The sequence below is a fragment of the Hydrogenophaga crocea genome, from assembly GCF_011388215.1.
GTDB classification, from domain to species: Bacteria; Pseudomonadota; Gammaproteobacteria; order Burkholderiales; family Burkholderiaceae_C; genus Hydrogenophaga; species Hydrogenophaga crocea.
Map to the genome: position 1 here is coordinate 283252 of NZ_CP049989.1, position 221587 is coordinate 504838.

At 70.2% G+C, this 221587-nt stretch carries 207 protein-coding genes and 4 tRNA genes (2 of these 211 running past the window's edge); 115 read left to right on the forward strand and 96 right to left on the reverse strand.

Annotation, left to right across the window (positions count from 1 at the left end; all coding sequences use genetic code 11):
- Window positions 1-340, forward strand: the 3' portion of a protein-coding gene (locus tag G9Q37_RS01320; RefSeq protein WP_166223419.1) for a VOC family protein. The gene continues 47 nt to the left of window position 1, outside the view; only the last 340 of its 387 coding nucleotides appear in the window; its start codon lies beyond the left edge, outside the window; it ends in the stop codon at window positions 338-340.
- 25 nt (window positions 341-365) lie between these two features.
- Here the strand turns inward: G9Q37_RS01320 and G9Q37_RS01325 are convergent, their stop codons facing one another.
- Window positions 366-944: a mechanosensitive ion channel domain-containing protein gene (locus tag G9Q37_RS01325; protein ID WP_205710706.1), complete on the reverse strand. Its 579-nt coding sequence runs from the start codon at window positions 942-944 to the stop codon at window positions 366-368.
- A gap of 215 nt (window positions 945-1159) precedes the next feature.
- Here G9Q37_RS01325 and G9Q37_RS01330 point away from each other — a divergent pair, with 215 nt between their 5' ends.
- The gene (locus G9Q37_RS01330) at window positions 1160-2107 is read left to right on the forward strand and encodes a hypothetical protein (protein ID WP_166223425.1); all 948 of its coding nucleotides are present in this window, start codon (window positions 1160-1162) and stop codon (window positions 2105-2107) included.
- Window positions 2108-2114: 7 nt separating this feature from the next.
- Here G9Q37_RS01330 and xdhB read toward each other — a convergent pair whose 3' ends face one another.
- Both xdhB and xdhA read right to left on the reverse strand, forming a co-directional pair.
- Window positions 2115-4415: a xanthine dehydrogenase molybdopterin binding subunit gene (gene xdhB, locus G9Q37_RS01335; protein WP_166223428.1), complete on the reverse strand. Its 2301-nt coding sequence runs from the start codon at window positions 4413-4415 to the stop codon at window positions 2115-2117.
- Window positions 4412-5893: a xanthine dehydrogenase small subunit gene (gene xdhA / locus G9Q37_RS01340; protein WP_166223431.1), complete on the reverse strand. Its 1482-nt coding sequence runs from the start codon at window positions 5891-5893 to the stop codon at window positions 4412-4414. Before xdhA ends, xdhB begins: the two co-directional genes overlap by 4 nt.
- A 94-nt stretch (window positions 5894-5987) precedes the next feature.
- On the opposite strand from xdhA, the gene G9Q37_RS01345 reads away from it, so the two are divergent.
- The 15 genes from G9Q37_RS01345 to G9Q37_RS01415 all read left to right on the forward strand — a co-directional run bounded on the left by G9Q37_RS01345 (window position 5988) and on the right by G9Q37_RS01415 (window position 25365).
- Complete coding sequence (locus G9Q37_RS01345) at window positions 5988-6947, forward strand: LysR family transcriptional regulator (protein WP_166223434.1); 960 nt, start codon at window positions 5988-5990, stop codon at window positions 6945-6947.
- A complete protein-coding gene (locus tag G9Q37_RS01350; protein WP_166223437.1) occupies window positions 6944-8512 on the forward strand; it encodes an ABC transporter ATP-binding protein in 1569 nt (522 codons plus the stop codon). Before G9Q37_RS01345 ends, G9Q37_RS01350 begins: the two co-directional genes overlap by 4 nt.
- Window positions 8499-9557 carry an ABC transporter permease gene (locus G9Q37_RS01355; RefSeq protein ID WP_166223441.1) on the forward strand — a complete coding sequence of 353 codons (1059 nt, stop codon included), beginning with the start codon at window positions 8499-8501 and terminating at the stop codon, window positions 9555-9557. The genes G9Q37_RS01350 and G9Q37_RS01355 overlap by 14 nt, the downstream gene beginning before the upstream one ends.
- Window positions 9558-9559: 2 nt before the next feature.
- Complete coding sequence (locus tag G9Q37_RS01360; RefSeq protein WP_166223444.1) at window positions 9560-10480, forward strand: ABC transporter permease; 921 nt, start codon at window positions 9560-9562, stop codon at window positions 10478-10480.
- 51 nt (window positions 10481-10531) lie between these two features.
- Window positions 10532-11677, forward strand: a complete 1146-nt coding sequence (locus G9Q37_RS01365; RefSeq protein ID WP_166223447.1) for a BMP family ABC transporter substrate-binding protein — start codon at window positions 10532-10534, stop codon at window positions 11675-11677.
- A 65-nt stretch (window positions 11678-11742) separates the two neighbouring features.
- On the forward strand, window positions 11743-12747 hold the full coding sequence (locus G9Q37_RS01370; RefSeq protein WP_166223450.1) for an aromatic ring-hydroxylating oxygenase subunit alpha: 1005 nt from the start codon (window positions 11743-11745) through the stop codon (window positions 12745-12747).
- Window positions 12748-12755: 8 nt separating this feature from the next.
- Entirely contained in the window at window positions 12756-13760 is a 1005-nt protein-coding gene (locus G9Q37_RS01375) for an adenosine deaminase (RefSeq protein ID WP_166223453.1), read from the forward strand.
- Between the two features lie 111 nt (window positions 13761-13871).
- Entirely contained in the window at window positions 13872-14843 is a 972-nt protein-coding gene (locus G9Q37_RS01380) for a carboxypeptidase-like regulatory domain-containing protein (protein ID WP_166223456.1), read from the forward strand.
- Window positions 14844-14939: 96 nt separating this feature from the next.
- On the forward strand, window positions 14940-16037 hold the full coding sequence (locus tag G9Q37_RS01385; protein ID WP_166223459.1) for a BMP family ABC transporter substrate-binding protein: 1098 nt from the start codon (window positions 14940-14942) through the stop codon (window positions 16035-16037).
- 64 nt (window positions 16038-16101) lie between these two features.
- Window positions 16102-17385: a guanine deaminase gene (guaD, locus tag G9Q37_RS01390; protein ID WP_166223462.1), complete on the forward strand. Its 1284-nt coding sequence runs from the start codon at window positions 16102-16104 to the stop codon at window positions 17383-17385.
- Window positions 17386-17576: 191 nt separating this feature from the next.
- Window positions 17577-19286, forward strand: a complete 1710-nt coding sequence (gene kdpA / locus G9Q37_RS01395) for a potassium-transporting ATPase subunit KdpA (RefSeq protein WP_166223465.1) — start codon at window positions 17577-17579, stop codon at window positions 19284-19286.
- Window positions 19287-19369: 83 nt separating this feature from the next.
- The gene (kdpB, locus tag G9Q37_RS01400; protein WP_240936603.1) at window positions 19370-21337 is read left to right on the forward strand and encodes a potassium-transporting ATPase subunit KdpB; all 1968 of its coding nucleotides are present in this window, start codon (window positions 19370-19372) and stop codon (window positions 21335-21337) included.
- Window positions 21338-21347: 10 nt separating this feature from the next.
- A complete protein-coding gene (gene kdpC / locus G9Q37_RS01405; RefSeq protein WP_166223471.1) occupies window positions 21348-21938 on the forward strand; it encodes a potassium-transporting ATPase subunit KdpC in 591 nt (196 codons plus the stop codon).
- Between the two features lie 27 nt (window positions 21939-21965).
- Entirely contained in the window at window positions 21966-24641 is a 2676-nt protein-coding gene (locus tag G9Q37_RS01410; protein ID WP_166223474.1) for a sensor histidine kinase, read from the forward strand.
- Entirely contained in the window at window positions 24622-25365 is a 744-nt protein-coding gene (locus G9Q37_RS01415; protein WP_166223477.1) for a response regulator, read from the forward strand. The genes G9Q37_RS01410 and G9Q37_RS01415 overlap by 20 nt, the downstream gene beginning before the upstream one ends.
- Here G9Q37_RS01415 and G9Q37_RS01420 read toward each other — a convergent pair.
- Genes G9Q37_RS01420 through G9Q37_RS01430 form a run of 3 tightly spaced genes read right to left on the reverse strand, consistent with a single transcriptional unit; the run spans window position 25356 to window position 28325 of the window.
- Window positions 25356-26357 (reverse strand): cytochrome d ubiquinol oxidase subunit II, encoded by a 1002-nt coding sequence (locus G9Q37_RS01420; RefSeq protein ID WP_166223480.1) that lies wholly within the window; start codon window positions 26355-26357, stop codon window positions 25356-25358. The genes G9Q37_RS01415 and G9Q37_RS01420 overlap by 10 nt on opposite strands.
- Window positions 26358-26359: 2 nt before the next feature.
- Entirely contained in the window at window positions 26360-27721 is a 1362-nt protein-coding gene (locus tag G9Q37_RS01425) for a cytochrome ubiquinol oxidase subunit I (RefSeq protein WP_166223483.1), read from the reverse strand.
- A 19-nt stretch (window positions 27722-27740) separates the two neighbouring features.
- Window positions 27741-28325: a GbsR/MarR family transcriptional regulator gene (locus tag G9Q37_RS01430; protein ID WP_166223486.1), complete on the reverse strand. Its 585-nt coding sequence runs from the start codon at window positions 28323-28325 to the stop codon at window positions 27741-27743.
- Between the two features lie 123 nt (window positions 28326-28448).
- Here G9Q37_RS01430 and G9Q37_RS01435 point away from each other — a divergent pair, with 123 nt between their 5' ends.
- Window positions 28449-28856, forward strand: a complete 408-nt coding sequence (locus tag G9Q37_RS01435) for a carboxymuconolactone decarboxylase family protein (protein WP_166223489.1) — start codon at window positions 28449-28451, stop codon at window positions 28854-28856.
- Window positions 28857-28877: 21 nt separating this feature from the next.
- Here the strand turns inward: G9Q37_RS01435 and hemP are convergent, their stop codons facing one another.
- Complete coding sequence (gene hemP, locus G9Q37_RS01440) at window positions 28878-29060, reverse strand: hemin uptake protein HemP (RefSeq protein WP_240936476.1); 183 nt, start codon at window positions 29058-29060, stop codon at window positions 28878-28880.
- Between the two features lie 91 nt (window positions 29061-29151).
- Between hemP and dcd the strand changes: the two genes are divergently transcribed.
- From dcd to G9Q37_RS01455, 3 genes are all read left to right on the forward strand, one after another.
- Window positions 29152-29718, forward strand: coding sequence for a dCTP deaminase (dcd, locus tag G9Q37_RS01445; RefSeq protein WP_166223495.1), 567 nt, complete (start codon window positions 29152-29154; stop codon window positions 29716-29718).
- 46 nt (window positions 29719-29764) lie between these two features.
- Window positions 29765-30652: a KPN_02809 family neutral zinc metallopeptidase gene (gene ypfJ, locus G9Q37_RS01450; protein WP_166223498.1), complete on the forward strand. Its 888-nt coding sequence runs from the start codon at window positions 29765-29767 to the stop codon at window positions 30650-30652.
- 104 nt (window positions 30653-30756) lie between these two features.
- Window positions 30757-32208, forward strand: coding sequence for a DEAD/DEAH box helicase (locus G9Q37_RS01455; RefSeq protein ID WP_166223501.1), 1452 nt, complete (start codon window positions 30757-30759; stop codon window positions 32206-32208).
- Window positions 32209-32223: 15 nt separating this feature from the next.
- Here G9Q37_RS01455 and G9Q37_RS01460 read toward each other — a convergent pair whose 3' ends face one another.
- Entirely contained in the window at window positions 32224-33054 is an 831-nt protein-coding gene (locus G9Q37_RS01460; protein WP_166223504.1) for a symmetrical bis(5'-nucleosyl)-tetraphosphatase, read from the reverse strand.
- A 9-nt stretch (window positions 33055-33063) separates the two neighbouring features.
- Here G9Q37_RS01460 and G9Q37_RS01465 point away from each other — a divergent pair, with 9 nt between their 5' ends.
- Entirely contained in the window at window positions 33064-34383 is a 1320-nt protein-coding gene (locus G9Q37_RS01465) for a hemolysin family protein (protein ID WP_166223507.1), read from the forward strand.
- Between the two features lie 4 nt (window positions 34384-34387).
- Here G9Q37_RS01465 and G9Q37_RS01470 read toward each other — a convergent pair whose 3' ends face one another.
- Window positions 34388-36676 carry an ATP-dependent DNA helicase gene (locus G9Q37_RS01470; protein WP_420810303.1) on the reverse strand — a complete coding sequence of 763 codons (2289 nt, stop codon included), beginning with the start codon at window positions 36674-36676 and terminating at the stop codon, window positions 34388-34390.
- 9 nt (window positions 36677-36685) lie between these two features.
- On the opposite strand from G9Q37_RS01470, the gene G9Q37_RS01475 reads away from it, so the two are divergent.
- The 3 genes from G9Q37_RS01475 (at window position 36686) to G9Q37_RS01485 (ending at window position 40769) form a co-directional block, all read left to right on the forward strand.
- The gene (locus G9Q37_RS01475) at window positions 36686-37396 is read left to right on the forward strand and encodes a hypothetical protein (protein ID WP_240936478.1); all 711 of its coding nucleotides are present in this window, start codon (window positions 36686-36688) and stop codon (window positions 37394-37396) included.
- Window positions 37397-37571: 175 nt separating this feature from the next.
- Window positions 37572-38825: a WD40 repeat domain-containing protein gene (locus G9Q37_RS01480; protein WP_166223510.1), complete on the forward strand. Its 1254-nt coding sequence runs from the start codon at window positions 37572-37574 to the stop codon at window positions 38823-38825.
- A gap of 315 nt (window positions 38826-39140) precedes the next feature.
- Window positions 39141-40769 (forward strand): FG-GAP repeat protein, encoded by a 1629-nt coding sequence (locus G9Q37_RS01485; RefSeq protein WP_240936604.1) that lies wholly within the window; start codon window positions 39141-39143, stop codon window positions 40767-40769.
- On the opposite strand, the gene G9Q37_RS01490 is transcribed toward G9Q37_RS01485, so the two are convergent.
- On the reverse strand, window positions 40757-43006 hold the full coding sequence (locus G9Q37_RS01490; protein ID WP_166223515.1) for a heavy metal translocating P-type ATPase: 2250 nt from the start codon (window positions 43004-43006) through the stop codon (window positions 40757-40759). The genes G9Q37_RS01485 and G9Q37_RS01490 overlap by 13 nt on opposite strands.
- Window positions 43007-43099: 93 nt before the next feature.
- Between G9Q37_RS01490 and cadR the strand changes: the two genes are divergently transcribed.
- Window positions 43100-43555, forward strand: coding sequence for a Cd(II)/Pb(II)-responsive transcriptional regulator (cadR, locus tag G9Q37_RS01495; protein WP_166223518.1), 456 nt, complete (start codon window positions 43100-43102; stop codon window positions 43553-43555).
- 17 nt (window positions 43556-43572) lie between these two features.
- On the opposite strand, the gene G9Q37_RS01500 is transcribed toward cadR, so the two are convergent.
- Window positions 43573-44853 (reverse strand): NAD(P)/FAD-dependent oxidoreductase, encoded by a 1281-nt coding sequence (locus tag G9Q37_RS01500; RefSeq protein WP_166223521.1) that lies wholly within the window; start codon window positions 44851-44853, stop codon window positions 43573-43575.
- 11 nt (window positions 44854-44864) lie between these two features.
- The gene (locus G9Q37_RS01505) at window positions 44865-45167 is read right to left on the reverse strand and encodes a c-type cytochrome (protein ID WP_166223524.1); all 303 of its coding nucleotides are present in this window, start codon (window positions 45165-45167) and stop codon (window positions 44865-44867) included.
- 261 nt (window positions 45168-45428) lie between these two features.
- Here G9Q37_RS01505 and soxC point away from each other — a divergent pair, with 261 nt between their 5' ends.
- The 7 genes from soxC to soxB all read left to right on the forward strand — a co-directional run bounded on the left by soxC (window position 45429) and on the right by soxB (window position 51989).
- Complete coding sequence (soxC, locus tag G9Q37_RS01510) at window positions 45429-46697, forward strand: sulfite dehydrogenase (RefSeq protein WP_420810316.1); 1269 nt, start codon at window positions 45429-45431, stop codon at window positions 46695-46697.
- Between the two features lie 10 nt (window positions 46698-46707).
- Window positions 46708-47778 carry a c-type cytochrome gene (locus tag G9Q37_RS01515; protein WP_166223530.1) on the forward strand — a complete coding sequence of 357 codons (1071 nt, stop codon included), beginning with the start codon at window positions 46708-46710 and terminating at the stop codon, window positions 47776-47778.
- A gap of 167 nt (window positions 47779-47945) precedes the next feature.
- Window positions 47946-48401, forward strand: coding sequence for a thiosulfate oxidation carrier protein SoxY (gene soxY / locus G9Q37_RS01520; protein WP_166223533.1), 456 nt, complete (start codon window positions 47946-47948; stop codon window positions 48399-48401).
- A 44-nt stretch (window positions 48402-48445) separates the two neighbouring features.
- Window positions 48446-48757: a thiosulfate oxidation carrier complex protein SoxZ gene (soxZ, locus tag G9Q37_RS01525; RefSeq protein ID WP_166223536.1), complete on the forward strand. Its 312-nt coding sequence runs from the start codon at window positions 48446-48448 to the stop codon at window positions 48755-48757.
- Between the two features lie 43 nt (window positions 48758-48800).
- Window positions 48801-49607, forward strand: a complete 807-nt coding sequence (soxA, locus tag G9Q37_RS01530) for a sulfur oxidation c-type cytochrome SoxA (RefSeq protein ID WP_166223539.1) — start codon at window positions 48801-48803, stop codon at window positions 49605-49607.
- A gap of 13 nt (window positions 49608-49620) precedes the next feature.
- Window positions 49621-50268: a sulfur oxidation c-type cytochrome SoxX gene (soxX, locus tag G9Q37_RS01535; RefSeq protein ID WP_166223542.1), complete on the forward strand. Its 648-nt coding sequence runs from the start codon at window positions 49621-49623 to the stop codon at window positions 50266-50268.
- The gene (gene soxB / locus G9Q37_RS01540; RefSeq protein WP_166223544.1) at window positions 50265-51989 is read left to right on the forward strand and encodes a thiosulfohydrolase SoxB; all 1725 of its coding nucleotides are present in this window, start codon (window positions 50265-50267) and stop codon (window positions 51987-51989) included. Before soxX ends, soxB begins: the two co-directional genes overlap by 4 nt.
- An 85-nt stretch (window positions 51990-52074) precedes the next feature.
- Here the strand turns inward: soxB and G9Q37_RS01545 are convergent, their stop codons facing one another.
- Window positions 52075-53091, reverse strand: a complete 1017-nt coding sequence (locus G9Q37_RS01545) for a porin (RefSeq protein ID WP_166223547.1) — start codon at window positions 53089-53091, stop codon at window positions 52075-52077.
- Between the two features lie 314 nt (window positions 53092-53405).
- On the opposite strand from G9Q37_RS01545, the gene G9Q37_RS01550 reads away from it, so the two are divergent.
- Window positions 53406-54467, forward strand: a complete 1062-nt coding sequence (locus G9Q37_RS01550) for a hypothetical protein (protein ID WP_166223550.1) — start codon at window positions 53406-53408, stop codon at window positions 54465-54467.
- Between the two features lie 97 nt (window positions 54468-54564).
- Here G9Q37_RS01550 and G9Q37_RS01555 read toward each other — a convergent pair.
- From G9Q37_RS01555 to G9Q37_RS01580, 6 genes are all read right to left on the reverse strand, one after another.
- Window positions 54565-54640: transfer RNA gene (locus G9Q37_RS01555), tRNA-Thr, on the reverse strand.
- A gap of 34 nt (window positions 54641-54674) precedes the next feature.
- Window positions 54675-55685: a class 1 fructose-bisphosphatase gene (locus tag G9Q37_RS01560; protein WP_166223553.1), complete on the reverse strand. Its 1011-nt coding sequence runs from the start codon at window positions 55683-55685 to the stop codon at window positions 54675-54677.
- Between the two features lie 17 nt (window positions 55686-55702).
- A complete protein-coding gene (gene pepN, locus G9Q37_RS01565) occupies window positions 55703-58375 on the reverse strand; it encodes an aminopeptidase N (protein ID WP_166223556.1) in 2673 nt (890 codons plus the stop codon).
- Window positions 58376-58377: 2 nt separating this feature from the next.
- Window positions 58378-59482, reverse strand: a protein-coding gene (prfB, locus tag G9Q37_RS01570; protein ID WP_166223559.1) for a peptide chain release factor 2 whose coding sequence is annotated in 2 segments (ribosomal slippage) — window positions 58378-59400 and window positions 59402-59482 — 1104 coding nt in all. Because the reading frame shifts where the segments join, the coding sequence is not laid out codon by codon here.
- Window positions 59483-59634: 152 nt separating this feature from the next.
- Window positions 59635-60141, reverse strand: coding sequence for a hypothetical protein (locus tag G9Q37_RS01575; protein WP_166223562.1), 507 nt, complete (start codon window positions 60139-60141; stop codon window positions 59635-59637).
- Window positions 60142-60192: 51 nt separating this feature from the next.
- Complete coding sequence (locus G9Q37_RS01580) at window positions 60193-61110, reverse strand: alpha/beta fold hydrolase (protein ID WP_166223565.1); 918 nt, start codon at window positions 61108-61110, stop codon at window positions 60193-60195.
- A gap of 34 nt (window positions 61111-61144) precedes the next feature.
- On the opposite strand from G9Q37_RS01580, the gene G9Q37_RS01585 reads away from it, so the two are divergent.
- Window positions 61145-62878, forward strand: a complete 1734-nt coding sequence (locus tag G9Q37_RS01585) for an acetate--CoA ligase (RefSeq protein WP_166223567.1) — start codon at window positions 61145-61147, stop codon at window positions 62876-62878.
- Here G9Q37_RS01585 and G9Q37_RS01590 read toward each other — a convergent pair.
- Window positions 62875-63585: an IclR family transcriptional regulator gene (locus tag G9Q37_RS01590; protein ID WP_166223570.1), complete on the reverse strand. Its 711-nt coding sequence runs from the start codon at window positions 63583-63585 to the stop codon at window positions 62875-62877. The two genes, G9Q37_RS01585 and G9Q37_RS01590, sit on opposite strands and share 4 nt — an antisense overlap.
- 95 nt (window positions 63586-63680) lie before the next feature.
- Between G9Q37_RS01590 and G9Q37_RS01595 the strand changes: the two genes are divergently transcribed.
- A complete protein-coding gene (locus G9Q37_RS01595) occupies window positions 63681-64634 on the forward strand; it encodes a hydroxymethylglutaryl-CoA lyase (protein ID WP_166223573.1) in 954 nt (317 codons plus the stop codon).
- On the forward strand, window positions 64631-65869 hold the full coding sequence (locus G9Q37_RS01600) for a CaiB/BaiF CoA transferase family protein (protein ID WP_166223576.1): 1239 nt from the start codon (window positions 64631-64633) through the stop codon (window positions 65867-65869). The genes G9Q37_RS01595 and G9Q37_RS01600 overlap by 4 nt, the downstream gene beginning before the upstream one ends.
- Here the strand turns inward: G9Q37_RS01600 and G9Q37_RS01605 are convergent.
- Window positions 65833-66516, reverse strand: coding sequence for a YiaD family glycine zipper/OmpA-like lipoprotein (locus tag G9Q37_RS01605; protein WP_166223579.1), 684 nt, complete (start codon window positions 66514-66516; stop codon window positions 65833-65835). The genes G9Q37_RS01600 and G9Q37_RS01605 overlap by 37 nt on opposite strands.
- Window positions 66517-66673: 157 nt before the next feature.
- Between G9Q37_RS01605 and G9Q37_RS01610 the strand changes: the two genes are divergently transcribed.
- From G9Q37_RS01610 to G9Q37_RS01625, 4 genes are read left to right on the forward strand one after another with little or no spacing between them, the layout of a single operon-like run.
- Window positions 66674-67726, forward strand: a complete 1053-nt coding sequence (locus G9Q37_RS01610; RefSeq protein ID WP_166223582.1) for an aldo/keto reductase — start codon at window positions 66674-66676, stop codon at window positions 67724-67726.
- Window positions 67723-68217, forward strand: coding sequence for an aminoacyl-tRNA deacylase (locus G9Q37_RS01615; RefSeq protein WP_166223585.1), 495 nt, complete (start codon window positions 67723-67725; stop codon window positions 68215-68217). Before G9Q37_RS01610 ends, G9Q37_RS01615 begins: the two co-directional genes overlap by 4 nt.
- A gap of 33 nt (window positions 68218-68250) precedes the next feature.
- A complete protein-coding gene (gene plsY, locus G9Q37_RS01620; protein WP_166223588.1) occupies window positions 68251-68880 on the forward strand; it encodes a glycerol-3-phosphate 1-O-acyltransferase PlsY in 630 nt (209 codons plus the stop codon).
- Window positions 68877-69233, forward strand: coding sequence for a RidA family protein (locus G9Q37_RS01625; RefSeq protein ID WP_166223591.1), 357 nt, complete (start codon window positions 68877-68879; stop codon window positions 69231-69233). The genes plsY and G9Q37_RS01625 overlap by 4 nt, the downstream gene beginning before the upstream one ends.
- Window positions 69234-69246: 13 nt before the next feature.
- On the opposite strand, the gene G9Q37_RS01630 is transcribed toward G9Q37_RS01625, so the two are convergent.
- Together G9Q37_RS01630 and G9Q37_RS01635 are read right to left on the reverse strand one after the other, a co-directional pair.
- Window positions 69247-69888, reverse strand: a complete 642-nt coding sequence (locus G9Q37_RS01630) for a retropepsin-like aspartic protease family protein (RefSeq protein ID WP_166223594.1) — start codon at window positions 69886-69888, stop codon at window positions 69247-69249.
- 2 nt (window positions 69889-69890) lie between these two features.
- Window positions 69891-70376, reverse strand: coding sequence for a YajQ family cyclic di-GMP-binding protein (locus G9Q37_RS01635; protein WP_166223597.1), 486 nt, complete (start codon window positions 70374-70376; stop codon window positions 69891-69893).
- A 34-nt stretch (window positions 70377-70410) separates the two neighbouring features.
- Between G9Q37_RS01635 and murB the strand changes: the two genes are divergently transcribed.
- Entirely contained in the window at window positions 70411-71463 is a 1053-nt protein-coding gene (murB, locus tag G9Q37_RS01640; protein ID WP_166223600.1) for a UDP-N-acetylmuramate dehydrogenase, read from the forward strand.
- A 4-nt stretch (window positions 71464-71467) separates the two neighbouring features.
- On the opposite strand, the gene recJ is transcribed toward murB, so the two are convergent.
- Window positions 71468-73204 (reverse strand): single-stranded-DNA-specific exonuclease RecJ, encoded by a 1737-nt coding sequence (gene recJ / locus G9Q37_RS01645; protein WP_166223603.1) that lies wholly within the window; start codon window positions 73202-73204, stop codon window positions 71468-71470.
- Window positions 73201-74148, reverse strand: a complete 948-nt coding sequence (locus tag G9Q37_RS01650; protein WP_166223606.1) for a phosphoglycerate mutase — start codon at window positions 74146-74148, stop codon at window positions 73201-73203. Before G9Q37_RS01650 ends, recJ begins: the two co-directional genes overlap by 4 nt.
- A 40-nt stretch (window positions 74149-74188) precedes the next feature.
- Between G9Q37_RS01650 and G9Q37_RS01655 the strand changes: the two genes are divergently transcribed.
- The 11 genes from G9Q37_RS01655 to G9Q37_RS01705 all read left to right on the forward strand — a co-directional run bounded on the left by G9Q37_RS01655 (window position 74189) and on the right by G9Q37_RS01705 (window position 83285).
- Window positions 74189-75445, forward strand: a complete 1257-nt coding sequence (locus G9Q37_RS01655; protein ID WP_166223609.1) for a lipoprotein-releasing ABC transporter permease subunit — start codon at window positions 74189-74191, stop codon at window positions 75443-75445.
- Between the two features lie 84 nt (window positions 75446-75529).
- Window positions 75530-76207 (forward strand): lipoprotein-releasing ABC transporter ATP-binding protein LolD, encoded by a 678-nt coding sequence (lolD, locus tag G9Q37_RS01660; RefSeq protein WP_166223612.1) that lies wholly within the window; start codon window positions 75530-75532, stop codon window positions 76205-76207.
- A gap of 235 nt (window positions 76208-76442) precedes the next feature.
- Window positions 76443-76856, forward strand: coding sequence for a GreA/GreB family elongation factor (locus G9Q37_RS01665; protein ID WP_166223615.1), 414 nt, complete (start codon window positions 76443-76445; stop codon window positions 76854-76856).
- A gap of 66 nt (window positions 76857-76922) precedes the next feature.
- On the forward strand, window positions 76923-77762 hold the full coding sequence (locus G9Q37_RS01670) for a TatD family hydrolase (protein WP_166223618.1): 840 nt from the start codon (window positions 76923-76925) through the stop codon (window positions 77760-77762).
- Window positions 77759-78253 carry a DNA-deoxyinosine glycosylase gene (locus G9Q37_RS01675; protein ID WP_166223621.1) on the forward strand — a complete coding sequence of 165 codons (495 nt, stop codon included), beginning with the start codon at window positions 77759-77761 and terminating at the stop codon, window positions 78251-78253. The genes G9Q37_RS01670 and G9Q37_RS01675 overlap by 4 nt, the downstream gene beginning before the upstream one ends.
- Window positions 78254-78324: 71 nt before the next feature.
- Window positions 78325-78531, forward strand: coding sequence for a type II toxin-antitoxin system VapB family antitoxin (locus G9Q37_RS01680; protein WP_166223624.1), 207 nt, complete (start codon window positions 78325-78327; stop codon window positions 78529-78531).
- Window positions 78528-78908 carry a type II toxin-antitoxin system VapC family toxin gene (locus G9Q37_RS01685; RefSeq protein WP_166223627.1) on the forward strand — a complete coding sequence of 127 codons (381 nt, stop codon included), beginning with the start codon at window positions 78528-78530 and terminating at the stop codon, window positions 78906-78908. Before G9Q37_RS01680 ends, G9Q37_RS01685 begins: the two co-directional genes overlap by 4 nt.
- Window positions 78909-78920: 12 nt before the next feature.
- Complete coding sequence (locus G9Q37_RS01690; RefSeq protein WP_166223630.1) at window positions 78921-79673, forward strand: class I SAM-dependent methyltransferase; 753 nt, start codon at window positions 78921-78923, stop codon at window positions 79671-79673.
- A gap of 7 nt (window positions 79674-79680) precedes the next feature.
- The gene (gene tfpB, locus G9Q37_RS01695; protein ID WP_166223633.1) at window positions 79681-81486 is read left to right on the forward strand and encodes a type IV pilus assembly ATPase TfpB; all 1806 of its coding nucleotides are present in this window, start codon (window positions 79681-79683) and stop codon (window positions 81484-81486) included.
- 55 nt (window positions 81487-81541) lie between these two features.
- Window positions 81542-82483, forward strand: coding sequence for a DMT family transporter (locus G9Q37_RS01700; RefSeq protein ID WP_240936479.1), 942 nt, complete (start codon window positions 81542-81544; stop codon window positions 82481-82483).
- A gap of 4 nt (window positions 82484-82487) precedes the next feature.
- Window positions 82488-83285, forward strand: a complete 798-nt coding sequence (locus tag G9Q37_RS01705) for an SDR family oxidoreductase (protein WP_166223639.1) — start codon at window positions 82488-82490, stop codon at window positions 83283-83285.
- Window positions 83286-83291: 6 nt separating this feature from the next.
- Here the strand turns inward: G9Q37_RS01705 and G9Q37_RS01710 are convergent, their stop codons facing one another.
- Window positions 83292-84557, reverse strand: a complete 1266-nt coding sequence (locus G9Q37_RS01710) for a serine hydrolase domain-containing protein (RefSeq protein WP_166223642.1) — start codon at window positions 84555-84557, stop codon at window positions 83292-83294.
- 63 nt (window positions 84558-84620) lie between these two features.
- Window positions 84621-85559, reverse strand: a complete 939-nt coding sequence (locus G9Q37_RS01715; RefSeq protein ID WP_166223645.1) for a DMT family transporter — start codon at window positions 85557-85559, stop codon at window positions 84621-84623.
- A gap of 105 nt (window positions 85560-85664) precedes the next feature.
- Between G9Q37_RS01715 and G9Q37_RS01720 the strand changes: the two genes are divergently transcribed.
- Window positions 85665-86657, forward strand: coding sequence for a quinone oxidoreductase family protein (locus tag G9Q37_RS01720; protein ID WP_166223647.1), 993 nt, complete (start codon window positions 85665-85667; stop codon window positions 86655-86657).
- Window positions 86654-87952: an amidase gene (locus tag G9Q37_RS01725; protein ID WP_166223650.1), complete on the forward strand. Its 1299-nt coding sequence runs from the start codon at window positions 86654-86656 to the stop codon at window positions 87950-87952. The genes G9Q37_RS01720 and G9Q37_RS01725 overlap by 4 nt, the downstream gene beginning before the upstream one ends.
- A gap of 79 nt (window positions 87953-88031) precedes the next feature.
- On the opposite strand, the gene argG is transcribed toward G9Q37_RS01725, so the two are convergent.
- From argG to G9Q37_RS01740, 3 genes are all read right to left on the reverse strand, one after another.
- Window positions 88032-89372, reverse strand: a complete 1341-nt coding sequence (argG, locus tag G9Q37_RS01730) for an argininosuccinate synthase (protein ID WP_166223653.1) — start codon at window positions 89370-89372, stop codon at window positions 88032-88034.
- Between the two features lie 17 nt (window positions 89373-89389).
- A complete protein-coding gene (gene ppnP, locus G9Q37_RS01735) occupies window positions 89390-89707 on the reverse strand; it encodes a pyrimidine/purine nucleoside phosphorylase (RefSeq protein WP_166223656.1) in 318 nt (105 codons plus the stop codon).
- Between the two features lie 89 nt (window positions 89708-89796).
- A complete protein-coding gene (locus G9Q37_RS01740; RefSeq protein WP_166223659.1) occupies window positions 89797-90144 on the reverse strand; it encodes an ArsC family reductase in 348 nt (115 codons plus the stop codon).
- Between the two features lie 57 nt (window positions 90145-90201).
- On the opposite strand from G9Q37_RS01740, the gene folC reads away from it, so the two are divergent.
- The 9 genes from folC to G9Q37_RS01785 all read left to right on the forward strand — a co-directional run bounded on the left by folC (window position 90202) and on the right by G9Q37_RS01785 (window position 97342).
- Complete coding sequence (folC, locus tag G9Q37_RS01745; RefSeq protein ID WP_166223661.1) at window positions 90202-91548, forward strand: bifunctional tetrahydrofolate synthase/dihydrofolate synthase; 1347 nt, start codon at window positions 90202-90204, stop codon at window positions 91546-91548.
- 48 nt (window positions 91549-91596) lie between these two features.
- On the forward strand, window positions 91597-92262 hold the full coding sequence (locus G9Q37_RS01750) for an SPOR domain-containing protein (protein WP_166223664.1): 666 nt from the start codon (window positions 91597-91599) through the stop codon (window positions 92260-92262).
- 16 nt (window positions 92263-92278) lie between these two features.
- Complete coding sequence (locus G9Q37_RS01755; protein WP_166223667.1) at window positions 92279-92764, forward strand: CvpA family protein; 486 nt, start codon at window positions 92279-92281, stop codon at window positions 92762-92764.
- Window positions 92765-92789: 25 nt separating this feature from the next.
- Window positions 92790-94292 carry an amidophosphoribosyltransferase gene (gene purF, locus G9Q37_RS01760; protein ID WP_166223670.1) on the forward strand — a complete coding sequence of 501 codons (1503 nt, stop codon included), beginning with the start codon at window positions 92790-92792 and terminating at the stop codon, window positions 94290-94292.
- 3 nt (window positions 94293-94295) lie between these two features.
- Window positions 94296-95507: an O-succinylhomoserine sulfhydrylase gene (locus G9Q37_RS01765; RefSeq protein WP_166223673.1), complete on the forward strand. Its 1212-nt coding sequence runs from the start codon at window positions 94296-94298 to the stop codon at window positions 95505-95507.
- Complete coding sequence (gene gltX, locus G9Q37_RS01770) at window positions 95504-96886, forward strand: glutamate--tRNA ligase (protein WP_166223676.1); 1383 nt, start codon at window positions 95504-95506, stop codon at window positions 96884-96886. Before G9Q37_RS01765 ends, gltX begins: the two co-directional genes overlap by 4 nt.
- A gap of 76 nt (window positions 96887-96962) precedes the next feature.
- A tRNA-Ala gene (locus G9Q37_RS01775) sits at window positions 96963-97038 on the forward strand.
- An 84-nt stretch (window positions 97039-97122) separates the two neighbouring features.
- Window positions 97123-97198 (forward strand) — tRNA-Glu (locus G9Q37_RS01780).
- 67 nt (window positions 97199-97265) lie between these two features.
- A tRNA-Asp gene (locus tag G9Q37_RS01785) sits at window positions 97266-97342 on the forward strand.
- An 82-nt stretch (window positions 97343-97424) separates the two neighbouring features.
- Here the strand turns inward: G9Q37_RS01785 and G9Q37_RS01790 are convergent.
- The 6 genes from G9Q37_RS01790 to G9Q37_RS01815 are packed head-to-tail and all read right to left on the reverse strand — an operon-like array spanning window position 97425 to window position 104725.
- Complete coding sequence (locus tag G9Q37_RS01790) at window positions 97425-98096, reverse strand: DUF1345 domain-containing protein (protein WP_166223679.1); 672 nt, start codon at window positions 98094-98096, stop codon at window positions 97425-97427.
- Between the two features lie 11 nt (window positions 98097-98107).
- Entirely contained in the window at window positions 98108-99619 is a 1512-nt protein-coding gene (gene amaB / locus G9Q37_RS01795; RefSeq protein ID WP_166223682.1) for an L-piperidine-6-carboxylate dehydrogenase, read from the reverse strand.
- 32 nt (window positions 99620-99651) lie between these two features.
- Window positions 99652-100941 carry an NAD(P)/FAD-dependent oxidoreductase gene (locus G9Q37_RS01800; protein WP_166223685.1) on the reverse strand — a complete coding sequence of 430 codons (1290 nt, stop codon included), beginning with the start codon at window positions 100939-100941 and terminating at the stop codon, window positions 99652-99654.
- A gap of 15 nt (window positions 100942-100956) precedes the next feature.
- Window positions 100957-101880, reverse strand: a complete 924-nt coding sequence (gene lhpI, locus G9Q37_RS01805; RefSeq protein WP_166223688.1) for a bifunctional Delta(1)-pyrroline-2-carboxylate/Delta(1)-piperideine-2-carboxylate reductase — start codon at window positions 101878-101880, stop codon at window positions 100957-100959.
- Window positions 101881-101891: 11 nt separating this feature from the next.
- Complete coding sequence (locus tag G9Q37_RS01810) at window positions 101892-102356, reverse strand: cyanophycin metabolism-associated DUF1854 family protein (RefSeq protein WP_166223691.1); 465 nt, start codon at window positions 102354-102356, stop codon at window positions 101892-101894.
- Between the two features lie 17 nt (window positions 102357-102373).
- Window positions 102374-104725, reverse strand: a complete 2352-nt coding sequence (locus G9Q37_RS01815) for a cyanophycin metabolism-associated ABC transporter (protein ID WP_166230852.1) — start codon at window positions 104723-104725, stop codon at window positions 102374-102376.
- 113 nt (window positions 104726-104838) lie between these two features.
- On the opposite strand from G9Q37_RS01815, the gene G9Q37_RS01820 reads away from it, so the two are divergent.
- Both G9Q37_RS01820 and cphA read left to right on the forward strand, forming a co-directional pair.
- Window positions 104839-107085 (forward strand): cyanophycin synthetase, encoded by a 2247-nt coding sequence (locus G9Q37_RS01820; RefSeq protein ID WP_166223694.1) that lies wholly within the window; start codon window positions 104839-104841, stop codon window positions 107083-107085.
- Window position 107086: 1 nt separating this feature from the next.
- Entirely contained in the window at window positions 107087-109663 is a 2577-nt protein-coding gene (cphA, locus tag G9Q37_RS01825) for a cyanophycin synthetase (protein ID WP_166223697.1), read from the forward strand.
- A 51-nt stretch (window positions 109664-109714) separates the two neighbouring features.
- Here the strand turns inward: cphA and G9Q37_RS01830 are convergent, their stop codons facing one another.
- The 3 genes from G9Q37_RS01830 to G9Q37_RS01840 are packed head-to-tail and all read right to left on the reverse strand — an operon-like array spanning window position 109715 to window position 112661.
- Window positions 109715-110626, reverse strand: a complete 912-nt coding sequence (locus tag G9Q37_RS01830) for a DMT family transporter (protein ID WP_166223700.1) — start codon at window positions 110624-110626, stop codon at window positions 109715-109717.
- Window positions 110623-111147: a methylated-DNA--[protein]-cysteine S-methyltransferase gene (locus tag G9Q37_RS01835; RefSeq protein ID WP_166223703.1), complete on the reverse strand. Its 525-nt coding sequence runs from the start codon at window positions 111145-111147 to the stop codon at window positions 110623-110625. The genes G9Q37_RS01830 and G9Q37_RS01835 overlap by 4 nt, the downstream gene beginning before the upstream one ends.
- Complete coding sequence (locus G9Q37_RS01840) at window positions 111144-112661, reverse strand: DNA-3-methyladenine glycosylase 2 family protein (RefSeq protein ID WP_166223706.1); 1518 nt, start codon at window positions 112659-112661, stop codon at window positions 111144-111146. Before G9Q37_RS01840 ends, G9Q37_RS01835 begins: the two co-directional genes overlap by 4 nt.
- Before the next feature lie 123 nt (window positions 112662-112784).
- Between G9Q37_RS01840 and G9Q37_RS01845 the strand changes: the two genes are divergently transcribed.
- Together G9Q37_RS01845 and G9Q37_RS01850 are read left to right on the forward strand one after the other, a co-directional pair.
- Window positions 112785-114167, forward strand: coding sequence for a phosphomannomutase/phosphoglucomutase (locus G9Q37_RS01845; protein WP_166223709.1), 1383 nt, complete (start codon window positions 112785-112787; stop codon window positions 114165-114167).
- 5 nt (window positions 114168-114172) lie between these two features.
- Window positions 114173-115039, forward strand: coding sequence for a glycosyltransferase family 2 protein (locus G9Q37_RS01850; RefSeq protein ID WP_240936608.1), 867 nt, complete (start codon window positions 114173-114175; stop codon window positions 115037-115039).
- On the opposite strand, the gene G9Q37_RS01855 is transcribed toward G9Q37_RS01850, so the two are convergent.
- From G9Q37_RS01855 to G9Q37_RS01905, 12 genes are all read right to left on the reverse strand, one after another.
- Window positions 115031-115927, reverse strand: a complete 897-nt coding sequence (locus tag G9Q37_RS01855) for a glycosyltransferase family 17 protein (RefSeq protein ID WP_166223714.1) — start codon at window positions 115925-115927, stop codon at window positions 115031-115033. The two genes, G9Q37_RS01850 and G9Q37_RS01855, sit on opposite strands and share 9 nt — an antisense overlap.
- A gap of 33 nt (window positions 115928-115960) precedes the next feature.
- Window positions 115961-117037: a glycosyltransferase family protein gene (locus G9Q37_RS01860; protein WP_166223717.1), complete on the reverse strand. Its 1077-nt coding sequence runs from the start codon at window positions 117035-117037 to the stop codon at window positions 115961-115963.
- Window positions 117034-118296, reverse strand: coding sequence for an O-antigen ligase family protein (locus G9Q37_RS01865; RefSeq protein ID WP_166223720.1), 1263 nt, complete (start codon window positions 118294-118296; stop codon window positions 117034-117036). The genes G9Q37_RS01860 and G9Q37_RS01865 overlap by 4 nt, the downstream gene beginning before the upstream one ends.
- Window positions 118293-120311: a 3-deoxy-D-manno-octulosonic acid kinase gene (locus tag G9Q37_RS01870; RefSeq protein WP_166223766.1), complete on the reverse strand. Its 2019-nt coding sequence runs from the start codon at window positions 120309-120311 to the stop codon at window positions 118293-118295. The genes G9Q37_RS01865 and G9Q37_RS01870 overlap by 4 nt, the downstream gene beginning before the upstream one ends.
- Complete coding sequence (locus tag G9Q37_RS01875; RefSeq protein ID WP_205710707.1) at window positions 120308-121048, reverse strand: glycosyltransferase; 741 nt, start codon at window positions 121046-121048, stop codon at window positions 120308-120310. Before G9Q37_RS01875 ends, G9Q37_RS01870 begins: the two co-directional genes overlap by 4 nt.
- 75 nt (window positions 121049-121123) lie before the next feature.
- Window positions 121124-122452 (reverse strand): TolC family outer membrane protein, encoded by a 1329-nt coding sequence (locus G9Q37_RS01880; protein ID WP_205710708.1) that lies wholly within the window; start codon window positions 122450-122452, stop codon window positions 121124-121126.
- Between the two features lie 32 nt (window positions 122453-122484).
- Entirely contained in the window at window positions 122485-122829 is a 345-nt protein-coding gene (locus G9Q37_RS21750) for a rhodanese-like domain-containing protein (RefSeq protein WP_205710709.1), read from the reverse strand.
- 10 nt (window positions 122830-122839) lie between these two features.
- Complete coding sequence (locus G9Q37_RS01885) at window positions 122840-123529, reverse strand: protein-L-isoaspartate O-methyltransferase family protein (RefSeq protein ID WP_166223772.1); 690 nt, start codon at window positions 123527-123529, stop codon at window positions 122840-122842.
- Between the two features lie 38 nt (window positions 123530-123567).
- Window positions 123568-126753 (reverse strand): efflux RND transporter permease subunit, encoded by a 3186-nt coding sequence (locus G9Q37_RS01890; RefSeq protein WP_166223774.1) that lies wholly within the window; start codon window positions 126751-126753, stop codon window positions 123568-123570.
- A gap of 19 nt (window positions 126754-126772) precedes the next feature.
- Window positions 126773-127927, reverse strand: a complete 1155-nt coding sequence (locus G9Q37_RS01895) for an efflux RND transporter periplasmic adaptor subunit (protein ID WP_166223777.1) — start codon at window positions 127925-127927, stop codon at window positions 126773-126775.
- A gap of 9 nt (window positions 127928-127936) precedes the next feature.
- The gene (locus G9Q37_RS01900) at window positions 127937-128608 is read right to left on the reverse strand and encodes a TetR/AcrR family transcriptional regulator (RefSeq protein ID WP_166223780.1); all 672 of its coding nucleotides are present in this window, start codon (window positions 128606-128608) and stop codon (window positions 127937-127939) included.
- Between the two features lie 90 nt (window positions 128609-128698).
- Entirely contained in the window at window positions 128699-129892 is a 1194-nt protein-coding gene (locus tag G9Q37_RS01905) for an acyl-CoA dehydrogenase (RefSeq protein ID WP_166223783.1), read from the reverse strand.
- Window positions 129893-129992: 100 nt separating this feature from the next.
- On the opposite strand from G9Q37_RS01905, the gene G9Q37_RS01910 reads away from it, so the two are divergent.
- Both G9Q37_RS01910 and msrA read left to right on the forward strand, forming a co-directional pair.
- Window positions 129993-130883, forward strand: a complete 891-nt coding sequence (locus G9Q37_RS01910) for a LysR family transcriptional regulator (RefSeq protein WP_166223786.1) — start codon at window positions 129993-129995, stop codon at window positions 130881-130883.
- A 23-nt stretch (window positions 130884-130906) separates the two neighbouring features.
- Window positions 130907-131443 carry a peptide-methionine (S)-S-oxide reductase MsrA gene (gene msrA / locus G9Q37_RS01915; protein WP_166223789.1) on the forward strand — a complete coding sequence of 179 codons (537 nt, stop codon included), beginning with the start codon at window positions 130907-130909 and terminating at the stop codon, window positions 131441-131443.
- 90 nt (window positions 131444-131533) lie between these two features.
- On the opposite strand, the gene G9Q37_RS01920 is transcribed toward msrA, so the two are convergent.
- The 9 genes from G9Q37_RS01920 to G9Q37_RS01960 form a co-directional block, all read right to left on the reverse strand.
- Complete coding sequence (locus G9Q37_RS01920; RefSeq protein WP_166223792.1) at window positions 131534-132025, reverse strand: nucleoside deaminase; 492 nt, start codon at window positions 132023-132025, stop codon at window positions 131534-131536.
- Complete coding sequence (locus G9Q37_RS01925) at window positions 132022-132795, reverse strand: ABC transporter permease (protein WP_166223795.1); 774 nt, start codon at window positions 132793-132795, stop codon at window positions 132022-132024. Before G9Q37_RS01925 ends, G9Q37_RS01920 begins: the two co-directional genes overlap by 4 nt.
- Before the next feature lie 7 nt (window positions 132796-132802).
- On the reverse strand, window positions 132803-133639 hold the full coding sequence (locus tag G9Q37_RS01930; RefSeq protein WP_166223798.1) for an ABC transporter ATP-binding protein: 837 nt from the start codon (window positions 133637-133639) through the stop codon (window positions 132803-132805).
- A gap of 69 nt (window positions 133640-133708) precedes the next feature.
- On the reverse strand, window positions 133709-134743 hold the full coding sequence (locus G9Q37_RS01935; protein WP_166223801.1) for an ABC transporter substrate-binding protein: 1035 nt from the start codon (window positions 134741-134743) through the stop codon (window positions 133709-133711).
- A gap of 246 nt (window positions 134744-134989) precedes the next feature.
- Complete coding sequence (locus tag G9Q37_RS01940) at window positions 134990-137269, reverse strand: NADP-dependent malic enzyme (RefSeq protein WP_166223804.1); 2280 nt, start codon at window positions 137267-137269, stop codon at window positions 134990-134992.
- A 63-nt stretch (window positions 137270-137332) separates the two neighbouring features.
- Window positions 137333-138580: a M20 family metallopeptidase gene (locus G9Q37_RS01945; protein WP_166223807.1), complete on the reverse strand. Its 1248-nt coding sequence runs from the start codon at window positions 138578-138580 to the stop codon at window positions 137333-137335.
- Window positions 138581-138587: 7 nt separating this feature from the next.
- On the reverse strand, window positions 138588-140432 hold the full coding sequence (gene uraD / locus G9Q37_RS01950; RefSeq protein WP_166223810.1) for a 2-oxo-4-hydroxy-4-carboxy-5-ureidoimidazoline decarboxylase: 1845 nt from the start codon (window positions 140430-140432) through the stop codon (window positions 138588-138590).
- 5 nt (window positions 140433-140437) lie between these two features.
- The gene (puuE, locus tag G9Q37_RS01955; protein WP_166223813.1) at window positions 140438-141385 is read right to left on the reverse strand and encodes an allantoinase PuuE; all 948 of its coding nucleotides are present in this window, start codon (window positions 141383-141385) and stop codon (window positions 140438-140440) included.
- Complete coding sequence (locus G9Q37_RS01960) at window positions 141382-142059, reverse strand: GntR family transcriptional regulator (RefSeq protein WP_166223816.1); 678 nt, start codon at window positions 142057-142059, stop codon at window positions 141382-141384. The genes puuE and G9Q37_RS01960 overlap by 4 nt, the downstream gene beginning before the upstream one ends.
- Before the next feature lie 65 nt (window positions 142060-142124).
- On the opposite strand from G9Q37_RS01960, the gene uraH reads away from it, so the two are divergent.
- Complete coding sequence (gene uraH / locus G9Q37_RS01965; protein ID WP_166223819.1) at window positions 142125-142478, forward strand: hydroxyisourate hydrolase; 354 nt, start codon at window positions 142125-142127, stop codon at window positions 142476-142478.
- Window positions 142479-142529: 51 nt separating this feature from the next.
- Here uraH and G9Q37_RS01970 read toward each other — a convergent pair whose 3' ends face one another.
- Window positions 142530-143087, reverse strand: coding sequence for a hypothetical protein (locus G9Q37_RS01970; RefSeq protein ID WP_240936480.1), 558 nt, complete (start codon window positions 143085-143087; stop codon window positions 142530-142532).
- Between the two features lie 144 nt (window positions 143088-143231).
- Here G9Q37_RS01970 and xdhC point away from each other — a divergent pair, with 144 nt between their 5' ends.
- The 5 genes from xdhC to G9Q37_RS01995 all read left to right on the forward strand — a co-directional run bounded on the left by xdhC (window position 143232) and on the right by G9Q37_RS01995 (window position 147498).
- Entirely contained in the window at window positions 143232-144086 is an 855-nt protein-coding gene (xdhC, locus tag G9Q37_RS01975; RefSeq protein WP_166223822.1) for a xanthine dehydrogenase accessory protein XdhC, read from the forward strand.
- Window positions 144087-144239: 153 nt separating this feature from the next.
- On the forward strand, window positions 144240-145445 hold the full coding sequence (locus G9Q37_RS01980) for a urate hydroxylase PuuD (protein ID WP_166223825.1): 1206 nt from the start codon (window positions 144240-144242) through the stop codon (window positions 145443-145445).
- Between the two features lie 25 nt (window positions 145446-145470).
- Window positions 145471-146127: an HAD family hydrolase gene (locus G9Q37_RS01985; protein ID WP_166223828.1), complete on the forward strand. Its 657-nt coding sequence runs from the start codon at window positions 145471-145473 to the stop codon at window positions 146125-146127.
- Window positions 146128-146137: 10 nt separating this feature from the next.
- Window positions 146138-146509, forward strand: coding sequence for a Rieske (2Fe-2S) protein (locus G9Q37_RS01990; protein WP_166223831.1), 372 nt, complete (start codon window positions 146138-146140; stop codon window positions 146507-146509).
- 14 nt (window positions 146510-146523) lie between these two features.
- Window positions 146524-147498: a S49 family peptidase gene (locus G9Q37_RS01995; protein ID WP_166223833.1), complete on the forward strand. Its 975-nt coding sequence runs from the start codon at window positions 146524-146526 to the stop codon at window positions 147496-147498.
- On the opposite strand, the gene galE is transcribed toward G9Q37_RS01995, so the two are convergent.
- Together galE and G9Q37_RS02005 are read right to left on the reverse strand one after the other, a co-directional pair.
- Window positions 147486-148523, reverse strand: a complete 1038-nt coding sequence (galE, locus tag G9Q37_RS02000; RefSeq protein WP_166223836.1) for a UDP-glucose 4-epimerase GalE — start codon at window positions 148521-148523, stop codon at window positions 147486-147488. The two genes, G9Q37_RS01995 and galE, sit on opposite strands and share 13 nt — an antisense overlap.
- Window positions 148520-149938 (reverse strand): mannose-1-phosphate guanylyltransferase/mannose-6-phosphate isomerase, encoded by a 1419-nt coding sequence (locus G9Q37_RS02005; protein WP_166223839.1) that lies wholly within the window; start codon window positions 149936-149938, stop codon window positions 148520-148522. Before G9Q37_RS02005 ends, galE begins: the two co-directional genes overlap by 4 nt.
- Before the next feature lie 126 nt (window positions 149939-150064).
- Between G9Q37_RS02005 and galU the strand changes: the two genes are divergently transcribed.
- On the forward strand, window positions 150065-150949 hold the full coding sequence (gene galU, locus G9Q37_RS02010) for a UTP--glucose-1-phosphate uridylyltransferase GalU (RefSeq protein ID WP_166223842.1): 885 nt from the start codon (window positions 150065-150067) through the stop codon (window positions 150947-150949).
- Window positions 150950-150965: 16 nt separating this feature from the next.
- On the opposite strand, the gene G9Q37_RS02015 is transcribed toward galU, so the two are convergent.
- Complete coding sequence (locus tag G9Q37_RS02015) at window positions 150966-151739, reverse strand: SAM-dependent methyltransferase (RefSeq protein WP_166223845.1); 774 nt, start codon at window positions 151737-151739, stop codon at window positions 150966-150968.
- Window positions 151736-152335, reverse strand: coding sequence for a Maf family protein (locus tag G9Q37_RS02020; protein ID WP_166223848.1), 600 nt, complete (start codon window positions 152333-152335; stop codon window positions 151736-151738). The genes G9Q37_RS02015 and G9Q37_RS02020 overlap by 4 nt, the downstream gene beginning before the upstream one ends.
- 36 nt (window positions 152336-152371) lie before the next feature.
- Here G9Q37_RS02020 and G9Q37_RS02025 point away from each other — a divergent pair, with 36 nt between their 5' ends.
- From G9Q37_RS02025 to nagZ, 22 genes are all read left to right on the forward strand, one after another.
- On the forward strand, window positions 152372-152959 hold the full coding sequence (locus tag G9Q37_RS02025; RefSeq protein WP_166223851.1) for a YceD family protein: 588 nt from the start codon (window positions 152372-152374) through the stop codon (window positions 152957-152959).
- Between the two features lie 99 nt (window positions 152960-153058).
- The gene (gene rpmF / locus G9Q37_RS02030) at window positions 153059-153241 is read left to right on the forward strand and encodes a 50S ribosomal protein L32 (protein ID WP_011794326.1); all 183 of its coding nucleotides are present in this window, start codon (window positions 153059-153061) and stop codon (window positions 153239-153241) included.
- 120 nt (window positions 153242-153361) lie between these two features.
- Window positions 153362-154420, forward strand: a complete 1059-nt coding sequence (gene plsX / locus G9Q37_RS02035) for a phosphate acyltransferase PlsX (protein WP_166223854.1) — start codon at window positions 153362-153364, stop codon at window positions 154418-154420.
- Window positions 154421-154461: 41 nt separating this feature from the next.
- The gene (locus G9Q37_RS02040) at window positions 154462-155439 is read left to right on the forward strand and encodes a beta-ketoacyl-ACP synthase III (protein ID WP_166223857.1); all 978 of its coding nucleotides are present in this window, start codon (window positions 154462-154464) and stop codon (window positions 155437-155439) included.
- Window positions 155440-155485: 46 nt separating this feature from the next.
- Window positions 155486-156436: an ACP S-malonyltransferase gene (gene fabD, locus G9Q37_RS02045; RefSeq protein WP_166223862.1), complete on the forward strand. Its 951-nt coding sequence runs from the start codon at window positions 155486-155488 to the stop codon at window positions 156434-156436.
- A gap of 13 nt (window positions 156437-156449) precedes the next feature.
- Window positions 156450-157211, forward strand: a complete 762-nt coding sequence (gene fabG, locus G9Q37_RS02050) for a 3-oxoacyl-ACP reductase FabG (RefSeq protein WP_166223864.1) — start codon at window positions 156450-156452, stop codon at window positions 157209-157211.
- An 86-nt stretch (window positions 157212-157297) separates the two neighbouring features.
- The gene (gene acpP, locus G9Q37_RS02055) at window positions 157298-157537 is read left to right on the forward strand and encodes an acyl carrier protein (protein WP_166223867.1); all 240 of its coding nucleotides are present in this window, start codon (window positions 157298-157300) and stop codon (window positions 157535-157537) included.
- Window positions 157538-157544: 7 nt separating this feature from the next.
- On the forward strand, window positions 157545-158789 hold the full coding sequence (gene fabF, locus G9Q37_RS02060; RefSeq protein WP_166223870.1) for a beta-ketoacyl-ACP synthase II: 1245 nt from the start codon (window positions 157545-157547) through the stop codon (window positions 158787-158789).
- 15 nt (window positions 158790-158804) lie between these two features.
- Complete coding sequence (locus G9Q37_RS02065; protein ID WP_166223873.1) at window positions 158805-159257, forward strand: hypothetical protein; 453 nt, start codon at window positions 158805-158807, stop codon at window positions 159255-159257.
- A gap of 40 nt (window positions 159258-159297) precedes the next feature.
- The gene (gene rpoE, locus G9Q37_RS02070; protein ID WP_166223876.1) at window positions 159298-159939 is read left to right on the forward strand and encodes an RNA polymerase sigma factor RpoE; all 642 of its coding nucleotides are present in this window, start codon (window positions 159298-159300) and stop codon (window positions 159937-159939) included.
- Window positions 159940-159965: 26 nt separating this feature from the next.
- On the forward strand, window positions 159966-160628 hold the full coding sequence (locus G9Q37_RS02075; protein WP_166223879.1) for a sigma-E factor negative regulatory protein: 663 nt from the start codon (window positions 159966-159968) through the stop codon (window positions 160626-160628).
- Window positions 160618-161679, forward strand: coding sequence for a MucB/RseB C-terminal domain-containing protein (locus G9Q37_RS02080; RefSeq protein ID WP_166223882.1), 1062 nt, complete (start codon window positions 160618-160620; stop codon window positions 161677-161679). Before G9Q37_RS02075 ends, G9Q37_RS02080 begins: the two co-directional genes overlap by 11 nt.
- A gap of 93 nt (window positions 161680-161772) precedes the next feature.
- Window positions 161773-163254: a Do family serine endopeptidase gene (locus G9Q37_RS02085; protein WP_166223884.1), complete on the forward strand. Its 1482-nt coding sequence runs from the start codon at window positions 161773-161775 to the stop codon at window positions 163252-163254.
- 520 nt (window positions 163255-163774) lie between these two features.
- Window positions 163775-165583: a translation elongation factor 4 gene (gene lepA, locus G9Q37_RS02090; RefSeq protein ID WP_166223887.1), complete on the forward strand. Its 1809-nt coding sequence runs from the start codon at window positions 163775-163777 to the stop codon at window positions 165581-165583.
- Between the two features lie 11 nt (window positions 165584-165594).
- Entirely contained in the window at window positions 165595-166560 is a 966-nt protein-coding gene (gene lepB, locus G9Q37_RS02095) for a signal peptidase I (protein ID WP_205710710.1), read from the forward strand.
- A 25-nt stretch (window positions 166561-166585) separates the two neighbouring features.
- Window positions 166586-166933, forward strand: coding sequence for a DUF4845 domain-containing protein (locus G9Q37_RS02100; protein ID WP_166223894.1), 348 nt, complete (start codon window positions 166586-166588; stop codon window positions 166931-166933).
- A gap of 19 nt (window positions 166934-166952) precedes the next feature.
- Window positions 166953-167636 carry a ribonuclease III gene (gene rnc, locus G9Q37_RS02105; RefSeq protein ID WP_166223897.1) on the forward strand — a complete coding sequence of 228 codons (684 nt, stop codon included), beginning with the start codon at window positions 166953-166955 and terminating at the stop codon, window positions 167634-167636.
- Window positions 167637-167644: 8 nt separating this feature from the next.
- Window positions 167645-168637, forward strand: a complete 993-nt coding sequence (gene era / locus G9Q37_RS02110) for a GTPase Era (protein ID WP_166223900.1) — start codon at window positions 167645-167647, stop codon at window positions 168635-168637.
- The gene (gene recO / locus G9Q37_RS02115; RefSeq protein WP_166223903.1) at window positions 168634-169425 is read left to right on the forward strand and encodes a DNA repair protein RecO; all 792 of its coding nucleotides are present in this window, start codon (window positions 168634-168636) and stop codon (window positions 169423-169425) included. The genes era and recO overlap by 4 nt, the downstream gene beginning before the upstream one ends.
- A gap of 2 nt (window positions 169426-169427) precedes the next feature.
- On the forward strand, window positions 169428-170180 hold the full coding sequence (locus G9Q37_RS02120; RefSeq protein WP_166223906.1) for a pyridoxine 5'-phosphate synthase: 753 nt from the start codon (window positions 169428-169430) through the stop codon (window positions 170178-170180).
- Window positions 170177-170584, forward strand: a complete 408-nt coding sequence (acpS, locus tag G9Q37_RS02125) for a holo-ACP synthase (protein ID WP_166223909.1) — start codon at window positions 170177-170179, stop codon at window positions 170582-170584. Before G9Q37_RS02120 ends, acpS begins: the two co-directional genes overlap by 4 nt.
- Window positions 170581-171660 (forward strand): beta-N-acetylhexosaminidase, encoded by a 1080-nt coding sequence (gene nagZ, locus G9Q37_RS02130; RefSeq protein ID WP_166223912.1) that lies wholly within the window; start codon window positions 170581-170583, stop codon window positions 171658-171660. The genes acpS and nagZ overlap by 4 nt, the downstream gene beginning before the upstream one ends.
- A 19-nt stretch (window positions 171661-171679) precedes the next feature.
- Here the strand turns inward: nagZ and G9Q37_RS02135 are convergent, their stop codons facing one another.
- The 19 genes from G9Q37_RS02135 to G9Q37_RS02225 form a co-directional block, all read right to left on the reverse strand.
- Window positions 171680-172360: an LON peptidase substrate-binding domain-containing protein gene (locus G9Q37_RS02135; RefSeq protein WP_166223915.1), complete on the reverse strand. Its 681-nt coding sequence runs from the start codon at window positions 172358-172360 to the stop codon at window positions 171680-171682.
- Window positions 172357-173235, reverse strand: a complete 879-nt coding sequence (accD, locus tag G9Q37_RS02140; protein ID WP_166223918.1) for an acetyl-CoA carboxylase, carboxyltransferase subunit beta — start codon at window positions 173233-173235, stop codon at window positions 172357-172359. The genes G9Q37_RS02135 and accD overlap by 4 nt, the downstream gene beginning before the upstream one ends.
- 26 nt (window positions 173236-173261) lie before the next feature.
- Window positions 173262-174071 (reverse strand): tryptophan synthase subunit alpha, encoded by an 810-nt coding sequence (trpA, locus tag G9Q37_RS02145; RefSeq protein WP_166223921.1) that lies wholly within the window; start codon window positions 174069-174071, stop codon window positions 173262-173264.
- Window positions 174068-175354, reverse strand: a complete 1287-nt coding sequence (gene trpB, locus G9Q37_RS02150) for a tryptophan synthase subunit beta (RefSeq protein WP_166223924.1) — start codon at window positions 175352-175354, stop codon at window positions 174068-174070. Before trpB ends, trpA begins: the two co-directional genes overlap by 4 nt.
- Before the next feature lie 45 nt (window positions 175355-175399).
- Window positions 175400-176083 (reverse strand): phosphoribosylanthranilate isomerase, encoded by a 684-nt coding sequence (locus tag G9Q37_RS02155; RefSeq protein ID WP_166223927.1) that lies wholly within the window; start codon window positions 176081-176083, stop codon window positions 175400-175402.
- Window positions 176080-176868, reverse strand: a complete 789-nt coding sequence (truA, locus tag G9Q37_RS02160) for a tRNA pseudouridine(38-40) synthase TruA (protein WP_166223930.1) — start codon at window positions 176866-176868, stop codon at window positions 176080-176082. The genes G9Q37_RS02155 and truA overlap by 4 nt, the downstream gene beginning before the upstream one ends.
- A gap of 51 nt (window positions 176869-176919) precedes the next feature.
- Window positions 176920-179601, reverse strand: coding sequence for a FimV/HubP family polar landmark protein (locus tag G9Q37_RS02165; RefSeq protein ID WP_240936481.1), 2682 nt, complete (start codon window positions 179599-179601; stop codon window positions 176920-176922).
- A 218-nt stretch (window positions 179602-179819) separates the two neighbouring features.
- Window positions 179820-180950, reverse strand: coding sequence for an aspartate-semialdehyde dehydrogenase (asd, locus tag G9Q37_RS02170; RefSeq protein WP_166223933.1), 1131 nt, complete (start codon window positions 180948-180950; stop codon window positions 179820-179822).
- An 80-nt stretch (window positions 180951-181030) separates the two neighbouring features.
- Window positions 181031-182116, reverse strand: a complete 1086-nt coding sequence (gene leuB, locus G9Q37_RS02175; protein WP_166223935.1) for a 3-isopropylmalate dehydrogenase — start codon at window positions 182114-182116, stop codon at window positions 181031-181033.
- Window positions 182117-182128: 12 nt separating this feature from the next.
- Complete coding sequence (gene leuD, locus G9Q37_RS02180; RefSeq protein WP_166223938.1) at window positions 182129-182779, reverse strand: 3-isopropylmalate dehydratase small subunit; 651 nt, start codon at window positions 182777-182779, stop codon at window positions 182129-182131.
- A gap of 10 nt (window positions 182780-182789) precedes the next feature.
- Window positions 182790-182951, reverse strand: a complete 162-nt coding sequence (locus G9Q37_RS02185) for an entericidin EcnAB (protein WP_166223941.1) — start codon at window positions 182949-182951, stop codon at window positions 182790-182792.
- A gap of 32 nt (window positions 182952-182983) precedes the next feature.
- Complete coding sequence (gene leuC, locus G9Q37_RS02190; protein WP_166223944.1) at window positions 182984-184405, reverse strand: 3-isopropylmalate dehydratase large subunit; 1422 nt, start codon at window positions 184403-184405, stop codon at window positions 182984-182986.
- A 120-nt stretch (window positions 184406-184525) separates the two neighbouring features.
- Window positions 184526-185836, reverse strand: a complete 1311-nt coding sequence (locus G9Q37_RS02195) for a citrate synthase (protein ID WP_166223947.1) — start codon at window positions 185834-185836, stop codon at window positions 184526-184528.
- On the reverse strand, window positions 185833-186138 hold the full coding sequence (locus tag G9Q37_RS02200; RefSeq protein WP_166223950.1) for an FAD assembly factor SdhE: 306 nt from the start codon (window positions 186136-186138) through the stop codon (window positions 185833-185835). The genes G9Q37_RS02195 and G9Q37_RS02200 overlap by 4 nt, the downstream gene beginning before the upstream one ends.
- A 21-nt stretch (window positions 186139-186159) precedes the next feature.
- Window positions 186160-186864, reverse strand: coding sequence for a succinate dehydrogenase iron-sulfur subunit (locus tag G9Q37_RS02205; protein WP_166223952.1), 705 nt, complete (start codon window positions 186862-186864; stop codon window positions 186160-186162).
- Window positions 186865-186884: 20 nt separating this feature from the next.
- Window positions 186885-188690, reverse strand: coding sequence for a succinate dehydrogenase flavoprotein subunit (sdhA, locus tag G9Q37_RS02210; protein ID WP_166223955.1), 1806 nt, complete (start codon window positions 188688-188690; stop codon window positions 186885-186887).
- 3 nt (window positions 188691-188693) lie between these two features.
- Window positions 188694-189059, reverse strand: coding sequence for a succinate dehydrogenase, hydrophobic membrane anchor protein (gene sdhD, locus G9Q37_RS02215; protein WP_166223958.1), 366 nt, complete (start codon window positions 189057-189059; stop codon window positions 188694-188696).
- A gap of 20 nt (window positions 189060-189079) precedes the next feature.
- Entirely contained in the window at window positions 189080-189511 is a 432-nt protein-coding gene (sdhC, locus tag G9Q37_RS02220; RefSeq protein WP_166223961.1) for a succinate dehydrogenase, cytochrome b556 subunit, read from the reverse strand.
- A 161-nt stretch (window positions 189512-189672) separates the two neighbouring features.
- Window positions 189673-190467, reverse strand: a complete 795-nt coding sequence (locus G9Q37_RS02225) for a GntR family transcriptional regulator (protein WP_166223964.1) — start codon at window positions 190465-190467, stop codon at window positions 189673-189675.
- Between the two features lie 200 nt (window positions 190468-190667).
- Here G9Q37_RS02225 and G9Q37_RS02230 point away from each other — a divergent pair, with 200 nt between their 5' ends.
- The 3 genes from G9Q37_RS02230 to acnB are packed head-to-tail and all read left to right on the forward strand — an operon-like array spanning window position 190668 to window position 195282.
- The gene (locus G9Q37_RS02230) at window positions 190668-191654 is read left to right on the forward strand and encodes a malate dehydrogenase (RefSeq protein WP_166223967.1); all 987 of its coding nucleotides are present in this window, start codon (window positions 190668-190670) and stop codon (window positions 191652-191654) included.
- An 8-nt stretch (window positions 191655-191662) separates the two neighbouring features.
- Window positions 191663-192649, forward strand: a complete 987-nt coding sequence (locus G9Q37_RS02235) for an HpcH/HpaI aldolase/citrate lyase family protein (protein ID WP_166230864.1) — start codon at window positions 191663-191665, stop codon at window positions 192647-192649.
- Between the two features lie 32 nt (window positions 192650-192681).
- The gene (gene acnB / locus G9Q37_RS02240) at window positions 192682-195282 is read left to right on the forward strand and encodes a bifunctional aconitate hydratase 2/2-methylisocitrate dehydratase (RefSeq protein ID WP_166223969.1); all 2601 of its coding nucleotides are present in this window, start codon (window positions 192682-192684) and stop codon (window positions 195280-195282) included.
- 76 nt (window positions 195283-195358) lie between these two features.
- On the opposite strand, the gene G9Q37_RS02245 is transcribed toward acnB, so the two are convergent.
- The 3 genes from G9Q37_RS02245 to G9Q37_RS02255 all read right to left on the reverse strand — a co-directional run bounded on the left by G9Q37_RS02245 (window position 195359) and on the right by G9Q37_RS02255 (window position 198661).
- Window positions 195359-197278, reverse strand: a complete 1920-nt coding sequence (locus tag G9Q37_RS02245) for a hypothetical protein (RefSeq protein ID WP_166223972.1) — start codon at window positions 197276-197278, stop codon at window positions 195359-195361.
- Window positions 197279-197302: 24 nt separating this feature from the next.
- On the reverse strand, window positions 197303-197770 hold the full coding sequence (locus tag G9Q37_RS02250; RefSeq protein ID WP_166223975.1) for a type III secretion system chaperone family protein: 468 nt from the start codon (window positions 197768-197770) through the stop codon (window positions 197303-197305).
- A gap of 81 nt (window positions 197771-197851) precedes the next feature.
- Window positions 197852-198661, reverse strand: a complete 810-nt coding sequence (locus G9Q37_RS02255; RefSeq protein WP_166223977.1) for a helix-turn-helix domain-containing protein — start codon at window positions 198659-198661, stop codon at window positions 197852-197854.
- Between the two features lie 112 nt (window positions 198662-198773).
- Between G9Q37_RS02255 and G9Q37_RS02260 the strand changes: the two genes are divergently transcribed.
- The 9 genes from G9Q37_RS02260 to G9Q37_RS02300 all read left to right on the forward strand — a co-directional run bounded on the left by G9Q37_RS02260 (window position 198774) and on the right by G9Q37_RS02300 (window position 210486).
- Entirely contained in the window at window positions 198774-199184 is a 411-nt protein-coding gene (locus G9Q37_RS02260) for a hypothetical protein (RefSeq protein WP_166223980.1), read from the forward strand.
- 99 nt (window positions 199185-199283) lie between these two features.
- Entirely contained in the window at window positions 199284-202163 is a 2880-nt protein-coding gene (locus tag G9Q37_RS02265; RefSeq protein ID WP_166223983.1) for an aconitate hydratase, read from the forward strand.
- A gap of 53 nt (window positions 202164-202216) precedes the next feature.
- Window positions 202217-203122: a S1C family serine protease gene (locus G9Q37_RS02270; protein WP_166223985.1), complete on the forward strand. Its 906-nt coding sequence runs from the start codon at window positions 202217-202219 to the stop codon at window positions 203120-203122.
- Between the two features lie 22 nt (window positions 203123-203144).
- Window positions 203145-204149 (forward strand): AAA family ATPase, encoded by a 1005-nt coding sequence (locus G9Q37_RS02275; RefSeq protein WP_166223988.1) that lies wholly within the window; start codon window positions 203145-203147, stop codon window positions 204147-204149.
- A gap of 91 nt (window positions 204150-204240) precedes the next feature.
- Window positions 204241-205281, forward strand: a complete 1041-nt coding sequence (locus tag G9Q37_RS02280; RefSeq protein ID WP_166223991.1) for a DUF58 domain-containing protein — start codon at window positions 204241-204243, stop codon at window positions 205279-205281.
- A gap of 14 nt (window positions 205282-205295) precedes the next feature.
- Window positions 205296-206348 carry a VWA domain-containing protein gene (locus G9Q37_RS02285; protein ID WP_166230867.1) on the forward strand — a complete coding sequence of 351 codons (1053 nt, stop codon included), beginning with the start codon at window positions 205296-205298 and terminating at the stop codon, window positions 206346-206348.
- Window positions 206349-206387: 39 nt separating this feature from the next.
- On the forward strand, window positions 206388-207596 hold the full coding sequence (locus tag G9Q37_RS02290; protein ID WP_166223994.1) for an FAD-dependent monooxygenase: 1209 nt from the start codon (window positions 206388-206390) through the stop codon (window positions 207594-207596).
- 30 nt (window positions 207597-207626) lie between these two features.
- Entirely contained in the window at window positions 207627-208616 is a 990-nt protein-coding gene (locus G9Q37_RS02295) for a Bug family tripartite tricarboxylate transporter substrate binding protein (RefSeq protein WP_166223997.1), read from the forward strand.
- 175 nt (window positions 208617-208791) lie between these two features.
- The gene (locus tag G9Q37_RS02300; protein WP_166224000.1) at window positions 208792-210486 is read left to right on the forward strand and encodes a phage tail sheath family protein; all 1695 of its coding nucleotides are present in this window, start codon (window positions 208792-208794) and stop codon (window positions 210484-210486) included.
- A 3-nt stretch (window positions 210487-210489) separates the two neighbouring features.
- Here the strand turns inward: G9Q37_RS02300 and kynA are convergent, their stop codons facing one another.
- The 7 genes from kynA to G9Q37_RS02335 all read right to left on the reverse strand — a co-directional run bounded on the left by kynA (window position 210490) and on the right by G9Q37_RS02335 (window position 216789).
- Complete coding sequence (gene kynA / locus G9Q37_RS02305; protein WP_166224003.1) at window positions 210490-211338, reverse strand: tryptophan 2,3-dioxygenase; 849 nt, start codon at window positions 211336-211338, stop codon at window positions 210490-210492.
- A gap of 10 nt (window positions 211339-211348) precedes the next feature.
- Window positions 211349-212623 (reverse strand): kynureninase, encoded by a 1275-nt coding sequence (kynU, locus tag G9Q37_RS02310; protein ID WP_166224006.1) that lies wholly within the window; start codon window positions 212621-212623, stop codon window positions 211349-211351.
- 2 nt (window positions 212624-212625) lie between these two features.
- Window positions 212626-213255, reverse strand: coding sequence for an arylformamidase (kynB, locus tag G9Q37_RS02315; protein WP_166224009.1), 630 nt, complete (start codon window positions 213253-213255; stop codon window positions 212626-212628).
- A gap of 82 nt (window positions 213256-213337) precedes the next feature.
- Complete coding sequence (locus G9Q37_RS02320) at window positions 213338-213652, reverse strand: YkgJ family cysteine cluster protein (protein WP_166224012.1); 315 nt, start codon at window positions 213650-213652, stop codon at window positions 213338-213340.
- Complete coding sequence (locus tag G9Q37_RS02325; RefSeq protein ID WP_166224015.1) at window positions 213649-214578, reverse strand: class I SAM-dependent methyltransferase; 930 nt, start codon at window positions 214576-214578, stop codon at window positions 213649-213651. The genes G9Q37_RS02320 and G9Q37_RS02325 overlap by 4 nt, the downstream gene beginning before the upstream one ends.
- A gap of 55 nt (window positions 214579-214633) precedes the next feature.
- Window positions 214634-215581 carry an ornithine carbamoyltransferase gene (gene argF / locus G9Q37_RS02330; RefSeq protein WP_205710711.1) on the reverse strand — a complete coding sequence of 316 codons (948 nt, stop codon included), beginning with the start codon at window positions 215579-215581 and terminating at the stop codon, window positions 214634-214636.
- Between the two features lie 8 nt (window positions 215582-215589).
- Window positions 215590-216789: an aspartate aminotransferase family protein gene (locus G9Q37_RS02335; protein ID WP_166224021.1), complete on the reverse strand. Its 1200-nt coding sequence runs from the start codon at window positions 216787-216789 to the stop codon at window positions 215590-215592.
- 284 nt (window positions 216790-217073) lie between these two features.
- On the opposite strand from G9Q37_RS02335, the gene G9Q37_RS02340 reads away from it, so the two are divergent.
- Complete coding sequence (locus G9Q37_RS02340) at window positions 217074-217379, forward strand: DUF3579 domain-containing protein (protein WP_166224024.1); 306 nt, start codon at window positions 217074-217076, stop codon at window positions 217377-217379.
- 120 nt (window positions 217380-217499) lie between these two features.
- Here G9Q37_RS02340 and rpsT read toward each other — a convergent pair whose 3' ends face one another.
- The gene (gene rpsT / locus G9Q37_RS02345; RefSeq protein ID WP_166224027.1) at window positions 217500-217796 is read right to left on the reverse strand and encodes a 30S ribosomal protein S20; all 297 of its coding nucleotides are present in this window, start codon (window positions 217794-217796) and stop codon (window positions 217500-217502) included.
- A gap of 119 nt (window positions 217797-217915) precedes the next feature.
- Here rpsT and murJ point away from each other — a divergent pair, with 119 nt between their 5' ends.
- From murJ to G9Q37_RS02360, 3 genes are all read left to right on the forward strand, one after another.
- Complete coding sequence (gene murJ, locus G9Q37_RS02350) at window positions 217916-219481, forward strand: murein biosynthesis integral membrane protein MurJ (protein ID WP_166224030.1); 1566 nt, start codon at window positions 217916-217918, stop codon at window positions 219479-219481.
- Window positions 219482-219520: 39 nt separating this feature from the next.
- Complete coding sequence (locus G9Q37_RS02355) at window positions 219521-220378, forward strand: SirB1 family protein (protein ID WP_166224033.1); 858 nt, start codon at window positions 219521-219523, stop codon at window positions 220376-220378.
- A 106-nt stretch (window positions 220379-220484) separates the two neighbouring features.
- Entirely contained in the window at window positions 220485-221117 is a 633-nt protein-coding gene (locus G9Q37_RS02360) for an NAD-dependent epimerase/dehydratase family protein (protein ID WP_166224036.1), read from the forward strand.
- A gap of 21 nt (window positions 221118-221138) precedes the next feature.
- Here G9Q37_RS02360 and purM read toward each other — a convergent pair whose 3' ends face one another.
- On the reverse strand, window positions 221139-221587 hold the end of the coding sequence (gene purM / locus G9Q37_RS02365; RefSeq protein WP_166224039.1) for a phosphoribosylformylglycinamidine cyclo-ligase. The gene runs 583 nt beyond the window's last position; 449 of the gene's 1032 nt are visible here — the last part of the coding sequence; its start codon lies off the right edge, out of view; it ends in the stop codon at window positions 221139-221141.

Consider the following 221587-nt stretch of genomic DNA (forward strand, 5'->3'; position numbering starts at 1 on the left):
GCCGCGCGCCCGCGCCTTCTACGAGGCCGTGTTCCAGGGCGCGCTGAGCCCGCTGGCCAACCCCGAGGGCGATGCATCGGGCACCGAGATGTGGGCCTTTCCCTCGGGCATGGACACCTACGGCTCGCCCGGCGCGCTCGTGAAGATGCCCGGCTACCCCTCGGGCAGCGGCGGCACGCTGGTGTACTTCTCGTGCGCGGATTGCGCCCAGGAGGCCGGCCGCGCCGCTGCGCACGGTGGCAAGGTCTTCAAGGACAAGTTCTCCATCGGTCCGTACGGCTTCGTCGCACTGGTGACCGACACCGAAGGCAACCTGATCGGGCTGCATTCCATGGCCTGAGCGGCCTGCAGCCCCGGCGCGGCGTTCAGTCGAGCAGCGATCGCAGCACCGGCTGCTGGCTGCGGCGCAGCCGCGTGGTGCGCTGGAAGAACAGGCTGTTGGGAATGCGCAGGTGCGTCGGCTCCTGGCCGTCCACCGGGTCTTCGCGCAGCGTGGTGTAGATCAGGTTGATGTCCATCACCTCGCCGGCCAGGCCGGGTTTGTCGCCGCCTTCGAGCAACTCGATGTGGTCGTGCAGACCGAAGGGGCGCGAGGTGTAGATCAGCACCGCCGAGAAGATGTTGGACAGCACGCTCCAGGCCGCGAAGAAGGCCACGGCGCCCACGGCCACGAAGCCCGAGAACGCGGTCCAGATCACGGTGGCCGACACACCCACGCGGTCGAGGATCCACAGCAGCGCCGCGCCCACGAGCAGCAGTGTCACGAGGCGCTTGGTGCCCACGACCAGCTCGAGCGGCACCTGCTTGTCGGCGCTCACGCGCGAGATGAAGCGGTGCAGCAGCGAGCGCAGCAGCAGCATCAGCAGCACGATCAGCGCGATCTGCAGGCCGACGGTGATGAGTTCGATCCAGGGGAGGGCCCAGGCGGGCAGAACGGATTGCATGGGGAGGCGCATGGGGAAAGGCCGGCCGGGCCGGCGCGCGCAGGGCGCGGTCTGACAGACCCCGCATTGTGGCTTGGGCGGGACTACTGCCGGGGGTAGGCCTTTCGGATGCGGGTCGGTCCGGTGGCCTTGGCGGGGACCCAAGGCCCGTGTCATCACACATAAGTCACGACAGGTGGGTGCACCCGTCAACACTCCAACCCGTGAGGCTCTCCATGCCCATTCACCTTTATACGAACAAAAACCCGCACATCCCGACCCGCGATCTGCCTGGCGGCATGCCGGCCAAACTGGTCCGGGGCGCCAAGGACGTGCTGCAGCACGGCTTGCGCGTCGGCAAGGCCGTGGTTCTGCTGCCGCGCCACTTGAAACAGCAGATCTTCAATGGCGGTCCCAAGCGCTGGATCGATCCCAGCCGCAGACAGTTGCGCAAAGGGGTGCTGCAGCAGGCCAAGGCCGGAGAATTGAGGCGGCAGGCCTTGAAGGTCGAGAACGACCGTCTCGAAGCCGCGGCCAAGGCCGTCGGCCAGACCGAGAGCGCCCCGGCGGACCCCAAGTTCCAGGAGAAGGCCGAGCGCCTCAAGAAGTTGGGGCGCGATTTGAGCCAGCCCATGAGCGAGAGCAGCCCGAAGGACAGGGCTGAGAAGGCTCGCCTGGACCAGCGTCTGTTGAAGAAGGCCCGCAAGATCGAGGAGGCATACGCCATGCCTCGCGTGGCCGCCGAAGAAGCGCCCGATCAAGCAGCCCTGGAAGAGAACCACCGCAGAGTGAGCGTGGCGCTGGATGCCTACCAGGACGGCATCCAGGGGTTCGTCACTGACGAGAACCTCAAGGAGGCGGATTTTCACAAAGTCACCCGCCATGTGCTGAGGCTCATGGAAGCGCACGGCATGATCGAGTCAGCCCTGGTGCAGCAGTTCGACGCCCATTGCGCAGCGCGTGCGAGGGCCCCCGATGCGCAAGACCGCTTCAATCCAGCGCTGACCCGGGCGCTCGAAGAACATTCCCTCGTCCGCGCCAACGTCGGTCAGGCTTGGTATCGCGCTGGCTTGGTGCTTCCCGAGGTGGCGGATGCACCGAACACCGACACGTCTGGCAATCTGTTCACATCCGAGGCCATCAAGGCTTGGTACTCGACGCCAGCGAAGGCCGACAAAGCCTGAGCGGCCCTCACCCCCTCCCCAGCGCCTTCAGCACTTCCTCGGCCGTGGCCGGCGCGTCCATGGCCCCGGGCTGGCCGCCGGCGCGGGCCACCGCGTCGCGCAGCGCCTCGTACACGCTGATGGCCAGCATGAACGGCGGCTCGCCCACGGCCTTGCTGCCGTGCACGTTGTCTTCGCGGTTGGCCTCGGGCCACAGGTCCACGCGCCAGTGGGGCGGCAGGTCGCCCGCGGTGGGGATCTTGTAGGTGCTGGGCGCGTGGGTTTGCAGCTTGCCCTGGGCGTTCCACACCAGTTGCTCGGTGGTGAGCCAGCCCATGCCCTGGACGAAGCCGCCCTCGATCTGGCCGATGTCGAGCGCCGGGTTGATGCTGTGGCCCACGTCGTGCAGGATGTCCACTGCGAGCACGCGGCTCTCGCCGGTGAGCGTGTCGATCGCCACCTCGCTGCAGGCCGCGCCGTAGGCAAAGTAATAGAAGGGCCGGCCCTTCATCGTGGTCTTGTCGTAGTGGATCTTGGGCGTGCGGTAGAAGCCGTCGCTCCAGAGCTGGATGCGGTTGGCATAGGCCGCACCCACCACGTCCTCGAAGCGGCGCGTGGTCTTGGGGGTGTGGATCTCGCCGTGCGCGAAGCGCACCGCGCCCGCACCGCAGCCGTCGAGCCCGGCCACGAAGGCCGCGAGGTTGTCGCGCACGTGGCGCGCGGCGAACTGCGCAGCGCGGCCGTTGAGGTCGGTGCCACTGCTGGCCGCGGTGGCGCTCGCGTTGGGCACCTTGCTGGTGTCGGCCGCGGTGCAGAGCACACGCTCGCAGGGCACGCCGAGCTCGTCGGCCACGATCTGCGCCACCTTGGTGTTCAGGCCCTGGCCCATCTCGGTGCCGCCGTGGTTCACCATCACGCTGCCGTCGGTGTACACATGCACCAGCGCACCGGCCTGGTTGAACAGCGTGGCCGTGAAGCTGATGCCGAACTTCACCGGCGTGAGCGCCATGCCCTTCTTGATCACCGGGCTCTGGGCGTTGAAGGCGTCGATCGCGGCGCGGCGCTCGGCGTAGCGGCTGGTCTGCGCGAGCGTGGTCAACAGCGGCTCGAGGATGTTGTCTTCCACGCGCATGTCGTAGTGCGTGAGGTCGCGCTCGCCGATGCCGTAGAGGTTGCGCAGGCGCACCTGCAGCGGGTCCAGCCCCAGGTGGCGCGCGATGTCGCCCAGGATGCGCTCGATCGCGATCACGCCCTGCGGCCCGCCGAAGCCGCGGAAGGCGGTGTGGCTCTGGGTGTTCGTCTTGCAGCGGAACGAGTCGACCGCCACGTCTTCGAGGAAGTAGGCGTTGTCGCAGTGGAAGATGGCGCGGTCGGCCACCGGGCCCGAGAGGTCGGCGCTGAACCCGCAGTTGACCAGCATCTGCAGCTGCAGGCCGCAGAGTCGGCCGTCGTCGCCAAAGCCCACGCGGTACTGGTAGGCAAACGGGTGGCGCTTGCCGGTGATCATGAAATCGTCGTCGCGATCGAGCCGCAGCTTCACGGGCCGGCCCAGGTGGTTCGCGGCCACGGCCGCCCACACCGCGAGGTGGCCGGCCTGCGTTTCCTTGCCGCCGAAGCCGCCGCCCATGCGCCGGCATTCCACGGTCACCGCGTGGTTGGCGATGCCCAGCGCGTGCGACACCCAGTGCTGCACCTCGCCCGGGTGCTGGGTGCTGCTGTAGACCCACCACTGGTTCTGCTCGAGCGGCAGCACGTAGGCCACCTGGCCTTCGAGGTAGAAGTGTTCCTGGCCGCCGACCTCGAAGCCGCCTTCGAGCACGTGCTTCGCGCGCCGCAGCGCGGCCTGCGCATCGCCGCGCGCCACGTGCACCGGCGGCAGCACGTAGCTGCGCTGCTCGTGCGCCTCGTGCACCGTGAGCACGGGCGGCAGCGCCTCGATCCGGGGCGTGACGAGCCGGGCGGCGCGGCGCGCGGTCATCACGTCGTCGGCCACGATGAGGCCGATCACCTGGCCCATGAACTGCACCGTGTCGCGCGCGAACACCGGCTCGTCGTGCGCGAAGGCGGCCAGCACCGGGTCGCCGGGGATCTGCCCGGCGCCCACGAAGCCGCGCACGCCGGGCAGGGCCAGCGCGGCGCTGGTGTCCACGCCGAGCAGGCGGCCGTGCGCCACGGGCGAGCACACCGGCGCGGCGTGCAGGGTGCCGCGCACCTCGGGGATGTCGTCGATGTAGGGAGCGGCGCCGGCCACCTGGGCGCGCGCGCTCTCGTGGGCGCGCGACACGCCCGCGGCCGGGGTTTTCAGGGGCAGGGCTTCGGGGGCATTCATGCCAGGGCCTCCAGGTCGGGCGCGTCGAGCCGCAGCGCCGCCAGGCCCTGCTGGTCGTGCCAGAGCCGGCGCAGCAGGTTGCCCAGCACCGCGCGGCGGTAGTCGGCGCTCGCGCGCATGTCGCTGATGGGCTGGAACTCGGCGCGCAGCACGGCGGCCGCGGCCATCACGGTGTCGGCGTTCCAGGGCTGGCCGCGCAGCGCGGCCTCGGTCTGGCGCGCACGCACCGGCGTGGCGGCCACGCCGCCGGCGCCGATGGACGCTTCGCGCACCACGCCGCCGTCGATGTGCAGGCGCACGGCCAGGCAGACGGCGGAGATGTCGTCTTCGAAGCGCTTGCTGATTTTTTCGGCGCGCAGGAATTCGCCGGCCGTGGGGCGCGGCACCTTCACCCAGCACAGCAGCTCGTCGGGGCGCATCACGTTCTGGCGGTAGCCGCTGTACAGGTCTTCGAGTTGCAGCTCGCGGTGCGCGATGGCGCGGCGCTTCGCATCCCAGCGCATCAGCACCACGCTCGCGCCCAGCGCGATCAGCAGCGGCATGGAGTCGCCGATGGGCGAGCCGTTGGCCACGTTGCCACCCAGCGTGCCCGCGTTGCGCACCGGCAGGCCCGCGAAGCGGTGTGCGAAGGTGCCGAGCTGCGGACGCTCGGCCACCAGCGCGGCGTATGCGTCGGTGAGCGACACGCCGGCGCCGATGGCGATGTGGTGCGGGTAGGTCTCCACGCGGCGCAGCTCGGCCGCGCCGGTCACGTCGAGCAGTTCGGTGTAGGTCTTGTGCTGCTTGGTGATCCACAGGCCCACGTCGGTGGTGCCCGCGATCACCTGGGCCTGGGGCCGTGCGGCGCGCGCGCGCAGCAGGGCCTCGAGCGTGGCCGGGCGCTGGTAGCCGCCCTCGGGCGCCGGGCCCAGGGTGCGCAGGCCGCGCAGCACGGCCGCTTCGTCGAGCCGCAGTTCGGGCGGGCAGGGCAGGGCGCCCATGCGTTCGGCCGCGTCGAGGATGGGGCGGTAGCCGGTGCAGCGGCACAGGTTGCCCGAGAGCGCGGCCTGGGCCGTGGCGCGGTCCACCCCCTGGCCGCCGCCGGTGTTTTCGTACAGCGCGTACAGGCTCATCACGAAGCCCGGGGTGCAAAAGCCGCACTGGCTCGCGTGGCACTGCACCAGGGCTTCCTGCACCGGGTGCAGCGCGCCGCCGTCGCCGGCGAGGTCTTCCACGGTGAACACGGCCTGGCCCTGCACCGAGTGCGCGGTCTTGATGCAGGCGTTCACGGCCTTGAGCCGCAGCCGGCCTTCGACCGCCTCGCCCAGCACCACGGTGCAGGCGCCGCAGTCGCCCTCGCCGCAGCCTTCCTTGGTGCCGGTGCAGTGCAGGTCTTCGCGCAGCACCTGCAGCAGGGTGCGGTCGGTGGGCACGGCGGGCAGCGTCACGGGCTGGCCGCGGCGCCAGAAGCTGAGGGGTTGGCAGGCGGGGTGGCTCATGCGCGCCAGCATACTGGGGAGGGTTCAGGGCATCATATGGGTTTGCATATGTTGCCGATGCCCGCCCCACGATGCCACTGCGCCTGAGACCGTCATGAAATACGGCCCCATGTTCGATCGCATCGACCTGCACCTGATTCGCGTGCTGCACACCGTGCTCACCGAACGCAGCGTGTCGCGCTCGGCCATCAAGCTCGGCATGTACCAGCCCGCGGTGAGCGCCGCGCTCAAGAAGCTGCGCGAGCTCGCGGGCGACCCGCTGCTGGTGCGCTCGGGCGCCGGCATGGTGCCCACCGAGGCCGCGCTGCGCATGATCGAGCCGGCCGCGGCCATCCTGCGCAGCGCCGAGGTGCTGTTCTCCGACGCCCGCGCCTTCGACCCGGCCACCTCGCGCCACACCTTCAGCCTGGCCGCGAGCGACTACCTCGATCCGTTGTTCCTGCCGCAGTTGGTGACGCAGATCAAGGCCGCGGCGCCGCAGTGTGCGATCGACATCCACCCGCTCTCGGGCGACGCCGACTACCGCCACCACCTGGCCCAGGGCACGGTGGACGTGGTGATCGGCAACTGGCCGCAGCCGCCCGACGACCTGCACCTGGGCCGCCTCTTCGGCGACGAGGTGGTGTGCCTGGTGGCCAACCACCACCCCGCGGTGCGCCGCGGCTGGGACGAGGCGGCCTGGCTCGCGGCCGAGCACATCGCGCCCACACCCACCCACCCGGGCGCGCGCGGCTTCATCGACGACCACCTGGCCAGCCAGGGCCTGTCGCGGCGCATCAGCGCGCGCTGCCCGCACTTCGGGCTGATCCCGGCCATGGTGGCCGGCAGCTTGCTGGTGCTCACCACCGGCCGCCAGTACTGCGAGCGCTACACCGGCGTGCTGCCGCTCACCATCCTTGTCCCGCCCCTGAAGTTCCCCCGCATGATGTATTACCAGCTCTGGCACGAACGCACGCACGCCTCGAACGCGGCGCGCTGGCTGCGCGAGCAGATCAAGTCCGTCGCCGCCTCGCTGCGCGCGTCGCCCGCCCCCCGCGCTGCCGAGGCCGCATGACGAATTCCCCCACCCCCCGCCTGCAACTGGAAGGCATCACCAAGCGCTACCCCGGCGTGGTCGCCAACAACGGTGTCTCGCTCACCGTGCAGCCTGGCGAGATCCACGCCGTGCTGGGCGAGAACGGCGCGGGCAAGTCCACGCTGATGAAGATAATCTACGGCGCGGTCAAGCCCGACGAGGGCAGCGTGCTGTTCAACGGCCAGCCCGCGCAGGTGCGCAACCCGCAGGCCGCGCGCGCGCTGGGCATCAGCATGGTGTTCCAGCACTTCAGCCTGTTCGACACGCTCACCGTGGCCGAGAACGTGTGGCTGGGCCTGGACAAGAGCCTGTCGCTGGCCGAGGTCGCGGCCCGCATCCGCGCCAAGGGCAACGAGTACGGCCTGCCGATCGACCCCGAGCGCCCGGTGCACACGCTGTCGGTGGGCGAGATGCAGCGCGTGGAGATCATCCGCGCGCTGCTCACCCAGCCGCAGCTGCTGATCCTCGACGAGCCGACCTCGGTGCTCACGCCGCAGGCGGTGGAGAAGCTGTTCGGCACGCTGAGCCAGCTCGCGCGCGAGGGCTGCAGCATCCTCTACATCAGCCACAAGCTGCACGAGATCCGCGCGCTGTGCACCGCCTGCACGGTGCTGCGCGGCGGCCAGGTCACGGGCGTGTGCGACCCGCGCGAAGAAAGCAACGCCTCGCTCTCGCGGCTGATGATCGGCGCCGAGCCGCCCGAGCTCGAACACCGGCCGCTGCACGCGGGCGCGCCCGTGCTGCAGGTGCGCGGCCTCACGCTGGCCAGCGACGACCCCTTCGGCACCGCGCTGGCGGACGTTGCCCTCACCGTGCGCGCGGGTGAGGTGGTGGGCATCGCGGGCGTGTCGGGCAACGGCCAGGGCGAGCTGCTGCGCGCGCTCTCGGGCGAAGACATGCGTGCCCCCGCCGGCAGCGTGCAGATGACCGCGGCCGGCGATGGCGCCGCCGCGCAGGACGTGTCGCGCCTGCCGCCGGCGCGCCGGCGCGCGCTCGGTCTGCACTTCGTGCCCGAGGAGCGCCTGGGCCGCGGCGCCGTGCCCACGCTGTCGCTCGCGCAGAACCTGCTGCTGTCGCGGCGCGACGCGGTGGGCGCGCTCGGCTGGGTGCGCGTGGGCGCGCTCAAGCGCCAGGCGCAGGACATCATCGAGCGCTACAAGGTCAAGGCCAACGGGCCCAACGCGGCGGCCAAGTCGCTGTCGGGCGGCAACCTGCAGAAGTTCATTGTGGGCCGCGAGATCGAGGCGAAACCGCGGCTGCTGATCGTGAGCCAGCCCACCTGGGGCGTGGACGTGGGCGCGGCCGCGCAGATCCGCGGCGAGATGCTGGCGCTGCGCGACGCCGGCTGCGCGGTGCTGGTGGTGAGCGAGGAGCTCGAGGAGCTGTTCGAGATCTGCGACCGCCTGCACGTGATCGCCAAGGGGCGCCTGTCGCCCAGCCTGGACCGCGCCGACGCCACGGTGGAGCGCATCGGCGAATGGATGTCGGGCCTGTGGGACGCCGACCAGAACAACAACCAGGAGACCGCCCATGCTGCGGCTTGAAGTCCGGCCCCAGCCTTCGGCGCTGTGGGGCTACGCGTCGCCGCTGCTGGCGCTGCTCATCACGGTGCTGATCGGCATCGCGCTGTTCGAGGTGCTGGGCAAGGACCCGGTGCGCGGCCTGCAGGTGTTCTTCTGGGAGCCCATCAAGAGCGGCTACGCGATCTCCGAGCTGCTGGTGAAGGCCACGCCGCTGCTCATCATCGCGCTCGGCCTGGCGGTGTGTTTCCGCTCCAACGTGTGGAACATCGGCGCCGAGGGTCAGTACATCATCGGCGCGATCTTCGCGGGCGGCGTGGCGCTCATGGCCGACAAGACCACCGGTGCGTGGATCGTGCCCGCGGTGATCCTCGCGGGCATGGTGGGCGGCATGCTGTGGGCGGGCCTGACGGCGCTGCTGCGCGACCGCTTCAACGCCAACGAGATCCTGGTGAGCCTGATGCTGGTCTACGTGGCGGTGCAGGTGCTCAATTACCTGGTCTACGGCCCCTGGAAAGACCCGGGCGGCTACAACTTCCCGCAGACCAAGACCTTCGAGCGCGTCGCACAGATGCCGCGCCTCATGGACGGCTCGCGCGTGAACATCGGCCTGCTGTTCGCGCTGCTGGGCGTGGCCGGCGTGTGGCTGTTCCTGTTCCGCACCGTGTCGGGCTACGCGCAGATCGTGGGCGGGCTGGCGCCGATGGCCTCTCGCTACGCGGGCTTTTCCTCGCGCAAGGCGCTGTGGGTGGCGCTGCTGGTATCGGGCGGCGCGGCCGGCCTGGCGGGCGCCTTCGAGGTGGCCGGCCCGATCGGCCAGCTCACGCCCTACGTGCCCGCGGGCTACGGCTTCGCGGCCATCATCGTGGCCTTCGTGGGGCGGCTGCACCCGGTGGGCATCGTGTTCTCGGCCCTGCTCATGAGCATGTTCTATATCGGCGGGGAGCTCGCGCAGTCGCGCCTGGGCCTGCCCAAATCGATCACCGGTGTGTTCCAGGGCCTGCTGTTGTTTTCGCTGCTGGCCTGCGACACGCTGATCGCGTACCGCGTGCGCTGGAAGAAGGGTTGAGCATGGAACCGTTTGCACTGCTGCTGGCCGCCACGCTCAATGCGGGCACCGTGCTGGCCATCGCCTCGCTGGGCCTGCTCATCAACGAGAAGGCCGGCATCGTCAACCTGGGCGCCGAGGGCATGATGCTGTGCGCCGCGCTCGCGGGCTTCGCCACCGTGGTGCACACCGGCAGCACCTGGCTGGGCTTTGCCGCGGGCATGGGCGCGGGCGCGCTGCTTGCGGCCGTCTTCGGCGTGCTGGTGATCTGGCTCAACACCAACCAGTACGCCACCGGCCTGGCGCTGAGCCTGTTCGGCGGTGGCTTCTCGGCCTTTGCGGGCGCGCGCTACGTGCAGGAGACCCTGCCCGAGCAGGTGCGCTGGGCCATCCCGGGCCTGGCCGATCTGCCCTTTTTCGGCGCCGCGTTCTTCCGCCACCACCCCATGGTCTACGCCTGCGTGGGCATCGCGCTCGGGCTGATCTGGTTCCTGTACCGCACGCGCGCCGGCCTGGTGCTGCGCAGCGTGGGCGAAAGCCCCGAATCGGCGCACGCGCTGGGCTACCCGGTGCGGCGCATCCGCCTCATGGCGGTGATGGCGGGCGGCGCGCTCTGCGGCCTCGCGGGGGCCTATGTGTCCACCGTGTACACGCCGCTCTGGGTCGAGGGCATGATCGCCGGCAAGGGCTGGATCGCGCTCGCGCTCACCACCTTCGCCACCTGGCGGCCCGCGCGCGTGCTGCTCGGGGCCTACCTGTTCGGCGGCGTCACCATGCTGCAGTTCCACCTGCAGGCCATCGGCGTGCAGGTGCCCAGCCAGTTCCTCACCATGCTGCCCTACGTGGCGACCATCGTGGTGCTGGTGCTGATCTCGCGCAACCCGACCTGGATCCGCGTGAACATGCCTTCCTCCATCGGGAAGCCGTTCTATCCCGGTTCATAATTTGCTTTGCTTCCGATACCCCCCACCCCTCCGAGACACCCGAGGACATCCATGACCGACCTGAACAAGAGATCCCTGATGAAGGCCGTGGCGCTGAGCGCCGTGGCCGGTGCCGTGCTGATCGGCTGTGGCAAGAAGGAAGAGGCCGCCGCGCCCGCCGCCCCGGCGCCCGCGCCAGCCGCGGCCGCCAAGCCCGAGCCGCTGAAGATCGCGTTCGCCTACGTGGGCCCGGTGGGCGACGGCGGCTGGACCTTCGCGCACGACAACGGCCGCAAGGCGCTCGAAGCCGAGTTCGGCGACAAGATCAAGACCAGCTTCGTCGAGAGCGTGCCCGAGAGCGCCGACGCCGAGCGCGTGATCCGCGACATGGCGTCCAACGGCAACAAGCTGATCTTCGGCACCACCTTCGGCTACATGGAGCCCATGCTCAAGGTCGCGGCCGACTTCAAGGACGTGAAGTTCGAGCACGCCACCGGCTACAAGACCGCCGAGAACATGCGCACCTACGACAGCCGCACCTATGAAGGCGCGTACATGGCGGGCGTGATCGCGGGCGCGATGACCAAGAGCAACACCCTGGGCGTGGTCGCTTCCATCCCCATCCCCGAGGTGATCCGCAACATCAACAGCTTCACGCTGGGTGCGCAATCGGTGAACCCCAAGGTCAAGACCAAGGTGGTGTGGGTCAACGGCTGGTTCGACCCGCCGAAGGAAACCGAAGCCGCGACCTCGCTGCTCAACGGCGGCGCCGACGTGCTGTTCCAGAACACCGACTCGTCGGCCGTGCTGCAGACCGCCGAGAAGGCCGGCAAGCGCGCCTTCGGCTGGGACTCCGACATGACCGCCTACGGCCCCAAGGCCCACCTGGGTTCGGCCGTGATCAACTGGGGTCCGTACTACATCAAGGCCACCAAGGACGCGCTGGAAGGCACCTGGAGCACGGGCGGCGTGTGGTGGGGCCACAAAGAGGGCGCGATCGACATGGTTTCGATCGCCGACGACGTGCCCGCCGAGGTCAAGGCCAAGATCGACACCATCAAGGCCGGCCTCAAGGACGGCAGCTTCCACCCCTGGACCGGCCCGATCGTGGACCAGTCGGGCAAGGAAGTGCTGGCCAAGGGCGCCAAGGCCGATGACGCCTTCCTGGGCGGCATCAAGTTCTACGTCAAGGGCGTGGAAGGCAAGGTCCCGCAGTAAAAGGGGCTTCCTGCCGCGTTGCAAGAAAGCTGCCTTCGGGCAGCTTTTTTTGTTGGAATGTGCCCATGCTCGAAAAACAACTCTGGCACCCCGTGCTCGACGCGCACGCGCTGCGCGACGCGCCGATCGCGGTGACCTTGCTCGGCGAGCCGCTGGTGCTGTGGCGCGACCACGGTGCGGTGCACGCCTGGGCCGACCGCTGCCCGCACCGCGGGGCGCGGCTCTCGCTGGGTCGCGTGCTCACCACGGTGAACGGGCCGCGGCTCGAATGCCCGTACCACGGCTGGCAGTTCGCCGGCGGCGCGGCCGCGGGCCAGTGCCAGCACGTGCCCGCCGCGCCCGATTTCCGCCCGCCCGCGGGCCATGCCGCGCAGGTGTTCGAGGCCTGCGAGCGGCACGGCCTGGTGTGGGTGCGGCTGCAGGCCGGCGCCGACGCGGCCCTGGCCGAGCCGCCCGCGTTCCCCGAGGCCGACGACCCCGCCTGGCGGCGTGTGGTGTGCGGGCCCTATGCCGTGGCCACCAGCGCACCTCGCCTGGTCGAGAACTTCCTCGACCTGAGCCACTTCGGCTTCGTGCACGAAGGCTGGCTGGGCGAGCGCGGCCACGCCCAGGTGCAGACCGGCCAGGTCACCGAAGGCGCGCAGGGCCTGCGCGTGGTCCAGGCGCGCGCCTGGCAGCCGCGCGCCTATGCCGAGGCCGAGGGCGGCGCCTGGATCGACTACACCTACGCCGTGCCGCACCCCTTCGCGGCCGTGCTGCGCAAGGAGGCGCGCGAGGGCGACCCGGTGCGCAACGCCATTGCGCTGTTCATCCGCCCCGATGGCGATGGGGCGTGCACCGCCTGGTTCGTCATGGCCACGCACAACGACCCCGCGAGCGCCGAGTCCCTGGTGGCTTTCCAGGACGCGGTCTTCGCGCAGGACCGCCCGGTGGTCGAGTCGCAGCAACCCAAGGCCCTGCCCATCGGCCGCACCGCGCCCGTCACCGAGGTGCATGGCCCGGCCGATCGCGTGAGCAGCGCCTACCGCCGTTACCTGCAACGCCTGGGCATCGCCCTGGGCACCCTTTGAGCACACCCATGACCCCCGCCGAACTCGCCGCCCGCCTGCCCAAGGCCGAACTGCACATCCACATCGAAGGCTCGCTCGAACCCGAGCTGATCTTCGCGCTCGCGCAGCGCAACAGCGTGGCGCTGCCCTATGCCAGCGTGGACGCGCTGCGCCAGGCCTATGCCTTCACCGACCTGCAGAGCTTTCTCGACATCTACTACGCGGGCGCGAGCGTGCTGCTGCACGAGGCCGACTTCTTCGACATGGCCTGGGCCTACCTGCAGCGCGCGCACGCCGACCACGTGATCCACGCCGAGATCTTCTTCGACCCGCAGACCCACACCGCGCGCGGTGTGGACATCGGCGTGGTGATCGCGGGCCTGCGGCGCGCCTGCGACAAGGCGCAGGCCGAGTTCGGCATGACGAGCGCGCTGATCCTGTGCTTCCTGCGCCACCTCAGCGAAGCAGACGCCTTCGCCACGCTGGAGGCCGCGCTGCCTTACCGCGGGCACTTCATCGGCGTGGGCCTCGATTCGAGCGAGGTCGGCCACCCGCCGTCCAAGTTCTCGCGCGTGTTCGCGCGCTGCCGCGAGCTGGGCCTGCGCATCGTCGCGCACGCGGGCGAAGAGGGCCCGCCGGCCTACATCCGGGAAGCGCTGGACGATCTCCGGGCCGAGCGCATCGACCACGGCGTGCGCAGCCTCGAAGACCCGGCGCTGGTGGCCGAGCTCGCGCGCCGGCGCACGCCGCTCACCGTGTGCCCGCTGTCCAACCTCAAGCTCTGCGTGGTGAACGACCTGCGCGAGCACCCGATGAAGCGCCTGCTCGACGCCGGCCTGTGCGCCACCGTCAACAGCGACGACCCGGCCTACTTCGGCGGCTACCTCAACGCCAACTTCGTGCAGACGGTGCAGGCGCTGGACCTCTCGCGCGAGCAGGTGATCACCCTGGCCCGCAACAGCTTCGAAGCCAGCTTCATCGATGACGCGACGCGGGCAAGCTACTTGGCGCGGGTGGAGGCACTGGCTGGCTGATCGCCGCCGCGTGCGCCGAGGCGGGCGCGATTGGGGTTTGACGCAAATCAGCAACGGGCGCTGTCCGCGGCCTAGATTGGGCGCGTCTGCATTCGATCCCGGAGCCCCGCGATGCGTCGTCCATCCGACTTGCTGATCATGTGCTGTTGCGTGCTGCTGCTTTCCTGTGGCGGCGACGGCGGCCTTCCGTACACACCGCCTGCGCCCACGGGCTGGGTGAGCATCGACCCGCCCGCGGTGAGCGCCACCGTCTGCAACGAGGTGCTGCTCTCGGGTGAGGCCTTCATCAGCCCGACCTTCTGGCACTGCTGCGGCGGCACGGCTGCGGAGATGACGGCGGTGACGGTGACCTGGCGCAACGACACCACGGGCGCGACCGGTACGGCCAGCCAGACCGTGCAGACCGGGCTGCTGGTGCCGCTCTACGATCACCGGTGGACGGCCACCGTGCCGCTGCAGATGGGCACCAACCGCGTGACCGTGACCGCCACCGGTCCCGCCGGCCTGAGCGGCACGGCCCAGGCGTCGATCGACAAGACGGGTCCGTCGTTCACGCTCTCGGGACGGGTCATCACCGACGATGGTGCGTGGGGCATCGGCGAGCTTGAAAGCGGCGTCCGCGTGGACCTGAGCGGTCCGGTGGGCGCCACTGGCCGACCCGCCAGCGGCAGCGCGCAAGGCGGCTACACCGTGAGCTGCCTGCCACCCGGTCAGTACACCGCCACACCAGCGTCCGGCGCGCTGCCCTTCGGCTTCCAGCCCGCCGCGCGCACGGTGAACATCGTGGCCGCCGACGTGACGGGCGTCGACTTCGAGGCACCCGCGCACCGCCTGTCCGGGCGCGTGAGCTGGGCATCCAGCGGACTGCCGAGCACTGCCGAGTGGATGACGCTTGGCGGTGGCACCTCACCGCTGGTGCGCGCGGTCAACGCGCAAGGCGAATACGGCCTCGTGGTGCCCGATGGCACGTATACGGTGGCCCCGTCCGACCCCTTGTGCCCCGGCTGCGCCTACGTTCCGGCGCTGCGCAATGTGAACGTGCTCGGGGTCGATGTGGGCGGACTCGACTTCCTGCGTCAGTGAAGGCCTGAACACCGTTCGCCTACAATTCGCGCCGCGCGAGCCGGTGCTTCCCCGGCTCGCGTTTTTTGTTCACCGGAAGCCATGTAGAGGAACACCATGTACAAAAACCTCGCGGCCTGGCGCGCCTTCGCGCCGGCATTGGCCGCCTTGTTTTTCTCCCCCCTGTCGCCGGCCGAGCCGGTCAAGCCGCCGGTGAAGGCCGCGTTCGTCTACGTCACGCCGCTCACGCCCGCTGGCTGGGTGCGACAGCACGAACTGGGCCGCCAGGCGGTGCAGGCCGCGCTGGGCGATCGCGTGCAGACCCGCTTCGTCGAGAACGTGCCCGAGGGCGCCGACGCCGAGCGCGTGATCCGCGACCTCGCGCAGCAAGGCCACCACATCATCTTCACGCCCAGCTTCGGCTACATGGAGCCCACGCTCAAGGTGGCGCGCGATTTCCCGAACGTGAGGTTCGAGTCGATCACGGGCTACAAGGCCGCGCCCAACGTGGCCACGGCCAATGCGCGCTACTACGAAGGACGCTACCTCGCGGGCGTGGCCGCGGGCCGCATGGCCACGCAGGCCGGCTACGTGGCGGGCTTTCCCATTCCCGAGGTGATCCAGGGCATCAACGCCTTCACGCTGGGCATGCGTTCGGTGAACCCGCGCGCCACGGTGAAGGTGGTGTGGCTGGGCGAGTGGTTCAACCCGCCGCGCGAGCGCGACGCCGCCATGACGCTGATGAACCAGGGCGCCGAGGTGCTGGCCTTTCACACCGGCAGCACGGCGGTGATGGTGGCGGCGCAGGAGCGCGGCAGGCTCGCGGTGGCCTACCACTCCGACATGCGCAATGTGGCGCCCGACGCCCAGGTGGTGGCGGTCACGCACCGCTGGGGCGATTACTACACCCGCCGTGTGCAGGCCGTGCTCGACGGCACCTGGCGCAGCGAGCAGGTGTGGGGCGGCGTGGGCGCGGGCTTCATCCGCGTCGAGGGCTTCGGCCGCAAGGTGCCCGAGGCGGTGCAGAACGAGGTGAACGCGCGCCAGGCCGACATGGCCGCGGGCAAGCTGCCGGTGTTCGCCGCGCCCGCGGGCCAGCCGCTGCGCGACAACGAGGGCAAGGTCGCCATTCCCGCAGGTCAGCGCCTGAGCGATGCGCAGATCCTCGAGATGAACTGGCTCGCCGAGGGTGTGGTGGGCGGCATCACCCGCTGAGCGCCATGGCCGCCATCCGCGTGGCCGTATGGCGCTCGCGGGGCGGCCCGGTAAGCTCGCCCCCATGAAAGCCTACCGAGCCCGGCTGCTGCGTTTCGACGACGCGAGCGGCCAACCCCTGTACGACGAAGACGGCCTGCTGGTGGTGGGCCCCGACGCCCACGGCCAGGCCGTGGTGCGCGCCGCGGGCGCGCACGCGGCGCTGATCGATCGCTTCCCCGGTGTCGCCGTGGAAGACCTGCGGCCGCGGCTGATCACGCCCGGTTTCGTGGACCTGCACATCCACTACCCGCAGACCGACGTGATCGGCGCGCCCGCCGCGGGCCTGCTGCCCTGGCTCGAGAACTACACCTTCCCGCACGAGTCGCGCTTCCACGAGCCGGCGTACGCGCGCGGCGTGGCCGAATTCTTCCTCGACGAGCTGGCGCGCAATGGCGTCACCACCGCGCTCACCTTCGCCACCTCGCACCCGGCCTCGGTGAACGCCATGTTCGAAGCCGCGCAGGCGCGTGGTCTGCGCTTCATCACCGGCAAGGTGCTGCAGGACCGCCACAGCCCCGACGGCGTGCGCGACCACACCGAGCAGAGCCTGATCGACACCGAGGCGCTGATCCGGCGCTGGCACGGCGTGGACCGGCTGGGCTACGCGATCACCCCGCGCTTTGCGCCCACCAGCACGCCGGCGCAACTGCGCGGCGCGGGCGAACTGGCCGCGAAATACCCGGACGTGTGGATCCAGTCGCACGTGGCCGAGAACCTCGACGAGATCCGCTGGGCCGCCGAGCTGTTTCCCGACAGCGCGAGCTACCTCGGCGTGTACGGCGACTTCGGCCTGCTGCGCGAGCGCGCGGTGTACGCGCACTGCATCCACCTGAGCGCCGCCGACCGCGCGCTGATGGCGCGCACCGGCACGGTGGCGGCCGTGAGCCCCACCAGCAACCAGTTCCTGGGCAGCGGCTTCTTCGACTACGCCGCGGCCGATGCCGCCGGCATGCGCTACGGCCTGGCGAGCGATGTGGGCGGTGGCACCAGCTTCTCCCCGTTTCGCACCATGCTCGCGGCCTATGTGGTGGGCCGCGAGGGCCAGACCAAGCCCGGCCTGAGCCTCACGCCCGCCCAGCTCTGGTGGCAGCACACCGCGGGCGCGGCGCGCGCGCTCGGGCTCGAGGGCGTGGTGGGCAACCTGCTGCCCGGCTGCGAGGCCGACTTCGTGGTGCTGAACCCGCAGGCCACGCCCCTGCTCGCACGCAAGACGGCGCAGGCGCACTCGCTCGACGAACTGCTGTTCGCGCTGATCGTGCTGGGCGATGACCGCGTGGTGGAGCGCACCGTGATCGCGGGGCGCTAGCCGCGCGCGGCACGGCGCCGCCATGGCCGCGGTCGGCGGCCTTTACGCGAAATTGACGCGCGCCGCCCGATCCGGAATGGAGACTTTACGGCCCTCCGTTGAACACTGAGACCGTGCCCTGGACCGAGCCCTTCGCTGTGCGAACGGGCGCCGGGACCGGGCGGGTTCTGACGGTGACTGGAGGGTCCGACATGGTGGTGTTTCTTCTTGTGTTCGCGCTGGCGATCGCGCTGGGCTGGCCGCTGGGCCACTACCTCGCGGCGGTCATGCGCGGTGGGCCGATGCGCGGCGACGGCCTGTTCCGCTGGCTCGAGCGGCCCTTGTACGCGCTGCTCGGCACCGACCCCGAACGCGGCATGGACTGGCGTGCTTATGCCGGGGCCTTTCTGCTGAGCAACGCGGTGCTGGGCGCGGTCGTCTGGGTGATCCTCATGACGCAGGCCTGGCTGCCGCTCAATCCCGACGCGGCGCCCAACATGTCTTGGGACCTGGCGCTGCACACCATGGTCTCGTTCCTGACCAACACCAACCAGCAGCACTACGCGGGCCAGGCCCAGCTGTCCTACCTGGCCCAGGCGACGGCCATCGTGGCGCTGCAGGTGGTCACGCCGATGATGGGCCTGGCGCTGGTCGCGGCTACGCTGCGCGGCCTGTTCGGCGGCCGCCACGCCGACGCCCGCCAGGCCGAAGGCGCGCAAGACGCGCCGGTGGACCTGGGCAACTACTGGGCCGACGTGATCCGCCCCACGCTGCGCTTCATGCTGCCGCTGTGCCTGGTGGGGTCGGTGCTGCTGACCAGCCAGGGCGTGCCGGCCACGCTCGCGGCGGGCCCGGTGGCGGCGCCGGTCGATGCGACGGTGGCGATGAAGGAACAGAAGATCCCGCTCGGGCCGGTGGCGCCGATGGTGGCGGTCAAGCAGCTGGGCACCAACGGCGGCGGCTGGTACGGCCCGAACAGCGCGATGCCGCTGGAGAACCCCACGCCGCTGTCCAACGGGCTGCAGACGCTCGCCATCGTGCTGATCCCCGTCGCGGTCGCCTTCATGGTCGGCCCCTTCACGGGGCGGCGCAAATTCGCCGCGCTGGTGTTCGGCACCATGCTCACGATGTCGCTGCTGTCGGCCGGCCTGGCGCTGTGGTCCGAGGCGCACTCGGCGACCGCGCAGGACATTGCGCTGATGGAGGGCAAGGAGGTGCGCATCGGCGCCGATGCCTCGGCCCTGTGGGCCGCGGTCACGACGCAGACGTCCAACGGCTCGGTCAACAGCATGCACGACTCGCTCGCGCCACTGACCGGCCTGGTCGCCATCGCCAACATGCTGATCAACGCGATCTGGGGCGGCATCGGCTGCGGCCTGCAGCAGTTCATCGTCTACCTGCTGCTTGGCGTGTTCCTGGCGGGCCTGATGACAGGGCGCACGCCCGAGCTGTTCGGCCGCAAGATCGAGGCGCCCGAGGTGAAGCTGCTCGCCGTGCTGGTGCTGCTGCAGCCGCTGGTGCTGCTGGGCCTGACCGCCTTCACGCTCGCAGTGCCGGCCATCACAGGCAACTCCAACCCCGGCTTCCACGCCATCAGCCAGGTGTTCTACGAGTACGCCTCGGCCTTCGCCAACAACGGTTCGGGCTTCGAGGGCCTGGGCGACGGCACGGTGTGGTGGAACGTCTCGTGCGCGGCCGTGCTCGCGCTCGGCCGCTACCCCGCGCTGATCGTTCCGCTGGCCATCGCCGCGCGGCTCGCGCGCAAGCGCCAGGCGCCGGAAAACGCGGGCACCTTGCAGATCGAAACCCCCACCTTCGCGCTCGCGCTGATCGCCGTCATCGCCATCCTGACGCTGCTGCAGTTCATGCCGGTGCTGGTGCTGGGCCCGGTGGCCGATCACCTGAGCCTGGTCGCGCGTTGAGGAGAACCGCCATGAACGACACCAAGTCCCTCCAGCATCCCCTTCCCGTGCCGCGGCGCGAGGCCCGTGGCCTGCAGACGGCCATGTTCGACGCCGTGCGCAAGCTCGCCCCGCGGCACATGGTCAGGAACCCGGTCATGGCCGTGGTCTGGCTCGGCACGCTGGTCACCGCCGTGGCCACACTCGCGGGCTGGGCGCAGCCGGGCTTCGGCTGGGCCGTGACCGGCATCCTGCTCATCACCGTACTGTTCGGCAATTTCGCCGAGGCGCTGGCCGAATCGCGCGGGCGCGGGCAGGCGGCCTCGCTGCGGCGCGCGCGCCAGGACCTGATGGCCCGGCGGCTGGACCCGGCCGGGCGCGAGACCGGCGTGCCCGCGGCCGAACTGCGCCCCGGCGATCTCGTGGTGATCGAAGCAGGCCAGCCGGTGCCGGCCGACGGCGAGATCGTCGAAGGCCTGGCCACCATCAACGAGGCCGCGGTGACCGGCGAGTCGGCGCCGGTGCTGCGCGAGGCGGGCACAGACCGCTCGGGCGTGATCGGCGGCACGCAGGTGCTGTCCGACCGCATCGTGGTGCGCGTGACCGCCGAGCCCGGCCACAGCTTCCTCGACCGCATGATCGCGTTGGTGGAGGGCTCGAACCGCCAGAAGACGCCCAACGAGATCGCGCTGGGCATCCTGCTCGGGGTGATGACGCTGAGCTTCCTGATCGTGGTCGTGACGCTGCCCTTCATCGCCGGCTTCGTCGGCGTGCCGGTCAACGTGGTGCTGCTGGTTGCCCTGCTGGTGTGCCTGATCCCGACCACCATCGGCGGCCTGCTGCCCGCCATCGGCATCGCGGGCATGAACCGCGCGCTGCAGGCGAATGTGCTGGCCAAGTCGGGCAAGGCGGTGGAGGTGGCCGGCGACGTGGACGTGCTGCTGCTGGACAAGACCGGCACCATCACCCATGGCGACCGCCAGGCCACCGCCTTCCATGCGCTGGCCGGCGTGGACGCCGCGCAGCTGCGCCAGGCCGCCCTGCTGGCCTCGCTGGCCGACCCGACGCCCGAGGGCAAGTCCATCGTGCGGCTGGCGCGCGGCAAGGACGAGACGCTCGACGGGCCAGCGGGCGCGCACTTCGTTCCGTTCTCGGCGCAGACGCGCATGTCGGGTGTGGACCTGCCCGGGGGCCGCAGCATCCGCAAGGGCGCGATGGACGCCATCGCGCGTCACGTGCAGGCCCAGGGCGGCGCCGTCCCCACCGAGCTCGAGGTGCGCGCGAGCAGCGTGGCGCGCAAGGGCGCGACGCCGCTGGTGGTCAGCGATGGCCGCCACGTGCTCGGCGTCATCGAGCTGTCCGACGTGATCAAGCACGGCCTCAAGGAGCGCTTTGCGCGGCTGCGCGCCATGGGCGTGAAGACCGTGATGATCACGGGCGACAACCCGCTCACGGCGGCCCACATCGCGGCCGAGGCCGGGGTGGACGACTACATCGCCGAGGCCCGGCCCGAGGACAAGCTCGCGCGCATCCGCGCCGAGCAGGCCGGCGGGCGGCTGGTGGCCATGGTGGGCGACGGCACCAACGATGCGCCCGCGCTGGCCCAGGCCGACGTGGGCCTGGCGATGAACGCCGGCACGCAGGCCGCCAAGGAGGCGGGCAACATGGTCGACCTCGACAGCGACCCGGCCAAGCTGCTCGCGGTGGTGGAGATCGGCAAGCAGCAGCTCATCACGCGCGGCGCGCTGACCACCTTCTCGCTGGCCAACGACGTGTCCAAGTACTTCGCGATCCTGCCGGCGCTTTTCGCGGCCGCGATCCCGCAGATGGCCGCGCTCGACGTGATGCGGCTCGGCAGCCCGGCCAGCGCGGTGCTGTCGGCGCTGATCTTCAACGCCATCGTCATTCCGCTGCTGATCCCGCTGGCGCTGCGCGGCGTGCGCTTCAAGCCGTCGGGCGCGACGCAGCTGCTGCGCAACAACATGCTGATTTACGGGGTCGGTGGCGTGGTGTTGCCCTTCATCGCGATCAAGCTGATCGACCTCGTCCTGTCCGCCCTGTTCACGCTTTGAGGAGCCGACCATGTCGTCGCACATCACCCCTTCCGATCGCGGTCTGCTGCGCGGTGCCATCGGCCTTGCCGTCGTCTCGCTGCTGGGCTTCGGTCTGCTGTACCCCCTGGTCGGCGTCGGCCTCGGGCAGGCGCTGTTCCCGCAAGAGGCCAAGGGCAGCCTGATCGAGCGCGGCGGCCGGGTGCTGGGCTCGTCGCTGGTGGCCCAGCCCTTCGGCGATGCGCGCTACTTCCAGCCGCGCCCATCGGCCGCCGGCTTCAACCCCATGGCCGCCTCGGGCAGCAACCAGGCGCGCACCAACCCCGAGCTGCGCCAGCGCATCGACGAAACGCGCAGGGCCGTGGCTGCGCGCGAGGGCGTCGATGCGGCCGCCGTGCCGGGCGAGCTCGTCACGCAATCGGGCGGCGGGCTCGACCCGCACATCGGCCCGGCGGCCGCGGCGATCCAGGTGGCGCGCGTGGCGCGCGTGCGCGGGCTCGCACCCGCGGTGGTGCAGGCGCTGGTCGACCGGCATACCGAACCGCGCCAGCTCGGCCTGCTCGGCGAGCCGCGCATCAACGTGCTTGAACTCAACCTGGCGCTCGACGCCCTTCACCCATAATCGGCCGCGATCAGACCGAAGCGGGCCATGGGCGCCGAACACACCGAACAAGCCGACGCCCTGCTGGGCGAACTGCAGCGCCAGACCGCCGGGCGCCTGACCGTGTTCCTGGGCGCGGCGCCCGGCGTCGGCAAGACCTACGCCATGCTCGCGCGCGCGCGCGAACTGCACCGCCAGGGTGTGGACGTGGTGATCGGCATCGTGGAAACGCATGGCCGCAGCGAGACGCAGGGCCTGGTCGAGGGCTTGCCGCTGTTGCCGCGCAGGCAACTGGCCTACCAGGGCCGTGCGCTCGAAGAGATGGACCTCGACGGCCTGCTGGCGCGCAAGCCGGCGATCGCGCTGGTCGACGAGCTCGCGCACCGCAATGCGCCCGGCAGCCGCCATGAACGCCGCTGGCAGGACGTGGAGGAACTGCTCGACGCGGGCATCGACGTCTACACCACGGTCAACATCCAGCACCTGGAAAGCCTCAACGACGTGGTGCACCAGGTCACGGGCGTGCGCGTCAGCGAGACCGTGCCCGACGCGGTGTTCGAGCGCCTGCGCGACATCCGCCTCGTCGACCTGCCCGCGCGCGAGCTCATCGAGCGCCTGAACCAGGGCAAGGTGTACCTGCCCGATCAGGCCGCCCAGGCGCTGCAGGCCTTCTTCTCGCCCTCGAACCTGACCGCCTTGCGCGAACTGGCGATGCAGACCGTGGCCCAGCACGTGGACGCCGACCTGCGCGAGACGCGCGTCGCGCGCGGGCTCGAAGGCCTCGCCCTGCAGCGCCACGTGCTGATCGCCATCGACGGCCGCGGCCACTCGGAGTACCTGGTGCGCGCCGGTGCGCGCATGGCCGAACGCCGCGGCGCGCCCTGGTCGGTGGTGACGGTCGAGACCGGCCGCCAGGCCGACGCCGCGCTCCTGGAGATCGACAAAGCCTTCGCGCTCGCGCGCAACCTCGGCGGCGAGACCGAGGTGCTGCACAACACCGACGTCACCCAGGCCATCCTCGACGCGGCGGCGGTGCGCAGCGCGCGCTCCATCGTCATCGGGCGCACGCGCGAGCGGCCCATCGCGCGCATCTTCAACCGCACCCTGACGCAGCAGCTGCTGCAGCGGGGCGCACGCTACGAACTCACCATCGTCGGCACCCCGCTGGCGCGGCAGCGCGCGCAGCGGCTGCCCGGTCGCTCCGGTGAAGGCCTGTGGCGTCGCGAGGCCTGGCTGATCGCGGGCGCCAGCGTGATCGCCACCGGCGCGGCGGCCCTGGCCGAGGCCCTGCTCGATCTGCAGGACCTCTCGCTGATCTTCCTGGTCGCCGTGACGCTCGTGGCCTCGCGCACGCGCATGACCTCGGCCGTGATCACCGCCGTGTTGTGCTTTCTCGCCTACAACTTCTTCTTCATCGAGCCCCGGCTCACCTTGCTGATCAGCGCACAGCGCGGGGTCGCCACCGTGCTGCTCTTCCTCGCGGCGGCCTTGATCGCGGGGCGGCTCGCCTCGCGGCTGCGCATGCAGGTGGTGGCGCTGCGTGCGTCGAACGCGCACGCCACGGCGATGCAGAGCCTGGGCCGGCAACTGGCCCAGGCCGCCGACCTCGGACAGGTCATCACGGCGGGCTCGTCGGTGCTGCGCTCGACCCTGCAGGCCGAGGCCTGGATCCGCATCGGCGAGCAGAGCGGCCCGGCCGCCGCAGACACGCAGCTCAGCGACAAGGACCGCACGGCCGCCGACTGGACACAGCAGAACGGCCAGGCCAGCGGGCGTTACACCGACACGCTCTCGAGCGCCGCATGGTGGTTCCTGCCGCTGGGCGCGGACAAGGAAGCGCTCGGTGTGGTCGGCCTGCGGTTTCCGGCGGCCATGGGGCGCTTGTCCTTTGAGCAGCGCCGGCTGGCCGAGCGCATGGTGGAAGACATCGGCCAGGCCGCCTTGCGCACGCGCCTGGTGTCCGAGCTCGAGGCGGCGCGCGTCTCGGGCGAGACCGAGCGGCTGCGCTCGGCGCTGCTGTCGTCGGTGTCGCACGACCTGCGCTCGCCGCTGTCGTCGATCATCGGCGCGGCGGACAGCCTGATGCGCTACGGCAAGGACATGGGACCGGCCGACCGGCACAGCCTGCTCGAGACCATCCATGTGGAAGGCGAGCGGCTGGACCGCTACATCCAGAACCTGCTCGACATGACCCGGCTCGGCCAGCAGGGCCTCACGCTCACGCGCGACTGGATCGGCATCGACGAGCTCGTGGGCTCGGCCTCGCGGCGCCTGCAGCGCTACGAGCCGGCGGTCCGCATCGAGCACGACATCGAGCCCGGCCTGCCCCCGATCCACGTGCATCCCGCGCTCATCGAACAGGCCTTGTTCAACGTGATGGAAAACGCCGCCAAGTTCTCGCCGCCGGGCGAAGCGGTGCGCGTCCGGGTCCGCCGCACCGACGACGGCCGGCTTCGCGTCGACATCTCGGACCGCGGGCCCGGCATTCCCGAGCCCGAACGCCGGCGCATCTTCGACATGTTCTACAGCGTGGAGCGCGGCGACCGGGGCAAGAACGGCACCGGCCTCGGACTCACCATCGTGCAGGGCATCGTGGGCGCGCACATGGGCAGCGTCGAAGCGCTGCCGGGACCCGAGGGCCTGGGCACCACCGTTCGCCTGAGCCTGCCCTGGGGCAGTTATCCAACCACAGAAAGCCCGGCCCATGACAGCAACGCCAGCTGATGCCGCGACGGCCGCGCCGCCCGCACGCATCCTCATCGTGGATGACGAGCCCCAGATCCGCAAGTTCGTCGACATCAGCCTGCGCTCGCAAGGCTATGCCACGCTGCTGGCCGCCACCGGCCAGGAGGGGCTGACCGCGCTGGCCAGCAAGGGCGCCGATCTGGTCGTGCTCGACCTGGGCCTGCCCGACCGCGACGGCCGGCAGGTGCTCGCGGAACTGCGGCAGTGGTCCGATGTGCCCGTGATCGTGCTCACGGTGCGTGCCGACGAGGCCGAGAAAGTCGCGCTGCTCGATGGCGGGGCCAACGACTACATGACCAAGCCTTTCGGGGTGGACGAGCTGATGGCGCGCATCCGCGCTTCGCTGCGAAGTGCCCGGCCCGGCCGCGAGGCGGCGGCCGTGCTCGACGACGGTCACCTGCGCGTCGACCTCGCGGGCCGCGAGGTCCACCTCGATGGCCTGCCCGTGGCGCTCAGCCGCAAGGAATTTGCCTTGCTCGCGCTGCTGGCCGGGCAGCCTGGGCGGCTGATCACGCAAGGCCAGATCCTCAAGGCGCTGTGGGGCCCCACGCACGCCGATGACGCCCACTACCTGCGCATCCTGGTGTCCAAGCTCAGGCACAAGCTCGGCGACGACGCCTCGATGCCGCGCTACCTCATCACCGAGCCTGGCGTGGGCCTGCGCTTCGTTCTCACGGACAAGCCCGGCGCGCGTCAGCTGTAGCTCAGCGCGCGCGCCTTGCCCCAGAACACGCGGTACATGAACAGCGTGTAGACCACGATCACCGGCAGCGTGATGGCCACGCCCACGAAGATGATGGTGAGCGAGTTGGTGGCGGCCGCGGCCTGCCACACCGTGAGGCGGCCGATCACGATGTCGGGGAAGATGCTGTAGGCCAGGCCGAAGAAGGCCAGCACGAAGATCAGCACCGTGTTCACGAACACCAGCCAGCCGTAGCCCGCGGTCACCAGCGCCGGCCGCGTGACCACCCAGTGCACCGCGAAGAAGGCGGCCGCGCACATCAGCGGCACCGGGAACAGCGCGAAGATCTCGGGCACGCCGAACCACTTGCCGACCACCGCGGGGTTCACCAGCGGCGTGGCGGCCGAGATCGCAACCAGCGCCAGGCCCATGGGCCAGATCACGCGCCGCGCCCACTGCACCGCCTGCTGCTGCAACGCGCCATCGGTCTTCATGATGAGCCAGCCCGCGCCCAGCAGCACGTAGGCCGCGGGCAGCGTGAGCGCGATGCCCAGGCTGAACAGCAGACCCAGGCCGCCGTTGTCGAAGCCCGTGATGTAGCTGCCCAGCATCCAGCCCTGCGCCATGGTGGCCATGAGCGAGCCCACGAAGAAGGCGCCGTTCCAGAACGGCAGGTAGCGCGTGGGCGCCTTCACGCGGAAGTCGAAGGCCACACCGCGCAGGATCAGGCCGATCAGCATCACCGCCACCGGCAGGTACAGCGCCTGCAGCACCAGGCCATGCGCCTTGGGGAAGGCCACCAGCAGCACGCCCACGCCCAGCACCAGCCAGGTTTCGTTGGCGTCCCAGAACGGACCGATGCTGCTGATCATCACGTCCTTTTGCAGCGCGTCGCGGCCCAGCGGCAGCAGCAGGCCCACGCCGAGGTCGTAGCCGTCGAGCACCACGTAGGCGAGCAGGGTCAGGCCCATCACGGCCATGAAGAACAGGGGGAGGAATTCGGCCCAGCTCATGGTCACACCCCCGCCTTGCCGAGTTCACCCGCGGGCGCTTCAGGCGCGTGTTTCACCGGGTGCTCGGCCATGTACTTGAGCACGCCCACGTAGGTCACGAGCAGCAGGCCGTAGACGATGCAGTAGGCCGTGAGCGTGAGCGCCACGTTGGCCGGCGCGATGCGCGTGGCCACGTCTGCCGTGTGCAGCAGGCCGTAGACGATGTAGGGCTGGCGGCCGATCTCGGTGACGTACCAGCCGGCCAGCGTGGCGACCCAGCCCGAGAAGCTCATGGCCGCGAGCGTCCACAGCAGCGGACGCGGCAGCGTGGTCTCGGCGGCGCGGCGCTGGGGCCAGAGCTTCCAGGCGGTCCACGCGGCCACCAGCAGCATCAGCATGCCCATGCCCACCATCACACGGAAGGCGTAGAACACTGGCGCCACCGGCGGGTGGGCCTTGGGAAAGTCGGCGATGCCCTTGAGCTCGCCGTCCCACTCGTGCGTGAGGATCAGGCTCGCGACCTTGGGCACCTGGATCGCGAAATGCGTCTTGCCCGCGGCCTCGTCGGGAAAGCCGAACAGCGTGAGCGGCGCGCCGCGCTCGGTCTCCCAGATGCCTTCGATGGCCGCGACCTTGGCCGGCTGGTGCTCGAGCGTGTTGAGGCCGTGCAGGTCGCCCACGAAGATCTGCAGCGGGATCACCAGCAAGGCCGCAAAGCCCGCGGTGCGCAGCGCCTTGTGCGTGCCGCGCGTGGCGCTGCCCTTGAGCAGCTGCCAGGCGCACAGGCCCGCGATCAGGAAGGACGCGGTGAGCGCCGAGGCCAGCAGCTTGTGCGCGAGCCGGTAGGGGAACGAAGGGTTGAAGACGATGGCGAACCAGTCGGCCGCGATGAATTCGCCGTTGACGATCTGGTAGCCCGCGGGCGTCTGCATCCACGAGTTCAGGCTCAGGATCCAGAACGCCGACAGCGTGGTGCCCAGCGCCACCAGCGTGGTGGCGATCAGGTGCACGCGCTCGCTCACGCGGCCCCGGCCGAACAGCATGATGCCCAGGAAGCTGGCCTCGAGGAAGAAGGCGGTGAGCACCTCGTAGCCGAGCAGCGGGCCCGCGATGTTGCCGGCCTTCTCCATGAAGCCCGGCCAGTTGGTGCCGAACTGGAAGCTCATGACGATGCCCGAGACCACGCCGAGCGCGAAGGTCAGCGCGAACACCTTGGTCCAGAAGTAATAGGCCTGCTCCCAGGCCTCGTCGCGCGTCTGCACGAAGCGGATGCGGAAGAACAGCAGGAACCAGCACAGCGCGATGGTGATGGTGGGGAACAGGATGTGGAAGCTGATGTTCAGCGCGAACTGGATGCGCGAGAGCAGCAGGGTGTCGAGGTCCATGGGGTTCTCCTGGGGGGGCTCAGGCCGCGTTCTTGTCGGTGCGCGCGGCGCCTTTGCCGGTCAGCCGGTCCTTGAGTTCGAGCACGCGCGTCACCGTAGCGCCCATGCCCATGAGTTGCAAGGCCGTCTCGGGCGCGAGCTTCTGCACGTCGTCGAACCAGGTCATGAGCCGGTCGATGAGGTCGTGCATCTCGCGCATGCGCTGCTGCGCGTGGCGCTCGGCCTCGGTCTTGGGCGTGTCGAGCAGCGCGGTGCGCAGCATGGACAGCGTGGGTTCGATCTCACGGCGGCGGCGCTCCTCGGCCAGCACGCGGAAGATTTCCCAGACATCGGCCGGGGCCTCGAAGAACTCGCGCCGGTCGCCCGCGAAGTGGCGCAGGCGCACCAGCCGCCAGGCCTGCAGTTCCTTCAGGCCCATGCTCACGTTGGAGCGCGAGAACTCCAGGGTTTCGGCGATCTGGTCCGCGCACAGGGGCTCGGGCGAGAGGTAGAGCAGGGCATAGATCTGCCCCACGGTGCGGTTGATGCCCCAACGGCTGCCCATTTCGCCGAAGTGGGCGACGAACTCGCGGTTGAGCGCAGGAAGGTGGTCTTGCAGCGGCATGGCCGGCACTGTAGCCGCACTCGTCTGAAATTTCAGTAATTACTGAAATTTCAGGATGCGCCGCAGGGGCATGCCGAACGGGGCTGGGGCAGACTGCGGGGCCTGTCCACCCCCATTGCTGCCATGGCCACCCTCCAAGCCCCTGCCGATCCCGAATCGAACCCGCGCGTGAAGGCCGTGTTCGACGACATCCGCGCCACGCGCAAGACCGACTTCGTGAACAACCTCTGGCGCACCCTGGCCTTCGACGCCGACCTGCTCGAGCGCACCTGGGCCGAGGTGAAGGCGGTGATGGCCGCGCCCGGCGCGCTGGACCCGCTCACCCGGGAGCTGATCTACATCGCGGTGTCCATCGCCAACAGCTGCGGCTACTGCGTGCACTCGCACACCGCGGCCGCGCGCGCCAAGGGCATGAGCGACGCCCAGCACGCCGAATTGCTGGCCATCGTGTCGCTGGCCGCCAAGACCAACCACCTGGTCACGGGGCTGCAGGTGCCGCTCGACCCGGCCTTCGACGCGAACCGGCCCTGAGCGTGGCGCAGAGCGACCGCCTCACTTGGTGAGGATCAGCTTGTTCTGCGCGGTGAGGCTGAGGCGGTAGACCTGGCCGGCGTGCTCGATGTAGACCTCGCGCCGTCCGCCGCTGAGCTCGGCGTACGGCACGCGTGGGGCCGGCGCTGGCGCCGCGGCGGCGGGCGTGGCGAGGGTGGAGGGGGGCGGGGCGTTCGGGTTCACGGCCCCAGTATAAACACAAATGCGAACTATTCTCATCGGTTCGGCGCAGCGGCAGCGTCCGGGTGTGCGGCCCTGCCTACAATCGCCGCCCATGAGCATCAAGAGCGACAAGTGGATCCGCCGCATGGCCGAACAGCACGGCCTGATCGAACCCTTCGAGCCCGGCCAGGTCCGCCAGGTCGAAGGCCGCAAGGTGATCAGCTACGGCACCTCGAGCTACGGCTACGACATCCGCTGCGCGCCCGAATTCAAGGTGTTTACCAACATCCACAGCACGGTGGTGGACCCGAAGAACTTCGACGAGAAGAGCTTCGTGGACATCAACGCCGACGTCTGCATCATCCCGCCCAACAGCTTCGCGCTGGCGCGCACGCTCGAGTATTTCCGCATCCCGCGCAACGTGCTCACCATCTGCCTGGGCAAGAGCACCTATGCGCGCTGCGGCATCATCGTCAACGTCACGCCCTTCGAGCCCGAGTGGGAGGGCTACGTGACGCTGGAGTTTTCCAACACCACGCCGCTGCCCGCCAAGATCTACGCGGGCGAAGGCTGCGCGCAGGTGCTGTTCTTTGAGAGCGACGAGGTCTGCGACGTGTCCTACAAGGACCGTGGCGGCAAGTACCAGGGCCAGGTGGGCGTGACCCTGCCCAAGGCCTGAGCCCGGCCCGGCCGCGCGGGCGGCCCTTCGTCACAGGAGCCGCACGATGAAATGGGAAAACAACCGCGAGTCCGACCAGATCGAAGACCGGCGTGATTCGCCCGGCGGCTTCGGCGGCGGGCCCCGCCTGGGCGGCGGCCGCGGCATCGGCCTGGGCACCATCGTGGTGGCGCTGGTGGCGGGCTGGATCTTCGGCATCAACCCGCTCACCATCCTGGGCGCGCTCGAAGGCGGCGGTCTTCCCGCGCCCGCGTCGGTCGAAGCGCCCGCGGTCCGCACCGGCACCCCGGGCGACGACATGGGCCGGTTCGTGGCCGCGGTGCTCGGCGGCACCGAAGACGCCTGGGACGGCATCTTCCGCGCGGCCGGCGCGCAGTACCAGAAGCCGCGCCTGGTGCTGTTTCGCGGCGCCACGCCCACGGCCTGCGGCACCGGTCAGGCCGCCATGGGGCCCTTCTACTGCCCGGGCGACCAGAAGGTCTACATCGACCTGAGCTTCTACGACACCCTGCGCCGCCAGCTCGGCGCGCCCGGCGATTTCGCGCAGGCCTACGTGATCGCGCACGAGGTGGGCCACCACGTGCAGAACCTCATGGGCATCACCGACCAGATGGAGCGCCAGCGCGCACGGCTGAGCCAGCGCGAATACAACGCGCTGTCGGTGCGGCTCGAGCTGCAGGCCGACTGCTTCGCGGGCATCTGGGCCCACCACAACCACCAGAGCGGCAACGTGATCGAGCCGGGCGACGTGGAGGAGGCGCTGAACGCCGCCGCGGCCATCGGCGACGACGCGCTGCAGCGCCAGAGCCAGGGCCACGTGGTGCCCGACAGCTTCACCCACGGCACGAGCGAGCAGCGCCAGCGCTGGTTCCGCACCGGCCTGGACACGGGCGATGTGCGCGCCTGTGACACCTTCAAAACCGCCCGCCTGTAGCGGCTTTCGCCCCGGATTCGGCCCCGGCAGGGTCGGATGCGACAATGGCGGGCTAATTCTGTGGTCTGCCCTGGCTTTGCCGGGGTGGGTCACCCGACCCTGATATGACCCAAAGCTTCTCCGAACTCAATCTCGCGCCGGCGCTCGCGAGGGCCGTGGCCGACATGGGCTACGAGACCATGACGCCGATCCAGGCCCAGGCGATCCCGCAGGTGCTCACGGGCCGCGACGTGATGGGCGCGGCCCAGACCGGCACCGGCAAGACCGCCGCCTTCAGCCTGCCGCTGCTGCAGCGCCTGCTGCGCCACGAAAACGCGTCGACCTCGCCGGCCCGCCACCCGGTGCGTGCGCTGGTGCTGCTGCCCACGCGCGAACTGGCCGACCAGGTGGCCGAGCAGATCAAGCTCTACGCCAAACACACGCAGTTGCGCAGCACCGTGGTGTTCGGCGGCATGGACATGAAGCCGCAGACGCTCGAGCTCAAGAAGGGCGTGGAGGTGCTGGTGGCCACACCGGGCCGCCTGCTCGACCACATCGAGGCCAAGAACTGCGTGTTGAACCAGGTCGAGTACGTGGTGCTCGACGAGGCCGACCGCATGCTCGACATCGGCTTCCTGCCCGACCTGCAGCGCATCCTGAGCTACCTGCCCAAGCAACGCACCACGCTGTTGTTCTCGGCCACCTTCTCGCCCGAGATCAAGCGCCTGGCCAACAGCTACCTGCAGAACCCCATCACCGTCGAGGTGGCGCGCTCGAATGCCACGGCCTCCACGGTCGAGCAGCACTTCTACCGCGTCGACGACGACGACAAGCGCGGCGTGCTGCGCCAGATCCTGCGCGAGCGCGACCTCAAGCAGGCCTTCGTGTTCGTCAACAGCAAACTCGGTTGTGCGCGCCTGGCGCGTTCGCTCGAGCGCGACGGCCTCAACACCGCGGCGCTGCACGGCGACAAGAGCCAGGACGAGCGCCTGAAGGCGCTCGACGCCTTCAAGCAGGGCAACGTGAACCTGCTGGTGTGCACCGATGTGGCCGCGCGTGGCCTCGACATCAAAGACGTGCCCGCGGTGTTCAACTTCGACATCCCGTTCAACGCCGAGGACTACGTGCACCGCATCGGCCGCACCGGCCGCGCAGGGGCTTCGGGCCTGGCGGTGTCGTTCGTCTCGGGCAAAGACGCACGGCTCGTCGGCGACATCGAAAAGCTGCTGGGCAAGAAGCTCGAGATCGAGGCGATCGAGCTCGAAGCCGAGCGCCGGCCCAGCGGCCGCTTCAACGACGGCCAGCGCACCTGGCGCGACGAGTCGGCGCGCGAACCGCGTGAGCCCCGCGAGCCGCGCGCCGCCCGCCCGCACCCGGCCCCGCGGGCGCCCCGCGCCCCGGCCGACCCCTTGTTCGATCAGCCCTACGAGGCCAAGGCTGCCAGCGACGCGCCGCCCGCCTGGGAAACCGCGCAGCGCAGCGCCGCCCCGCGCGGCCTGTCGCCCAACATCAAGACGCGCCGCAAGGTGGCCGCGCTGTTCAAGGCGCCCGCGCCGGCGCCGGCCGAGAACGGCTGACGCGCCGCCGCCGGCTCAGTCGCCGCCCGGCGCCTGCGCCTGCGGGCAGCGCTGTTCGAAGAGTTCCACCGCGTCGCCCTGCAGGCGCACCGCGGTGAGGCAGCCGCCCCAGACGCAGCCGGTGTCCAAGGCCATCAACCGCGGCGTCATCAGGCGCCCCAGCGTGGACCAGTGGCCGAAGGCCACCGGCACCTCGGCCGTGCGGCGGCCGGGCACGGCGTACCAGGGCATGAAGCCCGCGGGCGGGGTGGACGCAGCGCTCTTGGTCTTGAACTCCATCTCGCCCTCGGCGCTGCAAAAGCGCAGCCGCGTGAAGGCGTTGACGATCACGCGCAGGCGGTCGTCGCCTTCGAGCGTGGGCGTCCAGCGCGCGGGCGTGTTGCCGTACATGGCGTGCAGAAAGGCCGACCAGTCGGCGCTTTGCAGCACCGTTTCCACCTCGTGCGCGAGCTCGAGCGCGTCGGCCGCGCTCCACTGGGGCAGCACGCCCGCATGCACCAGCAGCCAGCCGCGCTCCATGAGCGCGAGCGGACGCTGGCGCAGCCAGTCGAGCAGGGCGGGGCGGTCGGGGGCGTCGAGCAGGGCACCGAGTGTGTCGCTGCGGTGCGGCGGGCGCACGCCCTGCGACACCGCGAGCAGGTGCAGGTCGTGGTTGCCGAGCAGGGTCTGCGCGCTGCCGCCCAGCGCCATCAGCCGCCGCACCGCGGCGAGCGAATCGGGCCCACGGTTGACGAGATCGCCGAGCACCACCAGGCGGTCGCGGCTGGGTGAAAAGCCCACGGTGTCGAGCAGGCGGCCGAGCGCGCCGTCGCAGCCTTGCACATCGCCGATCAGATACAGTGCCATGCTCCGATTATGGATTTCGTCCTCATCGCCTTCCTGACGCTGCTCAATGGCGCTTTCGCCATGTCCGAGCTGGCGCTCGCCTCGAGCCGCCGCGCGCGCCTGGGGGCCATGGCCGAGGACGGCGACAAGGGCGCCGCCACCGCGCTGCAGCTGCTCGAACACCCCACGCAGTTCCTGTCGTCGGTGCAGGTGGGCATCACCTCGATCGGCATGCTCAACGGCATCGTGGGCGAGGCGGCTTTCAGCGACGACCTGGGCCGCTGGTTCCTGAGCCTGGGCCTGGATCCGCGCGTGGCCGGCGTGCTCGCCACGGCACTCGTGGTCACGGCCATCACCTTCATCACCATCGTGTTCGGCGAGCTGGTGCCCAAGCGCATCGGCCAGCTCTACCCCGAGACCGTGGCGCGCTGGGTGTCGCGCCCCATGGCCGCCGTGGCCCAGGGCGCCAAGCCTTTCGTGTGGCTGCTCACGCACACCACGCAGTGGGTGCTCAAGCTGCTGCGCGTGGACAACAGCGCGGCCCAGGTGGTCACCGAAGAAGAGATCAAGGCCAGCCTGGCCGAGGGCGTGGACGCCGGCATCATCGAGGCGCAGGAACACCGCATGGTGCGCAACGTGTTCGGGCTCGACGACCGACAGCTCAACTCCATCATGCTGCCCGCGTCCGAGATCGAATGGCTGGACGCGCGCGACAGCATCGACGAGGCCTTGCGCAAGGCCGGCGCGAGCGGGCATTCGTGGTACCCGGTGTGCCGCAACGGCCTCGAAGACGTGGTGGGCGTGATCCACGTGCCGCAGCTGCTCGCGCTGCAGCAGCGCGGCGAGCCCGGGACCGTGGGCGAGCATGTGCAGCCCGCGGTGTTCGTGCCCGAAACCCTCAGCGGCATGGAGCTGCTCGACCAGTTCCGCGCGCGCGCCACGCGGCTGGTGTTCGTGGTCGACGAGTACGGCGTGGTGCAGGGCCTGCTCACGCCGCGCGACATGCTCGAGGCCATCACGGGCGAGCTCTCGCCCGAGCAACCGGTCGACGCCTGGGCGCGGCCGCGCGAGGACGGCGCCTGGGAGATCGACGGCGCGATGCCGGTGGCCGAGCTCAAGTCGCGGCTCGACATCGACGGTTTCCCCGACGAGGACAAGGGCCGCTACGCCACCGTGGCCGGCCTCATGCACTCCATGGCGGGCACCCTGCTGCAGCGGGGTGAGTTCGTCGACGGTGCGGGCTGGCGCTTCGAGGTGGTCGCGCTCGACGGCCGCCGCATCGACCGCGTGCTCGTGACGCGCCTCGCGCCGCCGGCCGACGACGCGCCGCCGGCCGAGAGCGACGGCTGATCGCTCAGCCCAGGCCCCACCACGCGGGCAACAGCGCGCGCACCTCGGGGTCGGCAAAGCGGCGATCGAGCAGCAGCAGCGCGCCGCGGTCCTCGGGCGTGCGGATCAGCCGGCCCGCGGCCTGCACCACCTTGTGCAGACCCGGCACCAGGTAGGTGTCGCGCCAGCCCGAAGCGCCCTGGCGTTCGAGCCGCTCGCGCAGCGCCTCGGTGAGCGGCTCGGGCGGCGGCAGGCCCAGCGTGGCCACGCTCACGCCCACCAGCCGGTCACCGGGCAGGTCGATGCCTTCGGCGAACACGCCGCCCAGCACCGCGAAGCCCAGGCCCTGGCCGCCCGGCGCGAAACGCGCGAGAAAGGCCTCGCGCGCGCCTTCGTCCATGGCGCGCGACTGCGCCCACACCGGCACCTCGGGCGCGGCGGCCCGGAACGCGGCCAGCGCCTGTTCGAGGTAATCGAAGCTGCTGAAGAAGGCGAGGTGGTTGCCCGGCGTGGCGCGCACGTGCGCCACCAGCTCGTCCACCAGCCGCGGCAGCGTGCGCGCACGGTCGGCCCAGCGCGTGGACAGGCCGTGCGCGATGCGCAGGCGCAACTGCGCCGCGCTGAAGGGCGAAGGCACGTCGATGTGCGCCGTGTGCGCGTCCAGACCCAGCAGCCGCTGCGCGTGGTCCAGCGGGGCGAGCGTGGCCGAAAACAGCGTGGCCGCGTGGGCGCCGGCCCAGCGCGGCTGCAGCAGCTCGGCGGGCAGCAGGCAGCGCAGGGCCAGGCGCGGGCGCGGCCGGCCGCGGCGCGCGGGCGCACCGGCGCTGCGCTCGAACACCGAATGCGGCCCGAAGCGCTCGGCCACGCGCAGGAAGTGCAGCACGTCGAACAGCCAGGGCTGCAGCGGTAGGCCGGCCTCGGGGTGTTGCGCCATGAAGTCGCCGAGCGCGCTCAGGTGGCGCTGCAGCGTGCTCACGAAGCCGTCGGGCGGGTCGTCGTCGAGCTGCGTGCCGCCCGACCAGTCGCGCGCCAGCGCCCCCCAGGCGCGGTGCACGCTGTTCATGGACGCGGCGAGCGCGCGCGGCGCCTGTGCGCGGCAGGCCGCGAAGCGCAGCGGGTCGAGTTCGGCGCTGTGCATCTGGCGCGCGCGCTCGACCAGGTTGTGGGCTTCGTCGAGCAGCAGCTGCACGCGCCAGCCCTCGGCCTGGGCCATGGCCCAGGCCTGTGCGTTGAGGTCGAACCAGTGGTTCACGTCGCCCACCACCACGTCGCTCCAGCGCTGCATCTCCTGCGCGAGGTAGTAGGGGCAGATGCCGTGCGCCAGTGCCACGGCGCGCAGCGCCTCGCGGTCGAGCAGGCCGCGCTGCACCGCGGCCGCGCGCGCCGCGCCCAGGCGGTCGTAGAAGCCGCGCGCGAGCGGGCACGAGTCGCCGTGGCAGGCCTTGTCGGGGTGTTCGCAGGCCTTGTCGCGCGCGAGGCGTTCGAGCACACGCAGCGGCTGCGCGCGCAGGCGGCGCAGGCCGTCGAGCGCGACCGCGCGCGTGGTGCCCTTGGGCGTGAGCACCAGCAGCTGGTCGCTGTCGGCCAGCGGCATGGCGCGCAGCGCGCCGAACAGCGTGGCCGCGGTCTTGCCGATGCCCGTGGGTGCCTGGGCGAGCAGGTGGCGGCCCGCGCGCTGGGCGCGGAACACGGCCTCGGTGAGCGCACGCTGGCCGCTGCGGTAGCCGTCGAAAGGAAAGGGCAGTTGCGCGAGCGCGGCGTTGCGCGCGCGGCGGTGGGCCTGTTCCTGCAGCGCCCAGTCGCGGTAGCGCTCGCACAGCGCCTGCGTGTGGGCGGCGAGGGCCTCGCGCGTGTGGCGCTCCACCAGCACGGTCTCGCGGCCGCTGTCGATGTCGAAGTACACCAGCGCCACCTCGATCGCATCGAGCGCGTCGGCTTCGCAGAGCAGCCAGCCGTACACGCGGGCCTGCGCCCAGTGCAGCGCACGCTGGTTGTCGGCGATCAGCGCCGGGTCGCCGCGGTGGGTCTTGATTTCCTCGACGCGCGGCGTCTGCGGGTCGTAGCCGTCGGCGCGGCCCTGCAGCCACAGCCCTGCGCAGGCCGCGGCCAGCGTGCGCTCGCGCTGGTAGGGCGCGGCGCGGCGCGCTGTCACGGTCGCGTGGCCTTCCATGCCGGCGAGCGCGCTGGGCGCGGGCGTGAAGCGGTGGTCGAGGTCGCCCGTGCGGGCCGCGAACGCACACAGGCTGCGAACGCCCACGCGGGGCGGTTCGGGCGGGCGCGGTGCGGTGTCGGCGGTCACGGAGCGGGGCATCATACGGGCCCCATGGACGCCTTGCCCCTGACCCGGCGCCACCACCAGCGCCTGCGCGACATGCACCGCTCGGCTGGCTGGCCCTGCCACGATGCCATCGAGATCGACCTGCTGGCCGCGGGTTATCTCGAGCGCCGGTTCGGCCCGCAGGGCCACGAAACCCTGCGGGTGACCGACGCCGGCATCGCGCTGCTTGCGCGGGCGCAGCAGCGCAACCGCGCGCAGCGCGACGCGCACGAGCGTCTCGTGGCGCGCGTGGCGCAGGCGCAGGTGCGCGAGGGCCGGCTCGCCTGGTGCGGCCTGTCGCTGCGCGCGCCGCTGCCGCGCGACGATGGCGGCCAGGACTGGGCGCTCGCGAACCCCGACGTGTTCTCGATCCGCCGCAGCTCGCGCGCCGACTGGCTGGAGCCCGTGGTGCACGAGATCAAGGTGAGCCGCGCCGACCTGCGCGCCGATCTGCGCCAGCCCGCCAAGCGCGGGGCCTACCTCGGCATGGCGGGCGCCGTGTGGTACGTGCTGGGCCGCGACGCGCGCGGCCGCGCCATCGGCGGCGCCGACGACGTGCCCGCCGAATGCGGTGTGATGGCCGAGAGCGATGAAGGCCTGCGCGTGCTGCGCGAAGCGCCGCGGCGCCCGGTGCCGGCCTTGCCGCTGCACGTGTGGCTGGCCCTGGCCCAGGCCACGCCCACGCCGCCCGACGAGCCGGCCCAGGCCTGGCTGTGAGCCCGGGGCCGCACCCCCGGGCCTGACAAACGCGCCCCGCCGCGCGGCTCGTCCATGTGGCCGAGTGCGTGGGGATTCGTGCCTTCGCAGTATCGGCAGCGCCTGGCCCGCGGCCGACCATCTGGCCCCACCCGCCCGGGCACACCGGGTACCCGTATCAAGCAGGGGCCTTGCCATGAAGCGCATTCCTCTCCCCGCCTTGTTCGCGATCAAGCTGATCGTTCTGGCCTTGGTCTGGTCACTGGGCAGCGGCCACCGGGCCGATGCCTCCGCGCAGGCCGAGGTCGCGCGCCTGCAGGCCCACAACGCCGATGACAACGACCTCTTCGGCGGCGCGCTGGCGCTCTCGCGCGACGGCCGCGTGCTGGTGGTGGGCGCCGACCTCGAGGCCGGCCGCGGCGAAGACAGCGACGACAACAGCCTGCCCGGGGCGGGCGCGGTCTACGTGTTCGAGCGCGACAGCGAGAACCACTGGGTCGAAACCGCCTACCTCAAGGCCCCGGTGCCCACGGCCGGCGGTGCGTTCGGCTTCGCGGTGGCCCTCGCGGCCGACGGCCAGACCCTCGCGGTCGGCGCGCCCTTCGAGCCCAGCGACGGCATCGGCAGCGTGCACCTGTTCCACCGCATCGGCACGCAGTGGTCGCACGGCGAACGCCTGCGCGCCCCGCAAGGCGCGCAGCGTTTCGGCATCGGGCTCGAGCTGTCGGCCACCGGGTCCGAACTCGCCGTGGCCGCCACCGGGCCGCAGCGCAGCCTGCAGGCCCATGTGTTCGGCTGGCGCGCGGGGCGCTGGAGCGCCCAGGGTGTGCTCGAACACCCCGCGCGGGGCGACGCCTCGGCCAGCCCGCGCCTGGCGTTGTCGGGCCAGGGGCGCCGGCTGGCGCTGGCCAGCACCGGCGATGCGCGCGTGCAGGAGTTCGACGCCACCGCCACGGGCTGGTCGGCCGGCGCGGTGATCGACCGCCCGTTTGCGGGCCGCGACGAACCCGCCGCCTCCGTGCAGTCGGTGCTGCTGTCGAACGACGGCCGCACGCTGGCGGTGAGCGGCACCACGGGCTGCATCGGCGTGCACGTGGACGAAGCGGCGCAGGCCTGGCGCGCCCAGGCGCGGCTGCAGGCCGCCCCGGGTGGCGTGTCGCTGGGCCACGGCATGGCGCTGTCGGGCGACGGCCGGGCGCTGGTCGTGAACGCCGCCGACAACGTGCCGCACGTCTACCGTTTCCAGCGCCACGCCGGCGCCTGGTACCCCTTGCCCGGCGTCACCGAACCCGATGGCCGCGAGGGCCTGTTCGGTTCGTCGCTGGCCCTGTCCGCCGACGGCCGCTGGCTCGCGGTGGGCGCTCGCCTGGAGGCGGGCGAGGCCCGCTGGCCCTGGACACGGCCTGCGGGGCCGGGCGCGGGCTCGGTGCATGTCTACGCACCCGGTTGAACGAACGATGTTGAAGGAGAAGAGACCTTGAACCTTTGGCTGTTGGCCCCTTGTCTGGGGGCGGTGTTGTTGGCGGGTTGTGGGGGAGGCGGCACGGACAGCGCCAAGGCGCCTGCACCTGCGCCTGCACCCGCACCCGCGCCTGCGCCTGCGCCTGCGCCTGCGCCTGCGCCCGCGCCAGCGCCTGCACCGGCACCGGCACCGGCACCGGCACCGGCACCGGCACCATCGTGGGCGTTCTCCGCGGCGGGGCTGCCCGACCGGCAGCTGCGGTTTTCGTGGACCGGGGCCGACAACACGGTGCCTCACTCGATCATGTCTTTCCGCGAAGACGGCTTCGGGGGGACCCTGTGCGCAGCCCCACCCGGCCCGCTGTCGTGCGACTCGGTCCGCTTCCTCAGCCTGCCCGACGTGTTCGACCTCACCTACGTCGGCAAACAATCGCTGTGCCTGGGCAACTGCCCGCCCGACCCCACGCTGGCGGGTGCGGGGGGCCTGCCCGAAGCAGTCGGCGAGGTCACGGCCGCGGGCATGACCGACACCGCGCAGTTCGGCCAGACGCTGGCCATGGCCGAGAACCTGGTCATGGCGGGGTCGTCGTACAGCGTGCTGGCCGTGGGCGCGCCGGGCTGGGGCAGCGAACAGGGTGTGGTCAAGCTCTTTCGCCGACCGAGCGCGGGCGGCCGCTGGACCGAATACCAGACGCTGGGCGACAACCTGGGCCTGAAGGCCGGTGACGGCTTCGGCCGCAGCGTCTCGCTGTCGGCGGACGGCAAATGGCTGGCCGTGGGCGCCCCCGGCGACGACGAACAGAAGACGCCGGTGTTCGGCACCCAGTTCGCCACCGAGGTCGGCGGCGGCATCGATTCGGGGGCGGTCTACGTCTTCCAGTTCAACGCAGGCACGGCCGCGTGGGCGCCGCAGGGCAAGCTCAAGGCGGTCAATGCGCGCGCGCACATGGAATACGGCGGCGCGGTCGCCCTGAACGGCGACGGCCGCGTGCTCGCGGTGGGCGCGCCCTTCGAAGACGGCCTTGCGCGCGGGGTGTATGCGTTCGCCACCACGCCCGCGACCGACGCCACCTACGACGCATCCAGAGACCCGCTGGCCCAGGACACAGGCGCCGTGTACGTGAACACCCGCACCGGCACCTCGTGGTTTTTCGACAGTTTCATCAAGCCCACGCCGCAAGGGCCCGCGGCGTCCAACACCACGGCCACGGCGCAGGCCCGCTTCGGCCAGGGCCTGGCGCTGGACCCGGGCGGAACGGTGCTGGCCGTGGGTTCGCCCGGGGCCTCGTGGAACGGCAGCTTCGCGGGCGCGGTGCAGGTGTTTCGCCAGTCGTCGTCGACCTGGTCGTTCCAGCAGGACCTGGCCTTGCCGTCGTGGACGAGTTCCACCGCGCCCGGCCTGCGCTTCGGCTCGGCGCTGGCCCTGTCGGCCGACGCCGCGACGCTCGCGGTGGGCGATCCCGAATGGAACAGCCCCGATGGCACGCTGAAGGCGGGCGCCGCGCGCGTGTTCGCGGCCGACAGCGCCACGGGGGCGTGGGCGCTGCAGCAGACGCTGCAACTGCCCGCCGAGCAGCTGGGCGCGTTCACCCGCTTCGGCAGCAGCCTGGCCCTGGCCGAGCAACCGGCCACGCAGTACAAGCGGGCGTCGAGCGTGCTGATGGTGGGCGCGATCGAAGACGACAGCGGCATGGCCGGCCTGCAGCGCCCCGACGAACTCAAGAGCGACCGCTCGAGCGTGGTGAAGGAGTCGGGCGCGGCCTACCGCTTCCGGCGCCTGCCGGCCCAGACCAACTGGGCGCTGCAGTCCCGCCTGAAAGCCCCGGTGCCGCGGGTCAACGCCTTCTTCGGCACCTCGGTGCTGATGGACTCGCAGGGGTTCGACACGCTGATCGGCACCCGCGGGGCCAGCGCCGCGGTCTACGAGTACTGAGCGCCCGGCCGCGCCGCGCGCAGCAGGCGCAGGCCGTTGAACACCACGAGCAGGCTCGCGCCCATGTCGGCGAACACCGCCATCCACATGCTCGCGCCATCGGCCAGCGCGAGCACCAGGAACACCGCCTTGATGCCCAGGGCCAGCGCGATGTTCTGCCACAGCACCGCGTGCGTGCGGCGCGAAAGGCGGATGGTCTCGGGCAGCTTGCGCAGGTCGTCGTTCATGATGAGCACGTCGGCCGCCTCCATCGCGGTGTCGCTGCCCGCGCCGCCCATGCCGAAGCCGATGGTGGCGGCGCTGAGCGCGGGGCCGTCGTTGATGCCGTCGCCCACCATGCCCACCGGGCCTTCGGCGCGCAGGGCCTCGATGGCCGCGAGCTTGTCGTGCGGCAGCAGCGGCGCGCGCACCTCGGTGATGCCCACCTGCTGCGCGATGTGCCGGGCCGTGGCCGCGTTGTCGCCCGTGAGCATCACGGTCTTCACGCCCAGGGCCTGCAGCGCGGCCACGGCTTCGCGGCTCGTGGCCTTGGCGGTGTCGGCCACGGCGAACAGCGCGAGCACGCCCGAAGGGCCGGCCAGCAGCGTGACGGTGCGGCCCTGTTGCTCGTGTTCGCGCATCTGCGCCTCGAGTGCGGGCGAGCACTGGTGGCGCTCCTCGATCCAGCGGTGGTTGCCGAGCACGAACGCGCCGCCGTCCACCTGCCCGGACACGCCGCGGCCCGCCTCGGCGGCGAAGCCGATCACCGGCAACGCGGGCAGCGCCAGCCCCGTGGCGATGGCCTGCGACACCGGGTGGTCCGAGCGCGCCGCCAGGCTGGCGGCAATGCGCAGCACGGCATCGGCCGAGGGCGTGGCGGTGAGCACCGCCTGCGCCACCAGGCGTGGCCGGCCTTCGGTGAGCGTGCCGGTCTTGTCCAGCGCCACGGCCTTCAGGCGGCGCGCTTGCTCCAGGTACACACCGCCCTTGATGAGGATGCCGCGGCGCGCCCCGGCCGCCAGGCCGCTGACCACGGTGACGGGCGTGGAGATCACCAGCGCGCAAGGGCAGGCGATGACCAGCAGCACCAGCGCCTTGTAAACGGCGTCCGCCCAAGTCCAGCCCAACAGCAGCGGCGCACCCAGCGCCACCGCGAGCGCAAGCACGAACACCGCGGGCGTGTAGACGGCCGCAAAGCGGTCGACGAAGCGCTGCATGGGCGCGCGCTGGCCCTGGGCCTGCTCGATCGCGTGGATGGTGCGCGCGAGCACGGTGTCGGCCGCGGGGCGCGTGACCTCGAACACCAGTTCGCCGTGCTGGTTGATGGTGCCCGCAAACACCTCGTCGCCCGGGCCTTTGTCCACCGGCAGGCTTTCGCCGGTCACGGGTGATTGGTCGGCCGCGCTCTGGCCCTCGCGCACGCGGCCATCGAGCGCGAAGCGCTCGCCGGGCTTCACGCGCACGCGCGCGCCCACGGGCACCGCCTTCGCGTCGCGCAAGGCCCAGGCGCCATCGGCCTGCTGCACCTCGGCCTGCGGCGGCGAGAGCGCGAGCAGCCCCGCAATGGCGTTGCGTGCGCGCTCGACCGAGCGCGCCTCGATCAGCTCGGCCAGCGCGTACAGCGCCATGACCATCGCGGCCTCGGGCCATTGCCCGATCAGGAAGGCGCCGGTCACGGCCACCGTCATGAGCGCGTTGATGTTGAGCTGGCCCTGGCGCAGCGCCGCGGCGCCCTTGCGGAACACGCCGGTGCCCGCGAGCGCGATCGCCAGCGCCGCCGCGCCCATGCCCGCGAGCCGCCAGGGCCCGGTGTCGGGGCCGAAGAAGTGCATGAGCTCGGACAGCAGCGCCACCGCCAGCGCCGCGACCAGGCGGCCGATCTCGTGGCGTTGCGTGCGCGCGGTGGCCTCGGCGCTGGGCGGCGCGGTCAGCGTTTCGGTGCGCAGGCCGATGGCCTCGATGGCTTCGACGGCGCGCGGCCAGAGCGCGGGCGGCGCTTCGATGCCCAGGGTGCGCGCGGGCAGGTCGAAGCGCAGGCGGCCGATGCCGGCCAGGTCTTCGAGCACGCGGCGCACCTGGGCCTCTTCGGTCGGACAGTCCATGGCGGGGATGCGCAGCAGCAGTTCGCCCGGCGCGGCCGCGCGCGCGGCGGTGGGCGCCGCGGTCGCGCCACAGGCCGGCCCGCTGCAGCAGGCAGCGGGGGTGTGGCCATGATCGTGATCGTGGTGGGCAGGCTGGATGGGGTGCGGGTCGTTCATGAAGGCGTTCCAGGGGTTGCGGGTATTGCAATCCCTGAAGCAGCTACAGGGTCAAGCCCCTACACTGCGGGCCGTCATTGCCCGGAGCCGCCCATGAAGATCGGTGACCTTGCCAAGGCCTCGTCCACCCCCGTCGAGACCATCCGCTACTACGAGCGCCAGGGGCTGATGCCCATGCCCGCGCGCAGCGAGGGCAACTTCCGCGTCTACGAGGCGTCGCACCTCGAGCGGTTGCAGTTCATCCGCCATTGCCGCGGGCTGGACATGTCGCTCGACGAGGTGCGCGAGCTGCTGCGCTTTCGCGATGCGCCCGAGAGCGATTGCGGCGACGTGAACGCGCTGCTCGACGCGCACATCGGCCACGTGAGCACGCGCATCCGCGAGCTGCGCGCGCTCGAGCGCCAGCTCAAGGAACTGCGCCAGCGCTGCACCGACGCGCGATCGGCCGACCGCTGCGGCATCCTGCACGGCCTGTCGGCCGCGGCGCAAGAAAAAACGCCCGTGGGCACCAAGGCCCACGGGCATCTTCGTTCGGTTCACGCGCACTGAGCCGCGCGGCGCGCGCGTCAGGCCAGCATGTCGGCCCAGATGTTGTTCGCCCAGCCCAGGGCGTAGGCGCCCTCGAGCTCGCTGGCCGCGCTCGACAGACCGCCCGAGCCCGGCACCGTGACCATGGTCTTCTGGGCCGCGTCGTAGCGGTGCACGCTGGCCACGTGCACCACCTCTTTGGCGGTGACGAAGCTGTAGCAGGTGTTCGCGTACAGCGGCTGCTGCGGCGGCTCCTTGCCCTGCAGCAGCGACACCACCGCGGCCGCACAGGTCTTGCCGTGCTGGTTCGCCATGTGGCCCGACTTGGGCATGGCCGGCGCGATCTGGATCGCGTCGCCGAGCACGTGGATGTTCTTCGCGGCCTTCGATTCGAAGGTCAGGAAGTCGACCTCGCACCAGCGCGCGTTGGCCGTGGCCAGGCCGCTCTTGACCGCGATGGCACCGGCGCGCATGTCGGGCAGCACGTTGGCCACGCCGGCCTTGAAGTCGTCGTTGAACTCGAACTTCAGGGTGTTGGTGGCGGCGTCCACGTCGACCAGCTTGTGCTTGGGGCGGTACTCGATCAGGCCCTTGTAGTGATCGCTCCAGGCCTTGAGGAACAGGCCCTTCTTCGAGGTGATGTCGTCGTTGGCGTCGAAGATGACCACCTTGCTTTTCGGCTTGGCGACCTTGAAGTAGCTGGCCACCATGCAGGCCCGCTCGTAAGGGCCGGGGGGGCAGCGGTAGGGCGCGAGCGGGATGGCCAGCGCGTAGGTGCCGCCGTCGGGCAGGGCCTTGAGCTGCTCGTGCAGCGCCGCGGTCTGCGGGCCGGCCTTCCAGGCATGCAGCACCTTGTCCTGCGCGCCCGCCTTGTTCATGCCGGGCAGGGTGTTCCACATGAAGTCGATGCCGGGCGACAGGATCAGGCGGTCGTAGGGCAGGGTGGCGCCGCTGGCGAGCTTCACCGTGCGCTTCTCGGCGTCGATGCTCTCGACCATGTCGCGCACCACCTTCACGCCGTGGCGCCTGGCCAGGTTGTCGTAAGGCACGGTGATGTCGGCCAGGGTCTTGTGGCCGCCCACCACCAGGTTGCTGAGCGGGCAGGACACGAAGTTGGCATTGGGCTCGACCAGGGTCACGTCGATGCCGTTGTCGGAGAACAGGCGAACGTACTTGGCCGCGGTGGCGCCACCGTAGCCACCGCCCACCACCACCACCTGGGGCCGCTTGCCCCCGATCGAGGCGCAGCCCGTGAGCAGGCCCAGGCCCGCGACCGCGGAGCCCGCGCCCAGCGTCTGTACGAATTGACGGCGTTGCATGCTGGGGCTCCTCACTTTTTCTGGGCCGCGAAGTAGGCGGCGATCTGGGCGAGCTGCTCGTCGGAATACCCCTTGGAGAGCTGGTGCATGATGGTCGCGGGCCGCTGGCCGTTCTTGAAGGCCAGCAACTGCTGCTGCAGTTCGTTCTTGTCGCGGCCGGCGAGACCGATCATGCCGGGTTCGGCACGGCCGTTGGTGCCGTGGCAGTTGGCGCAGGCGGCGGCCCAGACCTTGACCTGATCGACCTGGGCTTGCGCGCTGAACGCGCTCGCCAGCAGCGCCGCGGCGGCCAGCCATCTCCTCGTGTTTCGCATGGTTGTCTCCGATTGCGGGGTGGGGGAAGGTGCATCCAAAACTGTAGCAGCGCCGGGCGCCGTGCCCGCCGGCCTCCGCATTGGAAAACGGAAGTGCGGTCGCCGGGTGAAGGGTTTTTACCAATCCGAATATCAGCACATAACGATAGATTTGCGCACTCGGATCCAAGCATCACAGGGAACACGACCGTGTCGAACGTTTTCGATCACACCATCGGCCGGGTGCGGCCCGCGCCGGAGAACCACCTCGGCGCCGAACAGATGGAGCAGGCGCGCAAGGCGCGGCGCAGCTTCATGGGCAAGGCGCTGGCCATGGGCGCGGGCGCGATCGCGGCCGGCCAGGCCACGCGGGCCCGCGCGGCCGAAGGCGACCCGGCCATTCTCGAACTGCCCGAGCACACGCGCGGCCTGGGCCGGCCCGTGGCCGAGCGGCCCTACGGCCTGCCGAGCCAGTGGGAAGCCAACCTGCAACGCCGCGAGAGCCCGGGCCTCACGCGCGTACCGCAGGCCTCGGTGAGCTTCACGCCGCTGCAGGGCCTGTTCGGCATCATCACGCCCAGCGGGCTGCACTTCGAGCGCCACCACCAGGGCTGGTGGGACATCGACCCGAGCAAGCACCGCCTGATGGTGCACGGCCTGGTCAAGCGCTCGCGCGTGTTCACCATGGACGAGCTGATGCGCCTGCCCAGTGTCTCGCGCATCCACTTCATCGAATGCGGCGCGAACTCGGCGCCCGAGTGGGGCAACGTGGCCCTGCCCACGGTGCAGTACACGCACGGCATGGTGAGCTGCTCGGAGTTCACCGGCGTGCTGCTGTCCACGCTGCTCGACATGTGCGGCATCGACCGCAAGACCGCGAAGTTCGTGCTCGCCGAGGGCGCGGACGGCTCCTCGATGACGCGCACCATAGCCATCGAACGCGCCCTGGACGACTGCATCGTGGCCTGGGGCATGAACGGCGAGATGCTGCGCCCCGAGAACGGCTACCCGCTGCGCCTTGTGGTGCCGGGCGTGCAGGGCGTGAGCTGGGTGAAGTACCTGCGCCGCATCGAGGTGGGCGACCAGAAATGGGCCACCAAGGACGAGGCCGTGCACTACATCGACCTCATGCCCGACGGCACCCACCGCCAGTACACCGGCATCCAGGAGTGCAAGAGCGTGATCACCACGCCCTCGGGCGGGCAGATGCTGCTCGACAAGGGCTTCTACAACGTGAGCGGCCTGGCGTGGTCGGGCCGCGGCCGCATCCAGCGCGTCGACGTGAGCGTCGACGGCGGGCGCAACTGGCGCACCGCGCGGCTCGAAGGCCCGGTGCTCGACAAGGCGCTGGCGCGCTTCAACATCGACTGGGTCTGGGACGGCAAGCCCGCGATCCTGCAAAGCCGGGCCATCGACAGCACGGGCTACGTGCAACCCAAGATCAACCAGCTGCGCGCGGTGCGCGGCACGCGCTCGATCTACCACCAGAACGCCATCCAGTCGTGGCGCGTGGCCGAGAGCGGCGAAGTGTTCAACGTTCAGGTGTATTGAGGTCCGCCCCATGACGCGCAGATTCATCTTCGCCGCCCTGGTGCTCGCGGCCGGCGGCGCCTTCGCGCAGAGCAAGCCCTGGGACCACATCGGCCGCGAGGCCACGCCGGCCGAGATCAAGGCCTGGGACATCGACGTGCGGCCCGACTTCAAGGGCCTGCCCAAGGGCTCGGGCAGCGTGGCGCTGGGCGAGAAGGTGTGGGAGGCGCAGTGCGCCTCGTGCCACGGCAGCTTCGGCGAGTCCAACGAGGTGTTCACGCCCATCGTGGGCGGCACCACGAAGGCCGACATCGAGACCGGCCGCGTGAAGAACCTGGTGCTGGGCAGCAACTTCCCGCAGCGCACCACGCTCATGAAGGTGGCCACGGTTTCCACGCTGTGGGACTACATCAACCGCGCCATGCCCTGGAACGCGCCCAAGACGCTCAAGACCGACGAGGTGTACGGCGTGCTCGCGTACATCCTGAACATGGGCGACATCGTGCCGGCCGACTTCACGCTGTCCGACCAGAACATCGCCGAGGTGCAAAAGCGCATGCCCAACCGCAACGGCATGGCCTTCCACGAGCCCTTGTGGAAAGCCGATGGCAAGGGCGATGTGAAGAACGTGGCCTGCATGAAGGACTGCCCGACCGAGGCCCAGGTGCGCTCCTCGCTGCCCGACTTCGCGCGCGACGCGCACGGCAACATCCTCGAGCAGAACCGGGTGGTGGGCCCGGTGCGCGGCGCCGACACCACGAAGCCGCCCGTGAAGGCGCCGCTGGGCAGCGCGCCGCGCCCCGCGGCCGTGGTGGCCGCCGCCGCGCCGCTCCCCGCCGCGGGCGGTGTCGACGTGAAGGCGCTGCTCGCGGCCAATGGCTGCACCGCCTGCCACGGCGTGAGCAACAAGATCGTGGGCCCGGGCTTCACCGAGATCCTGGCCCGCCACAAGGGCCGCGCCGACCTCGAGAGCTACCTCACGCAGAAGATCCGCAACGGCGGCAGCGGCGTGTTCGGCGCCGTGCCCATGCCGCCCCAGCCCCAGCTCAAGGAAGGCGATGCCCAGGCCATCGCGCGCTGGATCGCCGCCGGCCCGCGTTGAACGCCTCCGCGTTTTCCCCCTGCTGCCTTACCCGAGGAGACATTAGTCTATGAGCATGAAGTTGGCCTTGCGCGCCCTGGCGTCATGGGCCGCCCCGCCGGTGCGCCTGCGCCGCCGTCCGTAAACTCACCACCCTTTCCCGCATCCGCTTCGCAGAGGAGTTCCCCATGAACCACACCCGCCGAGACGCGCTCAAGACCACCGGTGCCCTTGCCACCCTCGTGAGCATGGGCATCGTCACCCAGAGCCAGGCGCACGCCGCGCTCGAGCGTTCCGCCTTCGAAGGCAAGAGCCTGGCCGATGCCCTCAAGGCCGTCGGTGGCACCCCCGCCAACAGCGACCAGGTCAGCGTGGTCGCGCCCGACATTGCCGAGAACGGTGCCGTGGTGCCCATCGGTGCGGCCAGCAAGCTGCCCAACACCACCGAGATCTTCCTGATCGTCGAGAAGAACCCCATGCCGCTCGCGGCCGCGTTCACCATCCCCGCCGGCACCGCGCCCGAGGTCTCCACGCGCCTCAAGATGGGCCAGAGCTCCAACGTGATCGCGGTGGTCAAGGCCGACGGCAAGCTCTACTCGGCGACCAAGGAAACCAAGGTCACCCTGGGCGGCTGCGGCGGCTGAGCGGCCACCGTCCCCCCACGAACCCACGAACACAGGAGTCCCACATGGCTGATCCGATGCGCATCCGCGCCGCCGTTGCCGACGGCGAAACCACCGTTCGCGTGCTCATGTCGCACGTCATGGAACCCGGCACCCGCCGCGACGCGGCCGGCAACCTCATCCCTGGTCACTTCATCACCAACGTCGACGCCACCCACAACGGCAAGACCGTGCTGTCCGCCCAGTTCACCGGCGCCGTGGCGCAGAACCCGTTCCTGTCCTTCAAGTTCAAGGGCGGCGCCAAGGGCGACAAGGTGGTCGTGAAGTGGAGCGACAACAAGGGCGACTCGCGCACCGACGAAGCGACCATCGCCTGATTTCCGCCGCCCGCGCGCGGCCTGACAACAAGAGGAGACTCCCATGAAGCACCCCGTTCTTCGGGTGGCGCTGCTGGCGGCCGGCGTGCTGGCCGCCGGCGCCGCGCAGGCGCAAGCATCCACCGCGGAAGGCATCGCCAAGTACCGCGAGATGCTGCAAGACGGCAACCCCGCCGAGCTGTTCGAGATGAAGGGCGAGGAACTCTGGAAACAGAAGCGCGGGCCGAAGAACGTGTCGCTCGAACAGTGCGACCTGGGCAAGGGCCCGGGGGTGATCAAGGGCGCCTTCGTCGAACTGCCGCGCTTCTTCAAGGACACGAACCGCATCGAGGACCTCGAAGGCCGGCTCATCACCTGCATGGAAACGCTGCAGGGCTTCAAGGGCGAAGACATCCGCAAGACCGCCTTCGGCCGCGGCGAGATGGCCAACGTGACCGCGCTGGCCACCTACGTGGCCACGGCCTCCAAGGGCATGAAGTTCAACCTGCCGCAATCGCATCTGCAGGAAAAGCTCATGTACGAAACCGGCAAGCGTCTGTTCTTCACGCGCGGCGGCACGCACGATTTCTCGTGCGCCTCGTGCCACGGCAGCGACGACAAGCGCATCCGCCTGCAGGACCTGCCCAACCTCACCAAGAACCCGGGTGACGGCATCGGCTTCGCGGCCTGGCCCGCGTACCGCGTGTCGAACTCGCAGATGTGGGGCATGCAGCTGCGCCTGAACGACTGCTTCCGCCAGATGCGCTGGCCCGAGCCCAAGTTCGGCAGCGACGCCACGCTCGCACTGAGCACCTACATGGGCGTCAACGCCAAGGGCGCCGAGTCCATCGTGCCCGCCATCAAGCGCTGACCGGAGGCCCGCCATGAAACGCCATCACACCCTCGCCGCCCTCGCGCTGCCCGTGCTGCTCGCCGCCTGCTCGATGGGGCCTTCGCCCGCCGACATCGACAAGGCCACGGCCGACATCCTCAAGAGCTCCTTCCAGGCCCGCGGCATCGCCACGCTCGACCGCCTCGACCAGGACCAGGCCAACGCGGCCTGCGTGCAGGCCGACATCAGCGGCAAGCCGCTCGACGAGAAGCTCGCCAAGGCCGTCGAAGAGGCCAACATGAAGACCATCCGGTGGCCTTCCGACGGCAAGTTCCTCGGCGACTGGAAGCAGGGCGAGGCCATCGCCCAGAGCGGCCGCGGCCTCACCTGGACCGATGCCGCCAACCAGCCCAACGGGGGCAACTGCTACAACTGCCACCAGATCAGCAAGGAAGAGATCTCGTTCGGCACGCTGGGCCCGAGCCTCTACAACTACGGCAAGCTGCGTGGCGTCACCGACCCGGCCAGCGCCGCGTCCAAGCCCATCGTGGAATACACCTGGGGCAAGCTGTACAACGCGCGCGCCTACAACGCGTGCTCGCAAATGCCGCGCGCCGGCCACAAGGGCATCCTCACCGAGCAGCAGCTCAAGCACGTGATGGCGCTGCTGCTCGACCCGAACTCGCCCGTGAACAAATGAGCCTCGGACGCCGCGACTTCCTGCAGATGCTGGCTGCCGCCAGCGCCGCCGGCATGGCGCTCGAGCACCGCGACGCGCTCGCGGCCGCACCCGCGGCCGCCGAGCGCTTCTACGACGTGCCGCGCTACGGCAACGTGAGCTTCCTGCACTTCACCGATTGCCACGCGCAGCTCACGCCGGTGCACTTTCGCGAACCCAGCGTGAACCTGGGCGTGGCCGAGGCCGTGGGCAAGGCGCCGCACCTGGTGGGCGAGGCCCTGCTCAAGCACTTCAACATCCGCCCCGGCACGCGCGAGGCCCACGCCTTCAGCTACCTCGACTTCGCCCAGGCCGCGCGCACCTACGGCAAGGTGGGCGGCTTCGCGCACCTGGCCACGCTGGTGAAGCAGTTGCGCGCGCAACGGCCGCACGCCTGGCTGCTCGACGGCGGCGACACCTGGCAGGGCTCGGCCACCGCGCTCTGGACCAACGCCCAGGACATGGTCGACGCCTGCAAGAAGCTGGGCGTGGACATCATGACCCCGCACTGGGAGTTCACCTTCGGTGCCCGGCGCGTGCAGGAGATCGTCGAGAAGGACTTCAAGGGCCGCATCGAATTCCTGGCGCACAACGTCAAGACCACCGACTTCGAAGACCTGGTCTTCAAACCCTACACGCTGCGCGACATGAACGGGGTGCCGGTGGCCGTGATCGGCCAGGCCTTTCCGTACACGCCCATCGCCAACCCGCGCTACATGGTGCCCGACTGGACCTTCGGCATCCAGGAGGACCACCTGCAGAAGATGGTCGACGAGGTGCGTGGCAAGGGCGCGCAGGTGGTGGTGCTGCTCTCGCACAACGGCATGGACGTGGACCTCAAGCTCGCCTCGCGCGTGCGCGGCATCGACGCCATCCTGGGCGGCCACACGCACGACGGTATGCCCCAGCCCACGGTGGTGAAGAACGCCGGCGGCCAGACCCTGGTGACCAACGCCGGCTCCAACACCAAGTTCCTCGGCGTGCTCGACTTCGACGTGCGCGGGGGCCAGGTGCAGGGCTACCGCTACAAGCTGCTGCCCATCTTCGCCAACCTGCTCAAGGCCGACGTCGACATGCAGGCCCACATCGACGCCGTGCGCGCGCCCTACAAGGACAAGCTTGGCGAGAAGCTCGCGGTCACGCAGGACACGCTGTACCGCCGCGGCAACTTCAACGGCTCGTGGGACCAGCTCATCTGCGACGCGCTGATCGAGGTCAAGGGCGCCGACCTGTCGTTCTCGCCGGGCGTGCGCTGGGGCACCTCGCTGCTGCCGGGCGACACGATCACGATGGAACACCTGATGGACCAGACCGCCATCACCTACCCGTCGACCACGCTCAACACCTTCACCGGCGCGCAGATCAAGGAAATCCTCGAAGACGTGGCCGACAACATCTTCAACCCCGACCCCTACTACCAGCAGGGCGGCGACATGGTGCGCGTGGGCGGCATGCAGTACACCATCGCGCCCAACGAGCGCATGGGCAGCCGCATCCAGAACATGACGCTCAAGGGCCGGCCCGTGGAAGCGGACAAGACCTACAAGGTGGCCGGCTGGGCCTCGGTGCAGGAAGGCGTGAAGGGCGAGCCCGTGTGGGACGTGGTGGCCACGCACCTGCGCAGCCGCAAGGTGATCAAGGGCGTGAAGGTCAATGCACCGCGCATCGTGGGCATGGCGGGCAACCCGGGCATCGCGGCATGAAAAAAGCCACTGCCCTCGCGGGCAGTGGCTGTCAAAAACCTTGGAGAGAGAAGCGGGGGCCGCGGCTGCGGCCCCCGGGTCACGATCAGAAGTCGTGACGCACGCCCACGGCGTACAGCTTGCGGTCGGCGATCTTGGTGCCGGCGGCGTTTTCGGCCTTGCCGTTCAGGAAGGCGGCGTACACGCGGGTGCGCTTGGACAGGCTGTAGGTGGCGCCGGCCGAGAAGCCCGACGACTTGGCGGAGGTCACGCCGGCCAGTTCGGACTTGTTCGTGGCGTAGCCCACCGAGAAGTCCCAGGCGTCCACGGGCATGTTGGCGCCGATGGTGTAGCCGGTGGATTCCAGCGTGCCCTGCTCGGCCTTGTTGTAGCCGCCCGAGACGCGGAACATGCCGAAGTTGTAGGCGCCGGCGATGGTGGTGTACTCGCGCTTGGACGCGGCCACTTCGTTGTCCTGCTCCTGGTAGCCGATACCGGCGTCCAGGCCACCGGCGCGGTAGCGCACGTTGAGGGCGGTCACGTCACGCTTGACGGGGGCGGCCTGCTCGTCGAAGCCGTAGCTCACACCGGCGGTGAAGCCGCCGAACGAGGGCGACTCGTAGCGGATCTGGTTGCTGGCGCGCGACGAGTAGTCGGCCACGTGGGCGACGGCCACGCCACCGACGCTGTTCACGTAGGCGACCTTGGTGGGCGAGAACTCGGAGTCCCACAGGTTGCTGCTCACGCTGATGTCGCGGATGTCGTCGAACGAGGTGTCGTGACGGCCGAGCTTGATGGTGCCGAAGCCCGCCTGCAGGCCCACGATGGACATGCGGTTGAAGCTGAAGCCGGCGGCGGTGCCGTCGTCGACCTTGAGTTCGCCTTCGAGCTGGAAGATGGCTTTCATGCCGCCGCCGAGGTCTTCGGTGCCGCGGAAGCCCAGGCGGCTGGTGCTCAGCAGGCCGCTTTCGAGTTGCGAGACGCTCTTGGCCACGCCCGGGGCGCCGGCCTTGTTGGAGCCGACGGACGCGTCGAGACGGCCGTAGATGGTGACGCTGGATTGCGCCAGGGCGGCGCCGCTGAGGGTGGCCAGGGCGGCCAGAGCGATCAGGCTCTTTTTCATGGAATGTGCTCCGTAGGGGTCGTCGGTCCCCTCTGTGGGGGTCCGTGCCTCCCGCACCGTGCGGGACGACGGGCGTATTCCAGCGGCCGAAAATAACCGTCCGATTACATTTCTCCGGGTTAACCCCATTTACAACGATGCACCGATGCGGTGTGGGGGCATTCCGCCACGTGTCACAAAGTTGTGCACCAACGCACCAGCGTGGTGTGCCGGCAATCCCGTCCGGCGTCCGGGCCCGCTGATAATGACCCGTCGGATCAACCCGAAGCCCGCTGCACACCGCGCAAACGGTCTTCACCAGCCCTCCCTCATCCATGCAAAAGTTCGTCAAATTCGCCTTGGGCGGCGTCGCCATGTCGGGCTTGTGGGGGTGCGCAACGCCGGCCTCCGAAGCCAATCTCGGCAACCCGGCGCCATTGGCGCAATCGGTGCTCGACGGAAAGGTCCGGCCCAATGAGTACCTGAGCATTGGCCAGCAAGCGACCACCCTGCCTTTGTGCGTGTTGATCGTCTATGACACGCCCATGGCGGTGGCGGCCACCGACTGGTTGCTGGGCAACGGCGCGGACGTCAACCTCGATTGCCGAAACGACCCGTCCAGTGGAAAGCCATTGAACATGGTGGCGCGTGCCATGGGATATGCCATGGCCGAACGGAATTCACCCAAGGTCGCTTTTCTGCAGGGCCGTGCGGACCAGCTGATCCAGCGGGGGGGCAAGACGGCCGAAGGGGAATCGAGCAGGCAGTCGGTGCTGGCCATTGCCGAACATTGGGGAAAGGTCTCCAGTGAGCAGAAGGCCTACAGCGAGCAATGGCTGCGGGAAGAGCGGCAAAAGAACGCGCAAATGCTCAAGGACCTGGGCGCTGTCGCGGTCGGGGTCACCGGTGCCTACATCGCCGCCCGGCAAGCGGGATCGCTGGAGTCCCCGTCCGCTGCTCGCTCGGCGGGGGCATCGGCCGGGCCGGCAATGACCGGCAACCCGGCCACGGTCGCCGCTGCGAAAACCCAGCCCTCTACCAGCTCGTCCGACCCAGCCTCCAGGCCATCTGCCGACCAAAGCACACCCGCTCGCAAAACCTATCCGTTTCAAGACACCAAGGCTTACGCATCCGAAGGCATTGGCCATGAGAGCCGGCAACAGGCGCTTCAATCCTTGCATGAACAGCGCCAGCAATTGGAAGGCGTGTTCATGGGCCATGCCCCCGAATGGCGGGTGGTCCGGCAGGAGGAGCCGGTCTGCACGCAGCACGGCAGCCGTTTGGGCAGCAGTTCAAAGGACCATTGGCGCTGCACGATGAAGGTGACTTACGCGGGGCAGTCCTGGCTGGATCAAAACAATGCCGGCCGATCGAATGGAACGGGAGCCACGCGTTGAGCCATTGACCAGGGAATCCGCGCCACGGCGCACGCCCCGGGCCTACCGCCCAACAAAAAGCCCGCCAGGGTATCCATGGCGGGCTTTTCTTTTGACTTGGTGCCGGAGAGAGGAGTCGAACCCCCGACCTTCTCATTACGAATGAGCTGCTCTACCAACTGAGCTACACCGGCGAAGCTCGGCATTATAGCCAGCCCCGCAGGGGTGTCAGCCCTCGCGGTGGTAGGCGGTGATGCGGTCGACCTCGTTCTTGCTGCCCAGGATCACGCTCACGCGCTCGTGCAGCTTGGTCGGGTTGACGTCGAGGATGCGCTCGCGGCCATTGGTGGCGGCGCCGCCGGCCTGCTCGACCAGCCAGGCCATGGGGTTGGCCTCGTACATCAGGCGCAGCTTGCCCGGCTTCTCGGGCTCGCGCTTGTCCCAGGGGTACATGAACACGCCGCCGCGCGTGAGGATGCGGTGCACGTCGGCCACCATGCTGGCGATCCAGCGCATGTTGAAGTCTTTGCCGCGCGGGCCTTCCTTGCCCTGCAGGCATTCGTCGATGTAGCGCTTCACCGGCGTGTCCCAGTGGCGCATGTTGCTCATGTTGATCGCGAATTCCTTGGTGTCGGCGGGGATCTTCACGTCTTCCTGCGTGAGCACGAACGAGCCCTGCTCGCGGTCGAGCGTGAACATGGCCACGCCGTCGCCCACGGTGAGCACCAGCGTGGTCTGCGGGCCGTACACGCAATAGCCCGCGGCCACCTGCTTGCTGCCGGGCTGCAGGAAGTCGGCCTCGCTCACGCCGGCGCCGCTGCCTTCGGGCTTCTTGAGCACGCTGAAGATGGTGCCGATGCTCACGTTGACGTCGATGTTCGACGATCCGTCGAGCGGGTCGAACAGCAGCAGGTACTCGCCCTGCGGGTAGCGGTTGGGCACCAGGTAGATGCTGTCCATCTCCTCGCTGGCCATGGCCGCGAGGTGGCCGCCCCACTCGTTGGCCTCGATCAGCACCTCGTTGGCGATGATGTCGAGTTTCTTCTGCACCTCGCCCTGCACGTTCTCGCTGTCGGCCGAGCCGAGCACGCCGCCGAGCGCGCCCTTGTTGACCGCGTGGCTGATGCTCTTGCACGAGCGCGCGACGACTTCGATCAGCAGCCGCAGCTGCGAGGGGATGTGGCCGTCGACGCGTTGTTTCTCGACGAGGTAGCGGGTGAGGGAGATGCGTTGGCTCATGGCGCTGGGGGTGGGGTTCAGTCTTCCGAGAGGGCGCGGGTCACGACCTCGCGCACGTCGTTGCTCAGCTCGGCCTGGGCGGCCACGCGCGCGATGGCTTCGCGCGCGGCGCTGCGGTAGGGCTCGGCGAGCTTCTTCCAGCGGTCGAGCGCGCGCGCCAGGCGCGCGGCCACCTGCGGGTTGAAGCGGTCGATCTCGAGCACGCGGTCGCTCCAGAACACGTAGCCCGCCGCGTCGGCGCGGTGGAAGGCGCCCGGGTTGGCGTTGCAGTAGCTGAAGATCACGCTGCGCGCGCGGTTGGGGTTGCGCAGCTGGAAGTCGGGGTGGGCCATGAGCTGGCGCACCGCGGGCAGGATGTTGCCGCCGCGGTCGGGCGCACCGGCCTGCAGCGCGAACCACTTGTCGAGCACCAGGGCCTCGTCGCGGAACATGGCGTGAAAGCGCGGCAGCGCCTCGCGGGCCAGCGCGTGGCCGCTCACCACCAGGGCCGACAGCGCGTTGAAGCGGTCGGTCATGTTGCCGGCGTCCTTGAAGCGCTGGTAGGCCTTGCCCGGCCACACGGCGTCGCCGCTCTGGCGCGCGTCCAGGCACAGCATGGTCAGGGCCATGCCGGCCAGGGCGCGGCGGCCCGCGCTCAGCGGGTCGGGGCGGTAGGCGCCGTTGTCCCTGTGCTGCTCGTAGGCCCAGGCCCAGTCGGCGTGCAGGGCCTGCGCGAGCTGCTCGCGCATGGCTTCGCGCACCGCGTGCACGCGCTGCGGGTCGACCACCTCGAGCTGCTCCGAGATGTAGGTTTCGCTGGGCAGCGTGAGCGTGAGCTCCTTGAAGGCGGCGTCGAGCGTGTCGTGGCGCAGCACGGCGCGCATGGCGTCGATGAAGGCCGCGTCGAGCGGCTGCGCCACCGGGCCATCGGCGCGCACCGCGGCGAGCGCGCGGCGCAGCGCCAGGCGCTGGCCGGCTTCCCAGCGGTTGAAGGGATCGCTGTCGTGCGCGAGCAGGGTGAGCAGTTGGGCATCGCTGTCGGCGTACTCGAGCACCACGGGCGCCGAGAAGCCGCGCAGCAGCGAGGGCACGGGTTCGCTGTCGATGTCGTCGAAGACAACGGTGGCGCTCGCGTCGGCGAGCACCACCAGGCGTTGTGATTCGGGCAGCGGCAGTTCGCGGCCCTGTGCATCGAGCAGGCCCAGCGCCACCGGGATCAGGAAGGGCTGCTTCACGGCCTGGCCCGGCGTGGGCGCGCAGTGCTGGCTCAGCGTGAGCGTGTAGCGGCGGGCCTCGGCGTCGTAGCGGCCTTCGGCGCGCACGCGCGGCGTGCCGGCCTGGCTGTACCAGCGCTTGAACACCTCGAGCTGGCGCGCCAGCGCGCTGTCGGGGTTGGCGTCGGCGATGGCCTGGGCGAAGTCGTCGCAGGTCACGGCCTGGCCGTCGTGGCGCTCGAAGTAGAGCTTCATGCCGCGCGCAAAGCCCTCGCGGCCCACCAGGGTCTGCATCATGCGCACGACCTCGGCGCCTTTTTCGTAGACCGTGACGGTGTAGAAGTTGTTGATCTCGACGTAGCTGTCGGGGCGCACCGGGTGCGCCATGGGGCCCGCGTCTTCGGGGAACTGCGCGGTGCGCAGCACGCGCACGTCTTCGATGCGCTTGACCGCGCGCGCCGAGGGCTCGGCGCACAGGTCCATGCTGAACTCCTGGTCGCGAAAGACGGTGAGGCCTTCTTTCAGCGAGAGCTGGAACCAGTCGCGGCAGGTCACGCGGTTGCCGGTCCAGTTGTGGAAGTACTCGTGGCCCACCACCGATTCGATGTTGGCGAAGTCGGTGTCGGTGGCGGTGGCGCTGTTGGCCAGAACGTACTTCGTGTTGAAGATGTTCAGGCCCTTGTTCTCCATCGCGCCCATGTTGAAGTCGCTGGTGGCGACGATCATGAAGCGCTCGAGGTCGAGCGGCAGGCCGAAGCGGGCCTCGTCCCAGGCCACGCTGGCGATCAGCGACTGCATGGCGTGTTCGGTCTTGTCCATGTCGCCGCGGCGCACGAAGACCTGCAGCAGGTGTTCCTTGCCGCTGCGCGAGACGATGCGCTGCTCGCGCGCCACCAGGTTGCCCGCGACCAGCGCGAACAGGTAGCTGGGCTTGCGGTGCGGGTCGACCCACTTCGCGAAGTGGCGGCCATCGGGGAGGGGGCCTTCCTCCTCCAGGTTGCCGTTGGACAGCAGCACCGGGTAGCGCGCCTTGTCGGCGCGCAGCGTCACGGTGTAGCTGGCCATCACGTCGGGCCGGTCGAGGAAGTAGGTGATGCGGCGAAAGCCCTCGGCCTCGCACTGCGTGAAGAAGGTGCCCTGGCTCACGTAGAGCCCCATGAGCTGGCTGTTCTTCTCGGGCGCGCAGGTGGTGAAGATCTCGAGCGTGAAGGGCTCGTTGCCCTCGGGCAGGTTGTCCAGCACGAGCTGGCCCGCGTCCATCTTGAACGAGCAGCCCGCGCCATTGACCAGCACGCGCGCCAGGTTCAGCTCTTCGCCGTCCAGGCGCAGCGGCTGCGCGGCCACGGCGGCGTTGCGGCGCAGCGTCATGCGGTTGAGCACGCGCGTCTTGGCCGGGTCGAGGTCGAAGGTGAGTTCGACCGTGTCGATCCAGTAGGCGGGTGGTGCGTAGTCTTCACGGCGCACCACGGTGGTGGGCCCTTCACGCAGAGAACTCATGGTCAGACCCCCTGTTTGAGCGAAGCTTCGATGAAGGCGTCGAGATCGCCGTCGAGCACTTTCTGGGTGGCCGAGATCTCGACGTTGGTGCGCAGGTCCTTGATGCGGCTGTTGTCCAGCACGTAGGAGCGGATCTGGTGGCCCCAGCCGACGTCGGTCTTGGTGTCCTCCAGCTTCTGCTGCTCTTCCATGCGCTTGCGCATCTCGTGGTCGTACAGGCGCGAGCGCAGGCGTTTCCAGGCCACGTCGCGGTTGCTGTGCTGGCTGCGGCCGTCCTGGCACTGCACCACGATGCCGGTGGGGATGTGCGTGAGGCGCACCGCCGAATCGGTCTTGTTGATGTGCTGGCCGCCGGCGCCGCTGGCGCGGTAGGTGTCCACGCGCACGTCGGCCGGGTTGATCTCGATCTCGATCGTGTCGTCGACCTCGGGGTACACGAAGATGGACGCGAACGAGGTGTGGCGGCCGCCCGAGCTGTCGAAGGGGCTCTTGCGCACCAGGCGGTGCACGCCGGTTTCGGTGCGCAGCAGGCCGAAGGCGTATTCGCCCTCGACCTTGATGGTGGCGCTCTTGATGCCCGCGGTGTCGCCGGGTGTTTCGTCTTCCACCGTGGTGGTGAAGCCCTTGCGCTCGGCGTAGCGCAGGTACTGGCGCAGCAGCATGCTGGCCCAGTCGCAGGCCTCGGTGCCGCCGGCGCCGGCCTGGATGTCCACGAAACAGTTCAGGGGGTCCGCCGGGTTGTTGAACATGCGGCGGAATTCGAGCCGCTCCACCTCGGCCTGCACCTTGGCGGCCTCGTCGGCGATGGTGCGCAGGCCGGCTTCGTCGTTGTCGGCGGCCGACATCTCGAACAGCTCGCTGTTGTCGGCCAGTTCACTGCCGAGCCGGTCGAGCACCAGCACCACGTCTTCGAGCGACTTGCGCTCCTTGCTCAGGTCTTGCGCGCGCTTGGGGTTGTCCCAGACGGTCGGGTCTTCGAGCGCGGACTCGACTTCCTTCAGCTTCGATGCCTTGGCATCGTAGTCAAAGATACCTCCGCAGTTCGACCACCCGGGTGCTGAGGTCCTTGAGCTGGCTCTGAATGGCGTTGATCTGTTCGGCGTCCATGGTCGTTCCTGCGGTCAATCGGGCAAAGGCGCGATTTTCTCATGGCCGCAGCGGCGGAGCGTGGGGGCCTCACGATCCGGCGCCGGGCCGCCCCAAGCCGGATCAGCCCCCTCGGGGGGCAGCGACCCGCGCAGCGGCGGAGCGTGGGGGCATCAATACCGCCAGGTCGCGCCGAACATCACCGCGGCGGTGCCCAGGATCTGCACCTCCAGGCCGGCGCGGTCGGTCAGCCGGTAGCCCACCGCGGGCACGATGGCCGGCGAAAAGCCGCCCACGTTGCCCGGCACCTTGTTCTTGTACTGGCCCACGTAGCCGTAGATCACGCCCGCGCTCACCTGGGCGTACACCTGGGGCCAGTTCGCAAGCAGGTTGTTCCAGCGCTTGCCCGCGTAGAGGTAGCCCGAGGGCTGGCCGAAGGAGTTGCGAAACAGGGAAAGGCCGCAGAAGCGGTCGTCGGGCAGGTGGCGGTTGAGCGCCAGCGCGAACACGGGCCGGTGCTCGGGGTCGTGCGACCAGTGGTGCGTGTACGGCGAGGCGAACACCTCGTAGGCCGCCTGCCCGTCGGGCAGTGGGTCGTCCCAGCCCGGGCAGGCATTGAAGGCGAAGGCGGGGCCGCTGCAGAGCAGGGCGGTCAGGAGGGGCAGGCGTCGGAAATGCATCGCGCGAGTCTGCCACCGCCGCGGGCTGCACCTGTGTCCAGGTGCATCGAATCAGGTTTTGTCCGACAGGAACGCCTCGATCAGGGCGGCCAGCAGGGCCGGCTGGTCGTGGTGCATCATGTGCCCGGCATCGGGCACCACCTCGTGCCGCAGGTTGGGCACATGGCCGATGCGCTGCAGGAATTCGGCCAGCGTGTAGCGGCCCTTCCACCACTGGCCCAGGCTGTCGTCACCGGCCGTGACCACCAGCGTCGGCGCGCCGATGCGCTGGTACACCGCGATCGCCTCGTCGGGCCGGAACAGCACCGCGTTGCTCACCTTGTGCGCCGAATCGCCCAGGATCGCCCAGCGGCCCTCGCTGTTGGGCCGGGCCCACTGGCGCGCGAGCCAGTCGGCCTTGTCGGGCGCCAGGCGCGGGTTGGTCTTCATGAGTCGGCGCGCCACGCCATCGGCGTCGGCGTAGTCGCTCAGGTCCATGTCGCCGCGGCGCTGGGCGCGGATCTCGTCGAGCCAGTGGGCGTAGCGCGTGGGCGCCTGCGCCGGCACCGAGGCCGGCATGCCGAAGCCTTCGAGGTTCACCAGGCGGCGGATGCGCTGCGGCCGCGCGCCCGCGTACAGCGTGGCCACGTGGCCGCCCATGCTGTGGCCCACGAGGTCCACCGCGCGGTCGCCGAACAGGGTGTCGAGAAGCGCGTCGAGATCGCCCAGGTAATCGGGGAACCAGTAGCTGTCGGGCGCGGGGCCGTCGAAGGTGGTGTCGCCGTAGCCGCGCCAGTCGGGCGCCACGATGTGGCGCTGCTCGCGCAGCGCGTCCACCACGAACTGCCATGACGCGGCCACGTCCATCCAGCCGTGCACCAGCACCAGCGGTGGCCGCGAGGGGTCGGGTTCGCCCCAGCTGCGCACGTGGTAGCGCCAGCCGCGGATGGGCAGGAAGTCGCTGCGGGAGGGGCGTTGCACTTGGTACATTCGATCGATCATAAAGACGCGAGAGGAGACACCCATGCGCCGCCGTCAAGACCGCGACACCGCGCCCGCTGCCGCGCCGGACCTGTACGCGAGCCTGCATGCGGGCTTTCGCTGGCGGGTGCCCGAGGCCTTCAACATGGCCGAGGTCTGCATGCGGCGCTGGGCCAACGATCCCGATACCGCACGCCAGACCGCGGTGATCGCCACCGCCCCGGACCAACCCGACCGCCGCCACAGTTACGCCGAGCTGTTCGCGCAGGCCAACCGGCTGGCGAACGCGCTGCAGGTGCTGGGCGTGCAGCGCGGCGATCGGGTGGCCATCGTGCTGCCGCAGCGTTTCGAGACCGCGGTGGCCTACATGGCGGTGCTGCAGCTCGGCGCGGTGGCCATGCCGCTGTCGCAGCTCTTCGGCCCCGAGGCGCTGCAGTTCCGCCTGCACGACAGCGAGGCCGTGCTCGCGGTCTGCGACGCCAGCACGCTCGCCGCGGTGCAATCGGTGAGCGCACACTGCCCGCGCCTGCAGGACGTGATCGCGGTCGACGCCGCGGGCGGCAGCGCACTCGACTGGACCGCACTGCTCGCACAGCAGCCCGAGGGCTTCGAGCCCGCGCACACGCGCGCCGACGAGGCCGCGGTGCTGATCTACACCAGCGGCACCACCGGCAACCCCAAAGGCGCGCTCATCCCGCACCGGGCGCTGATCGGCAACCTCACGGGCTTCGTGTGCAGCCAGAACTGGTTCGGCTTCGATCCCTTCGACGCCGCGAAGCCTTCGCAGGCGGTGTTCTGGTCGCCCGCCGACTGGGCCTGGACCGGCGGCCTCATGGACGCGCTGCTGCCCACGCTGTACTTCGGCCGGCCCATCGTGGCGCACAACGGCCGCTTCTCGGCGCAGACCGCGTTCGAGCTGATCGAGCGCCACGGCGTGACGCACAGCTTCCTGTTTCCCACCGCGCTCAAGGCCATGATGAAGGCCTTTCCGCAGCCGCGACGGCACTTCCGCCTCGCGCTGCAGGGCCTCATGAGCGCGGGCGAGGCCGTGGGCGACGCGGTCTACCACTGGTGCCGCGACGGGCTCGGCGTGCCGGTCAACGAGATGTTCGGCCAGACCGAGATCAACTACGTGGTGGGCAACTGCACGCGCCTGTGGCCCGCCAAGCCCGGCAGCATGGGCAAGGGCTACCCCGGCCACCGCGTGGCGGTCATCGACGAGGAGGGCCGCGAATGCCCCGTGGGCGTGCCGGGCGACGTGGCGGTGCACCGGCTCGACGTGCACGGCGAGCCCGACCCGATCTTCTTCCTGGGCTACTGGAAGAACGAGGCCGCCACGCGCGGCAAGTACACCGGCGACCCGGCGGACAGCTGGTGCCGCACCGGCGACCTCGCGGTGCGCGACGCCGACGGCTACCTCTGGTACCAGGGTCGTGCCGACGACGTCTTCAAGGCCGCGGGTTACCGCATCGGCCCCAGCGAGATCGAAAACTGCCTGGTCAAGCACCCCGCCGTGGCCAACGCCGCCGTGGTGCCCAAGCCCGACGCCGAGCGCGGCGCCGTGGTGAAGGCCTATGTGGTGCTGTCGCCCGGGCGCGCGGGCGACGCGGCGCTGATCGCCGAGCTGCAGGCCCACGTGAAGGGCCGGCTCGCGCCCTACGAGTACCCGAAAGAGATCGAGTTCATCGACGCCCTGCCCATGACCACCACCGGCAAGGTGCAGCGGCGCGTGCTGCGGCTGCAGGAGGAAGCGCGCGCGAAGGCCGCCGCGCGCTAGCCGCCCAGGACCTTGGTCAGGCGCGCGGCCGAGGCGCGCAGCGCGTCCACGAACGCAGGCTTTGCGCGCGGCTCGGGCACCGTGAGCGTGAGCGCGCCCACCAGCTCGTGCCCGGTGCGCCACACCGGCGCCGAGATGCCCACCAGGCCCGCCACCCGATCGCCCGTGAGCGCCACGTAGCCGTCGCGCCGCACCTGCTCGTGGAGCTTGCCGCGCGCCCCGGCGAAGGCCATGAGCACGCGCCCGCCCGCGCCGCGGTTCAGCGGCAGCAGATCGCCCGCGCGCACGTGGTCGCGCAACAGGTGCGGCGAGTCGACGCGGAACAGCACCAGACGCTGATCGCCCTGGCGCACATGAAAGGCCACGCTCTCCTGCGTGCGCGCCCCCAGCGCGCGCATCTCGGGCAGCACCAGGTCTTCCAGCGAAAAGGCTTCGGCGTGCAGCGCCGCGAGGCGGGCGATCTCGGGCCCCAGGGCCCAGCGGCCTCCGGGCGTGCGCTGCACCAGGCCGCCATGGGCCAGCGAGGCGAGCAGACGCAGCACGGTGCTGTTGTACAGGCGTGTGCGCTCGGCGAGTTCGCTCACGCCCAGCGAGCGGTCGCCCGGGCGGAACGCGGCCAGCAGGCTGATCGCGCGATCCACCGCAGCGGCACCACCGGGAGCGGCGTTGTCGTCGGCGACCGAGGCGTGGGAAGACTTGCGGGGCATGGGCGCACTCCGGCGGTTTGACAGGCCTGTGACCGGTTCTTATCATCGGTCCACAGTACAGAACTAATAGTCCATCCTACAGACTAAACAATGTCATGACAACCGATGTCCTCATCAGCGAGGTCGGCCCGCGCGACGGCCTGCAGAGCGTCAAGGCCACCATGCCCACGGCGCACAAGCTGGCCTGGATCGACGGCCTGCACGCCGCCGGCCTGCGCGAGATCGAGGTCGGTTCGTTCGTGCCGGCGCGGCTGCTGCCGCAGATGGCCGACGTGGCCGAGGTGGTGCGGCACGCGCTCACCAGGCCCGGCCTCACGGTGATGGCGTTGGTGCCCAACGTGCGCGGCGCCGAGGCGGCGCTGGCCAGCGGCGTGCACAAGCTCACGTTGCCGGTCTCGGCGAGCGAGGCGCATTCGCTGGCCAATGTGCGCAAGACGCGCGCGCAGATGGTCGACGAGGTGCGCGCGGTGGTGGCGCTGCGCAGGGCCAGCGCGCCGAAGGTGCGCGTGGAGGCCGGCCTGTCCACCGCCTTCGGCTGCACCCTGCAGGGCCCCGTGCCCGAGGACGACGTGGTGCGCCTGGCCGTGGCGCTGGCCGAGGCCGGCGCCGACGAGATCGGCCTGTCCGACACCACGGGCATGGCCAATCCGGCGCAGGTTCGGCGGCTGTTCCGGCGCGTGCGCGCCGAGATCGGCGAGCGCACCGGCGCGGCCCACCTGCACAACACGCGCGGCCTGGGCCTCGCCAACTGCCTGGCCGCGCACGACGCGGGCGTGCGCACCTTCGACAGTTCGCAGGGCGGCCTGGGCGGCTGCCCCTACGCGCCGGGCGCCTCGGGCAACGTGGTCACCGAAGACCTGGTCTTCATGTTCGAGGCCATGGGCGTGCGCACCGGCGTCGACCTCGATCGCCTGATGGCTGCGCGCGAGGCCTTGCGCGCCGGCCTGCCCGGCGAGCCCCTGTACGGCATGACGCCCGAAGCCGGCCTCACGCGCGGCTTCACCTACGCCGACGGCCGTGTCCCGGCCGCGATGAAAGGCACTGCATGAACCCTTCCCACGAACTGCCTCTGAGCGGCCTGCGCGTGGTCGAGCTCACCCACATGGTGATGGGCCCGACCTGCGGCCTGATCCTGGCCGATCTCGGCGCCGAAGTGATCAAGGTCGAGCCGCTGGGTGGCGACAGCACGCGCCGCCTGCTGGGGTCGGGCGCAGGTTTCTTCGGCACCTTCAACCGCAACAAGAAGAGCCTCGCGGTCGACGTGAAGGACCCGCGCGGGCGCGAGATCGTGCTGCGCCTGCTGGCGCGCGCCGACGTGTTCAGCGAGAACTTCAAGAGCGGCGCCATGGACCAGCTGGGCCTGGGCCACGAGGCGCTGACCCGGCTCAATCCGCGCCTCATCAGCGTGTCGCACAAGGGCTTCCTGCCCGGTCCCTACGAACACCGCACCGCGCTCGACGAGGTCGTGCAGATGATGGGCGGCCTGGCCTACATGACCGGTCCCGAAGGCCGGCCGCTGCGCGCGGGCACCAGCGTCAACGACATCATGGGCGGCATGTTCGGCGCCATCGGCGTGCTCGCGGCGCTGGCGCAGCGCGAAAAGACCGGCCGCGGCCAGCGCGTGCAGAGCGCGCTGTTCGAGAACAACGTGTTCCTCATGGCGCAGCACATGATGCAGTTCGCCGTCACGGGCAGGCCCGCCGCGCCCATGCCCGGGCGCATCAGCGCCTGGGCGGTGTACGACGTGTTCACCGTGAAGGACGGCGAGCAGGTGTTCCTGGCCGCCGTGAGCGATTCGCAGTGGGCGCTGATGTGCGAAGCCTTCGGCTTCGACGACTTGCGCGACGACCCGCGCCTGGTGGGCAACAACGCCCGCGTGCAGGCCCGCGACTGGATGCTGCCGCTGCTGCGCGAGCGCTTCGCGGGCTTCAGCGCCGCCGAGCTCGGCGCGCGCTTCGAGCGCATCGGCCTGCCCTACGCCCCCATCACGAAGCCGCAAGACCTGTTCGACGACCCGCACCTGCTCGCCAGCGGCGGGCTGGCCGAGGTGTGCCTGCCGCCCGACACGAGCTGCGCCGGCCGGCCCGTGCAGACGCGCACCGCGCTGCTGCCCATCACGCTCGATGGCGCGCGGCCCGGCGTGCGTTCAGCGCCGCCCGCTCTCGGTGAACACAGCGAGGCCGTTCTCACCGAGCTCGGCTACACGCCGGCCGAGATCGCGCAGCTGCGCGACGCCGGCGTGCTGGCTCAGCGCTGCGCCGCGGTGGCCGGTTCGGCCACGTAGATCTCCACCCGGCGGTTCAGCGCGCGGCCCTGGGGCGTGCCGTTGTCGGCCACGGGTTCGCGCGAGCCGCGGCCGTCGGTGCTGATGCGCGCGGCCGATACGCCGCGGCCCACCAGGTAGTCGCGCGTGGCGTTGGCGCGGTCGAACGACAGCGGGTTGTTGATCGCGTCGCTGCCCGAGCTGTCGGTGTGGCCGATGATGGACACCTGCGTGGCCTGGTTCTGCTGCAGCGTGGTGGCGAACTGGCCCAGCACGCGCACCAGCGTGGGGCTCAGCGTGGAGCGGCCCGAGGCGAAGCCCGCGTCGGCCGGCACGTCGAGCTTGAGGCGGTTGTCGGCGGTCTGGCTCACGCCGATGCCGGTGCCGGCCGTCGCCGCTTCCATCTGCTTTTTCTGCTCCTGCATGCGCGTGGACCAGATGTAGCCGCCCAGCGCACCCGCACCCGCGCCCAGCACCGCGCCCTGCGCCGCGCCCTTGGAGCCTCCCGTGAGGCCGCCCAGCACCACGCCGGCCGCCGCGCCGATGCCCGCGCCCTTGGCGCTGTCCCGTTGCGTTTCGCTCATGTTGGCGCAGCCCGTGACGGCGATGGCCGCGGCCACGGTGAGCAGGGTCAGGCCGCGCGTGAAGGAAGAGGGGGAGGTGTTCATGAAGGCGTTCCTCGCGGTTCGTGGATCGGAGAGGTCGGAGGGGCCGCGGCACAGGCACCACGGTCCGTGGGTTGAAGACCACCGCCTAAACTTACACCCCGTCCGGTATCTGTGCCGTAGGACGTATCTGAATTTACAAACCCTTTCCACCGCTCCGATGAAACACCTGCCCTTGGGCCAGAGCCCGCTGCACGTCTCGCCCATCTGCCTGGGCACCATGACCTTCGGTGAACAGGTCGACCAGCCTACCGCCCACGCCATCCTCGACCGCTCGCTCGAGCGCGGCGTGAATTTCATCGACGCCGCCGAGATGTACTCGGTGCCCGCGCGCGCCGAAACCTGCGGCGCCACCGAAACCATCATCGGCCACTGGTTCGCGCGCACGCCGGGCCTGCGCCAGAAGGTGGTGCTCGCGACCAAGGTGGCCGGACCCTCGCGCGGCATGCCCTGGATCCGCGGCGAGGTGTCGGGCCTGAGCAAGGCCGAGATCGTCAACGCCTGCGAAGGCAGCCTGCGCCGCCTGCAGACCGACGTGATCGACCTGTACCAGATCCACTGGCCCGCGCGCAACGTGCCGGCCTTCGGCGCGCTGTACTTCGACCCGTCCAAGGACAAGCCGCACGCGTCCATCCACGAGCAGCTCGACGCCATGGCCGACCTGGTCAAGGCCGGCAAGGTGCGCGCAATCGGCCTGTCCAACGAAACACCCTATGGCGTGCACGAGTTCGTGCGCCTGGCCGAGCAGCACGGCCTGCCGCGCGTGGCCACGGTGCAGAACCCCTATTGCCTGATCAACCGCAGTTACGAGAACGGCCTCGACGAAAGCTGCCACCGCCTGGGCGTGTCGCTGCTCGCGTATTCGCCGCTGGGCTTCGGCCTGCTCACCGGCAAGTACGACGACACCGGCCTGGTCGGTGACCACGGCCGCATGGCGCTGTACGACAGCATGCGCAAGCAGCGCTGGGGCCGGCCCGAGGCGCTGGCCACGGCCAGGCGCTACAACGCGCTCGCGCGCGAACATGGGCTCACGCCCGCGCAGCTCGCGCTGGCCTTCTGCTACCGCAACTGGCGCGTGGCCAGCACCATCATCGGTGTGACCAGCGTGGCCCAGCTCGACCAGTGCCTGGACGCCTGGGACGTGGCGCTCACGCCCGAGCTGCTGACCGCGATCGACCAGATCCGCTGGGAATCGCGCGACCCCGCGCAATGAGCAAGAAGGCCGCACACGTCAGTGAAACGCCCGCCACCGCCTGGCTCAAGGCGCACGGCGTGGCGTACACCGAGCATCCCTACGAGTACCTGGAGCACGGCGGTGCGCAGCACAGCGCGCAGGTGCTGGGCCTGGACCCGTTCGCGGTGGTCAAGACCCTGATCATGCAGGACGAGGCCGCGCGGCCCCTGGCCGTGCTCATGCACGGCAACCGCACGGTGTCGACCAAGAACCTTGCGCGGCAGATCGGCGCCAAGTCGGTCGAGCCCTGCAAGCCCGAGGTGGCCAACCGCCACAGCGGCTTCCTGGTGGGCGGCACCTCGCCGTTCGGGCTCAAGCGCGCCATGCCGGTGTGGGTCGAGTCCACGGTGCTCGAACTGCCGAAGATCTGGATCAACGGCGGGCGCCGCGGCTTCCTCGTGGGCATCGATCCCGCGGTGCTCACCGCGCCTCTGGGCGCGAAACCGGTGCAGTGTGCGCTGGCAGAATGACGCCCCCTGTCGACATCGAGTGAGGAGACACTCTTGCAAGCGTTCTACCCCGCGCTGGCCACGCTGGCCGCGTACCTGATCGGATCGCTGTCGTTCGCGGTGCTGGTGAGCCGCCTCATGGGCCTGTCGGACCCGCGCACCTACGGCAGCAAGAACCCCGGCGCCACCAACGTGCTGCGCTCGGGCAACAAGGCCGCGGCGGTCATCACCCTGCTGCTCGACGCCTTCAAGGGCTGGTTGCCCGTGGTGCTGGTGCAGGCCTATGGCGAGCGCTTCGGCCTGGGCGCGGGCACCGTGGCGCTGGTGGGCTTCGCGGCCTTCCTGGGCCACCTGTTTCCGGTGTTCTTCCGCTTCCAGGGTGGCAAGGGGGTGGCCACGGCGGCCGGCGTCATCCTGGCCTTCAACCCCTGGCTGGGCCTGGCCTCGCTGGCCACCTGGCTCATCATCGCGGTGTTCTTCCGCTACTCGTCGCTCGCGTCCATCGTCACCGCGGTGTTCGCGCCGGCCTACTACCTGCTCGGCGCCGACGTGGCCTGGGACGCGCCGGGCGCCATGGTGCTCGGCCTGGCCGCCATGGCCGTGCTGCTGGTGTGGCGCCACGCCGAGAACATCAACCGCCTGATCGCGGGCACCGAAAGCAAGCTGGGATCGAAGAAGAAATGAGCCAGGACATCACCCGCGTCGGCATGGCCGCGCGCTACAGCGAAGCCGCCGTGTTCAACGGCATCGTGTTCCTCGCGGGCATGGTGCCCGAGCGCGGCGACGTCGACATCCGCGGCCAGACCGAGGACGTGCTGCAGCAGGTGGAGCAGCGCCTGCGCGAATGCGGCAGCGACAAGTCGCGCATCCTGCGCACCGAGATCTTCCTCACCGACATCCGCGACATCGCGGCCATGAACGAGGTCTGGGACGCCTGGGTGGTGCCCGGCGCCGCGCCGCCGCGCGCGACCGTGCAGGCCGCGCTGGCCAACCCCGCCTACCGCATCGAGATCGTGGTCACGGCCGCCCAGGCCTGAGACCGGCCCCGCGCTACTTCTTGTCCAGCGTGAGCTGGTCGTTGGTGCGCTGCAGCTGAAAGCGCGTGAGGAAGCTGTTGCCCAGCAGCACGTAGGGCATGGGCTGCGGCAGCACGATGGCCGACACCGCGAACACCTGGGCCTCGCCCACGCGCACCGTGTCGAGCTGCAGCTGGTGGCCCACCACGTTGCCGTTGGCGGTGGACACCTGCACCTTGGTGCCCTTCTCGAAGGGCAGGCCCAGGCGGCGCGCCTCGGGCTCGCCGATGACCACCTGGCTCGCGCCCGTATCGACCATGAACTGCACGGCGCGGCCGTTGATCTGGCCTGGCGGCAGGAAGTGGCCGCGGCTGTCGGCGGTGATCACGACGCGCCGCGCGCCTTCGGACGGGGCGTGGTCGCGCCCATGGCTCACCGGGTCTTCGCCCACCCGCAGCGACTGGCGCCGACCCTGCACCTCGATGGTGGCGGTGTCGCCCTGCACCGCGAGCACGCGCACGCCCTGGTGAACCTGGCCCGCGGTGACGAAACGCGGCGCACCGCCGTCGACCACGATCAGCGCCTTGTTGCCCGACACGCCCGTGAGCGCGACGGACTGCGCCAGTGCCAGGCCGGCCGCGCCCAGGAGCAACGCCGCCAGCAGGCCTTGCCGCATGGTCAGTCGCGGAAGTTATTGAAGGAGAGGGGCAGGTCCTTCATCTCCGTGCGGATGATGGCCATGGCCGCCTGCAGGTCGTCGCGCTTGGCGCCGGTCACGCGCACCGCGTCGCCCTGGATGGCGCCCTGCACCTTGAGCTTGCTGGCCTTGATGGCCTGCTGGATCTTCTTGCCGTCTTCGGTGGCGATGCCGTTGCGCACCTTCACCACCTGCTTGACCTTGTCGCCGCCCATCTTCTCGACCTTGCCGATGTCGAGGAAGCGCACATCGACGTTGCGTTTGGAGAGCTTGTTGCGCAGCACGTCTTCGATCTGCTGGAGCTGGAAGTCGGCGTCGCCGAACAGCGTGATCTCCTTGTCCTTGAGCTCGATCGCGGCGCTCGTGCCCTTGAAATCGAAGCGCGTGCCGATTTCGCGCGCGACCTGGTCGACGGCATTCTTGACTTCGACGAGATCGGCTTCGAGGACGGTGTCAAACGAGGGCATGGGGCGGTCAAAAGCGGGTGAGAAAATCGCGGCCATGATAGTCGAGAAGCAGGTGCCGCTACAGGCCCACAACAGCTTTGGCATCGTGGCCAAGGCCCACCACCTGGCGCGCATCCGCCACGAAGACGATCTGGCCGCGCTGCGTGCCGATCCGGCCTGGGCCGCGCTCGTGCGCGAGCAGCCGCCCTTCGTGCTCGGCGGCGGCAGCAACCTGGTGATCACGGGCGACGTGAAGCCCCTGGTGCTCAAGGTGGAGATCGCGGGCAAGCGCCTGATCGAGGAAACGCCGCGCGGCTGGCTGGTGGAGGCGGGCGCGGGCGAAAACTGGCACGGACTGGTGCAGTGGACGCTGGAGCAGGGCTGGCCCGGTTTGGAGAACCTGGCGCTGATCCCGGGCACCGTGGGCGCCTCGCCGGTGCAGAACATCGGCGCCTACGGCGTGGAGCTGCAGGACCGTTTCCATTCGCTCGACGCGATCGACCTGCGCAGCGGCGAGCGCTTCACGCTCGACGCCGCGCAATGCGGCTTCGGCTACCGCGACTCGGTGTTCAAGCACCTGCCCACCGACGCGCGCGACTTCGGCCTCGCCGGCCGCGCGCTCATCACGCGCGTGCGGCTGCTGCTGCCCAAGCCCTGGAAGCCGGTGCTGGGCTACGCCGACCTCGAACGCAAGATGGCCGAGACCGGCAACAGCGCCCCCGATGCGCGCACGCTGTTCGATTGGATCTGCGCGATCCGCCGCGCCAAGCTGCCCGACCCGGCGGTGATCGGCAACGCGGGCAGCTTCTTCAAGAACCCCACGGTCACGCCCGAGCAGTGCGCCGACATCATCGCGCGCGAGCCCAAGGTGGTGCACTACCCCATGCCCGACGGCACGGTGAAGCTGGCCGCGGGCTGGCTGATCGACGCCTGCGGCTGGAAGGGCCGCGGCGTGGGCAATGCGGGCGTGTACGAGAAACAGGCCCTGGTGCTGGTGAACCGCGGCGGCGCCACGGGCGGCGAGGTGGTGACGCTGGCCAAGGCCATCCAGACCAGCGTCTACGAACGCTTCGGCATCCGGCTCGAGCCCGAGCCGGTGGTGATCTGAGGTCTCAGACCTCCGCCGCCTCCACCAGAAAGCGCACCCGCCGCTGACCCTGCCATTCGTCCGCGTCGAGGCGGAAGGCGATCTTCACGCGCGCCGGCAGCGGTTCGGTGTGGCCGAACCAGATGCCGTCCACCGGGTCGCCCTGGTGCTGCAGCTTGAGCGCCAGGTGCTTCTCGCCCACGATGCGCTGGCTCACCACGCGCACCTCTTCGCTGAACACCGGCGGCGCGAAGCCCTGGCCCCACACCTGGCCGTGCAGGGTGTCCACCAGATCGGGCCGGCGGTACTGGCGGTCCAGCGGGCCGTCGGTTTCCACGCGGCGCTGCAGCGTGGCGGCGTCCAGCCATTCGTGCGCCACCTGCTGCAGCGCCTGCTCGAAGGTGTCCAGGTGCTCTTCGGCGATGGTGCAGCCCGCGGCCATCGCGTGTCCGCCGAAGCGCAGCAGTACGCCCGGGTGGCGCTTGGCCACCAGGTCGAGCGCGTCGCGCAGGTGAAGGCCCGCGATCGATCGCCCCGAGCCCTTGAGTTCGTGTTCTTTGCCGGGCGCGCTGCTGGCCGCAAATACGAAGGTGGGGCGGTGCAGCTTGTCTTTCAGGCGCGAGGCCACGATGCCCACCACCCCTTCGTGGAAGTCGGGGTCGAACACCACCAGCGCGGGCGGGGGCTGTTCGCTCTCGTCGAACATCTCTTCGGCCAGCATCAGCGCCTGCTCGCGCATCTCGCCCTCGATGGCCTTGCGCTCGCGGTTGATGCCGTCGAGCGTGCGCGCGAGTTCGTCGGCGCGGGTGGCGTCGTCGGTGATCAGGCACTCGATGCCGAGCGTCATGTCGGCCAGGCGGCCCGCGGCGTTCAGGCGCGGGCCGAGCGCGAAGCCGAAGTCGAAGGTGGTGGCGGCTTGCGGGCGGCGGCCGGCGGCGTTGAACAGCGCGGTCATGCCCGGCGGCAGCGCGCCCGCGCGCACGCGCTTCAAGCCCTGCGCCACGAGGCGGCGGTTGTTGGTGTCGAGCTTGACCACGTCGGCCACGGTGCCCAGGGCCACCAGCGGCAGCAGGCTGTCGATCTTGGGCTGCGTCTGGGCGTCGAACACGCCGCGCGCGCGCAATTCGGCGCGCAGCGCGAGCAGCACGTAGAACATCACGCCCACGCCCGCGATGCTCTTGCTCTCGAAGCCGCAGCCGGGCTGGTTGGGATTGACGATGGTGCAGTCGGCCGGCAGCACGGTGGCGCCGTTCTGCTGTGCGGGCAGGTGGTGGTCGGTCACGATCACCTCGAGCCCGAGTTCGCGCGCGGCGCGCACGCCGTCGAGGCTGGCGATGCCGTTGTCCACCGTGATGAGCACGTCGGCGCCGCTGGCCTTCACGCGCTGCGCGATCGGGGGCGTGAGGCCGTAGCCGTCGACCACGCGGTCGGGCACGAGGTAGTGCACCTGGTCAAAGCCCATGGGCGCGCCGAGCAGGCGCAGGCCGCGCACGGCCACGGCGCAGGCGGTGGCGCCGTCGCAGTCGTAGTCGGCCACCACGCAGAGGCGGCGCTGCGCGGCCATGGCGTCGGCGAGCGCGCGCGCGGCTTCGTCGGCGCCTTTGAGCGTGGCGGGCGGCAGCAGGTGGGCGAGCGCGTCGTCGAGTTCTTCGCGCTGCGCGATGCCACGCGCCGCGTACAGGCGCGCGAGCAGGGGGTGCAGGCCGCTCTGTTCGAGCGCCCAGGCGGCGCGCGGCGGGACGTCGCGGGTGGTGATCTTCATAGGGTCTCGAGCAGTTCGGCCACCTGGGGGGCGCGCGCCAGGCCCAGCGCGCGGGCCAGGCCTTGCCAGGGGGAAGGCGTGTGGGGCTGCAGCGTGACAGCGCTGCGCTCGCCGCAGAGCGTGAGGGCGAAGGGCCGGCCTTGTTGCGCCAGGGCCTGCAGCTCGGGCACGAGGCGGGCGTCCAGCGCCTGCCAGGCCGCGCGCCAGGCCGCGGCGTCGCCGCCGAGCGCGCTCGCGCGCAGGTGGTCGGCGACGGTGGGCGCGGGGCCGGGTGTCACGCCGGCATCGACCGCGCCCGCGGCGCTGAACCACAGGCCATTGACCGCGGGCTGGCGCGCGGCCTCGCGCGCGTCGTTCACGGGGTGCGTGTAGAACAGCATCTGCGCCTCGTTCATGAGGCGTTGCAGCCAGCGCGCCTCGCTGCCTTGCGGCTGCCAGGGCGCGATCGAGCGGCCCGCCACACGGTCCAGGCTCGCGCAGCGCAGGCCGCGCAGGCGCTCGCCGCTGGCGCGCCAGCGAACGGGGCTGTCGAAGTGCAGGGCGAGGCCGTCTTCGGCGCACAGCGGCGCGAAGGCCTCGAACAGGCGGCGCGAGGCGGCTTCGTCGAGGCCGAACAGCTCGGCCGGTTGCAGCGTCACCTGGTCCATGCCGACCTGCAGGTGCACCGGGTGCACCCAGGCCTGGGGCTCGTGCGGTTGCGCGCTGTGCAGCGCGGCGCCGGGCCAGGCGTGATCGGCCAGGGCCAGGCCCCGCGCGGCGGCGATCGCGCGCTCGTGCGGCAGGGTGGGGTCGGTGTGCTCGCCGCGGTCGCGCTGCTGCTCGCGCAGGCGGGGCAGCAGGGCCTGCAGGCGGGGCAGGGCAGGCCAGTCGGGGTGTTGTCCCTCGGCGCCGAGGGCGGCGAAGGGAACCACCCAGTGGGGCACGGGATCCTGGGCAGAAGGCATGGGCCGATTGTCGGGGATGCCACAATCCCCGGCTTCATCCATGCAAACCCCTTACGAACTCCTGCTGGGCTGGCGCTACACCCGCGCCGGCCGCGCCACGCGGCGCAACGGCTTCATCTCTTTCATCTCGGGCGTGTCCATGCTGGGCATCGCGCTGGGCGTGGCCGCGCTGATCATCGTGCTGTCGGTCATGAACGGCTTCCAGAAGGAGGTGCGCGACCGCATGCTGGGCGTGCTTTCGCACATCGAGGTGTTCGAGGCCAACGGCCAGGCCATCCCCGATCTGCCGCAGGTGCTCTCGCGCATCGAAGCGCGGCCCGAGGTGCTGGGCGCGGCCCCGTTCGTGGGCGCGCAGGCGCTGATCGCGCGCGGCGAAGACATGAAGGGTGTGCTGGTGCGCGGCATCGACCCGGCGCTGGAGCCGCGCGTGACCGACCTCGCGGCCGACCTTTCGGGCACCGTGCTGCCGCGCCTGCAGCCGGGCGGCTTCGGCATCGTGCTCGGCGGCGAGCTCGCGCGCAGCCTGGGCGTGGTGGCGGGCGACACGGTCACGCTGATCGCGCCCAGCGGCCAGGTCACGCCCGCGGGCGTGGTGCCGCGCGTGCGCACCATGACGGTGGTGGGCACCTTCGATTCGGGCCACTACGAGTACGACTCGGCGCTGGCCATGCTGCACCAGGACGACGCCGCGCGCATCTTCCGCGTCGAAGGGCCCACGGGCGTGCGCGTGAAGATCCGCGACCTGCACGCCGCGCGCGAGGTGGCGGTGCACATGGCGGCCGACCTGCCGCCGGGCCTGGTGGTGCGCGACTGGACGCGCCAGAACCGCACCTGGTTCGCGGCCGTGCAGCTCGAGAAACGCATGATGTTCATCATCCTCACGCTGATCGTCGCGGTGGCCGCGTTCAACCTCGTGTCCACGCTGGTCATGACGGTCACCGACAAGCGCGCCGACATCGCGATCCTGCGCACGCTGGGCGCGAGCCCATCGAGCATCATGGGCATCTTCGTGGTGCAGGGCGCGGCCGTGGGCGTGATCGGCACCGGCGTGGGCCTGCTGCTGGGCCTGGGCGTGGCCTTCAACATCGACACCCTGGTGCCCGCGCTCGAACGCCTGCTGGGCGCGAGCTTCCTGCCGCAGGACATCTACCTCATCAGCCGCATGCCGAGCGACCCGCAGCAGGGCGACATCGTGCCCGTGGCGGTGATCTCGCTGGTGCTGGCCTTCCTGGCCACGCTGTACCCGAGCTGGCGCGCCAGCCGCGTCAACCCCGCCGAGGCCCTCCGCTATGAATAAGGCCCCCACGCTCCGCCGCTGCGCGGGTCGCTGCCCCCCGTGGGGGTGCGTTTCGCCTTGGGGCGGCCCGGCGGCGAAACCCCTATGACGTCCTCCACCGTCCTGCAGGCCCGCGGCCTCACCAAGCGCTTCCACGAAGGCCGCATCGACCTCACCGTGCTGCACGGCGTGGACCTCGACGTGCATGCCGGCGAGACGCTCGCCATCGTGGGGGCTTCGGGCTCGGGCAAGAGCACGCTGCTGCACCTGCTCGGTGGTCTCGACGCGCCCAGCAGCGGCAGCGTCACGCTCAAGGGCCAGGCGCTGTCGCAGCTCTCGACGGCCGAGCAGGGGGCCTTGCGCAACCGGCACCTGGGCTTCGTCTACCAGTTCCACCACCTGCTGCCCGAGTTCAGCGCGCGCGACAACGTGGCCATGCCGCTGTGGATCCGCCGCCTGCCGCGCGCCGAAGCGGCCGAGCGCGCCACGCAGATGCTCGCGCGCGTGGGCCTGGGCGAGCGCATCGCGCACCGCCCGTCCGAGCTCTCGGGCGGCGAGCGCCAGCGCGTGGCCATCGCCCGCGCCCTGGTCACGCAGCCGGCCTGCGTGCTGGCCGACGAGCCCACGGGCAACCTCGACCGCGGCACCGCCGACGGCGTGTTCGGGCTCATGATGGACCTGGCGCGCGACCAGGGCACGGCCTTCGTGCTCGTGACGCACGACGAAAACCTGGCGGCGCGCTGCGACCGCGTGCTGCGCCTGACGGCCGGAAAACTGGCCTGAGGTACCATCGAGCGCATGGTTTCGCCCCGCCGACTGTCGTCCCTGTGCCGGTACCGCCCCCTCGCGTGGGCGCGTGCGGTGCTGTCTGACGCACATTCCTGAGCCCGGCGATCCACCCCCCTCCCCCTTCTTCGCGCCACCTTCGATCGCCGGGCCCCCAAGCCAGTGCCCGGCGCTGCCCGGCCCGCACACCCACCCGCCGCGGTGTGTCCAGGGCCTTTCGAAGGAGCCGTCGATGACCCCCATTTCTTTTGCCGAGCGCACGCTCACCGAACTCGACCACGTGCGCCTGGAGCGCCTGCGCCGCCAGGGCGAAGCCCTGCGCGTGGGCGACCTGCTCGACCTGGCGAGCGTGGTGCCCTCGCGCGAGGTCGCGCCCGACGTGGTCACCATGTACTCGCAGGTGCTGGTGCACGAAGGCGAGGGCGAGGGCGGCAGCGCCGAGCCGCGCCGCCTCACGCTGTGCTACCCCGCCGACGCCGAGCCCGGCACCGGCTTCATCTCGGTGCTCTCGCCCGTGGGCCTGGCCCTGCTGGGCCTGCGCGTGGGCGAGGTGGCGCGCTGGAGCGGCCCCGACGGCCAGCCGCGCGCGGCCACGATCGCGGCGCTGCTGTTCCAGCCCGAAGCCAGCGGCGACTACACCACCTGAGCACGCCCCCGCGGCGGTGCGCGCGAAGCGCAGCGGCGACAATCGGCGCCCGACCCAAGACCGCCGATGTGGATCGACACCCATTGCCACCTGGACGCGCCCGAGTTCGATGCGCTGCCCGCCGACGCCTGGCACGCCGAGGCGCGCGCGCTCGGCGTGTCGTGCTGCGTGATCCCTGCGGTGGAGCGCGCCAACTGGGGCGCGGTGCGCGCGCTCGCGCACCGGCGCGGTGACCGCTACGCGCTCGGCATCCACCCGCTGTGCGTGCCGCGCGCGCTCGACGAGGACCTCGACGCGCTCGACGCCGCGCTCACCGCGCACCGCGACGACCCGCGCCTGGTGGCCGTGGGTGAGATCGGACTCGATTTCTTCGTGCCCGCGCTGATCGAGCCGGCCATGCGCGAACGCCAGACCCGCTTCTACCGCGCGCAGCTGCGGCTGGCGCGCCGGCACGGCCTGCCCGTGATCCTGCACGTGCGGCGCAGCGCCGACGCGCTGCTCAAGGGCCTGCGTGAGCGGCCCGTGGCCGGCGGCATCGCCCATGCCTTCAATGGCAGCCTGCAGCAGGCGCAGGCCTTCACCGCGATGGGCTTTGCGCTGGGCTTCGGCGGTGCCATGAGCTTCGAGCCTGCGCAGCAGCTGCGCCGTCTGGCGCGCGAGCTGCCGCTCGAATCGCTGGTGCTCGAGACCGACGCGCCCGACATCCCGCCCCAGTGGCTCTACGTGACCGCGGCCGAGCGCGCCGCGGGCCGGCCGCAGGGCATCAACCACCCGCGCGAGCTGCCGCGCATTGGCGCGGTGCTGGCCGAACTGCGCGGCCTGCCGGTGGACGCGGTGGCGCAGGCCACCAGCGCCAACGCACGGCGCGTGCTGCCGCGGCTGAACCTGCAGGCCGACGCCGCATGACGCGCCTCACCGGCCTGCCCCCGATTGCCGATGCCGGCACGCGCCTGCTGGTGCTGGGCAGTTTTCCCGGTGTGGCCTCGCTGCGCGCGCAGCAGTACTACGGCCACCCGCAGAACGCGTTCTGGAAGATCCTGGGCGCAGTCTGGGGCCTGCCGCTGGCGCAGGCCGCCTACGCCGAGCGCGTGGCCGCGCTGCACGCGCGCGGCCTGGGCGTGTGGGACGTGTACGCGAGCTGCGAGCGCGAAGGCAGCCTCGACGCCGACATCCGCGGCGCCACGCTCAACGACCTCGCGGCCTTGCGCGCGGCCTGCCCGCGGCTCGAGGCCATCGCCCACAACGGCGGCGAAAGTTATCGCCACGCGCGCCACACACGCGCGCTCGGCCTGCCGGTGCACCGCCTGCCCTCCACCAGCCCGGCCAATGCGGGCTGGTCGTTCGAGCGCAAGCTCGAGGCCTGGCGCGGGGTGTTGTTGGCGCACAGCGTGGCATGAGGCGCACTCGCCGTTTGTGGTGATGCCGGCTTGGATGCAGAATTGCATCAGTTTTGATGCAGGAGAGTTCCATGCGAACCACCGTCACCATCGACGACGCGCTCTACGAAAAGGCCCTGGAGGTGGCGGACCCTGGCATGGACAAGGCCGACATCATCCGGGAAGCCGTCAAGACCTATGTTCGCGTGCAAGCGGCCAAACGCCTGGTCGCCCTGGGTGGCTCGATGCCCGACATGCCCGACGTGCCCCGACGCCGCACCGAGCCCGCCTCGAAATGAGGGTGCTTGTCGATACGTCGGTGTGGATCGACCACTTCCGTCAGGGCAACACCGCCCTGGTCGAACTCGTGCGGCTCGACCTGGTGCTCACGCACCCCATGGTCATTGCCGAGATCGCCTGCGGCACCCCACCCGCGCCCCGCGGCCAGACCCTGAGCAACCTGGCCATGCTGCAGGCTTGCAACGAAGCCAGCATGGGCGAGGTCATGGCCTTCATCGAGCGCGAAGAGCTGTATGGCCTTGGCTGTGGGCTCGTCGACCTGAACCTGCTGGCGTCGACACTCATCACGCCCGGGGCGGTGCTGTGGACCCTGGACAAACGCCTGGCCGATCTGGCCCGCCGCTTCCGCGTCGCGCACGCCGCTCCGCTGCACTGATTCCCCCGCCTCATGAAAACCCCCGCCTCCCTGCCCGACGTCAGCATCTCCGAAGACGGCGAGGTGCGCTTCCTGCACCTCGGCACCGAATGGGTCCAGGGCTCGATGCTGCTCGATGCGCCGTTCGACATCGAGCTCGAGTACGTGCAGCGCATGATGGCCTGGCTGCTGTTCGTCGAGCCCGACAGCGTGGGCAAGCGCCGCGCGCTGCAGCTTGGCCTGGGTTCGGCCGCGCTCACCAAGTTCTGCTTCAAGCGCCTGCGCATGGACACCACCGCGATCGAGATCAACCCGCAGGTGGTCGCGGTGTGCCGGCGCTGGTTCAAGCTGCCGCCCGACAGCGCGCGCCTGCGCGTGCTGCTGGCCGACGCGGGCGAGGCGATCCGTGCCGACGAACACCTGCAACGCTACGACGCGTTGCAGGTCGACCTGTACGACCACGAGGCCGCCGCGCCCGTGCTCGACTCGGCCGACTTCTACGCCGACTGCCGCAACACCCTCACCGACGAAGGCTGCCTCACGGTCAACCTGTTCGGGCGCGACGCCAGCTACGAGCGCTCGCTGCAAAGCCTGAGCGAGGCCTTCGGCGCCGACGCGGTCTGGGCCTTCCGGCCCACGCGCGAAGGCAACACCGTGGTGCTGGCCCAGCGCCAGGCGAGCCGGCCCTCGCGCATGGAACTGCTGGCGCGCGCCGAGGAAGTGCAGCAGCGCTGGGGCCTGCCCGCGGTGAAGTGGCTGCGCCTGTTCCAACCCGTGGTCCGCTGACACCGCCATGAAAAAAGCCGCCGCCGAAGCCACCGTCCACCAAGGCCCGCTCGACTGGCGCCACCTGCTGCGCTGGCTGCGCGAGGACGGCGTGATCAGCGAAGCCGAGGCGCAGCGCACCGAAGCGCGCATTGCCACCGCGCACAGCACCCAGCACCCGCTGCAGCGGCTCGCGGTGGTCGGCATCGCGCGCGCCAGCGACGGCCACGTGCTCGACGCCGAGGCGCTCACGCAATGGCTGGCGCAGCGCAGCGGGCTCGACTACTGCCGCATCGACCCGCTCAAGGTCGACGTGGGCAAGGTGGCCGACGTGATGAGCGCGGCCTATGCCGAGCGCCACCGCGTGCTGCCGGTGCAGGTGAGCCCGGTGGAGGTGGTGGTGGCCACGGGCGAGCCCTTCGTGCGCGACTGGGTGGGCGAGGTCGAGCGCCAGACGCGCAAGAACGTGCGCCTGGTGCTCGCAAGCCCGGCCGAGATCGCGCGCTACACGGGCGAGTTCTTCGCGCTTGCGAAGTCGGTGCGCGCGGCGCACAAGGCGGGCGGCTCGGCGGGCATCAACAGCTTCGAGCAGCTGGTGGAGCTGGGCAAGGGCAACAAGCAGCTCGACGCCAACGACCAGGGCGTGGTGCAGGTGGTCGACTGGCTCTGGCAGTACGCCTTCGACCAGCGCGCGAGCGACATCCACCTCGAGCCGCGCCGCGACCAGGGCGTGATCCGCTTCCGCATCGACGGCGTGCTGCACCCGGTGTACCAGCTGCCGCTGGGCGTGATGAACGCCATGACGGCGCGCATCAAGCTGCTGGGCCGCATGGACGTGGTGGAGCGGCGGCGCCCGCAGGACGGTCGCATCAAGACGCTCAAGCCCGGTGTGGGCGGTGCGCGCGGCGACGAGGTGGAGATGCGCCTGTCCACGCTGCCCACGGCCTTCGGCGAGAAGCTGGTGATGCGCATCTTCGACCCCGAGTCCACGGTGAAAGACCTGGCCGCGCTGGGCTTCGGCGCGCACGACGCGCAGCGCTGGGAAGCGCTCACGCGGCGCCCGCACGGCATCGTGCTGGTCACCGGCCCCACGGGCTCGGGCAAGACCACCACGCTCTACGCCACGCTCAAACGCCTGGCCACCGAAGAGGTCAACGTGAGCACGGTCGAAGACCCGATCGAAATGATCGAGCCGGCCTTCAACCAGACCCAGGTGCAGCCGCAGCTCGACCTCGATTTCGCGCAAGGCCTGCGCGCGCTCATGCGGCAGGACCCGGACATCATCATGGTGGGCGAGATCCGCGACCTCGCGACCGCCGAGATGGCCGTGCAGGCCGCGCTCACGGGCCACCTCGTGTTCTCCACCCTGCACACCAACGACGCGCCCTCGGCCGTGATGCGCCTGATGGAGCTGGGCATTCCGCCCTACCTGATCAGCGCCACCGTGCTGGGCGTGCTCGCGCAGCGCCTGGTGCGCACGCTGTGCCCGGCCTGCAAGCAACCGCTCGACAAGGACGCGGTGGCGAGCAGCCGCGAGCAGCTCGCCGACGTGGTCAAGCCCTGGCAGATCTCGGGCGGCTACCGGCCTTACCAGCCGGTGGGCTGTGTCGACTGCCGCATGACCGGCTACCGCGGCCGCATGGGCCTGTACGAACTGCTCAGCGTCACCGAGGCCTTCAAGGACAAGGTGAGCCGCGAGCCGAAGATGGAAGCCCTGCGCGCGCAAGGCGTGGCCGATGGCATGCGGCCGCTGCGCCTGGCGGGCGCGGCGCGCATCGCCGAAGGCCTGACCACGCTCGACGAGGTGCTGGCGGCCACGCCGCCACTGCAGTGAGCCAAAGGCCCCGCGGCGCGGGGCGTCGCGGGCCGCGCCGATAATGCGGCGCTTCATGTCCGCTGCCCAGCCCCACCCCCACCTCGCCACCGGCCTGCTGATGGCCTCGCTCGGCTCGATCGCGTTCAGCGGCAAGGCCATCATCGTGAAGCTCGCGTACCGCTATGGCGTGGACGCGGTCACGCTCATCATGTACCGCATGCTGTTTGCGCTGCCGCTGTTCCTGGCGCTGGTCTGGTGGGCCAGCCGGCCGCGCAACGGCCAGCGGCCGGCGCCGCTCACACGGCGCGACTGGCTCGGCGTGATCGGCCTCGGCGTCACGGGCTACTACCTCGCGAGCTTTCTCGATTTCTGGGGCCTCGAATACATCACAGCGAGCCTCGAGCGCCTCATCCTCTACCTCAACCCCACGCTCGTGCTGGTGCTGGGCTGGCTGCTGTATGGCCGGCGCATCTCGCGCCTGCAGGCCATCGCCATGGCCGTGAGCTACGCGGGCGTGCTGCTGGTGTTCGGCCACGAGGCCGGCGTGCAGGGCCCCAACGCCGCGCTCGGCGCGGCCCTGGTGTTCGCGAGCGCGGTGAGCTACGCGGTCTACCTCGTCTACAGCGGCGAGCTCGTGAAGCGCCTGGGCTCGGCGCGCCTGGTGGGCCTGGCCACCAGCGTGGCCTGCGTGCTGTGCCTGGCGCAGTTCGCGCTGCTGCGGCCGATGTCGGCCGCGCTGGTGGCGCCCGAGGTGATCGGCCTGTCGCTGCTCAACGCCACGCTGTGCACCTTCGTGCCGGTGCTGCTGGTGATGATGGCCATCGAGCGCATCGGCTCGGGGCTGACCGCGCAGACCGGGATGATCGGCCCGATGTCCACCATCCTCATGGGCGTGTTCATCCTGGGCGAACCCTTCAACGGCTGGATCATCGCGGGCACGGTGCTGGTGCTCAGCGGCGTGTACCTGGTGACGCGCTTCGGCGCGCCCAAACCGACCAACAAGACTGGAGATTGATCGCATGGACCTGGGCATCAAGGGCAAATGGGCGCTGGTGGGCGGCGCGAGCAAGGGCCTCGGCCTGGGCTGCGCGCAGGCGCTCGCGGCCGAAGGCGTGAACGTGGTGATGGTGGCGCGCGGCGCCGAGGCGCTGCAGGCCGCGGCGCAGGCGATCCGCGAGGCGCAGCCCGGCGTGCAGGTGCTGCCGGTGGCCGCCGACATCACCACCCCCGCGGGGCGCGAGGCGGTGTTCGGCGCGGCCGGCGGGCCGGGCAAAGCCTTCGACATCGTGGTCACCAACGCGGGCGGCCCGCCGCCCGGCGACTTCCGCCAGTGGAGCCGCGACACCTGGATCGCCGCGCTCGACGCCAACATGCTCACGCCGATCGAGCTCATCAAGGCCACGGTCGACGGCATGGCCGAGCGTGGCTTCGGCCGCATCGTCAACATCACCTCGGGCGCGGTGAAGGCCCCGCTGCAGGTGCTGGGCCTGTCCAACGGCGCGCGCACCGGCCTCACGGGTTTCGTGGCCGGCCTGGCGCGCAGCGAGATCGCCGCGCGCGGCGTCACCATCAACAACCTGCTGCCCGGCGCCTTCGAGACCGAGCGGCTGCGCACCACGCTCGGCGGCCTGGCGCAGAAGCAGGGCCAGACCTACGAGGCCGTGGCCGATGGCCGCCGCCAGAACGTGCCGGCCAAGCGCTTCGGCAACGCCGACGAGTTCGGTGCGGTCTGCGCCTTCCTGTGCAGCCGGCACGCGGCCTACATCACCGGCCAGAACATCCTGGCCGACGGCGGCGCGTACCCGGGCACGTTCTGAGCCCGCTCAGCGCGCGCCGAAGGCCTGCAGCACGCCATTGAGTAAGGCGCTGCGCTCGCGGCGCGATGCCTCGTCGGACGACAGCGGCCAGACCGCGGTGTGCACGATGACCAGCCCATGCGCGGGCACGACGGTGATGCTCTGACCGTACACACCGATCAGCGCGTACGAGCGCACGCGGCCACCGCCCAGCCAGAACTGGTAGCCGTAGCCGAAGCCCGGCCCCGCTTCATTGACCCGGAAGCCCGCGGGCACGAGCGCGTTGTCGGTGGCCTGCCGCAGGTAGTCGCGCGGCACGACCGCCTGGCCCCCGCGCGCGCCCTCGTTGGCGAGCAGCATGCCCAGTCGCGCGTAGTCGCGCGCCGTCGCGTTGAAGCCACCCGCGCAGTACTCGATGCCCTGCCATCCCACGAGCCAGCTCGCATCGGCCTCGGCGCCCAGCGGCTTCCACAACCACTCCTGCGTGATCTCGGCCACGGAGCGCCGGGTGGCGCCGTGCAGCACGTGGCACAGCACCTGGGTCTCGCCCGAGCTGTACTTGAAGCGGCTGCCGGGTGGCGCATCCTGCGGCCGGCGGGCGGTGAGCACGGCCGTCGGGTCGCCGCCGCGGTGCACGCGAAACAGCGCGCCCCAAAGGTCGGCCACGTCGTCGCGGCCGCCGTAGTCCTCGGTCCAGCGCACGCCCGAGCCCATGAGCAGCAGGTGGCGCAGCGTGGCCGCACCGTAGGCGCTGCCCTGCAGTTCGGGCGCGTAGGTTTGCGCCGTGTCGTCGAGCGAGCGGATGAGGCCGCGCTCGAGCGCCATGCCCACCAGCAGCGAGGTGATGCTCTTGGCCATCGAGAAGCTGATGAAGCGCTGTTGCGGCGTGCGTTCGTACTGGTAGCGCTCCAGGCGCAGGGCGCCGTCCTTCACGATCAGCAGGCTGGTGACGCGGCGGCGCTGCAGGTAGTCTTCGAGCGTGAAGGTCTGGCCCTCGAAGCTGTAGCGGATCTCGGGCGGCGGTTCGCCGGCCGCGAGCGGCCACACCGGTCCCTCGCGCGCCACGGGGCGGCTGGGCATGATCTCGTCGAGCGCGCTGAAACTGCCCACCTTGTGCCGCTCGGCCGTGGCTTCCTGCGGTGTGCCGCGCGGGTAGCCGCGCGCGCGGCCCAGGGCTTCTTCGTCGGGTGCGGCATGCGCCGCGCCAGCGCTCAGCGCCAGCAGGCTGCACACGATCAGCGCGCGGCGCCCCGTGGCGGCGCGCGCCTGCGCGGTTCGAACAAGGCTGGGCATGCGGGTCACCTCCGGCGCGCCATGGTGGGGTCTGGCGGGCGTCTTGACCAGCCCGGCCGGCGCTCAGCGCCGCGACGACACCAGGATGCCGCCCACGATCAGCACGAAGCTGAGCGCGTGGTAGGCGCGCGGCGGTTCGCCGAGCAGCGTGGCCGACATCAGCGCCGCGAACAGCGGCGTGAGGTTGTTGAAGAACGAGGCCGTGGCCGGCCCCACGCGCGCCACCGCCGCTCCCCAGCAGCGGTAGGCCACGAGCGAGGGGCCCACGGCCACGTAGACCAGCGCAGCCGCCAGCGGCCAGCCCCACTGAATGGCGTGTTCGCCCTCGACCTGCGGCGGCAGCGACAGCCATTCGGCGCTCGCGAACAGGCCCGACCACACCAGGCCCATCACCACCTGCGCGAGCAGGAAGGCGGCCCAGTCGGCGCGGATCTCGGCGGGCTCGCTGCCCGGGCGCGGCCGCGCGAGCAGCCAGCTGTACCAGGCCCAGAGGATGGAGGCCAGCACGATCCAGCCGTCGCCCGGCACGAACTGCACCGCGAGCAACTGGTTCAGGTCGCCGCGCGAGAGCACCGTGGCCACGCCCGCGAGCGACAGCGCCGTGCCCAGCGCCGCGCGGCGCGACACCGGCACGCCGTAGAGCAGCCGGCCCAGCAGCAGCATCCACACCGGCATGCTCGCGGCCACCAGGGTCACGTTCATGGGGGTGGAGGTGGTGAGCGCCAGGTACTGCAGCGCGTTGTAGCTGCCCACGCCCAGCAGCCCCAGCAGCGCGAAGCGGCGCCAGTGCGGCCACAGCGGACTGCCCGGGCGCAGCACCCAGCCCGCGAGCGGCAGCAGCAGCACGAAGGCCAGCACCCAGCGCAGGAAGTTCAGCGTGATCGGCGGCACCACGCCGCCCATGAGCCGGCCCACGATGGCGTTGCCCGCCCACAGCAGGGGCGGCAGCAGCAGGAGCGCGAGGGTGGGGCCACTGAGGCGGGCGGTGGGGGCGGCAGGCATGGGCCGGCACTGTAGCAAGCACCCCAAGACCCGACCGGGGCAGGGTCGGGCGGTTTCGTGGCAGCATCGCCCCCGCTTCGTTTGCGCACAACCCGAGGAGACCCCATGAGCACCAGCAGCCGCGCCGTCCGCATCCACGCCCACGGCGGCCCCGAACAACTCGTGATCGACACCGTCGAGGTCGGTGAACCCGGCCCCGGCCAGGTCCGCATCCGCCACCACGCGATCGGCCTGAACTACATCGACGTCTACCAGCGCACCGGCCTGTACCCGGCCACCATGCCGCTCGCGCTGGGCATGGAAGGCGCGGGCGTGATCGAGGCGGTGGGCGAGGGCGTGACCCACCTCAAGGCCGGCGACCGCGCGGCCTACGCGGCCAACCCGCCCGGCAGCTACTGCGACGTGCGCGTGATGCCCGCGATGAACGTGTGCAAGCTGCCCGACGCCATCGACTTCGAGACCGGCGCGGCCATGATGCTCAAGGGCCTGACCGCGCAGTACCTGCTCAAGCGCAGCCGCCCGGTGGAAGGGCTGGCGCCCGGCGACTTCGTGCTGTTCCACGCGGCCGCGGGCGGCGTGGGCCTGATCGCCTGCCAGTGGGCCAAGGCCCTGGGCCTGCGGCTGATCGCCACCGCCGGCTCCGACGACAAATGCAAGCTCGCGCTCGAGCACGGCGCCTCGCACGCCATCAACTACCGCAGCGAAGACTTCCTCGCGCGCGTCAAGGACATCACCGGCGGCCAGGGCGTGAAGGTGGTCTACGACTCGGTGGGCAAGGACACCTGGGACAAGTCGCTCGACTGCCTGCGGCCCTTCGGCCTCATGGTGAGCTTTGGCAACGCCTCGGGCCCGGCCCCGGCCTTCGCGCCCGGCATCCTCGCCGCCAAGGGCTCGATCTACGTGACGCGCCAGACCCTGTTCACCCACATCAGCAACCGCGAGCGCACGCAGCAGATGGCCGACGAGCTCTTCGACGTGGTGGTGAGCGGCCAGGTGAAGATCCGCATCGACCAGCGCTTTGCGCTCACCGAGGTGAAGCAGGCGCACGAAAGCCTGGAGGCGCGCGCCACCACCGGCTGCACCGTGCTGCTGCCGTGAGCGGCGCGCTCGAACGGCTCGAGGCCGTGCTGGCCGCGCTCGACGCGGGCAGCGAAGCGGTGCGCCACGTCTACAACCGCGTGTTCACCGCCAGTGCGCGCGCTGCGGCCGCCGCGGCCGATGCGCGCGCGCGGGCCGGCCAGCCCCTGGGCCCGCTCGACGGGCGCCTGGTGTCGGTGAAGGACCTGTTCGACGTCGCCGGCGAGACCACCACCGCGGGCTCGGCGCTGCTGCGCGGCGCGCCGCCCGCCACGCGCGACGCGCCCGTGGTGCAGCGCCTGCGCGCCGCGGGCGCGGTGCTCGTGGGCCACACCAACATGACCGAGTTCGCCTTCTCCGGTGTGGGCCTGAACCCGCACTGGGGCACGCCGGGCAATGCGCACGACCTGGCCTGCATCCCGGGTGGTTCGTCGTCGGGCGCGGGCGTGTCGGTGGGCCGGCAACTGGCCGAGATCGCGATCGGCTCGGACACCGGTGGCTCGGTGCGCATCCCGGCGGCGCTCAATGGCCTGGTGGGCTTCAAGCCCACGCAGGCGCGCGTGCCGCGCGAGGGCGCCTTCCCGCTCTCGTTCACGCTCGACACCGTGGGCCCGCTGGCGCGCAGCGTGGCCGATGCCGCGCGGGCCGACAGCGTGCTCGCGGGCGAAGCGCCCGCAGACCTGCCCGTGCGCCAGGTGCGCGGCCTGCGCCTGGGCGTGCCGCGCGGCCTGCTGTTCACGCAGGCCGACGACGCGGTGCTCACCGCCGTGGAGCAGGCCCTGTCGGCGCTGTCGGCCGCCGGTGCGCGCGTGACCGACGAGGCCCTGGACGACTGGATGGGCGCGCCCTTTCGCCTGCAGGAGCGCGGCACCCTGGTCGCGGCCGAGGCCGCGTGCATCCACCGCGACTGGACCGAGACCCGCGCCGAGGCCTACGACCCGCTGGTGCTGGGCCGCATCCGCAAGGGGCAGGCGTTGGACGCCGCGACCTACGTGGGCATCCAGCAGGCGCGGCTGGCCTTGCAGGCCACGCTGGACCACCGCCTGGCCGATCTCGACGCGCTGGTGCTGCCCACGGTGCCGCTGCTCGCGCCGCGCATCGACGCGCTGCAGGACGAAGCCGCCTTCACGCGCACCAACCTGCTGCTGCTGCGCAACCCCTCGGTGTTCAACTTCTTCGATCTGCCGGCGCTCTCGCTGCCGCTGCCCGTGCCGCGCCCCGTGGGCCTGATGGTGGTGGGCCGGCGCGGCCGCGACCGCGACCGCGAGCTGCTGGCGCTCGGCGCGGCGATCGAGCGGCTGCTGCAGCCGCGCTGAAAACACGACGGGCCGGTGCGCCATGGCGCCCGGCCCGTCGGGGGCGCGCGGCGCGGGGCCGCGCGCGGGGTGGCGAGGCTCAGTCGGCCTTGCGCTCGTGGCCCAGTTGCGGCAGCACCGAACCCTCGGCCGACAGCAGGCCGGCGCGCGCGTACACGCCCAGCTTGCCGCGCGTGTCGGTGATGTCGAGGTTGCGCATGGTGAGCTGGCCGATGCGGTCCAGCGGCGTGAACGGCGCGTCTTCCACCTTCTCCATGGACAGGCGCTCGGGCGCGTAGGTGAGGTTGGGGCTCTCGGTGTTGAGGATGGAGTAGTCGTTGCCGCGGCGCAGCTCGACCGTCACCTCGCCCGTCACCGCGCGCGCCACCCAGCGCTGCGAGGCCTCGCGCAGCATGATGGCCTGCGGGTCGAACCAGCGGCCCTGGTACAGCAGGCGGCCCAGCTTGAGGCCGTTGATGCGGTACTGCTCGATGGTGTCTTCGTTGTGGATGCCGGTGACCAGGCGCTCGTAGGCGATGTGCAGCAGCGCCAGGCCCGGGGCCTCGTAGATGCCGCGGCTCTTGGCCTCGATGATGCGGTTCTCGATCTGGTCGCTCATGCCCAGGCCGTGGCGGCCGCCGATCTCATTGGCCTTCATGATCAGGTCGACCGGGCTCGCGAAGGTCTGGCCGTTGAGCGCCACCGGCTGGCCTTCTTCGAAGCGCACCGTGACCTCTTCGGCCTTGACCACGCAATCGTCGCGCCAGAACGGCACGCCCATGATGGGGTTGACGATGCGGATGCCCGAGTTCAGGTGCTCGAGGTCCTTGGCCTCGTGCGTGGCGCCGAGCATGTTGCTGTCGGTGCTGTAGGCCTTCTCCACCGACATCTTGTAGTCGAAGCCGTTGGCGATGAGGAACTCGCTCATCTCCTTGCGGCCGCCGAGTTCGTCGATGAAGGTCTGGTCGAGCCAGGGCTTGTAGATCTTCAGGCCGGGGTTGGTGAGCAGGCCGTAGCGGTAGAAGCGCTCGATGTCGTTGCCCTTGAAGGTCGAGCCGTCGCCCCAGATGTGGACGTCGTCTTCCTTCATGGCGGCCACCAGCATGGTGCCGGTGACGGCGCGGCCCAGCGGCGTGGTGTTGAAGTAGGTGATGCCCGCGGTGCTGATGTGGAAGGCGCCGCACTGCAGCGCGGCGATGCCCTCGTGCGCGAGCTGCAGGCGGCAGTCGATCAGGCGCGCCTTCTCGGCGCCGTAGGCCATGGCCTTGCGCGGGATGGCGTCGTAGTCGTCCTCGTCGGGCTGGCCGAGGTTGGCGGTGTAGGCATAGGGCAGGGCGCCCTTCTTCTTCATCCACAGCAGGGCGGCGCTGGTGTCGAGGCCGCCCGAGAAGGCGATGCCGACCTTCTGTTGCGTGGGCAGGTTTTGCAGGATGGTGGCCATGGCGGTGGGCTCCGGGATCAGCCGAAGTGGCAGATGTAGTGGTAGGACTCGGCGACGCGGATCTGGAAGCTGCTGTTGCCGGGCACCTTGAAGGTGTCGCCCGGGCCGCTCTTGACCCACTCGCTCGCGCCGCTCAGCAGGTACTCGCAGCCGCCGGCCACGCATTCCATGATCTCGGGCGCGCCGGTGTTGAAGGTCAGCGTGGCGGGCAGGATCACGCCCACCGACTTTTTCGTGCCGTCGGCGAGCGTGAGGCTGTGGCTCACGCACTTGCCGTCGAAGTAGACGTTGGCCTGGGTGGCGACGGTCACGCCGCTGATCTGGGTGGTGCTCATGGTGGAACGGGGATGGGCGCCGCGAGGGCGGGGGGCGGAAAGCCCGCGATTTTAGGCGGCGGGCCCCGCGGGCCCGCCAGGGCGCGGCCTCAGCGGCGCTGCGCCCAGTCGGCCGCGTCGAAGCCCACGGTGGTGCGGCCGTCGCTCCAGGCGACCACCGGGCGCTTGACGAGGCTGGGATGGGCGCGCATGAGCGCGGCGGCGCTGGCGGCGTCGGTCACGCCCGCGCGGGTGGCCTCGTCGAGCGCGCGCCAGGCCGTGCCCTTGCGGTTGAGCACCGTTTCCCAGCCATGGGCCGCGATCCAGGCGGCGATGCCGGCCTCGGGCACGCCGAGCTTCTTGAAGTCGTGGAACTGGTAAGGGCGGCCGTTCGCGTCGAGCCAGGCGCGGGCCTTCTTCACCGTGTCGCAGTTGGGGATGCCGTGCAGCGTGATCATGGGCCGCATTGTCCGCGACGTCCGGACGGGCAAGGCCCGGGTGGGACAATCGCGGCCATGCTGGATATCCCCGTGCCCGAACACCCGACCTCGCTGGCCGACTGGCTGGCCCACGCCGAACGCCTGCACCCCCTGGCCATCGACATGGGCCTGGAGCGCGTGCAGGCCGTGGCGCGCCGCATGGCGCTCAAGCTCGACGCCGCCGTCATCACCGTGGCCGGCACCAACGGCAAGGGCAGCACCTGCGCCATGCTCGAAAGCATCTATGGCCAGTCGGGCTACCGCACCGGCGTGTACACCTCGCCGCACCTGGTGCATTTCGAGGAGCGCTGCCGCATCGACGGTCAGCCCGTGGCCGCCGCCGAGCTCGTGCCCGCGATGGCCGAGGTGGAGGTGGCGCGCAAGGGCCAGGGCGGCGAGCCCGAGGTGAGCCTGAGCTATTTCGAGTTCACCACGCTGGCCATCCTGCGCACCATCGCGCGCGCCGGCGTCGATGTCGCCATTCTCGAAGTCGGCCTGGGCGGCCGGCTCGACGCGGTGAACATCATCGACGCCGACTGCGCCGTCATCACCAGCATCGACCTCGATCACACCGCCATCCTCGGGCCCGATCGCGAGAGCATCGGCCGCGAGAAGGCCGGCATCATGCGCACCGGGCGTCCGGTGGTGGTGAGCGATCCCATGCCGCCGGCCAGCCTGATCGACCACGCGCGCGAGATCGACGCCGACCTGTGGCGCGTGGGCGTCGATTTCCATTTCGCGGGCGACAAGCAGCAGTGGGGCTGGGCCACGCACCCCTCGCGCGGCGGCCGGCGCTACAGCGGCCTGGCCTACCCGGCGCTGCGCGGCGCCAACCAGCTCGTGAATGCCGCGGGCGTGCTGGGCGCCATCGAGGCCCTGCGCGCGCGCCTGCCCGTGACGGCCCAGGCGGTGCGCGCCGGCCTGGCGCTGGTGGAGCTGCCGGGGCGCTTCCAGATCCTGCCGGGCACGCCCACGCTGGTGCTCGACGTGGCGCACAACCCGCACTCGGTGGCCGCGCTCACCGAGAACCTCGACGCCATGGGTTTCTACCCCTGCACGCACGCGGTGTTCGGCGCCATGGCCGACAAGGACCTGGACGCCATGCTCGCGCGCGTCGCGCCGCTCGTGGACCGCTGGTACCTGTGCGATCTGCCGCTGCCGCGCGCCATCAAGGCCGCGGATCTGGCGCCGCGCATCCAGGCCCTGCCGGCCGGCGACCGCGCCCTCGCCGGGACCTTCGCCAGCCCCTCGCAGGCCCTGGCCGCGGCCCTGGAGGCCTCGGCCCCCGCTGATAGAATCGCGGTCTTTGGCTCGTTCCACACCGTGGGTGGCGTGCTGCAGGACGGTCTGCCGAAACGGTCGGCCAAACACCTGGGTGCCTGAGCTGGGCACCTGAGCCCGCCGCAGTACGCCCACCAGGCCCCGCGACCCATGTCCAGTTCCCGCTCCGGCTCCCAGGGCAACCCCCCGTCCTCCCCCCCGCCCACCATCGAGGCCGTGCGCCGCCGCGCGCGCCACCGCCTGATCGGTGCGAGCGTGCTGGTGGCGGCCGGCGTGATCGGCTTCCCCCTGCTGTTCGACACCCAGCCGCGCCCGATCGCGGTCGACATCCCGATCGAGATCCCCGGGCGCGACACGCCGCCACCCGCCGCGCCCGCACCGGTGGCGGCAGCGCCCGTGCCTGCACCTGCGCCCACGCCGGCACCTGCCCCGTCGCCATCGCCTGCCCCCGCGCCCGCGCCCGCTCCGGTCGCGCCCCCACCGCCCCCACCGCCGCCACCGGCTCCCGCCCCGCGGCCCGCGCCGGCGCCCGCGCCCACGCCTGCTCCCGCGCCTGCTCCCAAGCCCGCGGCGGCCCCGGCCGCGGCCGAGCGCGTGGTGGTGCAGGTCGGCGCCTTCGCCGACGAGGCCCGCGCGCGCGAGGCGCGACAGAAGCTCGAGCGCGCCGGCCTCAAGACCTACACCCACGTCGCCGAGACCGCCGAAGGCCGGCGCATCCGCGTGCGCGTGGGCCCGTTCGACAACCGGGCCGAGGCCGAGAAGGCGGCCGCGCGCGTCAAGGCCCTGGGCCTGAGCGCCGCCGTGCTCACGCTCTGAGACCGCCGGAGGCCGCATGCTGCTGACCGACTGGGTGCTGCTCACGCTGCTGGCGCTGTCGGTGCTGCTCGGCCTGTGGCGCGGCCTGATGTTCGAGGTGCTCTCGGTGCTCGGCTGGGTCGCGGCGTTCCTGCTCGCGCAGGCCTGGGCCGACGAGGTCGTGCCCTGGCTGCCCATCGACGGCCTGGCCCCGCCGCTGCAGCTCGCGATCGGTTTCGCGCTCGTGTTCATCGCCATCGCCTTCGTCGGCGGTCTCGTGGCCTGGGGCGTGCAGAAGCTCGTGGCCAGCGTGGGCCTGCGCCCGGTCGACCGCGTGCTCGGCGGCGCCTTCGGGCTGGTGCGCGGCGCGGTCATCCTGCTGGCCATCGCGCTTGTGGTCACCATCACCCAGATGCAGAACGCGCCCTGGTGGCGCGACTCGCCCACCGCCGGCCTGCTCGGCAGCACCCTGCACAGCGTCAAGCCGCTGTTGCCCGGCGCGCTCGCGCGCCACATCCCGTAACCGGCCCCAACCCAAGGAAGCCATCATGTGTGGAATCGTCGGCGTCGTTGCCCAGACGCCCGTCAACCAGCTGATCTACGACGCCTTGCTGCTGCTGCAGCACCGCGGCCAGGACGCCGCCGGCATCGTCACCCAGCAGGGCCGCAAGTTCTTCATGCACAAGGCCAAGGGCATGGTGCGCGACGTGTTCCGCACCCGCAACATGCGCGCGCTGCCCGGCAACTGCGGCCTGGGCCAGGCCCGCTACCCCACGGCCGGCAACGCCTACAGCGAAGAAGAGGCGCAGCCCTTCTACGTGAACGCGCCCTTCGGCCTGGTGCTGGTGCACAACGGCAACCTCACGAACGCACACGCGCTCAAGCAGGAGCTGTTCCAGACCGACCACCGCCACATCAACACCGAGAGCGATTCCGAGGTGCTGCTCAACGTGCTCGCGCACGAGCTCGAGAAGTCCACGCGCGGTGAGCCGCTCAAGCCGGCCGACGTGTTCGCCGCCGTGCGCGGCGTGCACGCGCGGGTCAAGGGCTCCTACGCCGTGGTGGCGCTGATCGCGGGCCACGGCCTGCTCGCCTTCCGCGACCCGTTCGGCATCCGCCCGCTGTGCATCGGCCGCGCCGACGGCAGCGTGATGGTGGCCAGCGAGTCGGTCACGCTCGAAGGCACGGGCTACCACTTCGAGCGCGACATCGCGCCCGGTGAGGCGGTGTTCGTCGACCTCGCCGGTGAAGTGCATGCCGCGCAGTGCGCGGACCACGCGGTGCTCAAGCCCTGCATCTTCGAGTACGTGTACCTCGCGCGGCCCGACTCCACCATCAACGGCGTGTCGGTGTACCAGGCGCGCCTGAACCTCGGCGCCTCGCTGGCCAAGCGCGTGATCTCCACCGTGCCGCCCAACGAGATCGACGTGGTCATCCCGATTCCCGAATCGTCGCGCCCGAGCGCCATGGAGCTCGCGCGCCTCCTGGGCCTGCCCTACCGCGAGGGCTTCGTGAAGAACCGCTACGTGGGCCGCACCTTCATCATGCCGGGCCAGGCCGTGCGCAAGAAGAGCGTGCGCCAGAAGCTCAACGTGATCGCGAGCGAGTTCAAGGGCCGCAACGTGCTGCTGGTCGACGACTCCATCGTGCGCGGCACCACCAGCCGCGAGATCGTGCAGATGGCGCGCGACGCCGGCGCGCGCAAGGTCTACCTGGCCAGCGCCGCGCCGCCGGTGCGCTACCCCAACGTCTACGGCATCGACATGCCCACCGCGGGCGAGCTCGTGGCGCACGACCGCACGGTGGAGCAGGTGCGCGAGATCATCGGCTGCGACGCGCTGATCTACCAGGACGTGGACGGCATGAAGCAGGCCGTGGGCTCGCTCAACACCAGGCTCGACGGCTTCGACGCCTCGTGCTTCGACGGCGTCTACGTCACGGGCGACATCACGCCGCAGGACATCGAGCGGCTCAACGCGGGCCGCCCGCAGAGCGAAGAGGGCCAGGAGGACACCTCGCGCCTGGCCCTGCCCAACGCGCAGGAGGCCTGAGCGGTGGACGAGGCGCTGAGAAAAACCCTGCACCGCGACACGCTCGCGGTGCGCGAGGCCGTGGAGCGCTCGCCCTATGGCGAGAACTCCGAAGCCCTGTACCTCACGAGCGGCTACGTGCAGCCCTCGGCCGAGTCGGCCGCGCTGCGCTTCGCTGGCGACGAAGAGGGCTTCACCTACGGGCGCTACGGCAACCCCACCACCGCGAGCTTCGAGCAGCGCCTGGCCGCGCTCGAAGGCGCCGAGGCCTGCATGGCCACGGCCTCGGGCATGTCGGCCATCCTGCTCATGTGCCTGGGCCTGCTCAAGGCCGGCGACCACGTGGTGTGCTCGCAGTCCATGTTCGGCTCGACCATCAAGCTCATCGGCAGCGACCTCGCAAAGTTCGGCGTCGAATCGAGCTTCGTGCCGCAGACCGATGTGGCCGCGTGGAAGGCGGCGCTCAAACCGAACACGCGTCTGCTGTTCGCCGAAACGCCCACCAACCCGCTGACCGAGGTTTGCGACATCGCCGCGCTGGCCGATCTGGCCCACAACGCCGGTGCGCTGCTGTGCGTGGACAACTGCTTCGCCACGCCCGCGCTGCAGCGGCCCATCGCGCTCGGCGCCGACATCGTCATGCACTCGGGCACCAAGTACCTCGACGGCCAGGGGCGCGTGATGGCCGGTGCGCTGTGCGCCTCGCAGGAGATCGTCACGGGCAAGTTCCTGCCCATCCTCAAGAGCGCGGGCATGACGCTCGCGCCCTTCAACGCCTGGGTCATGCTCAAGGGCCTGGAAACGCTGGACATCCGCATGCGCGCGCAGAGCGCGAACGCGCTCGCGCTCGCGCAGTGGCTCGAAGCCCACCCCGCGGTGGCGCGCGTGTTCAGCCCCGGCCTGCCCAGCCACCCGCAGCACGCGCTTGCCATGCGGCAGCAGTCGGGTGTGGGCGGCGCGGTGCTGTCGTTCGAGGTCAAGGCCTCGAGCCCCGAGCAGGCCCGTGCGCGCGCCTTCCACGTGCTCGACGCGCTGCGCGTGCTCTCGCTGTCCACCAACCTCGGCGACACCAAGACCCTGTGCGCGCACCCCGCGAGCACCTCGCACGGCCGCCTCACCGAAGCGCAACGCCAGGCCGCGGGCGTGGGCCAGGGCCTGGTCCGCGTCGCCGTGGGCCTCGAACACATCACCGACATCCAGGCCGACCTGGCCCGGGGTCTCGACACGCTCCCATGAAAGTCCGCACCCGTTTCGCGCCGTCGCCGACCGGCTTCATCCACCTCGGCAACATCCGCTCGGCCCTGTACCCCTGGGCCTTCGCGCGCTCGCAGCAGGGCGACTTCATCCTGCGCATCGAAGACACCGACCTCGAGCGCTCGTCGCAGGCCGCGGTCGACGTGATCCTCGAGGGCATGGCCTGGCTGGGCCTCAACCCCGACGAAGGCCCGTTCTACCAAATGCAGCGCATGGACCGCTACAAGGCGGTGCTGGCCGAGATGCAGGCGCAAGGCCTGGTCTACCCCTGCTACATGAGCGTGGAAGAACTCGACGCGCTGCGCGAACGCCAGATGGCCGCCAAGCAGAAGCCGCGCTACGACGGCACCTGGCGCCCTGAGCCCGGCAAGGTGCTGCCGCCCGTGCCCGATGGCGTGAAGCCCGTGCTGCGCTTCAAGAACCCGCAGGGCGGCGTGGTGGCCTGGGACGACAAGGTCAAGGGCCGCATCGAGATCCGCAACGACGAGCTCGACGACCTCGTGATCGCGCGCCCCGACGGCACGCCCACCTACAACTTCTGCGTGGTGGTCGACGACATCGACATGGCGATCACGCACGTGATCCGCGGCGACGACCACGTGAACAACACGCCGCGCCAGATCAACATCTTCCGCGCGCTCGGCAAGGAGCCGCCGGTGTACGCGCACCTGCCCACCGTGCTCAACGAGCAGGGCGAGAAGATGAGCAAGCGCAACGGCGCCAAGCCCGTCACGCAGTACCGCGACGAAGGCTATCTGCCCGACGCCATGGTGAACTACCTGGCGCGCCTGGGCTGGAGCCACGGCGACGACGAGATCTTCAGCCGCGCGCAATTCCTCGAGTGGTTCGATCTCGACCACCTGGGCCGCAGCGCCGCGCAGTTCGACGAAGCCAAGCTGCGCTGGGTCAACGCGCAACACCTCAAGGCCATGGCCGACGATGCGCTCGCGCCGCTGGTGGCCGAGCAACTGGCCAAGCGCGGCCTGCAGGCCGACGGGCGCCTGCCCCGCATCTGCGCGCTGTTCAAAGACCGTTGCGAGACCACGGTGGCGCTCGCGAACTGGGCCGCAGCCTTCTATGCCGACGTGACACCCAACGCCGACGAGTTCGCCCAGCACGTGACCGACGCGGTGAAGCCCGCGGTGGCCGCGCTCGCCGCGGCGCTGAAAGAGGTGGCCTGGGAGAAGGCCTCGATCGCCGCCGCGCTCAAGCAGGTGCTGGCCGCGCATGGCATGAAGATGCCGCAGCTGGCCATGCCGGTGCGTGTGCTGGTGATGGGCACGGCGCAGACGCCGTCGCTCGACGCGGTGCTCGAACTGCATTCGCGTGAAGAGATTCTCAAGCGACTTGGAAAAGTCTGAATTTCTGCCATATAATGCGAGGCTCGCTGCAACGCACTTTGAACAACAGTGACAAGTGCCGAGCAGTGAACCCTGTGGGGGTATAGCTCAGCTGGGAGAGCGCTTGCATGGCATGCAAGAGGTCAGCGGTTCGATCCCGCTTACCTCCACCACAGATTCGAAGTCGCGCATGGTGGCGACAGCAGGAAAAAACAGGTTCTGCTGCTGATACAATGCGAGGCTTCCGTCCAGGTTATGACCCTATCGTCTAGAGGCCTAGGACATCACCCTTTCACGGTGAGTACCGGGGTTCGAATCCCCGTAGGGTCGCCAAACAAGCCGCAAGGCAAGTAGGCACAAGTCGTGGCACTTGGTTCGCAAGAACGAAAGCCGCCTGCCAGGAGTGGTAGTTCAGTTGGTTAGAATACCGGCCTGTCACGCCGGGGGTCGCGGGTTCGAGCCCCGTCCACTCCGCCAGATGATTCGAACGGCACCATGAGCAATCATGGTGCCGTTTTTCTTTGGCGTTGCCAGCGCCGTGGTTCGCGCGGGGCGTCGTTCAGGTCAGGCTGGCGCCGATGTTGATCAAGAGCGCGAGCACGGTGGTGTTGAACAGGAAGGCCAGGATGCAGTGCACCGTGCCGATCTTGCGCAAGGCGCTCGATGCAAACGCCACATCGGCCGTCTGCCCCGAGGTGCCGATCACGGCCGAGAAGTAGAAGAAGTCGCTGTAGACCGGCTGCGCCTCGCCGGGGAATTGCAGCGGTGGCGGCTGCTTGCGCGAGAGGGCCGCGTAGTGGTCGTGCGCGTAGTGCAGCGCGAACATCACCTGGATGAAGGCCCACGACGACAGCACCGTCACGCCGGCGAGTGCGATGTGCGCGAGCTTGGCGGCGCCGTGCATGTCCTTGGCGAGGCTGAGCTGCCCGGCAACCGCCACCAGGCTGGCGATGCCGGCCACCACGACCAGCCCCAGGATCGTGAAGCGTCCTTCGTCTTCCTGCAGCGCCCGGCGGCGCATGTGCTGCTCGGTGGAGCGCGCCATCATGAGCGAGCTGAGCGCCACGTAGAGCAGCGTCCCAGCGTTCCAGCCGATGAGCGCACGCGTCACGGCGTGGTCGGTGATGGCATGGGGCAGGGCCAGCGCCACCGCCACACCCACGACCGCGGCCGCGAACAGGCGGGGCCGGGCGTGCACCTGGCGAACGATGCGCAGACCTTGCAGGTTCATGGGCAGCCTCGTCACACCTCGAACTTCACCCCTTGCGCCAGCGGCAGCGCGCGCGAGAAGTTGATGGTATTGGTGGCGCGGCGCATGTAGGCCTTCCAGGCGTCCGAGCCCGACTCGCGGCCGCCGCCCGTTTCTTTCTCGCCGCCAAAGGCTCCGCCGATCTCGGCGCCCGAGGTGCCGATGTTCACATTGGCGATGCCGCAATCCGAGCCGCTCGCCGACAGGAACAGCTCGGTCTCGCGCAGGTCGTTGCTGAAGATGGCCGAAGACAGGCCTTGCGGCACACCGTTCTGCAGCGCGATCGCCTCGTGCAGTTCGTCGTAGGTCAGCACGTAGAGGATGGGCGCGAAGGTTTCGTGGCACACGGTGGCGGTCTGCGCCGGCATCTCGACGATCGCGGGCCGCACGTAGAAGCCTTGGGGAAAGCGCTCCTGCAGCACGCGCTCGCCGCCCGTGACCACGCCACCTTCGGTGGCCGCGGCCGCGAGCGCGCGCTGCATGGCCTCGAAGCCGGCCTGGTCGATCAGCGGGCCCACGAGCGTGCTCTCGTCGAGGGGGCTGCCGATGGGCAGGCCCGCAAAGGCCTTCTTCAGGCGCGCGACCAGCGCGTCGCGCACGCTGCGGTGCACGATGAGCCGGCGCGTGGTGGTGCAGCGCTGGCCCGCGGTGCCCGCGGCCGCGAAGGCAATGCCGCGAACGGCCAGGTCGAGGTCGGCGCTGGGCGTGACGATCACCGCGTTGTTGCCGCCCAGTTCGAGCAGCGAGCGGCCGAAGCGCTGCGCCACGCGCGGGCCCACCTCGCGGCCCATGCGCGTGCTGCCCGTGGCCGAGACCAGCGCCACGCGCGGGTGGTCCACCAGGGCTTCACCGGCGTCGCGCAGGCCCACGACGACCTGGTTCAGGTTCGCGGGGGCCTGCTCGCCGAAGCGGCGCAGCGCGCGTTCGAACAGGGCCTGGCAGGCCAGTGCACACAGCGGCGTTTTTTCCGACGGCTTCCACACCACGGCGTTGCCGCAGACCAGGGCGAGCGCGGCGTTCCACGACCACACTGCCACCGGGAAGTTGAAGGCGGTGATCACGCCCACCACGCCCAGCGGGTGCCAGGTCTCCATCATGCGGTGGCCGGGTCGTTCGGACGCGATGGTGAGGCCGTGCAGCTGGCGCGACAGGCCGACCGCGAAGTCGCAGATGTCGATCATCTCCTGCACCTCGCCCAGGCCTTCGGTGCGGATCTTGCCGGCCTCGATGGACACGAGCCGGCCCAGCGGCGCCTTGGCCGCGCGCAGCTCTTCGGCGAGCAGGCGCACGAGCTCGCCGCGGCGCGGCGCGGGCACCTCGCGCCATTGCAGGAAGGCCTGCTGCGCCGCGTCCACGCGCGCGTTCACCTCGGCGGGCGAGAGCGGCGCGAGCTGCGCAAGCGGCGAGCCGTCGATGGGCGTGCGCACCCCCAGGCTGCCGGTGGCCGGCAGGGTGAGGCCGAGTTCGGCGAGCAGGGACGGGAGTTGGTCGGCGATGGCGGGCATGGCGTGGGCTCTCGGGTGGCGGTTGGAAAAGCTCAGAAGCGGGCCTGCGCCGCGTGCACCAGCAGCGCGCCGACTTCGTAGCCCATCTCGCGCAGCGCCTTGAAGGCGGCGGGTGTGGGCTCGGTCAGGGGCAGCGGCAGGTCGTCGATGCGGCACCGCCCCAGCGCGAGTTGGGCGAGTGCGCGGCCGAACACCGTGCCCGGCGCGATGCCGCGGCCGTTGTAGCCGCTGATGGACACCGTGTTGCGCGCGAGCAGGTGCAGGCGCGGCAGGGCGTTCGCGGTCATGCCGATCTGGCCGTACCAGGCGTGTTCGAAGGCCACGCGGCCCAGCGCGGGGAACAGCCGCGCGAGCGCGCGGCGGCCCCAGTCGCCGTGCACCGCGGTGCCCGGGCCGCGCAGCGCGCCCACGCTGCCGAACACCAGGCGGCCTTGCGCGTCGAGGCGGAACGAGCTGAGCACGTCGGGCGTGTCCCAGGCGCCTTGCTGGCCGGGCAGGATGCGCGCGCGCAGGGCCGCGGGCAGGGGCGCGGTGGCGAGGTTGAAGTACGGAAAGCGCACCAGCTCTTCCTGCAGCGCGGGCCAGAGGCGGTCGGTGTAGGCGTTGGTGGCCACGATGACCCAGGCCGCGTTCACGCTGCCGTGGGGCGTGTGCAGGGTCCAGTGGCCGTGGTGGTCGTCCACGGCGGTCACGGGGCTGTGCGTGTGCAGCGCGGCGCCCGCGCGCACCGCGGCGTGCGCGAGGCCGCGCGCATAGGCCAGCGGCTGGATGGTGCCGGCGCGGCGGTCGAGCAGGCCGCCGGTGTAGGCGCGCGAGCCCGTGGCCTCGGCGATGGCGTCGGCATCGAGCAGGTCCACGGGCGCGCCGCGCGCCTGCCATTGGCGGTGGCGTTCGCGCAGGTTGCGCAGCCCGCTCGCACCCACCGCGCAGTGCAGGGTGCCGCGGCGCACGGCCTCGCAGGCCAGGCCATGGCGCTCGACCAGCCCGTACACCAGCGACGGCCCCTCGCCCAGCGCGTCGAGCAGGCGCTGGCCGTGCGGCTCACCGAGCGCCTGGGGCAGGGCGTCGGGCATGACCCACATGCCCGCGTTCACCAGCCCCACGTTGCGCCCCGAGCCGCCAAAGCCCACGTGCTGCGACTCGAGCACTGCCACGCGCGCGCCGGCTTCGGCCGCGTGCAGTGCGGCCGACAGGCCGGTGTAGCCCGCGCCGACGATGGCGATGTCCACGGCCACGCCCTGCGCCTGCAGCGGCGCGGTCTCGGGCGCCGGCAGGGCCGTGGCCTCCCAGAGGCCGTGGTTGGAAACGGGGGCGGCGGGCATGGCGCGTGTTTGCCCTCAGGCCCGGTAGGCGAGCGCCGCGGCGGCGAGGTCTTCGAGCGCGAAACCGACCGACTTGAACACCGTGCGCCCGCTGGCGGCCGTGCGGCCCGCGGCCTCGCCGCGCACCAGCTGCGCGAGATCGGCGCCCAGCGCCTCGGCGCGGATCACGCCGCGTGCGAGCGGGCCCAGCAGGTCGCCGCTTTTCTTCAGGGCTTCGGGGGTGTCCACGAAGAAGGCCGCACCGCGCCAGCAGTCGTCGTCGGCTTCGCGCATGGCGGGCGTGAAGCTGCCGATGAGGTCGAGGTGCGCGTGCGGCCGCAGCCAGGCGCCGCGGATCAGCGGCTCGGTGGCGAGCGTGGCGCAGGCCACCACGTCGGCCTGCGCGGCGGCGGCGGCGAGATCGGTCACGGCCTCGGCCTGCAGGCCCAGGGCGCGGCAGCGCGCGGCGAGCCGCTGCGCGGGTTCGGGGCTGGGGTTCCAGGCCAGCACGCGCTCGATGGGCCGCACCGCGCGGTAGGCCTCGGGCAGCAGGCTGCCCACGCGGCCGCAGCCGACCACGAGCAGGGTGTGTGCATTGGCCGGCGCGAGGAACGAGGCCGCGAGCGCCGAGCTGGCCGCGGTGCGGCGCGCGGTGATCTGATTGCCGTCGAGCAGGGCCAGGGGCTGGCCGGTGGTGGCGTCGAACAGCTGGTAGGTGGCGAACAGGCCGGGCAGGCCGCGCGCGCGGTTGCCCGGGAACACGTTGACCGTCTTCACGCCGTACAGGCCGCCGGGCTGCCACGCGGGCATGATCAGCGACACGCCGCCCTCAGCACCGCCGATCTCGTGCACGTGCCGCGGCGGCGCTTCGCAGCCGGTGCGGAACATCGCGCGCAGCGCCTCGATCAGCGCGGGGAACGGGAGCCGTTCGTGGGTCTGCTGCGCGTCGAGGATCTGCATGCGGCCAGGCGTCAGAGGAAGCGGTTGAGGATCTTGCGCGAGGCGCGGTCCAGCGCGCCCTGGTCTTCGATGATGAACTGTATGCCGTTGCTGTCGAGAATCAGCAACCGGCCCTGGCCCAGGCGGCGGATGTCTTCCTCGGCCTTGAGCACCAGTTGCGCGGGGCCGCGCTCGGTCTGCACGGTCCAGGTGCTGGGCGTGGCGAAGGTGCTCACGCCCTCGATGCGCTGGATGCGCGGCATGAACTCGCGCGGCGCGAGCTCCTCTTCGATCAGTGCGCGCGCCTCGGCGGGGATGTCGCGCAGGTGTTCGATCCACACGCGTTCGTGGCCGTCGCTGCCCACCAGCGACACGCCCTCGTCGGGCGCGGCGAGCGGGAAGGCGCGCACGGGCGTGACGCCGGGGTGCTGCTGGCCATCGGCGGTGCGCAGGATCAGCGGGCCTTGGGGGTCGCGGCTCAGGGTCCAGTCGGTCATGGCGTGGGGCTTCAGGGTCAGTCGGTACCGGCGGTGGCGCCGTGGGCGGTCGGGTTGGGCAGGCTGCCCGCGAGGCTCGGGCCGTCCTCGGTGTCCACGTTGCGCAACTGCGCCATGTAGAGCCGCCAGTAGGCGCCTTCCTGGGCCATCAGTTCGTCGTGCGGGCCCACCTCCACCACCTCGCCGCGGTCCATCACCACCAGGCGGTCGGCCTTGCGCAGCGTGGACAGGCGGTGGGCGATGGCGATGGTGGTGCGGCCGGCCACCAGGTTGTCGAGCGCCTTCTGGATTTCCTTCTCGGTCTCGGTGTCCACGCTGGACGTGGCTTCGTCGAGGATCAGGATGCGCGGGTCGATCAGCAGCGCACGCGCGATGCTGATGCGCTGGCGCTCGCCGCCCGACAGGCCCTGGCCGCGCTCGCCCACCAGCGAGTCGTAACCCTGCGGCAGCCGCAGGATGAATTCGTGCGCGTGTGCGGCGCGCGCCGCGGCCACGATTTCCGCGCGCGTGGCGTCGGGCTTGCCGTAGGCGATGTTCTCGGCGATGGTGCCGAAGAACAGGAAGGGCTCCTGCAGCACCAGGCCGATGTGGCGGCGGTAGTCGGCCACCGCGTACTGGCGCACGTCGCTGCCGTCGACGCGGATGCTGCCGCTGCTGACGTCGTAGAAGCGGCAGATCAGGTTGACCAGCGTGCTCTTGCCCGAGCCGCTGTGGCCCACCAGGCCGATCATCTCGCCCGGGCGGATCTGCAGGTTCATGCCGCGGATCACCGAGCGGTTGCCGTAGCGAAAGCTCACGTCGCGCAGCTCGATGCCGCCTTCGACGCGCGGCTTGTGCACCGGGTTGGCGGGCTCGGGCACGTTGGAGACGTGGTCGAGGATGTCGAAGATGCGCTTGGCGCCGGCCGCGGCCTTCTGCGTCACCGAGACGATGCGGCTCATGGAGTCGAGCCGGCCGTAGAAGCGGCCGATGTAGGCCAGGAAGGCGGTGAGCACGCCCACCGTGATGTGGTTCTGCGACACCTGCCAGATGCCGAAGGCCCACACCACCAGCAGGCCCAGTTCGGTGAGCAGCGTGACCGTGGGCGTGAACAGCGACCAGGTCTTGTTGAGCTTGTCGTTGACCTGCAGGTTGTAGCGGTTGGCGTCGCGAAAGCGCGCGGCCTCGCGCTTTTCCTGCGCGAAGGCCTTGACCACGCGGATGCCCGGAATCGTGTCGGCGAGCACGTTGGTCACGTCCGACCAGACGCGGTCGATCTTCTCGAAGCCGGTGCGCAGCCGGTCGCGCACCAGGTGGATCATCCAGGCGATGAAGGGCAGCGGCACCAGCGTGGCCAGTGCCAGCCAGGGGTTGATGCTGAACAGGATGGTGGCGGTCATCACCAGCATCAGCACATCGGTGGCGAAGTCGAGCGCGTGCAGCGACAGGAAGACGCAGATGCGGTCGGTCTCGGAGCCGATGCGCGCCATGAGGTCGCCGGTGCGCTTGCCGCCGAAGTACTCGAGCGAGAGTTCGAGCAGGTGCTCGAAGGTGGTGGTGCGCAGGTCGGCGCCGATGCGCTCGGACACCAGCGAGAGCACGTAGGTGCGGGCCCAGCCCAGGCCCCAGGCCAGCAGCGCGGCGCCCAGCAGGCCGCTGAGCAGCCAGCCGACCTGCGCCGGGTCGATGCGTTGGCCGTTCTGGAACGGGATCAGCACCTCGTCCATCAGCGGCATGGTCAGGTAGGGCGGCACCAGAGTCGCCGCGGTCGAGGCCAGCGTCAGCAAGAAGCCCAACAGCAACTGGCCGCGGTAGGGCCGGGCGAAGCGCCACAGCCGCAACAAAACCCAGGTCGACGGTGGGGTATGCAATTCGCGCGCGCATTGGGCGCATTCGTCGCCAATCGGCGACAAATCGGATTGCATTAAAGCGTCGCTGTTTGGCGACAAATCGGCGCCGCAGGTTTCGCAAATGCGTGGTGCCCCTGGGTTTTCCTCCAGCGGCGCCGGCGATTTAAGCCGTTCGAATTCATTAAGCAAACGCAGCGCGCGTGGGTTCTGCGCCACGGTGAAGCGCCAGATTGCAACACGTTGCACATTGTCGTGCGCGCTCAGGGTTCCAACCCCTGCATGATCGCCGTGCTTCAAGCACAATATGTCCCCCAGGGGCCTAGCGGACCAGCCGGCGTCGGTCCCCGTGGATGTCCAACTCAACAGCCGTTGATTGGTCAGCACCAGAACCCCGGCCGAAAACTTGAGTTGCCAATCGAGATCAATCGTCAGCCAGGCCAGCGGTTTTTCATTGGCCAATAGCCGGGTTTGCAGATCGTCCCACCAAGGCGGCTGCGCGGCGCTGATCTGAGAGGCGGATGCGGGTGATGATGAATTCATTGATTGCGATTCGGTCCGGTTGCGCCAGGCGCGGTGGCGCGGGTCGACCGGCATTGTCCTTGAACTGACATCGCACGGGTGATGAATCCATTGCCGGCTGTTGAATCGACACCATGAAAAGTCCCATACGCTTGCTGCGCGTCAGCTACCTCGGCGGCCCCAACATCTGGACCTACCGCCCGGTCCTGGAGAGCTGGCTCGACATCGGCGAGCTCGAAGATTTCCCCTCGAACCTGCTGCCCGGCCTGACCGAGCGCCTCATGGCCTGGCTGCCCGGTCTCATCGAGCACCACTGCGGTGTGGGTGAGCGCGGCGGCTTCCTGCTGCGCCTGCGCGAAGGCACCTGGGCCGGCCACATCCTCGAGCACGTGGTGATCGAGCTGCAGAACATGGCCGGCATGCAGACCGGCTTCGGCCAGACCCGCAGCACGCCGGTGCGCGGCGTCTACAAGATGGTGTTCCGCGCCCGCGACGAGCAGGTGGCGCGCCGCGCCCTGGCCATGGGCCACGAACTGCTCATGGCCGCCATCAACGACCAGCCCTTCGACGTGAAGGCCGCGGTCGAGGAACTGCGCGAACTGGTCGACGACCTCTGCCTGGGCCCGAGCACCGCGGCCATCGTCGACGCCGCCACCGGCCGCCGCATCCCGCACATCCGCCTCAACGACGGCAACCTGGTGCAGCTGGGCTATGGCGAGCGCCAGCGCCGCATCTGGACCGCCGAGACCGACCGCACCAGCGCCATCGCCGAAAGCATCGCGAGCGACAAGGACCTGTCCAAGGACCTGCTCGCCGCCTGCGGCGTGCCCGTGCCCGAAGGCCAGGTGGTCGACAGCGCGCAGGCCGCCTGGGAAGCCGCGCAGGACCTGGGCCTGCCGGTGGTGGTCAAGCCCACCGACGCCAACCACGGCCGCGGCGTCTCGCTTGAGCTCACGCGCAAGGAAGACATCGAGGCCGCCTACGCCGTGGCCGACGCCGAAGGCAGCGGCGTGATGGTCGAACGCTTCATCCGCGGCTTCGAGCACCGCCTGCTGATCGTGGGCGGCAAGCTCGTGGCCGCCACGCGCGGTGACGAGGCCTGGGTGACCGGCGACGGCAAGAGCAACGTGCTCGACCTGATCGCGAGCCAGATCAACAGCGACCCGCGCCGCGGTCTCAACGAAGACTTCCCGCTCAACGCCATCCGCCTCGAGGAATACCCGGCCGTGGCGGTGGAGCTGCAGCGCCAGGGCAAGACGCCCGAGAGCGTGCCCGCCGTGGGCGAGCGCGTGCTGATCATGCGCAACGGCAACCACGCGATCGACTGCACCGACGACGTGCACCCCGAGGTCGCGCACGCGGCCGCGCTGGCCGCGAAGGTGATCGGTCTGGACATCGCGGGCGTGGACCTCGTGGCGCAAGACATCTCGCGCCCGCTGGCCGAGCAGGGGGGCGCCATCGTCGAGGTCAACGCCGGCCCCGGCCTGCTCATGCACCTCAAGCCCGCGGTGGGCAGCCCGCGCCCCGTGGGCAAGGCCATCGTCGACCACCTGTTCGCGGCCGACGATTCGGGCCGCATCCCCGTGGTGGGCGTGGCCGGCAGCCGCGGCACCACCGGCATCGCGCGCCTGGTGGCCTGGCTCGCGCACCTGGGCGGCCCGCAGGTGGGCCTGGCCTGCCGCGCCGGTCTGTTCGTGGGCCGCCGGCCGCTGCAGCAGGGCGATTTCTCGCAGGCCAAGGCCGCGCGCCGCCTGCTGATGAACCGCGGCGTGCAGGCCGCGGTGTTCGAAAACGGCCCGCTCACCATCGTGTCCGAAGGCCTGGCCTACGACCGCTGCCAGGTGGGCGTGGTGACCGACGCGCACGGCAGCGCCGCGCTCGAGGCCTTCCACATCCGCGAGGCCGATCAGATCTTCAAGGTGCTGCGCACCCAGGTCGACGTGGTGCTGTCCGACGGCGTCGCCGTGCTCAACGCGGCCGACACCGTGGTGGCCGAAATGGCCCCGCTGTGCGACGGCGACGTGATCTTCTACGCCGAAGACCCCGAGTTGCCCGTGATGAGCGAGCACCTGTCGCAGTGCCGCCGCGCGGTGTTCGTGCGCAACGGCCACATCGTGCTCGGCGACGGCCAGCGCGAGCAGGTCGTGGTCGCGCTCGACGGCGTGTCGCTGGCCGCGGCCGGCATTCCTTCCGAAGAGCAGACGCACGTGCTGCTCGCCTCGTTCGCCACCGCGTGGGCGCTGGGCATTTCGCCCGAGCTCATGGCGGCCGGCCTGCAGACCTTTGCGCGCGAAGTGCCGCTGGTCTTTCCGCCGCGTGTGCCCCTGCCGGGTGTCGACGACACGGCTTCTTCCCTTCCTGTTGCCATCAAGAGCGCCTGACATGGAACTCACCCGCACCCGGGCCCTGCGCGGCCCCAATCTCTGGTCCCGCCACACCGCGATCGAAACCGTGGTGCGCTGCGAGGACAACGAACGTGCCATCTCGGGTCTCGCCGGCTTCGAGCCGCGGCTGCGCGACCAGTTTCCGCACCTCGGCGCGCTGCGCAGCACCGGCGGTCCGCTGTCGCTGGCCCACGTGCTCGAGGCCGTCACGCTGACGCTGCAGGCGCAGGCCGGCTGCCCCGTCACCTTCAGCCGCACCGCGGCCACGGTGGAGCGCGGCGTGTACCAGGTGGTGGTGCAGTACAGCGAAGAGGCCGTGGGCCGCCGCGCGCTCGCGCTCGCGAGCGAGCTGATCCAGGCCGTGCTCGAACGCCGCGCCTTCGACGTCACCGCCGCGCTCGCCGAACTGCGCGAACTCGACGAAGACGAGCGCCTGGGCCCGAGCACCGGCTCCATCGTCAACGCCGCCGTGGCGCGCGGCATCCCGTTTCGCCGCCTCACCACGGGCAGCCTGGTGCAGTTCGGCTGGGGCAGCAAGGCGCGCCGCATCCAGGCCGCCGAGGTCGACCGCACCAGCGCGGTGGCCGAGTCCATCGCGCAGGACAAGGAACTCACCAAGCGGCTGCTGCAGGCCGCGGGTGTGCCCGTGCCCATGGGCCGTCCCGTGACCGACGTGGACGACGCCTGGGCCGCCGCGATCGAAGTCGGCCTGCCCGTGGTGCTCAAGCCGCGCGACGGCAACCAGGGCAAGGGCGTCACGGTGAACGTGACCACGCGCAAGCAGCTCGAGGCCGCGTACCACACGGCCGCCGCCATCGGCGACGTGCTGGTCGAGCGCTTCCTGCCGGGCCGCGACTACCGCCTGCTGGTGGTGGGCAACCGCCTCATTGCGGCCTCGCGCCGCGACCCGCCGCAGGTCATCGGCGATGGCCAGCACACCGTGCAGCAGCTGGTCGACATCGTCAACGCCGACCCGCGCCGCGGCGAGGGCCATGCCACCTCGCTCACCAAGATCCGCTTCGACGACATCGCGCGCGCCACGCTCACCGCCCAGGGCCTGCAGCCCGACAGCGTGCCCGACAAGGGCCGCCGCGTGGTGTTGCGCAGCAACGCCAACCTGAGCACCGGTGGCACCGCCACCGACGTGACCGACGACGTGCACCCCGACGTGGCCGCGCGCGCGATCGCGGCGGCGCAGATGATCGGCCTCGACATCTGCGGCGTGGACGTGGTGTGCGAGACCCTGCTGCGCCCGCTCGAAGACCAGGCCGGTGGCGTGGTCGAGGTGAACGCGGCACCGGGCCTGCGCATGCACCTCTCGCCCTCGTTCGGCCATGCGCGCGACGTCGGCAAGGCCGTGATCGACGACATGTTCCCCAACGGCGGCGACGGCCGCATTCCCGTGGTGGCGGTCACCGGCACCAATGGCAAGACCACCACGGTGCGCCTCATCGCCCACCTGATCGCGGCCAGCGGCCTGCGCGTGGGCATGACCAACACCGACGGCGTGTACGTGAACGGCCGCCAGACCGACAGCGGCGACTGCAGCGGCCCGCGCAGCGCGCGCAACGTGCTCATGCACCCCGAGGTCGACGCGGCCGTGTTCGAGACCGCGCGCGGCGGCGTGCTGCGCGAGGGCCTGGGCTTCGACCGCTGCCAGGTGGCCGTGGTCACCAACGTGGGCGCGGGCGACCACCTGGGCCTGAACTACATCACCACGGTCGAAGACCTCGCGGTGCTCAAGCGCGTGATCGTGCAGAACGTGGCCGAGAACGGCTTCGCCGTGCTCAACGCGGCCGACCCGATCGTGGCCGAGATGATCCACAACTGCCCGGGCCAGGTGATCTACTTCGCCCAGGACCGCGCACAGCCCGTGATGGCCACGCACCGCGCCCAGGGCCGCCGCGTGGTCTATGTGGACCAGGGCGACGTGGTGGTGGAGCAGGGCGAGATGGCCGAGCGCTTCGCGCTCAGCGCCATTCCCATCACGCGCAACGGCCAGATCGGCTTCCAGGTCGAGAACGTGATGGCCGCGATCGGCGCGGCCTGGGGTGCGGGCCTGTCGTGGGACGCGATCCGCCGCGGCCTGGCCACCTTCCACAACGACGCGCACAACGCGCCGGGCCGCTTCAACGTGATGGACTACCGCGGCGCCACCGTGATCGCCGACTACGGCCACAACCCCGACGCGATGCGCGCGCTGGTGCAGGCCGTGGAGGCGCTGCCGGCGCAGCGCCGTTCCGTGGTGATCAGCGGCGCGGGTGACCGCCGCGACCAGGACATCCGCGAGCAGACGCAGATCCTGGGCGCGGCCTTCGACGAGGTCATCCTGTACCAGGACGCCTGCCAGCGCGGCCGCGCCGACGGCGAGGTGATCGCGCTGCTGCGCGACGGCCTCAAGGGCGCGAAGCGGGCGCGCGACGTGCTGGAGATCCAGGGCGAGTTCAAGGCCATCGACACCGCGCTGGAGCGCCTGCAGCCGGGCGACCTGTGCCTGGTGCTGGTCGACCAGGTGGAGGCCGCGCTGGCCCACCTGCAGATGCGCACGCAGTCACCGGAAGTGGCGGTGGCGTGAGTTCGGGGCCCTCTTCGGAGGGCCTTTCTGTTTTGACGGGGAGTGCGGTTTTCAGCGCCGCCGCTCGAGCGTCCCCACCTTCGCCAGCCCCGTGGACAGCGCCGTGCCGCACAGGATCACTGCACCGCACACCACCATCCATGCGCTCACCTGCTCGCCCAGGAACAGCGCGCCGTAGAGCAGCGCGAACACCGGGATCAGGAAGGTCACGGTCAGGGCCTTGGCCGGCCCGGCGCGCTCGATGATGCGGAAGTAGAGGATGTAGGCGATCGAGGTGCACAGCACCGCCAGCGCCACGATGGCCCCCCACGCGCCCGCACTCGGCGCGGTGGCCGGCCACCACCACGCGGCCGGCCCGGCCAGCGCCAGCGAGGCGCCGATCTGGCTGCCCGTGGCCGAGGCCAGCGGCTGCACACCCGTGAGGTAGCGCTTGGTGAAACTCGCCGCGATGCCGTAGCACGTGGTGGCCAGCAGGCACGCGCCCATGGCCGCGAGCGAGAGCGCATGGCCGCCCGCCGTGGCCATGCCGCGCGCGTCCACGCCCGACTTGCCCAGCACCAGCAAGGTGACGCCCACGAAGCCGATCGCCAGGCCCAGCACGCGCGAGCCGCCCGGCCGGTCTTTCAGCCACAGCCAGGCCACCAGCGCGCCCGTGAGCGGCACGGTGGCGTTGAGGATGGCCGACACGCCCGTGGGGATGTGCAGCACCGCGAACGAGAACAGCAGAAAGGGCAGGCCCGAATTGAGCACGCCCACGAGCAGGATGGGCCGCCAGCGCGCGCGGAAATCGGCCCACACCGCGGCACGCAGGAACACCGGCAGCAGGCACAGCGCGGCGATGCCCACGCGCAGGCCCGCCGTGGCCACCGGCCCGAACTCGGCCGCGCCCAGGCGCATGAACAGGAAGGACGCGCCCCAGAGCGCGCCCAGCACAGCGAATTCGAGCAGCAGCAAAGGGGTCATGCGAACAGGGCGATGGCTTGGGCCCCGGCTTCGCGCTGCAGCAGCGCCTGCTTGCGGGGCAGCCCGCCAGCATAGCCGGTGAGCGCGCCGCCCGCGCCCAGCACGCGGTGGCAGGGCACCACGATGCTCAGCGGATTGCGCCCCACGGCCGCGCCCACGGCGCGCACCGCGGCCGGCGCGTTCAGGCGCTGCGCGAGCGCGCCGTAGCTCAGCGTGCGGCCCGCAGGGATGTCGAGCAGCGCGCGCCACACCGCGCGCTGGAACGGCGTGCCGAAGGACAGGTCGAGCGGCAGCTCGAAGCTGTCGCGCCGTGCAGCGAAGTAGTCGCACAGCTGGGCCGCGGCCTCGCGCAGCACGGGGTGCTGCGCATCGGGCCGCCACTGCGCCACCAGCGCGGGGTCGGGCGCGTGGCGCTGGTCGTGGAACCACACGCCGACCAGGGCGTGCCCGGTGGCGGCCAGGCGCAAGGGCCCCAGCGGCGTGGCCAGGTCGGTGCGGTGCAGGGTGGTGGGCAGTTTCATGTCGGGGTGTCCGGTGCCGATGGGGGAACGGCTGCGTAAAGGCCGGCCCAGGCGCGCAGCACGGCGTAGCTGCGCCAGGGTTTCCAGGCCTGGGCCAGGGTGTCGCAGGCGCGTTCGCGCTCGCGCGGCGTGCCGCTCAGGCCCAGCGTGTGGTGCAGGGCCACGTCGGCCGCGGGCCAGGCGTCGGGCCAGCGCAGCGCGCGCATGGCGATGTACTGCGCGGTCCAGGGGCCGATGCCGGGCAGCGCGGTCAGCGCCTGCGTGCTGGCCGTCACGTTGGCGTGCGGGCCGAGGTCGAGCGTGCCGTGGGCGACCGCGCGCGCCAGCGCCTGGATGGCCGCCTGCCGCTGGCGCACGATGCCCAGCGCGCCCAGCGCATCGGGCGTGGCCTCGGCCAGGGCCTGCGGTGTGGGGAACAGGCGGTTGAGCGCCGCATCGGGCGTGGCGATGGGCTCGCCGAATGCCGCCACCAGCCGGCCCGCGAGCGTGCGCGCCGCGGCCACCGTGACCTGCTGGCCCAGCACCGCGCGCACCGCGAGCTCGAAGCCGTCGATGGCGCCCGGCACGCGCAGGCCGCTGCCGCCGGGAAAGTGGCGACCCAGCACGCCGTCGATGGCGTGCGGGTCGGCGTCGAGATCGCACAGCGCGCGCACGCGCCACAGCAGCGTGGGCAGCGCGGGCAGCAGGCCGTCGCTGGCGTGCAGCCACACGCGGTGGCGCTCCGGCTCGAAGCGCAGGCCGAACCAGCCGCTGTGCGCGCCCGTGGCGGTGTGCAGGCGCAGCGTGCGCCAGTAGCGCCGGCCCGCGGGGTCGATCGCGTCCACGCCGGGCAGCAGGCGCGCGCCCAGGAAGGCCAGCAGCGCGTCCACATCGAGCGGTGGCCGCCAGCCCAGGGCCACGGCGCGGCTGCCCGCATCGGGCGTGCCGCTGCGGCGCATGGCCGTGGGGCTCAGGCCGTAACGCTCCTGCAGCGCGGCGTTGAAGCGGCGCAGGCTCGAGAAACCGCTGGCCTGGGCCACGGCCGTGATGGGCAGGGCGGTGTCGGTGAGCAACTGTTTGGCCGCGAGCAGGCGGCGCGTGTGCAGCACCTGCAGTGGCGACACGCCCAGCCGGGCCTCGAACACGCGGCGCAGGTGGCGGTCGCTCACGCCCAGGCGTTCGGCCAGGCGCTGCATGGCCGGGCCGTCCTCGCCGGCCCATTGCGCGGGGTCGTCGAGCAGGCGGCTCGCGTGCTGCACCAGCAGCTCGGCCGCGTCCTGCGTGCTCCAGGTGCGCGACTGCGGCGCGAGCTCGGGCCGGCAGCGCAGGCAGGGCCGAAAGCCCGCGCGCTCGGCCTGGGCCGCGAACTCGAAGAAGCGGCAGTTGCCGCGCCGCGGTGTGCGCACCGAACACACCGGCCGGCAGTAGATGCCGGTGGACGTGACGCCCGTGAAAAAGCGGCCGTCGAAGCGCGCGTCGCGCGTGCACAGCGCGAGGTAGCGGGCGTCGTCGTCGAGGGCTTGGGGGGCGTCCATGGGGCCATGGTAGGCCAGACGGCAGGGGCCGACTCGCCGTTTCCGGACATGATCCTGTGACGGATGCGCCGTGGCGGCTTCCTACAATGCCGGCTTTGACCACCAGCCCCCGGGAGCCCCTGCATGCAAGTGTCCGCCTCCATCTTCAAGGCCTACGACGTCCGCGGTGTCGTGCCGAGCACGCTCGACGAGCGCGTGGCCGAGGCCCTGGGTCTGGCGTTCGGCACGGTCGCGCAGCGCCAGGGCGAGCGCACCGTGGCCGTGGGCCGCGACGGCCGCCTGAGCGGGCCGGCGCTGTCGGCGGCGCTGATCCGCGGTCTGGTGGCGGCCGGCATCGACGTGATCGACGTCGGCGTGGTGACCACGCCCATGCTGTACTTCGCGGCCGCCACGCTGTGCCACAGCGGCATCCAGGTCACGGGCAGCCACAACCCCAAGGACTACAACGGCTTCAAGATGGTGCTGGGCGGCCGCGCCATCTACGGTGAGGACATCCAGGCGCTGCGCCGCCTCATCGAGACCGACGGCGGCGTGCGCGCCGAGGGCGGCCGGGTGCGCAATGTGAACGTGGAAGCGCCGTACCGCGCGCGCATCGTGGGCGACGTGAAGCTCGCGCGGCCCATGAAGATCGTGGTCGACAGCGGCAACGGCGTGGCCGGCGCCTCGGCCCCCGCGCTGTTGCGCGCGCTGGGCTGCGAGGTCATCGAACTGTTCAGCGAGGTCGATGGCAACTTCCCCAACCACCATCCCGACCCGAGCAAGCCCGAGAACCTGCGCGACGTGATCCGCACCCTGGCCGAGACCGACGCCGAACTCGGCCTGGCCTTCGACGGCGACGGCGACCGGCTGGGCATCGTCACCAAGGACGGCAACAACATCTTCCCCGACCGCCAGATGGTGCTGTTCGCGCAGGACGTGCTCTCGCGCGTGCCGGGCGGCAACATCATTTACGACGTGAAGTGCTCGCAGCGCCTGGGCCCCGCGATCGAGGCCGCGGGCGGCGTGCCGCACATCTACAAGACCGGCCACTCGCTGATCAAGGCGCGCATGAAGGAGCTCGACAGCCCGCTCGGCGGCGAGATGAGCGGCCACATCTTCTTCAAGGAGCGCTGGTTCGGCTTCGACGACGGCACCTACGCGGGGGCGCGCCTGCTCGAGATCCTGAGCCGCCACCCCGACGCCAGCGCCGTGCTCAACGCCCTGCCCACCAGCCACAGCACGCCCGAGCTCAACGTGGCCTGCGCCGAGGGCGAGCCGCACGCGGTGGTGCAAAAGCTCGTGGCGCTCGCGCGCTTCGACGCGCCGGCCAAGGTGTCCACCATCGACGGCGTGCGCGTGGACTGGCCCGATGGCTTCGGCCTGATCCGCGCCTCCAACACCACGCCGGTGCTGGTGCTGCGCTTCGAAGGCCACACGCCCGAGGCGCTGCACCGCATCGAGGCCGCCATGCTGGCCCTGCTCAAGCAGGCCAAGCCCGACGCGGTGATTGGCGCGAGCGCGCATTGAACACCGTGGCCCTCGACGATCCGCTGCAGCGGGTGACCGTGGTGCTGGTCACCTACCACAGCGCGCACTGCCTGGACGCGCTGCACGGCCTGCTCGCGCACTGCCCGCACATCGTGGTGTCCGACAACGGCAGCAGCGACGGCACGCCCGCGCAGGTGCGCGCGCGCTGGCCACAGGCCGTGGTGCTCGAGCACGGCCGCAACCTGGGCTTCGGCACCGCGAACAACCGCGCCATCGCGCAGGCCAAGACGCCCTTCGCCTTCCTGCTCAACCCCGACTGCGAGGTCACGCCCGACGGCCTGCGCGAGCTCGTGCGCGCGGCCGATGCCTGGCCCGAGGCGGCCATCGTGGCGCCGCAGCTCGAAGGCGCGCCGGGCCGCCCCGACGTGAACTACCGCTGGCCCAGCACGCTCTGGGGCTCGCGCGGCCCGGGCGCCGAGGCGCCCGCCTGCGTGGGCTTCGTGGTGGGCGCGGCCATGCTGTTCCGGCTCGAGCGCTTCGAGGGCGTGGGCTTCTTCGACGAAGACTTTTTCCTCTACTACGAAGACGACGACCTCTGCCTGCGCCTGTTCCAGGCGCACCGGCCCATCGTGGTCTGGCCCGCGGTGGCCGCGGTGCACCGCGCGCGCGGTTCGGTCAAGGGCAAGACGCCCTGGAAGAGCGAGTACCTGCGCGGCTACCACCACGCGCAATCGAAGCTGATCTACACCACCAAGCACCGCTCGCCCGCGCAGGCGCGGCGCCAGCGCTGGCGCGTGCTGCTGGGCACCACGGTGGCATTGCCGTTCCGCGCCATCGCGTGGTCGCCGCGGCTGCTCGCGCGCATGGCGGGGCGCTGGATGGGGCTGGTGCGCTGGCGCGCCTCAGACTAGGTTCCAGAGCCGCAGCGCCAGCTTGCGCCAAGGCCGCCAGCGCGGGCTCTGCTGGCGGTGCGCGGCGATCACGTCGGCCAGGCGGCCCTCGAAGCGGATGTCGGCCGGCGCCCACAGCGCGGGCCGCGCCTCGAACCAGGCCTCGACCACAGGGTTGTCGAAGCCGCCGCCGGACAGGTCAACGCGTCCCCAGCGCCGCGCGCGCCGGTAGATGTCCTTGCCCGCGTACAGCCGCGCGAGGTTGCGCTGGCGGTCGCGAAAGCGCGGCTTGTTTAGGTTCTGGTGCGAGAAGCGCTCGAGCTTTTTCTCGACCATCTCCATGCCACCCAGGTAACTGAAGTGCCAGCCGGCGTCGGGCACGATCACCTCGCGCAGCGTCGGCCGCAGGGTCTTGCTGTTGCGAAGGTCTTCGGGCGTGTGGCGCAGCGCGGTCTCGCCACACACGGCCAGTGCCTTTCGCCAGAACGGCTCGGACACCTGCAGGTAGTCGCAGTAGAAATACAGCAGCAGTTGCTCGAACACGTGCACCGTGCCGGGCGCTACTGGGGTCAGCCGTTCGGGCTGCAGCACCTCGTCCACGTCGGCAATCACCACCAGGTCGTCGGGCGCCGCGTCGGCGTAACCGCGCTGTAGGGCGTTGCGCTGCAGCCGCTCCCGGTCCCAGGCGGTCTCGCAGCCCGCGAAGTCGTCGGCGTCGAGAGGGATGTAGCGGATCTTGTCGCGCGCCCAGGCGTGGCGATCGGCGTCGAAGCTCAGCGGTTTGGCCAAACCGGAGAAGGTGACCGAGGCCTCGACGATCACGAACACGTCGACGCGGTCCCAGTGGGTGCGCAGGCGCAGGTCCAGGCACTCCTCGCCGTCGTAGGTGAAACAGTCGTAGATCTTCATGCGCGGATCGGGTGGGGAACGGTGGGACGGGCTTCAAGCGCGCAGGCTGCCAAGCCGCATCTCGAGCTTGAGCCCCCAGTAGGCCAGGGTGTCGCGCCACCCGGTGGACAGCTGCGGCCGGCGGCGGTCGGGGTTGCGCAGCGCGGGCTGGATCAGGTGCTGGTCGAACAGCGCCATCACGCGCTGTGGGTTGTAGAGCGGGGTGTAGCGGTCCCAGTGGCCGGCGCGCACCGCCGCGCGGTCGAACGTGGCGATGCGCCGCAGCAGCTCGTCGGCGCTCGCGTAGAGCCAGCCCGCGTCGCCCAGCACGGCGATGTGGTGGCGGTGCTTGCTGCGCGCGTAGGTGAGCACGGGCTTGTTGCGCACCGAGAACTCGCCACACGCCAGCCCGAACGATTCGCCCTGCAGCCGCGCGTGCAGCATGGCGTCGCAGGTGTTGATGAAGCGCGTCTTGCGTTGCAGGTCGCCGGTGCCTGGCAGGAACACCGCGCGCGGGTGGTCCACGAAGCGCGCGATGTTGAGGAACACGAACCAGGTGCCGGGCTGCTCCTGCAGCGCGCGGCGCACGGCCTCGATCGCACAGGGCACGTCGAAGCTCTGCGCGCCGCCGTGGCAGCCCAGCACCGTGGCCTCGGCGGGAATGCCGAGTTCGGCACGCAGGTCACCGTCTTCGGCGGGCAGGGCGACGATGTGCGGCACCGCGGGGATGTGGCCGCGCGAGCAGCGCTCGCTGAGCCAGTCGGAAATGAAGGCATAGGACGCGCCGTGCGCGTGCCGCGGCGCGCTCGGGAAGACCGCGTGCACCATGGTCGGCACCGCGAGCGAGAGCAGGCCGTCGGGCCGGCCGGCCTTGATCGCGTACAGCACGTCGGCGCCGCAGCGCTGCAGCAGGCCGTCGAGCGCGTCGCGGTCCGGGTAGGCGATCAGCTCGAAGCGGCGCGCGAACTTGGCGATCGCCTGCGGGTCGTTGTGTGCGGCGCTCGCCGGGTACAGCACCACGCTGCGGTGGCCGAGCTGTGCCTCGGCGCCTTCGGCGTAGTCGTACAGCGCCACCTCGGTGCCGCGCAGCGAGAGCTGGTTCGAGTGGAAGGCGATGGTGAGGCGCTTCACGGGCCGGGCTCCGGTGCGCGCAGGTCGATGCTCGTGCGGCGCGCGTAAAGGCCGGCCATGACCAGCGCGCTCATGAGGATCAGGCAGTGGTTCTCGGTGGAGAGCCAGAACGAGCTGTGGCTCACGCAGGCGGCGCACAGCGTGGCCACGAAGGCCAGGGCCAGGGCGCGCCGCCGCGGCTCGTGCCGCCAGGCCTCGCGCACGATCACCGCGATGAAGGCCAGGAACAGCAGCAGGCCGATCGCGCCTTGCTCGTAGAGGAAGAACAGGAACTGGTTGTGCGGGTGCGGGCAGACCACCTCGCAGTAGCCGGGCGCGGTGAAGTGCTGCTTCGCGCCCACGGGGTACGAGGCCGTGCCGTGGCCGAGCAGCGGTGCGTGCGGCACGGCCTGCAGCACGAAGCGGGCCATAGCCACTCGCGCCCCGATCGAAGTGACCGCGCCCTGTCCCGCGGTACTCGCTTCTTCGAGCGCGACCTCACCACGCTGCTGCAGCAACGGCGACGACACCGCGGCCGCGAACAGCCCGCCGAGCACCACCAGGGTGACCAGCGCGGTGCGGCGAGAACGCCCCAAGGCCCAGGTAAGGCCGAACACCGCGGTGGACGCGGCCCAGGCGAGGTAGCCGGTGCGGCCCAGCGACAGAATCAGCACGCTGGCCGAAGCCAGGGCCCACAGCAGCCACAGGGCGGCGGCCCGGCGGCTGTCGCGCTGCTCCAGCGCGAGGAAGGCGCAGCCCACCGCGAACACGCTCATCATCAGCCCCTGCGAGATGTAGTCCTTGAATACCGTGTGATCCTGGCCGAAACCCTGGTTGTGCGTGCGCGTCCACGAGAAGTCGAACCACACGTTGAGCCAGGTCACGGCCAGCGTGAACAACAGCGCGACCGCAAAGGCCTGCCAGCAGCGCCGGCGCACGCGCGCGTCCTGCAGCAGCGCGATGAAGACCGGGATCATCGCGAACTTGAGGTACTTCTGCACGAAGCCTGTCACGCCCTCGCGGTCGGCGGGCGACCAGGCCACGGCGATCACGATCCAGGCGAACAGCGCGAGCGCGGGCCCCACCAGCGGATTGCGAAAGGCCTCCCGCAGCGCCGCGCGCGAGGCGGCGCCCCCGAGCGACAGCGCCCACAGCAGCAGCGTGAGCAGCAGCGCCACGTTGGCCAGCGCGACCGACATCGGGAACGCGAAGAAAACCAGCACGAGGCCGGCCTGAGCGCCTTTGAAGGCGCCGGTGTTCAGCGTGTGGGCCAGGCTCATGGGCGCTCGCTCGCGGGGGCTGGTTCGTAGGCCGCCAGCAGCAAGGCCCAGTCGTCCTCGTGCCAGTGGAAGGGGGTTTGCCGCTGCGCCTCCTTGCGCAGCGAGCGCTGCAGCCGCGCGAGGTTGGCGGCCTTCCAGCCGCTGCCGGCGCGCACGGCGCATTTGTCGAAGTCGACCACCCAGGCGGTGTCCTGCGCACCGAGCAGCAGGTTGTGGGCGTTGAGGTCGGCGTGAAAGACCTGGCGCTCGTGCAGGCGGCGGATGGCGCGCCCCAGCGCGGCCCATTGCGCGGGCGAGGGCCGCGCCTCGCGCAGGCATTGCACCAGGTTGCGCGTGTCCGGCAGCCAGGCCACGGCGATGTCGGCGCTGTAGACCAGGCCGTGCGGGCGGTACAGCGCGGCCACGGGCGCGGGCACGGGCAGGTCCCAGCTGCGCATCAGGCGCAACAGCGCGAACTCGCGCAGCGCGCGGCCCCTGGCCAGGGGCTCGCGCAGGAAGCGGTCGTCGCTCAGGCGCGCCACCAGGCCGCCGCGGCGGTAGTGGCGCAACACGTAGGGGCCCGCGGCCGCGGGCACCAGCGCGGCCTGGCCGCGGCCGCTGCCGGTGGCCAGGCGCTCGGCGGCGGGCGCGGGCAGGAAGTCGGCGGGTGCGAGCGCGGCGGTGCGCGCCGGGTCGAACCACACGGTGCGGCCGTCGGCATCGGTGCGGTGTTCGATGGGCACCAGCCGCTGCGGCTGCACCGGCCCGGTGGCGGCGTGCAGCGCCTGCAGGCAGCGCTGGGTGGCGCCGCGGTGGTCGGCCATGAGCGCGAGCGCGGCCTGGCCGCGGCGGGCCCAGGTCTCGGGGAACGAGAGCGCCTGCACCACCGCGGCTTCGAGCGCGGCCGCGTCGGCCACGCGCAGCGCCGCGCCGCGCTGCGCGGCTTCGTCGAACAGCGCGGGCGCGTTGTGGGTGTGCGGGCCGAACAGCACGGGCTGGCCGAGCGAGAGCGGCTCGAGCGGGTTGTGGCCGCCCACGGGCGCGAGCGTGCCGCCCACGAAGCACAGCGCCGCGTGGCGGTACCAGAACATGAGCTCGCCCATGGTGTCGGCGAGCAGCACGTGCTGGCCGGGCTGCAGTGCCTCGCCACGGCTGCGGCGCGCGTGCGGCCAGCTCGCGCGCGCCAGCGCTTGCGACACGGCATCGAAGCGCTGCGGGTGGCGCGGCACCAGCACCAGCACCGCGTCGGGGTGGCGCGCGTGGATGGCGGGCCAGGCGGCGAGCCAGGCGGTCTCGTCGCCCTCGTGCGTGCTGCCGGCCACCACCAGGCGGCGGCCTTGCAGGTCGGGGGGCAGCGGGCGTTCGTCACCGCCGGCCGCGAGGTCGAACTTGAGGTTGCCTGCCACGGCCACGCGCTCGGCCGCCACACCGAGCGCGGCGAAGCGGGTGGCCGTGGCCTCGTCGGCGGCGGCCACGCGCAGGCCGGACCAGGCGTGCGCCATCAGCGCCTGCCAGCGCTGGTATCGCGCGGCCGAGGCTTCGGTGAGGCGGGCATTCACGAGCACGACGGGCAGGGCGCGTTCGGCGCAGGCGAACAGCCACTGCGGCCAGAGTTCGCGCTCGATCAGCACCAGCGCCTGCGGCCGCAGCCGGTCGAGAAAGCGGCACACCGCGCCGGGCGTGTCCAGCGGCGCGTAGCGGTGGGTGATGCGATCGCCCCAGGCGGCGCGCAATGCGGCCGCGCCGGTGGGCGTCTGGGTGCTGACGACGAGGCTGTGCGCAGGCCAGTCGCGCAGCAGGGCTTCGATGAGCGGGCGCGCGGCCTGGACCTCGCCGACCGAGGCCGCGTGCAGCCACAGGCCGCCCATGGGCGTGGGGTCGACGGGGATGAAGCCCAGGCGCTCGCGCAGGCGCTCGCGGTAGGCCGGTTCGCGCCGGCCGCGCCACCACAACCAGCCCAGCAGCGGCAGCGTGAGCGCGCGCATCAGGCCGCGGTAGGCCCGCAACGGCGCGGTGGCGCGCGGGCTCGTGTTCAACGCCAGTGTTCGGCCACCCACGCCGTGGGCAGCACGCGCCGGTACCACTTGCCGCTCACGCCGGCGATGGCGTCGGGCGGGTTGGGCTTGCCATGGAAGGCGATGATGCGTGCGCCCGGCGGGATCTCGGGCGCCTTGAACCAGCCCATGAGGCCGCGGTGCATGCAGTGGCGCTTGAAGCTCACGCACCAGCCTTCGGGCCAGTAGCTCACCTTGCCCTGGCGGCCCAGGAAGCCGGTGATGTATTCCTGCTCGTTGCGCACGTCGGCGATCGACTGCGGGTAGCCCTGCTTGAGGTGATCGAGCGCGTCGGTGTGGGCGCCGATGGTGTAGAGGTAGCACGAGGTGTTGCCCGTGCCGTCCTGCTTGTCCCATTCCTTGATGACCACGAACTCGCCCGGCTGGTCGAAGAAGGGGTCGAGGCTGTCGACGATGACGATGTCGAGGTCGAGGAAGAGGGTGGGGCCGGTGAGGTCGTAGAGCGGGTCGGCAAAGCTCGTGAGCTTGAGCCAGCCGTGGCCGAAGGTCCAGGGCTTTCGCTGGTCGAATTCGTCGAAGCCCACGGCGGGGATCGGCTTGACCTCGATGGCCGGGTCGATGCCGGTGCCGTCGTCGGTGAGGCAGACGAAGCGGAAGGGCCGGTGCAGGTGCCGCGACACCATGCTGTGGAGCTTGTTGACGTATTCGGGGCCGTACTTGCGGCCCCATTTGATGCACAGCACGTTGACGGCTTGCACGTCATCTCCTGCAGGTGAAATACGGGGTCAGGGCGCCTGGGAGGGCCCGCGGAACAGGGGGGGAGTGTATCGGGCTCAGCGCGCCAGCAGCGCGTCGATGGCCTGCAGGTCGGCCGGCGTGAGTTCGCCGCTGGCCTGGCGCAGGCGCAGGGAGCCCAGCAGCACGTTGTAGCGCGCCTGGGCCAGGTCGCGCTTGGTCTGGAACAGCTGGCTCTGCGCATTCAGCACGTCGATGTTGATGCGCACGCCCACCTGGTAGCCGAGCTGGTTGGCTTCGAGCGCGCTCTGGCTCGAGGCCTCGGCCGCTTCGAGCGCCTTCACCTGCCCCTGGCCCGAGACCACGCCGAAGAACGCGCTGCGCGTGTTCAGGTCCACACCGCGGCGCGCGGCCTCGAGGTCGGCGCGGGCTTTTTCTTCGAGGGCGAGGGTCTGCTTCACGCGGTTCTGCACCGAGAAGCCCGCGAACAGCGGCAGGTTGAGCTGCACGCCCACGCTGGCGGTGTTGTTGCGCACGTAGCCCGGAATGGCCTGCACGCCCGAGGGCGCGCGCGCCACCTGGTACTGGCCCACGAGATCCACCGTGGGCTTGTGACCGGCCTCGGCGCGCTGGGTTTCGAGCTGCGCGATCTCGAGGTTGCGGCGCGCCTGCAGCACGCTGGGGTGGTTCTCGCCCAGGCGTTCGATCCAGGCCTGCGGGTCGGCCGGCTGCAGCGGCGGCAGCACCACCGGCGCGGCCAGCGGGCGCGGCACCACGCCGCCGCGGCCCACGAGCTGGTCGAGCGCCAGGCGCTTGACGCGCAGGTCGTTCTCGGCCGCGATCTCCTGCGCGTTCACCAGGTCGGCGCGGGCCTGGGCCTCGCGCGCATCGGTCACGGTGGCGGTGCCGACCTCGAAGTTGCGGCGCGCCGCGGCGAGCTGCTCGGCCACGGCGGTTTTCTGCGCGCGCACGAAGGTCAGCGTGTCCTGCGCGGCGAGCACGTCGAAGTAGGCCTGCGAGGTGCGCAGGATCAGGCTCTGCTCGGCTTGGGTGAGCTGGGCCTGCGAGATGTCGATCGAGAGCTGGGCCTGCTCGTTCGCGAGCCGGTTGGCCGGGCGGTAGAGCGGCTGGCTGGCCGAGAGCGTGACGTTCTGGTTGTTGCTGGTGCCGTCGAGCGCGTTGGCGCTGCTGTCGCGGTTGGCCCAGTTCGCCCCGGCGCCCAGCCCCACCTGCGGCAGCAGCCCGGCGCGGGCCTGCGCGGCCTGCGCGAGGTTGGCTTCGTACTGCGAGCGCGCCGCGAGGTAGGTGGCGTCGTAGCCGCGCGCGGCCTCGAACAGTTCGGCCAGGCTCTGGGCCTGGGCGGCCGACGCGAGGGCCAGCAGCAGGGCCACGGCCAGCGGGCGCGCACGGGGGGCGATTCGGGTCATGGGCAGGTCCTTGGCGCAGGGCGCGTTTCGATTCAATACCGCGGCACCGAGGGATCGCGCTCGTGCGACCAGCGCTCGATGCCGCCGTGCACGTTGACGACCCGGCTGAAGCCCTGGTTCATCAGGAAGTGCGTGACCTGGGCGCTGCGCCCGCCGTGGTGGCACAGGCAGGCGATCGGGCGCTCGGGGTCGAGTTCGGCCAGGCGCGCGGGGATGGTCTGCATGGGCATGTGCACGAGCTCGAAGCCCTGCGGCGTGACGCTGGCGGTCTGCAGTTCCCAGGCTTCGCGCACGTCGAGCACCACCGGAAGGGCGGCGCCGTCGGCGCTGTGCTGGCGAACCCAGTCGTCGATCTGGGCGGGGGTGATGGCCTGCATGGGGTAGGGCTCAGAAACGGAAGCGCGAGGGCTCGGGGAAGTTCTGCAGGCGCGCGGCCACGGTGTCCCAGGGCTGCTCGGTGCGGAACGAGGACGGGCCGGTGCGCGTGATGAGGGTGGCGCGCATCACTGGCTCGCCGCCGGTGATGGCGATCAGGCGGCCGCCCGGGGCCAGCAGTTCGAGCAGGTCCGCCGGCACTTCGGCCACCGAACCGCCCAGCAGGATGGCGTCGAAGGGGGCGCCGCTGCGGCAGGCCGCGAAGCCGTTGGCGGTGGCGTCGGCCGCGCGCACATCCACATTGCGCAGGCCCGCGCGCTGCAGGTTGGTGCGCGCCCGCTCGGCGGTGGCCGCGTCGATCTCGAGCGAAAGCACCTGCTGCGCCAGGCTGGCCATGAGGGCGGCGGTGTAGCCGCTGCCGGTGCCGATCTCGAGCACCTTGTCGGTGGGTTGCAGGCCCAGGTCCTGCACCAGGCGGGCCTGCACGCGCGGGGCCAGCATGCAGCGGCCTTCCACGGCGGGATGGTCCAGCGGCAGCTCCAGGTCGGCGAAGGCCAGGGCGCGCTGTGCGGCGGGCACGAAGTCTTCGCGGCGCACGCTGCCCAGCAGTTCGAGCACGCGGGCGTCGAGCACCTCCCAGGGGCGGACCTGCTGCTCGATCATGTTGAAACGGGCCTGTTCCAGGCTCAACGCGGTGGTCATGGGGTTCTCCAGTGGGGGTTCGGCAAAACCTTCAAATTCTAGGAGGCCGCGTCGGCCGGCGCCGGGGCGGCGGGCTGCGCGGGGGGCAGGCCGGCCTTGCGGCGCAGCCAGGCGGTGAAATCGTCGATGTAGCTGTAGACCACGGGCACCACCACCAGCGTGAGCAGCGAGGAGGTGATGACGCCGCCGATCACCGCCTGGCCCATGGGCGCGCGCTGCTCCGAGCCCTCGGTGAGCGCGAAGGCCAGCGGCACCATCCCGAAGACCATGGCCAGCGTGGTCATGAGGATGGGGCGCAGCCGCACCTTGGCCGCCAGCAGCAGGGCCTCGTCGCGCGGCAGCGGCGGACCGCCCGCGCGGCCCTCGCGCGCGCGGATCGCGAAGTCGACCAGCAGGATGGCGTTCTTGGTCACCAGGCCCATGAGCAGCACGATGCCGATGATGGAGAACATGCTCATGGTGGAGCCGAACATGAGCAGCGCCAGCACCACGCCGATCAGCGTGAGCGGCAGCGAGGTCATGAGCGAGAGCGGCTGCAGGAAGCTCTGGAACTGGCTGGCCAGGATCATGTAGATGAAGATGATGGCCAGCGCCAGCGCCGACAGCGCATAACCGAACGACTCCTGCATGTTCTTGGTGGAGCCGCCGAACTCGTAGCGGTAGCCAGGGGGCAGGGCGATGCCGTCGAGCGCGGCGCGCATGTCGGCCGTGACCTCGCCGGCCGAGCGGCCGTACACGTTGGCGTTGAAGGCCACCTCGCGGTTGAGGTTCTTGCGGTTGATCTGGTTCGGGCCGGTGGTGTCGACGATGCGCGCCACCTGCGACAGCGGCACGGTGCGCGCGGTGCCGTCGGCCGCCGCGGCCAGGTTGAGCGGCAGTTGCGCCAGGTCCTGGGTGCGCTGGCGCGACTCGGGCGCCAGGCGCACGATCACGTCGTAGGTTTCGCCGTTCTGCGCGCGCCAGTTGCCCACCGTGGTGCCGGCCACCAGGGTGCGCAGCGCACTGCCCACGGCGCCCGTGGTCAGGCCGGCGTCGGACGCGAGCTCGCGGTTGAGCACCACGTCCACCGTGGGCTTGTTGGGCTTCACGCTGGCGTCGAGGTCGACCAGGCCCACGATGGGTTCGAGCTTCTCGCGCACCACGCGGCTCAGGCGCTCGAGCTCGCCGAGGTCGTCGCCCTGCAGCGAGAACTCGATCTGCTTGTTGCCGCCCACCGAATCGAGCAGGCCCACGTGGGTGACGGTGATGCCCGGCACGCGGCGCAGCCGCTCGCGCAGCAGGGCCGACATGGCGTCGGCGTTGCGCGAGCGTTCCTTGCGGTCCACCAGGCGCACGTAGATGCTCGCGTACATGGGCCCCTGCGCGTTGCCCGTGTTGATGGTGGTGAGCGTGTAGCGCACCTCGGGGAACTCGCGCAGGATGGCCTCGACCTCGCGCGCCTTGGCCTCGGTGGCCTGCAGCGAGGAGCCCACGGGCGTGTTGAAGCTGATCGAGGTTTCGGAGAAATCGGCCTTGGGCACGAATTCGGTGCCCAGCAGCGGCAGCATGAACACGCTGGCGATGAAGGTGGCGAGCGCCAGCAGCAGCGTGGCGAGCTTGTGCCGCAGCGACCAGCGCAGCGTGGCCTGGTAGCCCTCGGCGAGGTCGTCCTGGAAGCGGTCGAACCAGTGGGTGACACGGCCCAGGGTGCGGTCGTACAGGCTGTTGCCCGGGGGCTTGCCGTGGGCGTCGATGGCCGGGTCGTGCCACACCGACGAGAGCATGGGGTCGAGCGTGAAGCTCACGAACATCGAGATCAGCACGGCCGCGACCATGGTGATGCCGAATTCGTGGAAGAACTTGCCGATGATGCCGCCCATGAAGCCGATGGGCAGGAACACCGCCACGATGGACAGCGTGGTGGCGAGCACCGCGAGGCCGATCTCCTTCGTGCCGTCCATGGCCGCCTGGTAGGGGCCCTTGCCCATCTGCACGTGGCGCACGATGTTCTCGCGCACCACGATGGCGTCGTCGATCAGCAGGCCCACCGACAGCGTGAGCGCCATCAGCGTGATCATGTTGATGGTGAACCCGAGCAGGTTCATGAAGAAGAAGGTGCCGATCACCGCAATGGGCAGCGTGAGCCCGGTGATGACGGTGGAGCGCCACGAGTTCAGGAACAGGAACACGATGAGCACCGTGAGCAGCGCGCCCTCGATCAGCGTCTGCCGCACGTTCTGCACCGACACGCGGATCGGCCGCGAGCCGTCGGCGATGGGTTCGAGCTTCACGCCCGGCGGCAGCTCGGCCCGCACGGCCTTGAGCGCGGCGTTCAGGCCGTCGACCACCGCGATGGTGTTTTCGTCCTGCGATTTCTGCACCTGCAGCAGCAGGGTGCGCTCGCCGTTGTAGAGCGCGAGGCTTTCCACCTCCTGCGTGCCGTCGCCCACGCGCGCGACCTGGCCCAGCTTCACCGGTGAGCCGCCGCGGCGGCCCACGATGATGTTCTCGAAATCGCGCGGGTTCTGCGCGCGCGAGAGCACCTGCACCACGCGCTCGGCCTCGCCGGTCTTGAGCGTGCCCACGGGCAGGTCCTGGTTCTCGCTGCGCAGCGCGGCGTTCACCTGCTCGGGCGTCACGCCCAGGGCCTGCATGGCCACCGGGTCGAGCTCGATGTTGATGGCGCGCCGCGTGGCGCCCACCAGGTTCACTGCGCCCACGCCGCGCACGTTCTCGAGCCGCTTCTTGAGCACCTGCTCGGACCAGGTGGTGAGCTCCACGGGCGAGAGTTTGCGGCCCTCGGCCGCCTCAGGCACCACGGCCACCGACCAGATCGCGCGGCTCGCGGGGTCGAAGCGCAGCACGCGCGGCTCGTCGACCTCGTCGCGCAGCGTGGGCCGCAGGATGCCGATGCGCTCGCGCACGTCGTCGGCGGCCTTGCGGCCGTCGACCGTGAGCTGGAACTCGATGATCACCACCGAGGTGCCTTCGTAGCTGCGCGAGCTGAGCGTGTTCACGCCCGCGATGGCATTCACGGCCTCTTCGACCTTCTTGGTGACCTCGCTCTCGACGATCTCGGGCGAGGCCCCGGGGTAGGTGGTGGTGACGACCACCACCGGGAAATCGATGTTGGGGAACTGGTCGACCTGCAGCCGCTGGTACGAGAACGCACCGAGCACCACGAAGGCCAGCATCACCATGGTCGCGAAGACCGGGTTGCGCAGCGAGACCTGGGTGAACCACATGGTGTGCGGGCCCTGGCCGTCAGTTCGCCGCGGCGGCGAGCTTCACGCGCGTGCCGTCGCGGATCGCGCCCGCGGTGGCGCCCAGCACCACCTCGCCTTCGGCCAGCATGGGCACGGCCTGCTGCGGCACGCCGTCGAGCAGACCGCGCGGCGCACCGCCCTCGGGCAGGGGCACGTGGCGCACCACGCCTTCGCGCACCACCTGCACGTAGGGCGCGGGGCGGTCGTTGCGCACCGCCGACGCCGGCACCGCCAGCGCCTGCTGGCTGCCGGCCACGATCTCGCCGCGCGCGAACAGGCCCTGGCGCATGCCGGCCACCGCGGGCAGGCGCAGGTAGACCAGCACGCTGCGGCTGCCGGGCTGCACGCTGGGGTTGATGCGCACCACGCCCGCGTCCACCGGCTGGCTCAGGCCTTCCACCTGCAAGCGGGCCTTCTGGCCCACCCGCACGGCGGCGGCGTCGGCCGGGCTGAGCGCGGCCTCCATCTCGAAGGCCGAGAGATCGACCACGTCGACCACGCGCGCGTCCAGGCCCACGCGCTCGCCGTTCTGCACCGCGCGCGCCGCGATCTGGCCCGCGATCGGCGAACGCAGCACGGTGTCGCCCAGGCCCTTGCGCGCGATGTCGAGCGCGGCCACGGCGGCGCGGTGGTTGGCCTCGGCCGCGGCCAGGTTGGCCTGCGAGGTGTCGAGGGCGGTGCCCGAGATGAAGCCCTGCTGCACCAGTGCCTGGTTGTTGCTCTGCGTGCGTTGGGCGATGCGCACCTGCGCCAGCGCCGATTCGGCCTGCTGCTCGGCCTGGCGCACGCGCGCCTGCGATTCGGTGGGGTCGATGCGCGCCACCACCTCGCCCGCGGCCACGCTGTCGCCCTCGCGCTTGTTCAGGCCCTGCACCTCGCCGGCCACGCGCGCCTTGATCGCCACCGTCTGCAGCGCCTTGATCGAGCCCGAGACGCTGGCCGTCTGCTGCAGCGCGAGCGTGCGCACGCGCACCACATCGGCCGCACCGATCTCGTACACCGGGGCGGTCTGCAGGGCCTGCGCGGCGCTGCGGGCCTGTTCGGCCTTGGTGGCGCGCTTGTCGAGCGCGCGCAGCACGCCGAGCGCCAGGCCCGCCACGAGCAGCACGGGCACGGTCCAGTAGAGGATTTTTCGGGTGCGGGAGAGCGTCATGGGGGTTCGTCAGACCGGCCTGCGCGGCCGCAGCATGCCGCGCAGGATCAGGTCGACCTGCGTGTCGATGAAGGTGATGGGATCGAGCCGCTCGGACGGGGGGCAGCACGGCGTCATCGAGTGCTTCCACATCAGCAGGAAGATCATGGGCGCGATCAGGCTGTAGACCGCGTAGTCGAGCGGCAGCTCGCGGAACTCGCCGCGGTCGATGCCGCGCTGCAGGATGCGGCGCAGCAGCGCGTGGCCCGGGCCGATCACCTCCTGCTGGTAGAAGTTGGCGATCTCGGGGAAGGTGCCCGACTCGCTCATGACCAGCTTGGTGATGCCCGAGGCCGGCGTCATGCCGATGCGCTCCCACCAGGTGTGCATGGCGTAACGCACCAGCTCCAGGCTGTCGCCGGTGAACTGCGCAAGCTCGTTGTCCCATTCGGGGAAGCGGCCCGCGATGTTCTCGCGCACCACGGCCTTGAACAGGTCTTCCTTGCTCGGGAAATACAGGAACAGGGTGCCCTTGGACACCCCGGCGCGCGCCGCCACCTCTTCGACGCGTGTGGCGGCAAAACCCTTCTCGACGAACAGGGCCAGCGCGGCCTCGATCAGCTCGCCCGGGCGCGCTTCCTTGCGGCGCGCGCGGCGGGGCGCGGCCGGGGTGGCGGCAGGTTGGGGGCGGGCGGCGGGCATGGGGATTTAATGACCGGTGGGTTATTAATATACCCCACCCCCCTTACCCGACCCCAACAGCGACCCGCGCAGCGGCGGCGCGTGGGAGCCTCAGTTGAAAGCGGCGATACCCGTTATCGCGCGCCCGAGGATGAGGGCGTGGATGTCGTGCGTGCCCTCGTAGGTGTTGACCACCTCGAGGTTGACCAGGTGGCGCGCCACGCCGAACTCGTCGCTGATGCCGTTGCCGCCCATCATGTCGCGCGCCAGGCGGGCGATGTCCAGTGCCTTGCCGCAGCTGTTGCGCTTGAGGACGGAGGTGAGCTCCACGGGCGCGATGCCCTCGTCCTTCATGCGGCCCAGGCGCAGGCAGCCCTGCAGGCCCAGGCCGATCTCGCTCAGCATGTCGGCGAGCTTCTTCTGGATCAGCTGGTTGGCGGCCAGCGGGCGGCCGAACTGCTGGCGGTCCATCACGTACTGGCGGGCGCGGAAGTAGCAGTCTTCGGCCGCGCCCAGCGCGCCCCAGGCGATGCCGTAGCGCGCGCTGTTGAGGCAGGTGAACGGGCCCTTGAGGCCGCGCACCTCGGGGAAGGCGTTCTCTTCGGGGCAGAACACGCCGTCCATCACGATCTCGCCGGTGATCGAGGCGCGCAGGCCCACCTTGCTGTGGATGGCGGGCGCGCTCAGCCCCTTCCAGCCTTTCTCGAGGATGAAGCCGCGGATCGCGCCTTCGTCGTCCTTGGCCCAGACCACGAACACGTCGGCGATCGGGCTGTTGGTGATCCACATCTTGGCGCCCGACAGGCTGTAGCCGCCCTGGACCTTCTTGGCGCGGGTGACCATGCTGCCGGGGTCCGATCCGTGGTTGGGCTCGGTCAGGCCGAAGCAGCCGATCCACTCGCCGCTGGCGAGCTTGGGCAGGTACTTCTGCTTCTGCGCCTCGGTGCCGAACTCGTTGATGGGCACCATCACCAGCGAGGACTGCACCGACATCATCGAGCGGTAGCCCGAGTCGATGCGCTCGACCTCGCGCGCCACCAGGCCGTAGCACACGTAGTTGAGGCCGGCGCCGCCGTACTGCTCGGGAATGGTCACGCCCAGCAGGCCCAGGCTGCCCATCTCGCGGAAGATCGCTGCATCGGTTTTTTCGTGGCGGAAGGCCTCGGTCACGCGCGGGGCCAGGCGCTCCTGGCAGTAGGCGTGCGCGGCGTCGCGCACGGCGCGCTCGTCTTCGCTGAGTTGGCTGTCGAGCTGGAACGGGTCTTCCCAGCTGAAGCTGGCTTTGGACTTGACGGGCGAGAGCATGGCTTGTCTCCGGTATGGGGTGGGAACCGGCGGATTGTCTGTCCGCAGACCATAGCTGTCTAATATCGATCCTGTATTCAACGATTCGATTGGCATATCGATGGAATTCCGCCACCTGCGCTGCTTCCTGGTCCTTGCGGAAGAACTGCACTTCGGCCGCGCGGCCCAGCGCCTGGCCATGACGCAGCCGCCGCTGTCGCTCAACATCCAGCAGCTCGAAGCCTCGGTGGGCGCGCCGCTGTTCGTGCGCAACAGCCGCGGCGTGGCGCTTACGCCCGCGGGCCAGGCCTTCGTGCCGCGCGCCCGCGCGCTGCTCGACGCGGCGGGCGCCGCCGCGCGCGAGGCGCGCGAGGTGGCGCAGGGCGTGAGCGGGCAGCTGCGTGTGGGCTTCGCCGGCACCGTGCTGTACCGAGGTCTGCCGCAGATCCTGCGCGCCTTCGGCCAGCGCCACCCGCGGCTCACGCTGGTGCTGCGCGAGATGAGTTCGAGCGACCAGCTCATCGACCTGCAGCACGGCCGGCTCGACGCCGGCTTCGTGCACACCACGCGCGTGCCGCCCGGTTGTTCGCAGGTGCTGGTGTCGCGCCAGGCCTTCGTGGCATGCGTGCCCCAGGCCCACCCGCTGGCGCACAAGCGGCGCGTGGCGCCACCCGCGCTCGCGGGTCAGCCCTTCGTGGCGATTTCACGCGCCGTTTCGCCCGACTACCACGACCGCCTGCTCGCGCTGTGCGCCGACCACGGCTTCGAGCCCGAGGTGCGCTTCGAGCTGCGCCACTGGCTCAGCGTGGTGTCGCTGGTGGCGCAGGGCCTGGGCGTGTCCATGGTGCCGGCGGCCTTGCAGCAGGCGGGCCTGCCGGGCGCGGCCTTCGTGCCGCTGCAGGGCGACACGCCGCCCTACGAAACGCGCTGCCTGTGGCGCAGCGGCGCCGAGAGCGCCGCGCTCGCGGCATTCCTGGACGCCGTGCGGGGCTTCGCGCTGCCGACAGAATGAGGCTTTGATCGAAGGAGAACGCGATGAGCGACAAACAGGTGCTGGTGCTGGGTGGCGGCTGCTTCTGGTGCACCGAGTCGGTCTACAAGGAAGTGCGCGGCGTGAGCGACGTGGAGTCGGGCTACAGCAACGGCCACACGAAGCAACCGAGCTACGAGCAGGTGTGCACCGGCAGCACCGGCCACAACGAGGTGGTGCGCCTCGAGTACGACCCCGCCGAGGTGAGCACGCGCGAGTTGCTGGAGATCTTCTTCGTGGTGCACGACCCCACCACGCTGAACCGCCAGGGCAACGACGTGGGCACGCAGTACCGCAGCGGCATCTACTTCACCACGCCCGAACAGGCCGCCGAGGCACAGGCCATCATCGCCGAGCTCACGCAAGCCAATGCCTTCGGCCGGCCCATCGTGACCGAGGTGAAGCCGCTGGACAACTACTGGCCCGCCGAGGCCTACCACCAGGACTTTTTCGAGCGCAACCCGCACCAGGGTTATTGCATGGCGGTGGCCGCGCCCAAGGTGGCGAAGTTCCGCAAGACGTTCGCGCGCCTGGCGAAGTAGCCACCCGCAAGCCGAAGCGATGCAACGGTGGCGAGAGGCCGTCCGGACGGCAGCGGGCCTGGCGTTCGAAGGGCGCCCCGAATGCCCGTGTCAGCCGGAGACGGTCTGGCGCGAGGACCAGAAGCCTTCGTGAGGCCCCACCATCTCGCCGACCAGCGCATCGACCGGCCCCACCACCTCCACCGCCCGCTGCCCGCGCGCGAACACCTCGCGGCAGGGCAGCGAGAGCGTGGGGTTTTCTTCGTGCGAGCCCGTGAGCGCGAGCAGCGCTTCTTCGCTCGCGCCGTACACCACGCGCCCGATGCCGGCCCAGTAGATGGTGCCCGCGCACATGGCGCAGGGCTCGAAGGTGGTCACCAGCGTGCAATTGCGCAGGTAGGCGCCCGGGTAGGTGCCGGCCGCGTGCCGCGCGAGCGTGGACTCGGCGTGGTTGACCGTGTCGATGTTGCCCTGCTCGGCGAGCACCGTCTCGCCGTCGGGGGCGACCAGCAGGGCGCCGAACGGGTGGCGGCCCATGGCCGCGGCGCGGCGCGCCACCTGGTTGGCGCGCCGCAGTTGGCGCTCGACCTGGTCGGGGCTCACGCTTGCGTGCCGCGGTGGGCCCAGGCCGTGGTGTGCTTTTCCACAAAGCTGAACAGCTCGTACATGGCCATGGCCATTGCGCCCACCACCAGCAGACCGCTGAAGGCCAGGCCCATCTGCATGGACGAACCGGCCGAGATCAGCAGGTAGCCGATGCCTTCGTTCGATGCCGTCATCTCCGACACCGTGGTGCCCACGAAGGCGAGCGTGATCGCGACCTTGAGCGAGCCGAAGAAGTAGGGCATGGATCGCGGCAGGCCGACCTTGGTGAGCACGTCCCAGCGCTTGGCGCCGAGCACGCGCAGCACGTCTTCGAGCTCGGGCTCGAGCGTGGCCAGGCCGGTGGCGATGTTGACCATGATCGGGAAGAAGCTGATGAGGAAGGCCGTGAGGATGGCCGGGCCCACGCCGATGCCGAACCACACCACCAGAATGGGCACGAAGGCCGCCTTGGGCAGCGCGTTGAAGGCCGTCATCAGCGGGTAGACCGCGGCATAGGCCAGGCGCGAACTGCCGATCAGGAAGCCCAGCAGCACGCCCACCACGATCGCGATGCCGAAGCCGGCCATGGTCACCCAGAAGGTGCGCCAGGCGTGGCCCAGGATGGTCACCTTGTGCTCGAGGGTCTGCTCCCAGATGCGCGAGGGGCTGGGGAAGATGAACTCGGACACGCCGAAGCCGGCGGTGATCACCTCCCAGATCACGATGATCGCGATCAGCAGCAGCAGCGGGGAGAAGCGCTCGATGTTCTTGCGTTGTTTGCTGTTCATGGGGCGCTCACTGGTTGATGACGGCACCGGCCTTGCGCATGGCGCCGATGTGGCCACGCAGCTCGTGCACGATGTCGGTGAATTCCTTGGTGTAGGTGACCTCGAGCTCGCGCGTGCGCGGGATCTCGATCTCGCGCTTGACCACGAAGCGGCCCGGGCTCTTGCTCATGCAATACACCGTGTCGGCCAGGAACACCGATTCGCGCAGGTCGTGCGTGACCAGGATGACGTTGAATTTCTGCGCCTCCCACAGGTCGCGCAGCGTGCACCAGAGCTCTTCGCGGGTGAACGCGTCGAGCGCGCCGAAGGGCTCGTCGAGCAGCAGCATCTTGGGCTCGTGGATCAGCGCGCGGCAGATGCTCGCGCGCTGCTGCATGCCGCCCGAGAGCTCCCAGGGAAACTTGTTCTCCATGCCGCCCAGGCCCACGCTGGCGAGCAGCTTCTTGGCGCGCTCCTCGTATTCGCGGCGGCGGTCCTTGAACTGGCTGCGGTAGGGCTCGACGATCTCCAGCGGCAGCAACACGTTGTCGAGCGTGGTGCGCCAGGGCAGCAGCGAGGGGGCCTGGAAGGCCATGCCCGAGATCTTGAGCGGGCCGGTCACGGGCTGGCCGTCGATGCGGATCTTGCCCATGCTGGGCATCTTCAGGCCCGTGGTGAGCTTCATGAAGGTGGACTTGCCACAACCCGAGGGGCCGACGATGGCGATGAACTCGCCGCGTTGCACCTTGAGGTTGATGTCTTCGACCGCAAAGATGTTCTTGGCGAGCAGGTCGTCGTTGTAGGCGAGCCAGACCTGGTCGAAGTCGACGAAGGCGGCGTCGCTCGGCGGGGCGGTGTGGGGCATGGGCGTCTTTCGTGAAAAGGGCCAGCCCCCTTGCGGGACGGCCGGCCCTTGTTGCCTGGGTTCGGGTCCTTACTTCTTGACCGGCGGCAGGATGTCGAGCTCGGCCTTGCTGGGCAGCATGGCGCCGTTCCAGACCTTGTTCGGATCGACGCGGGTCTTGGTGCCATAGGCGTCGGACACCTGCGAGGCCATGAGCGCGAGGCGGCCCGGCACGACCTGGCCGAAGCCTTCCTTGCGCGCGTCGGGGCTGGCCACCACGGCGTCGATGGCGAGCTGCAGGCGGCGCGTCTCCAGCGGCACGTTGATGATGCCGTCGCGGGCCTTCACGGTCTCGATGGTGGCAGCCGGGTTGGCCATCACCTCTTTGGCGCCCTTGGCGAACGAGGACAGGAAGGCCTTCACCGCGGCCGGGTTCTCGGCGATGAGCTTGGGCGAGGCGATGATGACGTTGCCGTAGAGCTTCACGCCGTGCTCGGCGTAGGGCAGGATCACCACGTCTTCGGGCTTCACGCCGCGCGCTTCGAGGTTGAGCAGCGAGGTGAACGAGAAGCCGGTGATGGCCTCGATGTCGCCGCGCACGAGCATGGTCTCGCGCAGCGGCGGGTCCATCGAGGTCCAGGCCACGTTGTTGATGCCGTTGGCCTTCTGGAAGATCGGGAAGCCCTTGCGGCCGGCGTCGAACACGGGCGCGCCGAGCTTCTTGCCTTCGAGGTCCTTGGGCTTGGTGATGCCGCTCTTCTTGAGGGCGAGCACCGCGGCCGGCGTGTTGTTGTAGACCATCATCACCGCCACCGGCTTGTTCGGTGCGTCGGGGTTGTTGGCGTGGAATTCCATCAGGGCGGCCAGGTCGGCAAAGCCCATGTCGTAGGTGCCCGAGGCCACGCGCGTGACGGTGCCACCCGAGCCGTTGCCGGCGTCGATGGTCACGTCGAGCCCGGCCTGCTTGTAGTAGCCCTTGGCGGCGGACTGCAGGAACAGGGCGGCGGGGCCTTCGAAGCGCCAGTCGAGCTGGAACTTGATGGCGGTCTGCGCCTGGGCGGCGCCCGCGAAGGCGAGGGCCGCGGCCAGGGCGGCGGTGGTCTGCAGGAAACGGCGTTTGATCATGGTTTCTCCAAGGCTGGCGGTACTGGGGAAGGGGTCTGCCGTCTGCGCGGCCTGCATGGCAAATAGCAACATCGGTGCCAGAGCGCGCCGATGTTTTGCACACCGGTTTTGTATACACATTTTCGGCGTGGGGGCGGGTGCGGGCATCCTGACATACCCTGAAACAGGGCATGGATGCACCGTACCGGGGTGGAGTATCGCCCCGGTTTGGTGCGGGGGCCCCGCCCTGGGGCCCCCGCTGCGGCCTCAGCGCTGCTGCGCGGCGGCCAGCGCCGTCATGTTGAGCACGCGGCGCACCGTGGCCGCGGGCGTGAGGATGTGCACCGCACCGGCCGCGCCCATGAGCACCGGGCCCACGGTGACGCCACCGCTGGTGGTGGTCTTCATGACGTTGTAGAGGATGTTGGCGGCGTCGAGGTTGGGGCAGATCAGCAGGTTGGCCGAGCCCGTGAGCGTGCCCTCGCCGAGGTAGGCCTCGCGGATCTCGGGCTGCAGCGCGGCGTCGCCGTGCAGCTCGCCATCGCACTCGATGTCGGGGTGCGCGGCCACGAACAGGTCGCGCGCGCGGGCCATCTTGCGCGCCGAAGCGCGCTTGCTCGAGCCGTAGCTGGAGTGCGAGAGGAAGGCCACCTTGGGCGGGTGGCCGAAGCGCTGCACCGCCTGTGCGGCCATGCCCGCGATCTCGGCCAGTTCTTCGGCGCTCGGGTCTTCGTTGACATAGGTGTCGGCAATGAAGACCGGGCCACGGTCGGTCATGAGCGCATTCACCGCGGCGTAGAGGTTCGCATCGGCGGCGCGGCCCAGGATGCTGTCGATGCGCTCCAAGTGCGTCATGTAGCTGCCCACCAGGCCGCAGATCAGCGCGTCGGCATCGCCGAGCGCGATCATCAGCGAGCCGATGATGGTGTTGGAGCGGCGCACCGCGGCCTTGGCGACCTCGGGCGTGGCGCCCTGGCGGCCGAGCAGGCGGTGGTAGTGCTCCCAGTACTGTCGAAAGCGCGGGTCGTCTTCGGGATTGACGTTCTCCACGTCCACGCCGAGCCGCATGCGCAGGCCGGCCTTGGCGATGCGCGCCTCGATCACCGCGGGGCGGCCGATCAGGATGGGGTGGGCGATGCCGTCGTCGATCGCCATCTGCGCGGCGCGCAGCGCGCGCTCGTCTTCACCGTCGGCATAGGCCACGCGGCTCTTTTTCGCGAGCGCGCGCGCGGCGTTGAACACCGGCTGCATGAGGATGCCGGTCTGGTAGACGAAGCGGCCGAGCTGCTGGCGGTACGCGTCCATGTCGGTGATGGGCCGCGTGGCCACGCCCGATTCGGCCGCGGCCTGCGCGACCGCGGGCGCGATGCGCAGGATCAGGCGCGAGTCGAAGGGCTTGGGGATCAGGTAGTCGGGGCCGAAGCTCAGTTCCTGGCCCGCGTAGGCGTTGGCCACTTCTTCGCTGGTCTCGCTCTTCACGAGGTCGGCGATCTGGCGCACGCAGGCGAGCTTCATGGCCTCGGTGATGCGCGTGGCGCCGCAGTCGAGCGCGCCGCGGAAGATGTAGGGGAAGCACAGGACGTTGTTGACCTGGTTCGGGTAGTCGCTGCGGCCGGTGGCGATGATGCAGTCGGGTCGCACGGCCTTGGCGAGCTCGGGCCGGATCTCGGGCTCGGGGTTGGCGAGCGCGAGGATGATGGGCTGGCGCGCCATGGTCTTGACCATCTCGGCCGTGAGCACGCCCGGGGCCGAGCAGCCCAGGAACACGTCGGCGCCGTTGACCGCGTCGGCCAGCGTGCGTTTGTCGGTGGCCTGCGCGTAGCGCTGCTTGGATTCGTCCATGCCGCCGGGGCGGCCCTGGTAGATCACGCCCTTGGAGTCGCAGACGAAGATGCGCTCGCGCGAGACGCCCAGGCCCACCATCACGTCGAGGCAGGCGATGGCCGCGGCGCCCGCGCCCGACACCGCCACCGTGACCTCGCCGATGGCCTTGCCCACGAGTTCCAGGCCGTTGAGCAGCGCGGCCGCGCTGATGATGGCGGTGCCGTGCTGGTCGTCGTGGAAGACGGGGATGTTCAGGCGCTCGCGCAGCTGCTTCTCGATATAGAAGCACTCGGGCGCCTTGATGTCCTCGAGGTTGATGCCGCCCAGCGTGGGTTCGAGCGCGGCGATGATCTCCACCAGCTTGTCCGGGTCCTTCTCGGCGAGTTCGATGTCGAACACGTCGATGCCCGCGAACTTCTTGAACAGGCAGCCCTTGCCTTCCATCACGGGCTTGCCCGCGAGCGGGCCGATGTCGCCCAGGCCCAGCACCGCGGTGCCGTTGGTGACCACGCCCACGAGGTTGCCGCGGCTGGTGTAGTCGGCCGCCTTGTTCGGGTCGGCCTGGATTTCGAGGCAGGGGTAGGCCACACCGGGCGAGTAGGCGAGCGAGAGGTCGCGCTGGTTCGACAGCGGCTTGGTCGGCGTGACGGCGATCTTGCCCTGGCGGGGGTGGCGGTGGTAGTCGAGCGCGGCGTCGCGCAGCGCCTGTTCGGCGGGGGTCATGGCGGTCTCCTCGGGTCGCACGGGTCGGGGCCGCATTGTGCCCTGCGCCCGGGAAGCCGCGGGTCAGCGCGAGAGCAGGTCCAGCAGGGTGCGCGCCACCACCTTCGTGGCGCGGCGCAGGTCGTCGAGTTGTACGTGCTCGTCGGCGCGCTTGGCGTTCGATTCGCGCACGGTGCGCGGGCCGGCGCCGTAGATCACGCCCGGAATGCCGCGCTCCACGTACAGGCGCACATCGGTGTAGAGCGGCGTGCCGACCGCGGGAATGGGCTCGCCGAAGACCTGCTCGCCATGGGTCTGCAGCGCCTTCACGAGCGCGGCGTTGCCAGGCAGCGGCTGCATGGCGCGCGCGAGCAGCATGCGGCGCACGCTCACCTGCAGGGCCTTGCCGCCGCGCGGCGGGTTGAAGCTGGCGGCGGCTTTTGCGATGGTCTCGCGCAGCGCGGCCTCGACCTGCGCCGGGTCTTCCTCGGGGATCATGCGGCGGTCGAGCTTGAGCACCACCTTGCCCGGGATCACGTTGGTGTTGGTGCCGCCCTGGATCAGGCCCACGTTGAGGTAGGGGTGGGTGATGCCTTCGACGTTCGAGCGCACCTGCAGGTAGTCGCGGTTGAGCGCGTAGAGCGCGTTGAGGATGTGCGTGGCGCCCTGCAGCGCGTCGGTGCCGCTGTCGGGAATGGCGGCGTGCGCCATCTCGCCCTGCACCGTCACCTCGAGCTGCAGGCAGCCGTTGTGCGCCACCACCACCTGGTAGCTGAAGCCCGCGGCCACCATCAGGTCGGGCTTTGTGAGGCCGCGTTCGAGCAGCCAGCCGGGGCCGAGCTCGCCGCCGAACTCCTCGTCGTAGGTGAAGTGCAGTTCCACGCCGCCCTTGAGCGGCGCACCCAGCGCTTCGAGCGCGCGCAGCGCGAAGGTGAAGCTCGCGAAATCGCTCTTGCTCACGGCGGTGGCGCGGCCGTAGATCGCGCCGTCGGCCACCTCGCCGCCGTAGGGGTCGTGCGTCCAGCCTTCGCCCGGGGGCACCACGTCGCCGTGGGCGTTGAGCGCGATCACCGGGCCGCCGTCGGCGAAGCGGCGGCGCACGATGAGGTTGGTGATGCTCTGCAGGCCCGCGGCCTTCACCTCGGCCTCGGGCACGGGGTGGCGCTCGGCTTCGTAGCCGAAGGCCTTGAGCAGTTCGGCGGTGCGCTCGGCGTGCGGCGCGTTGTTGCCGGGCGGCGTGTCGGTGGGCACGCGCACGAGCTGCTGCAGGAAACCGACCTGTTCGTCGAAGTGGGCGTCGATCCAGGCGTCGAGTTGCTGATGGGGGTTCATGGGGCGGTCAGAGTCCGTTGAGCAGGTGTTCGAAGGCCAGCACGCACAGCTCGATGTCGTGGCTGGTGGTGCTTTCGAGCGGGTTGTGGCTGATGCCGCTGTTTTCGCCGCGCACGAAGAGCATGGCCTGGGGCATCACCTCGTGCAGCTTCATGGCGTCGTGGCCGGCGCCGCTGGGCATGCGGTGCACCGGCAGGCCGAGCGCGGCCACGGCGCGTTCCCAGCGCGCCTGCCAGTCGGGCGCGCTGGGCGCGGCCGCGGCGATCATGGTGCGTTCGAGGCGGTGGCCCAGGCCACGGCGCTCGCAGATGGCGCTGAGTTGCGCGAGCACGTCGCGTTCGAGGGCGTCGCGCTGCCCGTCGGTGGGCGCGCGCAGGTCGAGCGAGAAGGCGCAGCGGCCCGGGACCACGTTGATCGAGCCGCCCGGCACCTGCAGCAGGCCCATGGTGGCGACCGAGTCGCCGTCCTGCGCGGCGCGCTGTTCGAGGTAGAGCGCCAGCTCGGCCACGGCGCAGGCGGCGTCGCGGCGACGGTCCATGGGCGTGGTGCCTGCGTGGCTGGCCATGCCGATCACCTCGCCCACGTGGCGCACGCTGGCGTTGATGGACGTGACCACGCCCAGCGGCAGGCCCATTTCGTTGAGCACCGGGCCCTGCTCGATGTGCACCTCGACGAAGCCGAGGTAGCGCGCGGGGTCGCGGCGCAGCGCGGCGATGGCGTCGAGCGTGCCGGGCAGACCGGCGGCGCGCATGGCGTCCTGCATGCGGATGCCGTCGGCGTCGGTCTGATCGAGCCAGGCCGGGTTGAAGTGGCCGGTGAGCGCGCCCGAGCCCAGGAAGGTGGCCTTGTAGCGCTGGCCTTCTTCTTCGGCGAAGCCCACCACCTCGATGCCGAAGGGCAGGCGGCGGCCCGCGCGGTGCAGGCGTTCGACGCAGGCGATGGGCACGAAGATGCCCAGGCGGCCGTCGTACTTGCCGCCGTTGCGCACGGTGTCGAAGTGGCTGCCGGTGAGCAGCCTCATGGCCCCCACGCTCCCCGCTTCGCGTGGTTCGCTGCCCCCCGAGGGGGCTGTTTCGCCTTGGGGCGGCCCGGCGGCGAAACCGGCTTCCTGGGCCGAGTGGTACACGCCGACCACATTGCCCACCGCGTCGATGCCGACCTCGTCGAAGCCGCTCTCGCGCATGCGCGCCACGAGTTCGCGCTGGCAGGCCTGGTGGGCGTCGGTGAGGTAGGTGACGGTGAGCTGGCCCTGTTCCTTGAAGCCGGGGTCGCTGTGTTGCGCCAGCGCTTCGTGCCAGTCCCACACACGGTGACCGAGCTCGGGCTCGACGCCGAACTTGTCGCCCAGGCGGATCTCGGCGATGCGGTGGATGTTGCGCAGCGCTTCCTCGCGCTCGAAGTCCACCGGATTGCCGAGCCGGCGCTCGAAGGCCGCGATGATCTGCTGGCGCGTGAGGCCGCTGCCGCGCGGGCCGCGCACCGCGAGGATGAAGGGGAAGCCGAAGCGCGCGTTGTAGTCGGCGTTGAGGCGCTGCAACTGCGCGAACTCGTCTGGCGTGCAGTGCGTGAGGCCGGCGCGGCTTTGTTCGCCGGTGCTTTCGGCGGTGAGCGCGTTGGCCACCATGGCCTTGCCCGCGAGCTCGGGGTGGGCGCGGATCAGGCCGAGCTGTTCGTCGCGTGTGGCCGCGGCCAGCGACTGCACCAGCGCCCATTGCAGCGCGGCCAGCGTGGCAAAAGGCCGCTGCGCGAGCGCGCGCTGCACCACCCAGGGCGAGTGTTCATAGAGGCCGTCGAGCAGGCGCAGGGCCTCGTCGGGTGCGGCGGCGTTGAGTTGGTCGAGCGTGAGGGCCATGGCGGTCAGGCGGGCTGGGGGAACAGGGTCTTCCAGTGGCGCGCGATGTCGAGCCGGCGCGCCACCCACACCCCTTCGTGCGACTGGATGTGGTCGAGGAAGCGCTGCAGCGCCGTGATGCGGCCCGGGCGGCCGAGCAGGCGGCTGTGCATGCCGATGCTCATCATCTTGGGCCGGTCGAGGCCGGCCGGATCGCCCTCGGCGTAGAGCGCGTCGAAGCTGTCCTTCATGTACTGGAAGAAGGGGTCGGCATGCGAGTAGCCCTGCGGCAGCGCGAAGCGCATGTCGTTGCAGTCGAGCGTGTAGGGCACGATGAGCTGGTGCGCGGTGCTGCCGTCGCTCTTGTGCAGCTTCATCCAGAAGGGCAGGTCGTCGCCGTAGTAGTCGCTGTCGTACTCGAAGCCGCCGAAGTCGGCCACCAGGCGGTGGGTGTTGGGGCTGTCGCGGCCGGTGTACCAGCCCAGCGGGCGCTGGCCCGTGAGTTCGGTGATGAGCGCCATGGCGCGCTCCATGTGGGCGCGCTCGGTGGCTTCGTCCACGTTCTGGTAGTGGATCCATTTCCAGCCGTGGCAGGCGATCTCGTGGCCGAGCTCGACGAAGGCCGCGGTGATCTCGGGGCAGCGCTGCAGCGCGGTGGCCACGCCGAACACCGTGAGCGGCAGGCCGCGGCGCTCGAACTCGCGCAGGATGCGCCACACCCCCGCGCGCGAGCCGTATTCGTACACGCCTTCCATGCTCATGTGCCGCGCCGGGTAGGCCGCGGGATTGAACATCTCGGAGAGGAACTGCTCGGAGGCTTCGTCGCCGTGCAGCACGCTGTTCTCGCCGCCTTCTTCGTGGTTGAGCACGAACTGCACGGCGATGCGCGCGCCGCCGGGCCAGCGCGCATGGGGCGGGTTGCGGCCATGGCCGCGCAGGTCGCGCGGATAGGAGGCGGTGGCGTCGTAGGTCATGAGGCGAGCGCGAGGGCGAGGTCGTTGGTGGGGGTCTTGCGGTCGAAGGCCAGGCCGGCCTCGACGTGCTGCAAGTGCTGTTCCATGAGGCGAACGGCCAGCGCTTCGTCGCGCGCGGCCAGGGCCTTGACGATGGCGGCGTGCTCGTCGCTCGAATCGGCGGCGGCTTCGCTGCTCTGGTACATGAGCGTGATGAGCGCACAGCGCGAGATCAGGTCGCGCAGCAGCTCGGCGAGCACCTGGTTGCCCATGAGCTGGGCCATGCGCACGTGGAAATCGCCCAGCAGTTCGGTGCGGCCGGGCACGTCCTGCTGATCGACCGCGGCGCGCTCCTGCGCCACGTGCTCGCGCAGCGCGCGCAGCATGGCGGGCGTGACCTGGCGCACGAAGGCGCGCGTCATCTCCACCTCGAGCATGCGGCGCACCGCGAACACCTGGCGCGCCTCATCGGCCGAGGGCGTGGCCACGAAGGCACCGCGTGCGGGCTCGAGGCGGATCAGCCGGTTCTGCGACAGCTGGAACAGCGCCTGGCGCACCAGCGTGCGCGAGACGCCGAAGTGGTCGGCGAGCTTCTGCTCGGCGAGCTTGGTGCCCGGGCGCAAGCGGTGTTCGACGATGGCCCGGGTGAGCGCTTCGACGATCTGGGCCGTGCTGGAGGTGTCCATGCGCGGCATGATAGCCAGAATCGCGCCAAACTGTATACACTTTCGGTCGACCAAAAACGCACAAGGAGCCCGCCATGGGATTGAGCACCCACGTTCTGGACACGATGCACGGTTGCCCCGCGGCGGGCATGGCGGTGGCGCTGTACCGCACCGAAGGCGATCAGGCCACGCTGATCAAGCGCTTCACGCTCAACGCCGATGGCCGCAACCCCGAGGGCCCGCTGCTGGACAACGACAGCATCCGCGTGGGCACCTACCGCCTGGTGTTCGACGTGAAGGCGTACTTCGACGCGCGTGGCGTGGCGCTGCCCGAGCCGCGCTTCCTCGACCGTGTGACGCTGGACTTCGGCATCGCGCACACCGACCAGCACTACCACGTGCCGCTGCTGGTCAGCCCGTGGAGCCATTCGACCTACCGCGGCAGCTGAAAAGAAAAAGGCCCGCCGAAGCGGGCCCAAGCTTTCACAACCCCATGGAGATCATCGGTTGCGCTGGCCTTCGGTCAGCGTGTCGAGCTGGAACTGGCCGCTCTTGTCCCAGAGCCAGACTTCGGTGTAGGTGACGCGGCCCATGCGGACCGGCGCGGGAAACGGTGCGGCGGCGCGCACGGTGCGCTCGATCTCGCGCATCACGTCGGGTGCGTGGCTGGGGGCGCGCATCCAGCTCACCTGCTGCACCGCGCCCATGTGATCGACCTCGACCTGCAGCACGCCCACGGCGTGCAGCAGCGGGGGCATCTGGCCCTTGTAGATGCGGTGGCTGTTGTGCTGGTACAGGTGGCGCGCACCATCCTTGCGGTAGTCCTGCGGCGTGGCGGCCTGCGACACCAGCGTGGGCAGCGGGGCCCGGCTCACGGGGGCGGGCGGCGGCGGCGCGGGACGGGGCGGCGGTGGAGGCGGCGGCGGGGGTGGGGGCGGCAGCGGCGCGGCGCAGGCCGCGAGCAGGGCCGCGACGGTGAGGCCGGCCCATCGCCAGGCCAATGCCGCGGTCCGCGCGCCGTCGGGACGCGGTGCGGGCGAAATGTCTCGGATGTTCATGTTCATGTCTCGAGCGTTGCCCCGTGATGGCTCTGCGCATACCGCCGGGCCGATGGAGTGTATGTGCGATACCGCACAAAGCCCCTGAAACCTCGGCCCATACTTGTCGGCGCTGAAGCCCTCTTACAGATCCATACAGCTTCCATGTCTTTGACGCCACACCCCACGGCCGACCTGCATACTTTTTTATGCCAGCTGCGCGGTGCGCCGGCGGTGCTGGTGTCGGTGCGCGAGACCCGCGGCTCCGTGCCCCGGGGCGTCGGCGCCTGGATGGCGGTGTTCGACCACACGGTCGTGGGCACCATCGGCGGCGGACAGCTCGAATGGAACGCGATCCGCCAGGCGCGCGAAGCGCTCGCGCGACGTGCGGTGGGTACGGTTGTGCAATCGGTCACGCTCGGGCCTTCGCTGGGCCAGTGCTGCGGCGGCGCGCTGAGCCTGGCCTACGAGCCGGTCGACGCCACGCAGGCCGACGCGCTTGCGCAGCGCCTGGGCGCGGGCGGTCAGCCGGTGGCGCTGTTCGGCGGCGGCCACGTGGGGCGGGCCATCGTGCAGGCGCTCGCGCCGCTGCCCTTCGAGCTGACCTGGATCGACAGCCGCGACGAGGTGTTTCCCGAGACGCTGCCCTTTGGCGTGCGGGCCGAGCATTCGGCGCCGGTGCAGGGCGCGGTGCCGGGCCTGGCCGCGGGCTCGCACGTGCTGATCATGAGCTTCTCGCACGCCGAAGACCTGGACATCGTCGCGGCCTGCCTCGAACGGCTGCGCCGCACCGACGACCTGGGCTTCGTCGGCCTGATCGGCAGTCGCACCAAATGGGCCACCTTCCGCCGCCGCCTGGGCGAACGCGGGTTCGATGACGCGCTGCTCGCGCGCATCACCTGCCCGATCGGCCTGCCCGGCATCGCGGGCAAGGAGCCCGCGGTGATCGCGGCCGCGGTGGCGGCACAACTGTTGCTCGCGCAGAACGCATCCACGCCGGGGTCGTCGCGGGCGCGCTGAGCCGATACACTCCGGGCCGTCTGTGGTCGCAGCGGAGCCGGTGCCCACCCGCAAGGGGCGCGCACCGTGTATCGCGGCCCTCGGTCGGCTCAGAGCGCCCGCGGTGGTGAGTCGAACAACGCGACGGCGTCGGTCCGTCCACAACGAGGTGCCATGGAAACCTACCTGCTCGATTGGGCCAACCTGCTGTTGCGCTGGCTGCATGTGATCGTGGCCATCGCCTGGATCGGCTCGTCCTTTTATTTCGTCTTCCTCGACAGCAGCCTCACGCCGCCCGAAGACGAGGGCCTGCGCCGCGACGGGGCGACCGGCGAACTCTGGGCGGTGCACGGCGGCGGCTTCTACCACCCGGTGAAGTACGCGGTGTCGCCGCCCAAGCTGCCCGGGCACCTGCACTGGTTCTACTGGGAAAGCTATTCCACCTGGTTGTCGGGTTTTGCGCTGTTCCTGGTCTCTTATCTCTGGAGCCCCAAGGTCTATCTGATCGACCCGCAGGTGCACGCCTGGTCGCCGCCCGCGGCGATCGCCACGGCGCTGGCCTTCCTGGTGGTGTTCTGGCTCGCCTACGACGCCATCTGCCGCACCCTGGGCCGCACGAAGAACGGCGACGCCAAGGTGGGCGCGGCGGTGGCCCTGCTGGTGGCCGCGGCGGCGCTGCTCGCGACCTCGCTGTTCGCGGGCCGCGCGGCCTTCCTGCTGGTGGGCGCGATGATCGCCACGGCCATGAGCGCCAACGTGTTCTTCTGGATCATCCAGGGCCAGCGCAAGGTGGTGGCCGCGCTCAAGGCGGGCCAGCCGGTCGACCCGATCCACGGCCAGCGCGGCAAGCAGCGCAGCGTGCACAACACCTACTTCACGCTGCCCGTGCTGTTTGCGATGCTGAGCAACCACTACAGCTTCACCTACGCGCACCCGCACAATGGCTGGGTGCTGATCGGCATGATGGCCGCGGGCGCGGCGATCCGGCAGTTCTTCGTGCTACGCCACGGCTTCAAGCTCGGCCGCAACCCGCACCCCTGGCCCTACGCGGCCGCGGGCGTGGTGCTGCTGCTGGGGCTGATCGTGTGGCTGCGTCCGGCACCGGTGGCGCCCGCGTCCAGCGCAACGGCCGCGGCGCCGGTGAGCGCGGCCGCGGTGCAGGCGGTGCTGGCGCAGCGCTGTGTGATGTGCCACGGCGAGGCCTTGCAGTCCAAGGGCGTGCGACTCGATTCGCCGGCCGAACTGCAGCGCCACGCGCAGGCGGTCTACCAGCAGGCCGTGGTCACGAAGCAGATGCCCATGAACAACGCCACCGGCATCACCGACGCCGAGCGCGCGCTCATCGGCCAGTGGTTTCTGGCGGGCGCCAAGGCCGACTGAGCGCCGGGCGTGGCACCATCGCCGCATGCCACGCCAATTCGACCTCATTGCCTTCGACTGGGACGGCACGCTCTACGACTCCACGGCCATCATCGCGCGCTGCATCCAGCGCGCGGTGGCCGACGTGGGCGGCACCGTGCCCACGCGCGAGCAGGCCAGCTACGTGATCGGCATGGGCCTGATGCAGGCCCTGGCCCACGCCGCGCCCGACGTGCCCCCCGAGCTGTACCCGCGCCTGGGCGAGCGCTACCGCCACCACTACATCGCGCACCAGAACGACCTCAGCCTGTTCGAGGGCGTGCTGCCCATGCTGGATGCGCTCAAGGCGCGCCAGCAGCTGCTCACCGTGGCCACCGGCAAGAGCCGGCGCGGGCTCGACGAGGTGCTGCGCAGCGTGGAACTCGTGGGCGTGTTCGACGGTTCACGCACCGCCGACGAGACCGCGGGCAAGCCCGACCCGCTGATGCTGCGCGAGTTGATGTCCGAGTTCGGCGTGCCGCCCGAGCGCACGCTGATGATCGGCGACACCACGCACGACCTGCAGATGGCGCTCAACGCCGGCTGCGCGAGCGTGGGCGTGAGCTACGGCGCGCACGAGCCCGACGCCTTCCACGCGCTCGCACCGCGCCATGTGGCGCACTCGGTGCGCGAGCTGCACGACTGGCTGATCGCCAACACCTGAAGGCTGCCGCATGCCCACCGACGACCTCATTCCGCTGTGCAACAGCCGCGATCTGGTCGATGGCGGCCAGGCGGTGTCTTTCGATGTGAACTACGCGGGCCAGACCTGCCGCGCCTTCGTGGTGCGCTACCGCGGCCGCACCCACGCCTACCTGAACCGCTGCACCCACGTGGCCATGGAGATGGACTGGCAACCCGACCGCTTCTTCGACGACAGCGGCCAGTGGCTGCTGTGCGCCACGCACGGCGCCGCATACGCGCCCGACACCGGCGAATGCCGCGGCGGGCCGTGCCGCGGCGGGCTCTTCAAGATCGAGACCGAGGAGCACGATGGCGTGGTGCACTGGCGGTCACAATACCACCTCAAACCCGTCGAATTCTGAGAAACGAGAGCGCCATGAACGAGGATTTCAACGCCACCGGCACCCCGCGTCCCGCGGGCGTTCCCTGGGAGCGCGAAGCGATCGAGAAACTGCTGTTCGCGCAATTGAAGGAGCAGCGCGCCGCGCGCCGCTGGCGGCTGTTCTTCCGCTTCGCCTGGCTGCTGGTGATCGGCGCTTTCGTGTGGCTGGCGATCAAGGCCGAGGGCATGGCCACGAACCAGGTGTCCACGCCGCACACCGCGGTGATCGCCGTCTCCGGCACCATCGCCGCCGGCGCCGAGGCCAGCGCCGAGAACGTGCTGCCGGCGCTCAAGTCGGCGTTCGAGGACCAGGGCGCGCAGGCCGTGGTGCTGCTCATCAACTCGCCCGGGGGCAGTCCGGTGCAGGCCGGCATCATCAACGACGAGATCCACCGCCTGAAGGCGCTGCACAACAAGAAGGTGTACGCGGTGGTGGAGGAAACCTGCGCGTCGGCGGCGTACTACATCGCGGCCGCGGCCGACGACATCTACGTCGACAAGGCCAGCCTCGTGGGCAGCATCGGCGTGCTCATGGACGGCTTCGGATTCACCGGCCTGATGGACAAGCTCGGCATCGAGCGCCGGCTCATGACCGCGGGCCAGAACAAGGCCATGCTCGATCCCTTCAGCCCGCAGGACCCGGCGCAGAAGGCCTACCTGCAAAGCATGCTCGAAGAAATCCACCAGCAGTTCATCGCGGTGGTCAAGAAGGGCCGCGGCGACCGCCTCAAGGAAAGCCCCGACACCTTCAGCGGCCTGGTCTGGAGCGGCCAGCAGGCCGTGAACATCGGCCTCGCCGACGGTCTGGGCAACCTCGACCACGTGGCGCGCGAGGTGGTCAAGGCCGAAGAGATCGTCGACTACACGCAGCGCGAAAACCTGGGCCTGCGCCTGGCGCGCCGCTTCGGTGCGAGCATCGGTGAAGGCGCGTTCCGCGCGGCGCAGAGCGCCGGCCTTCAGCTGCGGTAACCGCGCGGGTTCTGGTGCTGCCAGCGCCAGGCGTCGGCGCACATTTCGTCGAGCGTGTGGCGCGCCTGCCAGCCCAGCAGGCGCTGCGCCAGCGAGGCGTCGGCCCAGCACTGGGCCACGTCGCCTGCGCGGCGCGGTCCGATGCGGTAAGGCACCGGCCGGCCGCTCGCGCGTTCGAACGCGGCCACCACTTCGAGCACGCTGTGGCCGCGGCCCGTGCCCAGGTTGACGGTGAAGCTCTCGCCCTGGCCCAGCAGGGCCTGCAGCGCGGCCACGTGGCCGCGCGCCAGATCCATCACGTGGATGAAGTCGCGCACGCCGGTGCCGTCGGGCGTGGGGTAGTCGCCGCCGAACACGCCGAGCTGCTCGCGCACGCCCACGGCCACCTGGGCCACGTAGGGCATGAGGTTGTTCGGAATGCCCGCGGGGTCTTCGCCGATCAGGCCGCTGGGGTGTGCACCCACGGGGTTGAAGTAGCGCAGCGTGCCGATGCGCCACTGCGGCTGCGCGTGGCGCAGCGCGGTGAGCATGTCCTCGATGACCAGCTTGGTGTGGCCATAGGGGTTGGTGTGGCTGCGCGGGAAGTCTTCGGTGATGGGCACGCGCGCGGGATCGCCGTAGACCGTGGCGCTGCTGGAGAACACCAGCGTGGGCGCGGGCCCGCCGGCCTGGGCCGCGTCGCCCATGGCCTGCAGCAGGCTGGTGGCGCCGCCGAGGTTGTTGCGGTAGTACTTGAGCGGGTCGGCCACGCTTTCGCCCACGGCCTTGTCGCCCGCGAAGTGCACCACGCCGACCGGGCGGTGGCGTTGCAGCACCTCGAGCACCCAGGCCTGGTCGAGCACGTCGCCGCGCTCCAGGGCCATGGTGCGGCCCGTGATCTGCTTCAGGCGTTCGAGCACCACGGGGTGGCTGTTGGCGAAGTTGTCGAGGATCACGGGCTCGAAGCCGGCCTCGATCAGGGCGACCGCGGTGTGGCTGCCGATGTAGCCCGCGCCCCCCGTGAGCAGGATGGTCTTGTGGTTCATGCGGATTTGGGTTCGCGGCCGTAGCGGTCTTCGAGCCGGACAATGTCGTCCTCGCCCAGGTAGGCGCCCGATTGCACCTCGATCATTTCGAGCTCCATCTTGCCGGGGTTGTGCAGGCGGTGCACCTCGCCGATGGGGATGTAGGTGGACTGGTTCTCGGACATCAGGAACACGTCCTGGCCGCGCGTGACCTCGGCCGTGCCGCGCACCACGATCCAGTGCTCGGCGCGGTGGTGGTGCTTCTGCAGGCTCAGCGAAGCGCCGGGCTTCACGCCGATGCGCTTGACCTGGAATCGCTCGCCCATGTCGATGCTGTCGTACCAGCCCCAGGGCCGGGCGACGCGGCGGTGCGTGGCGGCCTGCGGCACGTCCTGTTTGGCGAGGTGGGCCACCACGTCCTTGACCTGCTCGGCATGGTCGCGCTGGGCCACCAGCAGCGCGTCGGGCGTGTCGATGATCAGCAGGTCTTGTGTGCCCAGCGCCACCACCGGCCGGTGCGGCGCGTGGATGAAGGTGTTGCGGGCCTGCAGCGCATGGCCGTGGCCTTGCACGCGGTTGCCGGCGGTGTCGGCGGGCGCGAGGTCGGCCACCGCGTTCCAGCTGCCCACGTCGCTCCACTGGCCCTGGAAGGGCACCACGGCGACGTCGTCGTGCGGCTCCATCACGGCGTAGTCGATGCTCTGCGAGCGGCAGGCGAGAAAGGCCTCGGGCTGCGGGCGTACGAGTGCGATGCGCGCGATGGTTTCGGTGGTGGCGCCCGCCATGGCCTGCTCGCAGGCGGCCAGGATGTCGGGCGCATGGCGCTGCAGCGCGGCCTTGAGCGCGCTGGCCGTGACCAGGAAGATGCCCGCGTTCCAGAGCACACCGCCGCGCAGCAGCAGCTCGGCCGCGGCGGCAGGCTGGGGCTTCTCGATGAAGCGCGCCACGCGCCGGCTGCCGTCGGCGCGCGGCTCGCCCTGCTCGATGTAGCCGTAGGCACTGCTCGGGAAGGTGGGCACCACGCCGAAGGTGACGATGGCGCCGGCCTCGGCGGCCGCCACGCCCTGGCGCACGGTTTCGCCGAAGGCCACGGGATCGGGGATGTGGTGGTCGGAGGGGCAGAACAGCAGCAGCGCATCGCTGCCGGCCTGCAGCGCGGCCAGGGCCATGGCCGCGGCGGTGTTGCGCGCCGCGGGCTCGAGCACCACCGTGCCGCGCTGGCCCGCGCGTTCGATCTCGTCGGCCACCAGGAAGCGGTGGTCTTCCGAGGCCACGCACAAGGCCGGCTGGCCGCACCAGGCCAGGCGTTCGAGTGTCAACCGCAGCAAGGATTTGTCACCGACCAGGGGCACGAACTGCTTGGGCAGGCTTTGGCGCGATAGCGGCCACAGGCGGGTGCCGGAGCCGCCGCACAGCACGACAGGGGTGATGTTCATGGAAATGTTCTGTTTCAGCTTCGCTGCACGAAGCGGTGCGTTTTGCCCCGCGCGGCAGGGGATCGACTTAAGCCGTCGGTATTATGGGTGACTTGTTTGACAGGCAATGCCGAAATATTCCACACCATGACGATCCGAAAAGCCGTGTTTCCCGTGGGTGGCCTGGGCACCCGGTTCCTGCCCGCCACCAAGGCCATTCCCAAGGAAATGCTGCCGGTGGTGGACAAACCGCTGATGCAGTACGCGGTGGAAGAGGCCTACGCGGCCGGCATCCGCGAGATGATCTTCGTCACCGGCCGCAACAAGCGCGCGATCGAGGACCACTTCGACGTGGCCTATGAGCTCGAGACCGAACTCGAGGCGGCCGGCAAGGGCGCGCTGCTCGAACTGGTCACCTCGATCAAGCCCGACGACATGGACTGCTTCTACGTGCGCCAACCGCGCGCCCTGGGCCTGGGCCATGCGGTGCTGTGCGCCGAGCGATTGGTGGGCAACGAGCCCTTCGCCGTGCTGCTGGCCGACGACCTGATGATCGGCCGCGAGCAGATGTCGGGCGGACCGACGGTGCTGGCGCAGATGGTGCAGGCCTACGCGCAGAGCCCCGGCACCGTGCTCGCGGTGCAGGACGTGCCGCGCGCCGAAACCCGGCGCTACGGCGTGGTCGACGTGCACGGCGTGAACGCGACGCTGGCCGAGGTGTTCGGCATGGTCGAAAAACCCGCGCCCGAGAAAGCGCCGTCCACGCTCGCCGTCGCAGGCCGCTACATCCTCACGCCCGCGGTGTTCGAGAGCATCCGCCAGCAGCCGCGCGGCGCCGGCGGCGAGATCCAGCTCACCGACGGCATTGCGGCGCTGATCGGCAAGGAGCGCGTGCAGGCCTTCCGCTACGACGGCCGGCGCTACGACTGCGGCAGCAAGGAAGGCTTCCTCGAAGCCACCATCGACCTCGCGCTGGCCAACCCGGCGCTCAGCGAGGCGGTGCGCGCCCACCTGCAGCGCGTGATGGCCTGATCGGGCACGCGCCGCCTCAGGGCCCGAACAGGAACACCGCGGGCAGCGACAGCGGCAGCCCCTCGCGCCAGCCGGGGTGCTGGCGCCACTGGGCCACGAGCGCGCTGCGCACCGACTGCTGCGGCAGCCCCAGGCCGCAGGCCACGGCCAGCCGCGAGGCCGGCGACAGTTGTTCGAGCAGCGCCTGCAGCAGCGCGGCGTTGCGGTAGGGCGTTTCGATGAGGATCTGCGTCTGGCCCGTGCGTGCGGCGCTGGCGTCGAGTTCGCGCAGGCGCTTCGCGCGCGCCGCCGCGTCCTGCGGCACGTAGCCCACGAAGGCGAAGTGCTGGCCATTGAGGCCGCTGGCCGCCAGCGCGAGCATCAGTGACACCGGTCCCACCAGCGGCAGCACCGGCAGGCCCAGTGCATGGGCGGCGCGCACCACGCTGCTGCCCGGATCGGCCACCGCGGGCATGCCCGCTTCGCTCAGCAGGCCGATGTCGTGGCCCTGCAGCGCCGGGGCGAGCAGGGCCTTGGCGGCGGCGTCGAGCGCGTGGCCGTTGTGGTCGCCCTGCTTGTGCGCCTGCCGCGGCAGTTCGCTGATCTGCTGCGCCTGCAGCGGCGCGGCCAGCGGGCTCAGGCCGTCCACGCGCTTGAGGAAGGCGCGGGCGCTCTTGGCGTTCTCCGCGATCCAGTGCGTGAGCCGAGCGGCCGTGGCGATGGTCTCGGCCGGCAGGGCCTGCGCCAGGGTTTGGGGCTCGGCGCCGAAATCGAGCGGCGTCGGCACCAGGTAGAGGCGGCCGGGCGTCATGGCAGGCGCAGGCCGGCGGCGCGCAGCAGGCGGCAGGTGCGGATCAGCGGCAGGCCGATCAGCGCTGTGGGGTCGTCGCTGTCGATGCGCTCGAGCAGGGCGATGCCCAGGCCCTCGCTCTTGGCACTGCCGGCGCAGTCGTAGGGCTTTTCGGCGCGCAGGTAGCGCTCGATCTCGGCGTCATCGAGATCTCGAAAGCGCACACGCACGGGCGCGAGCTCGCTGGCCTCGAAGCCGCTCTCGTGGCACACCACCGAGAGCGCGGTCTGGAACACCACGGTCTGGCCGCGCATGCGGCGCAGCTGTTCGACCGCGCGTTCGTGCGTGCCGGGCTTGCCCAGCGGCTCACCGTTCAGGTCGGCCACCTGGTCGCTGCCGATCACCACCGCCGCCGGCCGTTGCCGGGCCACGGCACGGGCCTTGGCGAGCGCGAGCCGCCGGGCCAGGGCCTCGGGGGTTTCGCCGGCCAGCGGGGTTTCATCGACGCCCGGGCCGAGCACGTCAAAGGGCAATCCCAGGCGCTGCAGCAGCTCGCGGCGGTAGCGGGACGTGGAGCCGAGCACCAGGGCCCGGGAGGAGGAGGGGGAGGTGGACATGGGCGTATTGTGAAGACCCCTCCCTACAATCGCCGGATGCCTTCCGCCCAGAAGCCCTCGACGGGCCCTTTCAATCCGCGCCGCTTCGACGCCCTGCGCTTCGCCCAGGCCGCGGCCACGCTGGACGGCGAACTGCCGCTGGCCGACCTGAAGCGCCTGGCCCCCGACCTGCAGGCGCCGCTCGCGCCCGACGCGCGGGTGTACTGGTCGGCCCGCGGCGAATGGCGCGACGGCCCCACCGGGTCGGGCCCCCAGCCCTGGCTGCACCTGCAGGTGCGCGCCGTGGTGCCACTGGCCTGCCAGCGCTGCCTGGGCGCGGTCGACACCGAGTTGCTGGTCGACCGCTGGTTCCGCTTCGTGGCCGACGAAGCGGCCGCCGAGGCCCAGGACGACGACGCCGAGGAAGACCTGCTCGCGCTCGAGCCGCGGCCCGATCTGTTCGAGGTGATCGAGGACGAGCTGATCATGGCGCTGCCGCTGGTGCCCATGCACGAAGCCTGCCCGGAAACGCCCGCCGCGCTGCAAGGCGCGGCAGCGCCGGCGGAGGCCGCGGCGCCCGAACGGCCGAACCCTTTTGCGGCCCTGCAGCAGCTCAAGGGCCGCAAGCCCGGGGACGGTTCGTGAAGCCTGGCTTGGACGGTCCGATCCGATCGGGCTATAATGCTTGGCTTTGCGCCAGGGCGGGCCACTTCCGTCCCAGTCCAACATTCCCAGGAGCCCAACATGGCCGTCCAGCAAAACAAAAAGTCGCCCTCCAAGCGTGGCATGCACCGTTCGCACAACGCGCTGACCGTGCCCGGCATCGCCGTCGAGCCCACCACCGGCGAAACGCACCTGCGTCACCACATCAGCCCCAACGGCTTCTACCGCGGCCGTCAGGTGCTCAAGAACAAATCCGAAGCCTGACCCTCGGGCTGACCGGCGGGCGCGCGCTGGCGTGCCCTCGGACTCACGGAGACACGGGCCCGCATGCGGGCCTTTTTCATTACAACAAGGGCGTTGCGCGCGCCCGTTCGGGATGTTGAGATGATCACCGTCGCTGTGGATTGCATGGGGGGAGACGTCGGTCCGGGGGCCACCCTGCCGGCGTGTGCGGCCTTCCTGAAAGCCCAGCCCGATGCCCGCCTGCTGCTGGTGGGGCGTCCCGATGCCTTGCGCGACGGGTCGGGGCTGCTCGACCACCCCCGCGTGTCGCTGGTGCCCGCCAGCGAGGTGGTGAGCATGGACGATCCGATCGAGATTGCGCTGCGCCGCAAGAAGGACTCGTCCATGCGCGTGGCGATCCAGCAAGTCAAGGACGGACATGCGCAGGCAGCCGTGTCGGCCGGCAACACCGGCGCGCTGATGGCCATCGCGCGTTACCTGCTCAAGACGCTCGACGGCATCGAGCGCCCCGCGATCGCGACCCAGATGCCCAATGCGGCGGGCGGCGCCACCACGGTGCTCGACCTCGGCGCCAACGTCGACTGCAGCGCCGAGCACCTGCTGCAGTTCGCGGTCATGGGCTCGGCCCTGGTGGCCGCCATCACCGGCCGCGACGCGCCCTCGGTCGGCCTGCTCAACGTGGGTGAAGAGGTCATCAAGGGCAGCGAGGTCATCAAGCAGGCCGGCCAGCTGCTGCGCGCGGCGAGCCTCTCGGGAGACCTCAATTTCCACGGCAACGTGGAAGGCAACGACATCTTCAAGGGCACCACTGACATCGTGGTGTGCGACGGTTTCGTGGGCAACGTGGCCTTGAAGGCCAGCGAAGGCCTGGCGTCGATGATCGCCGGCTTCATCCGCGAGGAGTTCACGCGCAGCCCCTGGCGCAAGCTCAGCGCGCTGGTGGCCATGCCGGTGCTCAACGCCTTCCGCGACCGCGTGGACCACCGCCGCTACAACGGCGCGGCACTGCTGGGCCTGCAGGGCCTGGTCTTCAAGAGCCACGGATCGGCCGACGCCTTCGCTTTCGAACACGCGCTGGCGCGCGCTTATGATGCGGCCTCCCGCGGCCTGCTCGACAACGTCCGGCAGCGCATCGCCCGTGCCAGACCGCTGCTCTCGCCCGAGACCCTGAGCGAACTCGGCAACATCCCGACCATCTGAGCGACTCCCTGGAGCCTCTCTCTGAGCGAACCCCGCCCGGCATGACCCGTTTCTCCCGCATCACCGGCACCGGCAGCCACCTGCCGCCGCGCCGACTCACCAACGACGACATGGTGGCCCTGCTGGCCCCGCGCGGCGTCGAGACCAGCGACCAGTGGATCATCGAGCGCACCGGCATCCGCGCCCGACACTTCGCCGACGATGGCGTGTTCGCGAGCGACCTCGGCGTGCTCGCGGCGCGCGCAGCGCTCGAGGCCGCGGGCCGCGAGGCCAGCGACATCGATCTGATCGTGGTGGCCACGTCCACGCCCGACATGGTGTTCCCGTCGACCGCCGCCATCATCCAGAACAAGCTCGGCATCGCTGGCTGCCCCGCCTTCGACGTGCAGGCCGTGTGCAGCGGCTTCGTGTACGCGCTCACCGTGGCCGACGCGATGATCCGCACCGGCAGCGCGAACCGCGCGCTCGTGATCGGCACCGAGATCTTCTCGCGCCTGCTCAACTTCGACGACCGCACCACCTGCGTGCTGTTCGGCGACGGTGCGGGCGCCGTGGTGCTCGAGGCGTCCGACACGCCGGGCATTCTCGCGAGCGACCTGCACGCGGACGGCAAGCACGTCGGCATCCTGTGCGTGCCCGGCCATGTGTCGGGCGGTCAGGTCCTCGGCGATCCGCTGCTCAAGATGGATGGCCAGGCGGTGTTCAAGCTCGCGGTGGGTGTGCTCGAGAGCGCGGCGCGCGCCGTGCTCGACAAGGCCGGCCGCACCGACGCCGACATCGACTGGCTGATTCCCCACCAGGCCAACATCCGCATCATGCAGGGCACGGCCAAGAAGCTGAAGCTGCCGCTGGACAAGCTGGTGGTCACCGTGGACGAACACGGCAACACCTCGGCGGCGTCCATCCCGCTCGCGCTCGACCATGCGGTGCGCGCGGGCAAGGTCAAGGCCGGCGACACCGTCATGCTCGAGGGCGTGGGCGGTGGCTTCACCTGGGGCGCGGTGCTGCTCGATTTCTGAGCCCGCCGCGCACCCGCGATCCGACAACCACAGAGACAAGCGAACGATGAAACCCTTTGCATTCGTGTTCCCCGGCCAGGGATCGCAGGCCGTGGGCATGCTCGACGCGTGGGGCGACCACCCCGCGGTGGCCGAGACCCTGCGCGAAGCTTCCGAGGCGCTCGGCGAAGACGTGGCCAAGCTCATTCACGAAGGCCCGAAAGAAGCCCTGGCGCTCACCACCAACACCCAGCCCGTAATGCTCGTGGCCGGTGTGGCCGCCTGGCGCGTGTGGCAGGCCGAAGGCGGCGCCACGCCAGCCGCGGTCGCCGGCCATTCGCTGGGCGAGTACTCGGCCCTGGTGGCCGCGGGCTCGCTCACGCTGGCACAGGCCGCGCCGCTGGTGCGCTTTCGCGCCGCCGCCATGCAGGACGCCGTGCCCGTGGGCACCGGCGCCATGGCCGCCATCCTCGGCATGGACGCACAGCAGGTGCAGGCCGGTTGCGCCGAGGTGCAGGCCGGCTTCGCGGCCGGCAGCGGCGAGGTGGTGGAAGCCGTGAACTTCAACGACCCGGTGCAGACCGTGATCGCGGGCAGCAAGGCCGCGGTGGAGAAGGCCTGCGAGGTGCTCAAGGCCAAGGGCGCCAAGCGCGCGCTGCCCTTGCCGGTGTCGGCGCCGTTCCATTCGAGCCTCATGAAACCCGCGGCCGAACGCCTGCGCGAAAAACTCGCACAGACCCCGCTGCTGACGCCGCAGATCCCGCTGGTCAACAACATCGACGTGGCGGTGGAAACCGACCCCGAACGCATCCGCGACGCGCTGTACCGTCAGGCCTTCGGCCCGGTGCGCTGGGTGGAGTGCGTGCAGGCGATCCGTGCGCGCGGCATCGACACCCTCGTCGAATGCGGGCCGGGCAAGGTACTGGCCGGCATGACCAAGCGCATCGACGCGTCGCTGCAAGGCGCGCCCCTGTTCGACCCGGCCACGCTGGGCGAGGTGAAGGCCCTGTTGGCCTGAGCGGAGAAAACCCATGTCTGAAGTGAAATTCGCGGGCCAGGTGGCCCTGGTCACGGGCGCCTCGCGCGGCATCGGCGCGGCCATCGCCCACGAGCTCGCCCAGCAAGGCCTGATCGTGGTCGGCACGGCGACCAGCGCCGAGGGCGCGGCCAAGCTCGACGCGGCCCTCAAGGCCGTGCCCGGCGCGGGCGCCGGCAGCCGCGGCGCGGTGCTCGACGTCAACGATGCGGCGGCGGCCGACGCGCTGGTCGACGAGATCGTGAAGACCCACGGCGCGCTGCACGTGCTGGTGAACAACGCCGGCATCACGCGCGACATGCTCGCCATGCGCCTCAAAGACGCCGACTGGGACGCCGTGCTCGACACCAACCTCAAGGCCGTGTTCCGTCTGAGCCGCGCCGTCATGCGGCCCATGATGAAGCAGCGCTACGGCCGCATCATCAGCATCACCAGCGTGGTGGGCGCGTCGGGCAATGCGGGCCAGGCCAATTACGCGGCCGCCAAGGCCGGCGTGGCCGGCATGACGCGCGCCCTGGCGCGCGAACTCGGCAGCCGCAACGTCACGGTCAACTGCGTGGCGCCGGGCTTCATCGAAACCGACATGACCGCCTCGCTGCCCGAAGAGCAACAGAAGGCGCTGCTCGGCCAGATCCCGCTGGGCCACCTGGGCAAGCCGGCCGACATCGCGCACGCGGTGGCCTTCCTCGCAAGCCCGCGCGCCAGCTACGTCACGGGGCAGGAGCTCCACGTCAACGGCGGCATGTTCATGGCCTGATGGGCGGGCATCCTGCCCCCTTCGGCCCCGTCATCATCCCCCGGCTAAAATGCCGGGCTGCATTCCAACCACCCTTTGAGGGACCTATGAGCGATATCGAAGCACGCGTCAAGAAGATCATTGCCGAACAACTCGGCGTGGAAGAAGGTCAGGTCACGAACGAGAAGGCCTTCGTCGCCGACCTCGGTGCCGACTCGCTGGACACGGTGGAACTCGTGATGGCCCTCGAAGACGAGTTCGGCATCGAGATCCCCGACGAAGAAGCCGAAAAGATCACCACGGTGCAGAACGCCATCGACTACGCGCTCAAGCACCAGAAGGCCTGATCCGCCCATGAGCCGACGTCGCGTTGTCGTGACCGGCCTGGGTTGCATCACCCCCGTGGGCAACACGGTGGCCGATGCCTGGGCCAACCTCATCGCCGGCCGTTCCGGCATCACCGCGATCACGAAGTTCGACGCGTCGAACATGGCGTGCCGCATCGCGGGTGAGGTCAAGGGGTTCGATCTCGAGTCCTACATGAGCGCCAAAGAGGCGCGCACCATGGACACCTTCATCCACTACGGCATCGCCGCCGCGCACCAGGCGGTGATCGACTCGGGCCTGCCCACGGGCGACGCCCTGGATGAAGAGACCGCCACCCGCATCGGCTGCATCATCGGCTCGGGCATCGGCGGTCTGCCGCTGATCGAAGAAACCCATTCCGAACTGGTCAACCGCGGCCCGCGCCGCATCTCGCCGTTCTTCGTGCCGGCCTCGATCATCAACATGATCTCGGGGCACGTGTCCATGCGCTTCGGCTTCAAGGGGCCGAACCTGGCGGTCGTGACGGCCTGCACCACCGGTCTGCACGCGATCGGTGAAGCGGCCCGCAAGATCGAGTACGGCGACGCCGACGTGATCGTGGCGGGTGGCTCCGAGGCCACGGTCTCGCCGCTGGGTGTGGGGGGCTTTGCCGCCATGCGCGCGCTGTCCACGCGCAACGACGACCCGGCCACGGCGTCCCGCCCCTGGGACAAGGACCGCGACGGCTTTGTGCTGGGCGAGGGCGCCGGTGTGATGGTGCTCGAAGAGTACGAACGCGCCAAGGCGCGTGGCGCGAAGATCTACGCCGAGCTCTCGGGCTACGGCATGAGCGCCGACGCCGGTCACATGACCGCGCCCAACATGGACGGCCCGCGCCGCGCCATGGTGAATGCGCTGCGCAACGCGGGCCTCAACGCCGACCAGGTCGACTACCTGAACGCCCACGGCACCTCGACGCCGCTGGGTGACGTCAACGAGTCCAGCGCCATCAAAGCCGCGCTGGGCGACCACGCGAAGAAGATGGTGGTGAGCTCGACCAAGTCCATGACCGGCCACCTGCTGGGTGGCGCGGGGGGTATCGAAAGCGTGTTCACCGTGCTCGCGGTGCACCACCAGCAGATCCCGCCGACGATCAACATCTTCAACCAGGACCCCGAGTGCGACCTCGACTACTGCGCCAACACGGCGCGGGATCGCAAGGTCGATGTGGCCGTGAAGAACAACTTCGGCTTCGGCGGCACCAACGGCACGCTGGTGTTCAAGCGCGTCTGAGCCCGGGCCGCCCGCATGCAGCACGCTCCATCGGTGACCTATCCGGTGGGGCGTTCTGCCGTCTGGGCAGGCGGCCTGGTCGTGCTCGCCCTGGCTTTGCCCACCTTGCTCGTCCTGAGCGCTCCGGGGCTGTCCTCGCTGGCCATCGGCGCGCTCGGGTCCGTTTGGCTGGGCTGGTGTGCGCTCGCCGGGCGCAGCCTGGCGCGACAGCCGTGCGGCTGGCTGTGCTACGGCGGGGGGGCGGTGGCGCGGCGCGATGGCGATGCGCCATGGCACTGGCGCGACGCGGCGGGCTTGCACGAGCGGCCATTGGCGGCGGTCCGGGTGGCGCTCGATCTGCAGCGCATCCTGCTGCTCGAGCTCGCGTCAGACACGGATGCGCCGCGCTGGCTCTGGCTCGACGCGGGCCGCGCGCCGGCCGACTGGCCGGCCCTGCGCCGTGCCGTGCGCGCCGCTACCCGGCCCTGAGCCGGGCCGGTGAGACCCCATCGGGTATAGTCCCGCGCGCATGATTCCGGAAGACCACACCGCTCCGCCGCCGCCCGACAGCGACGCCATGCTGGTGCAACGGACTCTGGCCGGCGAGCAGCGCGCCTACGACCTGCTGGTCATCAAGTACCAGCGCCGCGTCGAGCGCCTGATCGGGCGCATGGTCCGCGATGCCGATCTGGTCCAGGACATTGCCCAGGAAACCTTCATCCGCGCCTACCGCGCGCTGGCACAGTTCCGCGGTGACGCCCAGTTCTACACCTGGCTCTACCGCATCGCGGTGAACACCGCCAAGAAGCAGCTGCTCGAACTCAAGCGCGACCCGCTGGTCTACCAGTCACAGCTCAAATCCGCCGAGGACGATGAAACTTCCGCTCCGGAGCGCGAACTAAACCCCAACGTTGCCGACACCGAGACGCCTGAGGCGGTGCTGGCGAGCAAGGAAATCGCCAATGCGGTCAATGCCGCCATGGAGGCCTTGCCCGAAGAGTTGCGCATGGCCATCACCCTGCGCGAGATTGAAGGTCTGAGTTACGAAGAAATCGCCCAAGCCCTGGATTGCCCCATCGGGACGGTGCGCTCGCGCATCTTCCGGGCGCGCGAAGCCATCTCCGCGCGCATCAAGCCCTTGCTTGATCGGCAGTCGGGCAAGCGCTGGTGAGTGTCTTGATCGCTGAGGTAGTCACGATGAACCCGCTGCACGAAAACCCTCACGCCGTCGCGCACGGCGAACCGGTGTCCGCTCTGTGCGACGGCGAGCTGGATGAGCAGGCGCTGAGCCGGCTGCTGGCCGCAGACGACGGCGAAACACAGGCCCGATGGCACCGGTACCAGCTGATCGGCGACGTGCTGCGGGGCCACAGCGCGGTGCTGCCGGCCAGCGCCCCGAGCGATTTCCTGGATCGCCTGCACGCGGGGCTGGCCGCCGATGCGCCGCTGCCGCGCCCGGTCATGGCGCCCGCGCCCGAGGTACCGCCCGCGCGCACCGAAGCGGCCAACGACGGCGTGTTCCGCTGGAAGATGGTCTCGGGTTTTGCGAGCGTGGTGGCCGTGGCTTCCATCGGCTGGAATCTGATGGGCACCACGGCGCCCGCCGTCCGCGCAGATGCCCAGCTGGTGCAGGCCGCGCCCGCTGCGCCGGCCGCCGCGCCGGCGGCCGCACCGGTGCTGGTCGCGGCGCCCACCGCCGAGCCGCGCCCGGTGGTGGTGTCCACGCCGCAGGGCCGCGTGATCCGCGACGCCGCACTCGAACGTCTGCTCGCGGAACACCGCCAGCACGGCGGCATGTCGGCGTTCCAGTCGTCCACGGGTTTCATCCGCAACGCCACCTATGACGCCGATGCCCGTTGATGCCCTGACCGTCGTCCGGCGCCCGCGGCCACTGCGTCTGCGCCGCTGGGGCGCTGCCCTCATCGTGTCGGCCTGCGCCGGATGGGCCAGCGCCCCCTTGATGGCGCAGACCTCGTCGAGCGGTGGCGCGGCACCCTTGCCCAGCACGCGCAGCGTCAACGACTGGCTGTCGCGCATGCACGAGGCCTCGCGCTACCGCGCCTACACGGGCACGCTGGTCGTGACCTCTGGCTCGGCCATGTCGGCCTCCAAGATCTGGCACGTGTGCGACGGCAACCAACAGATGGAGCGCGTCGAGATGTTGACCGGCGCGCCGCGCACGACCATGCGCCGCAACAACGAGGTCATCACCTTCGAGCCCGAAACCCGCAAGGCGGTGGTCGAGAAGCGCGAGTCGCTGGGCATGTTCCCCGACCTCGTGCGCACGCCCAAGAACGTGATCCCGCAGTTCTACGGGTCGCGTGAGATCGGGGCCCAGCGCGTGGCCGGCCACCTCGCCGACATGGTCGAAATCCTCCCTCGCGACGAATTCCGCTTCGGCTACCGCGTGTGGTCAGAGCAGAAGTCGGGCCTCGTGGTGAAGCTGCAGACCCTCGACAGCCGCGGCCGCGTGCTCGAGCAGGTGGCCTTCTCCGAACTCCAGCTCGACGCGCCCGTGAGCATGGACAAGCTCGCGCGCCTCATGAAGGACACGCGCGGCTACGAGGTGGTCAAGCCCACGATGCGCAAGACCACGCCGCAGGCCGAGGGCTGGCGCCTGAAGGAAACGGTGCCGGGCTTCGCGTCCATGAGCTGCCACACGCGCGATGCCGACGCCTCGACCCCGCCTGGCCAGGCGCCCATGCAGTGGGTGTTTTCCGATGGCCTGGCCTCGGTGTCGCTGTTCGTCGAACCCTTCGATGCCCAGCGCCATGGTCAGGAGGGTGAGGCCGCGCTCGGTGCGACCTACTCGGTGAGCCGCCGCGTGGGCGATCACTGGGTCACGGCGGTGGGCGAGGTGCCACCCGCCACGTTGCAGCGCTTTGCCCAGTCGCTCGAGCGCATTCCCTGATGCCCGACTGGCCCGAATGGGCAGCGCATTGATGGCCCAATCGGGCCTCGCAGCCCCGTGCGCCTTTTCCTGATCGACCGTAGGAGGATCCCGATGTCCGTCCCGTTCTCGCGTTCCCTTCTGGCTCTGGCCCTGGCGGCCACGCTGGGCCCGGTGGCCTTGCTGGCGCCCCTGCCTGTGGCGGCGCAGTCTGCACCCAGCGTGCGAGGCTTGCCCGACTTCACCGATCTCGTCGACATGGTTGGGCCGTCGGTGGTCAACATCCGCACGCTTGAGCGCAGCGCCGGTCGCAACGCACAGGGCGGGGCGCCCGACGAGGACATGCTCGAGTTCTTCCGGCGCTTCGGCATCCCGATCCCGCCCGGCGCCGTGCCGCGCACGCCGCGCCAGCAACCGGGGCCCGATGGCGGCGGCGAGGCCCGCCCGCGCGGCGTGGGTTCGGGCTTCGTGCTCAGTGCCGACGGCTTCATCATGACCAACGCACACGTGGTCGACGGCGCCGACGAGCTCGTGGTGACGCTGCCCGACAAGCGCGAGTTCAAGGCCCGCGTGGTGGGTGCCGACACGCGCACCGACGTGGCGGTGGTGAAGATCGAGGCCACCGGCCTCACGCCCGTGAAGTTTGGCGACGTCAACCGCCTGCGCGTGGGCGAGTGGGTGATGGCGATCGGTTCGCCCTTCGGCCTGGAGAACACGGTCACGGCTGGCATCGTGAGCGCCAAGCAGCGCGACACCGGCGACTACCTGCCCTTCATCCAGACCGACGTGGCGATCAACCCCGGCAACTCGGGCGGTCCGCTGATCAACATGCGCGGCGAGGTGATCGGCATCAACAGCCAGATCTATTCGCGCTCGGGCGGTTTCCAGGGCATCTCGTTTGCCATCCCCATCGACGAAGCGGTGCGTGTTTCCAACGAGTTGCGCGCCACGGGGCGCGTCACGCGAGGGCGCATCGGCGTGCGCATCGACCAGGTGAGCAAGGAAGTGGCCGAGTCGCTGGGCCTGTCGCAGGCCAAGGGCGCGCTGGTGCGCGGCGTCGAGCCCGACTCGCCGGCCGCCAAGGCCGGGGTGGAGCCGGGCGACATCATTCTCAAGTTCGATGGCAAGGAGATCGACAAGTCGGTCGACCTGCCGCGCATGGTCGGCAATACGCGCCCGGGCAGCCGCAGCACGATGACGGTGCTGCGCCGGGGCGCGCAACGCGAACTCAGCGTGGTGGTGGCCGAAATCGAACCGGAGAAGCCCGAGACCCGGGCCGCCGCCACGCCCGAGCCCACACCCGCCCCCACGGGCGGTGCGGTGCAGTCGCTGGGCCTGTTGCTGGCCGAACTCAGCGCGGCCGATGCCAAGGGCCTGAACGTTCGCGGCGGTGTGCGCGTGGCGGGCGTCACGGGGGCTGCCGCCCGCGCAGGCGTGCGCGAGGGCGATGTGATCGTGGCGGTGGCCAACACCGACGTGGGCTCGGCCAAGGAGGTCGAGGCCGTACTGGCCAAGGCCGAGAAGGGCAAGCCGGTCACCTTGTTGCTGCGCCGTGGCGAGTGGGCGCACTACGCGGTGGTGCGGCCCCAGCGGTAAACGCAAAACCGGGGTGCCTGGCCAAAGTCCCCGATCGGCCCTGGGTCATCGCCGTCCGTCCGTCGTCGGGTGGTCGATTCGCCACAGGTCGGTCGGTTGACCAAGACCTCCTGGGGAGGGTGAAAAGTCAGCGGGCACCAACTTCCTGGCGATCAATCTTGACCGTATTCGATAAAATCCCGGGCGCGCCGCGGCGATTCCTGTCATGCGGGCCCTGCTCAATTCATGATGCGGGAGCCAGCGAGAACCGTCCCCAGCGCGTCCACAAGCGGTTCACAGCTTGTTCAGAATTGATGTGGATAACTTGTTGATAAAGACCCCTGTTGCGGCCCGGCGACAAGGGTTTTGAGGTGGCTGGCGGCTGTGCGAGCGGGGCTTTTTGCCTACAATGAAACTCCAACTATCGCAGTTGCCATTGATTGTTGGTTACGGGCGCGTCAGCAGCTGACGCGCCCTTTTTTATGGTCTCTCGGGCGCTGTCGCGGCGCCTCTGACCGTGAGCGAAAGCCCGGTTTCTTCGATGAATCACATCCGCAACTTCTCCATCATCGCGCACATCGACCACGGCAAGTCCACGCTGGCCGATCGCATCATCTCGCGCTGTGGTGGCCTCTCCGATCGCGAGATGAGCGAGCAGGTGCTCGACTCGATGGACATCGAGAAAGAGCGCGGCATCACCATCAAGGCGCAGACAGCCGCGCTGCAGTACCGGGCGCGCGATGGTCAGGTCTACAACCTCAACCTGATCGACACGCCCGGCCACGTGGACTTCAGCTACGAGGTCTCACGTTCGCTCTCGGCCTGCGAAGGCGCGCTGCTGGTGGTGGACGCCAGCCAGGGCGTGGAAGCGCAGACGGTGGCGAACTGCTACACCGCGCTCGACCTCGGCGTGGAGGTGCTGCCGGTCCTCAACAAGATGGACCTGCCCAACGCCGACCCCGAGAACGCCAAGCGCGAGGTCGAGGACGTGATCGGCATCGACGCCAGCGACGCGATTCCCTGTTCCGCGAAAACGGGCATGGGCGTCGAAGACATCCTGGAGGCGGTGGTGGCCAAGGTGCCGGCGCCGCGCGGCAACCCCGACGCGCCGCTGCGCGCCATGATCATCGACAGCTGGTACGACGCCTACGTGGGCGTGGTGATGCTGGTGCGCGTGGTCGACGGTCGCCTGGGCAAGGGCGAGCGCATCAAGCTCATGGCGACCAACGCCGTCTACAACGCCGACAACCTGGGTGTGTTCACGCCCGCCAACCAGCCGCGCGAGGCGCTCGAGGCGGGCGAGGTGGGTTACATCATCGCGGGCATCAAGGAGCTGCAGGCGGCCAAGGTCGGCGACACGATCACGCTCGAGAAGAAGCTGCCCAACAACGCGGGCCCGGCGAGCGAGCCGCTGCCCGGCTTCAAGGAAGTGCAGCCCCAGGTGTTCGCCGGCCTGTACCCCACCGAGGCCAACCAGTACGACGCGCTGCGCGACGCGCTCGAGAAGCTCAAGCTCAACGACGCCTCGCTGCACTTCGAGCCCGAGGTCTCGCAGGCGCTGGGCTTCGGCTTCCGTTGTGGCTTCCTGGGCCTGCTGCACATGGAGATCGTGCAGGAGCGCCTCGAGCGCGAGTTCGACCAGGACCTGATCACCACCGCCCCGAGCGTGGTCTACCAGGTGGTGCGCGGCGACGGCGAGGTGCTGATGGTGGAGAACCCCTCCAAGATGCCCGAGGCCGGCCGCATCGAGGAGATCCGCGAGCCCATCGTCACGGTGCACCTGTACATGCCGCAGGAGTACGTGGGTCCGGTCATGACGCTGTGCAACCAGAAGCGCGGCGTGCAGCTCAACATGGCCTACCACGGCAAGCAGGTGATGCTCACCTACGACCTGCCGCTCGGCGAGATCGTGCTCGACTTCTTCGACAAGCTCAAATCGGTGAGCCGCGGTTACGCGTCCATGGACTACGAGTTCAAGGAGTACCGCCGCTCCGACGTGGTCAAGGTCGACATCCTGCTCAACGGCGACAAGGTGGACGCGCTGTCCATCATCGTGCACCGCACCCAGGCCCAATACCGCGGCCGTGCGGTGGCGGCCAAGATGCGCGAGATCATCAGCCGCCAGCAGTTCGACGTGGCGATCCAGGCGGCCATCGGCGGCAACATCATTGCGCGCGAAACCATCAAGGCGCTGCGCAAGAACGTGCTGGCAAAATGCTACGGCGGTGACATCACCCGCAAACGCAAGCTCCTCGAAAAGCAGAAGGCAGGCAAGAAGCGCATGAAACAGATCGGGTCCGTCGAAGTGCCTCAAGAGGCCTTTCTGGCCATCCTCCAGGTGCAAGACTGATGCAGGCGATCATGGGTCCGATCACGGGCGTGGTGCTCGCCGCTTTCGTTGCGTACGCCGCGGGCTGGTACGCCGGCGCCATCGAAGGCAACTTTTCGCTGCTGCTGTTCCTGGCCACCGTGGTCACCGGGGTGTACTGGGTGGCCGAGCGGCTGTACTTCCTGCCGCAGCGCCGCCGCGTCGCCGATGTGCTGGCCGCGGAGCACGAACAGCGCAAGGCGGCGCTCGCCAAGCAAGGGTTCAGCCAGATCGAAGGCGACATCGAACCCGCGCGCCAGAAAGTGCTGGCCCAGCCCTGGTGGCTCGACTGGACCGCGGGCCTGTTCCCCGTGATCCTGGCGGTCTTCCTGCTGCGCTCGTTCCTGTTCGAGCCGTTCAAGATTCCTTCGGGTTCGATGATTCCCACGCTGCGCGTGGGCGACCTGATTCTGGTCAACAAGTACCACTACGGCATCCGCCTGCCGGTGCTCAACACCAAGGTCTGGCACAACCACGACCCCCAGCGCGGCGACGTGATCGTGTTCCGCTACCCGCCCCAGCCCAGCCTCGACTACATCAAGCGCGTCATCGGCCTGCCCGGTGACGAAGTGGCCTACCTGAACAAGCAGCTCACGGTCAACGGCAAGCCAGTGCCGCGCGTGGCCCAGCCCGACTTCTTCGACAAGGACTCCATGCGCTACGCCAAGCAATGGCGCGAAACGCTGGACGGCAAGGCCTACAACACGCTCAATGACGCCGATCGCCCGGCTTTCGTGCCCGGCGCCACCGAGTTCCCCTTCGCCGATGGCTGCCGCTACAGCGTCGAGGGCGTGGTGTGCAAGGTGCCCGCGGGGCACTACTTCATGATGGGCGACAATCGCGACAATTCGCTCGACTCGCGGTATTGGGGCTTCGTGCCCGAGGCGAATATCGTTGGCAAGGCGTTTTTCGTGTGGATGAACTTCGGCGATCTCAGTCGCATCGGTTCCTTCGAATGACCTTCGCTCCCCGGGAGAACTGCGTATGAAGCTCAAGCGGCAGCAACAAGGGCTGACCTTTGTGGGCCTGGTGGTGGTGGGTGTGCTGCTGGCACTGGCGGGCCTGGTGGCCGCCCAGGTGTTTCCGACCTACCTTGAGTACATGGCCGTGCAGAAGGCCGTGAACAAGGCATCGGGCGGGTCCACCGTGGCCGAGGTGCGCGACCTTTTCGACAAGGCCGCCACCATCGACGACATCCGCACCATCACGGCCAAGGACCTCACGGTGGGCAAGGAGGGCGACCGCGTGGTCGTGTCCTTCGACTACGTGCGCGAGATCCACCTCGCCGGCCCCGCCTGGCTGGTCATGAAATACAAGGGCCGCTCCAAGTGAGCCGGGCCCGCTGGATGGTTTGAATCCCGAACTGCTTGCGCTGCAGGCCCGCCTGCAGCACCGCTTTGCCAATCCCCGCCTGCTCGAGCGGGCACTGACCCACCGCAGCTTCAGCGCCGATCACAACGAGCGCCTGGAATTCCTGGGCGACTCGGTGCTCAACCTCGCGATCTCGGGCCTGCTGTTCGAGAAGCTCGGCGCCTTGCCCGAAGGCGATCTCTCGCGCGTGCGCGCCAACCTGGTCAAGCAGGACACGCTGTTCGAGCTGGCCCAGGCCCTGGGCCTGTCGCACGGCCTGCGCCTGGGCGACGGCGAGAAGCGCTCGGGCGGGCACAAGCGCCCCTCGATCCTGGCCGACGCGCTCGAAGCGGTGATCGGCTCGGTGTTCCTTGACGGCGGCTACGAACCCGCGGCCGCCCTGGTGCGCCGCCTGTACGCCGGTGTCGAGCTCAACACGCGCATGAGCGCGCTCGGCAAAGACCCGAAAACCGAGTTGCAGGAGTGGCTGCAGGCGCGCAAGATGAAGCTGCCTGTGTACCGCGTGGTGGCCACGCTGGGCGAGGCCCACAAACAGACCTTCGACGTGGAGTGCACCGTGCAGGAAACCGGCCACAGCGAACGCGGCATCGGCGCGTCGCGCCGGGCCGGCGAACAGGCGGCCGCCGCGGCCATGTTGCAACACCTTCAGGCCAAGCCCGCTTGAACCCACCCATGGCCAACACCCCCGCTCCCGCCCCCGCCGACACCGACCTCGAGGCCATGCTCGCGCGTGCCCTCGGCAAGGCCGCCCCCGAGGCGGCCGCGCCGGTCGAGGTCGACCCCGCCACCCAGCGCTGCGGCTACGTCGCCATCGTCGGCAAGCCCAACGTGGGCAAGTCCACGCTGCTCAACGCGCTCGTGGGCCAGAAGGTGAGCATCACCTCGCGCAAGGCGCAGACCACGCGCCACCGCATCACCGGCATCCGCACGGTCGCGGCCTCGCAATTCATCTTCGTGGACACGCCGGGCTTCCAGACGCGCCACGGCAATGCGCTCAACCGCTCGCTCAACAAGACCGTGCTGGGCGCGGTGGCCGACGTCGACCTGATCCTCTTCGTGGTCGAGGCCGGGCACTTCAACCTGGCCGATGCCAAGGTGCTGTCGCTGCTGCCGCCCAACGTGCCCGTGGTGCTGCTGGCCAACAAGCTCGACCAGGTGCACCGCCGCGGCGAGCTCGCGCCCTGGCTGCGCTCCATGCAGGAGCGCCACCCCTTCGCCGAGTTCGTGCCCATGTCGGCCAAGGCGCCCAAGGACATCGAACGCCTGTTCGGCATCTGCGAGAAGTACCTGCCGCAGCAGCCCTGGATACACGACCCCGAAGACCTGACCGATCGCAGCGAGCGCTTCATGGCCGCCGAGATGGTGCGCGAGAAGCTGTTCCGCCTGACCGGCGACGAACTGCCCTACACCTCCACCGTGGTGATCGACCGCTTCGAGGAGGAGGGCCAGCTGCGCCGCATCGCCGCCACCATCGTGGTGGAACGCGAAGGCCACAAGGGCATGGTCATCGGCGACAAGGGCGAGAAGCTCAAGCGCATCGGCACCGAGGCGCGCGTGGAGCTCGAAAAGCTCTGGGGCGGCAAGGTGTTCCTCGAGCTGTGGGTGAAGGTCCGCTCCGGTTGGGCGGACGACGACGCCCGCGTGCGATCGTTCGGTTACGAGTGAGCACGGCCCGCCGCACCGTCGACGAACCCGCCTTCGTACTGCACCGCTACGACTGGAGCGAGTCCAGCCTGGTGCTGGAGGTGTTCACCCGCCACCACGGGCGCATCGCGCTGGTGGCCAAGGGCGTGAAGCGGCCCACCTCGCAGTTCCGCCCCGTGCTGCTGCCGCTGCAGCCCTTGCAGATCACCTGGACCGGCGAGGCCGAGGTGCGTGCGCTCAAGGCCGCGCAATGGCGCGGCGGCCACGTGATGCCGACCGGCGACGCGCTGATCGCGGGCGCCTACCTCAACGAGCTGCTGATGCGCCTGCTCGCGCGCGACGACCCGCACCCGCGCCTGTTCGACCACTTCACCACCGCCGTGCAACTGCTGGCCGAGCGCCCCGAGGCACAGGCCGTGGTGGTGCGCGCCTTCGAGCTGCTGCTGCTGCGCGACACCGGCCAGCTGCCCGACCTCGCGAGCGAAGGCCAGACCTTCGCCCCGCTCGACGCCGGCGCGGCCTACGTGCTGTTGCCCGAGGCGGGCCTGCGCCTCGCGCACGACGACGACCACCATCCGCTGCCCGCGGCGCACTGGCTGGCGCTGCAGGCTGCGCTCGACGAGCCCGCGCCCTTCGTGCCCGTGATGCAGGCCTGTGCCGAGGTGGCTTCGGTGCTGCGCATCCCGTTGCGAAACCTGCTGCACTACCATGGCGGCGTGCGCGTGTTCCGCACGCGCCAGATGCTGCTCGACGTGCAGGCGCTTGCGCGCCGCCGCGGCAGTGCTCCTCCCCCTTCGAACGAGACCTGAGCATGGCCCATGCCCGCACCGCGCTGTCGGTCAACCTCAACAAGGTCGCCCTGGTGCGCAACACGCGCCACCTGGGCATCCCCTCGGTCACGCGCGCGGCCACGCTGTGCCTCGAGGCCGGTGCCGCCGGCATCACCGTGCACCCGCGGCCCGACGAGCGCCACATCCGCGCGCACGACGTGCACGACCTCGCCGCGCTGCTCAAGGCCTGGCCCGGGCGCGAGTTCAACATCGAGGGCAACCCCTTCCACAACCTCATGGACTTCGTGCGCGCGCTGCGCCCGCACCAGGCGACCTTCGTGCCCGATGCCGAGGGCCAGTTCACGAGCGACCATGGCTGGCGCTTTCCCGACGACGCCGGGCGGCTGCGCCCGCTGATCGACGAGTGCCGCGCGCTGGGCGTGCGCGTGAGCCTGTTCATGGACGCCGAGGCCGACCAGATGGCCGCAGCCCGAGCGGTGGGGGCCGACCGCATCGAGCTCTACACCGAGCCCTACGCGGCCGCGCACGCCACGCCCGCGCGCGCCGGGCAGCTGCGCCGCTTCGCGCAGGCCGCCCAGGCTGCGCTCGACGCCGGCCTGGGTGTGAACGCGGGCCACGACCTCAACCGCGACAACCTCACCGACTTCCTGCGCGCCGTGCCCGGCGTGAGCGAGGTCTCGATCGGCCACGCGCTGATCGCCGATGCGCTCGAGCTCGGCTATGCCGAGACCATCCGCGCCTACAACCGCTGCATCGCCGACGCCTTCGCATGATCTACGGCATCGGCACCGACATCTGCGACCTGCGCCGCGTGCGTGCCACCTTCGAGCGCCAGGGCGATCGCTTCGCGCGCAAGGTGCTCAGCGACGCCGAGTACGCGGTCTGGGAACGGCGCCGCGCGCGCTGGCCCGCGCGCGGCCTGAGCTACCTGGCCACGCGCTTCTCGGCCAAGGAGGCCTTCTCCAAGGCCATCGGCCTGGGCATGCGCATGCCCATGAGCTGGCGACGCTGCGAGATCGCCAACCTCCCCAGCGGCCAGCCCGTGATCGTGCTGCACGGCGAACTCAAGACCTGGTTCGAAGCCCGCGGCCTGCGCGCCCACGTGACCGTGACCGACGAGACCGACTACGCCGCAAGTTTCGTCGTCGTTGAACAGACCGACCCCCGCACCCCATGACCCTGCACGCCCCGCTCCTCATCGACATCGCCGGCCACGCGCTCACCGACAGCGACCGCCAGCGCCTCGCGCACCCGATCGTGGGCGGCCTCACGCTGTTCGGCCGCAACTGGCGCGACCGCGCCCAGCTCAGTGCGCTGTGCGCCGAGATCAAGGCCGTGCGCGAAGACCTGCTGATTACCGTGGACCACGAAGGTGGCCGCGTGCAGCGCTTCCGCACCGACGACTTCACGCCCCTGCCGCCCATGGCCGCCTTCGGCGAGCTGTGGCTGTCGGGCGCGGGCGACGGCGACGCCGCCATGCGCGCGGTCAACGCGGCCACTGCGGCCGGTTATGTGCTGGGCGCCGAGCTGCGCGCCTGCGGCGTCGACCTCAGCTTCGCGCCCGTGCTCGACCTCGACCACGTGGGCAATTCGGTCATCGGCAACCGCGCCTTCGGCCGCGACCCGCGCGTGGTGGGCCTGCTCGCACAGGCGCTCATGCACGGCATGCGCCAGGCCGGCATGGCCAACTGCGGCAAGCACTTTCCCGGTCACGGCCACGTGCAGGGCGACACGCACCACGAAATCCCGCGCGATCCGCGTTCGCTCAAGGCCATCCTGGCCGACGATGCCCAGCCCTACGCCTGGCTGTCGGCGAGCCTGAGCGCGGTGATGCCCGCGCACGTGATCTACCCCAAGGTCGATCGCCGGCCCGCGGGCTTTTCGGCGCGCTGGCTGCAGGACGTGCTGCGCGATCGCCTGGGCTTCACCGGTGCGGTGTTCAGCGACGACCTCGGCATGGCCGCGGCGCGCGAGATCGAAGGCCGCCCGGTGAGCTTTGGCGAAGCCGCGCTGGCCGCGCTCACGGCGGGCTGCGACATGGTGCTGCTGTGCAACCAGAGCGTGGTCGACGGCGGACAGCCGATCGACGAGGCGATCGAGGCCTTGTCGCGCGCGGCGGTGCAGGGCGACTGGCAGCCCTCGCCGGCCAGCGACGAGCGCCGGCGTGCGCTGCTGCCGTCCGGGCCGGCCATGCCCTGGGACGAGCTGATGGTGAGCGCGCGCTACATGCACGCGCTGTCGCTGCTGCCCTGAGGGCAAGGCCCGCGGGGCCTCAGCGGTCGAGGCCGAGCTTTTCGAGCAGGTCGGCCACGAGCTCGAGCCGCAGCAGGGGGTTGTCGAGCGCCATCAGGCGCTGCTTGAGCTCGGGCGCCGTGGGCAGCAGCTCGGCCCAGCGGTTGGCGACCCAGCCCGCGTCGTCCCAGAGGTAGGGCGGCTGGATCGGCAGCTGGTCGAGCGCGTCGGCGTGGCGCTCCTGCAGGTTGGCGAGCACGCGCCGCAGGCCTTCGACCGTGGGGCGCAATTCGTCGGGCGGTGCCACCGCCGTGTCGGCGGGCTGCAGGGCCACGTCGGCCACCCACAGGCCGTGCGGCAACTGGCTGCGGCGCATCACCTCGAAGCGCTGCAGGCCGCGGCAGCGGATCATGAACAGGCCGGGTTGCGGCTTTTCGAGCGATTCGATCTGCGCCAGCACGCCGACCGGGTGGAACACCTCTTTGGCGAAGCCGTCACCCCCGGGCGGTGCGCCCGGGTCGAGCCGGCGCACCTCGCTGCCCTGGCTCAGGCAGACCACGCCGAAGGGCGCGCCCGCCTTGTGGCAGCGGCCGATCATGTCGAGGTAACGCACCTCGAAGATGCGCAACGGCAACCAGCCGCCCGGGAACAGGACGGTCTGCAACGGGAAAAGGGGCAGCTGCGAGAGCTTGAGTGCTTCGGCCGCCGGGCCGCTGCTCAATCGTTCACCACCGCGTCGGCGCTCTGGCGCTGCAGCATGGCCAGCAGGTTGGCCACGGTGCCCGCGAGTTCGCGACGGTCGCAGATGAAGTCGACCGCGCCCTTGGTCTGCAGGAATTCGGCACGCTGGAAGCCCTCGGGCAGCTTCACGCGCACGGTGTTCTCGATCACGCGCGGGCCCGCGAAGCCGATCAGGGCCTTGGGCTCGGCGATGACCACGTCGCCCACGAAGGCGAAGCCGGCGCTCACGCCGCCCATGGTGGGGTCGGTGAGCACGCTGATGTAGGGCAGGCCCTTCTTGGCCAGGCGCGTGAGCGCGGCGTTGGTCTTGGCCATCTGCATCAGCGAGAGCAGGCCTTCCTGCATGCGCGCCCCGCCGGTGGCGGTGAAGCACAGGAAGGGCACCTTCTGCGCGATGGCTTCCTCGACGCCGCGCACGAAGCGCTCGCCGACCACCGAGCCCATGGAGCCGCCCATGAAGTCGAACTCGAAGCACGCGGCCACCAGGCTGATGCCCTTGACCGCACCGCCCATGACGATCAGCGCGTCGGTCTCGCCGGTGCTCTCCAGGGCTTCTTTCAGGCGCTCGGGGTACTTGCGGCTGTCCTTGAACTTCAGCGCGTCCACGGGCAGCACCTCCTGCCCGATCTCGTAGCGGCCCTCGGCGTCGAGGAAGGCGTTGAGGCGGGCGCGCGCACCGATGCGGTGGTGGTGCGAGCAGTGGGGGCACACGTTCTGGTTCTTCTCGAGGTCGTTCTTGTATAGAACGGCCTCGCAGCTCGGGCATTTCACCCACAGGCCTTCGGGCACGCTGCGGCGCTCGGTGGGGTCGGTGGGGGAGATCTTGGGGGGGAGCAGTTTTTCGAGCCAGGACATGCGGTACTCCAGGGGAGGAGGGCGGATTATGCGTCCAGCGCTTTTCGGATTGTGCGCAGGAACTGGACGGCGACGGGCACCACTTTTTCGTGGGGCTCGTCCTCGATGAGCTGGATCAGCTTGCTGCCGATCACCACGGCGTCGGCGCTGCGGCCGATGGCGCGCGCGGTGTCGGCGTCGCGGATCCCGAAACCCACGCCCACGGGAATGCTCACGTGCTGGCGGATGCGCGGGAGCATGGCCTCGACCTGCCCCACGTCGAGCGTGCCCGCGCCCGTCACGCCCTTGAGCGACACGTAGTACACGTAGCCGCTGGCCACGCGCGCCACCTGCGCCATGCGCTCGTCGGTCGAGGTGGGGGCGAGCAGGAAAATGAGGTCCATGCCGCGCGCGCGCAGGGCTTGCGCGAAGTCCTCGCACTCCTCGGGCGGGTAGTCGACCACCAGCACGCCGTCCACGCCCGCATCGGCGGCGTCGTTCACGAAGGCGCCGGCGCCGTGTTTCTGGTCGTAGCGCTCCACCGGGTTGGCGTAGCCCATGAGCACCACCGGGGTGTTCTGGTTGCGCTCGCGGAAGCGCTTGACCATGGCCAGCACCTGCACCAGGCCGATGCCGGCCGCCAGCGCCCGGTCGCCCGCCTTCTGGATCACGGGGCCGTCGGCCGAAGGGTCGGAGAAGGGCACGCCGAGCTCGATCACGTCGGCCCCGGCTTCGGCCATGCCGTGCATCAGGTCGACCGTGATGTCGGCATACGGGAAGCCGGCCGTGACGTAGGGAATGAGCGCTTTGCGGCCTTGCGCCTGCAGGGCCGACAGCGTGGGCTGGATGCGGCTCATCGCTTCACCTCGATGGTGGCTTCGCCCCCCTTGACCGACTGGCCGCGGCAGCTCGGGCGGCAATAGAAGTCGGCCTTGGCCAGGTCGGCCACGGTGCCGATGTCCTTGTCGCCACGGCCCGAGAGGTTGACCAGGATGGATTGCGTGGGCTTCATGGTTTTGGCGAGCTTGAGCGCGTGGGCCACGGCGTGGCTCGATTCGAGCGCGGGGATGATGCCCTCGGTGCGGCACAGGTAGTGGAAGGCGTCGAGGGCATCGGCATCGGTGATGCCGACGTACTCGGCGCGGCCGATGTCCTTGAGGAAGGCGTGTTCGGGGCCGACGCCCGGGTAGTCCAGGCCCGCGCTCACGCTGTGCGTTTCGGTGACCTGGCCGTTGTCGTCCTGCAGCACGTAGGTGCGGTTGCCGTGCAGCACGCCGGGGCTGCCCTTTTGCAGCGAGGCCGAGTGCTTGCCGCTGTCCAGACCTTCGCCCGCGGCCTCGACGCCGATCAGGCGCGTGCCCTCGAAGGGAATGTAGGGGTGGAAGATGCCCATGGCGTTGCTGCCGCCGCCCACGCAGGCCACCACCGCATCGGGCTGCTCGCCGCTGCAACCGGCGTCACGCAGCATCTCGGGCATCTGCTTGATGCATTCCTCGCCGATCACGCTCTGGAAGTCGCGCACCATCATCGGGTAGGGGTGCGGGCCGGCCACGGTGCCGATGATGTAGAAGGTGTTGTCCACATTGGCGACCCAGTCGCGCATGGCCTCGTTGAGCGCGTCTTTCAGCGTCTTGCTGCCGCTTTCCACGGGCACCACGGTGGCGCCGAGCAGCTTCATGCGGTAGACGTTGGGGCTCTGGCGCTTGACGTCTTCGCTGCCCATGTAGACCACGCATTCCAGGCCGTAGCGCGCGCAGATGGTGGCCGTGGCCACGCCGTGCTGGCCGGCGCCGGTCTCGGCAATGATGCGCGGCTTGCCCATGCGGCGCGCCAGCATGGCCTGGCCGATGGTGTTGTTGACCTTGTGCGCGCCGGTGTGGTTGAGGTCTTCGCGCTTGAGGAAGATCTGCGCGCCGCCCATTTCGCGGCTGGTGCGCGCGGCGTGGTAGACCGGGCTGGGTCGGCCCACGAAGTGCGCGAGCTCGCGCCGGAATTCGGCCAGGAACTCGGGGTCGTGCTGGTACTTCGCGTACGCGGCCTTGAGTTCGTTGATCGCGTGGGTGAGCGTTTCGCTCACGAAGCTGCCGCCGTAGATGCCGAAATGGCCGCGGGCGTCGGGTTGCTGGTAAGGGGTCTGCATGGGGGAATCCTGTCGGGGGTGGCCCGGCTGTCCCCGGTGCGGGGCTCAGCTCGGTCGGAGGGGCGCCGCATCGGCGGCGCGCACGGCGGCCACGAAGGCCTGCATCAGGTCGGCGCTCTTGATGCCCTTGGACACCTCGATGCCGGAACTCACGTCAACGGCCCAGGGCCGCACGAGGCGAATGCCATCGGTCACGTTTGCAGGCGTGAGTCCACCAGACAAAACGAGGCGAGAGCTGGCGTTTAGACGCGGGTGTGACCAAGGGAAGACCGTCCAGTCGAAGGATTGGCCGCCGCCCCCGAAGCCCTCGACGTGGGCGTCGAGCAGGATGGCCTGCGCGGAGGCGAAGCGGTCGGCGAATTGTAGGAGATCGAAGCTTTTCCCCGCGTCACCGGTCGGGATGCGCGCGGCGCGCAGGTGGGGCCGTGCCGGCGCGGCGCAGTCGGCGGGAGATTCGTCGCCATGGAACTGCAGCAGGGCCTGGGGCACGGCCTGCACGCCGCGCGCGATCTCGTCGGCCTGCGCGTTGACGAACAGCAGCACCGGCGTGACGAAGGCAGGCAGGCGGCGCGCCAGTTCGCCTGCGCGCTCGGGCGTCACGAAGCGCGGGCTGGGCGGGTAGAGCACGAAGCCCACGGCGTCGGCGCCGGCCTGCACGGCGGCGTCCACGTCGGCTTCGCGCGTGAGGCCGCAGAACTTGATGCGGGTGCGGTGCGGGGGGAGGGTCATGGCAGCCAGTCGAAGGCGGGGGTGCGCTCGGGCAGGCCCCAGGCGGCATCGTAGACCGGGCCGAGAAAGTAAAGGCCGTCGGGGGAGAAGGTGGGCGCGGCGGCGTCGCGGCTGCGCGCGGCCAGCACCTCGGCCATCCATTCGGGTGGGCGGTTGCCGCTGCCGATGGCGATCAGGCAGCCCATGATGTTGCGGATCATGTGGTGCAGAAAGGCGTTGGCCTCGAACTCGAAACGCCAGTAGGCGCCGCGGCGCGAGATCTCGATGCGGCGCAGCGTTTTCACCGGCGTGTGCGCCTGGCACTGCGAGGCGCGAAAGGAGGTGAAGTCGTGTTCGCCCAGCAGCGCGTCGGCCGCGGCCTGCATGGCCGGCTGTGACAGCGGGCGGAACACCCAGCCCACCTGGCCGTTGTCCACGCTGGGCCGCACGGGCGATTCGAGCAGCACGTAGGCGTAGCGCCGGGCCACCGCGCTGGCGCGCGCGTGAAAGGCCGCAGGCACCTCACGCGCCCACTGCACCGCGATTTCGGGCGGCAGGAAGCTGTTGGTGCCGCGCACCCAGGCGTACTCGCTGCGGCGCAGCGGGGTGTCGAAGTGCACCACCTGCATGAGGCCGTGCACGCCGGCGTCGGTGCGGCCGGCGCACAGGGTGTTCACGCCGGGGCGGTCGCAGAAGCGGGCCAGGGCCTGTTCGAGGTGGTCCTGCACCGTGTTGCCGCTGGGCTGGCTCTGCCAGCCATCGAAAGGCCGGCCGTTAAAGCTCACGCCCAGCGCGATGCGTTGCATCGGGCTGGGCGTGGCGGGGGAGGGGACGTCGGTGACGGTCAAGCGATGGCGTCAGGCCAGGTCGGCCAGGAAGGTGCTGGCCTTGGACTTGAGCGGGCCCGAGGCCTCGGCCAGCACCTCTTCGGCGAGCGAGCGCGCGCCTTCGAAGTCGCCGATGGCGCGGAACTCCTCGGCCAGCGAGAGCTTGGTTTCGAGCGGGTTCTCTTCGGTGAGCTCGGCCGGCGTGGGGGCCACGGTTTCGGTTTCGGGGGCCTTGCCCGTGCCGTCGCCGAGATCGAGGTTCAGGTCGCCGAGGTTGAAGTCCATCATGCCCGACACGGGCGTGGGTTCGGCCGCCACCGCAGGCGGTGCAAGCGGCTCGCCCAGGTCGAGGTCGAAATTCGGCTCGGCCACGGCCGGGTCGCTGTTGTCCAGATCGAGGCTGGGCACTTCGAGCGTCACGGGTGCGGTCTCGGCGCGCTCGTGCACCGCAGGTGAGGGGTCGGGCAGGTCGTCGAGGTCGAACATCGACGGCGGGCCACTGGCGGCGGGCTCGGCCGTGAGCGCTGCCGTGGCCTCGAGGTCGTCGAGGTTGGAGGTGGGCGATTCGGGCGGCCGCGATTCGGGCGCGGCGGGGCTTTCATCGAGCGAGAAATCGAGGTCGAGGTCGAGCGCGCCGGCAGCGCCCGCGGCCGCCCCCGCGCCGGCCACCATGTTGACGGTGCTCGGTGCGAAGGGCGCGGGGTGCAGCCCCATGGTGGCCGTGCCGGCGGCGCCGGGCTTGGACACCGGGTGGCCCCCCGGCTGGTACAGCGGGTTGCCGGGGTCGAGTTCGCGGCCCAGCTCGCAGGCGCGCTCCCATTCGGCGCCCATGCCCTGCGTGAGCCCGAAGGCCTCGCTGGCGACGACCTCGAACGCGCGCGCGTCGCGGCGCTTGGCGTAGATCTCGAGCAGCTTGGTGTGGATGGCCACGCGCGTGGGCGTGCTGCGCATCGCTTCCTTGAGGATCTCCTCGGCCTGCAGGTCGCGGCCATAGGCGAGGTACACGTCGGCCTCGGCCACCGGGTCGACGTCGCCCGCCGCGTCGAGCTGGCTGGGCGAATAGACCATGGACGAGCCCGAGGCCGATGCCTCTGCGGTGTCGATGCGCTGGCCGCCGCTGGAGCCGAAGAACGAGTCGGGTTGCAGGCGGCTTTCGAGGAAGGAGCTGTCGACGTTGGACGCCGTCTTGCGCTGGCGCACGCGCCACAGACCCAGGCCCGCGAGCAGGGCCAGCAGGCCGCCCGCGGCGGGCAGCAGCAGCGGGTTCTCGGTGAGGCTGCCGAGGAAGCCGGGTTCGTCGCCAGCCGGCGCGGGCGGCACGGGCGGCGTCGGGGCCGTGACCGTGGGCGCTGCGGGGGCGGGTGCCGGGGCAGGGGCTGCGGCCGGCGCTTCGGCGGCGGGTGCGGGCGCCGGGGCGGCAGCGGGTGCTTCGGCCGCCGGGGCCGGTGCCGGTGCGGCGGGCGCAGGGGCCGCGGCAGGCGCTTGTGCGGCAGGGGCAGGCGCGGCGGGTGCAGCCGGTGCAGCCGGTGCAGCCGGTGCAGCCGCCGGAGCGGGCGCGGGCGCCGGTGCCGGCGCCGCAGGCGCAGCCGCCTGCTGCCCCAGTTTGGACAGTTCTTCGATGTTGCGGCTCAGTTCGGCCGAGCGCTGGGCCGTGTCCTGCGCTTGGCGCTGCTGGGCGATCTTGGCTTCGCCCGCGGCACCGCCCTGCGGCTGGCTGAGCGTGAGGCGGTCGGTCGACGGCGCGGGGGCGGCGCGGTCCTGCACCTCGGTCTGCACGCGGCCGGCGGCGCGGCGGTCGGCGGCCTCGACCTGGGCGGCCGGTGCCGAACCCGCCAGCCGGCGGCGGTACTCGTCGAAGTCGCGGCTTTGGGCGGCGATGGTCTGGCGCGCCTCGGTGGCGTTCACCGCGGCGGCGGCTTCACGGCCGGGCAGATCGATCACGGCACCGGCGCGGATGCGGTTGACGTTGCCGTCGATGAAGGCATTGGGATTGGCCTGCAGCATCGCGACCAGCACCTGGTCGAGCGAAACGCCGGCGGGCTTGTTCTGGGCGGCGATGCGGCCGGCCGTGTCGCCGCGCTGCACGGTCACCTGGCGCGGCGTGTCGGCGCCGGCCGGAGCCGCTGCGGAGGCCGGGGCTCTGGGGGCTGCTGCGGGTGCACTGGCCGCGGGCGCCGGAGCGGGCGCCACCACGGCCGGAGCGGGCGCAGGGGCCGGCGCGCTCGCGCGCGGCGCAGGCGTCACCGGGGCGATCGGCGCCGGGGCGGGCGCGGCCGCGCGCAGGTTGGGCGGGTCGAACAGCAGCGTGTAGTCGCGCACCAGGCGGCCGCTGGCCCAGTTGGCTTCGATGATCAGGTCGACGAAGGGGTCGTTGATCGGGTTCGGGCTGCGCAGGCGCAGGTAGGCACGGCCATCGGCGCGGCGCTGCAGCGTGACTTCCAGCTGGCTGAGCGAGGGGTTGATCTCGACGCCGGCGCTGCGGTAGGTGGCGCTCGGGGCGAGGCCGATGCGCAGGCTCGACGCTTCGGCGGGTGTGATGTCGGGGACGTCGATCTCGGCGCGCAGCGGTTCGCCAAGCGCCGACTGCACGATCACACGACCCAGGGCGAGCGCTTGCGCGTCGCCGGGCTGCAGCAGCAGCGTGGACACCAGCGCCGCGGCCGCGATCGCGTGCAGGCTCGCAAGGCCGCGGCGGCCCGTGCGTTTTGACACGGGCGCAGTCAGCGGCGATGGGGTGTGGCGGGGGTGGGCTGGCACTGTTACCTCGACGTCAAAATCCGAGAATTGACCATAGCATCAACGCATTACGGTTACAAGCTGAGAATCCGCTTGAGTTTCGGAGCCTACCGCTCGTCACTGAACGTGCGTCTGGTCACGTTGCGGGTGTGCAACGTGACCAGGAGACCATGCCCTATCGAGGCGCCGCCGGATCAGCCCTGCAGCAGGATGCGCAGCATGCGGCGCAGCGGCTCGGCCGCGCCCCACAGCAGCTGGTCGCCGATGGTGAAGGCGCCCAGGTACTCGGGGCCCATGGCCATCTTGCGCAGCCGTCCCACGGGGATCGTCATGGTGCCCGTCACGGCCACGGGCGTGAGGTCGCGCAGCGTGGCTTCGCGGGTGTTGGGCACCACCTTCACCCAGGCGTTGTCGGCCGCGATCATGGCTTCGATGTCGGCCAGCGGCACGTCTTTCTTGAGCTTGAAGGTCAGGGCCTGCGAGTGGCAGCGCATGGCACCCACGCGCACGCAGAAGCCGTCGACCGGCACGGCGGCACTGCCGAAGCCTTCGCCCTGGCCGAGGATCTTGTTCGTCTCGGCCATGCCCTTCCACTCTTCCTTGGACATGCCGTTGCCCAGGTCCTTGTCGATCCAGGGAATGAGCGAACCGCCCAGGGGCACGCCGAAGTTGGCGGTCTCGGCGTCGGACAGGTTGCGCTGTTTGGCGATCACCTTGCGGTCGATCTCGAGGATCGCGCTCTTGGGGTCGTCGAGCAGGCTGCGAACCTCGGCGTTGAGCGTGCCGTACTGCGTGAGCAGCTCGCGCATGTGCTGGGCGCCGCCGCCGCTGGCGGCCTGGTAGGTCTGGGTGCTCATCCACTCGACCAGGCCGGCCTTGTACAGCGCCCCCACGCCCATGAGCATGCAGCTCACGGTGCAGTTGCCGCCGATCCAGTTGCGCCCGCCCTTGGCCAGCGCGTTCTGGATCACGGGCAGGTTGACCGGGTCGAGCACGATGACCGCGTCGTCCTTCATGCGCAGCGAGGACGCGGCGTCGATCCAGTGGCCGTTCCAGCCCGCGGCACGCAGCTTGGGGAACACCTCGTTGGTGTAGTCGCCGCCCTGGCAGGTGATGACGATGTCGCAGCGCTTGAGCGCCTCGATGTCGTGCGCGTCCTGCAGCTTGCTTTCGTTCTTCGCCATGGCCGGGGCGGCGCCGCCGGCGTTGGAGGTGGAGAAGAACAGGGGTTCGATGAGGTCGAAGTCTTTTTCTTCGACCATGCGGTCCATCAGCACGGAGCCGACCATGCCGCGCCAGCCCACGAGTCCCACGAGTTTCGTCATGACATTGCCCTTTTCAGTTGAAAAACCGTTTGCCCCCGGCTCGTCGTGCCGGGGGTGGGCGTGACGAACCGGAGCTGAGATCAGCCCTTAATGGTTTTGGTGATGGCGGCCACGACGGCGTCACCCATGTCGCGGGTGCTGACCTTCGTGGTGCCAGGCGACCAGATGTCGGCCGTGCGCAAGCCAGACGCGAGCACGCTGCCCACCGCAGATTCAATGCGGGCGGCAGCTTCGGGCTGGTTGAGAGAGAAACGGAGCATCATGGCAGCGGACAGGATTGTAGCCAGAGGATTGGCGATGCCTTGTCCCGCGATGTCGGGCGCGCTGCCGTGGCTCGGCTCGTACAGGCCCTGGCTCTTGGTGTTCAGCGAGGCCGAGGGCAGCATGCCGATGGAGCCGGTGAGCATCGAGGCCTCGTCGGACAGGATGTCGCCGAACATGTTGCCGGTCACCACCACGTCGAACTTCTTGGGCGCGCGCACCAGTTGCATGGCGGCGTTGTCCACGTACATGTGCTCCAGCTCCACGTCGGGGTACTGGGCGTGCACCTCGGTCACCACGTCTTTCCAGAACTGGAAGGTCTCGAGCACGTTGGCCTTGTCCACGCTCGTGACCTTCTTGTTGCGCTTGCGCGCGGCCTGGAAGGCGACGTGCGCGATGCGCTCGATCTCGGGCTTGCTGTAGCGCATGGTGTCGAAGGCTTCCTCGGCACCGGGGAAGTGGCCGTCGACGGCGGTGCGGCGGCCCCGCGGCTGGCCGAAGTAAATGTCGCCCGTGAGCTCGCGGATGATGAGGATGTCCAGGCCCGAGATCACCTCGGGCTTGAGGCTGGAGGCGCCCACGAGCTCGGGGTAGCAGATGGCGGGGCGGAAATTGGCGAACAGGCCCATGTGCTTGCGCAGGCCCAGGATGGCCTGCTCGGGGCGCAGCGGGCGGTCGAGCTTGTCGTACTTCCAGTCGCCCACGGCGCCGAACAGCACGGCGTCGGCGGCCATGGCCAGCTTGAGCGTGGACTCGGGCAACGGATGGCCGTGGGCCTCGTAGGCCGCGCCGCCCACCAGGGCGGTTTCCATCTCGAACTTCAGGTCGAGCGTGTCGAGGACCTTGACCGCTTCGGCGACGATTTCGGTGCCGATGCCGTCACCGGGGAGAACTGCAATTTTCATGGGATGGGGCAATCAGCCGGCGAGGGTGTGGGCCAGCCAGGGCTTGGTGGCGAGGCGCTGCGCTTCGAACTGGGTGATCTTGTCCTTGTGCCGCAGCGTCAGGCCGATGTCGTCCAGCCCGTTGAGCAGGCAGTACTTGCGGAAGGGCTGCACGTCGAAGGGGATCTGATTGCCCTGCGGCTCGACGATCACCTGGCGCTCGAGGTCGATGCTGAGCTCGTAGCCCGGGAAGGCGGCCACCTCATCGAACAGCCGCGCCACGGTGGTCTCTGGCAGCACGATGGGCAGCAGGCCGTTCTTGAAGCAGTTGTTGAAGAAGATGTCGGCAAAGCTCGGCGCGATCAGCGCGCGAAAGCCGTACTGCTCGATGGCCCAGGGCGCGTGCTCGCGGCTCGAACCACAACCGAAGTTCTTGCGCGCCAGCAGGATGGACGCGCCCGCGTAGCGCGGCTCGTTGAGCACGAAGTCGGGGTTGGGCTTGCGCGCGGCAGGGTCCTGGCCCGGCTCGCCCTTGTCGAGGTAGCGCCACTCGTCGAACAGGTTGGGACCGAAGCCCGTCTTGCGGATCGACTTGAGGAACTGCTTGGGGATGATGGCGTCGGTGTCGACGTTCTCGCGGTCCATGGGGGCCACGAGGCCCTTGTGCACGGTGAACTTCTGCATGGTGGGGGCGTTACTTGGCGACGTCCTGGATCTTTTCGCCGGCTTTCTCGATGCCACGGCCGGCGGCCTGGCCGACTTCCTTGGCGTCCTGCTTGACGCCACTCCAGGTGTTGCAGGCGGTGAGGCCGATGCACAGGGCCACCAGCGCGGCGATGGAAGCGATGGTCTTCATGCGATGCTCCTTGGACGGTGGAATGGAGGCGTTCAGGCGAGGGTGCGAACGTCGACGAAATGACCGTGCACCGCGGCGGCGGCCGCCATGGCGGGCGACACGAGGTGGGTGCGGCCACCAGCGCCCTGGCGGCCTTCGAAGTTGCGGTTGCTGGTGGAGGCGCAGCGCTCGCCGGGCTCGAGGCGGTCGGCGTTCATGGCCAGGCACATGCTGCAGCCGGGCTCGCGCCATTCGAAGCCCGCGGCCCGGAAGATCTCGTGCAGGCCTTCGCGCTCGGCCTGGGCCTTCACCAGGCCCGAGCCCGGCACCACCATGGCGAGCTTGACGTTCTTGGCCACTTTCTGGCCGAGCTTCTTCACCATGGCCGCCGCCTCGCGCATGTCTTCGATGCGGCTGTTGGTGCACGAGCCGATGAAGACCTTGTCCACGAAGATGTCGTTGAGCGGCTTGCCGGGCTCCAGGCCCATGTACTGCAGCGCGCGCTCGATGGCGCCGCGCTTGCTGGCGTCCTTTTCCTTGTCGGGATCGGGCACGCGCGCGTCGATGCCCAGCACCATCTCGGGCGAGGTGCCCCAGGTGACCTGCGGCACGATCTGGGCCGCATCGAGTTCGACCACGGTGTCGAAGTGCGCCCCCGGGTCGGAGTGCAGCGTGCGCCAGTAGGCCACGGCCTGCTCCCATTCCACGCCGGTGGGCGCCAGCGGGCGGCCCTTCACGTACTCGATGGTCTTGTCGTCCACGGCCACCAGGCCGGCGCGCGCCCCGGCCTCGATGGCCATGTTGCACACCGTCATGCGGCCTTCCATGGACAGGCCGCGGATGGCGCTGCCCGCGAATTCGATGGTGTAGCCCGTGCCGCCCGCGGTGCCGATGCGGCCGATGATGGCGAGCACGACGTCCTTGGCGGTGACGCCCCTGGCCAGGGCGCCTTCCACCTTGATCAGCATGTTCTTGGCCTTCTTGGCCAGCAGGGTCTGCGTGGCCAGCACGTGCTCGACCTCGCTGGTGCCGATGCCGTGCGCCAGCGCACCGAAGGCACCGTGCGTGCTGGTGTGCGAGTCGCCGCAGACCACGGTCATGCCAGGCAGGGTGGCGCCGTTCTCGGGGCCAATCACGTGCACGATGCCCTGGCGCTGCGACAGGAAGGGGAAGAAGGCCGCGGCGCCGAACTCGGCGATGTTGGCGTCGAGCGTGGTGATCTGCTCTTTGCTGATCGGGTCGGCGATGCCGTCGTAGCCGCGCTCCCAGCCCGTGGTGGGCGTGTTGTGGTCGGCCGTGGCCACCACCGAGCTCACGCGCCAGACCTTGCGGCCGGCCTGGCGCAGGCCCTCGTAGGCCTGCGGGCTGGTGACTTCGTGCACCAGGTGGCGGTCGATGTAGAGAACGGCGGTGCCGTCTTCTTCGGTGTGGACGACGTGTTCGTCCCAGATCTTGTCGTAGAGCGTGCGGGCCATGGCTTGTCTCGGTGCGGCGGTTCGTGGGCCGGCCGACGATTTTACGTGCGCGGCGAAAAAACCACGCCCGCCGTGGCGAAGCGCCAGGGCGGGCGTGAGCGGATCAGGCGCAGACGCCGATCACTTCTTGGCGGCGGCCGGCACGTCGCGGCGCACCGAACCGGTGAAGAGCTGGCGCGGACGGCCGATCTTGTACTCGGGGTCGCTGATCATCTCGTTGAGCTGCGCGATCCAGCCCACGGTGCGGGCCAGCGCGAAGATGCCGGTGAACAGGTTGACCGGGATGCCGATCGCGCGCTGCACGATGCCCGAGTAGAAGTCGACGTTCGGGTAGAGCTTGCGCTGCACGAAGTAGTCGTCTTCGAGGGCGATCTTCTCGAGCTCTTTGGCGAGCTTGAACAGCGGGTCGTTGCCCAGGCCCAGCTCCTCGAGCACCTCGTTGCAGGTTTCCTGCATGAGCTTGGCGCGCGGGTCGTAGTTCTTGTACACGCGGTGGCCGAAGCCCATGAGCTTGACGCCGGAGTTCTTGTCCTTGACCTTCTCCATGAACTCGCCGACCTTGGCCACGCCGCCGTTGCGCTGGATGTCTTCGAGCATGTTCAGGCAGGCCTCGTTCGCGCCGCCGTGCGCGGGGCCCCAGAGGCAGGCCACACCGGCCGCGATGGCCGCGAAGGGGTTGGTGCCCGACGAGCCGCACAGGCGCACGGTGGAGGTGGAGGCGTTCTGCTCGTGGTCGGCGTGCAGGATGAAGATGCGGTCGAGCGCGCGCTCGAGCACCGGGTTGACCTTGTAGTCCTCGCAGGGCACGCCGAACATCATGCGCAGGAAGTTGCCCGCGTAGGACAGCTCGTTGCGCGGGTACATGTAGGGCTGGCCGACGCCGTACTTGTAGGCCATGGCCACCAGCGTGGGCATCTTGGCGATCAGGCGGATCGCCGAGATCTCGCGGTGCTGCGGGTTGTTGATGTCGGTGCTGTCGTGATAGAAGGCCGACAGACCGCCCACCAGGCCCGTGAGCACGGCCATGGGGTGGGCATCGCGGCGGAAGCCGCGCAGGAAGAACTGCATCTGCTCGTTGACCATGGTGTGGTTGGTCACGAGCTTGTGGAAGTCGGTGCGCTGTGTCTCGTCGGGCAGTTCGCCCTTGAGCAGCAGGTAGCACACGTCGAGGTAGTCGCAGTGCGTGGCGAGCTGCTCGATGGGGTAGCCGCGGTACAGCAGCTCGCCCTTGTCGCCGTCGATGTAGGTGATGGCCGACTGGCACGAAGCGGTGGACAGGAACCCCGGGTCATACGTGAACATGCCCGTCTGCGCGTACAGCTTGCGGATGTCGATCACATCGGGGCCGATGTTGCCGGCGTACACCGGCAGATCGACACTGGGGCTGCCGTTGGAGAACGTCAGGGTGGCCTTGTTGTCGACGAGTTTCATGCAGGTTCCTTGGTACTGGAGGTGGGGCTGACGTCGCGCAGCAGTGCGAGCACTTGCGTCACGTCGTCGCGTGCGAGTTCGCCCGAGAGGGGCTTGCGGCCGAGCAGCAGATCGAGCAGGTCGTTGTCCGACAGGTCCATCAGCAGGCCCAGGGCATCGGCCTGGCGCACCGTCAGGCCTTCGGCGTGACGGGCAAAAAAGCGCTCGATGAACAGGTCGTTCTCGAGCAGTCCACGGCGGCACCGCCAACGCAGCTTGCTCAGGCCGCGCGGGTCGAGGAGGGCGTCGTCGGTGCCGCTCATGGGGGTCTTCGATGGCCTCGGTCAGACCGAGCGCAGCACCATCATTTCCTTGATCTTGCCGATCGCCTTGGTGGGGTTCAGGCCCTTGGGGCAGACGTCCACGCAGTTCATGATGGTGTGGCAGCGGAACAGGCGGTACGGATCCTCGAGGTTGTCGAGGCGCTCGCCCGTGGCCTGGTCGCGGCTGTCGGCGATGAAGCGGTAGGCCTGCAGCAGGCCGGCGGGGCCCACGAACTTGTCGGGGTTCCACCAGAAGCTCGGGCAGCTCGTGGAGCAGCTCGCGCACAGGATGCACTCGTACAGGCCGTTGAGCTCTTCACGCTCTTCGGGCGACTGCAGGCGCTCTTTCTCGGGCGCGATGCTGTCGTTGATGAGGTAGGGCTTGATGCTGTGGTACTGCTTGAAGAACAGCGTCATGTCCACGATCAGGTCGCGCACCACCGGCAGGCCGGGCAGGGGCTTCAACACGATGTCGCCCTTGAGCGTGTTCATGTTGGTCAGGCAGGCCAGGCCGTTCTTGCCGTTGATGTTCATCGCGTCCGAGCCGCACACGCCTTCGCGGCACGAGCGGCGGAACGAGATGGACGGGTCCACGGCCTTGAGCTTCATCAGCGCGTCGAGCAGCATGCGCTCGTGCCCGTCGAGCTCGACCTGGATGGTCTGCATGTAGGGCTTGGCGTCCTTCTCGGGGTCGTAGCGGTAGATCTTGAAAGTGCGAAGTGCCATGGGTTGCTCCGTAAGCGGCTTCAGAAGGTGCGGACCTTGGGCGGGACGGATTCGACGGTGAGCGGCTTGAGGTTCACCGGCTTGTAGGTCAGCGAGTTGTCGGCGCTGTGCCACAGGGTGTGCTTCATCCACTCGGCGTCGTTGCGGCCCAGCGGGTACTGGGCGTCGTCGGCGGGACGCTCGTAGTCGTACACGGTGTGCGCGCCGCGGCATTCCTTGCGGGCGGCGGCCGAGGTCATGGTGGCCTGGGCGCACTCGATCAGGTTCTCGACTTCCAGCGCTTCGATGCGCGCGGTGTTGAAGACCTTGGACTTGTCCTTCAGACCGATCGCCTTCACGCGCTCGCGGATGGCATTGATCTTCTGCACGCCTTCGTCCATGCCGGCCTGGGTGCGGAACACGCCGGCGTGCTGCTGCATGGCCGAGCGGATGTCGTTGGCGACGTCCTGCGCGTATTCGCCGGTGGTGGCGTTGTCCAGGCGCGCCAGTCGGGCGAGCGTGAAGTCGGCGCCGTCCTTGGGCACGGGCTTGTGGGTCTTGTTCTTGTCGTTGTACTGCACGATGTGGTTGCCGGCCGCGCGGCCGAACACCAGCAGGTCGAGCAGCGAGTTGGTGCCCAGGCGGTTGGCGCCGTGCACGCTCACGCAGGAGCATTCGCCTACCGCGTACAGGCCGTTGACCACCTTCTGGCCACCGTTGCCGTCGGGCGTGACGACCTGGCCATTGATGTTGGTCGGGATGCCGCCCATCTGGTAGTGGATGGTGGGCACGACCGGGATCGGCTCGCGCGTGATGTCGACGTTGGCGAAGTTCACGCCGATCTCGTACACCGAAGGCAGGCGCTTGTGGATCGTGTCGGCGCTGAGGTAGCTGAAGTTCAGCAGCACGTAGTCCTTGTTGGGACCGCAGCCACGGCCTTCCTTGATTTCCTGGTCCATGCAGCGCGAGACGAAGTCGCGCGGCGCCAGGTCTTTGAGCGTGGGCGCATAGCGCTCCATGAAGCGCTCGCCTTCGCTGTTGACCAGGAAGGCGCCTTCACCGCGGCAACCCTCGGTGAGCAGCACGCCCGCGCCGGCCACGCCGGTGGGGTGGAACTGCCAGAACTCCATGTCCTGCAGCGGGATGCCCGCGCGCGCGGCCATGCCCAGGCCGTCGCCGGTGTTGATGAAGGCGTTGGTCGAGGCCGCGAAGATGCGGCCCGCGCCGCCCGTGGCCAGCAGCGTGGTCTTGGCTTCGAGCAGGTAGACCTCGCCGGTCTCCATCTCGAGCGCGGTCACGCCCACCACGTCGCCCTCGGCATCGCGCACCAGGTCGAGCGCCATCCATTCGACGAAGAAGGTGGTGCGCGCCGCCACGTTCTGCTGGTACAGCGTGTGCAGCATGGCGTGGCCGGTGCGGTCGGCCGCGGCACAGGCGCGCGGCACGGCCTTCTCGCCGTAGTTGGCGGTGTGGCCGCCGAACGGGCGCTGGTAGATGGTGCCGTCGGGGTTGCGGTCGAACGGCATGCCCATGTGCTCGAGCTCGTACACCACCTTGGGTGCTTCGCGGCACATGAACTCGATGGCGTCCTGGTCACCGAGCCAGTCGGAGCCCTTGATGGTGTCGTAGAAGTGGTAGTGCCAGTTGTCTTCGCTCATGTTGCCGAGCGAGGCGCCGATGCCGCCTTGCGCAGCCACGGTGTGCGAACGCGTGGGGAAGACCTTGGACAGCACGGCGACCTTGAGGCCGGCGCGCGCGAGCTGCAGCGAGGCGCGCATGCCGGAGCCACCGGCACCGACGATGACGACGTCGAACTGGCGCTTGTTGACAGGGGTGGGGGCGGACATGACTCAGATTCTCCAGAGAACTTGGACTGCCCAGCCAAGGCAGGCCAGCAGCCAGACCAGGGTGAACACGTGCATGACGACGCGCAGGCCCGCGGGCTTGACGTAGTCCATCCAGATGTCGCGAACGCCGACCCACACGTGGTAGGCCAGGGCCACGAACACCGCAAAGGTGAGGGCCTTCATCCATTGCGGGGCGAAGATGCCGGCCCAGCCTTCATAGCCGAGCGGGCCGCTGGTGAACAGCACCTTGGCGAGCACCACGAGGGTGAACAGCGCCATGAGCGCGGCCGTGATGCGTTGCGCGAGCCAGTCGCGCATGCCGTAGTGGGCGCCGGTGACGACGCGTTTGGAACCGTAGTTGACGGACATGGGAAGAACCTCGCGGGCGATCAGTACAGGCCGAACAGCTTGGCGCCCAGCACGACGGTCAGGCCGATGCTCAGCACCAGCGTGACCACGGCCGAGGACTTGCCGAACGACTTGGTCACGGCGTGGGTGGCGTCCATCCAGAGGTGGCGCACACCGGCGATGAAGTGATGCAGGTAGGCCCAGATGAGGGCAAGCACCACGAGCTTGAGGAACCAGCCCGGCACGAAGCCGATGCCGCCCTCGAAGGCGCCGACGAACACGTCGTGGGAGATCTCGGACGACACCGAGGTGTCGAACAGCCACACGATCAGTGGCAGCAACAGGAACATCAACAGGCCGCTGACGCGGTGCAGGATCGACACCCAGCCTGCGGCGGGCAGGCGGTAGGTGGTGAGATCCTTGAACGCGTTGATGTTGCGGAACTCGGGCCGCTTGTTGGTCAACTCGGGCATGGATGGGGCTTTCGTGGGAAAGGCGCTCGGGCGGGGGAAGGGGTTTGGCAACTCGCTGGTAACTCGTTCGTAACTCGCACCAGGAGCGGGCAAATTCTATTGCAACGCAGCAGGCCGTCGTGTACCTGACAAGCCGGTACCGAAGTGCCGTACGCGGGTTCTCAGCTCAATTCATTGCGGTAGTGGCGTGCGTCGGTGCGGTAAAGGCCCCGGCGCAGCTCCATGGGGGTGTCGTTGTAGGTGAAGGCCAGCCGCTCCACGCTGAGCAGCGGATGGCCAGGCGCGACGGCCAGGCGTTCGGCCGCTTCGGCATCGGCGCTCACGGCCTTGAGCTTCTCGACCGCGCGCACCATGCGCACGCCGAACTGCGATTCGAACAGCGCGTACATGGGGCCCTTGTCGCTGGCCAGGGTGTCGATGGTGAGCCCTTTGAAGGGGCCGCCGGGCAGCCAGATCTCTTCGAGGATCGCGGGCGTGCCGCCGAAGGCCAGCACGCGGCGCACCTGCAGCACGCCGTCACCGGTGCGCAGACCGAGCTGGCGCGCCACCTCGGCGCTCGCGCGCAGGCGGCGGCAGTCGATGATCTGGCGCTCGGCCGGGCCCTGCTCGTCGAGCGTGCCCTGGTCGGGCAGCAGGCGAAGGAAGCGGAACTGGATGTGCTGCTCGGCGTGGGTGGCCACAAAAGTGCCCTTGCCCTGGCGCCGCACCACGAGGTTGTCGGTGGCGAGTTCGTCGATGGCCTTGCGCACCGTGCCCTGGCTGACCTTGTAGCGCGCAGCGAGGTCGAACTCGCTCGGGATCATGTCGCCGGGTTTCCACTCGCCGGCCTGCAGGCTGCGCAGGATCAGACCCTTGATCTGCTGGTACAGCGGACTGAACGCAGGCGCCCCCGACTCGGCAGCGGTGCTGCCATCACCCGGTTGGGTTGTGTCGGAAGGAGAGGGCGATGTGGCCATGGGGGGTATGGGCGGCGCGGTGCCGCGGAGGCCAATGATATCTTATATAAGACATAAGACAAATTGACCGCCTAGGGTTTACGCGGGTACACTCCCGCCCGACTCAAGCCCCGATCGCCGCCACCGATACCCCGCGTGGCGCGCCGTTCCAGCGGCCCCGGTCCCTCCACATTCCAACACCCATCCCTGGAGCTCCCACCATGACCAAGAAGCCCGTTCGCGTCGCCGTCACCGGCGCCGCCGGCCAGATCGGCTACGCCCTGCTGTTCCGCATCGCCTCCGGCGAAATGCTCGGCAAGGACCAGCCCGTGATCCTGCAACTGCTGGAGATCCCGGACGAGAAGGCCCAGAAGGCGCTCAAGGGCGTGATGATGGAACTCGAAGACTGCGCCTTCCCGCTGCTGGCCGGCATGGAAGCCCACGCCGACCCGATGACCGCCTTCAAGGACACCGACTACGCGCTGCTCGTGGGCGCCCGTCCCCGCGGCCCCGGCATGGAGCGTGCCGACCTGCTGGCCGCCAACGCCCAGATCTTCACCGCCCAGGGCAAGGCCCTGAACGCCGTGGCCAGCCGCGACGTGAAGGTGCTGGTGGTCGGCAACCCCGCCAACACCAACGCCTACATCGCCATGAAGAGCGCGCCCAACCTGCCGCGCGAGAACTTCACCGCCATGCTGCGCCTGGACCACAACCGCGCCGCCAGCCAGATCGCCGCCAAGACCGGTGGCAAGGTCGGCGAGATCGAGAAGCTCACCGTGTGGGGCAACCACTCGCCCACCATGTACGCCGACTACCGCTTCGCCACCATCGGCGGCAAGAGCGTGAAAGACCTGATCAACGACCAGGTCTGGAACGAAACCGTGTTCCTGCCCACCGTGGGCAAGCGTGGCGCGGCCATCATCGAAGCGCGTGGCCTGTCGTCGGCCGCCTCGGCCGCCAACGCCGCCATCGACCACATGCGCGACTGGGCCCTGGGCTCCAACGGCAGGTGGGTCACCATGGGCGTGCCCTCCAACGGCGAGTACGGCATCCCCAAGGACGTGATGTTCGGCTTCCCGGTGACCACCGAAGGCGGCAAGTACAAGATCGTCGAAGGCCTGCCCATCGACGAGTTCAGCCAGAAGTGCATCGACAAGACCCTGGCCGAGCTCGTGGGCGAGCAGGACGGCGTCAAGCACCTGCTCTGATCCAGCCCCTGCGCGTGAACCCTCGCACCATCCTGCTCGGGCCCCAGGCCGGCGCCATCGCGCTGCCGGTCTGTGACCATTACAGCGGGGTCGAGGCGCGCATGCGCAAGAGCCTGTCGCTGCAGGCCGAACTCGCCGACGAGTTCGGCGCCTGCGTGTTCGACGTCACCCTGGACTGCGAAGACGGCGCCCCGGTGGGCGGCGAGGCCGAACACGCCGCGCTGGTCACCGAACTCGCGCTGTCGGCGCCACCGGGTGCGCGCGTCGCGGTGCGCGTGCACGCGGTCGACCACCCGGCTTTCGAGGCCGACATCGCCCACATCGTGGGCCGCGCGGGCGCCCGGCTGTGCCACGTGATGCTGCCCAAGGTCGAATCGGTGGCCGACGTGGACCGCGCCGCGGCCCTGCTCGATGCGGCTGGCGCCCCCACGCTCGCGCTGCACGCGCTCATCGAATCGCCCGCCGCGGTGCACCGCGCCTTCGACATCGCGGCCCACCCGCGTCTGCAGAGCCTGAGCTTCGGCCTGATGGATTTCGTGTCCGCGCACGGCGGGGCCATACCCTCGGCCGGCATGAGCTCGCAGGGCCAGTTCAGCCACCCGCTGGTGCTGCGCGCCAAGATCGAGATCGCCAGCGCCTGCCACGCGCACGGCAAGGTGCCCGCGCACGGCGTGGTCACCGAGTTCAAGGACCTGGCCGCGCTGCAGACCGCTGCGCGCCGCGCCGCGCACGAACTCGGGTTCACGCGCATGTGGAGCATCCACCCCGACCAGATCCGCCCCATCGTCGCGGCCTTCACGCCCGCGGCCGACGAGGTGGACGAAGCCGCCACCGTCATCGAGCGCGCCGCTGCCGCGGCCTGGGCGCCGGTGCAGGTGGGTGGCCGCCTGCACGACCGCGCGAGCTACCGCTACTACTGGCAGGTGCTCGAACGCGCCCAACGCACCGGGCGCGGCCTGCCCGCGCCGGTGCAAGCCCTGTTCGCCGCCACCTGACCCCTCATTTGTTTGTCCCACGGAGAAACCCCATGTCCAACTTCCTCGCCGACTACCGCGCCCACGCCGCCGAACGCGCCGCGCTGGGCATTCCGCCGCTGCCGCTTTCGGCGCAGCAGGTGGCCGACCTGATCGAGCTGATCAAGACCCCGCCCGGTGGCGAAGAAGCCTTCCTGCTGGAGCTGCTCACGCACCGCGTGCCGCCCGGCGTGGACGACGCGGCCAAGGTCAAAGCCAGCTTCCTGGCGGCCGTGGCCCACGGCGACATTCAGGTGGGCCTGATCGACAAGGCCAAGGCCACCGAGCTGCTGGGCACCATGGTGGGCGGCTACAACGTGCACCCGCTGATCGAGCTGCTCGACGACCCGGGCGTGGCCGCCGTGGCGGCCGAGGGCCTGAAGAAGACCCTGCTGATGTTCGACTACTTCAACGACGTGGCGGCCAAGGCCAAGGCCGGCAACGCCAAGGCGCAGGAAGTGATGAAGAGCTGGGCCGATGCCGAGTGGTTCACCTCGCGCCCCGAAGTGCCCAAGAGCATCACCGTCACCGTGTTCAAGGTGCCCGGCGAGACCAACACCGACGACCTCTCGCCCGCGCCCGATGCGTGGAGCCGCCCGGACATCCCGCTGCACTACCTCGCCATGCTCAAGAACACGCGTGCCGACGCGGCGTTCAAGCCCGAGGAAGACGGCAAGCGCGGCCCGATGCAGTTCATCGAGGACCTCAAAAAGAAGGGCCACCTCGTGGCCTACGTGGGCGACGTGGTGGGCACCGGCTCCTCGCGCAAGTCGGCCACCAACTCGGTGATCTGGGCCACGGGCCAGGACATCCCCTTCGTGCCCAACAAACGCTTTGGCGGCGTCACGCTCGGCGGCAAGATCGCGCCCATCTTCTTCAACACGCAGGAAGACTCGGGCTCGCTGCCGATCGAAGTGGACGTGAGCAAGCTCGAAATGGGTGACGTGATCGAGGTGCTGCCCTACGACGGCAAGATCACCAAGAACGGCGCCGAGGTGGCGACGTTCGCGCTCAAGAGCGACGTGCTGCTCGACGAGGTGCGTGCCGGCGGCCGCATCAACCTCATCATCGGCCGCAGCCTGACCGCCAAGGCGCGCGAGTTCCTGGGCCTGCCGGCCTCCACCGCGTTCCGCCTGCCGCAGGCCCCGGCCGCGAGCAAGGCCGGCTTCACGCTGGCGCAGAAGATGGTGGGCCGCGCGGTCGGTCTGCCCGAAGGCCAGGGCGTGCGCCCCGGCACCTACTGCGAGCCCAAGATGACCACCGTGGGCAGCCAGGACACCACCGGCCCCATGACGCGCGACGAACTGAAAGACCTGGCCTGCCTGGGCTTCAGCGCCGACCTCGTGATGCAGTCGTTCTGCCACACCGCGGCCTATCCCAAGCCCGTGGACGTGAAGACCCACCGCGAGCTGCCCGCCTTCATCAGCAACCGCGGCGGCGTGGCCCTGCGCCCCGGCGACGGTGTGATCCACAGCTGGCTCAACCGCCTGCTGCTGCCCGACACCGTGGGCACCGGTGGCGACTCGCACACCCGCTTCCCGATCGGCATCAGCTTCCCCGCCGGCTCGGGCCTCGTGGCCTTCGGCGCCGCCACCGGCGTGATGCCGCTGGACATGCCCGAGTCGGTGCTGGTGCGCTTCAAGGGCCAGATGCAGCCCGGCGTGACGCTGCGCGATCTGGTGCACGCGATCCCGCTGTACGCCATCAAGGCCGGTCTGCTGACCGTGGCCAAGGCCGGCAAGAAGAACGTGTTCTCGGGCCGCATCCTCGAGATCGAAGGGCTGCCCGACCTCAAGGTGGAACAGGCCTTCGAGCTGTCCGACGCGAGCGCCGAGCGCTCGGCCGCGGGCTGCACCATCAAGCTCAACCCCGAGCCGATCAAGGAATACCTCACCAGCAACATCGTGCTGATGAAGAACATGATCGCCGACGGCTACCAGGACGCCAAAACCCTGCAGCGCCGCATCGAGAAGGTCGAGGCCTGGCTGGCGAACCCGCAGCTGCTCGAAGCCGACAAGGACGCCGAGTACGCGGCCGTGATCGAGATCGATCTGGCCGACATCAAGGAGCCCATCGTCTGCTGCCCGAACGACCCGGACGACGCCAAGTTCATGTCCGAAGTGGCCGGCACCAAGATCGACGAAGCCTTCATTGGCAGCTGCATGACCAACATCGGCCACTTCCGCGCCGCGGCCAAGCTGCTGGGCGGCCAGCGCGACATCCCGGTGAAGCTGTGGGTGGCGCCGCCCACCAAGATGGACCAGAGCGAGCTGATCAAGGAAGGCCACTACGCGGCCTTCGGCACCGCCGGTGCACGCACCGAAATGCCCGGCTGCAGCCTGTGCATGGGCAACCAGGCCCAGGTGCGCGAAGGCGCCACGGTGGTCAGCACCAGCACCCGCAACTTCCCGAACCGCCTGGGCAAGAACACCAACGTGTTCCTGGCCTCGGCCGAACTGGCGGCCATCGCGTCCAAGCTGGGCCGCATCCCGACCGTGGCCGAGTACCACGCCGAGATGGGCATCATCAACAAGGACGCCGCCAGCGTGTACCGCTACATGAACTTCGACCAGATCGAGGAGTACGCGGACGTGGCCAAGGGCGTGACGGCCTGAGGACGGTTGTCCGTCGCCCAAACAGAAAAGGGCGCCCCCATGGGGGCGCCCTTTTTCATGGGCCTTTGGCGCTCGCTCAGCGCTTTGCGAACACCGATCTGATCTGCCGAAGCGCATCCCCGGGGAAATCTTTGAGCCTGCGGCCAGAGGTGTCTTCCTTCACACCCCGCGTTGGGGCAAAGGGGCTGCCTTTTGTGCTCGCCAAAGCTTCAGCGATTTCCTGGGCAGAGGACTCCACATTTGATGGCGTCTGCTTGGAGCGGGGGAAACTGGTCATGTACTTCAAGCCCATGTTGCGGCTCAACGCCTTTCGCCTGGCTGCGGTGACTTGTTCGAGCTCTTGAAGGTTCTTCACCGCGTGGTCACTCGACAAAGGCGCCCCCGTCGTCTGTTTGGGTTCCTTATCCAGGCGCTTCGTCTGGGCCATCAAGCGTTCGCTTTCTTGCCTGTCTTTTTCCTGTCTTGCGTCCAATTCTTCGATCGTGGCTTTCAGCTTTGCATCCGATTCGTCATGGATCTTTTGCGCGGCTTCATTCGCCGCACGAAGCGCGTCGACTTCCTTTCCCATCTTTCGGGCTGTGCGTTTCACGGCATCGAGGCCTGAATCCTTCGGCGCTTGGGCGGGATTGCGCGGATCCTGGGCGACGCGTTGCCGCAGTTCCTCGAGCAGTTCAGGTGAAGGATGCAGGCTGTTGAATATGGGGTTGACGCTTTTTTCCGTCGATTCGGCTGCTGGTGGACTGTCATTCTTGCCGGTCGACGGCTTTGCGGATTTGATCTGCTGCTTTCGAAGAGCCTGGAACTCAGCATCCGGCATGTCAATGATGCTTTCGACCGTGTCTTGAAGCTGTGTTGCGGTCGTTGGACTCAATGCATGGGGGCGATCGTCGCTTTGGGATTCGTCTTCCTCCGCAGGCCCTGAATCGTCGGCTTGTCGCGAAGTTGCCAAGGCGGAGGAGGAAGTCTGTGGAATCCCTGCAGCGTTGGTGGCGCTGCCAAAAAGACCGCCTTGGGTTTCAACAACCTGTTTGAAGCCGCTGACCAGATATTCAACTTCATCGTTGACATCTTCGTCCGCCACAACAAGATTCCTTTGTGCGATCTCCAGCGACCTCACCATCTCATCGAGGCCATCGCCAGCGCTTTCGTCTTCGTTCAAGGCTTGATACAGGGTGACCAAGTCGGGGGGCAAGCCGTCAAAGGCAGTCGCGGCCTCCTGCTGCAACTGTGGAGCCACCTTCACACCGGCTGTGCAGGCCGCTCGTTGTGCGGGCTTGGGCAGCATTTCGATCTCGTTGATAAGCTGATCCAGTTCGACATCCACGCGCTTCGAGCTCGCTTGCACAGCCAGCCGGTTGGCCTCGGCGGCATGGGCTTTCGCCAGTGCCGTGGTTTCCGCGCTTGCAATCCGGGCAAGCGAAACACAATCCTGGGACGCTTGCGAGAAAACGGCTTTCAGGCCATCGAACTTGTCCGATTCATAGCCAGACGCTTTGATCGCTTCGTCAAGCATCTTTTGCAGGCCGGCATAAAACACAGTCATGTCTGTGCAGATCGCCACGCTTTTCTGGCGGGCAGCGATCGCAGGATCGTCCGAGTAAACCCTGGCCGTTGAGATCGGCGGGTATGGGATCAAGTCTTGTGGCGGTTCGGGTTGGGTCGAGTCTTCGTGCAATTCGAAGAGCTCGGGCGGATCGAAAAGCTTCTCGTCCCAAGCGCCACGGCAGGCTTGTACGAGTTGGTTGTCCGGATGGTCGTTCAAACCCAGGGCTTCTGTGGTCGAGCGATGCGCCAAGGAATCGTCCATCGTCGCGTCGCTCGAACCGACCATGCCTTCACTCAAGAGAAGCGTCTTGGCGCTCCCCGTGTCGACCGGCCTTGTTTCTTCACGGCCGTTCTCGATGGGCGTGAGGTTGGGGCTGATGCCCACGGTTTTGGGTTGGAGCGGTTTGGAGTGGCCCGGTCTTCTGAAAATGAGGTTGTCGCTTCGGGGCATGGGGCTTCCGTTCAGGTGAGAGGTTCAGGCGCGCACGGCCGCGCTTTGCAGCAAGGCGGCGCGGTGGTCTTTGTCCAGCGAGAGATCGTTCGATGCACCGAGATCGCGCCGCCAATCGAGCACCTGCCCTGCGGTGTCGCGCACCAGCTGCGCGAGCCAGTCTTCTGGCGCCACGCCCTGATGGGGCGGCGTGGCCGTGAGGCACAGCAGCGTGGTCTTGCGCATGGCGTGAAAGCCGAAACGCAGGTTGGGGTGGTCGGTGGTCATGAGCTGCAGCGTGAGCAGGTGCTCGTGCACCGCGGCGCGCTGGGCTTCGGGGAAAAGGGCGATTTCGGCCAGCAGCAGGAAGTGGGCGCTGGGCTCGCGGTGGTGCAGTTCGATGTGCACGCCGTCGAGCGTGACGGTGTGGCCCCGGCCCAGGGCATGGGGATCGGCCAGGTTCAGCGCCAGGCTGGCACGGTGGCACAGGGTGTCGAACTGCTCACGGGTCATGGCGGGGCGCGGGTGGGCTGCGTCCTGCCTCAGTAACCCGTCCCGGGGAGCGGTTCCGGCCCTCCCGGGCCGGCGGGTCGATCAGCCGGCGCTGGCCAGCGCCCTCAGCCGTTCGGCCGTGGCCTCGTCGGCGGGGAAGAAGGTCTCCAGCGCCAGTTCCTGCAGGGTGATGTCGACCGCCGTGCCGAAGACCGTGGTGGTGCTCACGAGGTGGAGTTCGCCCACGGGGGTGTCGAAGCGGAATGGCATGAGCACACCCAGGTGCTCGCCGGGCAGCGCCGCGTCGGCCGCAGGCGGCGGCGCCGGCAGTGCGCGCAGCTCCTCGGCCAGCGTGGCCAGCACGCCGTCGCCCGTGGCGGCGATCTGCTGGCGCAGGCGCTCCAGCAAGTGCTCGCGCCATTGCGGCAGGTTGTGGATGCGCGGCGCCAGGCCTTGCGGGTGCAGGCTCAGGCGCAGCACGTTCACGGGCGGCTGCAGCAGCGCAGGCGCCACGCCCTGCAGGAGCAGCGGCACGAGCCGGTTGTGCATCACGAGGTTCCAGTGGCGGTCCATGGCCAGGGCGGGCCAGGGCTCGTGCGCATCGAGGATGCGCTGCACCGCCGCGCGTGCCGCCGCCATGGCCGGATCGTCGAGCGCACGCTCGCGGTACATGGGCGCATAGCCCGCGGCCACCAGCAGGGCGTTGCGTTCGCGGGGCGGCAGCTGCAGGCGTTCGGCCAGGCGCATCACCATTTCGCGGCTCGGGCTGGCGCGGCCGGTTTCCACGCAGCTCAGGTGGCGCGTGGACACCTCGGCCTGCAGCGCGAGTTCGAGTTGGCTCAGGCGGCGGCGCTGGCGCCACTGGCGCAGGCGTTCGCCGAAGGGGGCGGGGGCGGCGTGGTGGGCGTGCATGGGGCCATGGTAGGGCGGGCGTGCGCGGCCGCCATGACCTGCGGGGTCATGGACCCGCTGCGGGGGCATGGCCACCATGGGCCGCCTGTTCAACCCCCTCAGGAGATCCTCCATGAACCTTGCCACGCTCCACCTTCCCACCCGCCAGCTGCGCCAGGTGCTGGCCTTCGACGCCCTGGCCGGTGCGGGACTGGCCGCGCTGCACCTGGCGCTCGCCGCCCCGCTGGCGGCCTGGTTCGGCCTGTCCGAGGCCCTGCTCACCGCCATGGGCTGGGCCCTGCCGGTCTACGCGCTGCTGGCCGGCCTGTTGGCGCGCCAGCGCACGCCCTCGCGCGCCTGGCTGCTGCTGCTGGTGCTGGGCAATCTGGGCTGGGCGCTGGCCTGCCTGGCGCTGGCCTGGGGCGGCACCGGGGTGACGCCGCTGGGCCAGGCCTACCTCACGGCGTTCGCGGTCGCGGTGCTGGTGCTGGCCGATCTGGAGTTCCTGGGCTGGCGGGCGCCCGGGCTGCGGCCGGCGGTGTGACGCAGCCCGTGCAGGGGGCAATCGGGCGCCGCGCTTGCGGTGTCTGCAGAAGGCCGCAGAATGGCCGCTCTGCGAACGATCTTCAGGAGAGACCCCCTCATGAACGCCCCCACGCGTTTCGCGCACCCCTTCGCCCACACGCTCAAGACCTTCAACCCGTCGGCCGGCAAGTCCGGCCGGCTGTATTCGCTGCCGGCGCTGGCGCGCGAATTTCCCAATGTGCAGCGACTGCCGCAGGCGATCCGCATCGTGCTCGAGAGCGTGCTGCGCCATTGCGACGGCGAGCGCGTGACGCGCGAGCACGTGCAGCAGCTCGCGAACTGGTGGCCCAATGCACCGCGCACCGACGAGATTCCCTTCACCGTGGCGCGCGTGGTGCTGCAGGACTTCACCGGCGTGCCGCTGCTGGCCGACCTGGCCGCCATGCGCAGCACGGCCGAACGCCTGGGCCAGGACCCGAAGAAGATCGAGCCGCTGGTGCCCGTCGATCTGGTGGTGGACCACTCGGTGATGGTGGACCACTACGGCACGAAGAACGCGCTTGACCTGAACATGAAGCTGGAGTTCCAGCGCAACCGCGAGCGCTATGGCTTCATGAAGTGGGGCATGCAGGCCTTCGACACCTTCGGTGTGGTGCCGCCGGGCTTCGGCATCGTGCACCAGGTGAACCTCGAGTACCTCGCGCGCGGCGTGCACATGAAGGGCGGGCTCTACTACCCCGACACGCTGGTGGGCACCGACAGCCACACCACCATGATCAACGGCATCGGCGTGGTGGGCTGGGGGGTGGGCGGCATCGAGGCCGAGGCCGCGATGCTGGGCCAGCCGGTGTACTTCCTCACGCCCGACGTGGTGGGCTTCGAGCTCACCGGGCGCCTGCGCGGCGGCGTCACGGCCACCGACCTGGTGCTCACGGTGACCGAGATCCTGCGCCAGCACAAGGTGGTGGGCAAGTTCGTTGAATTCTTCGGCGAGGGCACGGCCTCGCTCACGCTGCCCGACCGCGCCACCATCGCGAACATGGCGCCCGAGTACGGGGCCACCATGGGCTTCTTCCCGGTGGACGAAAAAACCATCGACTACTTCCGCGGCACGGGCCGCAGCAAGGCCGAGATCGAGGCCTTCGAGGCCTACTTCCGCGCCCAGGGCCTGTTCGGCGTGCCGCGCCGCGGCGACATCGATTATTCGCAGGTGGTCACGCTCGACCTGGGCAAGGTCACGCCCAGCCTGGCCGGCCCCAAGCGTCCGCAGGACCGCATCGAACTGGGCAAGGTGGCCGAGCAGTTCTGCACCCTGTTCAGCCTGCCCAGCGCGCAGAACGGCTTCAACCGCCCGGCCGAGCTGCTGCACACGCGCTACCTCGCCGAGCCCGAGGCGTCGCCACCGCCCACGCCCGAGGTCAAGCCCACGCCCGAGGGCGCGCCGCGCTACGAGGCCGAGATGGTGTCGAACCGGCCGGTGCGCGCCAAGGCCCCGGCCGCGCCCGCGCCCGAGACCCAGCTCACCATCGGCAACGGCGACGTGCTGATCGCGGCCATCACGAGCTGCACCAACACCAGTAACCCCGGTGTGCTGCTGGCCGCGGGTCTGCTGGCCAAGAAGGCGGTCGAGAAGGGGCTCAAGGTCAAGCCGCACATCAAGACCTCGCTCGCGCCGGGCTCGCGCATCGTCACCGAGTACCTGAGCAAGACCGGGCTGCTGCCCTACCTCGAGAAGCTGGGCTTCGCGCTCGCGGGCTACGGCTGCACCACCTGCATCGGCAACGCGGGCGACCTCGCGCCCGAGCTCAACGCGGTGATCGTCGAGAACGACCTGGTGTGTGCCGCGGTGCTCTCGGGCAACCGCAACTTCGAGGCCCGCATCCACCCCAACCTCAAGGCCAACTTCCTCGCGAGCCCGCCGCTGGTGGTGGCCTACGCCATCGCGGGCAACGTGATGATCGACCTCATGAGCCAGCCCGTGGGCCAGGGCAAGGGTGGCAAGCCCGTGTACCTGGGCGACATCTGGCCCAGCAGCGACGAGATCCACGCGCTCATGAAGAGCGCCATGAACGGCAAGGCCTACCGCGACAACTACGCGCTCGTGAAGAGCGAGCCCGGCGCGCTGTGGGAGGCCATTCCGGGCACGCGTGGCACCACCTACGACTGGCCGGCGAGCACCTACATCGCCGAGCCGCCGTTCTTCGAGGGCTTCACGCTGGCCGAACGCGAACAGGCGGCGCCGGTGGCGGTGAAGGGCGCGCGCATCATGGCGCTGTTCGGCGACTCGATCACCACCGACCACATCTCGCCCGCGGGCAACATCAAGGCCAGTTCGCCGGCCGGGCAGTGGCTGCAGGCGCAGCGCGTGCTGCCGGCCGACTTCAACAGCTATGGCGCGCGCCGCGGCCACCACGAGGTGATGATGCGCGGCACCTTCGCGAACGTGCGCATCAAGAACCTCATGATCCCGGCCCGGCCGGACGGTTCGCGCGAGGAGGGCGGCGTCACGCTGCACCAGCCCACGCCCGCGGCCCGGGCCACCGGCGCGCGGCCCGAGAAGCTGCCGATCTACGACGCCGCCATGCGCTACATCGCCGAGGGCGTGCCCACGGTGATCTTCGCGGGCGAGGAGTACGGCACCGGATCGAGCCGCGACTGGGCCGCCAAGGGCACGCAGCTGCTGGGCATCAAGGCCGTGATCGCGCGCAGCTTCGAGCGCATCCACCGCAGCAACCTCGTGGGCATGGGCGTGCTGCCGCTGCAGTTCAAGCCCGGCGACTCGTGGGAGTCGCTGGGCCTGCGCGGCGACGAGACGGTGGAGGTGCTGCCCGACCCCGGGCTGCGGCCGCAGAGCGAGGCCCGGCTGGTGATCACCAGCGCCGACGGCCAGCGGCGCGAGGTCGCGGTCACGCTGCGCATCGACACCCCGGTCGAGGTCGACTACTACCGGGCCGGCGGCATTCTCCCGTACGTCCTGCGGCAATTGTTGACCGCTTGAGCCGGTTGCTGCATCCCGGCATCATGTGACCCACGGGTTCTTCGGGGGTCGCCATGCGCCAGTCAGCGAAGTACAGCCCGTCGCGACGCCCCGCCGCCCCCGAGGTGGCCGGGCCGGCGGCGGACGAGGGCATCAGCCAGGTTCGACAGCCAGGGCGCCTGCGCGCGGCGCTGGCGCGGCAGCTCTCGCAGCAGCGGCTGCTGTGGCTGGCCGTGGGCCTGCTCTCGGTGGCGCTCATCGCCACCATCTGGCAGCAGCGCAACGGCCCCGCGCCGCTCACGCAGAAGGCGATCGACGCCGCCGTGCTGCGCACGCTCACCACCCAGGTGATGCCCTCGCCCACGGCGCGCGCGGCCGAGAAGATCCGCCCCTCGGTGGTGCGCGTGCTCTCCTACAACCGCGACAAGGACGGCAAGGAGGACGAGTCGGGCGTGGGCACGGGTGTGGTGATCGTCGACAAGGGCGTGATCCTCACCAACCTGCACGTGGTGCAGGGTGCCGACCGGCTCAAGATCACCTTCGCCGACGGCACCGAGTCGGGCGCCAGCGTCACGGGCGCGCAGCCCGAGAACGACCTCGCCGTGCTGCAGGCCCACACCATTCCCGACGACCTCTCGGCCGCCACCATGCGCTCCACGGCCGACCTCGTGGCGGGCGACGGCGTGGTGGCCGTGGGCTTTCCCTTCGGCATCGGCCCCTCGGTGTCGGCCGGCGTGATCTCGGGCTTCAAACGCGAGTTCAAGTCGCCCGAAGGCAAGCAGGTCATCGGCAACCTGATCCAGTTCGACGCCGCCGCCAACCCGGGCAATTCGGGCGGGCCGCTGGTCACCATGGACGGTGAGGTGGTCGGCATCGTCACCGGCATCCTCAATCCCACCAGCGCGCGCACCTTCGTGGGCATCGGTTTTGCCGTGCCCATCGAAAGCGCCGCGTCCGCCGCGGGGCTGCCCCCGTTCTGACATCCCCCCACCGGAGCGCTGCATGAGCGACACACCCAACGCCCCCGAAACCGCCCAGCTCATGGAGCAGATCCTCTACGAGGTCAAGCGCATGGTGGTCGGGCAGGACCGCTTCCTCGAACGCGTGATGGTCGCGCTGCTGGCCCAGGGTCACCTGCTGGTCGAAGGCGTACCGGGCCTGGCCAAGACGCTCACCGTCAAGAGCCTGGCCGACGTGGTGCGCGGCCGCTTCAAACGCATCCAGTTCACGCCCGACCTCGTGCCCGCCGACCTCGTGGGCACGCGCATCTACAACCAGAAGACCGGCGACTTCAGCACCTCGCTGGGCCCGGTGTTCGCCAACCTGCTGCTGGCCGACGAGATCAACCGCGCGCCCGCCAAGGTGCAGAGCGCGCTGCTCGAGGTGATGCAGGAGCGCCAGGTGACGATCGCGGGCGAGACGCACAAGGTGCCGCGGCCCTTCCTCGTGATGGCCACGCAGAACCCGATCGAGACCGAGGGCACCTACCCGCTGCCCGAGGCCCAGGTCGACCGCTTCATGATGAAGGTGATCGTCGACTACCCGACCGACGACGAGGAGTACGTGATCGTCGAGCGCGTCACCGGCCCCGCGATCACCCTCAACCCCGTGGCCACCACCGAGCAGCTTGCGGCCCTGCAGGCCCAGTGCCGCGAGGTCTACGTGGACCCGTCGCTGGTGCAGTACGCGGTGAAGCTGGTGTCGGCCACGCGCACGCCCGACAAGCACGGCTTGAAGGACATGGGCCGGCTCATCACCTTCGGCGCCAGCCCGCGCGCCACCATCGGCCTGGTCGAAGGCGCGCGCGCGCTCGCCATGCTGCGCGGCCGCAGCTACGCGCTGCCCGAGGACATGGTCGATCTGGTGCCCGACGTGCTGCGCCACCGGGTGGTGCTCTCGTACGAAGGCCTGTCCGAAGGCCTCACGAGCGACGCGCTGATCGCGCGCATCATGAAGCACATCCCTGCGCCGGCCCGTCCGCTGGAAGCCGACAGCAAACGCGCCTGAGCATGAGCCCCCACGCTCCGCACTTCGTGTCGTCGCTGCCCCCCGGGGGGGCGCAGGCCTCCCTTGGGGCGGCCCGGCGGGAGGCCTGACCATGTTCGCCCGCCTGTTCGGCTCCCGCGCTCCGGCCAGCGCCGCACCGGCCGCCCCTGCGCCCGCGGTGCAGCGCGCCGAGGCGCTGCTGCGCCACCTCGAATGGACCGTGATGCGCCGGCTCGACGGCCTGCTGCAGGGCGACCACCGCACGCTCATGCGCGGCACCGGGCTCGACCTGGCCGACCTGCGCGAGTACCAGCTGCACGACGACGTGCGCCACATCGACTGGAACGTGACCGCGCGGCTGCAGCAGCCGCACGTGCGCGTGTTCACCGAAGACCGCGAGATGGCGGCCTGGTTCCTGCTCGACCTCAGCCCCTCGGTCAACTTCGGCTCGGGCGAGCAGCGCAAGAGCGAGGTGCTGTTGCAGTTCACCGCCGTGCTCGCGCGGCTGATCTCGCGCCACGGCAACCGCGTGGGCGCCATGGTGTATGGCCAGCAGGGCCAGGCGCGTGTGAACGCCGTGCTGCCCGCGCGTGGCGGCCGGCTGCACGTGCTGCAGCTCATGCAGCTGCTGATGCAGCCCGCCTCGCCCGCGGCGCACAAGCCCAGCGGCGAAGACGCCACGCGGCTGGGCGACCTGCTGCGCGGGGCCGCACTCAGCGTGCGCCAGCGCAGCACCGTGTTCGTGGTGTCCGACTTCATCAGCCAGCCCGGCTGGGAGCAGCCGCTGGGCGAGCTCGCGCGCCGCCACGACGTGGTGGCCGTGCGCCTGGTCGATCCGCTCGAACTCGAACTGCCCGACCTCGGCCTGATCCCGATCCGCGACGCCGAGACCGGCGAGCAGCTGATGGTGGACACGCACGACAAGGGCTTTCGCCAGCGCTTCGCGCGCATCGCGGCGCAGCGCGAGGCCCAGCTGCGCGAGGGCCTGGCGCGCGCCGGCGTGGACACGCTCGAGCTCGGCACCGACGACGACCTCGCCGACACCGTGCTGCGCTTCGTGGACATGCGCCACCAGCGCGTGCGCTTGAACCCGGGTGCGCGGCCCGTGCCCACGCAACTGCCGCGGCGCCAACGTGAAGGAGTCCGTGCATGAACAACCTGCCGCCCGTGAGCTTTCTGTGGCCGCAGTTCCTGTGGCTGCTGCTGGCGCTGCCGCTGCTGGTGCTGCTGTACTGGTGGCTGCAGCGCCGGCGCAAGCAGACCGCGCTGCGCTACGCCAACCTGTCCATCGTGCGCGAGGCCATGGGCCGTGGCCCGGGCTGGCGTCGCCACCTGCCGCCCTTGCTGTTCCTGCTGGCCATCGCGGCCATGCTGCTGGCGGCCGCGCGGCCCATGGCGTCGATCACGTTGCCGTCCACGCAGCAGACCATCATCCTGGCCATGGACGTGTCGGGCAGCATGCGCGCCGAAGACGTGCAGCCCAACCGCCTGGTGGCCTCGCAGAACGCGGCCAAGGCCTTTCTGGCCGATCTGCCGCGCCACGTGAAGGTGGGCATCGTGGCCTTCGCGGGCTCGGCCCAGGTGGTGCAGCCGGTCACCCTCAGCCGCGAAGACCTCAACGCCGCGATCGACAAGTTCCAGCTGCAGCGCGCCACCGCCATCGGCAGCGCCATCGTGGTCTCGCTGTCCGAGCTGTTCCCGCAGCAGCGCATCAGCCTCACCGACCTCACCTACAGCCGCAACACCGACCCGTTCGCGCCGCGCGGCCGCTCGCTCGACCAGCCGCGCGGCGAAGAAAAACCCTTCCAGCCCGTGGAGCCCGGCAGCTACAACTCGGCGGCCATCATCCTGCTCACCGACGGCCAGCGCACCACCGGCGTGGACACCGCCGAAGCCGCCAAGATGGCGGCCGAGCGCGGCGTGCGCGTGTACACCGTGGGCGTGGGCACGGTCGAGGGCGAGGTGATCGGCTTCGAAGGCTGGTCCATGCGCGTGCGGCTCGACGAGGACACGCTCAAGGACGTGGCCCGCACCACGCGCGGCGAGTACTTCTACGCCGGCACGGCCGAGAACCTCAAGCAGGTCTACCAGTCGCTGAGCACCCGGCTCACGGTCGAGAAGAAGGAAACCGAGGTCGCGGGCCTGCTCGCGCTCGTGGCCTCGGTGCTCGCGCTGGCGGCCGCCACCCTGTCGTTGCTCTGGTTCAACCGCATCCTTTGAGCCGATTCGTGCGCCGCGCCGCTTGAGCACAATCGGCGCATGGAAACCAGTGTGATCGTGGCCGGTGGCGGCATCGGCGGTCTCGCGGCGGCCCTGGCGCTGTCGCGTGCGGGCGTGTCGCCCACCCTGCTCGAACAGGCCGAGGCCTTCGGCGAGGTGGGCGCGGGCCTGCAGCTCGGGCCCAACGCCGTGCGCGTGCTGGCCGACTGGGGCCTGCGCGCCGCGCTCGACGCGGTGGCCGCGTACCCCGACGAGCTGCGTGTGCGCGACGCGGGCCGGGGCCGCGCGCTCGGCGGCCTGCGCCTGGGCCACGCCTTCGCCGAGCGCTACGGCCGACCCTACGCCAGCCTGCACCGCGCCGACCTGCACGCCCTGTTGCTGCAGGCGCTGCGCTCGCAGACCGGTGCGCGCCTGCACCTGGGCAGCCGTCTGGTGTCGGTGGCCGAGCAGGGCGACACGGTGCGCCTCGAACGGGCCGACGGCAGTGCCCTCGAGACGCCGGCCCTGATCGGCTGTGACGGCCTCTGGAGCCGCGTGCGCTCGGCCGTGACCGGCGATGCGCCCCCGCGCCCCACGGGCCACCTCGCCTACCGCGGCCTGATCGCCGCGGCCGACCTGCCAGCGCCCCTGCGCGCGGCGCGCGTGTCGGTGTGGCTGGGCCCGCGCCTGCACGTGGTGCACTACCCGGTGCGCCGCGGCGAGGCCTTCAACCTGGTGGCCGTGGTGCACGGCGCGGCCGAGGGCGGGCCGCGCGATGCGCGCAGCTGGTCCGAGCCCGCCACGCTGGCCGAGCTGCAGGCCGCGCTGGGCCCGGTGCACGCCGAGCTCGCGGCCTGGCTGCATGCGGTGCCCGCATGGACCCGCTGGGTGCTGCACGACCGCGAACCGCTGGCGGGGCCGCAGGCCATGGCGCGCGGCCGCATAGCCCTGCTCGGCGACGCCGCCCACCCCATGCGGCCCTACCTCGCGCAGGGCGCGGCCATGGCGCTCGAAGACGCCTGGACGCTGGGCCGGCTGCTGCAGGGGCGCGCCTCGCCCGACTGGGCCTCGCACTTCGCGCGCTACGCGGCGCTGCGCTGGGCGCGCAACGCCCGCGTGCAGCGGCGCTCGCGCCGCAATGGCGGCATTTTTCACGCGCAGGGCCCGCTGCGCTGGGCGCGCGACGCGGCCATGGCCGTGCTCGGTGAGCGCCTGTTGGACAATGCCTGGCTGTACAACGGTCCCGCCGCGCCGGAGCGCGCGCGCTGACGGTCCCCTTTCCCTGCCCCGGAGACACCCATGAGCCTGCCCCCCGTCAACCGCCGCCATGTCCTGGCCACCGGCGCCGCCCTGGCCGCCGCCAGCGCCCTGCCCATGGCGCATGCGCAAGCCACGGCCTGGCCCAACCGGCCGCTCAAGATCGTGGTCGGCTTTCCGGGCGGCTCCTCGCCCGACCTCATGGCCCGCACCATCGCCGAGCCGCTGCAGCAGGCCCTGGGCCAGCCCGTGGTGATCGACAACCGGCCCGGCGCGGGCGGCAACATCGGCGCGGCCCTGGTGGCGCGCGCCGACGACGACCACACCATCGGGCTGATGATCAACGGCAACATGACGATCGCCAAGATCCTCAACCCCGCCGCCACCTACGACCCCCTGACCGATCTCACGCCGGTGTCGCTGCTCGCGGTGGCGCCGCTGGTGCTGGCCGGTGCGCCCGGCACGCCCGCCGATCCGCGCGCCTTCCTGCAGGCCGCGCGCACGAACGGCGACAAGTGGAACTACGGCACGCCCGGCGTGGGCACCGTGGCCCACCTGGGCATGGAACTGCTCAAGTCGCGCGCGGGCCTGGGCGCGGTGCACGTGCCGTACCCGGGCAACCCGCAGGTCATCACCGGCATGATCGGCGGCCAGATCCAGATGGCGCTGCTGCCGCCGGGCCTGGCGATGCCGCAGATCAAGGCCGGCAAGCTGCACGCCGTGGGCGTGACCTCGGCGGGCCGCAGCGCCGTGGTGCCCGAGGTGCCCAGCCTGGCCGAGGCCGGCCTCAAGGACTTCCAGCTCGAGATCTGGAACGCCGTGGCCGCGCCCAACAGCCTGCCCAAGGCGCACGTGAACCGGCTGGCCGCGCTGCTCGCCGACATCGTGCGCCGCCCCGAGGTGCGCGAGAAGATCCTCAACCAGGGCTGGGCCGTGGCCGGCACCTCGGCCGAGGGCCTGGCGCGCCGCATCAAGGCCGACACCGACACCATGGCCGCGGTCATCCGGCGCAACAACATCCGCCCGAACTGAAGCGCGGGCACGCGCGCCCGTGCCTCCCCCAGCTGAGTGATGGGTGGTGGCGGGCGCGCGCCGGAAAGCGACTAAGCTGCCCGCCTTGGTGGGGGAGGCGGTGGGCCGCCGGCGCCCGGCCTGTCGGCCGGCCCGGGCAGGCGCCGGTGGCGCCCCGCCCAGGGAGAAACAGCGCATGCCCGATCACCTCGCGCCCGGCGTCGCCATCGAAGCGCGCCCCCACCGCGCGCCCCCCATCGCCGCGGCCGGCACCGGCACCGCGGCCTTCGTGGGCCCCACCAGCACCGGGCCCTGCCGCGAGGGCGATGGCCCTGGCGAAGCCCTCGAACTGCTCACCAGCCTGGCCGATTACGAACGCGTGCACGGCGGCCTGGCCGACCTCGCACTCGGGCCCGGTGTGCCGGCCACGAACCACCTGGCGCACGCGGTGCGCGCCTTCTTCAACGAAGGCGGCACGCGCCTGTACGTGTCGCGTGTGGTGGGCGCGGGGGCGGCCCGCGCCGAGGCGCGGGTGTCGGTCGAGCCGCCGCTGCGCTGGCGCGCGCGCTGGCCCGGGGCGGCGGGCAATGGCCGTGTGCACGTGCGCGAACTGCGTCGGGCCGCCTCGCCCGAGGCACTGGCGCAGGCGCCGCTGGGCAGCGTGCTGTGCCTGCCCGACGCGGTGCTGTGCGTGAAGCGCGGCGATGGCTGGGGCGCGCCCGGCCAGCCCGCGATGCCCGTGCGGTCTGCGCGCGAACTGGCCGACGCCGGCGCCTGCCTGCTCACGCTGGCGGTGAGTTGCACCGACCGCGACGGCCACACCCGCCGCGACGAGGGCCTGGGCCTGTCACCCGAGCACCCGCGCTGGATCGGCAGCGCGCTGCGCGGCCCGGTGGCGCTGGAGGCGCCGCGCACGCTGCCGCCGGCCATGCTGCGGGCCTTGCTGCTGCAGGGCCTGAGCGAGTGCGAATGGCGGCTGGCCGGCGGCAGCGACGGCGGCGAACCCACGCCGGCCGATTACCGGCGGGCGCTCGAAGCCGTGGCCGCGCTCGACGACGTGTCCATCGTGGCCGCGCCGGGCAGCAGTGCCTACGCCACGGCCGACCCCGAGGCGCCCCTGGCCATTGCGGCCGCGCTGGTGGCGCATGCCGAGGCCTGGCGGGCCTGGCGCGTGGCCCTGCTCGACACGCCCCCCGACCTGACACCGGCGCAGGCGCGCCAGCACCGCCGTCGCTTCGACTCCAGCCATGCCGCGATGTACTACCCGTGGGTGGTCGCGGCCCGGCCGCTGGCCGCGGGCGCTGCGCCCGGCTCGTCGGGCGAGGTGGTGCTGCCGCCGTCGGGTTTCGTGGCCGGCGTCTGGGCGCGTTGTGATGCGCAGCACGGCGTGCACCGCGCACCCGCCAATGAAGTGGTGCGCGGGGCGCTGCGCTTCGTCCATCCGATCAGCACGGCGGAGCAGGAGCTGCTTGGCCCCCTGGGGCTGAACTGCCTGCGCAGCTTCAGCGACCGCGGCCACCGTGTGTGGGGCGCTCGCCTGCTCTCGAGCGATCTGCAATGGAAGTACGTCGCGCCGCGCCGCAGCTTCCTCGCCATCGAGGCCTCGATCGTGCGCGGCGTGCGCTGGGCCGCGTTCGAACCCAACGGCGAGGCACTGTGGACGCGGCTGCGCCAGGGCATCGCCGACTTCCTGCACGCGCGCTGGCGCGAGGGCGCGCTGCAGGGAACGGGCGCCGAGCAGGCCTTCTTCGTGCGCTGCGACCGCAGCACCATGGGCGAGCACGACCTGGCCGAAGGCCGCGTGGTCGTGCTGGTGGGCGTGGCCCTGCTCAGGCCCTTCGAGTTCGTGGTGTTTCGCGTGGCCCAGGACACGGCCCGCACGAACGCCTGAAGCTCAGAGCGCCGTGCGCAGGCGCCAGATCTCCGGGAACAGCACCACGTCGAGCATCTTGCGCAGGTAGCTCACGCCGCCGGTGCCGCCGGTGCCGCGCTTGAAACCGATCACGCGCTCGACCGTGGTGACGTGGCGGAAGCGCCAGAGGCGGAAGGTGTCTTCGAGGTCGGTGAGTTCTTCGCCGAGTTGGTACAGGTCCCAGTGCGCCTGCGGGTCGCGGTAGACCTGCAGCCAGGCCTGCTCCACCGCGTCGCTCGCCTCGTAGGGCCGGGTCCAGTCGCGCTCGGTGTGGCTGGCGGGCACGGGCAGGCCGCGGCGCGCGAGCAGGCGCAGGGCCTCGTCGTAGAGCGAAGGCGCTTCATAGGCCGCCCGCACCGTGGCCGCGCGATCGGGGTGGTGGGCGTGCGGCTGCAGCATGGCCGCGTTCTTGTTGCCCATGGCGAACTCGATGCAGCGGTATTGGTGGCTCTGGAAGCCGCTGGACTTTGCGAGGTAGGGCCGCAGCGCGCTGTACTCGGGCGGCGTCATGGTGGCCAGCACGTCCCAGGCGTGCACCAGCTGCTCCATGATGCGGCTCACGCGCGCGAGCATCTTGAACGCGGGCGCGAGCTCGTCGCGCGCGATGTGGGCCATGGCCGCGTGCAGCTCGTGCAGCATGAGCTTCATCCAGAGCTCGCTGGTCTGGTGCTGCACGATGAACAGCATCTCGTCGTGCGCGGGCGACAGCGGCTTTTGCGCGCTCAGGATCGCGTCGAGCTGCAGGTAGTCGCCATAGCTCATGTCGCGGCTGAAGTCGAGCTGGGCGCGCTCCTCGCGCACCACGTCTTCGGGGCGTTGCGTCTCGCTCATGGCGCGGTCCTCAGGTCACCGCGTGCTGGCGGTTGAACTCGGGGCGGCGCCACTCGCCGCTCTCGAGCACCTGGCGCAGGTGCTCGACCGCGTGCCACACGTCTTCGAAGCCCAGGTACAGGGGCGTGAAGCCGAAGCGCAGGATGTCGGGATGGCCCGCGCCGTCGCCCGCGCGGTAGTCGCCGATCACGCCGCGCGCGATCAGGGCCTGCACGATGGCGTAGGCGCCTTCGCTGCGCGAGAGGCAGACCTGCGAGCCGCGCTGACCGTGCTCGCGCGGCGTCACCAGTTGCAGACCATGGCCCGCGCAGCGTTCTTCGACAAGCGCGATGAACAGGTCGGTGAGCGCGAGCGACTTGCGACGCAGCGCGGCCATGCCGCCGTGCGGCTCGGCCGCCAGCACCGTGGCCACGCCGCACTCGAGCGCGGCCAGGCTGATCATGGGCTGTGTGCCGCACTGGTAGCGCACGATGCCCGGCGCGGGCTGGTAGTCGGGCGTGAAGGCGAAGGGCTTGTCGTGGCCCCACCAGCCCGCGAGCGGCTGCCAGCATTGGTCGGCGTGGCGCGGGTTCACCCACACGAAGGCCGGCGCGCCCGGACCGCCGTTGAGGTACTTGTAGCCGCAGCCCACGGCGAAGTCGGCATCGGCGCCCGTGAGGTCCACCGGCACCGCGCCCGCGCTGTGCGCGAGGTCCCACACCACGAGCACGCCGGCGTCGTGCGCGGCCTGGGTCACCGCGGCCATGTCGTGCATGGCGCCGGTGCGGTAGTTCACGTGCGTGAGCATGAGGATGGCGAGCTTCTCGTCCTTCAGGGCCTCGGCGATCTCGTGCGGCTCCACCAGCACCAGCTCCCAGCCCTTGTCCTTGCACAGGGCCTCGGCGATGTAGAGGTCGGTGGGGAAGTTGCTGCGCTCGCTCACGATGCGCCAGCGCCCCGGGCTGCGCTGCGCGCTGATGCGCAGCGCCGCGCTCAGCACCTTGAACAGGTTGATGCTGGTGCTGTCGGTGGCGATGGTGGTGCCCGGCGCGGCGCCGATCAGGCGCGCGATCTGGTCGCCCACGGTGCGCGGCTTTTCGAACCAGCCCGCGCTGTTCCAGCTGCGGATCAGGTCGCGGCCCCATTCCTGCGTGACCACCTCGGCCACGCGCGCCGCGGTGGCGCGCGGCAGGGCGCCGAGCGAGTTGCCGTCGAGGTAGATCGTGCCGTCGGCGATCTCGAACAGGTCGCGCAGGGCGCGCAGGGGGTCTTGCGCGTCGAGCGCGCGGCAGTCTTGCAGGTTCATGGTCAGGGCAGTGATCGCAGCACCGCGCGCACGGGGGAGGCGTCGGCGGTGGTGAGCTTCAGGGGGAGGGCGATGAGTTCGTAGTCGCCTTCGGGCACATCGTCGAGCAGCAGGTTCTCGAGCACGCGCAGGCCGCGGCGGCGGATCACCTGGTGGCTGTCGAGCGTCTTGCTGCTCGCGGGATCGATGCTGGCGCTGTCGATGCCGATCAGGCGCACGCCCCGGTCGGCGAGTTGTTCGACGGTGTGCGGGGCGAAGGCGGGCAGCTCGTGGTCGAAGGCCTGCTGCGGCATGCGCGCATAGGTGCGCACCAGCACGCGCGGGGGCAAGCCGTCGAGCGCATGCGCGAGGTGCTCGGGCAGCACCAGCGGGCCGCGGCCGATGGCATGGATCACGCGGCAGGGACCGATGAAGGTCTCGAGCGGCACCTCGCCGATCGGCAGGCCGTTGGGGTCGTAGTGCAGGGGAGCGTCGGCGTGCGCGCCCACGTGCGGCGAGAGCGTGATGGCGCTGACGTTGACGGGGCAGCCCGGGCCGATGCTGGCGACCCATTGCTGCGTGTACGCGGTGTCACCGGGAAAGACCGGCGCGCCCGCGTGAACCGGGGGGGAAATGTCCCAAAGCGTTTTCATGGAGCGGCGAAAGTAGCACCGCGAAAAACGCCGTGGTGTCGGTTATTGCCAACAGCCGATGAAAAACTTGAGGCCTGAACGATCAGCCGGATTCACCCAGCGGCGGCAGGTGGTGGCGGGCACGCGCGCGGCCGCAGGCCTCGCTGCCTTCTTCGAACTCGCGGCAGGGTGAGGGCCGCCATTCGTAGATGCCGCAGCCCACCTTCTCGCCGAGCTTGCCGGTGAGCGCGGCGCAGCGGATGGGCACGTGGTCGGTGCCGCGCATGCGCATGGTGCTGCCGTTGACCTCGACCGCGAGGCCCGTGGGCACCTGGCCGCCCATGTCTTCCATTTCGTAGACCGCAAAGTCGACCCGAAAGCAGGCGCAGCACGCGCCGCAGGTGGTGCAGGCGCTCATGCGGCCTCCGTTTCCAAGGCTGGCGCGCGGTAGACCAGCACCTTGAGCGCGCGCTCGGGCGCGGCGTCGGCGAAGGCCTCGGGGTTGGCCAGGCGCTGTTCGAAGACCAGCTCGGGCGCGGCCTCGCGCACCAGGTCTTGCAGAAAGCCGGGGCCCAGCTCGGGCGCGTTCAGGCACAGCAGCGCCTGGCCGCCGGGAACCAACAGCTCGGGCAGGCGGCGCACCAGGCGCGCGTAGTCCTTGGTGGCCACGAAGCTGCCCTTCTGGTAGCTCGGCGGGTCCACGATCACCAGGCCGTAGGGCCCGCTGCGCGTGATGCGGCCCCAGGTCTTGAAGATGTCGTGCGCGAGAAAGCCCGCGCCCGCGGTCAGCCCGTTGAGCGCGTGGTTCTGCTGCCCGATGGCCATGGCGCCGCCGCTCATGTCGATGTTGAGCACCTGCTTGGCGCCGCCCTGCAGCGCCACCACCGAGAACGCGCCGGTGTAGGCGAACAGGTTGAGCACCTTGCGGCCGCGCGCGTGCTCACGCACCCACTGGCGGCCTTCGGCCATGTCGAGGAACAGGCCGTGGTTCTGGCCGCGCATCACGTGCACGCGGTAGCGCGCGCCGCGTTCGCTCACCACGTGCGGTTCGGGCACTTCGCCCGCCATCAGACGCGTGTCGGGCCGGCCTTCGTGGCGGCACTGGAAGACCCAGTTGAGCGGCTCGCCGGGGGCGATGTCGGCCCAGCGGCGGGCGAGGGCCTCGTGCACCGCGGCCAGGTCCGCATCGGGCACGGGCTGGAAGCTGGTCAGCACGAACACCGGCGGAAAGGCGTCGAGCGCCCAGTGCTCGCAGCCCGGGTGCAGGCCGCCGCGGCCATGGAAGATCCGCCGGGCGTCGGTGGGCCGGTCCATCCGGGCGATGGCGTCGAGCAGGGCTTGCATGGGTCGGGGCCGGCGGGCGCGCCGGCCAGGAGCGATCGGCGGCGGGGTGGGGCGCTCAGGCGATGCGGCCGAGCAGCAGGTACTCCATGAGCGCCTTCTGCGCGTGCATGCGGTTCTCGGCCTCGTCCCAGACCACGCTTTGCGGACCGTCGATGACCTCGGCCGTCACCTCTTCGCCGCGGTGCGCGGGCAGGCAGTGCATGAACAGCGCGTCGGGTTTGGCCAGCGCCATCATGGCCTCGTCGACGCACCACTGCGCGAAGGCCTGGCGGCGCACCTCGTTCTCGGCCTCGAAGCCCATGCTGGTCCACACGTCGGTGGTGACGAGGTCGGCGCCGCGGCAGGCCTCGCGCGGGTCGGCGAAGACCTTGAAGCAGTCGGGCTTGGTGATGCCCGCGAGCGCGGGGTTCACCTCGTAGCCGCCCGGCGTGCTCACGTGCACCGTGAAGCCCAGCAGTTCGGCGGCCTGCAGCCAGGTGTTGGCCATGTTGTTGCCGTCGCCCACCCAGGCCACCACCTTGCCGCGGATCGCGTCCAGCGGCTTGCCGCTGGCGGCGGGGCGGTACTCGACCAGCGTGAACAGGTCGGCCAGGATCTGGCAGGGGTGGAATTCGTTGGTGAGGCCGTTGATGACGGGCACGCGCGAGTGCGCGGCGAAGCGCTCGATCTTGGCCTGCTCGAAGGTGCGGATCATCACGATGTCGACCATGCGGCTGATCACGCGCGCGCTGTCCTCGATGGGTTCGGCGCGGCCGAGCTGGCTGTCGCCGGTGGTGAGGTGCACCACCGAGCCGCCCATCTGGTACATGCCGGCCTCGAAGCTCACGCGGGTGCGCGTGCTGGCCTTCTCGAAGATCATGGCCAGCGTGCGGTCGGGGTCGGCAAAAGGCTGGTACTTCTCGACGGCCTTGAACTTGCGCTTGATGAAGGCCGCGCGCTCGAACAGGTGCGCGTACTCGTCGGCCGTGAAGTCCTTGAACTGCAGGTAATGGCGGATGGACATGGGTGCACTCACTCCGCGAGGAAGGCCTTGATCAGCGGCACCAGGATGGCCACGATCTCGTCGGCCTCGGCCGTGGTGAGGATCAGCGGCGGCACCAGGCGCACCACGGTGTCGGCGGTGACCGAGATCAGCAGCCCGGCCTCGGCCGCGCGCTGCGTGAGCACGCCGCAGGGCTTGGTGAGCTCCACACCGAGCATCAGGCCCTGGCCGCGGATCTCTTTCACGCCGGTTTCACCGGCCAGGCCTTTCTCGAGGGCGGCCTTGAGGTGGGTGCCCACGCGCTCGGCGTTGGCCAGCAGGCCGTCTTCTTCCATGATGCGGATGGTCTCGACACCCGCGCGCATGGCCAGCGGGTTGCCGCCGAAGGTGGTGCCGTGGTTGCCCGGCTGGAAGATGTGGGCGGCCTTGGGGCCGGCCACCACCGCGCCGATCGGCACGCCCGAGCCCAGGCCCTTGGCCAGGGGCATCACGTCGGGCACGATGCCGGCCCACTGGTGCGCAAACCACTTGCCGGTGCGGCCCATGCCGCACTGCACCTCGTCGATCATGAGCAGCCAGTCGCGCTGGTCGCACAGGGCGCGCACGTCTTTCAGGTACTGGGCGCGCATGGGGTTCACGCCGCCTTCGCCCTGGATGGTCTCGAAGAACACGGCCACCACGTTGGGGTTGTTCTCGGTGGCCTTCTTCAGGGCCTCGATGTCGTTGGCGGGCACGCGCACGAAGCCCTCGACCAGGGGGCCGAAGCCGGCCTGCACCTTGGGGTTGCCGGTGGCCGACAGCGTGGCGATGGAGCGGCCGTGGAAGGCCTTCTCGTAGACCACGATCTCGGGGCGTTCGATGCCCTTGTCGTGGCCGTACTTGCGCGCGAGCTTGAGCGCGGCTTCGTTGGCTTCGAGACCGGTGCTGCAGAAGAACACGTTGGTCATGCCCGAGCGCTCCACCAGCATCTGCGCCAGGCGCTCCTGGTTGGGCACGTGGTAGTAGTTCGAGCTGTGGATCAGCTTGGCCACCTGGTCCTGCAGCGCGGGCACGAGCTTGGGGTGGCCGTGGCCCAGCGTGTTGACGGCGATGCCGGCGAGCGCGTCGAGGTACTCCTTGCCGTTGGTGTCCCAGACGCGGCAGCCGCGGCCGTGCGACAACGCGATCGGCACGCGGCCGTAGGTGTTCATCACGTGGGGCGAGGCAACGGTGTTCAGCGCAGCGTTCATGCAGGGGGCTCCGAGGGCAGGCCAGAAAATGAAAGCGGCTCAACGCTGCGGGGCAGGTGAGCCGTTGAAGCGCGATTGTAGGCACACGTCCCGTGCGCCACCGATGACGATCCGGCATCGCTGCGATCGCGGCCGCCCTGGGGCCGGGCGCAGCCAGGGGTCAAGGGTAATCCCGAGTCTTATATAAGATAGAATTCTGCGCTCCCACCCGCCCGGCGATCCCGGTGCCTGCGGTGGTCCGATTCCTGCTCCAAGCCTGCCACCGAAGGCTTACTCTGCATCCGATGGCCGCATCCCCGCCGAAGCAAGTGTTCATCCAGGGCATCACCCGGGACGGGCGCACCTTTCGCCCGAGCGACTGGGCCGAACGCCTGGCGGGCGTCATGAGCGGTTTTCGCCCGGGCGGCGCGCAGCCCGGCAGCCACCTGAGCTATTCCCCCTGGTGCGTGCCCAACGTGATCAACGGCGTGAAGTGCGTGGTGGTGCACAGCGACCTGCGCGAGGCCGAGCCCATGGCCTGGGACTTCTGCATGAACTTCGCGCGCGACAACGACCTGCAGGTGGCCGAGGGCTGCCTGCTCCCCGAATAAGCCGTCCGGACGTGGACAACAAAAAAGCCGTCTTGCGACGGCTTTTTTGCTTTTGCTGGCAGCGCACCCGATTCAAACGGCAGGCCCCGATTCAGGGCCCGGGCGGGTGAGGGGTGGGGCTCAGGCCGCGGTGGCCAGGGCCTTGACCTTCGAGGACAGGCGGCTCTTGTCGCGAGCGGCCTTGTTCTTGTGGAAGATGCCCTTGTCGGCGATGGTGTCGACAACGGCCTGCATCTTGGCGAACAGCTCGGTGGCCTTGGCCTTGTCGCCAGCGACGACAGCCTTTTCCACGTTCTTCACCGCGGTGCGGTACTTGGAGCGCAGCGAGCTGTTGGCGGCGTTGAGCTTGACGTCCTGGCGGGCGCGCTTGCGGCCGGACGCCAGACGGGGGTTCTTTTTCTTCGGCTTGGTGGCCATGGTGTGTTCCTTAGGTGTTTGTGGATGTTGCCAGCAAAGCCCGCGATTATAGCCCGGTGGCCCTTTTCCGCCGAGGCAGCCCGTCGGGCCCAGGTGAGGGGCCGCTTACACTCGCGCTCGTGTCGCTGTTCAAGTCCGCCTCCGTCGTCTCCCTGCTGACCCTGGCCTCGCGCATCACGGGCCTGGTGCGTGAGCTGCTCATGGCGGCGATGTTCGGCGCCAGCGCGCTCACCGACGCCTTCAACGTCGCCTTCCGCATCCCCAACCTGCTGCGGCGCCTGTTCGCCGAGGGCGCGTTCAGCCAGGCCTTCGTGCCGGTGCTCGCGGGCACCCGCGCCCAGGAGGGCGACGAGGCCACGCGCCAGCTCGTGGACCAGATCGCCACCGTGCTGGCCTGGGTGCTGCTGGCGGTGTGCCTGCTCGGGGTGCTGGGCGCGCCGCTGCTGGTGTATGCCATGGCCGCGGGCCTCAAGCAGTCGCCCGAGGGCTTCGACGCCGCCGTGGTCATGACGCGCTGGATGTTTCCCTACATCGGTTTCATGTCCTTCGTCGCGCTGGCCGCGGGTGTGCTCAACACCTGGAAGCGCTTCGTGGTGCCGGCGGCCACGCCGGTGCTGCTCAACGTGGCCATGATTGCCGCCGCCCTGTGGGGCGCGCCCTGGTTCGGCCGCATGGGCATCTCGCCCATCTACGCCATGGCCGGCGGCGTGCTGCTGGGCGGGGCCCTGCAGCTCGGCGTGCAGATCCCCGCGCTGCGGCGCATCGGCCTGTGGCCGCGCATCGGCCTGAGCCGCGCCGCGCTGCGCGCAGCCTGGGCGCACCCGGGCACGCGCCGCGTCACCACGCTCATGCTGCCTGCGCTGCTGGGCGTGAGCGTGGCCCAGCTCTCGCTGCTCATCAACACCCAGATCGCCTCGCACCTGGCCGTGGGCAGCGTGAGCTGGCTCACCTACGCCGACCGGCTCATGGAGTTCCCCACGGCGCTGCTCGGCGTGGCGCTGGGCGTGGTGCTCTTGCCCCAGCTCGCGGCGGCCCAGGCCTCGGGGGACGACGCGCGCTACAGCGCGCTGCTCGACTGGGGGCTGCGCCTGGTGGTGCTGCTGGCCGTGCCCTGCGCTGTGGCGTTGCTCACCTTTGCCCAGCCGCTCGTGGCCGTGCTCTACCACTATGGCCGTTTCGGCCCGGGCGACGTGCAGCAGACCGCGCTCGCGCTCATGGGCTACGGCGCGGGCCTGATCGGCCTGATCGCGATCAAGGTCCTGGCGCCGGGTTTCTACGCGCGCCAGGACATCCGCACGCCCGTGAAGATCGCCATCGGCGTGCTGGCGCTCACGCAGGTGCTCAACGTGGTGCTGGTGCCGCACCTGGCGCATGCGGGCCTGGCGCTGGCGATCGGGCTGGGCGCGCTGGTGAATGCGCTGTTCCTGCTGGTGGGGCTGCGCCGCCGCGGCGCCTACCGGCCTTCGCCGGGCTGGGCGAAGTTCGGGCTGCAGGTGCTCGCGGCCAGCGCGCTGCTCGCGATCTTCCTCACCTGGGCCGGCACGCACGTGGCCTGGCTGGGTTTCCAGGGCGCCGCGCTCACGCGCGTGGGCCTGCTGGCGCTGTGCGTGTTGGGCGCGGCTGCGCTGTACTTCGGGGCCTTGGTGCTGTCGGGTTTGAACTTGCGCCAGTTCGTCCGACAATAAAGCGCCGCCCGTCATCCGCCATACCGGTACCCAGTCCTCATGGCATTCACGCTCGACTTCAGCACCCCCACCCCATTGGGGTATTTCGCGTCGCTGGTGCGCGACGACGATCTGCTGCCCCTGTTCGAGGCCGCCGCTTCCATTGCCCAGGACGAGTACCCCGATCTCGACGTGCAGCAGGTGCTCGGCGATGTCGATCAGATGGTGGCACGCGTCAAGCGCCGCTGTCCCGAGGACGCGGGTGCGCTGCAGCGCCTGCGTGTGCTCAACCAGTTCTTCTTCCGCGACATGGGGTTCGGCGGCAACGTCAACAACTACTACGACCCCGACAACAGCTACCTCAACGCGGTGCTGCGCACGCGCCGCGGCATCCCGATTTCGCTCGCGGTGCTGTGGCTGGAGCTCGCGCAGGGCCTGGGGCTGAAGGCGCGCGGCGTCAACTTCCCGGGCCACTTCATGATCAAGATCAACCTGCCCAACGGGCAGGTGGTGATCGACCCCTTCACCGGCCAGTCGCTCAGCCGCGAAGACCTGTCCGAGCGGCTCGAACCCTACAAGCGGCGCAATGGCCTGGTCGACGACTTCGATGTGCCCGTGGGCCTGTACCTGCAGGCCGCTTCGCCGCGCGAGATCCTCGCGCGCATGTTGCGCAACCTCAAGGAAATCCACCGCACCCAGGAAGACTGGCTGCGGCTGATCGCGGTGCAGGACCGGCTGATCGTGCTGCTGCCCGACGCCTGGGCCGAGTACCGCGACCGCGGTCTGGCCTGGGCCGAGCTCGGCGATCTGCGCCATGCGGTGGAAGACCTCGAGACCTTCGTCGAGCACGCCGACGACGCGCTGGAGCGCGGGGCCATCGAGCAGCGCCTGCAGCAACTGCGCCGCGCGCTGAATTGAACTCCGCCGGCCCCGGCGGTATCGGCATGTAAGCCCGGTTGACCGCCCCCGAGGCCGGCCCCGAACATCCGGCAGCCGCGCGGCGCCGCGGCCCAGGAGCCCTTGCATGAAAACAGTGATGGTGGCCGGTGCCACCGGCCTGGTTGGCAGCCACGTGCTGCGCCAGGCCCTTGCCCATCCCCAGGTGAGCCAGGTGGTGGCGCCCACGCGCCGCGCGCTGCCCACGCACGCCCGGCTGATCAACCCCGTGGTGGATTTCGAGCGCCTGCCCGAGCAGGCCGATTGGTGGGGCGTGAACGCCGTGGTCTGCACCATCGGCACCACGATCAAGACCGCGGGCTCGCAGGCCGCGTTCTACCGGGTCGACCACGACCTGCCGCTGCGGGTGGGCGAGCTGGCCTTGCGCCACGGTGCGCAGGCCTATGCCTTCAATTCCGCCCTGGGCGCCGACCTGCGCTCGCGCGTGTTCTATTCGCGCACCAAGGGCGAGGTCGAGCGCGACCTGCTCGCGCTCGGCTACCCCTCGCTCACCCTGGTGCGGCCCGGCCTGATCGGCGGCGAACGCGTGGAGCACCGTCCGCGCGAGCGGCTGTTCGTGGCGCTCACGCAGGCGCTGGGCCCGGTGCTGCCGCGGCGCTGGCGCGTGGTTCAGGCCGAGGCAATCGCGCGCACGCTGCTCGAATCGGCGCTGGCGGCCACGCCGGGCGTGCGCGTGGTGATGTCCGAAGACATCCTTTGAGGCCGCGGCGGCCCTTCAGGCTCAGGCGACCACCACCGCCGCGCCCGCGCCGCGCGGTGCGATGCGGCCGATGGTGTGCACGGTCTCGCCCAGGCCGCGCAGCGTGGCGGCGCAGGCCTCGGCCTGGTCGGCGGCGATCACCACCACCATGCCGATGCCGTTGTTGAAGGTGCGGTTCATCTCGATGTCGTCGATGCCCGCGGTCTTCTGCAGCCAGGCGAACAGCTCGGTCTGGGGCCAGCTGCCTTTGACGAGGTGCGCGGCGAGCGCATCGGGCAGCACGCGCGGGATGTTTTCGAGCAGGCCGCCACCCGTGATGTGGGCCAGCGCCTTGATCGGGTGCTGCTGCAGCGCGGCCAGCACGTTTTTCACGTACAGGCGCGTGGGCTTCATGACGGCCTCGCGGAAGGGCATGCCGTCGAGCGTGGCGGGCAGGCTGGCGCCGGCGCGTTCGATGCATTTGCGCACCA

Excerpts from the sequence above, each read along its gene's own strand:
- G9Q37_RS02245 (WP_166223972.1), bottom strand. The coding sequence starts at position 197,278 with ATGCCCCGAAGCGACAACCTCATTTTCAGAAGACCGGGCCACTCCAAA.
- G9Q37_RS02270 (WP_166223985.1), top strand. The coding sequence starts at position 202,217 with ATGCGCCAGTCAGCGAAGTACAGCCCGTCGCGACGCCCCGCCGCCCCC.
- dcd (WP_166223495.1), top strand. The coding sequence starts at position 29,152 with ATGAGCATCAAGAGCGACAAGTGGATCCGCCGCATGGCCGAACAGCAC.
- G9Q37_RS02185 (WP_166223941.1), bottom strand. The coding sequence starts at position 182,951 with ATGAAGACCATCGCTTCCATCGCCGCGCTGGTGGCCCTGTGCATCGGC.
- kdpA (WP_166223465.1), top strand. The coding sequence starts at position 17,577 with ATGGTGGTGTTTCTTCTTGTGTTCGCGCTGGCGATCGCGCTGGGCTGG.
- sdhC (WP_166223961.1), bottom strand. The coding sequence starts at position 189,511 with ATGCCCGAGTTGACCAACAAGCGGCCCGAGTTCCGCAACATCAACGCG.
- era (WP_166223900.1), top strand. The coding sequence starts at position 167,645 with ATGGCCAACACCCCCGCTCCCGCCCCCGCCGACACCGACCTCGAGGCC.
- plsX (WP_166223854.1), top strand. The coding sequence starts at position 153,362 with ATGATCACCGTCGCTGTGGATTGCATGGGGGGAGACGTCGGTCCGGGG.
- G9Q37_RS01865 (WP_166223720.1), bottom strand. The coding sequence starts at position 118,296 with ATGAGCCTGGCCCACACGCTGAACACCGGCGCCTTCAAAGGCGCTCAG.
- acnB (WP_166223969.1), top strand. The coding sequence starts at position 192,682 with ATGTCCAACTTCCTCGCCGACTACCGCGCCCACGCCGCCGAACGCGCC.
- G9Q37_RS01415 (WP_166223477.1), top strand. The coding sequence starts at position 24,622 with ATGACAGCAACGCCAGCTGATGCCGCGACGGCCGCGCCGCCCGCACGC.
- G9Q37_RS02020 (WP_166223848.1), bottom strand. The coding sequence starts at position 152,335 with ATGTCCACCTCCCCCTCCTCCTCCCGGGCCCTGGTGCTCGGCTCCACG.
- G9Q37_RS01740 (WP_166223659.1), bottom strand. The coding sequence starts at position 90,144 with ATGATCACGCTGCACGGCATCCCCAACTGCGACACGGTGAAGAAGGCC.
- G9Q37_RS02360 (WP_166224036.1), top strand. The coding sequence starts at position 220,485 with ATGAAAACAGTGATGGTGGCCGGTGCCACCGGCCTGGTTGGCAGCCAC.
- G9Q37_RS02265 (WP_166223983.1), top strand. The coding sequence starts at position 199,284 with ATGAACGCCCCCACGCGTTTCGCGCACCCCTTCGCCCACACGCTCAAG.
- cadR (WP_166223518.1), top strand. The coding sequence starts at position 43,100 with ATGAAGATCGGTGACCTTGCCAAGGCCTCGTCCACCCCCGTCGAGACC.
- G9Q37_RS01515 (WP_166223530.1), top strand. The coding sequence starts at position 46,708 with ATGACGCGCAGATTCATCTTCGCCGCCCTGGTGCTCGCGGCCGGCGGC.
- G9Q37_RS01820 (WP_166223694.1), top strand. The coding sequence starts at position 104,839 with ATGAAAAGTCCCATACGCTTGCTGCGCGTCAGCTACCTCGGCGGCCCC.
- G9Q37_RS02080 (WP_166223882.1), top strand. The coding sequence starts at position 160,618 with ATGCCCGTTGATGCCCTGACCGTCGTCCGGCGCCCGCGGCCACTGCGT.
- sdhA (WP_166223955.1), bottom strand. The coding sequence starts at position 188,690 with ATGTCCGCCCCCACCCCTGTCAACAAGCGCCAGTTCGACGTCGTCATC.
- G9Q37_RS01935 (WP_166223801.1), bottom strand. The coding sequence starts at position 134,743 with ATGATCAAACGCCGTTTCCTGCAGACCACCGCCGCCCTGGCCGCGGCC.
- G9Q37_RS01375 (WP_166223453.1), top strand. The coding sequence starts at position 12,756 with ATGACCCCCGCCGAACTCGCCGCCCGCCTGCCCAAGGCCGAACTGCAC.
- G9Q37_RS01895 (WP_166223777.1), bottom strand. The coding sequence starts at position 127,927 with ATGACGCTCTCCCGCACCCGAAAAATCCTCTACTGGACCGTGCCCGTG.
- G9Q37_RS01455 (WP_166223501.1), top strand. The coding sequence starts at position 30,757 with ATGACCCAAAGCTTCTCCGAACTCAATCTCGCGCCGGCGCTCGCGAGG.
- G9Q37_RS01505 (WP_166223524.1), bottom strand. The coding sequence starts at position 45,167 with ATGCGAAACACGAGGAGATGGCTGGCCGCCGCGGCGCTGCTGGCGAGC.
- kynA (WP_166224003.1), bottom strand. The coding sequence starts at position 211,338 with ATGAGCGAGACGCAACGCCCCGAAGACGTGGTGCGCGAGGAGCGCGCC.
- trpB (WP_166223924.1), bottom strand. The coding sequence starts at position 175,354 with ATGCAGACCCCTTACCAGCAACCCGACGCCCGCGGCCATTTCGGCATC.
- G9Q37_RS02200 (WP_166223950.1), bottom strand. The coding sequence starts at position 186,138 with ATGAGCGGCACCGACGACGCCCTCCTCGACCCGCGCGGCCTGAGCAAG.
- G9Q37_RS02290 (WP_166223994.1), top strand. The coding sequence starts at position 206,388 with ATGGAAACCAGTGTGATCGTGGCCGGTGGCGGCATCGGCGGTCTCGCG.
- G9Q37_RS02205 (WP_166223952.1), bottom strand. The coding sequence starts at position 186,864 with ATGGCACTTCGCACTTTCAAGATCTACCGCTACGACCCCGAGAAGGAC.
- G9Q37_RS02195 (WP_166223947.1), bottom strand. The coding sequence starts at position 185,836 with ATGAAACTCGTCGACAACAAGGCCACCCTGACGTTCTCCAACGGCAGC.
- G9Q37_RS01435 (WP_166223489.1), top strand. The coding sequence starts at position 28,449 with ATGGCCACCCTCCAAGCCCCTGCCGATCCCGAATCGAACCCGCGCGTG.
- uraH (WP_166223819.1), top strand. The coding sequence starts at position 142,125 with ATGGGATTGAGCACCCACGTTCTGGACACGATGCACGGTTGCCCCGCG.
- G9Q37_RS02040 (WP_166223857.1), top strand. The coding sequence starts at position 154,462 with ATGACCCGTTTCTCCCGCATCACCGGCACCGGCAGCCACCTGCCGCCG.
- G9Q37_RS01940 (WP_166223804.1), bottom strand. The coding sequence starts at position 137,269 with ATGACCCCCGCCGAACAGGCGCTGCGCGACGCCGCGCTCGACTACCAC.
- G9Q37_RS01790 (WP_166223679.1), bottom strand. The coding sequence starts at position 98,096 with ATGAACCTGCAAGGTCTGCGCATCGTTCGCCAGGTGCACGCCCGGCCC.
- leuC (WP_166223944.1), bottom strand. The coding sequence starts at position 184,405 with ATGGCCCGCACGCTCTACGACAAGATCTGGGACGAACACGTCGTCCAC.
- folC (WP_166223661.1), top strand. The coding sequence starts at position 90,202 with ATGCTGGATATCCCCGTGCCCGAACACCCGACCTCGCTGGCCGACTGG.
- soxA (WP_166223539.1), top strand. The coding sequence starts at position 48,801 with ATGAAGCACCCCGTTCTTCGGGTGGCGCTGCTGGCGGCCGGCGTGCTG.
- fabG (WP_166223864.1), top strand. The coding sequence starts at position 156,450 with ATGTCTGAAGTGAAATTCGCGGGCCAGGTGGCCCTGGTCACGGGCGCC.
- G9Q37_RS01885 (WP_166223772.1), bottom strand. The coding sequence starts at position 123,529 with ATGACCACCGCGTTGAGCCTGGAACAGGCCCGTTTCAACATGATCGAG.
- soxC (WP_420810316.1), top strand. The coding sequence starts at position 45,429 with ATGGAGCAGGCGCGCAAGGCGCGGCGCAGCTTCATGGGCAAGGCGCTG.
- gltX (WP_166223676.1), top strand. The coding sequence starts at position 95,504 with ATGAAAGTCCGCACCCGTTTCGCGCCGTCGCCGACCGGCTTCATCCAC.
- G9Q37_RS01900 (WP_166223780.1), bottom strand. The coding sequence starts at position 128,608 with ATGCCCGCCGCCCGCCCCCAACCTGCCGCCACCCCGGCCGCGCCCCGC.
- G9Q37_RS01840 (WP_166223706.1), bottom strand. The coding sequence starts at position 112,661 with ATGGACGCCCCCCAAGCCCTCGACGACGACGCCCGCTACCTCGCGCTG.
- G9Q37_RS01465 (WP_166223507.1), top strand. The coding sequence starts at position 33,064 with ATGGATTTCGTCCTCATCGCCTTCCTGACGCTGCTCAATGGCGCTTTC.
- G9Q37_RS01360 (WP_166223444.1), top strand. The coding sequence starts at position 9,560 with ATGGAACCGTTTGCACTGCTGCTGGCCGCCACGCTCAATGCGGGCACC.
- G9Q37_RS01470 (WP_420810303.1), bottom strand. The coding sequence starts at position 36,676 with ATGATGCCCCGCTCCGTGACCGCCGACACCGCACCGCGCCCGCCCGAA.
- leuB (WP_166223935.1), bottom strand. The coding sequence starts at position 182,116 with ATGAAAATTGCAGTTCTCCCCGGTGACGGCATCGGCACCGAAATCGTC.
- G9Q37_RS02005 (WP_166223839.1), bottom strand. The coding sequence starts at position 149,938 with ATGAACATCACCCCTGTCGTGCTGTGCGGCGGCTCCGGCACCCGCCTG.
- argF (WP_205710711.1), bottom strand. The coding sequence starts at position 215,581 with ATGTCCATCCGCCATTACCTGCAGTTCAAGGACTTCACGGCCGACGAG.
- lhpI (WP_166223688.1), bottom strand. The coding sequence starts at position 101,880 with ATGCAGATCCTCGACGCGCAGCAGACCCACGAACGGCTCCCGTTCCCC.
- G9Q37_RS01425 (WP_166223483.1), bottom strand. The coding sequence starts at position 27,721 with ATGGACCTCGACACCCTGCTGCTCTCGCGCATCCAGTTCGCGCTGAAC.
- G9Q37_RS01560 (WP_166223553.1), bottom strand. The coding sequence starts at position 55,685 with ATGAGCCAACGCATCTCCCTCACCCGCTACCTCGTCGAGAAACAACGC.
- G9Q37_RS01700 (WP_240936479.1), top strand. The coding sequence starts at position 81,542 with ATGTCCGCTGCCCAGCCCCACCCCCACCTCGCCACCGGCCTGCTGATG.
- G9Q37_RS01880 (WP_205710708.1), bottom strand. The coding sequence starts at position 122,452 with ATGACCCGAATCGCCCCCCGTGCGCGCCCGCTGGCCGTGGCCCTGCTG.
- G9Q37_RS02260 (WP_166223980.1), top strand. The coding sequence starts at position 198,774 with ATGAACCTTGCCACGCTCCACCTTCCCACCCGCCAGCTGCGCCAGGTG.
- G9Q37_RS02355 (WP_166224033.1), top strand. The coding sequence starts at position 219,521 with ATGGCATTCACGCTCGACTTCAGCACCCCCACCCCATTGGGGTATTTC.
- G9Q37_RS01575 (WP_166223562.1), bottom strand. The coding sequence starts at position 60,141 with ATGCATTTCCGACGCCTGCCCCTCCTGACCGCCCTGCTCTGCAGCGGC.
- murB (WP_166223600.1), top strand. The coding sequence starts at position 70,411 with ATGATAGTCGAGAAGCAGGTGCCGCTACAGGCCCACAACAGCTTTGGC.
- G9Q37_RS02325 (WP_166224015.1), bottom strand. The coding sequence starts at position 214,578 with ATGCAAGCCCTGCTCGACGCCATCGCCCGGATGGACCGGCCCACCGAC.
- G9Q37_RS01930 (WP_166223798.1), bottom strand. The coding sequence starts at position 133,639 with ATGCCCCACACCGCCCCGCCGAGCGACGCCGCCTTCGTCGACTTCGAC.
- nagZ (WP_166223912.1), top strand. The coding sequence starts at position 170,581 with ATGACCCTGCACGCCCCGCTCCTCATCGACATCGCCGGCCACGCGCTC.
- G9Q37_RS01755 (WP_166223667.1), top strand. The coding sequence starts at position 92,279 with ATGCTGCTGACCGACTGGGTGCTGCTCACGCTGCTGGCGCTGTCGGTG.
- G9Q37_RS02320 (WP_166224012.1), bottom strand. The coding sequence starts at position 213,652 with ATGAGCGCCTGCACCACCTGCGGCGCGTGCTGCGCCTGCTTTCGGGTC.
- G9Q37_RS01815 (WP_166230852.1), bottom strand. The coding sequence starts at position 104,725 with ATGAATTCATCATCACCCGCATCCGCCTCTCAGATCAGCGCCGCGCAG.
- G9Q37_RS01490 (WP_166223515.1), bottom strand. The coding sequence starts at position 43,006 with ATGAACGACCCGCACCCCATCCAGCCTGCCCACCACGATCACGATCAT.
- G9Q37_RS01585 (WP_166223567.1), top strand. The coding sequence starts at position 61,145 with ATGCGCCGCCGTCAAGACCGCGACACCGCGCCCGCTGCCGCGCCGGAC.
- G9Q37_RS01580 (WP_166223565.1), bottom strand. The coding sequence starts at position 61,110 with ATGTACCAAGTGCAACGCCCCTCCCGCAGCGACTTCCTGCCCATCCGC.
- G9Q37_RS01925 (WP_166223795.1), bottom strand. The coding sequence starts at position 132,795 with ATGAACAGCAAACAACGCAAGAACATCGAGCGCTTCTCCCCGCTGCTG.
- G9Q37_RS01655 (WP_166223609.1), top strand. The coding sequence starts at position 74,189 with ATGCAAACCCCTTACGAACTCCTGCTGGGCTGGCGCTACACCCGCGCC.
- G9Q37_RS01545 (WP_166223547.1), bottom strand. The coding sequence starts at position 53,091 with ATGAAAAAGAGCCTGATCGCTCTGGCCGCCCTGGCCACCCTCAGCGGC.
- asd (WP_166223933.1), bottom strand. The coding sequence starts at position 180,950 with ATGACGAAACTCGTGGGACTCGTGGGCTGGCGCGGCATGGTCGGCTCC.
- G9Q37_RS02155 (WP_166223927.1), bottom strand. The coding sequence starts at position 176,083 with ATGACCCTCCCCCCGCACCGCACCCGCATCAAGTTCTGCGGCCTCACG.
- G9Q37_RS01380 (WP_166223456.1), top strand. The coding sequence starts at position 13,872 with ATGCGTCGTCCATCCGACTTGCTGATCATGTGCTGTTGCGTGCTGCTG.
- lepA (WP_166223887.1), top strand. The coding sequence starts at position 163,775 with ATGAATCACATCCGCAACTTCTCCATCATCGCGCACATCGACCACGGC.
- G9Q37_RS01485 (WP_240936604.1), top strand. The coding sequence starts at position 39,141 with ATGTCTTTCCGCGAAGACGGCTTCGGGGGGACCCTGTGCGCAGCCCCA.
- G9Q37_RS02295 (WP_166223997.1), top strand. The coding sequence starts at position 207,627 with ATGAGCCTGCCCCCCGTCAACCGCCGCCATGTCCTGGCCACCGGCGCC.
- G9Q37_RS01460 (WP_166223504.1), bottom strand. The coding sequence starts at position 33,054 with ATGGCACTGTATCTGATCGGCGATGTGCAAGGCTGCGACGGCGCGCTC.
- G9Q37_RS01475 (WP_240936478.1), top strand. The coding sequence starts at position 36,686 with ATGGACGCCTTGCCCCTGACCCGGCGCCACCACCAGCGCCTGCGCGAC.
- G9Q37_RS01355 (WP_166223441.1), top strand. The coding sequence starts at position 8,499 with ATGCTGCGGCTTGAAGTCCGGCCCCAGCCTTCGGCGCTGTGGGGCTAC.
- fabD (WP_166223862.1), top strand. The coding sequence starts at position 155,486 with ATGAAACCCTTTGCATTCGTGTTCCCCGGCCAGGGATCGCAGGCCGTG.
- lepB (WP_205710710.1), top strand. The coding sequence starts at position 165,595 with ATGGGTCCGATCACGGGCGTGGTGCTCGCCGCTTTCGTTGCGTACGCC.
- rpoE (WP_166223876.1), top strand. The coding sequence starts at position 159,298 with ATGATTCCGGAAGACCACACCGCTCCGCCGCCGCCCGACAGCGACGCC.
- guaD (WP_166223462.1), top strand. The coding sequence starts at position 16,102 with ATGAAAGCCTACCGAGCCCGGCTGCTGCGTTTCGACGACGCGAGCGGC.
- G9Q37_RS02340 (WP_166224024.1), top strand. The coding sequence starts at position 217,074 with ATGGCCGCATCCCCGCCGAAGCAAGTGTTCATCCAGGGCATCACCCGG.
- cphA (WP_166223697.1), top strand. The coding sequence starts at position 107,087 with ATGGAACTCACCCGCACCCGGGCCCTGCGCGGCCCCAATCTCTGGTCC.
- galE (WP_166223836.1), bottom strand. The coding sequence starts at position 148,523 with ATGAACCACAAGACCATCCTGCTCACGGGGGGCGCGGGCTACATCGGC.
- G9Q37_RS01715 (WP_166223645.1), bottom strand. The coding sequence starts at position 85,559 with ATGCCTGCCGCCCCCACCGCCCGCCTCAGTGGCCCCACCCTCGCGCTC.
- G9Q37_RS01985 (WP_166223828.1), top strand. The coding sequence starts at position 145,471 with ATGCCACGCCAATTCGACCTCATTGCCTTCGACTGGGACGGCACGCTC.
- G9Q37_RS02075 (WP_166223879.1), top strand. The coding sequence starts at position 159,966 with ATGAACCCGCTGCACGAAAACCCTCACGCCGTCGCGCACGGCGAACCG.
- xdhB (WP_166223428.1), bottom strand. The coding sequence starts at position 4,415 with ATGAATGCCCCCGAAGCCCTGCCCCTGAAAACCCCGGCCGCGGGCGTG.
- kdpC (WP_166223471.1), top strand. The coding sequence starts at position 21,348 with ATGTCGTCGCACATCACCCCTTCCGATCGCGGTCTGCTGCGCGGTGCC.
- G9Q37_RS01810 (WP_166223691.1), bottom strand. The coding sequence starts at position 102,356 with ATGACCGACTGGACCCTGAGCCGCGACCCCCAAGGCCCGCTGATCCTG.
- G9Q37_RS01500 (WP_166223521.1), bottom strand. The coding sequence starts at position 44,853 with ATGCAACGCCGTCAATTCGTACAGACGCTGGGCGCGGGCTCCGCGGTC.
- G9Q37_RS01590 (WP_166223570.1), bottom strand. The coding sequence starts at position 63,585 with ATGCCCCGCAAGTCTTCCCACGCCTCGGTCGCCGACGACAACGCCGCT.
- puuE (WP_166223813.1), bottom strand. The coding sequence starts at position 141,385 with ATGACCTACGACGCCACCGCCTCCTATCCGCGCGACCTGCGCGGCCAT.
- G9Q37_RS01690 (WP_166223630.1), top strand. The coding sequence starts at position 78,921 with ATGAAAACCCCCGCCTCCCTGCCCGACGTCAGCATCTCCGAAGACGGC.
- kynU (WP_166224006.1), bottom strand. The coding sequence starts at position 212,623 with ATGAACCTGCAAGACTGCCGCGCGCTCGACGCGCAAGACCCCCTGCGC.
- G9Q37_RS02120 (WP_166223906.1), top strand. The coding sequence starts at position 169,428 with ATGGCCCATGCCCGCACCGCGCTGTCGGTCAACCTCAACAAGGTCGCC.
- G9Q37_RS01650 (WP_166223606.1), bottom strand. The coding sequence starts at position 74,148 with ATGCCTTCTGCCCAGGATCCCGTGCCCCACTGGGTGGTTCCCTTCGCC.
- G9Q37_RS02225 (WP_166223964.1), bottom strand. The coding sequence starts at position 190,467 with ATGGCCACATCGCCCTCTCCTTCCGACACAACCCAACCGGGTGATGGC.
- G9Q37_RS02100 (WP_166223894.1), top strand. The coding sequence starts at position 166,586 with ATGAAGCTCAAGCGGCAGCAACAAGGGCTGACCTTTGTGGGCCTGGTG.
- G9Q37_RS01750 (WP_166223664.1), top strand. The coding sequence starts at position 91,597 with ATGTCCAGTTCCCGCTCCGGCTCCCAGGGCAACCCCCCGTCCTCCCCC.
- G9Q37_RS01995 (WP_166223833.1), top strand. The coding sequence starts at position 146,524 with ATGAACGAGGATTTCAACGCCACCGGCACCCCGCGTCCCGCGGGCGTT.
- acpP (WP_166223867.1), top strand. The coding sequence starts at position 157,298 with ATGAGCGATATCGAAGCACGCGTCAAGAAGATCATTGCCGAACAACTC.
- ppnP (WP_166223656.1), bottom strand. The coding sequence starts at position 89,707 with ATGAGCACCACCCAGATCAGCGGCGTGACCGTCGCCACCCAGGCCAAC.
- msrA (WP_166223789.1), top strand. The coding sequence starts at position 130,907 with ATGAGCGACAAACAGGTGCTGGTGCTGGGTGGCGGCTGCTTCTGGTGC.
- G9Q37_RS01705 (WP_166223639.1), top strand. The coding sequence starts at position 82,488 with ATGGACCTGGGCATCAAGGGCAAATGGGCGCTGGTGGGCGGCGCGAGC.
- G9Q37_RS01605 (WP_166223579.1), bottom strand. The coding sequence starts at position 66,516 with ATGAACACCTCCCCCTCTTCCTTCACGCGCGGCCTGACCCTGCTCACC.
- pepN (WP_166223556.1), bottom strand. The coding sequence starts at position 58,375 with ATGAGTTCTCTGCGTGAAGGGCCCACCACCGTGGTGCGCCGTGAAGAC.
- lolD (WP_166223612.1), top strand. The coding sequence starts at position 75,530 with ATGACGTCCTCCACCGTCCTGCAGGCCCGCGGCCTCACCAAGCGCTTC.
- G9Q37_RS01680 (WP_166223624.1), top strand. The coding sequence starts at position 78,325 with ATGCGAACCACCGTCACCATCGACGACGCGCTCTACGAAAAGGCCCTG.
- soxX (WP_166223542.1), top strand. The coding sequence starts at position 49,621 with ATGAAACGCCATCACACCCTCGCCGCCCTCGCGCTGCCCGTGCTGCTC.
- G9Q37_RS01835 (WP_166223703.1), bottom strand. The coding sequence starts at position 111,147 with ATGAAACTGCCCACCACCCTGCACCGCACCGACCTGGCCACGCCGCTG.
- G9Q37_RS01550 (WP_166223550.1), top strand. The coding sequence starts at position 53,406 with ATGCAAAAGTTCGTCAAATTCGCCTTGGGCGGCGTCGCCATGTCGGGC.
- acpS (WP_166223909.1), top strand. The coding sequence starts at position 170,177 with ATGATCTACGGCATCGGCACCGACATCTGCGACCTGCGCCGCGTGCGT.
- G9Q37_RS01430 (WP_166223486.1), bottom strand. The coding sequence starts at position 28,325 with ATGCCGCTGCAAGACCACCTTCCTGCGCTCAACCGCGAGTTCGTCGCC.
- accD (WP_166223918.1), bottom strand. The coding sequence starts at position 173,235 with ATGTCCTGGCTCGAAAAACTGCTCCCCCCCAAGATCTCCCCCACCGAC.
- kynB (WP_166224009.1), bottom strand. The coding sequence starts at position 213,255 with ATGAAAACGCTTTGGGACATTTCCCCCCCGGTTCACGCGGGCGCGCCG.
- G9Q37_RS02025 (WP_166223851.1), top strand. The coding sequence starts at position 152,372 with ATGCCTTCCGCCCAGAAGCCCTCGACGGGCCCTTTCAATCCGCGCCGC.
- G9Q37_RS01595 (WP_166223573.1), top strand. The coding sequence starts at position 63,681 with ATGACAACCGATGTCCTCATCAGCGAGGTCGGCCCGCGCGACGGCCTG.
- G9Q37_RS01945 (WP_166223807.1), bottom strand. The coding sequence starts at position 138,580 with ATGAACCCCCATCAGCAACTCGACGCCTGGATCGACGCCCACTTCGAC.
- G9Q37_RS02065 (WP_166223873.1), top strand. The coding sequence starts at position 158,805 with ATGCAGCACGCTCCATCGGTGACCTATCCGGTGGGGCGTTCTGCCGTC.
- galU (WP_166223842.1), top strand. The coding sequence starts at position 150,065 with ATGACGATCCGAAAAGCCGTGTTTCCCGTGGGTGGCCTGGGCACCCGG.
- tfpB (WP_166223633.1), top strand. The coding sequence starts at position 79,681 with ATGAAAAAAGCCGCCGCCGAAGCCACCGTCCACCAAGGCCCGCTCGAC.
- amaB (WP_166223682.1), bottom strand. The coding sequence starts at position 99,619 with ATGCCCGCCATCGCCGACCAACTCCCGTCCCTGCTCGCCGAACTCGGC.
- G9Q37_RS01845 (WP_166223709.1), top strand. The coding sequence starts at position 112,785 with ATGCAAGTGTCCGCCTCCATCTTCAAGGCCTACGACGTCCGCGGTGTC.
- G9Q37_RS01385 (WP_166223459.1), top strand. The coding sequence starts at position 14,940 with ATGTACAAAAACCTCGCGGCCTGGCGCGCCTTCGCGCCGGCATTGGCC.
- rpsT (WP_166224027.1), bottom strand. The coding sequence starts at position 217,796 with ATGGCCACCAAGCCGAAGAAAAAGAACCCCCGTCTGGCGTCCGGCCGC.
- G9Q37_RS01675 (WP_166223621.1), top strand. The coding sequence starts at position 77,759 with ATGACGCGCCTCACCGGCCTGCCCCCGATTGCCGATGCCGGCACGCGC.
- G9Q37_RS01800 (WP_166223685.1), bottom strand. The coding sequence starts at position 100,941 with ATGCCCGCCGCCCCCGTTTCCAACCACGGCCTCTGGGAGGCCACGGCC.
- soxB (WP_166223544.1), top strand. The coding sequence starts at position 50,265 with ATGAGCCTCGGACGCCGCGACTTCCTGCAGATGCTGGCTGCCGCCAGC.
- G9Q37_RS01720 (WP_166223647.1), top strand. The coding sequence starts at position 85,665 with ATGAGCACCAGCAGCCGCGCCGTCCGCATCCACGCCCACGGCGGCCCC.
- G9Q37_RS01370 (WP_166223450.1), top strand. The coding sequence starts at position 11,743 with ATGCTCGAAAAACAACTCTGGCACCCCGTGCTCGACGCGCACGCGCTG.
- G9Q37_RS01665 (WP_166223615.1), top strand. The coding sequence starts at position 76,443 with ATGACCCCCATTTCTTTTGCCGAGCGCACGCTCACCGAACTCGACCAC.
- G9Q37_RS02275 (WP_166223988.1), top strand. The coding sequence starts at position 203,145 with ATGAGCGACACACCCAACGCCCCCGAAACCGCCCAGCTCATGGAGCAG.
- G9Q37_RS01685 (WP_166223627.1), top strand. The coding sequence starts at position 78,528 with ATGAGGGTGCTTGTCGATACGTCGGTGTGGATCGACCACTTCCGTCAG.
- G9Q37_RS01855 (WP_166223714.1), bottom strand. The coding sequence starts at position 115,927 with ATGAAGATCTACGACTGTTTCACCTACGACGGCGAGGAGTGCCTGGAC.
- leuD (WP_166223938.1), bottom strand. The coding sequence starts at position 182,779 with ATGCAGAAGTTCACCGTGCACAAGGGCCTCGTGGCCCCCATGGACCGC.
- G9Q37_RS21750 (WP_205710709.1), bottom strand. The coding sequence starts at position 122,829 with ATGCAGGCCATCACCCCCGCCCAGATCGACGACTGGGTTCGCCAGCAC.
- sdhD (WP_166223958.1), bottom strand. The coding sequence starts at position 189,059 with ATGTCCGTCAACTACGGTTCCAAACGCGTCGTCACCGGCGCCCACTAC.
- G9Q37_RS02255 (WP_166223977.1), bottom strand. The coding sequence starts at position 198,661 with ATGCACGCCCACCACGCCGCCCCCGCCCCCTTCGGCGAACGCCTGCGC.
- G9Q37_RS01910 (WP_166223786.1), top strand. The coding sequence starts at position 129,993 with ATGGAATTCCGCCACCTGCGCTGCTTCCTGGTCCTTGCGGAAGAACTG.
- G9Q37_RS01630 (WP_166223594.1), bottom strand. The coding sequence starts at position 69,888 with ATGCGGCAAGGCCTGCTGGCGGCGTTGCTCCTGGGCGCGGCCGGCCTG.
- G9Q37_RS01670 (WP_166223618.1), top strand. The coding sequence starts at position 76,923 with ATGTGGATCGACACCCATTGCCACCTGGACGCGCCCGAGTTCGATGCG.
- G9Q37_RS01350 (WP_166223437.1), top strand. The coding sequence starts at position 6,944 with ATGACGAATTCCCCCACCCCCCGCCTGCAACTGGAAGGCATCACCAAG.
- G9Q37_RS01890 (WP_166223774.1), bottom strand. The coding sequence starts at position 126,753 with ATGTGGTTCACCCAGGTCTCGCTGCGCAACCCGGTCTTCGCGACCATG.
- G9Q37_RS02085 (WP_166223884.1), top strand. The coding sequence starts at position 161,773 with ATGTCCGTCCCGTTCTCGCGTTCCCTTCTGGCTCTGGCCCTGGCGGCC.
- G9Q37_RS02300 (WP_166224000.1), top strand. The coding sequence starts at position 208,792 with ATGCCCGATCACCTCGCGCCCGGCGTCGCCATCGAAGCGCGCCCCCAC.
- G9Q37_RS02230 (WP_166223967.1), top strand. The coding sequence starts at position 190,668 with ATGACCAAGAAGCCCGTTCGCGTCGCCGTCACCGGCGCCGCCGGCCAG.
- G9Q37_RS01365 (WP_166223447.1), top strand. The coding sequence starts at position 10,532 with ATGACCGACCTGAACAAGAGATCCCTGATGAAGGCCGTGGCGCTGAGC.
- G9Q37_RS01345 (WP_166223434.1), top strand. The coding sequence starts at position 5,988 with ATGAAATACGGCCCCATGTTCGATCGCATCGACCTGCACCTGATTCGC.
- G9Q37_RS01990 (WP_166223831.1), top strand. The coding sequence starts at position 146,138 with ATGCCCACCGACGACCTCATTCCGCTGTGCAACAGCCGCGATCTGGTC.
- G9Q37_RS01625 (WP_166223591.1), top strand. The coding sequence starts at position 68,877 with ATGAGCCAGGACATCACCCGCGTCGGCATGGCCGCGCGCTACAGCGAA.
- fabF (WP_166223870.1), top strand. The coding sequence starts at position 157,545 with ATGAGCCGACGTCGCGTTGTCGTGACCGGCCTGGGTTGCATCACCCCC.
- uraD (WP_166223810.1), bottom strand. The coding sequence starts at position 140,432 with ATGGCCCTCACGCTCGACCAACTCAACGCCGCCGCACCCGACGAGGCC.
- soxY (WP_166223533.1), top strand. The coding sequence starts at position 47,946 with ATGAACCACACCCGCCGAGACGCGCTCAAGACCACCGGTGCCCTTGCC.
- ypfJ (WP_166223498.1), top strand. The coding sequence starts at position 29,765 with ATGAAATGGGAAAACAACCGCGAGTCCGACCAGATCGAAGACCGGCGT.
- G9Q37_RS01710 (WP_166223642.1), bottom strand. The coding sequence starts at position 84,557 with ATGCCCAGCCTTGTTCGAACCGCGCAGGCGCGCGCCGCCACGGGGCGC.
- G9Q37_RS01635 (WP_166223597.1), bottom strand. The coding sequence starts at position 70,376 with ATGCCCTCGTTTGACACCGTCCTCGAAGCCGATCTCGTCGAAGTCAAG.
- xdhC (WP_166223822.1), top strand. The coding sequence starts at position 143,232 with ATGTCTTTGACGCCACACCCCACGGCCGACCTGCATACTTTTTTATGC.
- G9Q37_RS01420 (WP_166223480.1), bottom strand. The coding sequence starts at position 26,357 with ATGAGCTGGGCCGAATTCCTCCCCCTGTTCTTCATGGCCGTGATGGGC.
- G9Q37_RS02250 (WP_166223975.1), bottom strand. The coding sequence starts at position 197,770 with ATGACCCGTGAGCAGTTCGACACCCTGTGCCACCGTGCCAGCCTGGCG.
- truA (WP_166223930.1), bottom strand. The coding sequence starts at position 176,868 with ATGCAACGCATCGCGCTGGGCGTGAGCTTTAACGGCCGGCCTTTCGAT.
- G9Q37_RS01830 (WP_166223700.1), bottom strand. The coding sequence starts at position 110,626 with ATGACCCCTTTGCTGCTGCTCGAATTCGCTGTGCTGGGCGCGCTCTGG.
- rpmF (WP_011794326.1), top strand. The coding sequence starts at position 153,059 with ATGGCCGTCCAGCAAAACAAAAAGTCGCCCTCCAAGCGTGGCATGCAC.
- G9Q37_RS02280 (WP_166223991.1), top strand. The coding sequence starts at position 204,241 with ATGTTCGCCCGCCTGTTCGGCTCCCGCGCTCCGGCCAGCGCCGCACCG.
- G9Q37_RS02335 (WP_166224021.1), bottom strand. The coding sequence starts at position 216,789 with ATGAACGCTGCGCTGAACACCGTTGCCTCGCCCCACGTGATGAACACC.
- G9Q37_RS02015 (WP_166223845.1), bottom strand. The coding sequence starts at position 151,739 with ATGACGCCCGGCCGCCTCTACCTGGTGCCGACGCCGCTCGATTTCGGC.
- G9Q37_RS01325 (WP_205710706.1), bottom strand. The coding sequence starts at position 944 with ATGCAATCCGTTCTGCCCGCCTGGGCCCTCCCCTGGATCGAACTCATC.
- G9Q37_RS01330 (WP_166223425.1), top strand. The coding sequence starts at position 1,160 with ATGCCCATTCACCTTTATACGAACAAAAACCCGCACATCCCGACCCGC.
- G9Q37_RS01480 (WP_166223510.1), top strand. The coding sequence starts at position 37,572 with ATGAAGCGCATTCCTCTCCCCGCCTTGTTCGCGATCAAGCTGATCGTT.
- xdhA (WP_166223431.1), bottom strand. The coding sequence starts at position 5,893 with ATGAGCCACCCCGCCTGCCAACCCCTCAGCTTCTGGCGCCGCGGCCAG.
- G9Q37_RS01905 (WP_166223783.1), bottom strand. The coding sequence starts at position 129,892 with ATGCTCTCGCCCGTCAAGTCCAAAGCCAGCTTCAGCTGGGAAGACCCG.
- G9Q37_RS01980 (WP_166223825.1), top strand. The coding sequence starts at position 144,240 with ATGGAAACCTACCTGCTCGATTGGGCCAACCTGCTGTTGCGCTGGCTG.
- G9Q37_RS01610 (WP_166223582.1), top strand. The coding sequence starts at position 66,674 with ATGAAACACCTGCCCTTGGGCCAGAGCCCGCTGCACGTCTCGCCCATC.
- recJ (WP_166223603.1), bottom strand. The coding sequence starts at position 73,204 with ATGAAGATCACCACCCGCGACGTCCCGCCGCGCGCCGCCTGGGCGCTC.
- G9Q37_RS01600 (WP_166223576.1), top strand. The coding sequence starts at position 64,631 with ATGAACCCTTCCCACGAACTGCCTCTGAGCGGCCTGCGCGTGGTCGAG.
- soxZ (WP_166223536.1), top strand. The coding sequence starts at position 48,446 with ATGGCTGATCCGATGCGCATCCGCGCCGCCGTTGCCGACGGCGAAACC.
- purF (WP_166223670.1), top strand. The coding sequence starts at position 92,790 with ATGTGTGGAATCGTCGGCGTCGTTGCCCAGACGCCCGTCAACCAGCTG.
- G9Q37_RS01615 (WP_166223585.1), top strand. The coding sequence starts at position 67,723 with ATGAGCAAGAAGGCCGCACACGTCAGTGAAACGCCCGCCACCGCCTGG.
- G9Q37_RS01970 (WP_240936480.1), bottom strand. The coding sequence starts at position 143,087 with ATGAACATCCGAGACATTTCGCCCGCACCGCGTCCCGACGGCGCGCGG.
- trpA (WP_166223921.1), bottom strand. The coding sequence starts at position 174,071 with ATGAGCCGCATCCAGCCCACGCTGTCGGCCCTGCAGGCGCAAGGCCGC.
- argG (WP_166223653.1), bottom strand. The coding sequence starts at position 89,372 with ATGGCCACCATCCTGCAAAACCTGCCCACGCAACAGAAGGTCGGCATC.
- G9Q37_RS01410 (WP_166223474.1), top strand. The coding sequence starts at position 21,966 with ATGGGCGCCGAACACACCGAACAAGCCGACGCCCTGCTGGGCGAACTG.
- G9Q37_RS01960 (WP_166223816.1), bottom strand. The coding sequence starts at position 142,059 with ATGCCGCGCATGGACACCTCCAGCACGGCCCAGATCGTCGAAGCGCTC.
- kdpB (WP_240936603.1), top strand. The coding sequence starts at position 19,370 with ATGTTCGACGCCGTGCGCAAGCTCGCCCCGCGGCACATGGTCAGGAAC.